The organism is Acinetobacter sp. HZNU-JH01 (assembly GCF_037996845.1).
In the GTDB taxonomy this organism is placed as follows: Bacteria; Pseudomonadota; Gammaproteobacteria; order Pseudomonadales; family Moraxellaceae; genus Acinetobacter; species Acinetobacter haemolyticus.
Genome location: NZ_JBBMZX010000001.1, coordinates 519,044 through 749,729 on the forward strand (window position 1 = coordinate 519,044; position 230,686 = coordinate 749,729).

A 230,686-nucleotide genomic window follows, 5' to 3' on the forward strand; every position below is an offset into this window, starting at 1 on the left:
AAAACCTTTAGTTTCGTTGAACCACTTCACTGTACCAGTAACAGTATTAGACATATCTTTAACCTATTTTTAAAAATGGAGGGTGCTTAGCAGCAAGCAACTTGGAATCATAAACCCTGAGAAGAAATCTGATAAAAACGAAAGGTTTGACTAAACTACGAAATGAAAAGATTTTTTGAATCAGCAGTCTTATTCTTCTAGTTAATATTTACTATACACGACTTTACTTTTTTTGCGCAATATCTATCTAGTCTAAGATGATGGTCTATTCTGAGGTTTATTATCGAAAAATCGTAAGAATGTCCCGTCCTGAAATAGATTGACAGTATTTCATTTCAAACCGAGTTAAGCAATTAGCTCGGTTTTCGCTTTCTCATACATCTGATTAGGAGTAATCATATTTAAACTTAAATGCGGTCTGTAGCAGTTATAAATCACTATAGATTCCGAAATTAAATGGTCTAACTCCTTCATCGTTTTACATCGTGTAGTTAAGAACTCCTGTTTGAGTATGCCATTGATTCGCTCTGCTAAAGCATTTTGGTAACAGTCTCCTCCATCTGTCATCGAGGGACTTATACCGTAATGCTGTAGTGCCGATTGATATAATTCAGAGCAATATTGAGAACCTCTATCTGAATGATGAATCAGGGTTGTTGCTCTATCTTTTATAGACTTCATTGCCATATGTAAGGCTTGTACAACATTCTCTGCCCGCATATCACTTGATAACTTATAACCTTTAATTTGTCGGGTATAGGCATCTGTCACAAGTGATAGATAATGCACACCCTCTGCACTTTCAACATAGGTAATATCACTAACAAAGACTTCATTTGCCCGTATTGGAGAATAATCCTTTAATAAATTAGGATGTTTCTTCATCCAGTGTTTGCTATCTGTAGTTTTGGTATAGCGACGTTTAGGGCGTATCAATAAATCATTCTCTTTTAATACTTTAAATAACTGATCTCGACCAAACTTCAGTCCTTGTTCTAGCAATTTTGGTTTGATCAGCCAATAGAGTTTACGCGTACCGATACTTGGCATCAAATAACGATACTCCATAACCAATTCAAGTACTTGCTGAGTTTCCCGAGCTTTGATTTGAGCACGTTTTTCTGATTGATAGTAAGCCTGTCGGGTGATTCCTATCCACTCACAATAACGTGAGACATTTAGTCTTCTTTGGGCTTGCCAATCTTTGAAACGTGCTCGGTATACTTTTTTCCAAGATCTCTCCCACATTCTTTGTCTATGTGATAAATCACATCTTGGATAAATTCAGTTTTTAGCTTTTCTGCGGCTAATTGTTTTTCCAACTGGCGAATGCGTTGTTGAGGGGTGAGTTGGCGTTTTGAAGTGGAAGGCATAGCTTTAGAAGTCCAATCTTGTTGTCCGTACTTACGTAACCATGTAAGCACAGTTGATCTTCCTTGAATACCATATTTTGCTTGAGCTTGTTTATAAGTGATTTGCCCTTTTTCTACCTCATGGACAATCAGCATTTTAAAGGCAAAACTGTAATCTCGTTGTGTTCGTTTAACTCGTTGTTCTTTTTCATATTCCATAAAATAAGCCTCTTAAGGGGTAAACTTATTTCAGGACGGGACAGAAAATAAAACAAAAAAGCCTACATCGAAATGCAGGCTTTTTTCGCTAAAAGTATTTTCTATTAGATAACAGAGATACTAGTCGCTTGTGGTCCTTTCTTACCTTGGCCAAGAACGAACGAAACACGTTGTCCTTCATGTAAAACTTTAAAACCATTGCTTTGGATTTCGCTGAAGTGAGCAAAAACGTCTTGCCCTGAATCAGCCTGAATAAAACCAAAACCTTTAGTTTCGTTGAACCACTTCACAGTGCCAGTAACTGTATCAGACATACTTTTTAAACCTTTTAAACTTTGTTCATTTATGAGTTAAATCTAGATTTGATATTTAGATTTAACTCAATCTATCTTTATTAAATAGATACTTCAAGTACAAAAACCATCTAAGTCAATCGATATAACTGATTAACCGAAGCATAAAAGCTTTTACCGTCCAAGTTAAAGTCAACTTCTTGACCAGACTCTAACAGTACTTTCTTACCTACTTCTACCCATTTTGAACCATTCAACGTATTTTGCTGACGCTTCAAAGGGATGATTTTCACACAAATTTCATTGCCATTACTGGCTTTGGCTATACGCCACTCATTAATAATTTTCAACACACTATACTCATTACTGAGCTCAGGTGATCGATTTAATTTACTACAATGCTAGACAGATGAGAGAGGAATACTACATTTCTAGAATCTAATAATTTTAGCTATATTTAGGTTTATTTAAGCTAAGGTAGCATGTGTTTGACTTATGGTTCAAACAACTACTTTCAATACATCACAGAGCAAAATTAATTTGGATGCGGGGGTTGGATTTGAACCAACGACCTTCGGGTTATGAGCCCGACGAGCTACCAGACTGCTCCACCCCGCATCAGCGAGTTAGCTTTATACGCCCATATCAAATTTAATGCAAACATTTTCTATAAAATTCGTAAAATATTAAAAATATTGTTTAAAAATAATACGAATATGGGATTTTTTTTACATTGTCTAGCATTTTTTGAAGAATATTTTTATTAGTGCTTTAATCGAGATATCAGCAAAAATAAAACTATTGCATTGAATCTTTGATCAATTATTCTCTTTTCGATTCTAAACTCTACAAAAAAAGAGTGCCGTCCTAGAATGGCTATGTAACAATAGCAACACACTTATACTTTAATAGCGCTTCATGTCACTGATTATTGGTATCGATCCTGGTTCCCGCTTAACAGGTTATGGCATTATCGAAAAAGACGGTAATAAACTCCGCTTTGTAGATGCAGGAACTATTCGAACAGAGACTCAAGAAATGCCTGAGCGTTTAAAACGTATTTTTGCAGGTGTGGAGCGAATTGTTAAATTTCATGGCCCTACAGAGGCTGCTGTAGAACAAGTCTTTATGGCGCAAAATCCAGATTCTGCGTTAAAGCTTGGTCAAGCACGTGGCGCAGCGATTGCAGCTTTAGTAAATTTAGATCTACAAGTGGCTGAGTATACTGCACGCCAGATTAAACAGTCTGTTGTAGGTTATGGGGCTGCTGATAAAGAACAAGTACAAATGATGGTGATGCGCTTATTGAACTTAACCATTAAGCCACAAGCCGATGCTGCGGATGCACTGGCTGCAGCCATTTGTCATGCTCACGCCTCAGGAAGTATGACTAAACTGGCCGTTTTAAATGCACTAGGTGGTATGGCACGTGGTCGGAGTCGCTCAAGTACTAGACGGCGTTAGGTTAATTTACAAGGCTTGATTCACCACATGATAAATCATTTTCCCCATTTCATGTGCTTGCAAACCTCTCATACCCTTTTCAGCGAGTAAATCCCCTGCCTGTGCATGTAAACTGACAATTTCATGTAATGCGACTTGCTCATGGAATTGTGCTTTTAAACTGGCAATCATGCCTGCCAATACATCCCCCATGCCTCCTGTACCCATACCTGCATTACCCTGCGTACAGATAAATAACTCATTCTCTAAAATTAGACTCCCTGCGCCCTTCAGCACCCATTGCCCTGAGTATTTTTGTCGTAACTGATAAATTGCAGCTATACGATCTTGCTCAATCTCTGTTGCAGTGCAACCCAATAAAGTTGCAGCCTCGCCTGAATGTGGAGTTGCATAAACATGAGCATTTAATTGTTGTGGATGTTTGGCCAAAAACCAGAGTCCATCGGCATCAAGTGCGACTTGTAAATGCGAATGCCGATTTAGGCATTCAAACCATTTTAAATATATTAATTCAGCCCATTCATCACGTCCTAAACCCATACCAAAACAGACTGCATCGATTTGCTTTAGTAATTGCTCAATCTCTTTTTGTTCTAAGGCATTTATATCTCGAACCATGATGTTTGGAGAGCGCGCCAAAATCGCTTGATGGTGTTTAGCATGACAAATAACGCTTACCTTTCCAGCCCCCGCATGAAAAGCAGCTTCAGCAGACATGATCACCGCTCCCCCCATATCAGCATGACCACCGATGACGAGAACATGTCCATAGCTGCCTTTGTGTCCAAAGGCTTGACGTTTCGGCAGCACGACTTTTTTAGGTGACAAATAGGCAATCGACTGTAATTCACTATCAACGGGAATCAAGCTGACTAAATGTAATTGCCCAACATACTCTTTGCCTTGCCCTGTAAACAAGCCAGCTTTGTTTCCCAATAGCGTAAAAGTCTGATCTGCTCGAATAGCACACGGCAAAGCTTGTCCTGTATTGGCATGTAATCCACTTGGGATATCAATCGATATTTTTAAGCCTATTTGCAGATTGTAGAGTTGAATGATGTTTTGCCATTTTTGATCAAGCATTCGGTTTAACCCGATCCCAAATAATGCATCTATATGACAGTCAAATATTGGCAATTCTTGCCCTATTTCATGTTCAGACAGCAAATAGTCAATCGTTTGAATATCAACTTGCTGGCTTTGTGCATAATTAAATGCCTGTTGTAAATCAATAGAATGTCCTAGCTCTGTTGCAAAGACAGTCACTTTAAAACCCTGCTGCTTTAAAAAAACAGCAATATAATAACCATCACCAGCGTTATTACCTTGTCCACACCAAATTGCGATATGTTTAATTTTTTGAGCTAGAAATTGTTTATTTAATTTTTGCGTTATTGACCAAGCCGCTTGTTGCATCAACCCCAGTGAAGCGTTCTGTTGAGCAAACCATCGTTGCTCCCATGCTTGTATACTTTGACTATCATAAACTGGGCTATGGTAAACTAAACGTTGCATGGTTTTCCTCTTATTATCGGTTTATGGCCTCTACTCACTCTTCCAAAAATGCTTCTCAAAAGATTGAGATTCAACAGCTTGATCCCCACGCGCTTAAAAGCTGGATAAAGGCACAAGCTTTGGACTTAGGCTTTTCTGATTGTGTCATTGCCAAACCAGATGCTCAAGATCAAATACCACGTTTTAAAGAATATTTGGAGCGTGGCTATCATGCAGATATGCACTATTTGGAAGAAAACTTAGAAAAGCGCGCAGATCCAACATTGCTTGTTCCAGGTACAAAAAGCATTATCTGTGTGCGAATGAACTATCTTGTAGCATCCCCTAAGCCCCGTTATGTACCATTAGAGCCCAATTCTGCGATTATCGCCCGTTATGCACGAGGTCGTGATTACCATAAAGTGATGCGTGGACGACTCAAAACCTTAGCCAATCGAATTAAAGAAAAAGTGGGCGATTTTGAGTCACGCCCCTTTGCAGATTCAGCTCCAATTTTCGAAAAATCACTGGCAGAAAGTGCAGGTATGGGGTGGACTGGAAAACATACGTTACTGATCCATAAAAAATCAGGCTCTTTCTTTGTATTAGGTGAGTTATTTACCTCTCTCGAACTTCCTTTTGATCAGCCTGCAACTGCACACTGCGGTTCATGCACTGCTTGTATTGATATATGTCCAACTCAAGCGATTGTTGAACCCTACATGTTAGATGCCAGAAAATGTATCGCATATTTAACCATTGAATATAAAGGTATTATTCCAGAAGAATATCGTGCTGGTATTGGAAACCGAATTTTCGGTTGCGATGATTGTCAGTTGATATGTCCATGGAATGGCTTTGCGAAGACGGCAACAATTCCAGATTTTGACCCTAGACACAGCTTAGATAATATCAGCTTACTCGATATTTGGCGGTGGGATGAGGCAACTTTCCTAGCAAATACAGAAGGTAGTCCAATCAGACGTACAGGCTATCAATCCTTTAAACGCAATATTGCAATCGGACTCGGAAATGCGCCATACTCAGATGAAATCATAGCCAAATTGCAAGAAGCAAAATCTTGGCACGATGAGATTGTAAATGTACATATTGATTGGGCAATTCAACAACAATTGCAGCAATCTACTGTTCATCAAATAGAAAAATGATGTTTTTTGCCCTATGGCTTTGGCACGATTTCTGTATGATTAATCTCAATCTTTGTAATCAATCATCATGGATATAACAATGACCCTACGTAATGACTGGACTCGTGATGAAATCCAAGCTTTATATGATCAACCTTTTTTAGACTTAGTTTTTGAAGCACAACGCGTTCATCGCCAACATTTTCAAGCAAACACGATTCAAGTCAGCACACTTCTTTCAATCAAAACGGGTAAATGTCCTGAAGACTGCAAGTATTGCTCCCAGTCAGCACGCTATGACTCAAAACTAGAAGCAGAAAAGCGTATTGCAGTTGACAAGGTAATTCGTGAAGCACAGGCAGCCAAAGACTCTGGGTCATCTCGTTTCTGTATGGGTGCAGCTTGGCGTAACCCTCACGAGCGTGATATGCCATACGTCCTAGAAATGGTACGTGAGGTAAAAGCCTTAGGTCTAGAAACCTGTATGACTCTCGGCATGTTAAATCAATCTCAAGCTGAACGTTTAAAAGATGCGGGCTTGGATTATTACAATCATAATCTTGATACATCACGTGAATACTACTCACATATTATCAGTACGCGCACTTTTGATGACCGTTTAAATACATTAGACCATGTCCGTCAAGCTGGCATGAAAGTGTGTAGTGGCGGTATTGTTGGCTTAGGTGAAAGTCGTAATGACCGTATCGGTTTATTGCATGAACTCGCTACCATGCCTGTGCATCCTGAGTCTGTACCGATTAATATGCTTGTGCCAATCGAAGGAACACCACTAGCTGATGTCGAAAAACTAGATGTAACGGAATGGATCCGTACTATCGCAGTTGCTCGTATCATTATGCCACACAGCTATATTCGCTTATCAGCAGGACGTGAATCACTTAGTGATTCGGATCAAGCATTGGCATTTATGGCTGGAGCTAACTCGTTGTTCTCTGGTGAGAAACTTCTTACAACGCCAAATGCTGGCGAAGGTAAAGATCAAGTGTTATTTGCCAAATTAGGTTTGACTGCTGAAAAGCCAAAACCAACTGTTGCAGAGCTCTCAATAGATGCGATGAGCGCATAAACGCAAAAGCCTTGTCAACTGACAAGGCTTTTTCTTTCTCGTTATGAAATTATACTGATGTCACTAAGATGCCATATTTCGCATTTAAGAACATTCCTTCTCGGATGATATCCACACCAGCAGCATGGGTAACGGATAACTCCTGTGAGTGCACATCAAAATGGAATGAATCAAATACCTCCTGATGATGCATTAGCCACATCAGAGTATCAGTCAAATTTTTATCTACAGTATAGGTTTCAGAGTCAAAATTCTTATCCATAGCGCTATTCTGATCACAAGATGAAATAACATCATAACCAATAGCCTAGATAAATTCAGCTCAAGCTAAAACAATTGACTAAACCTTATAAGTATTCAGCTTTAATTTAGACACCTAACATTAAGCTGCAAGTGGTCGTTCAATTTGAATACCTGTTATTAGACTTTGCATTGCTTTAGGGTTGAGTTGCAAAGTCAAAATATGGCTATCTAGATGAACATGATAAGCACTAATCAATGCCTGCTTCCCTTGATCGGTTTCAAGTACGTATTCATCCACAATGTTTAGAATACCTTCAAGATTAGTTGTGCTCGAAGCACGGTCATGTCCAAACAAATCATAGATCGTTTGTAAATTAAAACTGGTTTGGTGTTCTGTCGAATGAGACTTTAAATAATCTTGCAAAAACAGAACAAACTTGTGTGCGAAGAAATAATAGTCTGGTTTGTGGGTATAAAGCATGTTCATGGATATCTCCTTGCGATGTTTTTTTCATCAATTCATGCTTAAAAATTAGTCCCACAATCTTAAAAAATTCTTAAAAAAAGTTTGAGCTTTTTGTTAACCATTTTGATGACCCAAAATTTTAATTTTAAGAATACCTAATCATTTGTCATAAAAAATTCATATAAAATTCCGCCAATTTTGAATAAAAAATAAACAAACAATCAATTATTTCTAATAAATTTTTTGTAATTTTTACCAAATTTTATATTTCTCAACCCGTATATTGAAGATTTTTTTGACCAAAAAATAAAATTAAACAAACAGTTAAATTTGATCGCAGGAAAATTTAAACAAAAATTAAGCATTTTGTGACACAGTTTGCATTTTGTTTAATTAATGATATATTTCGCACATTACTTGTTCAGCGCAAAAATTTAACTGAAAAGGTAATATAATTCAAACTTTTAGCTGATGTATTTGAGAAATTATTATGAAAAAACTTGCTTTGATCGCTGCTCTTTCAGTTGTTGGTATTGCAAATGTACAAGCTGCTGACGGAACAATTACAATCAATGGTTTAGTAACTGACAAAACTTGTAACATCGTTACTCCAGCAGGTAAAGACTTCACAGTTACTCTCCCTACTGTTTCTAGACAAACTCTAGCAAATGCTGGTGATGTAGCAGGTCGTACTCCATTCCAAATCAACTTGGAAGACTGTTCAGCTGGTAAAGTTGCAACTTACTTCGAACCAGGTGCAACTGTTGACTTCAATACTGGTCGTTTAATCAACCAAGCTGCTGCTGGTGCTCAAAACGTTGACGTTCAATTACTTGGTGACAACAACCAAGTAATCCCTGTATTAGCTGCTGGCGCTACTGGTGCTCAAGCTAACTCTCAGTGGGTTGACGTTGTAGAAGGCGGTAGCGCTGATCTTAACTACTATGCTGAATACTATGCAACTGGCGCTTCAACTGCTGGTGAAGTAACAACTTCAGTTCAATACACAATTATTTATCAATAATCTATTGATAACTGAGTTTCTATGTTTTCGAACATAGAAACTCCTCTGTATTTCATCACTTTCGCCTTTTTCTGAGAATGTTTCACATGTCATTTAACGGTAGTAAATTCTTGTCTGGTTTTGCACTCTGTTCAATGTTAGCAACTGCTGCTACTCATGCAGAGATTGTCATTCACGGCACGCGCGTTATTTATCCTTCCGATGCACGTGAAGTCACTTTACAGCTCAGTAATAATGGCTCTAAACCAGCATTAGTCCAAGCATGGATTGATGAAGGAGATCCCAAAAGTACACCTGATCAATCAAAAGTTCCTTTTATGATCACGCCTCCGATTTCGCGTGTTGAAGCAACAAAAAGCCAAACTCTCCGGATTACAGCTTTACCAAATGCATCACAGCTAAATCAACAGCAAGAATCTGTACTTTGGTTAAACGTATTGGATATTCCACCTCGACCAACAGGTAAAGGTGCTGAATCAGTACCAGATAATTTTTTACAACTTGCAATTCGTTCAAGAATTAAATTCTTCTACCGCCCTGCGAGTATTAAAGAAGATGCTAATTTAGCAGCCGATAAGCTGCAATGGCAAAAAGCAGGTCAAAGTGTGGTCATCAAAAACCCAACACCTTTTCACATTACGATGACTTCAATCTATCAAGTCAATGGTGATAAAAAAGTTGATTTATTACCCAAAGGTTTAATGTTAAAGCCATTTTCTGAAGATCGTGTTCAATTAAAAATCTCCAATACTGAAAAAATGAGCTTTATCAATGTAAATGATTATGGCGGACGTGTCGAGAAACCAATTAAGTTTCAATAATCATTTTTCATCCAGATAACCAATAATTTTAAGTACCTATACAATATAGGCGATTCTTATTATGTCAAAAAAGCACGCACCATATAGATTATTAAAGCGTCATATTTGTTTTTACCTAACCTCTGGCATAATCAGCATGACTGTGCCAGTGATGGTGTATGCAGACGAACTCAAAAACAATAATGCGATGGAAGCAGAGTTCGACTCTTCGTTTTTGATTGGTGATGCGCAAAAGATCGATATTTCACGCTTTAAGTACGGTAACCCTGTATTACCAGGTGAATATAATGTAGACGTATATATTAATGGTAAATGGTTCGGCAAACGCCGTATGCAATTTAAAGCTGTCGATCCTAAACAAAATGCCGTTACCTGCTTCAACTCTAATACTTTACTCGAGTACGGTGTTAAGCAAGATGCTTTAGCGATCCATCAGTCTGCTATTTCACAAAATAGCTGCCTAAAAATAGATGAATGGATTGAAGATGCATACTATGATTTTGATACGTCTAAGTTGCGTGTAGATATTTCTATTCCTCAGGTTGCGATACAAAAAAATGCTCAAGGCTATGTCGATCCAAGTGTTTGGGATCGTGGTGTAAATGCTGGCTTTTTATCTTATAGCGGTAGTGCATATAAAACATTTAATAGAAGCAATGACAATAAAGAAACCACTAATGCATTTATGGCATTAACAGCTGGAGCGAATCTTGCTGGCTGGCAATTACGTCACAATGGTCAATGGCAGTGGAAAGATCAGCCTAACGAGAATGAAAGTAAATCAAACTATCAATCTACAAGTACCTATTTGCAACGTGCATTTCCTCAATATCGTGGTGTACTTACATTAGGTGATAGTTTTACCAATGGTGAAGTTTTCGATTCATTTGGATACCGTGGTATTGATTTTTCTAGTGATGACCGGATGTTGCCAAATAGTATGCTGGGTTATGCACCTCGTATTCGTGGCAATGCAAAAACAAATGCTAAAGTTGAAGTACGTCAACAAGGGCAATTGATTTACCAAACGACTGTGTCACCAGGTAGCTTTGAAATTAATGATCTCTACCCAACGGGTTTCGGTGGTGAACTTGAAGTTTCTGTGATTGAATCAAATGGTGATATTCAAACATTTTCAATCCCCTACGCTTCTGTCGTTCAAATGCTAAGACCTGGCATGAGCCGCTACTCGGTCACTGCTGGTGAGTTCCGAGATCGTGATATCGATTTAGACCCTTGGGTTGTACAAGGTAAATACCAACTCGGTATTAACAACTACCTGACTGGTTATACAGGTTTTCAAGCAACTGAACGATATGCATCTGCACTATTAGGTACAGCTTTTGCGACACCTCTAGGTGCTATTTCAGTTGACGTAACCCATTCTGAAGCTGACTTTGAGAAAAAAGCGTCTCAATCTGGTCAAAGTTATCGCTTGAGCTATAGTAAGCTGATCTCTCCGACAAGTACCAATTTAACCTTAGCCGCATATCGATACTCGACTGAAAATTATTACAAATTACGTGATGCACTTTTAATCCGTGATTTGGAAGATAAAGGTATCAACAGCTATGCTGTGGGTAAACAACGTAGTGAATTTCAAATTACCTTGAATCAGGGTCTTCCTGATGGTTGGGGTAACTTCTACATGGTCGGTTCATGGGTTGATTATTGGAATCGCAATGAAAGCGGTAAACAATACCAGTTTGGTTATAGTAATAACTACCATGGTTTAACTTATGGTTTATCTGCAACCAAACGACAAGTTGACTATAGCTCTAATAATCGTACACGTGACACTGAATACTTGATGACGCTCTCCTTCCCATTGAGCTTTAAGAAACATTCGATGAATGTGAATGCAAATGCATCACAAAACAACCGAACTGTTGGTGTTAGTGGTACTGTTGGCGATCGCTTTAGCTATGGTTCATCCATGTCACATCAAGACTATAACAATCCAACATTCAACGTAAATGGTCGCTATCGCACCAATTTCACGACCGTTGGTGGATCTTATAGTATTGCTGATACCTATCAACAAGCGATGGTAAGTTTAACAGGAAATATTGTTGCGCATCGCGATGGTATCTTATTCGGCCCTGAACAAGGTCAAACCATGGTATTGGTTTATGCTCCTGATGCAGCAGGTGCCAAAGTCAATAATACAACAGGTTTAAGTGTCAATAAGGATGGCTATGCTGTTATTCCTTATGTAACACCATATCGTTTAAACGACATCACACTAGATCCACAAGAAATGTCTACAAATGTCGAACTTGAAGAAACTAGCCAACGAATTGCCCCATTCGCAGGGTCTATTACGAAAGTAGACTTTTCTACGAAGAAAGGTTATGCAATTTACATTGCTGCTAAAACTTCGACTGGTGAAAATCTACCATTTGCAGCTCAAGTATTTGATCAAAATAATGAGTCTGTTGGTATTGTTGCTCAAGGCAGCATGGTGTATTTACGTACCCAAAAAGCACAAGATCAACTGTATGTAAAATGGGGTGATGATAGCGCTGAGCAATGTGAGATTACTTATGACGTAACGGCTCAGCTTGCACAAGATCAACAAAACTTAATAATGACTGAGGCGGTTTGTAAATGAAAAAATTACTCTTAAACAGTGTTTTGCTCACCGCTGGTCTTGGTTTGTATGGTGAGGCAAATGCAGCTTGCGCTCCAACATCAGGGTTCACAACTAAAGACATTAGTATGGCTGTAGGTCGAGTTGTTGTTCGGCCTAGTGATGCAGTTGGCACAATTCTCAGAAAAGCAACTTTTCCAATTAACCCTAATAATTCAACGATCAATTGTACTCGATATTCGACTGGAACAGTACGTGCTGACTTAACACAAAGCTATCCCATTAGTTCACTTGGAAATAATATCTATACAACAAACATTCCAGGAATTGGCATTCGTTTATATCGTGAAGCTCAGAATAGTACGAATTTTTCTGGTTATTATCCATATTCTAGAACCATTACAGGTGGTTCCGGTTGGAATGGTACAAACTATTCTTTAGATACGGGATATTTTGTAGTAGAAATCGTTAAAACCGCTGCTAATACTGGTTCTGGTACTTTAGTTCCAGGTCAATATAGTAGCTATTATTTAACATCACATCCAACACAACCTATTTTAACCAGTCATGTATATGGCAATGCTATCACAATTGCTTCTTCTTCGTGTGAACTACAAGGGAATATTAATAAAGTCGTCACTCTACCTACCGTTACAAAGTCAGGATTTACTGGTATTGGTTCAACTCAAGGTGCTCAATCATTTGATTTAAATATTCTCTGTAATGGTGGTGAAAACCCGACTGGCTATGAAGAAAAGAACTTGATTAGTTTAAGTTTTGATTACGTACAAGATGGAACTAATAATCAAGTACTATCAAATATATCTCCAGCTGCCACTAGAGCGAATGGTGTCGGGGTACAATTACTTTGGAATTACAACAGTAAAAATCAAGTGATAAAAAAAGGCGATAAATTAGAAATCGGTACAGTAAGGTCTAATGAGATTGTGCAATACAATGTTCCACTAACAGCACAATATTATCAGACAGCAAATAATGTAAGTGCTGGCACAGTTCGAGCAATGGCAACTGTAACTATCGAATATGATTGATTTTTAACGAGACCTCTTTTTTTAAAAGAGGTCTTTTGTTAAAAAAATTAAACTATAAATTCTGAAATTTTCACTTGATAAAAATTAAATCCATTCAAAAGTATGAACTTTTAGCTTTTTTAAAAAATTTTAAACCACTTAACTTATAGGAACTATCAATGAAAAAAATTGGTATATTGACGCTTAGCTTAGCCCTGCTTGGCTGTGGTGAAAATCAAAATAGCTCACAAAGTAGCAATACTACATCCCAATCTACAGCAACAACATCAACTAGCTTAAGTTTACGTAGTTTAAATCAGAGTCAAACATGTCAGTATAACTTTGATGCAACACAACAAGATTACGATAATTGGAACAATCAAAATTCTGGATATATGCCAATAACCATCTTTCCGATTATTGATGGTCAAAAATTCAGTTTTTCAGTATTACCATTTACAGAGGAAGAATTTTCGTACATCAGCTACATCTCAACCACTAAAGCACAATTAAGTGGTACGAATAATGATGGCGATTTTACTTTACCTAAATCAGGTATTATAGCACTAGAAATGCAGCTTAAAGTTCCTAAAAAACTTTCAGAAAATTCTTCCTACATCTCTGACATTTCTCTAAGAGCTATAACAGGAAATGGCTATACAGTAGATTCAAATTTTGGCTTTCAATCAGGAACTTATGATCCAGATTTTGGGGGAAAACCCTTCAAATTTAAATTATAGTTTGTCATCTCGACTTAGTGATGGAACTGGCCCTATCTCAACTTACTTCCAATACATCAACATGACTAATAATCCAATAAGCTATCAACGCTTAGGTATATATATTAACCAAGAAAGCAAGCAAGTCGGTTTTATTCTTAACGGAATAGATAAAGGATATCAATCTAACCTACCAGCGATATTGGAGAATATTAGCTTTAATGTTCGAAGCGGTGTGGCAATAGAATTTGACCCAGAAAACGAACAAAAATTCTCATCAGAGCTAATCACTGACCGCAATGCCCTACAGTTCACTTATCCACAAGGTACGACTGATATCTGTGGCAATATTATTTAGAGCGTAAATACGAAAGCCTAATCCTGAGATTAGTCTTTTTCTTTTTTAAGCACTGTTCAATGCTTAAATTCAAATGAAAGATTCATTCTCTTCTCAAAAAATAGATTCAAACCAAATTCACATTATAGAAGAAATAAGTGATTAAGATAACAAACCCAATTCAATATAACACTTATCAAAATTAAAATAAAATTATAACCAATTCACATTTTAAAAATTATTTTAATCAACACCTTATATTTAAGATTGCCTTTATAATAATTTATATGTTAATAAATAATTAATTCATTATAAAAGGATCATAAATATGAATAAAATAATATATAAATTCATATTGTCTGCGTCGTTAGCAATCATAGCCTCTACCAGCTATGCAGCCAATACGATAAAAATAACTGGACAAATTGTCGAAGACACTTGTTCTCAGCAACATCAGCATCAAGATTGTGAATTAATCAACAATTTAAATAAAAAAATAAATAAGGAATCAACAAATTTAAATGATTTGGTAATTAATTCACAAAAAAACAATATGATTGAAATTAATATTGAAAGGAGACCCGAAAACAATAATAGTGTAATTATTATTAGTTATTATTAATATAGCAAAATAAAACTTAATGCTACTGTGCTATTAAATGATTATTCAACACCCAAAAAATAATGTTTTATAGCACAGTTTTAAATAAAATGGGCACACATCACCAAAACACAATGTGATATAAATTACATATCAATAGATTTATGTTAAATAGCTATCATTCAAAGTCAAAACCTACAGTATCTGACTTATTCCAATGCTGATTCATTTGCTCTGAAACTTTCTCTCTCGAGAGTCCTTCTTCAACATAAAAAAACCGAGTTTCCTTATTCCTTTTAAGCATCATCAAATGATAATTCACTACACATTTTTTCAATGTAACAGCAAAATCTCGTTGTGAATGATCAGTTAAATCTTGCTCTGCTTTTTCAATATCTTCATGCTGAATAAGCCAATTTAATTGCAAAGGATCACCATGATCAATTGGCACTGTAAGAACCTCTCCATCCTTAAAGCCACCTAAATATGCTATTTTCATGTTTTTCTCTCTTTTTGTTTTGTTGTTCATGTATTTATTAAATCATAAAAAGTAGCCAAGAAGAATTGAGAAGCACAACAGTCTTACCAAACGACTACGTAACTATAAAAAATAAGTTATTAATAATTATAATAATTTTATACCAATATTGTGATAGCACAATTATTATCAAATCAAATTTGATAGATACCAAACTATATTGATTAAACAAATGGTGGCATTAAAAAACCACTTAGGATTAGTACACCTAAGTGGTTGTTTTATATGGTGGGCCCACCGTGACTTGAACACGGGACCAACGGATTATGAGTCCGCTGCTCTAACCAACTGAGCTATAGGCCCTATAACTTTAAATCATATTATTATGATTAAATTCTGCGGAATTTTAGTTAAATTTAACTTAAATTACAAGCAGATGATTTTATCAAACATACAGAATTGTAAGTAAAATCATTAACTGCGCTGATTCTATCTGATCTTTGCGTATTGAGTAAAGCATATATTACGTTTTTTGATCATTTATAAGACATCCAAATTTTCATTCAATCTGGAATTTGCGGATATGTATTTTCTACAAAACTCGTATTACACTGCTGTCATTCAGTTGTAATGGTTGTGACCATGAGAAAATTTTTAGGAAAAACTATATTTAAAGCAACAGGTTGGGAATATGAAGTAGATCCTAGCATTTTAGAAAAGAAACAAGTGATTATAGGTTTTGAGCATACATCTAACCTAGATACAATCTTATCACTTGCCCTATTTGAGATTTTGCAATTAAAAATCCATACTTTGATCAAAAAAGAGTTGTTTAAAGGGCCCTTAAAACCTGTCCTAGAACGTCTAGGGGGTATCCCTGTTGATCGTAAGGCAAGCAAAGATATCGTGACTCAAATGGTTGATCTATTTAATCAGAATGAGCAGTTTAATCTTGTCATCGCACCTGAGGCCACTCGAGCAAAAGATGGTGAAGAACGTAAGCCAATCCGTACAGGTTTTTGGCATATTGCCAAGGCAGCGAACGTCCCAATCATTTTAATGTATGCCAATGCACGGACCAAAAAAGGTGGAATTTTAGGGAAAATCTACCCTACTGATCTACAACAAGATCTAGAGAAAATTAAAGCGATGTATGCTGAATATGACATTGATGTCAAAATTAATTAGAAAAAGTTTAGCTGATCAAGTTTTGTGATTTCATCATAATTTTATATTTTGAATGTTAGCGGCGAGAGTTTTCAACAAAACCCTTGCTATGCTAATATTCACGCACTTTTTGAGTTTTATTTTTTGGAGTTACTTCCATGGCGGGTCATTCTAAATGGGCCAATATTAAGCATCGTAAAGCGAAACAAGATGCCAGTCGCGGTAAAGTCTTTACTAAATATATCCGCGAGATTGTTACCGCAGCAAGATTAGGCGGTCCTGATGCAGCGAGTAACCCTCGTTTACGTGCTGTTGTTGAAAAAGCACTTTCTGTCAATATGACACGTGATACCATCAATCGGGCAATCCAACGCGGCGCTGGTGGTGAAGAAAATGATGATTTAAAAGAAGTAACCTATGAAGGTTATGGTGTCGGTGGTGTTGCTGTTATCGTTGAAACGATGACTGATAATTTAAACCGTACTGTACCTGATGTTCGACACTGTTTTAGTAAAACCAATGGTAACTTAGGAACGAATGGTTCAGTTGCATATCTGTTTACTAAACGTGGTGAAATTTCTTTCGAAGATGTCTCATTAGAAGACAAAATCATGGAAGTCGCTTTAGAAGCGGGCGCTGATGATATCGAAGTTGATGAAGACAGCATTCTCGTCATTACCAGTCCAGAGAGCTTTGGTGAGGTTCAAGATGCGCTAGCTGCGGCAGGTTTAAAATCTGATAATGCCGAAGTTGTTATGAGCCCATCAACTAAGGCTGAAATCACGGATGTTGATCAAGCAAAACAAATCATGAAAATGATTGATATGTTAGAAGATCTTGATGATGTTCAAAACGTTTATACCAACGTTGAATTCTCTGAAGAAGTCTTAGAACAGCTTGATGCATAAGCAATCAAGATGAGTAAAAAATGCATCTTTTTAGATGCATTTTTTATAGCTTATTTAAAAGTTTATAACAGTTAAAGACGTTGTATTCTTTGATCACAAAACTGGAATGTAGCGCGACAACACTGTCGATTTTACCAATACGGCGTAATAATATTTCACTGTAATCATCCATATTACGCGCAACAAGTTCTAAAATAAAATCTGCACTCTGCCCTGTGACCAAAAAAGCATTGGTTACTTCTGGAATATCTTCTAGCTCTTCTAAAAACTTATCAAAAGTCTCACTATCATGCTTGCTCAAAGAAACTTGCAATAAGATATGTAAACTGAATCCAAGCTTATTAAAGTTAATTTCTCTTTTTAGCTGTCCCATCACCTGAGATTCAATCAAATTTTTGATCCGACGATGCACCGAACTCACAGACAGATTAATACGTTCTGATAGCTCATTCAGGTTCACATCTTCATGCGTTAAGATCTCAAGAATCTGCTTATCGAAACGATCTAACTCCATCTTATTATTCCTTTTTCAATGCAATGAAATTTAGTCACCTATTATTTCCCTGTTTGCATTTTTTTAAAAGTGTATTTGACAATAATTTCCAATTTTTAAAGATTTTATTCAATTATATTTGAATAAAAAGTCATAACTTCAGATTATTTCCCACATACTGACCTATTAAACTTATTTTTTTCAACTCTAAGCTATTCTTACTACATATGATAAAAAATGAGCCAAGTTTTAGCTTGGCTCGTTTTTAAATAGATTTCATTTTAAGTTATATTGCAATCAAAAATTGCTTAAGCTTCTACAACTTTCAAATCAAGACCTGCTGTGTTTGCAAGTTCCGTAAACGTCGGAAAACTTGTTGCAACCGTTTCAGTACCATGAATCGTAATCGCACCAGCAGTTCTCAGACCTGCAATACTAAAACTCATTGCAATACGATGATCATGGTGAGATTCAATTTCACCACCATTAAAGATTGCTGACCAATCGCCAGATTTGCCTTTACCTTCAATGATGATACCATCTTCAGTTGGCGTGCAATCGATACCCATGATTTTCAAACCATCTGCCATCACTTGGATACGATCAGATTCTTTTACACGCAACTCAGCAGCTCCAGTCAACACAGTTTGACCTTCAGCACATGCAGCCGCTATAAATAATGCTGGGAATTCATCAATTGCCAATGGCACTTGATCCTCTGGCATATGGATGCCTTTAAGTGTACGAGAACCTTTAATATGAATATCTGCAATCGGCTCACCGCCTGCAATACGTTCATTTTCAACGGTCAGATCAGCACCCATTTGTTTCAGAATTTCAATCACACCCGTACGTGTTGGGTTAATACCGACCGCTTCCAGTACAACATCTGCACCTTCTGTAATCGCAGCGCCAACCATAAAGAACGCAGCAGAAGAAATATCAGAAGGAACTTGAATATTCGTACCGACTAACTTACCACCGCCCACAAGAGAAATTTTATTGCCTTCAGTTTTCACATCATATCCAAAGGCACGTAACATACGTTCAGTATGATCCCGTGTTGGTTCAGGTTCAGTCACTGAAGTTACACCTTCAGCCCATAAACCTGCTAATAAAATTCCAGATTTCACTTGCGCAGAAGCCATTGGTAAATCGTATTGAATCCCTTTAAGCGCTTGGTTACCTGTAATACTTACTGGTGGTGTACCTTTTTCACCGGTGGTTTGAATCTGAGCACCCATTTCACGGAGTGGCTTGGCAATACGCTCCATTGGACGTTTAGACAATGATGCATCACCGGTCATCACAGAATCAAACTTTTGCACTGACAACATGCCAGACAACAAACGCATGCTTGTACCAGAGTTACCCATATATAAAGCGCTTGCAGGGGCTTTCAAGCCATGCATACCGACACCATGAATCGTGACTTCACCATTCTTCGGACCTTCGATGCTTACACCCATGTCACGGAAAGCTTGTAAAGTTGCCAATGCATCTTCACCCTCTAAGAAACCTGTCACATGCGTTGTGCCTTCAGCAATCGCTCCAAACATGATTGAGCGATGTGACACAGACTTGTCACCAGGTACGGTGAATTTACCTGTAAATGTTTTCTTTCCCGGTAAAATGCTAAATTGCTGTGTCACCTTGTTTTTCTCCATCAAAGGTTTTTTGGCTAACATATGGTTAAAGTGTTGACGAGCAGCTTGAGCATGCCCAAGCAATCCCATCAACGCTTGTGAATCTTCCTGTTCGATCAGTTTTTTCAACACTGAAAGTTGCTGTTCAAAACCTTCTACAGCATTCAAAATCGCAGTTTTGTTGGCGAAAAAAATATCATGCCACATTTGTGGATCACTGGCTGCGATTCGAGAAAAGTCTCGAAAACCACCCGCAGCATAACGGAAGATATCTAAATTATCTTCACGGTTCGCCAATTGCTCTACTAGATTGAAAGCCATCAAATGTGGTAAATGACTGGTGTGTGCCAATACTTCATCATGTTTGGTCACATCCATACAGATGACTTCAGCTTTCGCAGCAGACCAAAGCTGAATCAGCTTTTCGACCGCCCAATCCGCACTTGTAGCAACTGGTGTCAAAATCACTTTATGATTTGCAAATAAATCGACTTTGCCTGCATGCACACCTGTATGTTCAGCACCTGCGATCGGATGTCCAGGAACAAAACCAACCGGTAGACGCTCACCAAACACGGCTTTTGCAGCCTCAACAACATTGCCTTTGGTACTTCCCACATCGGTAATGATGGCATTTTGGTCCAGATAAGGCTTGATCTGTTCGAGTACCTTTTGAGTTGCACGCACAGGTAGTGCCAAAACAATTAAGTCAGCACCTACAACAGCTTCTTCAGGATTTGCATAACCTTCCTGAATAATACCCAATGCTTTTGCGTCATCTAATGTTTTCTTTGAGCGTGTTGAAGCGACAATTTCAGATGCAAGTTGTTCTGCCACAATCACACGAGCAAGACTAGACCCAATCAGTCCAAGTCCAATAAATGCAACTTTTTTAAATAATGGTTGAGACATAAAACATATTTGCCTAATAAGACGATTTTGATATGGATAGATGTATAAACCACCTACCCATACGGTCAAAAATTATAAAACAGCGATTGGATAAGAACCCAGTACTCGCAGCTCTTTAACCATCGGACGAATTTCGTCTAAAGCTGCAGCTACATTAGCTTGATCAATATGACCTTCTAAATCAATAAAGAACACATAGGCCCATTTTTCAGGTAAAGCTGGGCGCGTTTCAATACTGGTCAAGCTGATTTGATGCTTCGCAAATGGCGCAAGGATCTCTAATAAAGCACCTGCACGATCATGTGCTGAGATCAATAAAGAAGTTTTATCATTACCACTTTGAGGAATTTTTTCACGGCCAATCACAAGGAATCGCGTCGTATTTTCTGGATTATCCTCAATATTGCTATGTAAAATCTCAAGATTATACATATTCGCCGCAATGTCAGATGCAATCGCAGCAGAATGCCATTCATTACGAATACGACGTGCAGCCTCTGCATTAGAATTTAGGGCAACACGCTCTACACCGGGATAATGAGCATCCAACCACTTACGGCACTGTGCTAAAGTCTGCTGATGCGCATAAATCTGTTTAATACTATCTTTGCGGGTATTTTCTGATACAAGAAATTGATGATGAATCCGAAGTTCTACCTCACCAATGACATTTAAAGTCGATGCTTTAAAACAATCAAGGGTATGATTTACGATTCCTTCAGATGAGTTTTCAACTGGCACTACACCATAATGCGCACTGCCCGCCTCAACTTCACGGAACACTTCATCAATAGTTGGCAACGGACGCACAATTGCATCTTGCCCAAAATGCTTCAAAACAGCCGATTGCGTAAATGTTCCTTCAGGTCCTAAGAATGCAATGCTCTGTGGTGCTTCAAGCGCCAAACAGGCAGACATAATCTCACGGAATAATCGAGCCATCGTCGCATCAGATAAAGGTCCTTGATTACGTTCCATAACTTTACGTAATACCTGCGCTTCACGTTCTGGACGATAAAATAATGGATTCTCTTCTGCTGCAAATTTCGCCTTAGCTACTGCCTCAGCCAACGAAGCGCGGCGATTGAGTAATTCTTGGATTTGTTGATCGACACTATCAATATCGTTACGAATTTGTTCTAAATTAAGTGAAGTCGATGTGTTTTGTCCATCGTTTACCATTGAATGCAGCCTCAGCAAAATCATCTATAAGAATGGATTACAATTCATCTGTGAATTGGTTATCTGAGCTAGTATAACAAGACTTTAAGCTATTAAACACGCTGAGTTTTAACTCTTTTTACGATTCGGCTTTATTGATAATGATTTTCATTATATATTTTAAAATGAAATTTCAACACGTATGAATTACTTATGTTTAAACATCTTGGTATTTTAACTTTTTCTTTACTGATCGGTACACAAATAGCGTTTGCCCAATCCACATCAGCAAATACAAATAACCCCTCTTTAAAGACAAATACCCAGATACAATCAAGCTTTGTATTAAAATCAAAATATACACAACATGAGTATTTAATTCAGGTCTCAATACCCTCTGGTGAGATACCATCCCAAGGTTTTCCTGTACTTTATGTACTTGATGGTAATGCAGCTTTTGAGAGCGCAGCCAATATCGCCAAATCTGTAGGAGCTGGTGCCAATCGTCTTGGACTAAGCCCCGTTGCTATCGTTGCGATTGGCTATCCAAATCAAACGACTTTTGATGTAGAAAAACGTGCTTTAGATTACACGCCTAAAGCTTCTGCTGAGTTTCAGCAACAAGCCAAATACGAATATGGTGGTGCAGATCAATTTATCCAATTTATAGAAAAAGAACTCAAGCCAGAAATTAGCGCACGTATTCAAGTCAATCCACAACAACAAAGCCTATTCGGACATTCATTTGGCGGCTTATTTGTTTTACATACATTCTTGTCACAACCACAAAACTTTCAACGCTATATCGCTGCTAGCCCTTCTTTATGGTTTGATAATTATGCACTGTTAAATCGACAAAAAGATTGGTTAAGCAAGCCAGTAGATAAACAACCAAATTTGATGCTGATGACAACGGTTGGCACACATGAACAACGCAGAGACCTCACTCCTAGTGCTCAATCAATACAAAAACAAAATAATTTTTATCAAAATTTTAGTCAGCATCGTTCAAATCAATTCTTATTTTGGGATTATAAGCACCCAGCTGAGCAGCATCTCACCAATATGTATGCAAGCTTACCCAAAGCCATTATGTTAGCAGGCTGTCAAACTGAACGTTGTGCTACTTTATTTGATGAACAGAAACCTTAATCTTCCATACATATACATAAAACAAAACAGCCCGCTCTAAGGCAAGCTGTTTTTAGATAACGCATACAAATTAAGTTTTCCCAATCAAACCACGTGCTACGATTTCTTTCATAATCTCGTTGGTACCACCGTAAATACGTTGGATACGTGCATCTACAAAGAAACGAGAAATCGGATATTCAGTCATATAACCATAACCACCGAAGAGTTGAAGTAAGTTATCTGCAACTTTCATCTGCATATCAGTACTGAAGCTCTTCAATGCCGCAGCAGTTTCAACATCCAATTTACCTTGCATATACAATTCAACATTTTGGTTGTAAAACGCTGCCGTTGCCAATTCATCAATCTTCGCTTGAGCCAACACGAAACGTGTATTTTGGAACTGCGCAATTGCTTGGCCAAAAGCTTGACGCTCTTTTACATAGGTCGTTGCTAAATCAATTGCTCCGCGAATGGCACCCAAAGCAGTTGATGCAATTGCAGTACGTTCGCGTGGTAACTCTTGCATCAAATAAGCAAAACCTGAACCTGCGTTACCAAGCAATTGGTCTTTAGGTACTTTTACATTATCAAAGAACAATTCTGAAGTATCTTGCGAATGTAAACCGATCTTGTCTAAATTTGTTCCCTTCTTAAATCCATCCAGATGGGTATCTACCAACAATAAAGATACGCCTTTAGCACGTGCTTGTGGATCGGTTTTTACCGCAAGTACCACAACATCCGCATGTTGACCATTTGAAATAAAAGTTTTAGAGCCATTCAATAAATAATGATCATCTTGCAAAATGGCACTCGTACGCATTGCTTGTAAATCTGAACCAGCACCCGGTTCAGTCATCCCAATCGCGCCAACAGCTTCACCAGATACCATTTTAGGTAGCCAGTATTGCTTTTGCTCTTCTGTACCAATATGTTGAATATATGGTGCTGCAATTTCAGAGTGACATGAAATCGCGGTAGATAATGCGCAATAACCCGCACGTGCAGATTCTTCAACTAACATTAATGAGTAATGCGTTGGTACACCATAACCACCATATTCTTCTGGCACATCTACACACAAGAAACCATTTTCACCTAATAAGTTCCAAACAGAACGAGGCATAAGCCCTTCTCGTTCCCATTGTTCATAATGCGGTGCAATATGTTCGCTCATAAAACGTTTAAAGTTATCGCGGAAGAGTTCCAAATCTGCATCGTAAGCTAACATCATTATTTCCTTTCGATTTCATTTTTCTTAAAAAATCACTTCGCAGTCATGCTAATGATTTTTAGGCTAGATGTCATGTTCCGTTTGCATCAAATCACTAGACTCATTCGGTCAATTATTTTATTTGCAATCACGCAAATTGACGCACAATTGATTAATGATTAAACAGCACAACTGAATTTTTCCGCTAAACATGCTGCTTTTATGTCATATTAATTTCACTGCTAGCGACGTCTTAAATCCGATCATGAACACAAAACGAAATATCTATAAAACTGCTGAACATCCCTTTGCACAATATGTCCGTATTTTAGGGAAAGGCAAGACAGGTTCTCGCTCACTTAGCTATGAAGAAGCTTATCAAGCATTTAGCATGATTTTGAAAAATGAAGTACTTGATGTACAGCTTGGTGCTTTTTTAATGCTTTTACGTGTTAAAGAGGAATCTGTAGATGAACTTGCTGGTTTTGTTCAAGCGACCCGTGATCAATTGAACTTTGCCCCACTTGATGTCGATTTAGACTGGTCATCGTATGCCGGTAAACGTAAACACTATCCTTGGTTTTTATTAGCAGCACTAACTTTGGCACATCATGGTTACAAGATCGTTATGCATGGTGCATCAGGTCACACCATTAACCGTGTTTATACTGAGCAAGTTCTTCAATACTTAGGCTATTCTATTTGCCAAAATGAACAAGATGTCAGCACTCAACTTAATCAGCATAATTTTGCCTATCTGCCACTAGAAGTCATCTCACCAATTCTAAGTGAGCTTATTTCACTGAGAAACGTGATGGGCTTACGCTCTCCGATTCACACACTTGCGCGTTTAATTAATCCATTCAATGCTAAGGCAACTTTACAAGCTATTTTCCATCCTGCTTATCGTACTTCACACCAGCAAACCGCTTTTCGTTTAGGTTATCAAAATAGTGCAGTGATTAAGGGTGAAGGTGGTGAGTTTGAACGTAATCCTGATGCCAAGACACTTATTTGTGGAATAAAAAATGGGGAGTTATATGAGCATGAATTACCAAAACTGACGCCTGATCGTAGCCCAATCGAAGAGGAACTTGATCTTGCAGTATTTAAAGCTGTTTGGCTCGGTGAGCAAACACACGAATATGGTGAAATGGCAATCATAGAGACTATGGGAATCGCACTATATACAATGGGTGCTGTCAATAGCTACGATGAAGCCATGGTGAAAGCTAAAGTGCTTTGGGATAGTCGTTTAAATTAAGATAAGTGAAGCGATTTCTCAGTGAAATCGCTTCTTTGTTAATTAAATTTTATTCATGACAAAATGATTACTTTACATAAGGCCAAACATCTGGGTCTTTATAGCTTTTGTCTATTCTATAACCTTCTGTTTCCAACTTTTTCTCTTCATATAATCGCGCTTGTTTATTTCTTTCAAGCATTTCCTTAAATGCTTCCTCTAACTCACTTGCGTTCATTTTATATGATCCTGCTATACTGTTACGCTCATCATATCGAATTGTCTGAAAACTATATCTAAGCATATATTGTTCTTGAGCATGCTCATTTAAAGCTGTTTGCTTTAGACTTATATTTAAAATTATTCCATTTGAATACAAACGATAAGCTAAAGATTTAGTTGGAATGGTATTTATTACTTTTACCCATTCATCAAAAGTAAATATATAGCTTGGATCTATGACATCACGTCCTTTTAATAAATATTTGAGGTTATCTTCTTTAGCAACCCTTCCACTAAAACGGTAAAAATAATTTTTCCATCCCGCATTATTAATCTTTTGCATCAACTCGACATAAGCAGCATATGCTTGTTTTGGCTCTACAAATTCTTCTTGAGTTAGGCCAGCATTGACTACAATACTTTTAATTCCTTTTATATTCGGATCATTCGCCAATTGAGCACCCATAACCGAAAATACATGATCTAGTTCTAGGCTGTTGACACCATGCTCAATTCTAACTTTACCCAAATTTGGTGGATTCCAGTCCAACTCCATGAAATTCATACCTGCAGGTTGATGATCAACCTGTCCACCAGTATATTTCATAAAATCTTGTACACCTTGAGAACCCAAATGCAGGATATAAGTCTGTTGATGGTTCATATATTGACTCGCTTTTGGTTGGCATGCACTTATTAATAATCCGAACAGAAAGACGCAAATGAATTGTTTATATTTTGCCATCATTACTGTCTCTTCCTACATTAAACTCTGCTCTGCTTGTTCCCCACATTGCAATGACTGCTAGTTCTTTTTCTAAAAAAACTCGACCTAATTCACTTTGCATTAAATCATGATATTTCTCAGCAGCTTTTTGAATCCATTTCATTCGACTATCGTAGTTTTCCACTTTTGTTCCCTCTAATGGCTCACTATACACAGTATCGGGCAATTGGTTTAACTCCGCTGCATGTCGTCCTGTGTATTGTCCATGACGGTTTGGCTTTACGGCATCTACATCATAGTCGCTAGATAAAACTAACGTACTTTCTGGGGTGCCTGTAGTTCGTTGAATCATAGCTTGACCTTGAACTTTCCAATCTTTCCACACAATTTGCTGTAAAATATTATTCTGTTCTTGAACTGCAATAATTAGAAGGTGATCAAAAAGATCATTAGCTGCTTGTTTGAATTTATCCTGCCTTGTTCCACCTGTATTTTTAAATATATTTTCAATCATTGGTAAATATCTAAACCCCTGATTTATCTCAGGGGTACACTGTAAATTTTTAATAGTTGGTAAACAACTCGACCAAGGCAAATTCATAACTTGATTTTTAATATGTGTAAATTTAACAACATTTCGCTGAGTTTTACATTGATCAAATGAGGCCGATGAAGCACTCCAAGCATAATGCCAAGGTGCAATATCCATAAATAACCATAAGTTACCTTTTGCAAAAGAATGTACAGGGTCGCGTACGAAACCCAGAGGTACCCATTTGTACCCAAATCTTGTTAGACCATGCTTAAAAACAGCAGCGACTGTTTTTGAGGCAAAAGCGCCTAAGCCCATCCAGTAATAACGCCCTTTCAATAAACGATTGCCTGAAACTTCGGTCTCTAAATAAATCTTGGCATAAACAGAAGCGATTCGACGAGCCCGTGCTTCATAACCAGGTTCTAATTTATAAGTATTGGTATTTCGATCTTGGAGATTAGATAATCTGATAATCGCTTGCTGCTGATAAACCTCCCAAAATGTAATGCAATCACACTGCACTGAGGTACAGCTATTTTCACTTGTATTAGTATTACTCTGCCACTCTAAACTTCCAGTCACTTTTTACTCCTGATCTTCGCTAGAGTCGGGATCGACCTGTAAATTTATCCAGTTTAGATCTAACTTAAGCTCTTTTTCTTGCGGTGAATGAATGCGCTTGGTCCATCCTTTTTTATTCGTTTGAGCCATAAAAGTGTCATCACCTGAAATTAGTTTGTAATCAATTTCCTTGAAAGGTTCACCTGAAGGCAATTTCAGTGAAAATTGCTCATCAAATATCTCTAAAGCGGGTAAACCTTTAATATTTACACCTGCAGCTTGGCCTCCCATAAACAAATGCTGCCCCGCTTTGACCTCGAACTTTCCACCTGTTGTTGGAAAGATCCCTGAACCATTCAATTTGAGCTCAGAACTATCTGCCTTTAATACAATTTCCTTCGGGCTATTAAAATAAACCGTATCCTCTGTCGAGATAATTTGTATTCCAGCTTTCGCTAATATATCTAAACCATCCCCTTGCGCCTGTATCTCAACCTTGCCTTTGCCTGCAACTTGTTTGATTCCATTCTGCGCTGCAAATAAACTGATCTTTTGACTGGCTTGGGCAATCAAGTTCTTCTGGGTGGTCAGGTTAATACTGTCGCCTGCAAATTGGTTCAGTTGTCCATCTGCGGAAAGGTGGATGTCTTCTGAAGTACTAAGCCCAATTCCATTTGGTGAGCTGAGTAACAGCATCGCTTGTTCAAAGCGGGCTATTTTCTCTTGGATCTGTTCTGCAAAGCTCTTGAGTTGTTCTACCGACTCCAATTCATCCGTTTGTTGGTTCTTTGCCACTTCACTCAGGGCTTTGGCATTGTTTTGGTTGCCTTCCAGTTGTTGTTTGGCTGTTTGTGCTTCGAGATGATCACCTTGTGCCTGTTCTTGTGCATGGGTGGTGATCAGTAAGCCTTCACCTGCTCGAATCGCACCCCATTGGTCTGTGCGTAGTTCAAAGCCTTCGCCTCGGTCTTCACTTTCTGCTTGGGCTTTGGGATGGCTCAGCTTGCCCAGATTGAGTTGGCTGGCTGCATGGCTGCTTTGTAGTTGTGCACTGATCTGTCCAGTAGTGTCATCAAAGCGCAGTTGGTTGTAGCCTGAACCTTGGTATTCTTTGGACTTAATCCCTGCGAGTTTTTTGGTATCAGGTAATTGTCCTGCATTGTCGAATTTGCTTGGACTGCGTTGTGCTTCGTGCAGTCGTCCGGTGACAAAGGGACGGTCAATGTTGCCATCAAAGAAGTCGATGACGACGATCTCACCAATGCGGGGGAGGAAGCGTGCGCCATAACCTTCGCCTGCCCAAGGAGTGAGTACATCCACCCAAGCTGAATCGGTGTCATTGTTGTTGCTGCCTGCACCACCATCGTGGCTATGGTCGTCATTGCGGGTAAACAGGAAGCGAACTTTGATTCGTCCCCATTCATCCACATGGATTTCTTCGCCTTCGGGTCCCACCACTCTGGCACGTTGTGGGTGAGCAGTTGGACGGTGTTGCAGTGGGTGGTATTCGGGTACGGTTTTGATGTTACGGCGTTGTAGCGTCAGTTGGTTGGCTTGGCGTTCTTCTGGGTTTGTGTTTTGGTGATCTTGCCATTGGCTTTGGGTGATCAGCTGATGGACTTGTTGTTGTAAGTCTTTTGGGAGGTTGTTTTGGTTGTAGTAGCTTTTAGCGGTGATTAGAAATTCTTGGTCAGATCCGCTGTGTTGGTCGATCTCTGGGTGTTCGTTGAGTTTAAACCAGTAGCCCACTTGGGTGTCTCGTACGGTAGTACTGGCAATAAATTGTTTGGCTTGGGCATCGTGGTAGTGGCTGAGGTGTTGGTTCAGTTTTTCGATTTGGGTGTTGCCTGATGCCGTTGCGCCATCTTCACCATTCAGGTCTTGCATCCATGCGGGAGTGAAATGCCATGCGTCTTCGAGCCCTAAGCTGGCGTTGTCGTGTTGTTGGCTATGTTGGTGTTTGCTTTGGACGCTACCTGCCCCATCTTCTTGTTCTAAGGCATCAGCTTGCCAGCGTTGGATATGGACTGCAGTCGGTTGTAGCGAACGTTCTGCAATGAGGCTGGTCATGCTGTCGTATTGTTCGGTGGCACTGCTACGGTGGTAGCGTATTGTTCTTCGATTTAAGGCTTGGTATTGGCTGTTGTCATCGATCAAGCGGAGTTTTTGGGCTTGGATTGGACTGTTGCTGTTGGCAACGTTCAGTTGAGCCTCATCGATCAGCCAGTTAATGCCTTCACTTCTGAGTAAGCGGGTAATAAAGTCGTAGTCGCTTTCATTGGCTTGCATCACAAAGGGACGGATGTCGTAGTCTTGTTTGATCCCACCAAGGTCGAGTGTAAGACTCGATGCAAACAGCTGACTTTTGGCTTGCCATTCATTAAACAATATTTGCACAATATCCACGACAGTCTTATTCATAAACACACGGCTGTTTCGGCGTTTATGCCACAGTGCGGTTGCATCTTGGAGTTTGAGTTTATACAGCGTGAGGCTACCGTCAGATTGTCCTTGTACGGCTTCTGTGATAATCCCTGTGGTTCTGAAGAGTGTGCCCGTATCGGTGACTTGGTCTATCGCTGCCTGACAACCGATGAATTGTTTTAATGGGATGTGGGCGTTAGTGGATAGGCAGATCAGTTCTGTAGTCATGCCCTGATTAATGGCGTGCTGACCTTGAATTTTTTGGAGGAAGACTTGTTTATTTAAGCTCGGATTGGCAAATTGTATGTGTATCGCACGTTTTTGTGCGGTTAAGCCAAGTTGTTCTAATGCAGCATAAATAGTCTTGAACATCGCTTCTTATTGAGTTTTTTTAAACGTGAGGGCATTTTACAGGAAAATTCGATCAGATGTTCAGACCGTTTCGTCTATTTGTGACAATTTTTGTCTTATTTTATTGCAATTTATTTAAACAGTCTCATTTCTGATCTATTCGTCATGATTAAATCAAACGATAAAAAAATGTCCCGAGAAAATCGAGACATTTTATATTTCTTAAGCATCATTACACGAAACGAATCGGTTTGAACTCAGGCTCATTTTTATGATGATCATCATCACATTCCTCACCTTCTTCTTTGCTACCACGATCAATATAACCGCTACGCTGTTCTTCTGGAAGATTTTCTATTTCCCATGCATAAACAGCTTGCATGCAGATTTGACGTTGCTCTTTAGTCAAGGCAACACCATTTGGCCATTTACCGATTTCAACGGCTGTTTTTAATCGCTCTACAATCTCAGGATTTAAAATAGCGAGCATTTGTTCAATATTCATGATTCATCCTGTTGAAAAGATTCGAAATCTTGATTCCAGCCTAGTTTAGTACGACATGCCATATAAAAGTCATAACCAGGTGGATGTAATAAGCTTAGTTTAAATGGATGTTTTCGAATATGTACAGTATCACCAACATTTAATGCAACACTATGTTGTCCGTCAGCACTGACCATTGGTAAAACACGATTTTCTCGAATCGTGATTTTAACTTCGCTATGACCACCTACAACAATCGGACGAGATGATAATGTATGCGGGTGCATTGGAACTAAAGCAATCGCATCCATACTCGGATGCAAAATCGGGCCACCACCTGACAATGCATAAGCAGTTGAACCTGTTGGTGTCGAAACAATCAAACCATCACTGTGTTGCCGATATACATATTGTCCATCAATACTCAATTCAAAATCAATCATATGAACCGATCTTCCTGAATGCAAGACCACATCATTTAAGGCAATCGCATCATAGATCGTTTCATTATTGGTGCGAACTTCCATTTCCAACAAGAAACGGCGATCCAATTGAAATTGACCTTGTAACACTTGATCAAGTTTAAAAATAGCTTCCGCAGGTTTGATATCGGTTAAAAAGCCTAATCGACCACGGTTAATGCCAATTACAGGAGTATTATATCGAACTAAGGCACGAGCGGCATGCAATAGAGATCCATCACCGCCCACAACGACGACAAGATCAACCACCTCACCCAATAAGTTACGGCTTACGGTTTGTCCGTGGCTGTACGGAACCAATTGTGATGTTTCTTGATCAAAGACAGGATTTAGCCCTAAAGTAATTAAATGATCATGAATGAGACATAACGTTTCTACAACAGAATACTTATCTGGTCGCCCAATTAGACCAATATTTCGAAAGGATTTATGTGAAATTTGCACGAAAAATGTGGCTCCGTTGCGATTCTCGCATATCATATCATTATTCGTTGATGATTGATTAAAAACTATAAAAATGTAGATTCTGTGTTTTTAATGCAGTGATTCTCCACTTGTTTTGAAAGATTTTGTTGCATGTTGCTATTTATTCACAGTTTTGTGATTGCAAAATGCTCATAAGCTACGCATCATTAGCCACATTGTTTTTGTTTTAACGCAAATCTATGAAGTGTGAACGTGGTATCGGTTTTATAGGCCTAATCTTTTTAATTTTAGTGATCGGTATATTTGTTGCCTTTAGTATCTATCTGATCCGATTAGATAATATTATTCGCAATAAGTTTGAAGGTCAGCGCTGGGATATCCCTGCTAAAGTATTTGCTCGCCCGTTAGAGGTTTATGCGAATGCGCCAATTACCCAAGAAAATTTCATACAAGAACTAAAACTACTGGGTTATAAAAACACGAGCAATTATGAAAAGTCAGGCAGTTATGTCACACAAGGTAATAAACTTTATGTGCATACGCGTGGTTTTGACTATGGCGACAGTACTGAACCTGAGCAAGTATTAGAAGTTGGTTTTTCAGATGGTCGTGTTGGAGATATTCGATCAACTAAACCTTCAAGTACTGGTATTGCTCGTTTAGAGCCGATGCTGATCGGCGGGATTTACCCTCAACATAATGAAGATCGTGTGCTAATTAAACTTGATCGCGTGCCTAAAACGTTGATTGAAGCCTTAATTTCAACGGAAGATCGTAATTTTTACCAGCACCATGGTGTTTCACTACGTGGTACAGCTCGTGCTTTGGTGAGTAATGCTACAGGTGGTAAACGTCAAGGGGGATCTACCCTGACGCAACAACTCGTTAAGAATTTTTATTTATCTCCAGAAAAAACGCTTAAACGTAAAGCCAATGAAGCACTCATGGCATTGTTGATTGAATTTCATTACAGTAAAGATGAAATCCTAGAAACTTATTTAAACGAAGTAAATTTAGGTCAAAATGGTAACTATTCAATTAATGGTTACGGACTAGCATCACAATTCTACTTTGGCTTACCTCTGCGTGAGCTCAACATTTCTCAACAAGCATTTTTGGTCGGTTTAGTACAAGGCCCTTCTCTTTATAATCCTTGGCGGAATCCTGAAGCAGCTAAAAAGCGTCGTGATGTCGTTTTAAACAATATGATGGTCATGGGTTATTTAACAGAAGCAGAATATCAAGATGAGATTGCTCGTCCACTCAATGTTATTAGCAAACCAACCGTTGGACCTGCCAAATTCCCAGATTTCCTCGATATTGTTCGCCGTCAATTACGTACGGAATACCAAGAAAGTGACATAACGAATCAGGGTTTAAGGATTTTCACTACACTTGATCCAATTGCACAAACCAAAGTACAGACTGTATTTAAAAACTCAGTTGAACGCTTGGCTCAACGTAATCCTGCTCGTCTTAAAAACTTACAAGGGGCTATTTTAGTTGCTCACCCTGAAAATGGTGAGTTAATTGCAGCAGTTGGTTCAACTCAAGACTTTACTGGCTTTAACCGTACAATTGATGCAAAACGTCAAGTTGGTTCTCTATTAAAACCTGTCATTTTCTTAAATGCGATTGAATCTGGCCGCTATACATGGGCAAGCCCAGTTGAAGACACGGCTGTCAATATTCCAATTGATGGTGGTAAAAGCTGGTCACCCAAAAATTATAGTGGCAATGAAAATGGTATCGTGCCGATGCAACAAGCGCTGGCTAACTCCTATAACCTTTCAACTGTGCGTTTAGCAAATGAATTTGGTCTTTCTTCATTTAGTAATAAGCTAAAACAGTTTGGAGTAAACTCAGATATTCCGGCCTATCCTTCTATTTATCTTGGTGCAGTAAACATGTCACCGATGGAAGTGCTCAGTATCTATGGGAACTTCGCTACGGGTGGTTTTAAATATCCAACACGCTCAATTCGTTCAGTCGTAGATGCTCAGGGTCGCGTGCTCGATCGATTTGGTTTAAATGTTCAACAAACCATTGATCCAGCAGCAGCCTATATCTTGAATTACGGCTTACAGCAGGTCATGCGTACAGGTACTGGACGTTCTGCATATAACAGTCTACCTGAATCATTAAATCTTGCTGGTAAATCTGGTACAACAAACGATACACGCGACTCTTGGTTTGCAGGTTATTCAGGAAATCATGTTGCTGTGGTTTGGTTAGGTTTAGATGACAACAAGGTTACAGGACTTACAGGTTCGTCAGGTGCATTGCCTGTTTGGACCAATGTCATGAGACAACTTCGTCAAGAACCAGTAAATTTACGTCAAACGGATAATGTCCAATGGCAATGGATTGATCGCTCTACAGGTGATCTGTCAGCGCAAGGTTGTGAGGGTGCAATGTACATTCCTCTACTTCGTCAAACTGTACCACGTCGTGCAACCCTCTGCGGCCAATCACACTACGAAGTTGAGCCTACCTATATCCCTCAGAATGATTATGATGATGGTAATGACGACAGTATCGGAAATTATATCCGTGAAACCGAAAATCAAATGGATACTGATTTATCCAATCAAACTTCTACACGCATTATCTCTAGCGGTAGTTACAGTGGCAATAACTAAGTGATCGGATGATTGGAAATGATTAAAAAATCGCTATTCTTAACAGGTGTAATGATACTTGCTGGTTGTAGCACAACACCAGAACGCCCTACGCCTCAAACACTACCTCCGAAGGTAAATGATAGCCAGAAGAAAGTTACGCCACCCCCTTCTGGCGTCAAAATCACACCTTATGAGCAAAAAGAAATTAAGCGCCAAACTGTTCCAGTCGTAGTGCCTGAACAAAAGGTACAGCAAAGATTTAGCAATGACGGTACGCAATTACCCGCTTTCAAGACATTGATGCAAAAGACTCAAACTGCGTACAAACAAAAACAGTTTGGTGATGCCGAACGCTTTGCGCTTCAGGCACAACGTATTGCACCTCAAGCCGCTGAAACATACTTATATTTGGCATTGATTGCTGATCAACGTAAGCAATATGCAAATGCTGAAGCTCTTGCTCGACGTGGTTTGAGTTATGCGCAAAGTAATGTAATGAAAAAGCAACTTTGGACAATCGTACTTCGTGCTAGTGAAGCGCGAAATCACAACGTAAAAGCCGATGAAGCGAGAAGAATGATTCGTTCTCTGTAAACGAAGATCTGTGAAATACCAACAGAACCTATTCTATCGATTCAAACTCACGAATCCCAGCAAGCCCATAAGCATGATGTTTTTGGGCTTGTTCTATATCTTTAGGTGCAACACCACCCAAGGCAAACACTGGAATATCACTATTCTGAGCCAATTCAGAAAAACCATCCCAGCCTAACACTTTGGCTTCAAGATGAGTCTCTGTCTGATTCACAGGACTTAAAAACACAGCATCACAACCTATATCATGAGCATGTTTTAAAGACACTGCATCATGACATGCAGCGATAAAACGCTTACCAACAATCAATTCACCATTTTTAAAACGCATAAGCTGTGATTGTTTTAAATGAATCGTCTGAATTTTTGCTTGTAATTTAGAATCAAGTTGTTGCCAAAGACTAAAATTGATAATCAACTTATTGAGTTGGTCATCAGTCAATATCGATAATTGCTGTTGAACTTCCACGATGTTTAGCTTTTCATTACGCCAATAAAATTGCACATCACTATGTGGCAATGCAGGCAAAAGATCACTGATCTTAATTAGATGTGACCATACCAATCGTTCGATGATTGTCTTATTCGCCTTTGGAAAATTCAAATTCTGTAATTGATCTCGGCTGTACCACGTCCATGGCTGATGAATTAAATCCAAGAACTGATCTGGAACATGTGCATGAAATAAATGTAAGCGCACAATCAAATCATCATATTCATGCTGAATAACATCGAATTTGTGCCAATCTTTTAGACCAATCCCAACCTCTTCATAGATCTCACGCCGACAAGCCTGTTCAGGCGTTTCATGCTGTTCGACTTTACCGCCAGGAAATTCATGTTTATTGCCCTGATGTTGATTTGCTTGCCTCCATCCGACAAGCACTTTTGATTTATGCAATAAAATTGCAATCGCAACTTCAACTATCGATTTAGCCATAACAGTTTAATATCCCTGAGATTTCATCAAAAGTATAAGGAACCGAACACTTCAATTACATATCCCAAATAAAAAATAATTAATGATTTTGTAAATTAGCAAAAATTTCGTTGACAGGTGTATTCGATAATGATTATCATTTAAATCATTAAAAAACACACCACGGAGCATAACAAATGAACGCACCATTTAACTTATTTACTCGTAGCACAGACTCAGCTCAATCTTTGCCAATGCTACATTCAAACAACCTTTTTGCCTTAGGACGTGAAATTCGGATTATGCATGCTGGAGAAGAATACCGTTTGCGTTTGACTCGCAACAACCGCCTGATTTTAACAAAGTAATATAATAAAAATCGGATAATAATAAACGTGGGAATAGCAGTATGTCAGCGCGTACTGCTTTTTTTATCCTTTATGACGTTTAGGCGTTTGCTGTTCTATTTTTAATTGAATACTTACTTTGAGTCCTCCATAGGTCGATTGGGAGAATTTCATTCGCCCATAATGTAGTTCGATTATCTTCCTACAAATCGACAAACCTAATCCTGAGCCCTGTGTTTTCGTTCCTAAAGCCCGATAGAAACGTTCACCCAAGCGTGCCAGTACTTCCTCACTTATCATATCCCCTTCATTTTCAATAATCAGTTCAGATAAGTTCTGATATTGCTCAAGTCGAAGATAGACATTTCCATCTTTTGGCGTATATCGAATTGCATTATCCAATATATTTCGAATGCAACTAAACAATAACTGACGATTTCCAAACACATCATCTTCCTCTATCGTTTCAAGCTGAGAATGCAATCGTATTGATTTTTCATTTGCAAATAATGCTTGTGCTTGCATCACCTCAGTAATCAATTCATTTAGTGAAAAATGAGTTTTGGGAAGATTATCAGCATGTTCAGGATCTAAACGTGCCAGTAAAAGTAAGTTTTCTAGAGTCTGAATTCCTCGACTTACATCCTGCTGTATTTGAATAAAATCTGTAGCACGTTCAGGATATTTACGTTGCAATAATTGTAGACGCATTTGAATCGCTGAAAGTGGTGATCTCAGCTCATGTGATGCATCTGCCGTAAAACGTTGTTCAGCTTGTAATGATTGATTCAAACGTTGCAACAATTGATTCAATTGATTCAACATAGGTTGCAATTCTTTAAGTTCAATTTCACCAGAATGTATAGGACGAAGATCATCAGCATTTCTTGCAGAAATTTGTGCCGACAATTGGTGAATCATTTTAAACTGCCGTTTAATAAGCAAATATAGAATAAGCCATTGTACTAGCCATACCAAAATGAGAATTAAGCTGTACCCAACAATGCTATGCCATAATGCTTCAAAACGTTCAGCTAAAGGTTGTATCACCAAAACGTGCATATTTGACTGAGTATCTTTAGCTGTATAACTACGCCATAATTGTTGATCCTGCCAAATAAAACCATAATCATTGCGTGCTATCGCAAACTTATAATATTGTTGATCAAGTTGAAATTTCTCAGATTGAGTGAGCACATAATGCTGGTTGCTTAACCGATATTGAATGTCAAACTGATCACTAAGTTCATCTATTTGCTGTCCAGATGTTGCCGTCAAATCTGAAATTAATAACATATCTGAAATTTCATCCATGATTTCATCTTGTACTTGCATGGTCTGGTAAACAGATATAATGAGGAATAAAAGTAATGCCACGCAGCCAACAATGATTGAACTCATCATTGAAGTTTTTATTAGTTTCGTCTGCAAAGACACTACTTTCATTGTTTATTCCTGATGCATTCGATAGCCAAGTCCACGGACAGTCTTAATATACTGTCCGCCTATTTTTTTGCGAATTTGATAAATAAACACTTCGATTGCATTACTTTCAATTTCATCTCCCCATGCATACAGAGATTCTTCTAATTGTTCCCGCGTAAAAATATGATCTGGTTTTTGCATTAATTTATATAAAATTTGAAACTCCTTCGCAGTCAAATTTACTGTCTGCTCTGCCTGACTCAAGGTTTTCGCTTGTGGATCTAGTTTTAAATCAGCAAATTTAAGATATTGCCCTGCATCAACCTGATGCTGGCGTAGTTGTGATCGTACTCTTGCAGATAACTCTTCTAAGTTAAACGGTTTGACTAAATAGTCATTTGCGCCCAGATCTAAACCTTCAACCCGATCATGGATATGATCTTTTGCAGTTATGAAAATAACTGGTGTTTTTAGGTTACGTTGTCGAATTGATTTTAAAATCTGATCACCAGATGCTTTTGGCAAACCTCGATCAAGTAATACACAGTCATACTGATGTTGTTCAACTGCTAAGATTGCATGATCACCACGCTCAACCCAATCAACACTATAACCATCCATTTCCAACCAGTCTTTAATGCTTTCCGCCTGTGAAGCATCATCTTCTGCCAATAAAATCCGCATCAATAAACGCTCTCATTTTATTTTTAATATTCAATTAAAGCATAAACAAAAAACCACATGAATATCATGTGGTTTTGTATGAGCACCTGTCATCAAAATTGAACTTGATCTACATCAACTTCAACACGTTTCTTCGGTTTGTAGTCAATATCAATTTCACCAATGATAGTCACAGGCGTTTTGGCTGAGATTGGCTTACTTTGCCATAATTCATCATCAATATCGACGGTGATACTACCTGTTTGATCACTAAACTGGTACTTTTCATCACCAATTGCTTTAACAATATAACCTTTGAGCTTGATAGGTGTATCATCCTTTAAGGTCAATGCTTGCTGTACCGTACTAATCTGTGTTGGTGTCAAAGCTTGTTGATTTACCGCACCCGTATTCGCTGCAACCATGGTCGTTGCACCAACCAAACTCGCAATCACTGCTACTTTTGAAAATACGTTCATCTTGATTTCCTCATTCTAATTTCATCATTTCGATGAGATTATTTAAACAAACCAAGATGAGGTGAATCTGAAGATGGAAAAATCAACTAGCTAAGTGGAACAACTCGCAAAACCTCTTCCAGCGTTGTCACTCCTTCAATCACCTTACGAGCACCCGCTATTCGCAATGGTTCAATACCTTCTTTTTTTGCTTGAGTTCGAAGATCATTGAGTGTGCCATGTGCGCTGATTAGTGACTTTAACTCTAGACTCACAGGCATAAATTCATATATACCGACACGACCTTTATAACCTGTATGACGGCATACTTCACAACCTACTGCCTTGAACATTGTGGTTGGCATATCCATCATATAATCAAAGGTTAAATGCTCCCACTCTTGCTCATTTATTGCTGTTTCTTGCTTGCAATGTGGGCACAATCGACGTACTAAACGCTGTGCTAACACCCCTAAAATCGTAGCTGAAGTTAAGAAAGGCTGTACACCAAGATCATGTAGTCGTGTCAAACTCGACGGCGCATCATTGGTATGAAGAGTTGATAGCACCAGATGCCCTGTCAACGCTGCCTGAATCGCCATATTCGCAGTATCATGATCACGAATCTCACCCACCATGATAATGTCAGGATCTTGACGCATTAAAGCACGTACCCCATCAGCGAAACCCAGCTCAATGTTTGGATTGACCTGCATCTGGTTAAAACTTGGCTCAAGCATTTCAATCGGATCTTCAATGGTACAGACATTGACTTGTTCAGTCGCCAATTGTTTTAGCGATGAATAGAGTGTTGTGGTTTTCCCAGAACCTGTCGGTCCCGTGACTAAAATAATCCCATGGCTATGTTGGGTGAGTTGTTGCCAACTCTGTAATAAATGCCCTTCAAAACCAAGTTGTTGAAAGCTTCGTACTAACACTTCTGGATCAAAGATACGCATGACTAACTTTTCGCCAAAAGCAGTCGGCAAAGTAGAAAGACGCAATTCGGTCTCTTGTCCCTTTGGCGTTCTGGTTTTTAAACGGCCATCTTGAGGTTTACGCTTTTCAGCGACATTCATCCGGCCAAGAATTTTAATACGGGAAATAACAGCGGTCAGCGTATTTGCAGGCATATTATAAATCGTATGCAATACTCCATCGATACGGAAACGTACCTTCCCCTTATCCTTACGAGGTTCAAGATGAATATCACTCGCACCTTGCTCAAAAGCAAATTGCAGCACCCAGTCAACCAATTTAACAATGTGTTGATCATTTGCATCTGGATTTTGGGTGTCTCCTAGCTGTAAAAGTGCTTCTACACCTTTATTATCACGATCAAATGCGCTGGTATTTTGTGATGAGTTGACGGCTCGACTCACTTGATAATATTCGTGCAAATATCGTTGTAATTGCTCTGGATTTAGTAAAACTTTTTCTATTCTTTTCGGGGCTAAACTTCGCTCTAAGTTATTTTGCCACTCTGTAGAAAACGGTTGATCAGTTCCAATCAAAATCCGATCGGCATGTACTTCAACCGCAAGAATGTGATTTCTGACCGCAAACTCTTGTGACATAACGCTAGTTAGAGCTGTTACATCTGCTTTTAAAGGGTCAATCACGAACAATGGAACTGCCGCTTTTTCAGCTAGCCACTGACATAAACGATTCAACGTCAAAGTAGAGGTTGGATTTAACTGATCTTTGAGCTTGAAGTTCGCAATCCACTGCAACGGATGCCATTTCAATTGCTCTTTTTGCCGATGAGTGGTCTGAATAAGTAATTTATCTCGTTCAGTAATGAGTCCATCTTTTAGTAGTTGCTCTAAACACCACGTCACATCGACTGTAAAAGAAAAATTTACAAATTTTGCTTGTGCTTGCATTACCGTCTGTTCCCCAAATTTATAACTCATTTATATTTCTAAGTTTGTTTGCTCTATATTTACAATCGACACATTCCTTTCATCCACTGTAAATTGAATATTTAATTCTGCAAAACACATTCCATAGACCCGCTCCGCATCATCTTGATATGCAGGTCGTGGATCTAAAGATAACACTTGTTCGAGTTCGCCTAATACTCTTTTATTTAAAATACCTTGCTTTAGTAACACTAGCTGCTGTGATTGTGCAGATTCCATCCATTGTACCAACTTACGTACAGGCTGTTCTTGTGCATAGCCACTTACTGAATCAACTATTGCATCCGAATACTGTATATAGGGCTTTATGTCCAAAATCGGCGTACCATTCAGCAAATCTGCCCCCGAAACGTACAGACGAACGCTCTTGGCGTGTTTTTCAACACGCAGATAACGGACCACAGACAAACCAATCGGTGATGGGCGGTACATACTTCTTGTTGCGAAGACCCCTATTTTCTGATTCCCTCCTAGGCGCGGCGGGCGTACTTGTGCGCGAAATTTAGGCTGTTGATTCAAGCTGTTATCACTATTTTTATTGTCATGAAACTGCCACACTAGCCACAAATGACTGAAATTCTCCAAACCATCAAATGCCAACAAATCATTATAGGGTTCAGCCATTTCTATAAAGCATTCGACTTCTACTAGATTTGGCTGTCGAGGAATGCCAAATTTTTCACGATAAGGAGAATGCATATAGCCAATAATCGGCATCGTTACAGCGTCAATCATCACTTTTTCTTATAAACACAATTAAATATATTCAGTTTATCGAGAATGATTTTAGATTAGAATAGCAATCTGTTTCTTTTATCTGTGATCGAGACCTTTAATGGCTGCTTTTAACGTTGAACGCATTACTCATGTTCACCACTGGAATGACACACTTTTCAGCTTTAAAACCACACGCGATGCAAGCTTACGTTTTAAAAATGGTCAGTTTGTGATGATCGGACTTGAAGTGAATGGCAAGCCTTTAATGCGCGCTTATTCGATTGCAAGTGCGAACTATGAAGAAGAACTTGAATTCTTCTCGATTAAAGTACAGGACGGTCCACTAACTTCTATTTTACAAAAAGTACAAGTAGGCGACGAAATCCTGATTTCAAAAAAACCTACAGGTACTTTAGTACACGACGACTTATTACCGGGTAAAAACTTATATCTTTTATCTTCTGGTACAGGTCTTGCGCCATTTCTTTCTTTACTTCGTGATCCAGAAACTTACGAAAAATTTGAAAAAGTGATTATGGTTCACGGTACACGCTATGTATCTGAACTCGCTTATCAAGATCTCATCTTGAATGAACTTCCTAACCATGAATTCTTTGAAGAATTAGGAATCAAAGACAAGTTGATTTACTACCCAACTGTGACGCGTGAACCATTCCATACACAAGGTCGTGTAACAACAGCAATTGAAACTGGCGAATTATTTGAAAAAATTGGTTTGCCTCGTTTCAATCGTGAAACTGACCGTGCCATGCTTTGTGGTAGCCCAGCATTCCTAAAAGATGTTGCTGCACTACTCGATCAACACGGCTTGGTTGAATCACCACGTATGGGTGTGATGGGTGATTATGTTATTGAACGCGCATTTGTTGAAAAATAAGCTTTAATATTTAAACTAAAAAAACCGAGTGATAAATTCACTCGGTTTTTTTAAGATTAATCAGTAATTAAAATATGGCTTTAAGCCGCCTCTAAATTTATCAACCGTTCAATATAATACCAACACTCTTCTATTTCAGAATGATCCTTATTTACTTTGGCATAGGCCGTCATACCATCCAATATATTAATATACATAGCAGTCAAAACGTGGGGTTGAAATACTTTCGCTTTTTCAAACAAATCCTCAACCAGCCCCATTAACCATTCTCTATACTCCACAATCGGACGAATAATAGATGGATATTGTTGCAATATTTCCAAAGATGCTTTTTGAAACATACAACCATGGAAATCATCCGAATTAAACCATGATAGATGCCAAAAATAGACAGCTTTAATCTTACCTAAATAATCTTCTTCACTTAACTGATTCACCTCATGCTCAATAGCTTCTTGAATACTTTTATTTCTTCGTGATAAGCACTCTTCAATTAGATTCTCTTTCGATGGAAAATACTTGTAGAATGTCATCTTTGCAACGCCTGACTCACTAATAATTCGATCTACCCCAACAGAGCTATAATTATGACGATTGAAGAGGTACAGAGCCGTTGCAATAATATCTTCTTTTTTTGACATTTTATTATCCTTTTAGAATTATAATATAAACTTAATATATTATTTAGGCATAGTTTATAGGCTTGAAAAATCTGGCGACTATGCTGTTATCCATATTCTTTATGAACATAATAGGAAATATAACACTTCCAATCAAGTTCACTATTATACGTTAAGCAAAAATAAGATGACAAACAAGCTGATTTGTAAAAATTTCTTTCTATTTAAAAATAAATTCAATTATTAATGTGAAATAAATCACCTTTTATATATTTTTTGATTAATTAATAATCTGAATGGTTATTTTTTAGCTCGCTTAATAAATTGATTTCACCTCTAAATCACCTTATATTTATTTTATCCAATAAAAAGATCTTTGGTTGGACCAATAGTTATATTCATAAACAACCAAAAAAAATCGAACTATATCATTGGAAAAGCAATAATATTTATTAATTCATTGAGTAAAAAACTATGCCAAAAATATTTGAAAACTTTGACAACCCAAGGCAGAAAGCTATAGACGGTATGAAAAATAGCATTTCTACAGAAGCTTGGAACAAGAATTTGAACTTTCTGAACAGTTTAAGAGCGGAGATTTCAAAGCATCCTGTTTCAAAACATCCCGCCATCCAACTTATGAATGATGGTTTAATCGATAAAGAAACCTTAAAACACATCCACTTAGAATATCGACATGCAATCGTGCAAGTTTTTACTGATGCGCTACTGATGGCTCAATTCCAGACAAAGCAATTAGAGCCGAGACTCCTATCTGGTTCTAAAATGTATCCTCGCTTTTTATTAAATCTAAATATTCTGGATGAGTTCGGTTTTCGTCCTGCATTAGACAACAATCAGTATTATTCTGGTAATCCAGAATACGCACACTATCCTTTGTTTGAAGATGTACTTGATGATTTTGAGTTAACACAAACAGAGCGTAATAACTATCAACCGTCTATTATTGCGCAGAAAGTTCGCTCATTTTTAGAAAATACCTTTGATCATTATCAAGCTGTAACTGCTTTACTTGCGGTCGCTGAAGAAGAAGTAATTCTATTTAGCCCTGCATTACGCCAAGCAACCAAAGCGGTTGGTTTCAATGTAGATAGTGGTTATTACTATGTCCATGGCGTCTCACATGATGCATCCGCCGAAGCTGCAGATGATGACCACGAAGATGATCTATGGTTTGTCTTGGCTCAAGCTTGCATCGAATCAGATTATGATTTAATCCGTGATCTTTGCTTAGAATATTGTGACCTTTGGCAAATGTTTTGGGATGAACAAATCTCTAGTTACCAGTACGAAGCATATCGAAAACTTGCTTAGTGCGGATAAAAGGTCATTTCTACATGTTTAATGTGAATATGACCTTTAAACCCTATGTTAACTTAGAAAACCAATGATCGATGTGCAGCAACACCAGCCATCGTCCCATCGCCTACAGCCAATGAAACTGATCCACCTAATCGAGCTACATCTCCACACGCAAAAACACCAGATATTGATGTTTCTTTTAAGGCATTGGTTTTAATCATTTGCCCCATTGGGTTGTGCTCCAACTCACATGCGAGCTTATGTATCCAATCTTGAGAAATTACACATTGGGTTGTGACAAATATCCCTTCAAAAGTAATATGATTTTGATCAGACAGTACAACTGTGCTGTGTTCAATAATTTCTGCAATAGGCCTTTTTTCAATCACGACATTTCTTTCAATCAACTGTGCTTCTACTTCAGCGGCTAAAGGCTGGCCATTCAAAAAGTAGGTCACGCTCCCCCATTCGGGTAATAACATTGCCATATGGGCTGAATGCTCAGAACTTGCAATTAACCCAATTTTTCCTTGATTTAACTCATAACCATGGCAGTAAGGGCAATGAAAAATACTTTTGCCCCAACGTTCTTTAAGCCCTTTGATCTCAGGCAGTTGATCTTGTACGCCAGTAGCAATGATGATTCTTTTCGCATTTACCGCCTGTGTACCATCAATACAAATATGAAAAAGATCATCTTTTTTTTCTAACCGCTTTACCTGCCCATCAATCCAGTCCACTGTTGGGTATTGAAGTAATTGCTGCTTGGCGATCTGTGCGATTTCGCTCGCAAGCGTACCATCTTGTGTTAGAAAACCATGTGAGTGATCTGCAAAGCGATTTCTACGTTGCCCTGCATCTATTATTACGACTTTTCTTCTTGCACGACCCAGTGGCAAGCCTGCTGCCAAACCGGCATAACTACCACCAATGATTACCACGTCATAATTCATTTTCACACACCATTAAGTAACTTTTAAAGTTACAATAATGCCTTTTATTTATATTTGCAACTTTTAATGTTACATTAGTGTCTCAATTCTAAATTAGCCTTATATTCCTATGCGTACCGATAGCAAACTTTCTCGAATGCTCCATGTGCTACTCCATATGGCACGTCAAAACAAGATTTTCACTTCGGAAGAAATTGCACATATGCTTTCAACCAATGCTGTAGTCGTCAGACGTACAATGGCAGGATTAAAAAATGCAGGTTTTATACAATCGGTAAAGGGACCCAAAGGAGGTTGGCATCTTATAGCTGACTTAGAAAAAACAACATTATTAGATATTTATAATGCAGTAGGCGAACCAACCATTTTCGCAATCGGTAATGAACGAGAAAATCCAGAATGTGGTGTTGAACGTGTTGTAAATGCGGCCTTAGAAGATGCGATGCAACAAGCACAAGATATTCTTTTAGCAAAATTAAAAGCAACGACACTCGCTAACCTTGCATACGCGTTTGATCAACTTTATCAAGCCAAAATGCATAATTATCATGCATAAAATCTTAATGACAGCATAGACAAAGTAGATCAAAGAATCTGCTTGTTTTACCATCATGTAAATTATTGGTAGGTAGCTTCACAAATTACGATACAATTCAACTTTATTGCTTTTTCTTCTCAATATGTTTTCTCAGCTTGATGTTAATTTATTGGTACTCATCATCTTACTTGCTTGTGGCGTTTTTAGTCACAATACGGCGGTTACGATAGCTGCCGCTGTATTGATTGTGGTGAAACTCACACCTTTAGACCAATTTTTCCCTTATATCCAGCAACATGGCTTAAATATTGGAATTATTATTCTAACCATTGGTGTCCTCGCGCCGATTGCGAGTGGCAAGATCAGTGGCGATAATATTTTAAAGTCTTTCATCAGTGTGAAGTCTTTAATCGCCATTGCCATAGGATTATTGGTTGCATGGCTGGGCGGTCGTGGCATGAAACTTATGACCAGTCAACCCGATGTCATTGCAGGCCTATTGATTGGTACAGTTGCAGGGGTTGCATTACTCCGTGGTGTACCTGTAGGTCCTTTGATCGCAGCAGGTATCCTTTCACTTTTGATTGGAAAATCCTAGTCAACGATTCAACCATAAGTAAGGACACTGAGAAAAGTGAAAAATCACTTAGAAACAACCCTGCTCCTAAGTGATTTTCTGGGCACCACCATATATTAGCGTTCGTAATATACTGTACGTTTTTTTGAAAATTTTTCTAATTGCTTTAAAAAGCCCTCAAAATAATTTTTCTCTTTTTCTTCAGTTCGATAGCCCGCATACAGTGTACGTCTTAGACCCTGCGGTGCAACACAATCCAAGCGGCGACTAACAACCCAACCTTTTTGTTCATATTCATTGACGACCCAATCAGGCAAAGCCGCTACGCCCCGCCCACTAGCAACCAACTGAATAAGCATTTGGGTTAAATCTGTTGTCCGTATATGTTTAGGCTGAATATTCTCAGGAATAAACAAGTGCGCCATGATATCCAAACGATGTTTATCAACTGGATAAGTAATCAAGGTTTGCTCAGCTAAATCCTGCACTGTAACTTGTTCGGCTCGCACAAGTGGATGTGTATTGGATAACACTAAACGCGATTCATATTCAAAAATTGGGAAATATTCGATCCCTTTTAAAGCGATAGGATCAGCTGTAATCAATAAATCAAATTCAGCATTTTGCAACAATTCATGTGGATTGGATTCAAAACCTGCTGCAAAGTCCAAATCCACATCTGGGTATTGGTGACGGTATTGATTCAATAACGGCATCAACCAGTCAAAACAGCTATGGCATTCGGAAGAAAAAATAATACGTCCTGTCTGCCCATGCACAATCCGAGTAATGTCCGTTTGGGCTATCTGTACTTGCGGCAAGATATCATCTGCAAGCTTGAGCAGGCGTTGTCCGACATTGGAAAAAGTCACGGGACGACTGCGACGATTTACCACCTCTGCCCCATACCAATGATCCAATTCTTTAAGTTGATGAGAAATCGCGGATGGTGTTAAACATAAATCCGCTGCTGCAGCAACCAATGAACCATGCTCTCGTAAAGCAATCAATGTTTTTAAATGACGAAGCTCTAACACGACCAAAACCAAAATTGAATTTAATTCATCTTAACATAAAATTAATTAGCTTACCTCAATATGACTTTACTTTATCATTCACATATTAAACAGCGCATACACGAGAAAATATTTTGAACTGTTTGCAATTTTTGAAGTTAAATTAATTTCATTTTATGCTGAAAAACTTTCACTAAATTCAGCATTTTGTGTCACCTAAAACTTTTAAAATAATCAATATTTCACTTATTTCTCTTGTTAAACATGTCTCTTGAACGCCAAAAGCTTACACTGCCTGAAGGTCACGATAAATTATTATTACATTCATGCTGCGCACCTTGTTCAGGTGAAGTCATGGAAACCCTCATCGAATCTGGTATCGACTTTTCGATTTTTTTCTATAACCCAAACATCCATCCAGTCAAAGAATATTTGATTCGTAAAGAAGAAAACATTCGTTTTGCAGAAAAACATAATATTCCGTTTATCGACTGTGATTACGATACCGATAATTGGTTTGCTCGCGCGAAAGGCATGGAGAATGAGCCTGAAAAAGGCATTCGTTGCACGATGTGTTTTGACATGCGTTTTGAAAGAACCGCATTATATGCCCATGAACATGGCTTTAGCTTGATTAGCAGCTCATTGGGTATTTCTCGTTGGAAGAATATGCAGCAAATCAATGACTGTGGTCTTCGCGCCGCTGCACATTATCCTAATATCGAATACTGGGATTATAATTGGCGCAAGCATGGCGGTGCAGTACGTATGCTAGAAATCAGTAAAAGAGAAGAATTCTATCAACAAGAGTATTGTGGTTGTGTTTATTCGTTAAGAGACACCAATCGCTGGCGTATGAGTAATGGACGTGATCGCATTAAATTGGGTGTAAAATTTTACAGCAATGCGATGGATGATGAATAAAATGAATAAGCTGATCCATACATATATAGATCAGCTTATGATCAGGATTAATTTACAGATAAACTAATAATGCTATAAAACTGATTACTTGGTTTTTTCTTGCTATCAACCGACTCTGTAACTTCTACTAGATACTCACCTGCGCGTGGAAATGTTAAATCTACAGATCCATCAGCGCCTGCTTTTAGTGTTTGCGCTTGTTCATCCGTTGCACCCTTAGCACGGACTACAACTTCTGCATTGGCTAAAGGTTGATTTGCTTTCGCAACTTTTACTTTTGTAGGCTGATTAGCTTTTAATTCATTCGGATGTGTTGAAAACTCAACTTGAATCGGCGCTGCGATTGGCTGTACAGGTGAAGCTTTTTCCTTTGTCACGTAGGTCAATAAGGTCCATTCACGGGTGACTTCTACAGGATTAATTTTCTTAGTTTTAAGATCGGCAGGGATCAGATAATCTCGTTCAGATTTTGCAGGTGCTTTATCCGCTGCCATATCAAAGAACAATTTCCATTCTTTTTGATCTTGCACATATTTCAACGGATAGCTTGCTGTGGTTTGCACTTGATAAGTACCCGCTTCAGGTAATTTCAAATCAAATACCGTAGCTGTTCCCAGTTTTGAGTCTGGCTCTACCGTGCTTTTAACTTGTTTTGGATCGGTGATTTCAAACTTCGGACTTTTTAATGCATATTCACTATGCAAAGCTTCTTCAGCATAACCAGCCAAAATTGCAACCTGCGTGTTGGTAGTTTGATATGCGATTGGTGCAACATAAGGTTCGTGTGCTGTGCTGTAACCTGAGATCAGTGCCAATGATGCTATCAATAATTTATTCACAATTGTTTCCCATCCTTTCCCCCACATACTCATTGATTAAGCGTAGTGGTTTAGCCAATTATTTTATGCATTGCATTATACATAAATGAAAATAATTATCATAAAGATTTAGTATTATCATGCTAATTTACGATTGCAAATTTAGGTGACATCTATAAAATTTGTGCTCTTTTTCACATTTCTGTGATCTGCCCGATATAATATCTTCGCTTAATTTGCTTCGAGACCCTATGTCCTCCCCAAACGCTCCCTCGCTTAGCTCTCCATTAAAAAACTATTCTTTATTTCTCGTGATTTTTTCACTTGCGATTGGTAGTTTTTGTATCGGTACAACTGAATTTGTTGCAATGGGACTAATTCAAGAAATTGCGACTGATTTAAATGTCAGTGTCCCTCATGCTGGATATTTCATTAGTGCCTATGCACTTGGTGTGATGGTTGGTGCTCCCATTATTGCGATCTTGGGTGCCAAAGTTCCTCGTAAAACATTGCTACTTGCATTGATGTTATTTTATGGCCTAGCAAATGCTGCAACTGCCTTAGCAACAAGCTCAGAAGCCATGTTAGTCTCTCGTTTTATTGCAGGTTTTCCGCATGGTGCTTACTTTGGCGTAGCGGCTTTAGTTGCAGCAGAACTAGCGGGTAAACAACGCCGAGCGATTGCAATTGCTCAAGTGATGATGGGACTTACTATCGCGAATGTGATTGGTGTACCCATCGCCACATGGCTCGGTCAACAATTCGGCTGGAAAACTGGTTTTGAATTTTCTGCTGTCATTGCCTTTATTACTTTGGTCGGCATCGGACTTTTTGTTCCCAACATTCGCCCACAAAAAACTGCAAGTATTCGGGCTGAGTTGAAAGGCTTAAAAAATATTAATATGTGGCTCACCCTAGCAGTCGGTGCGATTGGTTTTGGCGGTATGTTTTCCGTTTATAGTTACGTCTCCCCGATCCTCACTGAATATACACATGCCGATATTTCTGTTGTTCCTATTGCGTTGGCAATCTGGGGCGTGGGTATGGTCATTGGTGGTTTAGTTGCGGGTTGGCTTGCAGATCGGCATTTGTTTAAAACCATGATTGGGATTTTAATCAGTTCCGCACTCACCTTTGTACTCGCCAGTTTTATGATGGCGAATCTATATACAGCGATTACTGCCTTATTTTTGATTGGCTTTACCGTGATCGGTTTAGGTAGTGCCTTACAAACCCATTTAATGGATATTGCTGGAGATGCTCAAACTTTAGCAGCATCGTTGAATCACTCAGCCTTCAACCTAGCCAATGCGCTAGGTGCTTTTTTAGGTGGATGGGTACTGAGCCATAATATGGGCTGGTTAGCCCCAATTTGGGTGGGTTTCGTTTTAAGCTTAGGTGGTTTAATTGTACTATTAATCGCTTTAGCTTACGCAAAATACTCAGCTAACAAAGAATCTGTCGTCGCTTAACGACAGATTCTGCTTCGTGCTCACACCTCGCTATCATGGCTGAAGCTATTTCACAGCATCAGCGACTTCTTTTACCATTGCCTGCATACCACCTAAACCGTTATTCATTAGATACCAATTGCTCGAATCCAAATAAACAATATTGCCATTTTTGGCAGCTTTAGATTGATTGACAATATTATTATTCAATACCCGTTTTGCACCCTCTTGATTACCCGTGATTGCAGCACCACGATCAATTACGAATAAATAATCTGGATCCTTTTGGGCAATGAACTCGTGTGAAATGGCCATCCCATGCAAGCCCACTTTAATCGAAGCATCTGCTGGGGTAAAACCGTATAAATCATGGATATTACCAAACCGTGAACCCGAACCATAAGCTGCAATCTTGCTGTTATTTACCAAGATCACCAATGCAGTTTTACCTTTGGTTTTTGCTTTTAATGCTGCAATGTCTTGTTCCAAGGTTTTTAATTGTTGTTCTGCCTCAGGTTTCTTGCCGACCATTTCTGCAATATTCAGGGTTTGTTGTTTAAACGAATTAAACTGATCGTTATAATCCACATCTACAAAATAAGTTGGTGCAATTTGTTTAATCTGATTCACCAGATTTTCCATACGCCCACTCATCAAGATCAACTCAGGCTGACTCCCTGCAATTTTCTCAAGATTTGGCTCTTTAACTGTGCCAACATCCAGATATTGACCATTATTGAAGTTCTTTAGCACGTCAGGCAATGGTGTTCCTTTGGGTAAAGCAACGACTTTATCATCTGCCCCAAGCGTATGAATAGTATTCAATGCATTGGTATCTAATACCGCAATACGAGACAAGTTCGATGGGATCGAAATCTGACCTGCTTTACTGTTAAAACTCATCATCTCATGACTGTTTGTAGTTCCTTCCTGTGCCACAGAAGGTTCATTTGAATTACTACATGCAGCCAATACTGCACTCAACATCATGATCGGCAACGTCTTTTTGAACAGCATAACGAACTCCTAACTAATAAAATACAAACCTAATTTGTGTTGCTGAATTTGTTGAATCGGAATATGAAAATCAAAAATCGTTTCTAAAGTGCTTTCATTCATAATCTGCTGCGGATGCCCTTGATAGACCAACTCACCATTTTTCATTGCAATAATGTGATCGGCATACACAGAGGCAAAGTTAATGTCATGAATCACGACAATGATGGATTTGCCATGATTTTCAGCAAGATCTTTCAGCACACGCATAATTTGAGCAGAATGCTTCATATCTAAATTGTTTAACGGCTCATCCAATAAGATATATTCAGTGTCCTGTGCCAAAATCATCGCAATGTAGGCACGCTGCCTTTGCCCACCAGACAGCTCACTTAGCTGGCGATGACGCATCGATTGCAGATCCATATAAGCAATTGAACGATCAATAATGTCTTGATCTTGTTTGGTCAAACGTCCCTGAGAATAAGGAAAACGACCAAATGCCACCAGATCCTCGATACTAAGCCGTAATTCGGTATGATTGGACTGCTTTAAAATCGCCATTTTTTTGGCAATATCCGCACTTTTCATGTCACGTAAATCTTGACCATCCAACAATACCTGTCCCTGATCTGCATCAATCAGACGACTCATAATCGAAAGTACCGTACTTTTACCTGCACCATTAGGTCCAATAAATGCGGTAAATTTTCCTTTGGCAATCGTAACTGAGACTTGATTGACGACGCACTGTTGATGATAGCTTTTTCGTAAATTCTTCAGCTCTATTGCCATTTTTTATTTTCCTTCAATAATATCCAGAAGAAATAAATTCCACCGACAAAGTTAATAATCACACTCAATGTGGTTTTGAAATTCAGTACATGTAATACGATAAATTGACCGAGCATGAGACATAGCACACTCACTAAAACAATACCGAGCAGTAAAATATGATGATGATGGGTTTTAAACAGTTCCAACGTAATATTGAGTACCAATAAGCCAAGAAACATCATAGGACCTGCGAGGGCTGTTGCAGATGCCAGTGCCAATACCACAAGGATCAGTAACAAGCGGCTGGTTTTGTCATAGTTCAATCCAAGATTTAAAGCGTGATCTCGTCCCAACGCCATCACATTCAATATGTGATAATGTCGAAAACTATAAAAAAGAATCGGGAGAATGGTCAGCAACGATAGAGCAACTGTTTCTAACTTCACTACATTAAAACTTGCAAAGCCTGCGTATGCAGCGACTTGAAACTCATCTGGATCGAGCAGGACCTGAAAAAAGGTGGTCATGTTGTCAAATAAAGTCGAACAAATCAGACCAACCAACAGTAAGAAATAAATATTTTGTTGCGCTACTTTTTGGAAAATGAAGCGATAAAGTAATAAAGCAAAAGTCACCATTAACAACAAACTGATCAAATAATCAGTCACAAAGTTAAGCGACAACAACGTACTCGCACCAAAGAAATAAATAATCGCAGTTTTAGACAGTTCGTATAATTTATCCAAACCTAAAGCTTGCGGCGTGACTACGCGATTATTCACAATCGTATGAAAAACCAAGGTTGAAACACCAACTGCAACACCTGCAACAACAATTGCAGCGACCGTTCTTAAACGCAGTCCCAGTGCATACTGCCACGCTACCCCGAGATTCCAACCGAGATATAATCCAATGCTGACCAATACAGCAACCGCAAGCACAACCAGCTTCGTGGTATTATGCATAACGATATCTCCTGAGTAATAACCACAGGAAAATCACACTACCAACCACCCCCATAATCAGGCTGACCGAAACCTCATACGGATAAATCACCACTCGACCAAAAACATCACACAGTAAGACCAGCAATGCACCAAGCAGTGCCGTATGTGAAAGCGTCTTGCGAATATGATCACCTAAATAAAGGCTGACTAGATTTGGCACAATTAAACCGAGAAAAGGAATTGCACCGACAGTCACAATCACCACACCAGTAATCACTGAGACCAGCAGCAGACCTAAGAAAAGTGTCTGTTTATAGTTCAAACCTAGATTTGTCGCAAAGTCTTCACCCAAGCCTGCCAAGACAAAACGATTGGCAAATATATAAATCAATGCAAGAACGGGAATACTTAAATAAATCAATTCATATTGACCATTCAAAATGGTTGAGAAATCCCCTTGCAACCACCCTGCTAAGTTCTGCAACAAATCAAGTTGCAAAGCAATAAAAGTCGTAAATGCAGAAATAATGCTGCCAAAAATCATCCCAACGAGTGGCACAAATACCGTATCTCGGTGCTTTAAAGTGGCAAGAATACTCATAAATGTCATCGCACCAATCAGCGTGACAATAATCGCAAATCCAGTTTTGGCAAAAATAGAAGCACTTGGAAGCAAAATAATCGAAATTAAAACGCCCAGCCGTGCACAGTCATATAAACCCGCTGTGGTTGGTGAAACAAAGCGATTTCGACTTAATGACTGCATAATTAAACCGCAGACACTTAACCCAGCACCTGCAACAACAATCGCCATCAGGCGTGGTAATCGACTCGTCCAAAAGAGTTGCCAATCTTGTGGATTTCCTGCAATCAAGCCAGCAAGACTCATATCCCCTACACCAACAAACAAGGAAATCAATGCCAAAGGTATGAGTAAAACCAGTAAATAGCGCCGTTTAATCATGGCGGGAGAATTTCATTTAATAAACAACCTTAAAAAATGCTTAAAAATTACAATAAACATCAAATAAGAAAGTATCATAAATGATAATTATTATTGTTATCTTTTTTTAATATTTGCTAAACCTGCTTATAACAACTTTAAGTTGTATTAAATATTATTTTCATTAATTGTGTAGCTGGAAAAATATTAGGCTGGGACAGAGTAAGCTTCCTTACTTTTTGATAAGTCCAGTCAAACGACTAAAACTTATCAACAAAGCAAGGTGTTTTTAGATTATACGCAAGAAAGTATGGATGATGCTATGACAACATTTAATATCTTTAAGGGATAAAAAATTTAACTGAATCTTTAATCGGAACGATAACGGATGCGACCAATAACAACGCCATCACTGTATTAAACAATTGAACTTTCCTCGGATGATTTACAATCATTTTCAACTTTTCACCCATATACGCCCACACCCCAACACTTGGAATACTCACCAATCCGAAGATCACACCGATAAAAACGAATTCTACCAATCGACTATTTGCTGAGCTATAAGTCGTAATTGCTCCCATTGCCATAATCCATGCTTTCGGATTGACCCATTGGAATAAAGCAGCGCCCATAAAACTTAATGGCTTATCAACTTTGGTATCGGTTTTAATACTACCCGCTCGATAGATTTTATAGGCTAAATACAATAAGTAGCTAATCCCTATGACTTTTAGAATTTCATAAAGCAAAGGCGAAGAACCTAGTGCCGCACCAATCCCGTAACCGACTAGAATTACCATGACACCAAAGCCAAAACCAATTCCTAAAATATGAGGAATACTTCGCTTTAAGCCAAAGTTCAAGCCAGAAGCAGCCAACATAATATTGTTTGGGCCAGGTGTAATTGAGGTTACGGTTGAATACACAATAAAAGAGAAAAAAGTAAGTAAACTCATATAGAAAATTAATTCATTTGTTCAAATTTTCACTTACTATAACAGTTAACTCTCTCAACTTTTTATTGATTATTACAATAAAATTGATATTTACTCAGATAATTTTTCACCACAATGTGGACAAAAACTTTTTGCTTTATGCTGAGTGGCCTGCTCCTGATCTTCTAAGATTTTTTCCTTCACCAATTGCATAATAATTTCATGAGTTTGCTCTTTAGGTAATCCTACTTTTAAACGAATATTTTCAATCTCACGTTGATCATGTAACAAATCAACTCCCCTTGCTTGTAAAGCTTCGCGAAATTCTTGTTCTAGCTTTTGATTGCGTAAGTTTAATTCATTAGCCAAGCCTGAAGCCAAAATACCTGCTGGAAGTGCTGCAATCCCGACCCCTAAAATAGTGATCATCGCCCCTAAAAACTTACCCATGTTAGTCACTGGTGTTACATCACCGTAGCCGACTGTGGTTAAAGTAACCACCGCCCACCACATGGCCTTTGGTATCGAACTAAACTCTTCTGGTTGAGCTTGATTCTCAACCACATAAATACCAGATGCCGTCATTACAATCATGATAATTAAGATAAAAATAACAGCCTGAAAAGAACCTTTTTCTCGATGGATCACGCGTAATAATATCTGCAACGATACGAAATAGCGCGTCAATTTGAGCAATCGCAATAAGCGTAAAATTCTGAGAACACGTAAGTCGATATTGACAAAGAAATTGAGATACGCAGGAAGAATTGCAAGCAAGTCGATAATTGCTCCACCACTTTTCATCCAAGCAAAGCGTTGCTGCCATGCTGGTGACTGTGGATCTTTTTCGGCAATACTCCATACCCTCAACAGATACTCAACCGAAAAAATAACGATCGAAATATTCTCAAATGTTTCAAATAACACCTGATTTGGATAAAAAATAGAGTCGATTGATTCCAGCATGACTGCCATAGCATTTGCCACAATCAAAAATATAAGAAAGTAGTTAACGCCTCGGCTAAACGTAGTTTGATAGTCATCATCATGCAGTGTGCAATACACAAAACGTCTTAGTTGTGTCATACCGTACTTATAGTTTTATCAAGCAAGTTCAAAATGTAGCATGTTAGATCAGAATTTAATAAAAATTTCTATCACTCTTGCTGTATTACCAGCGATCTAAAATAAATATGGTGATTGAATGAACGATCTCACAAGCAATCAACAAAATACTCTTTGAATTACCGATCTCTAGTCATCGATAATTATGACTTAACGGTTATTTCTTTAAAGATTCACTCATAAAGAACTATAAATTTGATTAAACCCATGACAACAAGGGGAAACAAAACATGGGATTCAAAACTCTCCCTACTTTTATCGCTATATCTATTGCTCTCATTATTTGGTTCATTATTCCTGTGCCGTCTGCTGTTGATCCAGAAGCATGGCATTTATTGGCTATGTTTGTCGGTGTTATTGCCGCCATCATTGGTAAAGCAATGCCAATTGGTGCGATTGCGATTATTGCCATCACCTTAGTCGCCGTGACAGGTGTCACCAATGATAGTCCAAGTGGTGCGATTCAAGATGCGCTTAGCAGCTTTGCTAATCCATTGATTTGGTTGATTGGTATTTCCATCATGATTTCTAAAGGGTTACAAAAAACAGGATTGGGCGCACGCTTAGGCTATTTATTTATCGCCGTTTGGGGCAAGAAAACCATTGGTATTGGTTATAGCATGGTGCTTTCCGAACTGATTCTTGCACCTGTGACCCCAAGTAATACCGCACGTGGTGGCGGGATTATTCACCCGATTGTACGTGCAATTTCTACCAGTTATGACTCTGATCCTGCCAAAGGCACTGAAGGTCGTATGGGTAAATTTCTATCTCTGGTCAATTACCAAGCGAACCCAATTACCTCCGCAATGTTTATTACCGCAACCGCACCGAACCCATTGGTCGTTGATCTCGTGGCAAAGGCAACCAACAGTGAAATTTCATTGAGTTGGAGTACATGGGCATTGGCGATGTTATTACCGGGTTTAATTGCCTTGATCATCATGCCATTGATCATGTATTGGATGTACCCACCTGAAGTTAAAGAAACACCGAATGCTGCTCAGTTTGCAAAAGATAAATTAACAGAAATGGGTAAAGTCAGTCGAAATGAAATCATTATGCTCGGTGTATTCGGTATCTTGCTACTGTTATGGGCTGGTATTCCAGCTATGCTCTTTGGTTCTGCTTGGGCAGTTGATCCAACCACAACAGCCTTTATTGGTTTAGGCCTGCTGCTGATCACTGGTGTACTGACTTGGGAAGATATTCTGACGCAAAAAAGTGCATGGGATACGATCACTTGGTTCGCCGCTTTGGTGATGATGGCGACTTATTTGAATAAACTTGGTTTGATCGCTTGGTTCTCAGGTGTACTCGAAAATAGTATTGGCTCTCTAGGTTTAAGCTGGATGCCTGCATGCTTGTTATTGATGCTTGCTTATCTATATGCTCATTATATGTTTGCTAGTACCACGGCACATATCACTGCCATGTTTGCAGCTTTTTATACGGCTGGACTCGCATTGGGTGCACCACCGATGTTGTTTGCCTTAATGATGGCAGCAGCTTCAAGCATTATGATGACCTTGACCCATTATGCGACTGGCACGTCCCCTGTTGTGTATGGCTCAGGTTACACAACGCTCGGTGAATGGTGGAAAGCTGGTTTTGTCATGAGCGTGGTTAATATTATGATCTTTGTGGTAATTGGTGGACTTTGGTGGAAAGTGTTGGGTTATTGGTAGGATTGGCGAATTGAAAAAAGCCCCTTATGATGGGGCTTTTTTCATATATATTTAAAAGAATACTAAAATTATATCAGTTTCATTAATCAGGCTTGATATCATAAACCCAATTTCGCGCTTGTTGGTCTGTTGTAGTTTCACAGACGTAGTAATCTTGATCCCACGAGTCTTGATGGAAAATTTCCATTTTTCGGTAAGTGACCTGTTTGCAATTTTCGACACATACAAAGCTGTCACCTTGGTCTTTAACAGCACAACCGTTAAGAAAGCCACCAATACATAAGAAATGTGATTGTTTAGCCATTGAATACTAAGATATATAACGAGTTGATTAAATTATAAATCTTATTTACCCTATTTTTAATCATACTAATATAAGTTAATAGTTATATATGCTGCACAATTCTCGATTATGTTGGATATGTAAAACCAATATCGCTGACACAGCAGAACATGCTCTTAAAAAAAGTGATATTGTTCGTGCGTATGGTAAGGGTTCTTACCATAAGTTAGGAGGAAAAAGGCCAATACATTTCAAGGATGGTAAGCAAACTAAACTGCAGGGTCCAAACTCTGATGTAATTAAAAACCCTAAAGACTTATGTAAACAATGTAATAATACATTAAGTCAACCATATGACCGTGCATATGACAAATTCATTCAATACATAATTAATAATAGTGAAATCGTTTTAGAAAAACGTTTTATTGATTTCGAGGATGTATATGGAGATGATTTTTCATCCCAACAAACTCATTTATTCAAATACTTTTTAAAATCTTTTGGTTGTCGAATATATGCTAATCCAAATTTTGAAGTTCCTTTTGATATAGTTGAGATAATTAGAAACGATTTAAAACACTTTAGAACTGGTCTAAAAATTACAATGAGTTTGAATAATAAAGTTATAAATACATTAGGCAGAGATTGCTTTTACTCATTAGTCGGGAAAACTGAAATGACGTATTACAATTTATCAGATAAGCCAAATCAATTTGGTTTTAGTTTTAGCGAACACATAGGTTGGTTTTTTATCAATTATTTTTATCTGATTGATATTAATGAACGTAGTGGAGCTGAGTGGATTGCTAACCGAAAGGTTATATTCATTGGAGAATTAGAAGAGTTTACTTTCTAATAAGTATTTTTAATTTCCTTAGCATTTGCTTCATTAAATATTTAAATGATTTAGTTAATAAAAATAAGGGCTGATTACTCAGCCCTTATTCTAGCTTTTTGCTCAAGCAAATCATAGATTTGCTCTTGCGCTAGGGGAAAAGCCTTTCGGCTTTTCTTGATCCTAGCTCATTAAGTCAATTGAGCAGCTTGGATTTTCTTAGTATCAACTTGATCAGCTTCTTTTGTATATTCACTCATCTTGTCGAAGTTTAAGTATTTGTAGATGTCAGCAGAAGCGCTGTCGATTTGCGACGCGTACTGTTGATATTCTTCTGGGCTTGGTAATTTACCAAGTACCGCAGCTACAGATGCAAGCTCAGCAGAAGCTAAGTAAACGTTTGCACCTTGACCTAAACGGTTCGGGAAGTTACGAGTAGAAGTTGATACACATGTTGTGTTCGGCGCTACACGTGCTTGGTTACCCATACACAATGAACAACCTGGCATCTCTGTACGCGCACCAGCACGACCATAGATGTTGTACATGCCTTCTTCCATCAATTGATGCTCGTCCATACGAGTTGGTGGAGCCAACCATAAACGAGTAGATAATGAACCACTTGGTACTTTATCTAACAATTGACCCGCTGCACGGAAGTGACCGATGTTGGTCATACAAGAACCGATGAATACTTCATCAATCTTGTCGCCTTGAACGTCAGAAAGAAGTTTCGCGTCATCTGGATCGTTCGGGCAGCAAAGAATAGGTTCTTTGATGTCAGCAAGATCGATTTCATATACTTTTGTATATTCAGCATCAGCATCAGCTTTTAACAAGCTTGGGTTATCTAACCACTTCTGCATGTTTTCAGCACGACGAGCAAGTGTACGAGCATCGCCATAACCTTCAGCGATCATCCACTTCAACATGGTGATGTTAGAACGTAAGTATTCAGCAACTTTCTCTTCAGAAAGCGTGATAGAACAACCAGCAGCAGAACGTTCAGCAGATGCATCAGAAAGTTCGAATGCTTGCTCAACAGTCAAGTCATTTTCCATTTCTGTTAAATCGATCTCAAGGATACGACCAGAGAAGATGTTTTTCTTACCTTTCTTCTCTACAGTTAAGTCACCAGCTTGAATCGCGTAGTAAGGAATCGCATGTACAAGGTCACGTAAAGTGATACCAGGCTGCATTTTACCTTTGAACTTAACAAGTACAGACTCAGGCATATCCAGTGGCATAACACCTGTTGCTGCTGCGAATGCTACAAGACCTGAACCCGCTGGGAATGAAATACCGATTGGGAAACGAGTATGTGAGTCACCACCAGTACCTACTGTATCTGGAAGTAACATACGGTTTAACCAAGAGTGGATAATACCGTCACCAGGACGTAAAGATACACCACCACGGTTCATGATGAAATCAGGTAATGTATGGTGAGTTGTTACGTCAACTGGTTTTGGATACGCAGCTGTGTGACAGAAAGACTGCATCACTAAATCAGATGAGAAGCCCAAGCACGCTAAGTCTTTTAACTCGTCACGAGTCATAGGACCAGTTGTATCTTGAGAACCAACAGTCGTCATCTTAGGTTCACAGTAAGTTCCTGGACGGATACCTTGACCTTCAGGAAGACCACAAGCGCGACCTACCATCTTCTGAGCTTGAGTGAAGCCTTTACCAGTGTCAGCAGGTTGTACTGGCGTACGGAATAAAGTAGAAGGCTCAAGACCTAATTCTTCACGCGCTTTCGCAGTCAAACCACGACCAATGATCAGGTTAATACGACCACCAGCACGTACTTCGTCTAAAAGTACTGGAGTTTTAAGTTCAGATTCAGCGATTTGAGCGCCGTCTTTGAACGCTGTAACTTTTGCTGCAGTGTGATCAATTTTCAATACAACTTCGTCGCCCATGTTCATGTTTGCAACGTCGATTTCTACAGGTAATGCACCTGCATCTTCCATTGTATTGAAGAAAATTGGAGCGATCTTAGAACCTAAGCACACACCACCATCTTTTTTGTTTGGAATGTGTGGAAGTTCGTCACCGAAGAACCAAAGTACAGAGTTAGTTGCAGATTTACGAGAAGAACCTGTACCAACAACGTCACCCACGTAAGCAACTTGGTTGCCTTTCGCGATCAATTCTTTGATTTGGCTTAATGGACCAACTTCACCTGGTTTTTCAGGATTGATACCATCACGTTCGTTTTTCAACATTGCGTTAGCGTGTAACGGAATATCTGGACGGCTCCAAGCATCCTGCGCTGGAGACAAGTCATCAGTATTCGTCTCACCTGTTACTTTGAACACAGTGATTTTGATTTCTTCTGGAACGTCTGGACGGCTTGTGAACCATTCAGCATCAGCCCATGATTGTAATACTGCTTTTGCATTTACATTGCCAGCTTTTGCTTTATCAGCAACATCATGGAAGGCATCAAATACAAGAAGTGTTTTCTTCAACGCTTCAGCAGCTAATTCTGCAAGTTCAGCATTGTCTAAAAGTTCAACTAGCGGTGCTACGTTATAACCACCAAGCATCGTACCAAGTAAGTATACGGCACGCTCTTTAGTTACAAGTGGAGAGGTCGCTTCGCCTTTTGCAATCGCAGCTAAGAAAGCAGCTTTTACATAAGCAGCTTGGTCAACACCAGCTGGAACACGGTTTTCAAGCAAGTCAACTAAATATGCTTCTTCACCTGCTGGTGGGTTTTTTAATAATGCGACTAGTTCAGCAGTTTGAGCATCATCAAGTGGCTTCGGTGGGACTCCGAGTGCGGCACGTTCTTCAACGTGTTGGCGGTAAGCTTCTAGCACAGTGTTATTCCTCTTCTTTAAAAAATTACTTGTAAGTTCCAGCTTTCTACAAGCTTTACAAGTAATGTGGACAGCAAAATTTTACTAGACTTCGCAATAAAAGTTAATGCAACTGCCGTATATCTACGTGATGACCATTATTTTATAGCGAAATGTTGCACCCTTTTAAATACCGCTTTGGTATTAGGTCAAAGTCCAGTAAAACAATAAATTAGACCCATAAAAAAAGACAACTGGTGTTGTCTTTTCGGTGAATACATTAAAATGATTTATAGTTTGGAAGCTCATCGTGTGGTGTCGCTAAACACTGCTCTGTGAACTTTTGCTTCATTTCATCACGAATTGCACTCGGATCAGACTTCAATTGATCGACTGGTATCTCATACACTTCATCTATGATCTGCAAGATGAATTTATGAATGGTTTTATCTTCAATTTTTCCCGCATGTTCTATTGCTTGCTGTTTCTCAATTGCATTTTGACGATCTAATGTAATTGAACGCGCTGCATTACCTACACTAACACAAAAACCATGCCATTTCTCTTCTGGCGTTAATGGCTTTTTGTCTGCACATCCAACCAAGACCAAACCTATTGCAATCAACAAAACTTTTTTCATCATCATACTGCGGTTAATTTGATGCACACATCATACTCAAAGCGAGTTATTTTGCAAAATGAACGATTTAAAATATCGCTCATGGTAATAAAAACATACAAATTACTAGGGCATATTTACGTTTCACAGATGCTTGTGAAAGTCTCTAATATAAAAAACCTGCTTTATTGACTAAAACAGGTTTTTATTAAAGTTAGAATCGCCAGTTGTAGAAAACGTCAATTGCCCGCTCTAATGATTGACTCGCTTCCAAATATAAACGGCGATTCATCTGGTAACGTAATGTCAATTTATTCACAGGTGTGAAGACACCAACACCATAACGAATAAACAGATCAGGTGTGATGTAGCCTGTTAAACTCACCTGTGTATCATCACCTGTTCCTTGAGCATCAAGTGCTAAACCACTTAATCCAAAAGTTCGCCCAATCTGATTGGTTAATGCACGTGTACCACCCAAGCCCATACTAATACCTGCCGCAGCAATCGTATTATTAACATCAGATTTAAATCCTTCGGTATTTCTTAAACCACTACCACCTTCATTGATGCGACCCGTTAATAAAGCATTGAGTGCTTCTTGTTCAGATAAACCTGCATCATTATAAATTTGCACGTTTGGTACAGTCGCTGTACCCGCGACACGCACCCCCACCATACTGCCTTGCACTGACTTATTGGCATCGATATCAAGTGTCGGGTTTGCAAGTGGTCCGTTAAAACGTGCAATCGCGCGATTCAGATCTAGGCTTTGACCATAGGCTTCAATTTTAACTTTCTGACTGACACCTATTGCACCATTGGCACGCATAGCCGTTTCTAAACCACGTTGTGACAAATGTAATCGGCCCACCAAAGGAATGTTACTTTCAAAACCTTGGAAAATAACTTGATTCCCCAACGTGACTGTCATGTCAGCTCGAATATCCCACGGTTTTGCTGCTCTTAAGGTCGCAAGTAAATCTTGGCCTTGACGCACCACACGCACATCTGGAGAGACATTGACCACAGTCGCCGAGCTTTCAGGCATTGATATACGTGCACGAGGTACATCAATCGTTCCTCTCAAACTCAAACGCTGATCAAATGGGTAAACATCTAAGCTCAAGTCAGGTTGCACAATCGCAGTGATCATTGGTGCTTGACGAACCAACAAATTATCGCCTTTTAAGGTTAAAGATAAATGAGGATTATCTTTCCAATCAAAGCGGCCTTTTATTCGCCCTACACCTTGACCACTATTAAATGCTCCATCAATACTTGCAGTATCTTGTCGGATGGATGAGTAAAGCTGCATATTGGTGAGATTGACAGGAAGCGAAATCATACTAATCGCCCCATTCTTCAAACGCATTTCACCTGTAAATTGAGGCTGTGTTAGTGTGCCGTTGATTTTTCCAGCCAATGCTAAAGTTCCAGCCATCGAACGTACATCTTTGATAAATGGTTTAAAGACTTTAAGCTGAACATCATCAAAAGCAATCTCCCCACGCATCGGCATACCCGTTTGGAATGGATCAATTACTACATTGGCATAGCCCGTACCAATATCAGGAGTTTTCATATCCACACGGAATAACAGACCGTCACTGATACTTTTAGCAATCAGGCTTAACTCATCATACGTTACTGTCGTTGCTGGATCTTGAGGGTCTTCAGCTGCTAACCCAATTTCACCTTTGCGCGTTACTAAACGTGAATCTAACTTAGGTCGAGTGCCTTTTGCCCATGATGCTTTTGCATAACCATTCAACTGACCTGTCACTGCAATACCTTCTGGCATAAATGCCGCAAAGTCTTTTAAATCAAGATCCTTGGTAACAAATGAAAAATTGCCTTTTTCTGGACTAATTCTGGCAGGTTGATCTAAACATAATTGACTCTCAGCACTTTGCCAACAATGTTGACCAACATATAATTCTGTTCGTGCGGTAGTGTATATCACAGGTGTATTTTGATTTTGTACCAAACTCACACGACGTGAACTAAATTTACCTTTTTGGATTTGTCCAAGCCAATCATTATTCTGATTAAAGCCACCCGCGAGCTGAACATAGAAATTAGTACGTGCATTTTTTGTTTCAAGTTTTAATAAATGCGCTCTGCGTGTGCCTGTTAAATTCAGGGTCGCATTTTCTAATTCTCGTTTACCGCTTCGCAACTGGTCTATAGTTGCGGTTAACTGTGTTGGTGTTGTTTCAGAAGTCGGCAACTGACCTTGAATACGCAAAGATTTAACGCTCGCCAAATCATTAAAAGCGAAACCATCGACTACAAGATTTGCAGTTGCGCTCAAACGTGGTTGGGACTGAACATTTAAGCTACCATAAGCACGCCCACGCAATCCTGGATACAATTCATATAAAGCAGGAGCATTCACTTTAAAGCGTAAGCTTTGCGCATTACCCGTCGCTTGCAACTGATTCTGACCATAAGCAAAAAATAAATCATTGGCTTCAAATTGTTGTGGTAAGAAACCTGTTTGATTCGAATCCAGTAATAAAGACAAGTTGCCACGACCACGTACTGGTCTATTGTTTAAAAAACCTGCCGCATTGAGCTGACGAATATCAATACGTTTAACTTTATCAGACCAAACACCTTGAGTTTTAACATGTCCCGAGACTTCACCTTTTAAACTTGAAACAAAGTACTGCGGTTTAAAACGGACGAGAGATGTCTCTATATTCCAGCCTATCTTATCTTGTAAATCAACCGTGCCTGTAGCAAACAGCTTTCCAGCTACACCATCATGCTTTAATTCATTGATCTTTATATTGGTTGGTGTACCTGCGATATTAATTTTTAGTAAACCATTCCCTTGATTTAAAGCATTTAAAGAACCATCGTAATCAACTGCGAAACTCTTAAAACCACCGCCAGCTTGAACATCATCAAACATCAATGCGGTAGTTGCCTTGCCTTGCAATACAACTGTTTCTTTTTGATTTGCTTGAGCCAACTGCCCTTGCAAATCAATCCGTTCAAATTGAATAATTTGCCGATTTGGTTTGGCAAAACCAGAAGCAAGTATTTCACCATTTAATAGATTGACAGGTGCAGCCAGAGCAACCGTTTGTGGATTAAAATCTTTGGCTTTAAGTTGAGCTTGCCAAGCCAACTGCTGTTTATCTGTTGGAAGCTTAACCTTTGCCTGACCATCTAGGCGACCTTTCTCAGCAACATAACTAAAGTTTTCAACATTGAGTAGGCTACCTTTTAAATCAATATGCGCATCGTATTTACCAGCGGGTAAAAGCCCTTGTTCATGTGGACGTACCGTAGTCGCTACATAGATATCTTGTTGATCATCTTTTAAAGTGATATTGGTATGCCCTTCAGCACTACTTAACCACCCGATATAAGGAACTGCACGATCTATACCTTGCCAAGCAACATCTAATAGCATCGGTTCGGGTTGATTATTCTTCTGCTCCGATTGATTCAATTTTACTTGCCATGTTTCGTATTTATCAAACGCAAGTTGCGCATTGACTGACATACCATTTTTCAACATACCCGTTGAACTAATGTTTGCATCCAAACTTGGCGGCAGAAAGTCTTGCGCAATCTGAGGCAAAATTTCATCTTTTGCATTTAAGCGATCTAAACGTCCTTTTAAATCCCATGAGACATGATCTTTCCAATTGACTAGACCCTTCAAACTGACAGAACCACCCATCAACTGACCATTGAAGTCCTGAATGTTGAGTTGATCCGTCAAATCCGTTTCCATCAGCGCATTATATTTACCCTCAGGAATCTGTTCGCCTTTCAAATCAGTATCTAAACTCAAAACGAGTTTTTCTATATTTCCTTTGAATCTTGCAATACCATCTTTCGCAAAAAGTTTCTGTTCTTTTAAAATTGGCAAATGATAATTTCTAAAAAACAATTCACCTTGCATCGGCACTTGATCCCGCACCAGATGAAGCACAGCCCACCCAGTGAGCAAATCTGGAGTCAGTGTCGCTACACCAGCTCTCAAAGTGTCTAGGCTACCTGTCGCTACCACTTTAATTGTTTCAATATCAATACTATTTAGTGCAGGAATTATCAGGTCCGCTTTAGCATTTAATGGATACTTGCCACTAAAATCAATTTGACCAGTTGCATCTTTAACTGCCAAATACCCCATATCCATACGGGAATCTTTAAATTTAAGTTTAGTCTCTGACCAAAGTGCATCTTTTAGATATATATCATCAAAATTGATTTTTGCAGTCGCAGTTTGAATTTCCAAATGATCTAAGGATGCCTCATCAATACGCAAAATAAATGGCAGCTTGATCGGGTCAAATCCAAAGGGTTCACCAGATGGTGGTTTCTTGTTAATAATTTTGAGATTGGCTACATCAGCATGACTTAAATGTATTTCTTTCTTTAAAATTGCTCTCCAACCTAAAGAAACATCGGCACGATCTAAGGAAACATCAACTGCCTCTAACTGCACTAAAACATTTTTGAGAATAATGCCTCTTAATAAATTACCGCTTTCATACTCATAATGAATGATTTTTTGGGTTTGCAAAACACGATCTAAGAGGAAACGACTTCCTTTATCGGTTGACATCATCACAAGTAAAGAGCTGACCAATAACAGAAGGATGATCAACACCATCAGCAAAATACTCCGAAGAATACGCCGTTCCCGTTTTGGACCTGTTGAAGGTGTCTGTTGCTGCTCTACTTCTTCCGTCATAATTAACCCGAAATCATTTCCCCAGTAAAAGGGCTATTAAAAAATTTTAAAGTTGCGGTCCGATAAAGAAATGCAATCGAATCGGACGATTATCATTTGAGATTCCAGATGCCACATCTAAACGAATAGGTCCAATTGGTGACCTCCAACGGATACCAACCCCCACACTATATTCAGTCGGGTTACTAAATTGTTTATCAAAAGCATTACCAAAATCAGAGAAAACTGCAGCGCGCCAACCATCTTTAAATTGATAGTTATACTCTAAAGAACCAACACCCAGTGCTTGCCCCCCGATCTTATAACCATCTTCTTCTGGTGATAAACTCTTATAATCGAATCCACGAAGTGATTGGTCACCACCTGTAAAGAAGCGCAAATTATATGGAACCTTATCAAAGTCATCAGTGAAGATATAACTTGCGTCCCCACGCCCTACAAATTGGTGATTGTCATTTTCGCCCAATGAATAAATAAATCGCCAGCCCGCAGTTAAAATCGCCATATTGGCATCTGAAAGAATCGATTCAGTTCCCAATTCCACCTTATAGGTCTGTTTAAAGCCTTTAGTTGGGTTTAAACGAGTATTAGAATTGGTTTTAGAAATCTCGTAACCGAGTAATAAAGACTCTTGTTCAGAGTTTGTACCCGCTGACCTAAAAGCATCAGGTAGTTCTGAAACATCAACATCACCTTTTCCGGTGAGGCGATCTAAACGATAACGTAGACCAAAAGTATGTTGCCAATCCCCTAGTGGATTTTTAATTACCCGCTCACCACCAACAACCGCAGACTCAACTAATAATTCAACATTTGGTCCAATATTGTCACGGGTTTCGCGCTCATAACCACCAACAAGGTTAAAATAATCGTTAAGCGGATGCTTATAAGGGATGCTATAGCGACCATCAATGGATTGACGGATTTCAGAAACTTCAATATTGGCATCAAAAGAATGCCCATGTTTGTTTACAAAAGCACGGCGATACTGACTACGGATACGTGCGCCTGTATCAGTACCATAACCGACCCCTGTCTCAATCGTATTGAGACGATCCGCATTAAGTGTTACAACTACGGGGATCTTCTTTTCAAGCCGAGCTTGTTCTTCTAACGCTTGACGCTCTGTCTCATCATTTTGAATATTTGGCATGGATCGCGCTAAGGAATAAGCAGGTGTTGGCTCACTGCCAGAGAATTGTGACTCATCGACTACATCTTGGGTTACTTCTTCAGCAGAAACAACTTGCTGCCGCGCGATATCTGCTTTTTGTTGAGCACTAAATAACTGAGACTGTTCAACCCGTTGTTGATCAACCAAAGCCTGTAAATCAGGTGGTAAATCTAAAGGCGGTTGAATTGCATCAGGCTTAATAGTATCAACAAGTGTGTAGTTAAAATAACGCGTATTGGTTAAGTTATTTGCCAATACATTGACACGCCAGAATGCGTAATCATCACCATCTTTCCATGGAGCAAGACTATCCAGCACTTTTTGAGTAAGCGGTAAAGGCTTGCTTGGATCACTCATTTTATACTCAACAGCTTTTAGCTTATAACGCTCACCTGTGTCGTATTTTAAGTTAATTTCTGCGGTCTTTTCAGGTTGACTGATTTTAACGTCATGTAATCGCCAATAAGCATCAAAATATCCATTGTCTGAAGCTGCATTGGTAATTTTGGTTTTAGTCGCCTCATATTTACCGTGATTAAAAATATCACCTTCATCTTGTTCTGGAATTAAACGAATAACTTGAAATTGAGGTGCGTTTTCACCCTCACCTGTAAATTCAATATTCTGTTTATCAATCTTGACTGGTTCATTTGGTTCAACCGTCACTTTCACCCGACTATCGCTCAGCTTTTCAAAACTAAAGCGTGCATCATAATAACCAACTGCTTGTGCAGCCTGATTTGTCAATGAACGAAGCTGTGGTAAAGCAATATTGAAATCTTCAAATGCTTCTTGGGTAAAGCTTGAAAGTTTTGCTTTGATATTGGTCGCTAACGCTGGTGGAGCGCCTGATACATCAGCACTGATACGAGGAACTCTTTCCGCGCCGAGTAAATTTTCAGGTCTAAAGCGATTGACTATACGTTTAAAAAAGCCAGCTTTTTCTTCTACTTGCTCTGTCTTTGGTTGTAGCTCAGCTAGAGTTCTTCCTGATTCATTTGCCTCAACAATAATCTGGCTATCCGCTTGGATCTCTTGCATTAATCGATCAATATTAACTGGTGGGTTACTGATCTCTGTTAATTCAGATTGTGATGCTTCATTTACAACAAGCTCAGGATTTTTAGCTACATTCTCTCGATAAGCCAATGCATCATTTTTGGCTTCTTCAGCAATTTGAAAAATCTCGTTCGCCATATTCTGATCTAAAGCGATCACAGGAAGATGCTCTAAATTTTCATCTAATTGAATTGGTTTCAGCGTATCAATTTGACTTGGAGCTTCTTCTTGTTGTTTAAGTGCAGCAACACTATCTTGCGCAGGATTGTAATATTCTGAAGATAAATTAAATGTTTCATAAGGAATTTCAGGTGAAGGAATCGACTTCACTTGATCTTTCATTCGTTCTATTGTTGAATTTTCAGCCACAACAATAGCTTCTTCGTCGGCATAAGCTACTGATATACAATAGCTAATCAAAAAACCACTACAAATAAGTTTAGGAAAGCTCTGCATTTTAAATATTAAATGCATAGAATGAACCAATGTTGACTGTTTAAACTTAGATTTAGATGGCATGTAGGTCTCTAAACATACTTTTTTGATTTATCGTTTCTGATCGATGAAAACAACCTCAAATTGTTGATTTTCATCCAATCAAACATTAAAAGTATCATACATGTATTTCTCAGTCTTTTTACAGATCGTCACATTTTTTTATAAATCATAATGAAGTGAACACATGATGAAACAAGATGAACAGTTAATGACATCACGTCGGTTTGCCCCAATGTTTTTCACTCAATTTTTTGGTGCGTTAAACGATAATGTTTATAAACAAGCGCTCCTTTTGGTGATTACATATGGCTGGATTCAACAACAAAGTGCAGCAGTCAGTACACTCAATAATTTAGCCGCGTTACTGTTCATTTTGCCCTATTTCTTTTTCTCCGCCACAGCAGGTCAAGTTGCTGATAAATATGAAAGATCCCAACTCGTCCGCTTTCTAAAGCTACTTGAAATCGTCATCATGATGATCGGTACAGCTGGCTTTCTATTGGGTAATTTATGGCTATTATTATTTGCTTTATTTTTAATGGGGACACACTCAACTTGTTTTGGTCCAATTAAATATGCAATTTTACCAGAAATTCTAAAACCTCAAGAACTCATGTCTGGAAATGCGCTTTTTCAGTCGGGTACATCGATTGCAATTTTGTTTGGTATGATCCTTGGTGGAGCTGTTATTGCTTCCTCCGCAGGTAACTTATTGTGGATTAGTATTACAGTTTTAATTATTGCTTGCTTAGGCTATTTAGCAAGTCGCTTTATTCTCCCGCAAAAAGTTGCTGCCCCTGATTTAAAGATAGACTGGAACTTTTTCCGTACCAGTTTTCAAACCATCAAATATGCCAAAAGTATCCCTATTGTTTTCACCGTTTTATTAGGAAATTCTTGGTATTGGTTCTATGGTGCAACTTATCTCACTCAAATCCCACAGCTTACGCAACAAAATCTACATGCCTCTGAAAATGTAGTGAGCTTATTACTCACCTTTTTCTCTGTTGGAATCGGGATTGGGTCTTTATTGTGCCGACGCATCGGTGGCTCTGAAATTAATATTAAAATGGTCCCTTATGGTGCTATCGGTTTAACCGTATTTGCTTTCTACTTAGCAGCAAGTTTAACTTTTGTACCAGAGCGCACTGGTGAGCTGCTCGGTTTAGGTGACGTATTTTCTGGAGGTGCTGTTTATTATCACGTTATGCTGGCTGTTACACTATTAGGTATTAGCGGTGGATTTTACATCGTGCCTTTATATGCCATGATGCAGGCTTATTCACCTCGCTCTCATCGCGCACGCGTTGTCGCCGCTAATAATATATTAAATGCTGTATTTATGGTCTCTTCAGCAATTTTCTCAATTTTAATCTTAAGCATTTTGAAAATTGATATTAAAATCTTATTTAGCATTACTGCTGTTCTCAGTGCCATTTTTTCATTTTGGTTATTAACACGCCTGAAGCCATTACTGAAAAATGCACCTACTACATTAGAGGATTAATCCATGCGTCACTACACAGGTCTGGATCAATTGATCAATTCATTTGACCAAGCATTACGCAGTTTAGTTCCAGGGGCAACAACTTCTCAGCGCAGCAATCCAGCAAACGATGAAGCCTCACAACTTTGTGTCAGTGATGCTCGCCATGTTGCAGGTTTAATGCGTGTCAATCATAGTGGTGAAGTATGCGCACAAGCGCTTTATCATGGTCAAGCACTCACCGCTAAATTGCCGCATGTCCGTGAAGAGATGCAACAAGCAGCCATTGAAGAACAAGACCATCTCGCTTGGTGTGAAGATCGTTTGAAAGAATTAGACAGCCACACCAGTGTATTAAATCCAATTTGGTATGGTTTATCTTATGGTATGGGCGCAATTGCAGGCATCGCAGGTGATAAATATAGTTTGGGCTTCGTAGCTGAAACTGAACGCCAAGTAAGTCAACACTTACAAGAGCATCTCCAACAATTACCTGAACAAGATCAACGCTCGCGTAAGATCCTTGAGCAAATGAATGAAGATGAACTACACCATCGAGATACTGCATTAAAAGCAGGTGGTGTGGATTTGCCTGTACCAGTGCGCATTACCATGACAGCTATTTCTAAACTAATGACTAAAACCAGTTATTACATCTAAAAAAACAATGGCGTTATATAAAGATATAACGCCAACTTATCAATCACGGCAAACCGTGTTCTGCTTTAAAACGCTCTAAATTTCGAACCGCATCCTGATAACGGAACTGTACACGATTACGATTTGATCGTAGATCAGATAAACGTTTCTTATATTCATCTCGATCTTTAGCTGATAGGTCTTTACGTTCCAACTCTCGCAAATAATGGCTCACATCACTCTGAGAACGATTAAACTCCGAATTTGCTTGATAATATTCGTGTGCGACTTGATAGTAAGGACGTAATGTCTCACGCTTTTCTATCGAACAAACTCGATAATCACCACGCCCTTCTAAGGCTTCATTGAAAATGGATTCAGGTCTACAGTAATATCACAATCCTTTTTGATAGCCTTTTTCGTATAAAGCTTGGTTCGGAACCACATTGGCTTTCTGACAAGAAGAATAATATTTATCTAAACGAGATTCATATCCAGCTGAGCCATCTTTTTCACCGACACTCAACCAGTTTGCTGTTTTGCATTGCTCAACACTCATTGCCGCACAGCCAGATAGCAAAACCGCCATAATAGAAATGGAAACAAGAGTTTTCATCACGTTATTCCTGTTGTTATCATGTTAATTTTAAATAAATTAAAGTGTTATAATCGGATATTTTCTGTTTTGATCATATTGTAATATCTGATTTGGCCACAACTCATACAAAGGAATCTTTACATCTAAAGCAAGCGGTAGTTTTTTAGGATTAAATTGCATCTGATCTAAACTTTCGCCCCATGCAATCACATCGATATCCAAACTAATATGATGCGATGGACGGACACGCCCAGATTGTTGTTCCAATTTTTTTAATATATCAACAATTTCATCAACACTTAAATGGCTTTTTAATAAACATGCCGAATTCCAATAATCAGCACCCACCCCATCACGACAAGGGATTTCATAAATTGAAGAAAACTCAACTGTTCCTAAACTCATAATTTGAGCGTAAGCAAAATTGAAATTTTCTAATTGTTGAACATTACTCGCCAGCGCGAGCGCAAAAATCGTTTCTGTTGCGATCAAGGCGAATTCCTACTGCATTTGCTTGTGCAATGATGGCTGGTTTACGGATTGTAATGCTAATAGAATCAATTGAAGGAAACGTATTAAACAAGACCTCTAGTACCAACTGAGCAGCATGCTCAATCAGTTTAGGTTTTGCATCTTGAATCACTTGCGCAGCAATCTCACAAATCTGAGCATAGTTAAGAGTATCTTCTAACTCATCTGATCGAGCTGCTTGTGACAGATCATTATGAATAGTGAGATCAAGCATTAACGGTTGAATAATTTGGCGTTCCCAGTTGAAACAACCAATCACGGTATCAACCTTTAAACCTTCAATAATAATGGCATCCATCACTTAACATCTCATCTATTTAAACCATTACTAATTTTGAGTAAATGAAATCCCCCTTATAAAAAAGGGGGATAAAACAACAATTATCACTTTACGTTGAAATTTTTAGTGCTTTAACAACGAAGCAGGTTCGATATTGTGAACCATTTTCAAACGCTGGTCAGCATAAATATCGGTATATGGTGCAAGAACACGCATGAAACGATCAAAATATAACATTTGCTTGAATAATAACGCGAAGTCACGAGGGAATTTGATGCCATGACGTTCACCAACAGCCACCATATCCATCATAATATCATTCAAGTCTGCTGGATTTGAGCTTAAAATTTCCTGTGGATCAGCCAATAATACGCCACTAAATAAACGCTCTAAATCTGCTGCAAGAACTTGGGTATCAATCTTCTGATTGGTCATTCCCATTTTGAGCATGTTTTCAGCCATGGCAATGTAATTGGTATGCTGTAAGGCATCCATAAACGCCATACAAGCAGTCCACACTTCTGGATTTAATTGACCGACAATACCGAAATCAATAAAACCAACACGACCATCTTCAAGCAACATCAGATTGCCTGCATGTAAGTCCGCATGGAAACTTTTACACAACATCAGACTACCAAACCATGTATTCATTGCTGTGATTAATACTTGTGTTGGGTCTTTTGCATATTGTTTTACCACGTCAAAATCTGTGAGTGGCACACCATATAACCGCTGCATGGTTAAAACACGGCGTGTAGAAAACTGGTGATACACTTTTGGAGCTGTCGCAGCTTGATTGCCCGAAATATTCAGATATTGCACAAAATCATCTAAATTTTGTGCTTCTTCAATAAAATCAACTTCACGCACCATACGTGTTTTGATCTCATCCACAATTTCAGATAAAGATGCAAATTTGATTTTTGGTACAGCTTTTTCTAGAAGTTTGGTTGCCCAGTGCACCACATTTAAATCAGTATATAAAATGGTTTCAACACCGGGTTTTTGTACTTTTAATACAACATCTTCGCCTGTAACCAATTTGGCAGCATGAACTTGGGCAATTGAAGCTGAAGCTAATGGATTCTCATCAATAAAACTAAAAATCGAGTTTAAATCTTTCCCCTCAAACTCCTCAGCCAATACCTGCTGAATATAGCTAAATGGTAAAGTTGGAGTTTGATCTAAACATCCCTGAAACTCTTGAACGTACTCACGTGGAAATAAGGACGGCGTACTCGCAATAAACTGCCCTAATTTAATATAGGTTGAACCTAATGATTCGAAAGTTTCTCGCATTAATTTTGCATTACTAGGCTTCTCAGTTGCATATTTGACACCTGCTTGTGCTGCAACAATCACTGTTTCACCTATACGTGCAACAGATCGTAATCCATCAACTAAAATATTTCTTTTCATAATCTTTCATTGCCTCGAAGATGGCATTAGTTTAGCAAAATTTATTCAATTTACCGACGCACTTGCCTGACAAACTGGACAATTTACATCTTTTTCAAATTGCAAAATACGTTGTGTTAGATTCAGACCATTCCAAAGCAACAATTTTTGCTTGAGCGGTGTTAAGCCTAAACCCAAAAACAACAATGTGTGATGTGCTTGTAATGACGCTATCATTACAGGTGTTGTTGCAAGCACCCCAGATTCAGCACAACGTAGACCTTCATTGGTCTGATTTTCTTTAGGAAACAAACATTCATAACATGCTGAATCAGATTCAACCATAAACATTTGCCCCTCGAAACCGATTGCTGAAGCACTAATCAAAGGCACTTGATGAGTTTTACACACAGCATTGACGAGATACCGCGTCGTAAAATTATCACAACCATCTAACACTACATCTTGATGCTGTACCAATTCATCAGCATTCGTTTCGTCGAATCGTGTATTTTGATAGCTGACTTGTATATGTGGGTTAATCTCTTGTAGGTGTTTCGCCAAAGTTTCTGCTTTGTATTGCCCAAGATCATTTGAGGTAAATGCGATTTGTCTTTGTAGATTACTCATCTCAATTGTATCTGCATCCACGATCGTTATTTTGCCTACACCTGCACGAGCAAGTAACTCTGCACTCGTACAGCCGATCCCTCCAGCACCAACAATCAGTACATTTGCCAATTTTAATTTTTCTTGTGCTTCAATATCCCAACCATCTAATAAAATCTGACGACTGTATAAATGCATTTCGTCATCAGTTAATTCAAAAGTATGTTCTAGATGATCAGACACGTTCCATGATCTCAAAATCGGCTTAATGAATGCTGATTTTAAGTGGCTAATCTCATTTAGCAAAGCATTTAATGCTTGCTGCATCATTTATTTTGACAAATCAACGGATTTACCCCAATATTTTTATTACTCTTTAACAGCTTAATAAAATCAATACCTTATGAATCAGCATAAAAACTTTGGGTATTGATGTATTTTTCACCACAAGTTAATGTTTTTTCTTAATTTATTTATGGTATTTTATAGTTCACTGCCGCATAGGCAGCTTAGAAATTTTAGACTTCGTAATTCTCAAGTTTGTATTAGTTCACTGCCGCATAGGCAGCTTAGAAATCGTGGACATGGAAAGTCCACCATTCTAGATAGTTCACTGCCGCATAGGCAGCTTAGAAATTGACCCGTAAGAATCCATCCATAGTCAAGCTGTTCACTGCCGCATAGGCAGCTTAGAAAGTGACAAGGAGCAAAGCCAATGAACGCGATCAGTTCACTGCCGCATAGGCAGCTTAGAAAATACAGGACTCGAACCCGTATCAATCACACTAGTTCACTGCCGCATAGGCAGCTTAGAAAACCAAACTTAAGGCGACCTCTGATGTAGTGAAGTTCACTGCCGCATAGGCAGCTTAGAAAAGCTATTAGAGCAAATGAGTTGTTAGGTAAGCGTTCACTGCCGCATAGGCAGCTTAGAAAATTAGCAAATTCCCATAGCTCTGAAATTATCGGTTCACTGCCGCATAGGCAGCTTAGAAAAATTGAAAGTTTCACAACCATTACCAATAGCCGTTCACTGCCGCATAGGCAGCTTAGAAAAGATACGACAGATATTATTGCTTACTTAGCAAGTTCACTGCCGCATAGGCAGCTTAGAAAATTTGAGTTTTTACATTCAGGTTCTTGAGGAGGTTCACTGCCGCATAGGCAGCTTAGAAACATAAGTTTATCAACAAGGCAATATGTTTGTTGTTCACTGCCGCATAGGCAGCTTAGAAATAATCTAAGCAATAGACAGACTCAAGTGTATCGTTCACTGCCGCATAGGCAGCTTAGAAAAGATGAATACATTAAAGACATGCGTACAGGTAGTTCACTGCCGCATAGGCAGCTTAGAAACACTCGAAGCGCCCGCCAAATGTTCCATCAACGTTCACTGCCGCATAGGCAGCTTAGAAATTCTACCAAAAAAGGCTTTCTTGTCATGAAACGTTCACTGCCGCATAGGCAGCTTAGAAATGTTACTTGAGAGGGGATTTTTGAGCGGAAAGGTTCACTGCCGCATAGGCAGCTTAGAAATGAAGTCTCTCAGCAAGACTGTAAACGTTATTGTTCACTGCCGCATAGGCAGCTTAGAAAAGCACGATACGCAAGTCCGAAAGTTCGCTCTAGTTCACTGCCGCATAGGCAGCTTTTCAATTACGATTTCTTCCGATCATGCATCATTTCATAAGTTTGTGCTCTTAATAACTCCTCTTTGGTTGCAAATGAGTTATTTCTAAGCTGGTTTAAAGCACGTTGCTTGCTCGCATCATCAACATCGCTCTTTAAAATCTGATCGCGTTGGGATAAATAATTATTTACCTGATTCTGCCAAACCACTTCTTCTTGATCGACTTTCTCCAAACGATCAGCAGCCTCAACACCCAACAAGCTTTCCCGCATATTCCGCAATTCTTGTGCAGAGCCACCTTTTTCCTTAATTTCTTGTGTCAGTTGCTGTAATTCAGCAAATTGCATCGACACTCGAACACCATCAGCCAAAGTAGGAGGCAATTGATCTATTAACTTTGCTAACTCTGTTGCTTTTTGCTGTACTGTTAAAGTCTTATTGGCATGTATACGCATTTGATCAATACTAAATTGATTAAAATTTCGTTCATTTCCAAAAAATGCTTGAATTTCTGCCGCATTGAAAAACTGCTGTTGCAACTTCGACATTTGATCAACAATATTTTGAAATTTATCAATTTCATCTTTTTTGAAATGCGTGCTGGTTTTCAAGTTTTTTAATGCATGCGTATAAGCAACATACTGATCAAGTAAGTAAATTCCATAATTTTCTGCTGTTTCTGGCAAGGTAGCACGTAGATACTGACGAATATCTCCAATTAATTCAGTTTCTGTTTTTTCTCCCAAACTCGAAAAGAAATAATCAAAACAGCTTCGAATACCTATCGTGAGAATCAATTTACCGTCTCCATCGACTTGGAGAGGACAATCAATTTCTGTGCCTTGTAAAGATGGGGCAAGAACAGGCAACTTTCCTGAGAGCTGTGCTTGAGAATTATTTTCAACACTTACGCTATTTATACCACTTTGCGAGTATGAATTATTCTCGTGACTTAGATGTTGAACTGGTGGCTTAAACAACCAATAAACAAAAGCAAGAAAAATAATTAAACATATCATCGCAATTAAAATGATTTTTTTATTATTAGAATTCTGAACACTCATAATCCATTACTCGACTAATTCTCAAATTTCTCGATAAAGCCGAGGGAGTAAATCAATTACTCCCCCTATCCTATTTTACTTATAGATTTAGATTCTTTAGACGATTGGCATGCAAACGATACGGTGTTACAGGATTTTGATAACTCCCCACAACACCTAAAACCTGATTGACCTCATCTAAATGATTAAACTCATAATTATCCCGAATTACTCGTCCTAAATGGCTTGAACAACGTGGGACTAAGCCATCGTTTTCATCTGGGATCAGTAGTGAAGTCGCAACTAATGCATAGTCAAATGGATCAAGCGCATTGGTAAACGGACTTGTTCCACTCCATGAATAATATCGAATACCGTTAGAGGCAAGCTCCTCACCCGATCCACATGCTGTCGCTGGAACACCTGCTGGGAAACGTTGGTTAAAATTGGCAGAACCATTTGTAGTTAGGGAATATAGTCCAGCAAGGGAGTCTTGACTATAAAAATTTCCAGAACCAATCCCAAGCAATGCGCCAAATGCATTCACAGCAGCTTCTATCACTGGTGTAAAAAATGATCCAGGAGGTGATTGTGTAAACTGATAGACCACATTGGCAACTTCAGTACCCTTCACAGGTCCCCCAACTGCTGTCACAGAAGCCACTTGGTTCGGCAGTAAACCAGCAACATAGCGAATAGAATGCGTGCCATGACTATGTCCAATCAAATTCACTTTCTCAGCGCCCGTAATTGCCAATACCTGTTTAGTTTGTAAGAGCAGTTGCTCCCCACGCACTTCAGAAGAATTGAAGGCGGCTTGTTGGGCAACAAACACATTAGCCCCATTTTGAACTAGATCTTCGGTAATCCCATACCAATATTGCATTGGGCCTACTGCCGAAAAGCCAGCCATACCATGTGCCAACATGATGGGGTACTTGGTTTTAGCATAATCTGATGTCACCTGCGTGCTTCCACCAACTGAGCATGAGTTGACATTACAATATTTCCAAGACGCAGTATGTGCAGCGATCGTGCCACCGCTGATTAACATTCCCGTCGTTAAAGCCATTACTTTTAAGTATTTTTTTCTCACGTTTTGCTCCAAGCATTTTTCATTTTTATTACAGTTATCGTGTCTTAAATTTTGTATAAAAGAATCATTCCAAATATACAAAAGACCTAAAAAGTATACGCGCTAGAAATATCGTGTGATTTATGCCATAAAACAAATGACGCCAAAATCACAACATCACACGCCAATTTTTTTATTAAATGTCAAAATCCCGATGACTAAACATTTAAAAAGAACATGTGCTACATTATTTTCAATAAGTATCGTTCATAAGCTCTTCTTCGTTACTCTTGTTTAAAGAAACATAATGAAGCGAGTCAATCTTAATCAGCTGTCAAAAGGAATTTGAGTAGCATTATGAGTATCCCTCGTCGTCTTCATCCACATTTTATTAGTAGTTCTTATGTCCACTTACTAAGCGAAGTCGTTGCTCGATGGAATATTTCAGCAGAAGAATTATTTTGGGGCACAGGAGTAGAAATAGAAAAATTGCATGATATTAATTATAAAATTAGTCTTTCTTCATTTAAAAAAGTAATTACACGTTCAATTAAACTCACTCAAGAACAAGGTGTTAGCTTCTTCATGGGTCGTCGTTTAAAAATTAGTTCACACGGTCTACTTGGTTTTACCGTTGCAATTTCTAAAAATACGCTAGATGCAATTGAAACCATTAACCAATTTATCAAGTTACAATGCTCTTTTGTCGAATTAAATTTTTCAATCGAACAAGAGCATGCGTACTATCATATTATTTATGACAGCACAGCAATTAATATGAAAGATCAAACTGATCTACAAGTTTATGAATTTAGTTGTGTTTGTTTTCTAATTGGCTTCGTTCGTTTAGTTCGATTCTTTATTCCTAATTTTAAGCCAAGTATAGATTTACAATGCAAATTTCCCAAATACTTCTCTCGTTTTGATGAAATATTAAGCACGACATTTAAAGAAATACGTTATGAACAACCCCGTACTGGTCTCATTACATCACCTCAGTTTTTAGGGCTACCTTTGTGTATGTCTGATCCACTAAACTATGAAAAGTTTAAGCTTCTCTGCCAAAAGGAACTGGATAAACTGAGTGTAACGCAAGATATTCTATATCATGTTAAACACCTGATTGATGATCCAAACGAAGGCTTGCTCAATATTGATCAAGTTGCTCAAAAACTCAATCTAACAAAACGTACTTTGCAACGGATGCTGCAAGAGCAAAATGTAAGTTTTCAGATTCTTTATGATCAAGTACGAAAAGCAAAAGCACAAAAATTATTACTAAATCCTTTTATAACAAAAGACGAGATTGCAAAAAATTTAGGCTATTCGTCACTCTCTAGTTTCAATCGTGCGTATAAACGTTGGGAAAATCAATAAACTTATCCAAATAAAAAGTGATGGCTTGACCATCACTTTTCATATAACTTAGACGTGTTTATCTAAAACTATTTACTTGCTTTCTGATAACGATCATTTACTTTATTCCAATTCACCACACTCCAAAATGCATTGGTGTAATCGGCTCGACGATTTTGATATTTCAAATAATATGCATGCTCCCAAACGTCCAAACCTAGCAAAGGCTGACCTTTCTTCTCTGCAATATCCATTAATGGATTATCTTGGTTCGGTGTTGAGGTGATTTCTAATTTACCTTGTGGGTTTACAATCAACCATGCCCATCCTGAACCGAAACGACTGGTTGCTGCTTGGTTAAATTGTTCTTGAAAAGCTTTAAATGAACCAAAATCTTGATTGATTTGCTTTAACAATTTAGGGTTAACCTTACCTGTTTTATCAGCTGGGGCTAGGCTTTCCCAGAAAAATGCATGGTTAAAATGTCCACCACCATTATTACGAACTGCAGCATTGTATTTAGAGATCTGTTGCTGAATCTGCTCAATATTCAATTTATCCAACTCGGGATAGGTCTTGATCTGAGCATTTAAGTTATCAACATAGGCCTTATGGTGTTTACCATAATGAATTTCCATCGTTTGCTGATCGATAGCAGGCTCTAAAGCATCACTTTTATATGGCAATGGTGCTTGAGTGAAGTTTGCAAAAGCTGAAATACTTACACTCGAACATACGAGTAATGTAAGTAAACCTTTGTTCAGATATCGCATGATTTCAATCCAATCTTGATAATAATTTTCATTATCAATATATAAGCAAATCTACGATGCGTCAAAATAGGCTACAAACTGATACATTAAAAATGAAAAGTACAGCATTAACTGCACTTTTCAAATAGATCCATTTATTTCGCTGCCATACGAATTGCGCCATCTAAACGGATAACCTCACCATTGAGATATGCGTTTTCAGCAATGTGCGCAACTAAACGAGCGAACTCCTCCGGACGCCCTAAACGTGAAGGATAAGGAACCATTTGCCCAAGTGCATCTTGAACATTTTGTGGTAGGCCTTTCAGCATCGGTGTTTCCATGATGCCTGGTGCAATTGTCATAATACGAATACTGTGACGCGCTAATTCACGCGCAATCGGCAAAGTCATCGCAACAACTGCACCTTTTGATGCTGAATAAGCTGCTTGACCAATTTGGCCATCAAAAGCAGCAACTGAAGCCGTATTGACAATCACACCACGATCTTCATCACCCTCTTCCACACTATTCTTACTCATCGCATCTGCTGCATAACGTAACATGTTAAATGTTCCAGTGACGTTGATATGCAAGACTTTAGAGAACATTGCCAAATCATGAACTCCATCTTTACCCACTACTTTTGCCGACGGTCCCACCCCAGCACAATTGATTAATCCGTGTAGACTTCCATGCTTTTCAACAACATCTTTAAAGAACTGCTCAGCTGCTTGTTCATTCGTTACATCTAATTTTACGAATTCTGCTTGGTCACCTATAGCTTTCGCTTGTTGCTCGCCAACTTCAGCATTCATATCCACCAAAGTCACAGAAGCGCCTTTTTCAACTAAATATTCAGCCGTTGCTGCACCTAGACCAGAGCCACCGCCTGTAATAACAAAATGTTTTCCTTGAATTTTCATTTACATTTCCTATCAAATTAAAGATATAAATTTTTATAACTGAGAGTAATCTCAACTTTTTTTCGATACAATTCCAAAAAGTAGCAAATTTAATGCAACTTTTGAGCATTCAACTATTTACTCTCCTGTATTACATGCGTGTATGAGCAAAAATCCTCCACCTGACCTTAACTCTGCCAAAGATACAATTTCAAATGCTTTGATACGCGAAGCATTGAGTGTTGCCGCAAGTCGTGGTTTAAATATTGTCAATATTGCGAATCGGGCCAGTATTTCAGCTGAACTATTAACTTCTGCCAAAGCACGTATTCCCGTTACCCAATGTGCTCAACTTTGGGTAGAGCTTGCTGAAAGTATGAATGATGAGTTTCTTGGCATGGACTCCCACCCGATGCGTCGTGGCAGTTACAAGCTATTGGCAAAACTTGCATTTGAAGCAGATACATTAGAACAAGCTATTCGAGAAATTTTAAAATTCCTAAGTTTAGTACTGGATGATATTCATGGGGAGTTAGTTCAAAATGGAAGCAAAGCCTATTTAATTCTGCATGATCGTGATCAGCCGAAACGTATGTTCACCTATTCAACTTTCTTAATGTTAGTACATAGCTTAATGTGTTGGTTAAGCGACCAACGAATTGCATTTCAAAAGATGTCTTTTAAATGCCATCAACCTGTTGAAATACAAGACTATCGAATTCGTTTTTGTGAGAATATTCAATTTCATGCAACGCAAAATTGTATTGAATTCGATGCCCATTATCTCAAGCATAAAATTAAAAAAGACAAACAAGCGTTAAATGATTTTCTAAGACATACACCCTATAACTTAATTGTACGTTTTAAAAATGAAAATTCGCTTAGTCTTCAAATTCGTCGTCAACTGCTGTTGCAACCACCATCAGAATGGGCCGAACTGAAAGACATTGCACAACAATTAAATATGTCTACAGCGACGATTCAAAGACGACTGAAACATGAAGGTGTAAGTTACCAACAACTTAAAAATGATATTCGTTGTGATATTGCGATTGAGAGACTAAGCAAGACCAACGACTCTATCCAAAGTATTAGTGATGATCTTAATTTCCATGATCCGAGTGCTTTCCATCGTGCTTTTAAAAAATGGAGTGGCGTGAGTCCAGGAAGTTATCGAAAATCTGCACCGAACAAACAGAATCGCCTACATCATTTAGGCTAGTGAATGGAGTTGACTCATGTACATCCCTCAAATATTTAAAGAAACGCGTCAAGATGTTTTACATGATTTAATTCGCCAATATCCTTTTGCGACTCTCATCACTCAGAATAATGCAGGGCTAGATGCTATGCATTTACCTATTGAGTTGCTAGTTAATGATGAACAAAATGCGACTTTAGTTGCTCATATCGCCAACAACAACCCACTCCATACACAAATAGACAATGGTGCTGAAGTTCTTGTGATCTTCCAAGGCCAACAAGGATATATCAGCCCCAATTGGTATCCATCCAAACAGCAACATCATCAGCATGTACCAACTTGGAATTATCAAGTCGTTCACGTCAAAGGAAAAATTTATTTCTCTCAGGATGAAAAAGTATTACGTGGAATCTTGGCACGCCTGACTCGAACACATGAAGCCAAACAGGACAAACCATGGAAAATATCAGATGCACCAAGCGAATATATCGCGGAAGAGTTACGACACATTGTGGCTGTTGAAATTCAAGTATCTGGGATGGTCGGCCAGTTTAAAATGAGCCAAAATCGTGATCCGATCGATGCGATCGGAATAGTAGAAGGCTTAGAACAACAAGGTAATACTGAATTGGCACAAGTTGTAAAGCATTCTACCCAAAGTAATTAGCCTGCTTTTTGTGCCAAACTCACACGATCATTGCCACCATAATCCTTGATGGTCTGGATTTGTTCAAAACCGTGCAGCTCAAAAATTTCACGTACGACTCGTCCTTGGTCATAACCATGTTCGAGTGCAATCCAGCCTTTTGCTTTCAACCAAGCTTTACCTTGTGCAATGATTATTTCAATATCCGCCAAACCATGATTGGCTGCAATCAAAGCTCGTTCAGGCTCAGATTTTAGCTTTTGCATATGTACATCATCAGGATCGATGTAAGGCGGATTAGATACAATCAGATCGAATTGCTGTTGTTCCAAAGCCTCAAACCAAGCGCCACAGGCAAACTTCACCTGAGATAAGCCATGCTTTAACGCATTTTCCTGAGCAACCTCCAAGGTCGGTTGGTAAATATCAGTTGCTGTCACAGACCATTGGGGACGCTCACTTGCCAATGCCAGAGCAATTGCACCCGTCCCTGTGCCTAAATCAACAATATTAGCCTGCGGATCTAGTGATAGCTTTAACACCGTTTCAACGAGGATCTCTGTATCTGGACGTGGCACTAAAGTATCGTGTGTAACTTTTAAATCGAGCGTCCAAAACGGCTGTGAACCCGTGACATAAGCCAGTGGTTCGCCTTGCTCAATGCGTGCAAGCCCATCTAGATAAGCTTGCTCTTGAATCTCAGTTAACTCTTGCTCAAGTCTTAGTTTTAACTCCAAAGAATTGACACCTAAAATGTGTTCAAGCAACCATGCAGCTTCTTGACGCTCATAGCTATCGATTTCACCTTTGATTTCTAATGCCTGAGCGATATTCATTAGCCGCCATTTTCCTGTGCAAGCATTGCTAACTGATCAGCTTGATATTCACGATGTAAGCTATCCAGCAATTCCGTTAAATCACCTTCCATAATTGCATCTAACTTATATAAAGTCAGATTGATACGATGATCAGTCATACGACCTTGCGGATAGTTATAAGTACGAATACGCTCAGAACGATCACCAGAACCAACCAAATCACGGCGCATTTCCGAAGTTGCAGCATCAGCAGCTGCGCGTTTGGCATTTTCTAATCTCGACACTAACAGAGCCATCGCTTTGGCTTTGTTTTTATGCTGCGAACGTTCTTCCTGACATTCCACCACGACCCCTGATGGAATATGAGTGATACGTACTGCCGAATCGGTTTTGTTAATGTGCTGACCACCTGCACCTGAAGCACGATAAGTATCGATACGTAAATCTGCTGGATTAATTTCAACTGTGGTGTCGACATCAACTTCCGGAAGAATGGCAACGGTACATGCTGAAGTATGTACACGACCTTGAGACTCTGTCGCAGGCACACGTTGTACACGATGTGCGCCACTTTCAAATTTCAAGCGACCATATACGCCTTCACCATCTATCCGGCAAATGACTTCTTTATAACCGCCATGTTCACCTTCATTTTCTGAAAGCACTTCAATACGCCAGCCTTGTGTCTCCGCATATTTACTATACATTCGGAATAAATCGCCAGAGAAAATTGCTGCTTCATCACCACCTGTTCCTGCACGAATCTCAAGATAAGCAGCATTTGCATCATTTGGATCTTTAGGAATCATCAACACATTCAATTGATCTTCAAGCTCAACTAATCGTGCTTTATTTTCTCTAATTTCTTCTTCAGCCATATCTTTGAAATCTGGATCTGATTTCATCATTTCAGCAGTTTCAATATCTTCTTCTGCTTGACGATATTTACCCCAAACTTCGGTGATTTCAGTTAAATCATTATGTTCACGGGACAGTTTACGAAATCGTTTATTGTCCGAAATTACCTCTACATCAGCGAGTAATGCAGTCAGCTCTTCGTGACGATCACACAGTTGATCTAGTCTTAAACGGAGTGATGCTTTCATGGGTGGAATATCTCAAATCTAAAGACTCTGTGCACATCAAAAATAGAGCACGAGTAAAATCAAAAAATTGCGCATAGTTTACAGATTCTACGAATCAAAAGACATAGAGAAACTGGCTAACTTACTATTACAGCACCATTTCATCACAAATTATGCTGCTTAGATAACGATAAATCATTCCGTCTACCGAAATACCAGATCAGCTTTATTGTTAAGTTATGAAGTAAGGCTTAATTTTGAGCTGAGCGTAACATAAGATTACAACCCATTCACCAAACCGTAATAATACGGTCGATAGTCTTCACAATTTATCACTCAAACCTTGTTACATTTGCAACCATTAGAAATGATGTCCAATTGATGATGGACATGGAGTCATGATGAAAGCAAATATTTTATTATTGGGTGCGATCTTAGCGAGCTCAACTGTAGCAACGACAACTTATGCTGATAATGCAACACGTGTTGCTGCTACATCTGCGCTGGGTAGTGTTGTGGGTACTGCAATTGGTAAAGAAATTGGCGGTCATAATGGCGCTTTGATCGGTTCTGCTGTAGGTGGTGCTGGTGGCGCTGCTGCGGCAAGTAGCAAACGTACTCGTACCGAAGCTGCAATTGGTGGCGGTTTAGGTGGTGTTGGTGGATATGCTGTAGGTAAAAATGTTGGTGGAACCACAGGTGGTTATATCGGTGCTGCTGCTGGCGCCGCTGGCGGTGCTGCCTTGGGCCGTCAAGTTGGACAAGATCGTTATTATGATAGCCGCCAAAACCAAAAGAAAAAGTGGAAAAAGAAAAAACATCGTCGCCATTGATTCAAATAAAGCACCTTCGGGTGCTTTTTTATCAACTCAGACTTTATTCAATAGAGTAAATTCCAAAAATATCGGTATTTGAAATACATATTTCCAATTAATTTAATTGGACAATAAAAAAGCGCCTTACGGCGCTTTTTTAAATATACAAATTAGTTTGCATATACAGGGAATTTTGCACAAACAGCTTCAACTTTAGCTTTTACTTCAGCGATAACTTTTTCATCGCCTTTGCTATCGATAATATCAGCGATCCAACCAGCCAACTCACGAACTTCAGCTTCACCAAAACCACGCGTTGTGACTGCTGGAGTACCAATACGGATACCAGAAGTAACGAATGGAGAACGTGGATCATTTGGAACTGCATTTTTGTTCACAGTGATATGCGCTGCACCTAACCATGCATCTGCATCTTTACCCGTTACATCTTGTTTGATCAAAGATAATAAGAATAAATGGTTTTCTGTACCACCAGAAACAACATCATAACCACGAGCCATTAATACTTCAGCCATTGCCTGAGCATTCTTAACAACTTGTTGTTGGTATGTTTTGAACTCTTCAGACATTGCTTCTTTGAAACAAATTGCTTTAGCAGCAATTGCATGCATCAAAGGACCACCTTGGTTGCCTGGGAATACTGCTGATTGAAGTTTTTTCTCGATTTCTTCATTTGCTTTTGCAAGGATTAAACCAGAACGTGGACCACGAAGTGTCTTATGCGTTGTAGTCGTTGTTACATCAGCAATTTGAACTGGGTTCGGGTAAACACCAGCAGCAACTAAACCTGCAACGTGAGCCATATCAACAAAAAGATAAGCACCAACTTTATCCGCGATATCACGGAAACGCTGCCAATCAACAACTTGGCTATAAGCAGAGAAACCAGCAACGATCATACGTGGCTTGTGTTCTAATGCTAAACGCTCTACTTCTTCATAATCGATTTCACCCGTTTCTGGGTTTAAGCCATACTGGATCGCATTATACGTTTTACCAGAGAAACTTACTTTCGCACCATGAGTTAAGTGACCACCATGCGCTAAGCTCATACCTAAAACAGTATCACCTGGGTTAAGTAATGCTAAGTAAACAGCAGAGTTTGCTTGTGAACCAGCGTGTGGCTGAACGTTTGCATAGTCTGCACCAAACAACTCTTTTGCACGGTCAATTGCAAGTTGCTCGATTACATCAACATATTCACAACCGCCATAATAGCGTTTGCCAGGATAGCCTTCTGCATATTTGTTAGTAAGTTTTGATCCTTGTGCTTCCATCACAGCAGGAGAGCAATAGTTTTCAGATGCAATTAACTCAATATGAGCTTCTTGGCGTTCGCCTTCAGAAGCAATCGCTTGAGCTAATTTTGGATCAAATTCAGCAATAGAAATATTGGCAAACATTAGCGGGGGTCCTATAAATTAGGGCTTTTAAGCCGTGCTAAAGATTGGTGCATATTGTAGCACGAACTTAAACGTTTCACAGATTGATATTTATTTAATTATTCGTGAATTTTCTTCATTTTTACACCAAACATTTCACAAGTGAGGGTTTATTAATAAAAAACTTCATTTATATGAGATTGAAGCATAGAAATAAAGGAAAATGATCCACTCTCATCTACACGTCAAAAACTCCAATTATTAAAATTACGAATGACTGGGTAAAGGTAATTAATGATTTACAGCATTGGAACTTAAAGAATTCATCCCTCTAACGCATATTCAAACTCATTTTCTTGTAAGATAAGTGCATCTATTCAACTTCAATTGAGTCAACTTTTATGCAAACCATCATTTTAGATACTGAAACACATACACTAAATGGTTTGCCGATTGAAATCGCCTATGCGCCTATCGAAATTGAAAGTGGCAAACTGAGTTTAGATAAGAAAAAAATTTTTGATCAGTTATACCAAGTCGGTCAACCGATATCCTTTGCAGCAATGGCTGTCCATCATATTTTAGAATCCGATCTAGTGGATCAACCTTTTTATAATGAATTCCAACTTCCAACAGAAACAACTTATATTATTGGTCACAATGTTGATTATGACATCGCAGCAATCGCACGTTGTGGTGTGGAGACATCTCACTTAAAACCTATCTGTACACTTGCCTTGGCACGTCATGTCTGGCCTGATGCTGAAGCACATAACATTTCAGCACTAATTTACTTAATTTCTAAAGGTAGCGATAAAGCAAGAGAAATGCTAAAAGGCGCACATCGTGCAGATGCAGATATCATTTTAACTGCTAATATTTTGATGCATATCATCCACCAACTTGATATTCAAAATATCGAACAACTTTATATTGCATCAGAAGAAGCTCGCATTCCGAAATCAATTACTTTTGGGAAACACAAAGGCACTGCGATTCAAGATTTGCCTACAGATTATGTGCAATGGTTGCTTCGTCAAGATGACCTTGACGTCTATTTGCGCAAAGCATTAGAAACTAAGTTAGTAAAATAGACCTAGAGATAAACAATTGCGTTTATTTAAAGCAAAATGATGATATTTAATAAATTGTTAATATAAATGTCACTTTTCAACTTTATCTTAGCCCCCTATCAAAGTCTTGATTGGGGAAAGACGAAAAGATGTCACACTATTTTAAAACTGAGCTGGGACAAACCGCTTTAAAACAACGTAATATCGCTTTAAACGCACGTCAACGTCGCTTATTACTTTTAATTGATCATGATGACTTTCATGAACTAAATCAAAGCCACAAAGATAAGCTCGCACCAACTGAGCTTATACAACAATTAATCGAAATGGGATTATTGGCTGAACAAGCCACATCTCCAAACCCAACCAATGAAATAAAAATAAATTTAAATGAGGAAGATGACAAATCGCCCGAATTAGATAATCCGACTCAGTTTGCAGAATTAGCGAATCCCACAAATGAAGAAATTGATCGCTTAGAAAAACTTGCATTTGTAGAAATTCAACAACTCATGATCCAAACATTGAGTAGTTATTGTGGCTTAATGGCACGTCCTTTGATTCAACAAATTCAGCAAGTCAAAACGATACCCGAACTGAAAGTTTGTCAAATGCAATGGATCACCTCATTACAAGAGTCGCGTATCCCTCCCATCCAGCTGAATCAAACACTTAAATTAATTAATTATTCTGTAGAGCACTTATAGTTAGTAGTGTTAGTACATAATCGGGCCATTGAAACTTAAAACTGCTGTTTTAATAGCCAAGAAACAGCTTTGTTCAGGTATACATATTTACCTGCTTGTTTTTTTTCCCTATGATGTGGCTCGCATGCGCTCATAGCTCAACTGGATAGAGTACAGGTCTCCGAAGCCTGTGGCGTGGGTTCGAGTCCCGCTGAGCGCACCACATTTTCTTCCCCCCCTATCAAAACATTGCAAAACAAAGATTCCTTGATCAAGTTTGTTATCATTTCTTCTCATGCATTCTCAATAATTACCGCATCAGTTGCGGTAAACGCTTAATCACTTAAAAAAGTCACCGTAAAAAACAAGTCGTTAGCCTTACTGATAGTCGCATTAAACCAAGGATTGGTTACCACAAAAAACGCTGCCAATTCAATTACTAAGTTGATAAGTGGTGGTAGATTATTTTTAATTATTGATAAAAATGAAGTCATTAAAAATTCGTGCGACTCTTTAATTTTTACACTCTAGAGTGTTCATATCCATTACTACCCTAAATTTTTCTTGTACAAAATAATAGGTTTGAGTAATGCCCATACCTCCTTTCTTTTTTATTGCTTTACTATTTGCAAATAAACCCTTGCATTGCTCTTCAACAAAAATCTTTTTTAATAATTGTCGATTGTTTATTTTTATTGGTCCTCTATATATTTTCGTATCAATCGAATGTCTAATAAAAAAATGATTACGACCAAAATCAACTGAATCTATGCTATGCCCAATACTTACTTCTCTGGGAAGATCTTTATAATAATTATTTATTGCTTTGAGAAAAACCGGATCCGTTTGATAATCTTTCAGGTTATAAAACTTATAGTTAGCATCGATAATTTTCTGATTATATAAAAGTTCATCTAATGGATCTGATATTACCTCTAAGGCATCATCCTTGCTTCCTTGAAGTGATGTACACCCAACTAAAGCAAATAAAGCCCCGTATAATAAAAACTTTTTCATAACCCCCCATGTTTTCTACGAGCATATTTTGTTTCAATAGGAAAAGCTAGTTAGATTTATGGATTAGCATTGAATAAGTAAAAATCAATCGCCAAACCAAATTTATTGCTCGCTATGCTTCGTACAATGCTAACTAGTTGCCATGCTCTTTGCTACTCTGTTCTATATATAGAACATGATAAACCACTTTTACACTTGGTTTCTTGTTCCATATCGCTCAGAATACCCGTTCTATTTAATAACGTGAGACGTTTTATGACTGATGCTTTGGTATTGAGCGATTTGTCCAAAACTTATCGTAATGGTTTTCAGGCGTTAAAAGGAATCAATTTAACTGTGCCTGAGGGTGAGTTTTATGCATTATTAGGACCTAATGGTGCAGGTAAATCAACCACGATCGGCATCATCAGCTCACTAACCAAAAAAACATCAGGTTCAGTTGAGATCTTTGGCCACAATTTAGATACTCACCCTTCACATGCAAAACAATGTTTAGGTGTCGTACCACAAGAATTCAACTTCGGTCAATTTGAAAAAACATTTGATATCTTGGTAACTCAGGCTGGTTATTATGGCATTCCTAAAAAGTTAGCTGAACAACGTGCAGAGTACTATTTAGAAAAGCTCGGATTGTGGGAAAAACGCAATATTCAATCACGTATGCTTTCAGGTGGTATGAAACGCCGCCTCATGATTGCTCGTGCCATGATGCATGAACCTAAACTATTGATTCTGGATGAACCAACAGCTGGTGTGGATATTGAATTACGTCGTTCAATGTGGGAATTTCTAACGGAAATGAATGAAAAAGGTACATCCATCATTCTCACCACACACTATCTTGAAGAAGCAGAAATGCTATGCCGCCGCATCGCAATTATTGATCGCGGTGTGATTAAAGAAGACACTTCGATGAAAGGCTTCCTCAATCAACTCAATGAAGAATCGTTCATTTGTGATTTGGCTGAACCTATAAATCACATGGATTTAAATATTATTGGTTTCAAATTTAATTTGATCGACTCAGTTACTTTAGAAGTCACCATGGATAAAGCACATAACATGAATGACTTATTTTTGTTATTGCAATCTCAAAATATTCAAGTCAGTAGTATGCGCAATAAATCAAATCGTCTGGAAGAATTATTCGTCAAAATGGTTGAAAAAAATCTTACAGGAGCGGATCAATGAACTTTAGTCAGTTACAAACCGCACTGTGGACTTTAGTTGTTAAAGAAATACGCCGCTTTATGCGAATCTGGCCACAGACCTTGCTTCCACCTGCGATCATGATGAGTTTATATTTTGTGATTTTCGGGAATCTGGTGGGATCACGTATCGGTGAAATGGGTGGCTTTAGCTATATGCAATTCATTGTACCAGGCTTAATCATGATGGCAGTCATTACCAACAGTTACGCCAACGTTTCTTCAAGTTTCTTTAGTGCAAAATTCCAAAAAAGCATTGAAGAACTGATTATGAGTCCCGTGCCATTGCATCTAATCCTTTGGGGCTATGTAATTGGTGGTGTCTGTCGCGGTGTTTTAGTTGGCTTGATTGTGACCTTGATGAGTCTGTTCTTTACGCATCTAGAAATTTATAATTTCTTCGTGACAATATATACCGTCATTATTACTTCATTATTGTTCTCTCTTGGCGGTTTTATTAACGCTGTCTACGCAAAGTCATTTGATGATATCTCGATCATCCCAACCTTTGTACTAACACCCCTCACCTATTTAGGTGGTGTTTTTTATGCGATTAGTGCACTAAGCCCATTTTGGCAAAACTTATCCTTAATTAATCCGATTGTATATATGGTCAATGCTTTCCGCTTTGGCATTTTGGGACACAGTGATGTCAATGTTTCCTTTTCTTTAGGCATTGTGACACTTTGCTGTGTCGTCTTATATGCAATCGCTTATCATTTATTGGCTCGTGGTTCAGGAATGCGTGAATGAGTGTTGAACATTCTCAATTGGGTAAAGAAACCCAATACCCAACTCAATATCAGCCGGAGGTTTTATTTCCAATCTCTCGTGCTGAATCTCGTCAACAATATGCAGATGTTGAAGGAATCACTCAAGGTAAAGACTGGTGGCATGTATTTGAAATTTCGTGGCTCAATCAGTTAGGTCTACCTCAGGTTGCCATTGGTCGCTTAACACTGCCTGCTAGCTCACCGAACTTAATCGAATCAAAGTCGCTTAAACTTTATTTCAATAGCTTGAATTTCACAAAGTTTGATTCAAAAGAAGCATTCATCGAAACTGTTGAGCGTGATTTATCCTCTGCTGCAGGTGCAAAAATTGAGCTGCAACTTTTTCAGGTTGATGAGCTAAAAATTTCGAAACCACAAGGAATCTGTATCGATGACTTGGTCCCAGAGCGCTTATCTGAACATCCTGACTCAACGTTATTGCAACTAGATACAACAGCTGAAGACGATGTCGAAATCACGTTGCACTCACATTTATTAAGAAGTAATTGTCCCGTTACTGGTCAGCCTGACTGGGGTACGATTTTTATTCGTTTTCAAGGCAAAAAACCTTGTTATCGCAGCCTATTAGCCTATATTATCTCCTACCGTCAGCATAATGGTTTTCATGAGCAATGTGTTGAGCAAATTTTCGCTGACATTTGGAAATTGCTAGGACCTCAAAAGCTGATGGTCTATGCGACTTATACTCGCCGTGGTGGATTGGATATTAATCCATGTCGAGTATCTGATTTGTCATGGATGCCTGAGCCAATTCGCTTGGCACGACAATAAAACGAATAAATTTGATATAGAGGACGTTCTTCAATGACCAGTTATTTCGGTATTCTTCCGTCAGCAAGTTTGAGTCAGGATATTCAACTTGCACATGCCAATCGTGATAGTAAAGAGCCACAATACCCTTTACGTGACAAAATTTCTCTTCAGCTTACTGATGAGTTAATTGACACCATGTTGGTTCATTTGGTTCAACAATTTCCACCAAGTGAAAAACGTGATACCACTGAAGGACTTGCGATTAAAATTCGTAGCATTGTCGAAACCTTGATGAAACAGCTTCTAGGAAAAACATCTAACGAACAAGTCTTAGAATCTTTAGCCTTTATGGAAAAGAGTTTGTTTACTGACAATGATGGTAAACAACGTATTGGTACAGTTTTACCAGATAGCTTAGTTGCAGAGATGAAGAAAAGCTTTGCTGAAGTTCAAGCGGGTAATGGTAAAGCTCAGCGTGACGCTTTAACCCAACAATTTAAATCTTTCGCTGATGCACTTATCCAACACTTTATGACTGAGTACAACAAAACACTTGGTCTAGGTATGGTTAAACGTGGTGTGGCAAGCGTAGCAACTAGTGGTGTTGAAACTGCTGTACATATCGTTATCAAAAAACTTATTCCAAGTTTAAGTCAAGCTGAGTTAGAAGTATTTACCAAACACTTTGACCAGCTGTTGATTCAAAAATAAGCTAGCATTCATATCAAAGCGATGATTGTAAAATCGTCGCTTTTTTTATGCCGATTTAAAACCAAGAAGTGTCACAATTTCTAAATTTTCATTGTCTAAATCAGCGTTTATGTTAGCATTCCCGAAGCCTTGATTTCCCTGATCTAGAATCGCATGTCTCCAAGCTCCCAATACAAATTTTTACGTCAAGCACCTCGTGATGGCTTAAGCACAGCGACACAGCCTTCCCGTTGGCAACAACTGCATATCGACCCATGGCTTTGTCTTTTTTTGATTCTAAATGCCATTCTTGGGCTAACCATCTTATATAGCGCGTCAGCACAAAACGTCGGCTTAGTCAGTCGACAAGCCATCAGTTTTTGTATTGGCTTTGTGGTCATGTTGAGTTTGGCGCAAATTCCACCCAAGGTTTATCAGGCATTTTCCCCTTATTTTTATGCTTTTGGGGTTCTATCTTTACTTGCGGTGATGATTTTTGGTGAAGTGCGTATGGGGGCACAACGTTGGATCGACATCCCCGGCTTTGGAAGTGTGCAACCCAGTGAATTTATGAAAATTGGCATGCCGATGATGATCGCATGGTTTTTGTCTCGTAAAGCGCTTCCACCTAGTTTCTCTCAGGTTTTTCTATCACTTATCCTGATTCTGATTCCTTTTGTACTCATTGCTGAACAGCCCGATCTCGGTACATCACTATTAGTAATTGCAAGTGGGATTTTTGTGCTTTTCTTGAGTGGTTTATCTTGGAAATTAATTGCCGCAGCTGCGGGTGCGGTTGCGATCGTGATCCCAATTGCATGGCACTTTTTACTACACAATTATCAACGGCAACGTGTACTAACTTTATTAAACCCTGAAGCGGATGCTTTAGGCACAGGTTGGAACATTATTCAGTCGAAAACAGCGATTGGCTCAGGTGGCTTTTCTGGTAAAGGTTTTCTAGAGGGTACTCAGTCGCATCTACATTTTTTACCAGAGGGTCACACCGACTTCATTATTGCCGCTTATTCAGAAGAGTTTGGTTTAATTGGTGTGACGCTGCTGATCCTTTTGTATTTCGCAATTATTTTTAGAACCTTTCAAATTGGTCTACAAAGTTTCCATAACTATGGCCGTTTAGTTGCTGGCGCATTTGGTTTGTCATTTTTTGTTTATGTATTTGTAAATGCAGGCATGGTCAGTGGTATTTTACCTGTAGTGGGCGTGCCGTTGCCTTTTATGAGTTATGGCGGGACTGCAATTATTACACTTATGGCGACTTTTGGACTGGTTATGTCTATTCATACGCATCGATAACGAGGAATTTTATAAACATATGTTGAATAACACTCTAAATAAAACAGTTCGATTTCTTAGCTTAAGTGCAGGTTTATTCTTAAGCTGTAATTGGGTTCATGCCAATGAATTTTACACCCACCCTAATTATTCAGCGTTTAAGCAAAAAACGATGTCTACTTATGGTTTAAATAGCGAGCAAGTTGATACCGCTATGAGTGGTGCGCGTAATCTGCCCAACATTTTAAATATCATGACACGTCCTGGTGAAAGTAAACCTTGGTACGAATATCGATCTATGTTTTTGGTTGAAGGTACCATTCAGCGTGGTATCCGCTTTAAAAACCAGTACGAAGATGCCCTAAATCGTGCAGAACAGCAATTTGGCGTACCTAAAGCAGTGATCCTTGGGGTTTTAGGTGTAGAAACAGGATACGGGGCAAATAAAGGTTCTTTCGTAACACGCGATGCTTTAGCAACGCTGGCTTTTGGCTACCCACGTCGGGCTGACTACTTCAGTGATGAACTATCAGCGCTCATCGCATGGACTTACAAAGAAGGTTATCCAACCAATAGTATTGTCGGTTCATATGCGGGTGCAATTGGATACCCTCAGTTTATGCCGAGCAATATTCAAAAACTGGGCGTCGATTACGATGGCAATGGTCATATTGACTTAAGAAACTCTGCTATCGATGCGATTGGATCAATTGCAAATTATTTAGCGAAGCATGGTTGGGAACGAGATCGCCCGATTGGCTTTCCAGCACGTTATCTTGGAAATGACCCAGAAAGTATCATTGCAAAAGATTTGACACTCCCTACACCGTATGGTGAGTTAAAACGACTTGGGATTACACCTGTTAATCCGCTGGTAAAAATCGACGATCTTGATCTAGTGAATGTCATCCAACTGCAAGATCGTTCTGGTCCAATTTATTACATTACTTATCCGAATTTCCAAGTCATTACAACCTATAACAGAAGCCGTATGTACGCGACTGCTGTATGGTTATTGGGCACTGAAGTAGCTAGTCGATAGACTAGCTTTTTAGGACTTTACAAAAAGTCAATAAAATAAATAGAGCAAAAGTATACTAAATCAGCAAAAAACATATCTTGTTACAATATTGATTATTTATTGATCAGTATTTGTGTGTTTTTGTACTTTTTGTTGCTATTTATCTCCAATGACTAGACACACTTCGCAAGCGATGAATATTATCCACACCAAGTGAACGGGCCGTTAAAACGCATAAAATGGTTAAAACTGCCCTCCAAATTGCAAATTGCAAAAGTGAATAATTAGACATGTGCACTATATTTCAGGTGTTTTTGTTGAAATAGAAAAGCATGTTCTCTAGGAGTTTATACAATGCAGTTTTCGCTAAAATATATTCTAGCGCTGACGGCAGGCTTAAGTTTAAGCCCGTTACATGCTGAAATGGTTCAGTCTTCATCGTTAAACAGCGATGTTGAAGGTTCTAATTTGGCAGCCCGCGTTCTTAGCAAAGATTCTCAAAATTTTAATTCGCGTCTTTCTAACGTAAATAGTCTTTCAATCACTGAGCGCTCAGGTGACCAAGTACGTCGTCAAACGATCGCTGCTAAAATCGACATCCCTGAAGAAGAGCCTTCAGTGATTGAAAAACTGAACACAGTTGCATCAAACACTGTACGTAAGTTTAGCCAAACAGGTGTAGCTTCTTGGTATGGTCGTCAATTTCACGGTCGTAAAACAGCAAGTGGTGAAACATTCGACATGAATGCCATGACTGCTGCTCACCGTAGCCTACCATTGAACTGCTATATCCGTGTGACCAACAAAGATAATGGTAAGAGTGTTGTGGTTAAAGTAAATGATCGTGGTCCTTTCCACGGTAACCGTGTACTTGATTTATCTTACGGCGCTGCGAAACAAATCGGCATTACCAATGCTGGACTTGCTAAAGTAAGCATCGAACGTGTTGATGGTCCAAACTCTTAAGTTTAGACACTGATTACATAATTAAAGCCACCTTGTGTGGCTTTTTTTATTTTGATTATCCTTCAACAATCACTTGAATCATTTTGACGCTACATCTGTTCTTCGGTATATTGAGAAAATTAAAAAAAAGATCATTGCAAGGAGTGCACAGTGAAATCAATTGATGAATGGTTTGAAGAGTATAGTGATAGTCATCAAAATCAAACCAATAAGAAAATCCATTGGGTGTGTGTTCCTGCCATTCTCTTTTCCATTATCGGCATCCTTGCCCACTTTAGTACGCTACTCACTGCCCTATTATTGGTCTTAACTTTAGTGTTTTATGCACGCCTAGATATCGTACTTGCCGTTGCCATGGCTGCATTATTAGCCGTAATGGCTTGGCTGATTGTAATCTTACCTGTCGGTGTAGGATTCTATATAGGAATTTTTGTGATCGCGTGGATTGGTCAATTCTATGGCCACAAAGTAGAAGGTAAAAAACCTTCATTCTTTAAAGACCTACAATTCCTTCTGATTGGCCCTGTATGGTGCATGGACGCTTATCTCGCTAAAGTCCTACCCAAATGGAAAAGTCGTCAAAAATTAGCGATTACAAGCTGATTTAGCGCATATCTTTCTAGACAAGGTCTGTTACATAGACAGACCTTGTTATTTTAGAAGAATTTATTGATATATTCGTCCATTATGCTTTAACCAACCATCGATATGTTTTCTTCTTGGATCATGATGCGTCCAGTGGATTACTCCACCCTTATCGTTATATTCATATACGCCATAAAACTCTACAACATCACCTTTTTTCAATTGCTCTACTCTAGGCGCCAAGTCAATATTATGTGCAATCAATAGCGTCAAACCATTCTCCAGTTGGAGGATCATTCGTTGGTGCCTAGAGCCATCGTTATCATCGGGAAGAACCGCCTTCACAGTTCCATGTGAACGTACCTGAAGTTTGCTTCGTTGCTGCTGAAAGGCTTGCATGATCTTGGCTTGATCATCAACACCATGCTGCTCAACTGATGAGGATGCTTCTCCACGTTGTGTACTATTTTGCTTAAGATCCAAGCCAATATAAGCAAATACCAGTAACGCAATGACAATCAATAAGATCCAATTATTTTTTTGAGTTTTCATTCTTACCTTTCTTTCGTTCACAATGTAAAAATGCCAATCAACTTGATTGGCATTTTTATAATATCAGACAATATCCTTCGCTTAGAATAAACGATTGATACCGTTTAAGGCGGCCACACGATAAGCTTCTGCCATCGTTGGATAGTTAAAAGTTGTTTCAACAAAATACTTCAAGGTATTGTTTGGACTATGCATCACCACCTGACCAATGTGAATAATCTCAGCAGCATTGTTCCCGAAACAGTGAATACCTAACACTTCTAAGGTATCACGATGGAATAGTATCTTTAATTCCCCCACCGTATCCCCTGTAATTTGTGCACGAGCTAAATGACGGAAAGACGCTTGTCCAACTTCGTATGGGATTCTTTCTTCAGTCAGTTCCTGTTCAGTTTTACCGATCGAGGAAATTTCTGGAATGGTGTAAATGCCTGTCGGTACATCTTTAATTGGTTTGACATTTTTCTCGCCAACCATATTTGCACCCGCACAACGCCCTTGGTCATATGCTGCCGATGCGAGTGACGGCCAACCGATTACATCACCTGCTGCAAAAATATTTTCCACTTCAGTTTGATATTGATCATTTACCATTAATTGACCACGGCTATTCGGTACTAAACCAACATTTTCTAGACCTAAACCATCCGTGTTGCCTGAACGCCCATTACACCACAAGATTGCATCTGCTTTGATTTTCTTACCACTGAGCAAGTGTAGAACCACATGATCATCAAAGGTTTCTAAACGATCAATTTGCTCATTGTGACGAATCAATACACCTTGTTCACGTAAGTGATATGACAATGCATCTGCGATCTCATCATCCAAGTAACTGAGTAACTTTTGTTGTGTGTTAATCAAATCAACCTTATGGTCTAGCCCAATAAAAATAGAGGCATACTCACAACCAATTACACCCGCACCATAAATGATAATTTTTTGGATCGTATAATCAAGATCTAAAATCTTATCTGAATCAAAGACACGTGGATGATTGAAGTCTAGACCTTGCGGTTGGTATGGACGACTACCAGTAGCAATCACGATCTGCTTACAAATGATGGTATCTTTAATACCATCCTGACCAAAAATTAAAACCGTATTTTTATCTTGGATATATGCACGGCCATGAAAAACTTCAATTTTATTACGATCGTAAAAACGGGTATGTGTATCTACTTGTTGTTGAATGACTTTGTGCGCATTTCGTAATACCTGTTTCATCGTGAACTGTTTCCACTCACCTACTTTTTGAAACATCGGATCACGCTGATAACGGATAATACTGGAAACAGTTTGTCGTAATGCTTTACTTGGAATCGTACCTACATGTGCACAGTTACCACCTAGTTGATCACGAACATCAACAATTGCTACACGTCTACCTGCTTTAGCTAGCTTCATTGCCGCGCCTTCACCAGCTGGGCCAGAACCGAGAATTACTGCATCATATTTGACAATATTCCCACCAACGACCTCTTTCTTACGTGGCATTAAAAGCTCCTTTGATTTCTCGCTGCGTATTTCTAAATATATGATAACTAATATGCGTTGAATTGATATATTTCTCAATCGTATATTTTATATATAGACATTTTTAAAATGAATACCTAATTCGTCCTATCCCGCAGCAAATTTGACTATAATAACAAGAGATTTGAAATCAAAGGTTGTAGAAAAGATATGTCTGAACACCGTAAACCTGAACAGGGTCAAAAACTTCGTGGCGCAGAAAAAGTCGCAAGAATTCCTGTAAAAGTTATCCCTACGGTTGAAGTGCCTCGCAAGCCAGACTGGATTCGCGTCAAAATGACAGCCCCAGACGAAGTTCAGCGCATCAAAACTACGCTACGTTCGCAAAAACTTCATACCGTCTGCGAAGAAGCAGCCTGCCCTAATCTACCAGAGTGTTTTGGTGGGGGTACTGCGACATTCATGATTATGGGTGATATTTGTACTCGCCGTTGTCCATTCTGTGACGTCGCACATGGTCGCCCAAATGCACTTGATCCTGATGAACCACGCCATATGGCAGAGACGATTTCCAATCTTGGTTTAAAATATGCCGTAATTACATCGGTGGATCGTGATGATCTGCTAGATGGTGGTGCTCAACACTTTGTTGATTGTATCAAAGAAGCCCGCGCTTTGAGTCCGAAAACTTTATTGGAAATTCTAGTTCCTGATTTCCGTGGTCGTATGGATATCGCCTTACGTATCATGACTGAATGTCCACCTGATGTTTTCAATCACAATATTGAAACTGTTCCGCGTTTATATAAAGCAATGCGTCCAGGTTCAGACTATCAACATTCTTTAAATCTTTTGAAAATGTTTAAAGAATACTGCCCTGATGTACCGACTAAATGTGGTTTGATGGTTGGTATTGGTGAGACAGAAGAAGAAGTGATTGCATTGCTTGATGATCTTCGTGCTCACGATGTTGATTACGTAACGATTGGTCAATATCTACAACCATCTAAGCAACATGCACCAATTGACCGCTTTGTCACACCAGAAGAATTCGAGCGTTATGCAGAACATGGTCGTAAACTCGGTTTCAGAAATATCTGGTCTGCACCAATGGTTCGTTCAAGCTACTTTGCTGATCGCCAATATCATGGTGAGCCCGTACCAGCAGTACGCCGCAAAGTAGATCCTGCTAAAAAGATTGCAGTACAAACTGTAGAAGCCTAGTCCTAGCTCAATAATTTAGTTAAAGAGAGAATATTATATTCTCTCTTTTTTTTTACAATATGCTTCAACCAAACCATGTCACAACTTAAGCCTTTCTGATCAACCGTGAATTCGGCGTGAAGAATTACAATTCAAAACTCTACTACAAAAAAATCACTTAAAAACATAAATTTACTTTGAATACTCACACTTATATCCTGATTAAGGTTGATAAAAACTATTTGAACTCACAATGAAAAAATAGAGGTTTCAATCTTTATTTATAACTCGTCACAAAATCATTAGAAGTTCTCGTTTTATACATGATACGGAATAAGACCAACAACTTCTTACCAAAAAAAGTATTAATCAGGATATGAAAAAATGAATAGAAAAACTTTATCACTAAGTACAGCAATCCTAGGTAGCGTATTTCTTTTAGGGTGCAACAGTGATTCTAATAATGATTCTAAGCCCTCAGCTACCAATACGGGCGATGTACTGATTTTAACGTCCAATGGAATGATCAGCTCAATTAACCGTGATCAACCTGAAAAACTAGTATCTAATCTTAAAATTACAGGCTTACAAGCAGATGAACAACTCATCGGTATTGATCATCGCCCCAAAGACGGCAAACTATATGCTGTTGGCACCATGGGCAATATTTACACACTAAATCCTCAAACGGGTCGAGTTACATGGGTAAGTAAATTAGTTGCAGACCCAAGTGATACAACAGATGGCAACGCACCTTACAGCAAAATAACGGGTAATCCTGATTTAATGACTGTGAATTTCAATCCAGCAGCAGACCGTCTAAGAGTAATTGGCAATGATGGGCAAAATTTACGAATCAATGTAGATACAGGCTCAACGATTACCGATGGCAATATCAGCTCAGGAACTGACTCAGTTTCGATTATCGCTGCCGCATATACCAACGCAATGGCTGGTACGGGTTCTACACGATTATTTAGTATTGATCAAAACACTGATCGTATCTATCTACAAAACGCCAATGCAGGTACTTTGGGTAGCTCAGCAATGCTCGCTTCTGGTGTTAATATTTCTGGTGGCGGTGGTTTTGATATTGATCCTATTAATAATGTTGGCTATGCAGCCCTCAAAGCTGCTGGAACCTATCAACTTCATCACTTAAATCTTGCAACTGTAGGTTCTGACAATGCCGCTGTTGTAGAAAGTAAAAACTTACCAAATCTGTTTCAAACTGCAGGAATCCGTGGTTTAGCACTTGAAAGTGCCAAAGATACTGGCGCTCATGCATTTGGCCTGAGTGCGAATAATCAACTACTGCACTTTATGGTAAATAGTCCAAATACAGTCAAACAAACTAATATCACAGGCTTGAAGGTCGGAGAAAAAATTGTCGGTATAGATTTCAGATTCAAAACAATGACCGATAAATCAGGCATGCTTTATGGATTAAGTGATCAATCAAATCTATACACTATCAATATGCAAACAGGTATGGCAACACTTCAAACTTCATTGAAAGCTGCAATGGGTGATGATAATCCATTCACTACACTGCTAGGTACCAATTTTGCCGTTGACTTTAACCCAGCAGCAGACCGATTACGTGTTATTAGCAATACTGGACAAAGCTTACGTATCAATGTTGACACTGGTGACACCATTACCGATGGTGCACTCAATGGAATCGAAGATGCTGTTGTAACCGCAGCCGCTTACACTAATAGCTTCCAAACGCCGATCGCTATGATTGGTACAGAATTATTTAACCTAGATCAAGGCAACCAACTGTTAGTTAAACAAAGTCCACCAAATGATGGCGTACTCAATTCAATTGGTGCTTTAGGCATTAACTTAGGGTTAGATAATGGCTTTGATATTGCGGGTGGTGATAACGGTTTTGCATTAGCAACTGTCTCAGGAATGACAGGACCATCTGTTTTATATCGGATTGATTTAAATAGTGATACAACGATTACGACACCAAGGGCTAGACTTGCTATTAATGTAGACGGCACACCAAATCTAGCTGCCTCAACGATTGGTAGCACCACGACCCCTCAACTGATAGATCTCGCGATTATGTTGAAGTAAATACCCATGCTTAAATAAAAAACACCGCATTTTCAAATGCGGTGTTTTTTTAACTTATAAAATTTATGCGATATGTTTTTGCACAATAATCGAACCGACAGAATAACCAGCGCCGAACGAAGAGATCACAGCATATTCACCATCATTCACTTGCTCGCCTGTACGATGCATGGCAATAATTACGCCAGCAGAAGAGGTATTGGCAAACTCGTCTAAAATAATTGGTGCACGCTCTAAATCCGCCTCTTTACCAACGACGAGTTTTAAGATCAACTCGTTCATATTGGCATTGGCTTGGTGTAACCAAAAACGCTTGACCTGCTCAGGTGTTAATTGAAGTTTTTCCAATTGCGCGGTAATGATTTTCGCAACAAGTGGGCACACTTCTTTAAATACTTTACGGCCATCTTGACGGAACAACTTATCATCAACAACCGCATCTTCACTACGGTTTAAGAAACCAAAATTATTGCGGATATTATTTGAGAATTGAGTAAACAAATGGATATCTAAGATTTCGTAACCTGATTTTGTTTCAGTTTCTTCAATAATTGAAGCTGTCGCAACATCACCAAAGATAAAGTGTGCGTCACGCGTACGATAATCTAAATGACCTGATGTAATCTCAACATTGAGTAGTAAAACACGACGAGCGCCACATTTCACTGCATCATAGGCCTGCTTTAAACCAAATGTCGCTGCTGAACAAGCCACATTCATGTCATACGCATAACCTTTAATACCTAATGCTGATTGGATTTCAATGGCAACGGCTGGATATGCGCGTTGCATATTTGAACAAGCCAAAATCACGACATCTATGTCTTCAGCTGTCACACCTGCATTTTCCATCGCTTGTTTTGCAGCTATTACACCCCACTCCGCTTGAAGTGAAAGCTCATCATTACTACGCTCTTGCAAACGAGGACGCAAACGTTTTGGATCAAGAATACCCGATTTTTCAACCACATAACGACGCTTAATCCCTGAAGCTTTTTCAATAAACTCAGGGCTAGAGCCGCGTAGCTCTTCTAACTCACCTGCTGCAATTTTATCAGCATTGTCTTGATTGTACTGTTCTACATAAGCATTTAAACTTTCAACCAACTCTTCATTGGAAATAGATTCGGTTGGGTGGAACAAACCTGTACCTGTTATACGGATGCCCATGTAAAACTCCTGTAAAGAATGGTTCTAACTTTCATTGTCGCTCAGTTTAACCGATTGCTAATCGATCCCATAGTTTTTGTAATCTAGTTGGTGAAATTGGCATCTTTGTTTTCATCGGTTGAGAAAACAAAGAAATTCTCAATTCCTCTAACATCAAATACATTTCTTTGATTTTAGGATCATTTTTGAATTTAAATACTTTGTCCATCCATGGATCGACATCATCAATTGCCGCAAGGTCACGTTGTAGATTATTTGGCAAACGGTCTAAACGCAATAGCAATGCTTTTAAATAACGCGGATATTCCTGCCAAAGATCAACAGGGCGAGTATAGACGAAGTCCACCAAAGACATTAAATCAAGTTGATCCTCTATATCATCTATACTTCGACCAAAGATACTTTGATCAAGTACTAACAACTCACGGCGAATCCTCTGCCATTGGGTAAAGATTTCAGTCATATCATTTAAAACTTTTTGACCATTCGCCAAAAAATGCTTTTTGGTTTCAATTAAAAGTTGCTGAAACTCATCCGCATGCTTAGGAAGCCCTTGAATCGAGACTTGCAGCGTGGCATAAACCAGCATCTGCTCTAGTTTTGCACGGTCACCTAAAGGTGAATAAGCCAAAGCCAAAGGTTTGGAAATCTGCTTTTTCAATTGACGAATTAAATCACCTAACTGCAAATGTACGAGGCGAATCACACCCTCTCGATGTTGTTTAATTGCTTCACTTTGATCATTAAAAGTTTGAACCACGACACCAGAATCATCTTTAGCATCAAGTTCAGCAAATACTTTGGTTGGAACCAAAGCTTGATACTGCTGTACCACGACACCTGTCACTTTTTGTGATGCTTCAAATACAAAACTCTCAGGAAAACTTTGGAATTCCCCCTGTTGTTGCTTCACTGGACGATGGGTTTCAATACGACAACGTGCTTTCAGCTCTTCTAAATCGCGACCTTGCGCGATTAATTTACCTTTTTCATCCAACACCTTGATAAAAGGCACTAGATATTGATCAATTTTTTCAAAAGAAAAGTCTTTTTCAGTGATTTGTTCACCACGTAAAGCAAATGCCAAATAACTAAATAAGTGCTCTCTTAAATGTACAGCGTCGATCCCCTGTAGCAGTTTTTTGGCAGTATCAGGTATAGGGACTAAATTACGGCGCTTATCTTTTGGCAATGCTTTTAACAAGGCTTCAATTAAACTTTGTCTCCATCCAGGAATCCCCCACGACCACTGCTTTTCATCCACTTGTGCTAAAGCCTGTACTGGGATTTTAATGGTTGCACCATCTTCATCATGACTAGGATCAAAACGATAGTTCGCAGCCAAACGCAATTGACCATTATGTAAATAATCTGGAAATTGCTGCGTGGTTGGACGATCATTCATCCACAATGCGTCATCATCAACAAATAAGAAACGCGGATGATCTGGCTCTACTGTTGCACGCCAGTCTTCAAAACTACGACGGCTCGCAATTTCCTTAGGAACTTTCTCGGCATAAAATTGATAAATGGTTTCTTCATCCACCACCAAATCACGACGACGTAATTTATCCTCAACACGCTCAACTTCTTCTAGCTTTAGCAAGTTATGTTTTAAAAACGGCGGTGTAATACCTAAATTGCCTGTGGTCAGCGCATCACGTAAAAAGATTTCATGTGCAGCAGGTTGATCCACTTTCTCAAAATTCACCATTCGTTTTGGTTCAATAATCAAACCAAATAATGAAATCTGTGCATAAGCATTTACTATGCCCGCCTTTTTCGACCAATGAGGCTCAAAATAGTGATATTTCAAGAGATCACGCGCCGCCAACAAAATCCATTCTGGATCAATCTTTGCCAATGTCCGCAAATAAACCTGAGAAGTCTCCACCATTTCAAAGGCCATGACCCAAGCGGTATTGGTTTTATGTAAGGTACTGGCTGGAAAAACTTTGGCTTTCTGCTGACGCACTGCCATAAAGGTATTACGCTCATCCGTTTTATTGGCAATAAAAGAAAGTAAACCCGTTAATAAAGCTCGATGTAAATTTTCATAATTCGCGCCTTTTTCATTAAAACTAAGTTTTAAGCCTTCAGCCAACTCGACCAATTGGTGATGGGTTTGTTTCCATTCTCGTAAACGTAACCAGCTCAAGAAATGCTGACGGGCAAATTGACGACGCTTGTTCTCTGATTGAGTATCAGGACTGGTTTGTAAGGTATTCCACAGTTTTAAATAAAATAAAAAGTCTGAATCCGCTTCTTTGAACAATGCATGTTTTTGATCAGCCTGCATTTGTTTGTCCGCAGGACGTTCACGCGGATCTTGAATCGCTAATGCACTGACGATAATCAAGGTTTCTTTGAGCACACCAAAGTGCGCGCCACCAATAATCATACGTGCTAAACGCGGATCAATCGGCATACGCGCCATCATTTGACCGACTTTAGTCAGTTCATTTTTACGTTCATTCAACGCACCCAGCTCAATAAGTAACTTACGACCATCATTCACCAAACGGAAATCTGGCGGTTCAATGAAGTCAAAATCCTCTAAGTTACCCAAGCCGAGGCTTTGCATCTGTAAAATAACAGAAGCTAAATTGGTCCGTTTAATTTCAGGTTCTGTAAATTCTGGACGGCTTAAAAAGTCTTCCTCGCTGTATAGGCGAATACATACACCTGCAGCAATACGACCGCAACGCCCTTTACGCTGATTGGCTGCCGCTTGTGAAATCGCTTCAATCGGTAAACGTTGTACCCGCGAACGATAGTTATAACGTGAAATACGGGCAAAACCACTATCAATCACATAGCGAATATTTGGAACAGTCAACGCTGTTTCTGCAACGTTGGTGGCAATAATAATACGTCGCCCTTTCCCGCTTGGACTGAAAATCTTTTGCTGCTCTGCCAGGGCTAAACGCGCATATAAAGGCAGAACTTCGGTATGACGGGGACCAAACTTCTGTAAGGTTTCCTGTAATTCACGAATTTCTTGCTCGGTACTGGCAAAGATCAGGATATCCGCATATTCTGGATGACCTTTTGCTTCGGCATCAGCAAAACATTCTTCGACTGCTTGAACGACGGCTCTAGGCAGATTCTCTTCAAAGTCATCAAACTCATCATCATCACTACCAATAATGCTGAGTTCCGAGATCGGACGATAACGGACTTCTACTGGAAAGCTACGTCCTTCAACCTCAAAAATCGGTGCATCATTAAAGTATTGACTAAAACGATTTACATCCAAGGTTGCGGAGGTAACGATTACTTTTAAATCTGGGCGCTTTGGTAAAAGCTGCTTGAGATAACCCATGATAAAGTCAATATTGAGTGAGCGTTCATGCGCTTCATCAATAATGATGGTATCGTATTTTGATAAAAATCGGTCATTGGTCAGTTCTGCTAATAGAATACCATCTGTCATCAAGCGAACAATTGAGTCTTGCGAACCTTGCTCATTAAAGCGAATCTTAAAACCAATCGACTCACCCAATTTTTCGCCCACTTCTTCAGCAATACGCTGAGAAACACTACGTGCAGCCAAACGACGCGGTTGGGTATGACCAATCATGCCCGTAAGCCCACGACCTGCTAGCATTGCAATTTGAGGAAGTTGCGTGGTTTTACCTGAACCCGTTTCACCCGCGACAATGATCACTTGATGCTTCTCAATTGCTTCAATTAAACGGTCTGCATACTGGGTAACAGGTAAATCTTGATTGAGCTTGATCTTCGGGAGTCGAGCTAAACGTTGTTTAACTTTATGATTAGACTGTTCAAAGAGCTTTTCTATTTCTGCTGTTTCTGTTTTCTTATCTTTGCGCAGTCGATTTAAACGGTGACGGTCACGTGCCATAACCAATTGATCTACATTTAAATGACTCTGCACTGAACAGCTTTCCTGAAAAACAAAATAGTCGGCTATTTTACGCTTTAAAGCCCTGCTATGCAAAGAAACCGCATCAATCAACGCAATCGATGCAGTTGTTATTATGGTTCAGATAAAAGATTAATTGTACCGAAGCCCGTATCAAGCCCTAAATGTTCATACTTTGCTATTACTCATTTGAGTATTAAATCGCTATATACACAGTAACTGGGCTCAAAGCCTAAATTTTAGGCTAGGAATTAAACAATTTTATATTTTTTTCAATTCTACCCTTGAATTTTGGTATCAGAAACTGCATGTTGTCTAACACATTAATTTTAACTGTCCTGTCATCTTGACGTCATGTTGTTGGAGTCAAATCAGGATAAATTTGGGGAAAAATATGGACTTAAATCGAATCATTCGTTTTTCCGATTTTAGTCATGTAAAAATACTATTTCCCCAATAATGAAAAATTATTTATTCTACATCTCGTAAACAAGTTCCTAGTTTAAAGATAAACCTCAATCATGGAGACAATGATGAGCTTAATTAATACTGAAGTTAAACCATTTAAAGCGACTGCATACCATCACGGTCAATTTGTTGAAGTTACAGAAGCAGATCTTAAAGGTAAATGGTCTGTAGTATTCTTCTATCCAGCTGACTTTACTTTTGTTTGCCCAACTGAATTAGAAGATTTAGCTGACAACTATGCAGAGTTCCAAAAACTAGGTGTTGAAATTTACGGTGTTTCTACTGACACTCACTTCACGCACAAAGCATGGCACGATACTTCTGAAGCAATCAAGAAAATCCAATACCCATTAATCGGCGATCCAACTTGGACTCTTTCTAAAAACTTTGACGTTTTAATCGAGTCAGCTGGTCTTGCTGATCGCGGTACATTCGTTATCGATCCAGAAGGTAAAATCCAAATCGTTGAAATCAACGCTGGTGGTATCGGCCGTGATGCAAACGAATTACTTCGTAAAGTAAAAGCTGCTCAATACGTTCACTCTCACCCAGGTGAAGTTTGCCCAGCTAAATGGAAAGAAGGTGAAGCGACTCTTGCTCCATCTATCGACTTAGTTGGTAAAATCTAATTCATTAGATTCATCTAATCGGTCTGGAACCACCCTTATGGGTGGTTTCTTTTTTTACTCGATGACATTATCAATTTATTAACAATTCTTATACTTATATCTTCATTGCAATCTTCATTTATCAATTGTCAGGTTGCGAGACTTAGAGTAGTGTCAAATTATGAAATAAAAGGTTTTTTATATATGTAACAAATGATCAAAATTGTATGGGGGCTAATAGATGGAAAGAACTGTTATTGTAACCTCTTGGAAATATGATGTTTCTACACGGTATTTGAAAATTTTTTATAACAATGGCTCTGGCGAGCTTTATCATCCTGTCCCTGAATTTATCTATAATAATTTACTCCGCTCTACAGACAAAACCGCATTTGTGCATAAATACCTCGAATTTGATCTTCACTTTAAACGACTATGTATTTCCGCTTCGTCATAGCAAATCAGCCCAATATGGGCTGACTCATAAATAAAGATATTTTATTTTTCTTCAAGCTACTCAGCGTATTTTGCGAACACTTTTTCTTTTGCTTCAGGATAGATATTGATCCGATTAAGATCACCTTTGTAATGTGCCACCACTCGATCATCCATGATTTTTGACCACCAAGCGGGGACAAAAGCAGGTAAAATCATCGCGCCATAACCTGCTGGTAGTTGTGGTGCATCTTCAAAATGTCGTAAGGTTTGAAAACTACGTGCAGGATTGGCATGGTGGTCAGAATGACGTTGCAACTGATACAAAAATAAATTCGTCACCACATTATTATTATTCCAACTATGCTCTGGCAAGGTACGTTCGTATTGACCATTGTCTTTCTTTTCACGTTTTAAACCATAGTGCTCAATGTAATTAACGGATTCAAATAGTGTGACCGCATATGTAGCTTGAGTAACTTGAAAAGCTATTGAACGCACACCAAACTTGCTCAACATTGCTGCATGATAAATTGCAGACATTGCCCAACCATGAATTAATTCATTTTCTTTGCTAAAGAATGGTAGTTTTTTTCGCTCTAAGCGATTCTTTTCTATTTCAATGGCAGATTTAAAACTCCCAATAACTGTCCTTGGCAAGAATTTCCAAAAGCTTTCACCGAACTGTGAAGAAGCAGGATCTTCAGGTGTCGCAACACGACGATGATGCCCATAAGGATGCTCAATACGGAAATGATTATATCCTGATGGTACCAACGCTAAATGAGACAAATAATGCTCTAATTTTCCGCTTTTATGACTAAGTTCATGTGCGGTATTGATCGCAACACCATTGACCATCCCCACCAAAGTACCCAATAGGATTTGATCAGCGATTGGCGTATTTTTTCGACTTGCGAGATAAGCACCATATATATTTGTTGCGTATTGCAAAGGAATATAAAGCTTCACAATACGTGCATAATATGGATCAGCTTCTAGATCTGCAATCGCATCCACTGGCGGATTTTCAGTATCTTCTCCGATCAATTTATCTAGACTAGGAATCACACCATGCAAAAACAGTGGTCCAAATGAAGCAAAAAAGCGTTTGGTTTTTTTGGGACCAAATTGATAGCCTGCCAGGCCACTCATTGCAATTGCTGGTACAGCCAACCCCAATAACCACCAATGCCGTTTTTTGTCTCTAAATTTAATAGTCGCTTGCTCTATATCTAGCTGTGTATGCATATTCATTAGAAACTCCTTCCATCAAATATTGGTTTTCTTGCTTGAATTGTGTTCTTTTAAAGTGATCCTTTATTATCATTTTAAGACTTGCTATTATCATTTTAAGACTCTAGTGCTCAATTAAAATGCAACAACAACAAATTCCAGTCATTCCATCTCGTTACTATTTACGGCTAATTGATATCTTAATTCAAACAAATCAATATAATAATCAATTACTAACCGTATTTAGAGATCAAATTTCTGCATCTGATCTTTTGTCTATCCAACAAATTGAACAGTTCATCGAGCTTGGTTTAAGCCTCCCAAATACGGAAGATTTAGCATTTCAATTAGGCAAAAATATTAAACTGAGCTCTCATAGCTTAGTAGGCTATGCATTGATGACCAGCCCTCATCTGGAACATGCCTTACGGCTGATTGCACAATATTTTAGGCTGATCATGCCAAGCTTTAAGTTATCTATTCAATATTTAACAGATCAGCAAAAAGTTGAATTATTGTTTGAACCGATCTTGCAAATGAATAAACAATGTCTTGCCTTCCATATCGAAGCAATTGCTGTTGCTTTTTACTACAGCTTATTAGAATTAGCAGGACAGCAATTGCAGCGCTATCAAGTTTATCTTAGCGTAGCCGAACCAAAATATAAAGAACAGTATGTACATTTAATAAAAGCGAACTTTCACTTTAACTATGCATGGGTTGCAGGTTTACGTGTGGTGATTGATCAACAACAACTTGCGCTACCATTACCTCTAGCAGATGCACACAGTTTGAAAGTGGTTGAACAACGTTGTCAGGAACAAATCCAAAAGATCTATCATCAAGGCGAAATTGTAGAATGGGTAAGCATGATGCTACGTCAAGCCAATCAGATTCCGACATTAAAAGAATGTGCGAAAGTATTAAACATCTCGACTAAAACATTACAGCGTTATTTACAGCAGCAAGGTGTTGAATTTCACCGTCTGAAACAAGAAATCAGTATTGAACGTGCAATAGATTTACTTGAGAACTCAAGCTTTACCATCACACACATTGCTTATGAATTAGGCTATTCCAATCCAGCCAATTTTACACGTGCGTTTAATAAGGTAATGGGTTGTAGTCCTCAGAGCTATCGCTTAAATCATCACAAATAAGAATTAACGCGCAACTACTAAGCATAGACCAGCACCAACAGGCAAGATGGTACTCATAAAGTTTTCGTCCTGTCGAATTAACTCCAACATTGGCTTTACTTCAGCAGTATGAGAAATGACGTTATCGATGATTAAACTACTACCACAAGACTGCATTAAACGTTTTAAATCTTCCCAATAACTGACATAACTGCCGCGCTCAGCATCCAATAAGATGAAATCAAATGGTTCATTCGCTTCCGCCAAATAAACAGATGCATCCCCTACCCAAAAATCAATAAAATGCTCTAGACCAAACTCCTCAGCATATCTTTTTGCTTGGGCACTGCGAAATGCATTAATTTCTAAGGTCTGAACTTTAGCGCCGACAGCCTTTGCTGCTTCAGCTAACCATAGTGTTGAGTATCCGGTCGATGTGCCAATTTCCAAAATTCTTTTTGATTGTTGTGAACGCACCAACATGGCCAGCAACTTTGCAGATTCTGCTTCAATATTGCGATAACGTTTTAAACGATCAGACTGTCGAGCATCATGCTGTTTAAATTCGTCATACAAATCAGCAATACGTTGTAAAAATACTGTGCTGGTCATATTTAGACTCTCCCATGATGCCCAAAACTTAATGCTTAATGCAATTAAGTACTTTGTATTAACTTAAATCGTGGTAGGACCTGACCATCTTCAAGCTGAACAGTCTCTATGAACATGCTCAATGGACGTACCCACATTGAATAATCGCCATATAAACATTGATAAACGACTAGCTCTTCTTCCGTTTCACTATGTCGTGCCACATGAAAGACCTGATAAAGCTGTCCCTTATAATGCTGATAGATACCACGTTGTAATGTCATATGACTTGCCTTCTAGTTATGCCATGAAATGATTGCAGTTATATAACAAGTTTAAGTGCAATTCATAATTGATCACTTGCTAAATGATTAAAAAACACCATATTTTAACTTAAAATTCAAAAAACCGATTGAACTCATAAAAACATACTGTTTCCTCTATGCTGAACTTTTGCGTACTATAGCCCCATGAAATTAATTTAGCCGACTTGAACTGCTTAGAATTTGGAGATTTGCATGTTAGATCAAAATATTAAAACTCAATTAAAAACTTACTTAGAACGTTTAGAAAGTCCAATCGAGTTGGTGGCTGCTTTAGATGATTCAGATAAAGCTGCGAAAGTAAAAGAACTCGTGACTGAAATTGCTGAACTGTCTGATCAAGTTACGGCGCGTTTTGACGGTTCAAACGCTCGCCGTCCGAGTTTTGGTGTTGCCAAAGCAGGTGAACAACCTCGTGTGTTCTTTGCGGGTTTACCAATGGGACATGAGTTTACTTCTTTGATCTTGGCATTGTTACAAGTTTCAGGCTATGCGCCTAAAGTGTCTGATGACGTTTTAAATCAGATCAAAGGCTTAAATCTTAAAGCAAACTTTGATGTGTTTATTTCATTGAGCTGCCATAACTGTCCAGATGTAGTTCAAGCCTTGAACTTGATTGCAATCTATAACCCAAATACCACGACCACCATGATTGATGGTGCGTTCTTCCAAGATGAAGTGGAACAACGCAAAATCCTGGCTGTGCCAATGGTGTTCCAAGATGAGCAACATATCGGTCAAGGTCGCATGACTTTGGAAGAAATCATTGCCAAGTTAGATACTAACTCTGCGGAAAAAGATGCTGCGATGATCAATGCCAAAGATGCATTTGATGTCTTGGTAATTGGTGGTGGTCCTGCGGGTGCAACTGCGGCAATCTATGCAGCACGTAAAGGAATTAAAACTGGTATCGTCGCTGAGCGCTTTGGTGGTCAGGTGATGGATACCATGGATATTGAAAACTTTACCTCAGTACAAAAAACCCAAGGTCCAAAGTTTGCGGCTGAAATGGAAGCACATGTCCGTGAGTATGATGTCGATATCATGAATCTTCAACGTGTGAGCAAAGTGACTGGTGCAGATCAAACAGCAACGGGCTTGGTTGAGGTTGAACTGGAGAATGGTGCCAAACTAGAATCCAAAACTATTATTCTTTCAACTGGTGCACGTTGGAGAGAGATGAATGTACCTGGTGAAGCTGAATATCGTACCCGTGGTGTCGCTTATTGCCCACACTGTGATGGTCCATTGTTCAAAGGTAAACGTGTTGCTGTGATTGGTGGCGGTAACTCTGGTGTGGAAGCTGCGATTGATCTTGCTGGAATTGTTGAACATGTAACCTTGGTTGAGTTCGACACCAAACTTCGAGCGGATCAAGTGTTACAAGATAAGTTAAACAGCTTATCTAATACAACAGTGATCATGAATGCATTGAGTACTGAAGTGCTTGGTGATGGTTCACAAGTCACAGGCTTGAAGTATAAAGATCGTGCTACAGATCAAGAACATGTGGTTGAGCTTGCAGGGATCTTTGTTCAAATTGGTTTATTACCGAATACAGATTTCTTGAAAGACAGCACTGTTGAATTAAGCAATCGTGGTGAGATCATGGTGAATGATCGCAACGAAACCAATGTGAAAGGTGTCTTTGCTGCGGGTGACTGTACTACGGTACCTTATAAGCAAATCATCATTGCCACAGGTGAAGGCGCGAAAGCTTCGCTCTCTGCTTTTGATTATATGATTCGTTCTGGTGTTTAAACTGCTTTAAAGAACATGTGCACGCATTTACATTTTCCAGTGTAAGTGCGTGTTTTTACAAGTTATCAACAAATTTTAAACTTTCTTATTCCTAAACTTTGTGTTTATATTTTTGTTATCCACTTTTTGGATGCCACAAAGAAAAGGAAATATGAAAATGAATAAATTACTTGTTGCTTTAGGTCTTGCTGCGACTGTTGCCCTTGTTGGATGTAGTAAAGAAAAAGCGCCTGAAACAGGTGCAACAACTGGTGAACACTTAGAGCATGCTGCTGAACAAGCAGGTCATGATGTTGCAACTGCTGTCGATTCTGCTGCTGATCAAATCGATGCTGCTGCTGATCACACTGCAACTGCAACGGCTGAAGCTGCTGCAGAAACTGAAGCTGCTGCACGTGATGCTGCTGCGAATGTTGCAGGTGCGGTTGAATCTACTGCTGCTGATGTAAAAGAAAAAGCTCAGCAATAATCTGTTGAGACTAAAAAGCCTCTGTCATTTACTGATCAGAGGCTTTTTTAATGCGAATTGGATAATTAACCCAATAAACCTTCATCTCGCATTGCAATCTGAACGGATTGTCGCTCTGCAACTTTGTTACGTAGCGCGATGATATTGATATAAGGTGTTAGATCATGCTCAATATGATTTGACCAATTTGTTAATACAAATAAATATGCATCTGCAGGGCCAAAGTTATCGTCAACTAAATAATCATACTCAGATTCAGCTAAATAATTATCAATATATTTGAGTAGACGATCGACCTCTGCATACGCTTTAGTTTTTTCATCATTGGTTAATTGACCGCCAAAGAAAACAGCATAAGCGTCATGCAATTCTGAATTTAAATATCCTAGCCACTCAAGGACTTTCGCACGTCCCATACCTGATGGAGGAATTAAATCTTGCTTAGGATCATGCTGAGCCAAAAAAGGTAAAATCGCCACATTTTCAGTTAACATTAAACCCGGATTAATTTCTAAAGCAGGTACATAACCTTTCGGGTTGATTTCATAATAATCCACACCTTTTTCGGTTTTATGTGTTTTTAAATCAACGCGTTCTAAATCAAAATCTACATTTATTTCATTTAAAATAATATGTGCTGCCAATGAGCAAGCACCAGGTGAATAATACAACTTCATGTTTGATCCTTGTTATCTAACTCTTATGTTCTAAAACGCTTGATCGAAATTTGCAAAGTATGTTTTCACAAATTTGTCAATAAACGTAAAATGCCTGTTCATCTGACTATTGGCGAATTTATGCGATTTTGCAAGTAGTCTTATGTCAACTTTTTATAGTGATCGTATACATCCTGTTCAAATAAACTTAATTGCTTAGAAGAGCAGATCATTTTCTACTCTTCTCAGTATTGAACCAATTAAACTTTCACTTTTCGAGAACGTAACGAATAACCCGTAAGCCCCAATAATCCTAATATCGACAACCATCCAAAACTTCCTGAAGAACTTTTTTGGGTAGATGGCTTATTCTCAGGATCTTGTAAATCAATATCCACAATCACAGGGTCATGATCGGAAGAGCGATAAGGGTCTTCTGCGAAGAATAAGGCCTTTTGCTCATCGGTTTTATATTCTTCGTTATAATCCAAAACTGTTGGCTCGTCCGCATTGATATGCCAAGCAAAAGCTTTTTTAACTTTACTGTAAAGATTAGAATCCGCAATAGCATGGTCTAAATTACCAGCACCACCATAACCTTCAGCATTACTGGATACACCAAACACATAGCTATAGGCCTGTTCACCTTGCCCAATCGTTTTGTCATTCAATAGCACTTTATAATTTGCTTTTTCTAGAGCCAAGATTGGGTCTTCTTTGGCATAACTATTCATATCACCTAATAACAAAATATTTGGCGTTTCAACTTGTGTTGGATTTTTTGCTGCCCATTGAATTAATTGCTCCACCGCCTTAACACGTGTTGGATTCCAACATCCCTGCCCATCTTTCTGATCTGCATCTAGTGATGCTGCATTTACTCCAGAACAGCTTTTAGATTTAAGATGATTCGGTATCACCGTCAACATTTGCTTTCCTGAAATAGGCTGGAAGGTTTGCGCAATTGTGGTTCTGTTTTTGTCTCCCAAATCCAAAACCACAGGTTTATTTACAGGTTTGACACGCTTACTGTTATAAATAATTGCGACCGCAATCGCATCGGTACCCAAACGATCCATATTTTCTGGTACCACATAACGCCAATCCGCACCTAAAGCACGCGTGAGATAAGCAATCGCACTGTCTTCGCCAAAACCATTGTTGGCAATCTCCATTAGACCATAAATATCAGCATCAATTGCTCGCATCGCACTGACAATCTTACGATGTTGTTTATCAAACTCAGCTTGTGAAGTTGCGCCACGCTCAGTTGGAAAACCATTTTTACCATTATCGTAATTCAGGACATTGAATGCTGCCGCACGAATTAATTTATCTTCTTTGGCAATTACAGTTGGCCGTTCTGGTGTAGGTTTAATAATCGTCGGAAGATTACCACCTTGAATTGGTTGAATCCGCCAACCATTGAATCGGTATTCTAAGATACCTTCAACGTTTTGTAGTTGATGCCCAACCCTCAATGTATTGGCTGCACTAAAATTCTGAGGTAACCACGGCGTTCTGTTTTGATTGTTGTAACCGTCATCTAAAATAATTTTTGATAATAAATTTTTCTGTGCTAACTCTTTTGCTTCGTTAGATAATGGTGCATGTAAGTTAGTTGGAATATACAAGCGTCCTAAGCTTAAAGATAATTCGCCAAAACGACCATAATTATAGTTTTCACTGATGGTTAAGCTTTGTGGAAGTTTAACCAACATGCCCTGATAACGTTGTGGAGAGTTTTCAGTTAATTCTGTCAGACTTCTAAAAGGTAAATTCAAACTGATTGGCTGAATCTGACCTAACATATTGGAGTTACAAGTTTGAATGTCTTGCTGAATTTGATCGATTTGCAATTGATTTTGATAAGCGGTTAGGCGTCCTCGTAAAACCACTTCATCACCGACTTTCCCACCTTTAATCGTACTACTTGTTGGTATATAGACGAAAATGGCGTTGCTTATATTCGCCTTCGCTTTGCTATCTGGTGTTTGTACATAAAAACCCGAGAAGCCATTGTTATAACGATAATCTGCGGTAATCACACCACGTACCGTATAATTCTGCCCCTGTGTTGCTTGCTGGTTTAAATCAGCGATTGCCGTATCAGAACTAGAACAACTAATCGTCTCATTGGAAGGCGGTGGTGTTGTAGATCCTGTGAGATTGGAAAAATCATTTCGATCTGTCCAAGCTTTCCATGCGCTGTCCAAATCAAAACTTGTTGTTGGATCAATCTCAGTCGCAGGATTTGTGTTTTGCAGGCGGGTAAAACTATTGCCTTTGCTAAACACGGTATTTCCCCAACCATTCACAGGCTGCTCTCCGACTCGCCCAAAACGATCAACAACTTTGCCCTTATGTACCAGTACAATTGCATCATCCCCATTGAATGATAATGCTGCAACCTGATTGACCTGAGAGCCTAGTACTGCTTGTAATTCAGTACGACCAACTAGAAATTTGGCTTGACTCGCCAACGTACCTTGTAGCTGGAAAGCCACAGTTTTCGTCAATGCACCATTATTAAACTGCTGAATTTCATATTCAGCCAAATTTGCAGCTGTCGCATCTGGATTGTAGATTTCCAAGCCTTTTTTATTACTACTACCATCCACATATTGGCTAAACATCAGTTGAGCATATGCTTGTGAAAAAGCTGAACAAGCGCCAAGAAGACCAAGGCAAACAGTGACTGTACGCAATTTAAATGTTTTCATCATATTTTACTTTATGTTCAAATCGCCATTAGCCTATTCAATCTTTGTGACATCTGGATGAAGAATTGCTTGCATGTCTTCAGTAATTTTAAAAAAGATTGAGCAAATAAAATCATTTAAAGATTTGACTTGACCCCGTGAACACTTAAAATACGCCTTTTCTATCTTTATATCTCCAGAATCATGTCAACCGATCAGTTAGAAACGCAAATTACCGAACTCGACAATTTGCCAGAGCACCGTGAAATTGTGACATTTATGCGTCGTTCAGCACCACTCAACACTTCACAACGCACTGCTTTAGAAAATTATCGTGATTTAATTTTGGAATATCCTGTTGGCGATCTACGTCAGCATTTTGAACATCCTGAACGTCCTCTAACCGTCGAAATTGGTTTTGGTATGGGACGTTCTTTGGTTTTGATGGCAAAAGCGAATCCTGAGCGTAACTTTGTCGGGATCGAAGTCCATGTCCCTGGTATCGCGCAGTGTGTCTATGAAGCGGGCATGGCTGAGCTAAAAAACTTACGTGTACTGGATGCTGATGCGATTCAAGTACTTCGTGAGATGCCTGATAATAGTATCGACTGTGTACAACTATATTTCCCTGATCCATGGCAAAAGAAGCGTCATTTTAAACGTCGTTTTGTGATCCATGAACGCATGCAATTGGTTGAACAGAAACTCGCGTTAGGTGGAACATTCCACGCTGCGACCGATTGGGAACCATATGCAGAGTGGATGCTTGATGTTTTAGACAATCGCCCAAATTTGGAGAACTTGGCAGGTAAAGGCAATAGCTACCCTCGCCCAGACTGGCGTCCTGTGACAAAATTCGAGCGTCGTGGTATCGAGTCTGGTCACAAGATTAATGATTTCATTTTCAAGAAAATAAACTAAAAATCTAAGCTATTTCTGCCCTATTACAAATTTATAGCATTAAATATCAAATATTTAATGCTATTTTTATGTCTAATTTGAAATATTTACTCTCAGTATAGTTTCTATACTTATTCTTTTTTACATTAGCCTCTCGATGGATAGATAAAGAGTGACCATTTTTGCTGATAAGAGACTCATTTAAATACAAGTGTTTACACGATCTATAAATATCTATGTCAATGTTCAGCTAAAATCAAAGTTGACAAGTTGTATGGCTCACGGATCAATTAGGCAAAAACATGGAATAGGATGTTTTACCTATCACCCTCGTAAATACGTACAACCACGTCAATTAATGATGAAAGATAGGATAACTTTTATGGAAAAAACACTGCAATGTCCAAAATGTGGCTCTACAGAAATTGAAACACGTGATCATGACAAATTACTGAAAACCACTGGCGGTGTTTTAATGACTGCTGCTGGCACAACAGCAGGTACTGTAGGCGGAGCAGCGACGGGAGCATCCGTAGGTGCAGCGATTGGTACCGTAGCGGGTCCATTAGGAATCATTGTCGGCGGTACAGTAGGAACATTTGTTGGTGCAATTAGTGTGGGAATTACTGGCGGTGTGGTGGGTAATATTTTTGGAAAAAAAGCAGGTGTCATAATCGACAAAAATATTTTTCAGGACTATCGCTGCTTAAAATGTAACCACCGCTTTAAATTAAAAAATTAATATGACAGGAAAAACAAAAAATCTGGCATCTAAGCCAGATTTTTTTATAACCTGTTTTGCTCAGCTAAGCAATTGCCTTAAAGTAGTTTTCTTTTGGCATATCAATCACTTCAATGCAAAGCTGTATCGAAAACTCAAACTCGGATTTCAAATATATTTTATGCTCAAGCGTCCTTAGCAAACTCTGTCCTAAAATTTGCTTTTGTGCTGCAGACCGTCCACTGAGCAGATAAAGTTTCAGATGAATATAAGCATCTTGTACATCACCCAGACCAATCAAAAACATTTCATCTTTGAAAATACGAGATTTAATATCATTTGCATCAAATAGCGCTGTTGCAATTAATGATGTGTTAATTTCTTGAAGCAACTTCTGTTGATCTAAATCAATCAGTTGTGCTGAGTAATTCACCGTGATATGTGGCAATGTATTCCCCTTACTCAACAAATAACAAAGCTAATCGAACTTGGTCATAAGACATTCTAGGACTCGTAGCCTCTACAATTGGGCGTAACTTGATCGCACCATCATCGGTAAAATGCTCAGGATTCTTACGTTTATGCAAACGTTTATAAATCTTGCGCACTTCTTCCACCACTTCATCGCCTGGATGTGCAACAGAAATATCCAAAGCTTGTTCTTTATGCAAACGTGCCAAATGATTAATAATCGTCGCAGGGGTTAATCCACGCTCATGTGCAATGTCTTCGATCTCATAGCCACCCTCAAACAAAGCTCTCGTTTCATCTAAAGTCGCGGTTGCATAATTTTGCTTCGTACCACTTTTGGATAATTTCTTTTCATTGCGTGCAATTTCGGTTGTATTTAAGGTACCGCCACAATGACGAATAAATGCATTATGCTGCGTGGTTAAATCGACATTTTCAAAATTTGCTTCTGCTTCCGTGGATAACTCCTGAAAACGGCGGTCTGCTTTTATCGCCAAACTATCCAGCTCTAACGCCTGCTGATTAAACCCAAGTAATCTAAGTCCACTTAGTGACTTTAATCGAGACAGTGCCACATAGCCCTGACCTTTCTCAAAAGTATGCGTTAAATTGATTTCAGCCGCTTCAAGTGTCATTCCCTGACTCTTATGAATGGTAATCGCCCAAGCCAAACGCAAAGGAATTTGTTGAAAGCTTGCGATCGCTTTACCTGCTTCGTTTTCTATAGACCACGTTTCAGGTTCCACTAACAACGTTGTGCCATCAGTTAACTTGACTTTAGGGAGTAATCCCTGTTGATCATCTTCCTCAAAACCAATGACTTCACCTAAACTGCCATTGATATATCCCATATCAAAATTGTTTTTAACAAACATAACTTTGGCGTTTTTTTTCAAGCTCAGCTCTTCAGGTGCACGCACAGAGGATTTTAAGGTTTCGATGAGCTTCTCATTGCCATCTAGCACAGCATTGAATTGATGGCTTTCAGTGTCGATTTCATTTAAATGTTGATAATTGATATTATCTACATCCATATTATGGGTATATAACCGAGTGAAGGTATCCCCGATATCTTGATCACGAGATTGTTGTAAAGCCTGAATATGATCCGCCTGAATATTTTGAGCGCGAATCGCATTTAAGATCTGATTCAGTATTTCATCGTCTTGACGATGCTGTTCAGTGAGATAACAAACTCTAAATTTCGCCTCAACCCAAGCATCAGACATAAAACAAAACTTATCGCGGTTGGCTTCACCATTACGCCCTACAGGCGGCAACTGAAAGAAATCGCCAGCCACAATAACCTGAATTCCACCAAAAGCCTCATCGCTTTCTTTGAAATATTTCAATACTTGATTGACCAGATTAAGCTGCTTGGCATGCAGCATGGAAATTTCATCAATAATCAGAACTTGGGCATTTTCTAAATGCTCTTTTAAATATTTACGTTCTTTCATTCGCTTGAGATCATCATCACTCAAACTATCTTTAATTCCAATCCCCGCCCATGTATGAATCGTCATTCCATTCATATGAGTTGCTGCAATCCCTGTAGATGCCGTAATTGCAACGGGAACTTTTCGTACTTTTAGATAATGAATATATTGATTAAGCGTATAGGTTTTTCCTGCACCTGCTGAACCTGTCAAAAAAACATTTTCCCCAGCTTTTAAAAGTTTCAGTGCAGTCTCTTGTTTCATAATTTCATCAGTCAAAAACAACAGCACATAGCTTAACGATTTTTTTCCAAAAATAAAAACTCAAACAAGAAAACTTGGTTTGGGTATTTTAAAATTTTTGATCGACTAACACTTTCAGTCATCTAAGTGTCAACTGATGGCTATGAACCCTTTGGATCTTATATTTTCATTGACATATTGGTCTTTTCATTTATGGTGGTTATAAATAAATTCGGGCTGAATATAAAAATGAATAGCTTAAATCTACATACTTATCAACCAGATATACTCGGTGATGATTACCAACAACTGACTTTAAATTTTGCTGATGATTATGATGGAAAAGTAGTTGCAACATTGGTACGCAAAAAAGCCAATCAAGCTACAAAAAAAGCAGTGTTATATATTCATGGTTTCGCCGATTATTTTTTTCAAACTGAAATGGCTGAACAGTTTAACCAACAAGGTTATGACTTCTATGCGCTTGATCTAAGAAAATACGGACGTTCAAAACTTCCGCATCAAAAACTGTATTACGTTTTAGATCTGCGTGAATATGATGCAGAAATCAGCAAAGCACTTGAAATCATTGGTCAAGAAAATCACAATCAGGTACTACTTGCAGGTCACTCGACAGGTGGACTAATTACAACGCTGTACGCAGCGCATTACCCTGATCATCGTCTGATCAAAGCAGTTTGGGCGAACAGTCCATTTTATGATTTTTATAAAAGTACTATTGAAAAAAAAGTTGGTATACCTTTACTCAGTAAAGTTGGAAAACGCTTACCCAATGCCAAGTTCCCTAGTGGTCTAAATCAGTGGTATACACCTAGCCTACACAAAGCATTTTATGGTGAATGGGACTTTAATTTAAACTGGAAACCAAAATCTGTTCCGTTTGTCCGATTATGCTTCGTTCATGCGATTCATGAAGCGCAAAAAGAAATTCACCATGGTATCCACCTCAACGTTCCAACCCTGATTATGCACTCGCACCAATCTAAACACCCAAAAAAATGGGGTGTAGATGCGCAACAAAGTGATGTCATTCTGGATATAAAAGATATGACACATAATGCAAAAAAAATGAAAGGCGACGTACAAACCTTATCCGTACACAATGGGATGCACGATTTAGTGCTTTCTACACCACCAGTACGTGAAAAAGTTTACAAAGATCTCTTTGCATGGCTTGAGAAAAAAATGCCTTAATTGATCTCCATTCATTTATGGGCCTAAATACTTCTCACATGAATAATATGATTGCAACTGCTCTGCCTAAAACAATTTATGCCATTCAACATCTCGCATTTGAAGATTTAGGCTCACTAGAAGATCTTTTCTACCAACTTGGTTTTCGTATACGTTATTTTGAAGCAGGTGTAGACGATCTTCGTCCTGCACTCAACTATGACGGCCTAACCATTGTTTTAGGTGGTCCTATTGGAGTGTACGAGACTAAGGACTACCCTTTTCTTATTGATGAAATTTCAGGGCTTAAACAACGTTTGCAAGCCAATAAACCAACAATTGGGATTTGCCTAGGCGCTCAACTGATTGCTCATGCACTTGGTGCTAAGGTATATGCTGGCCACCAAAAAGAAATCGGCTGGAGCAAACTTGAAATTACCCCGATTGATGAGAATATCTTAGCGCCACTGGAGCATATTAAAGTGCTACATTGGCATGGAGATACTTTCGATTTACCAACCAATGCGACACTGCTTGCCAGCTCCCAACTGTATCCTCATCAAGCATTTTCGGTAGGACGCAATATCTTGGCCTTACAGTTTCATATTGAGATAACTGAAGATAGTTTTGAGAAATGGCTAATTGGTCATACTTGTGAAATTCGTCAGGCTGACTTATCGATTGCTCAATTAAGAAAAGATAATTTGCTCTATGCTACAGCATTAGAACATCAATCCCATCTGGTTATTCAAAACTATCTAACAAATCTCGCATCTAAATAAATATATACTAAGGAAAATGATTGTTCTAGCATCAGCAGACCGATCATTTTTTCGGCAGATAAATCTACAAAATCAATCACAAAAATTAAAACTGTTGGAAAAAACCTTAAAATATTACATTTGTTAAGCTTAGATTACATAACATACACATGAAACACATCAAGCACCCACAAGATAATTTGAAAAAATTTTATAATAAACAATAGAATATAAACATTATATGTTTTTACATTTTGTTTATTTGCGTAGGTGGGTGAGAGTTATGTTGAAGTTTCTCAAGAGTTTTCATACGATTAATACGTATTTAATCGCATCAACAGTGCTACTTATTTTTCTTGTGATCTACTTTTATCTAAATCCCTAAAATGCAAAAAGCCCAATTACAAATTGGGCTTTTTATTAGATAACGAAGTCTCGCTCCAAAATAAATTTAAGCTTATTTTTTCTCAACTTTAAAACTATCTTTTAAATCAAGAATACGGTTAAAGACTGGCTTCTCAGCCTGATGATCATATTGATCTGCGACAAAGTAACCCTCACGTTCAAACTGGAAACGATCTTCAGGTTTTGCTTGTGCCAAAGCTGGTTCAATCACCGCTTGTACCACTTTCAATGATTCAGGATTTAGATTTACCAAGAAATCATCGTCTGCATCTGGCGCAGCTTCAGTAAATAAACGATCATAAATACGAACCTCAGCAGGAACGCCTTTTGTCGCAGATACCCAATGGATCACACCTTTTACTTTACGACCTTCAGGATTTTTACCCAATGTATCAGGATCAATTGAACATTTTAGCTCAATGACTTCACCATTTGCATCTTTGATGACTTCATCGCATTTGATCACATAAGCATGGCGTAACCGAACCTCACCCTCAGGAATCAAACGTTTAAATCCTTTTGGTGGAACTTCTTCAAAATCTTTACGATCAATATAAAGCTCACGAGTTAAAGGAATCACACGCTCACCCATATCGACATTCGGATGACGTTTATGTGTTAAATCTAATTCTTCAGGCAAATTGGTTAACGTCACTTTCAATGGATCAAGTACCGCCATACCACGCGCAGCAGTATTTTCTAGAGACTGACGTATGCAGAATTCAAGCATTGCCACATCGACAATCCCATCAGTTTTAGAAACACCAACACGCTTACAGAAATCACGTAAACCTTCTGCTGTAAAACCACGGCGACGCATACCCACAACAGTAGGCATACGTGGGTCATCCCAGCCATTTACATAACCGCCTTCGACCAATTTACGTAATTTACGTTTAGAGGTAATCGTATAATCAACATTTAAACGCGAAGATTCATACTGACGTGGAACAACTTTTGAGTGAACTTTCTCAACAATCCAGTCATAAAATGGGCGATGATCTTGGAACTCCAAAGTACAGAGTGAATGGGTAATTCCTTCAATTGCATCAGACAATGGATGAGCATAGTCATACATTGGGTATATTTTCCACTTATCACCTGTTTGGTGATGTTCGGAATGCAATACACGATACAAAATTGGATCACGCATATGGACATTTGGACTTGCCATATCGATTTTGGCACGTAATACAGCACCGCCCTCTTGGATTTCACCATTACGCATCTGTTCAAACCGCGCTAGGTTTTCTTCAACGGTCGCATCACGATACGGCGAGTTTTTTCCAGGCTCAACGAAATTACCACGATTCAGCTTAATTTCTTCAGGAGACTGCAAATCCACATAAGCATCACCTTGTTCAATCAACTGAACAGCCCATGTATAAAGTTGATCAAAATATCCTGAAGCATAGCGAGGTTCACCATTCCAGTTAAAACCTAACCATTTCACATCATTGGCAATACCATCAACGTATTCTTGTTCTTCGGCATCGGGATTTGTATCATCAAAACGTAGATTACATAAACCGTCAAATTCTTCAGCGACACCAAAGTTAAGACAAATTGCTTTCACATGACCAATATGCAAATAACCATTTGGCTCAGGGGGAAAACGCGTTACAACTTTTTGAATACGTCCTTCTTTTAGGTCATCGGTGATTACCTGACGTACAAAATCTAAGCCTGCCTGTTGTTCTTGCTGCGCGTTATCGACAGAGGCATGCGTATTCGGTGTCGGGTTCTTTGGCAGTTCTGAAACAACATCATTTGGCTTCATAGGGTGTAAATCACTTCTTACAGTTAAAAATAGGGAATAAAAACGCAATCTTTACTTTTTCTGAAAGATTTTAACGTTTTTTACTTGCCTTGTAGTTTACAGTTTGCTTATGCTTCTCTCAACCAAAAACCCATGGTCAATTTGCCCATGTTTAGGAGATTAATGTAATGAGTTTTCCTCAAGTCGAATTAAATACCAACAAAGGTCGTATTGTTCTTGAGCTTAACGCTGAAAAAGCACCAAAAACGGTTGCAAATTTCTTAGAATATGTACGTGACGGTTTCTATGACGGCGTAATTTTCCACCGTGTGATTGATGGTTTTATGATCCAAGGCGGTGGCATGGACGAAAACTTCAAAGAAAAAGCAACACGTGACTCGATCGAAAACGAAGCTGATAATGGCTTAAGCAACGATGAAGGCACAATTGCAATGGCGCGTACTCAAGCTCCGCACTCTGCATCTGCTCAATTCTTCATCAATGTTAAAAACAACTCTTTCTTAAACCACACAGGTAAAACAGCACAAGGTTGGGGTTATGCTGTATTTGGTAAAGTGGTTGAAGGTATGGACGTTGTAGCTGCGATTAAAGGTGTACGTACTGGTAACCGTGGTTATCATGCTGATGTTCCTTTAGAGAATGTAGTTATCGAATCTGCTAAAATTATCTCTGAATAATTTTATCCAACAGGATTCTTTGTGACTTATCTGTTTATTTCAGATTTACATTTGTCACCTGATCACCCTCGACTTGTTCGAGGGTTTTTAGCTTTACTCAAAGAATATCAAACTAAAAACACCCAGCTCTATATCCTCGGTGATTGGTTTAATGCTTGGATTGGTGATGATTACACCGCCCCATGGTTAGATGAAATTATCAATGCATTACAGAAATTTTCATCTGCTGGCAATCAAGTTTACTTCCAAGTGGGCAATCGTGATTTCGCTTTAGGTCAAAAATTCTTAGATCAATTCGACGGAATTTTGCTACCTGATGTTTATAACCTCGAAATCAACCACATGAAAATTCGTCTCGAACATGGCGATGCCCTGTGTACTGACGATATTGCATACCAACGTTTCCGCAAAGTGATTCGTAATCCTGTGCTATTGGGTTTAATAAAAAGAACGCCACTCAGTTTTAGACAAAAACTGGCCAATGGTTTCCGTAAAAAAAGTAGTGAAACCAAACAACTGAAAAGCTATGACATCATGGATGTGAATGCTCAAGCAGTACAATCTGCGATCGAACAAGTTGTTTATTTAATTCATGGTCATACCCATCGTCCTGAAATTCATCAAATACAAAATAAACAAAGAATTGTATTGGGCGATTGGCGCACGGATTCCGCTTGGATTCTTGAATTGAATGAACAAGAAAATTATAAAATTGATTTTAAGAAATGGTCATATTGACCCTATACAATGTGTGATATCAACCTTGCAGAATTAAAATGTGAGGGCATTTGATTTAAAAACTCTTATAAAAAGTTATAAGCTTGGCTATTTCAAATCACTGACATACGATTTTAATCTATATGAAAATTCACATTTAGCTACTTTCAGAAAAATAGATATCAAGTAGAATAAATTAAATTTTTAATTGAGTAGATACGGCGAATGGATACACTCGTTACAGCAAAAACACGATATGCAACAAAAGCTTATGATGCTGAAAAGAAAATACCAAAACAACAATTTGAAAAACTTTTAGAAGTATTACGCTTTAGTCCTTCTTCTGTAAATATCCAACCATGGCATTTTATTGTCGCTGAAACAGATGCTGCAAAACAAAGAATCGCAGCAGGTTTAACAGGTAACTATATCTATAACGCGGCAAAAGTATTGAACTCTTCTCACACCATCATCTTTTGCACTCGTACTGATATTTCAACTGAATATTTGGAACAACTCCTTCAACAAGATGAGTTAAGTGGTCGCTTTAAAGATGAAACAGCAAAACAAGGTCAGCGTGACACACGCCAAGGCTATGTTGAGTTTTATCGCAATGAATTGAAAAACCTTCCAGCTTGGATGGAAAATCAAACCTATCTCGCGTTAGGACAGCTACTTTTTGCAGCTGGGCTTGAGGGGATTGATGCGACCCCAATGGAAGGCTTTGACCGTAATACGATTAATCAAGAATTTGGGTTGGCCGAAAAAGGCCTCAAAGCATCAGTGATTGTATCGCTAGGTTATCGCAGTGAAACGGACTTTAATGCAAAACTTCCTAAATCACGCTTGGCAGATGAGGTTATCTTTACGCGTTTATAAATTTTAGACCAATGGCTGTGATCTAAGCAAAATATTAGAAGATCGCAGCCATTCCATCAACACGAACTGAGCTGTTTTATGGCTAAAACATCTTGATCTAATTGATTGAAAAAATCCTGCAAACCATCTGCTTGTATAAAATCAGCTCCATAAAGTACAGATGTTTGCACATCGTGAAGCCCGCAAAAACCAAATATACCTTCCACGATTTGTGTTTGTATCGCTTGAGTATAACCATGTTTATCGTAGCCAGCTTCATCCCCAGTTCCTGTTGCAATCAGCTTGACTGGGATATTTTTCAGCTCACCTGATAGGCACCCTTGATCATCTATTTTATATGCCCAACCATGTGTAAAAACACGTTCAAACCAACCTTTTAACATCGCAGGTACTGACCACCAATAAATCGGAAAAACAAAATAAACGATATCTGCCCGATCAAAGCGTGCCTGTTCAGACACGATATCAGGACCTACGACTTGCTGACCACGATAGGCCCCAAGATCAGCAATGGTAATCGCTGATTTAAAGTCTTCTTTATGTAAATCAGCAACTTCAACACTCATTCCTTGATGGGTTAAATGTTTGGCAATATGGTTCGCAATTTGATGTGATAAAGATGTAGAGGCAGGATGTGTGATGACAATCAAAGCATTTTTATATTGTTTAGAAATTGGCATGAGATTTTTCCAAGCGTTATTACAACCCACAAGTTACCATCAGTAACTTATGTAAGCAATACACTTGGTCATTTTTGTCTGGTATTTAAATAATCATTTAATATTAGTAAAGTTGATTTCCCCATAACACGCTGGGCTGTTTCTGCATCAATCACGCCATTACTCGCAGCCACACAAATTGTTTCCATCAATCCTGTTATCGCAATGATGATGGCTTCACCTTCTTGACCTTCAAGAAAAACAAAAGGAAGAATACCCTGCTTAAAAATTTCGATAAACTCCTGCTGACATTGCAGCAGATAGTTTTGCAATATATCCGTACCAGAGAGTGCAGCAACCACCAAACCAACTTCAGGACCTGTTGCAATATGAAATTTCAAACACGCGCTACAAAAAAAATGAATGGTCTGATCTAGGCTCTTTGCATGTTGCGCTAATGCATCAGATAAATCCTGTTTCTGCTTGTCACTAAACTCCTTATAAATCGCAATTAATAAACCTTCTTTATCAATAAAATGCCGATAAGCGATTGGTTTGGTTATCCCCGCTTGTTGCGCCAAATATCCGAGTGTAAGCGCTTCCACGCCTTCTGTACGGATAATTAAACGTGCGACTTGTAACAACTGCTGCCTACGCTGCTCTTTGGTCAGCCTTTTTTCAACCATATATCATCTCTCTAAAGAACAATTCATACTGAAGTTACATCATTGCTCTGGCTAAACAAAGAACCGCCACGATACCAGAGACCAATCCAAGCCATGTATATCCTTTTAAACGTTCTTTGAATAAAACCACGCCACTCAATACACCTAGAATAACCACTAGAATATTCATGCCAGCAAAGACAATCGCAGGTGTTTCTTTAAATACCATGTGCGCTTTCACATACAAAGCAATGTTGGCAAAGTTAAGCCCACCTAAAATCAGACCCATAAAGATATTTTTAGGCTGCCAATGTGGTTGGGTTACTGCAAGATAGATAATTGATAAAACAAAAGCAGCTATAAAGGTTAAATTGAGAGTAACTGCAAACTGTAGACCAAGGCTACTGCTGTATTTAAGTAATACATCAATAATCGCATAACCTGCCCAAACACTAAATAAGAACAAAGCAGATTTTAAGTTGATTGATTTATTAGAATGTTCAGTTGCTTGTCCAAAAATGATTGCTAAAATTGCAACAATACCTAGAACCACACCAATTAATTTCAAATGGCTAAATTGTTCGCCAAAAATAAAATAAGCTGCTAACAAAGATAGGATTACAGCTAACCGTTGTGCGATTTCTGTTTTTAGAATTCCCGCATATTGCAATGATTTAGCCAAACACAAAAAGATACTCGGCAATAGAACAGCTAAAATGAAAATTAACCACCAAGGTGTCTGGCTGAGTGATACATGGGTAATATCAGTTTTAAACCAATAGAAACATAAAATGCTTGCACTTAAATAGTTCCATGCAATCATTTGAAAAACATCAAATCCTTTAGTTTTGAAATATTTCAATAAAATCGAAACAATGACACTACAACAGGCTGCGGCAGCAATAAGTTCCATAATATCTATTCTAGCTTTTCAATAAACAAAAAAATGCCAGTCTACGTAGAGACTGGCATCTTAAAGATCATCAATCTATTAACGATTGTTTTCGTCGTCTTGACCATCTTCAAATTTAGTTTCGCTGTCAAAACCACCTTGACTGCCAAAACCGCCTTGACCACCAAAACCGCCTTGTTGACCACCAAAGCCACCTTGACCACCGAAGCCACCTTGACCACCGAAGCCACCTTGACCACCGAAGCCGCCGCCTTGACCACCGAAGCCACCTTGACCACCGAAGCCGCCGCCTTGACCACCGAAGCCACCAGCAGCACCTTGACCACCGAAGCCACCTGTAGCGCCTTGTGCTGGGAATCCACCAGCACCTTGAGCACCAGCTGGACGTGGATTACGTGCAGGAACAACTGTAGAAATAGCATGTTTGTAAACCATTTGGCTTACAGTGTTTTTAAGCAATACAACATATTGGTCAAAAGACTCAATATGACCTTGTAGCTTGATACCGTTCACAAGGAAAATAGAAACTGGAATACGTTCTTTACGGAGAGAATTTAAGAACGGATCTTGTAAAGTTTGACCTTTAGACATTTTTAACTCCAAAAATTTTTAAATCAGCGCAAAAAAACTATCTTTATTTTTCAACTAAAAATTATAAAAAGACAGCCTGCGAATTTTGCTTTATCCCAAGAAGTTTCGCAAGTCTTCTTTCGCCTGCTTTATCGTCACGTAAGTTTTAAAATCGTGTATTTCTTGCAAAGAACGTAACCAAGTGTATTGACGTTTGGCAAGTTGCCGTGTCGCAAATAACGCTTTGTTCTCCATTTCTACTTTATTTTTGAGACTTAAGTCACTTTTTAATAAAAAATCTAAAGCTTGGCGATAACCCACAGAACGCATGGAGGGTAAACTATCATTTAAATCGTATTTTTTTATCAATTCCTCAACTTCATTTAAAAAACCAATGCTCCACATTTTGCTCAATCTTTGCTCAATGCGTTGATGTAATTCTACCCGATCAGGCATCAGTGCGTAGTTATGAAATGTGTAACGATACGGTTGATTTTTAGGCTGTTCAGCTTGTAGTTTTGTTATTGGCTCACCTGTGATTCGATAAACCTCAAGCGCACGAATAATCCGCTGTTTATCTGAAACTTTAAATTTCTCACCAGCAACTGGATCCACTTCAACCAATTCGTCATAAACAGATTGCCAACCTTCTGTTTCTGCTTTTGCCACAATTGCATCACGCACCACTTGATCCGCATTCGGTAAATTATCAGCAAGTCCCTCAAGCAAAGCTTTAAAATACAGCATCGTTCCACCGACTAAAATCGGTGTTTTACCACGGGCATGCATATCGTCAATGAGGGGGCAAACATCTTCAACAAATTGAGCAGCTGAATACACCTCCAATGGTGTAATAATATCAATCAGATGATGAGGATATTGCGCTTGTTCTTCTTGAGTCGGCTTTGCAGTACCAATATCCATATCTTTATAAACTAAAGCTGAGTCAACAGAAATAAGTTCATAATGACCACGCTCATAGAGTTCACATGCCAATGCAGTTTTACCACTTGCGGTAGGCCCCATTAAATTGATGACGGGCAATTGATTTGACATGTAAAACTACTCTCCTCGAGCAAATAATTTATCTAATTGGTGAAGTGGAAATGCGCGCCAAGTCGGACGGCCATGATTACATTGACTTGCAAATTCAGTTTGCTCCATTTGACGTAATAGAGCATTCATTTCAGACAGACTTAATTGACGATGAGCACGTACCGCCCCATGACATGCCATACCTGCCAATAGCTCATCCCGTTTTTGTAATAAGCCACGCGCCTCATCATTTGGATCCAAATCATTAAGCAATTCTGGAATCAAATTTGAAAAATCAGCTTTGTGCAGAATCGCAGGAACACCTCGTACTATCACTTGCTCATCACCATATTGGTCTATTTCAAGCCCCAAACGTTGTAACTGTGGCTGTAACTCTTCTATGCGTGTTGCTTGCATACGAGTAATCGGCACCACTTTAGGAATCAGCAATTGCTGAGACACCCAAAATTCTGGCTTATCCCATGCGGCTTTCATTTGTTGCAATAAGATCCGTTCATGCGCGGCATGCATATCAACAATAATCAAACCTTCAGTGTTTTGCGCCAAGATATAAATGCCATGTAATTGTGCAATTGCAATACCAAGCGGAAACTCATCTACCCGTGACTGTGCTACATCACGATCAACTGTATCATTGCCACTATCAAAAGCTGTTGTCGGAACGTCCGACTCTCTTAAAGGCGCTAAATAAGTTTTAAGTGCGTTATTGAGTTGACCTGAACCATTATATCGAGGCTGCTGTGATTGACCTGAATTGTAATGAACCGCTTGAGGGCGACTTTGATTAAATTCAGTGAACAGCTCAGTTGATATATCTGTTTGTTGATCTGATAACGGCTCGGTTACAACAGCTTTGTGTAAATTAAATTGTTCTTGGTATTTCGGCTGCGGTTGGTATTGTGCCGCTTGATGATCAGTTTCATGAACTTTCATCGCTTGAGCTAAATCTGCACTAGCCGTTTGAAATTGTGATAACGTCGCTTTGGCGTAATGACGTACGAACTCATGTACTTCACGTTGATTCAAAAAGCGAATCTCGTGCTTCGTTGGATGTACATTCACATCAATATTTTCAGGATCAACTTCTAAAAACAACAAATAAGAAGAATGTTGATGTCCATGCAAGATACCCTCATAGGCCATACGCAATGCATGTGAAATGGTTTTATCTTTGACAATACGACCATTGACATAAACATATTGCAAATCTGCTTGAGCACGTGCATCAGATGGATGACCCAACCATCCAGACAAGCGCATATTGATACTTTCAGCATCAATCCAATAGGCATTTTGAATAAACTGTTGGCCTAATAACTGCTGAACACGTTGATAACGTAACTCTCCACTATCAGCAACTGGCAGATTTAACCGAATGTTATCGTTATGCTCAAGTACGAAACGAATCTCAAAATGAGTCAAAGCCAAACGGCGTACAATTTCTTCTATATGACCAAACTCAGTACTCGGCTTTTTTAAGAATTTACGTCGAGCAGGTACATTAAAAAATAAATCCTGTACACGGATGTGAGTGCCTTTTTGTGCGGCCACAGCTTGAATTTGTTGATGATCAAATGCTGTACCATTCACCTCGACTTGATAACCAACACCTTGCTCATCTTGGCTACTGGTTAAAGTCAGACGAGAAACGGCAGCAATAGAAGCGAGAGCTTCCCCACGGAATCCCAAACTGACGATCGCATGCAAATCATCTGCGGTTTGAATTTTACTCGTTGCATGACGCATTACCGCCAAAGGTAAATCTTCAGGATGAATACCATTCCCATTGTCGATAATCTCAATCAATGTGGCGCCACCTTGCGCAACACGAATAATCAGCTCTGTTGCACCGGCATCAATTGAGTTTTCTAATAATTCTTTTACTACAGATGAAGGACGTTCAATTACCTCACCCGCCGCAATTTGGTTCGCTAGTGCGGCATCAAGAGTATGAATACGACGAGTTGCATCATGCGCCATGCAATTGTTCCTGCAGCGTTTGGTATAAAGATTCAGAGTTCACAGTAATCGTCACAAATCGAGTCAGTTCATCATCTGATTTTTGGATATCAATCACAACATCCGGCTTAGGAATTTCATTGCCACCTTTTGATGGCCATTCAAATAAAAATAACGCATCTGGTGTTTCCAAATAGTCACGAATCCCCATTAACTCGAGTTCATAAGGATCATCTAAGCGATATAAATCAAAGTGAAAAACTTCTTTGCCTTGTATGGTATAAGGCTCTACCAAAGTATACGTTGGACTCTTTACCGAACCTTGGTGTCCAAGACTTTGTAAGAAATAACGGGTGAACGTGGTTTTACCTGCTCCCAAATCACCAATTAAATAAATAATGCCTGAATGCACCAACTGAGAAAGTATCTGTGCAAAACGCTGAGTGTCTTGTTCATGATTTAAAGTAAATTTCACTGAATACGACATGGCAATCAAAACAAAATTGGAATGACGGCTATGATAACATTGCCACGAATTAAAGCCTAATCAACTATATTGAAACTGGCTTATTTTACTCCGCTTAGATTAGGTTAATTTTGTTGTATGAAGTCCATGTTTGAATTTACTCCTCCTTTAATTGACGGCGTCAGTGCGAGTAAAGTCTTTTTACCGCACGGTATTACCATAAACACAATTTTCGAATATCTATGCCAACATTTTGAGCACATTAAAATCGAAGAATGGCAACAACGCTTTGATGATGGATTAATATATTCAGCCGATGGTGAAAAATTAAAATCAGATAGCCCCTATACTGCCAATACACATATTTTTTACTACCGCTTTCTTGCTCACGAAGTACATGTGCCATTTCAACATGAAATCTTATTTGAGAATGAAGATTTACTCGTTGTCGATAAACCACACTTTCTCACCATGAGTCCTACAGGACAATACGTACAAGAAACACTACTCGTGCGCTTAAAAAAACAGACAGGTTATAAAGAGCTGACCCCAATCCACCGACTTGATCGGGAAACAGCAGGTGTAGTTTTATTCTGTAAAAAAGCAAGTGCAAGAGGAATTTATCAGCAGCTTTTTGCTGAAAGAAAAGTGCAAAAAATCTACCATGCAATTGCAGCGTATTGCCCTGAATTACATTTCCCACAAACGGTAAAGCTACATTTAGAAAAAGGCTTGCCTTTTTACACCATGCAAGTCAATTTAGAAAAACCAAGTAACACTGAAACTTTTATTGAGCTGTTAGAGCACAATAAATCCCGCGCAAAATACTTACTTAAGCCCCAAACAGGTAAGCAACATCAATTACGAGTCCACCTGAACTATTTAGGTATTCCCATTCTAAATGATGAGTTTTATCCTGATATCGCGCACAAATCGAGTGATGATTTCTCTAGCCCTTTACAGCTACTTGCAAAGGAAATCTTTTTCAATGATCCAGTCTCAAAACAAGAAATGCACTTCAACTCCAAGCTTGAATTGACATTGTAGATACATCGTAATGACAAAAATTCTATATTTTCACTTCAAAAATATTGAAATTACATTGTGATCGTTTAAAATACATGACGATAACTAAAAATATTTGGTCTTATTCTTCATGCGAAAAACAGAAGTTTATCAGGTTCGACTTGATTCTCAGGAAAAGAAGCAAGCTTTTGCTGTCTTTAAACAACTTGGCATATCCCCTGCCCAAGCAGTGCGTCTTTTTTTCAAACAGGTTGTTCTTACAAAATCGATTCCCTTTGCAATCGAAAACCAAAATATAAACATGGAACAACTACTTAAATTGCGTAAATCGAAGGCTGCAGCCTCAAATGAGAATCAACCAAGCATAGATGTTGAAGATGATCATGAGGATTTATTTGAAGAGTTGAATGCGCTTTTAGGGGAAAGTGACAAAACTTAACAATGTTGCATTTATACACAAGTTTTTATTTTTTAAGCTGATTCTTTTTCGCTATTCTGTCATTCCGAATAAAACTATAAACTCAAGGATGGATAGGAATGATCGTAAAGAGAGCGGCGAAAGAAGATCTTCATCAACTTGCAGTTTTATTTGATGAATATCGCCAATTCTACGGTGCCTCATCAAATGTTGCGCAATCTTATCAATTTTTAAATCATCGCTTTGAAAACAAAGACAGCGTTATTTTCATTCATGTAAAAGATGAAATTTTTACAGGATTTGTTCTTCTTTACCAAGCTTTCTCATCAGTATCTTGCGAAACCTACTATATATTAGATGATGTTTATGTCACGCCAAGCTTTAGGAAACAAGGCTCTGCCAAGCAACTGATTGACACTGCAATTTTATTTGCACGGCATGAAAATGCCCAACGTATTAGTTTGGAAACCCAACGTAATAACTACCAGTCGCATCAGCTTTATGAAAAAATGGGTTTTATTCATGATGATGAGTTTAAGACTTTCCATTGTTTTCTGAAATAAAAATGCTCTAAACGTTACCGTTAATACGAAATTTATTCTGTCTCAAGGGGAATATTTTGACTTAGTTGCTTTTGTTCAAGCGTTAAATAATCCCAATGCCCTTCCTCTAAATTTGGTAACTCAAGCAAGCCAATCTGTTGCCGATGTAAACGTTCAACTTTATTTCCTACTGCTGCAATCATCCTCTTGACTTGATGATAAACACCTTGATGAATCGTCATTGCAAGTTGGCGCTCTGAAATCAGCTTAATATCTGTCGCTGCGTAAATACCCTTTTCATTGCGTAATTCTACCCCCAGCTCTAATTGTTGCTTTTGTTCAGTTGTCACTGGGTCAGCCGTGGAAACACAATAGACCTTCGGAACGTGTTTCTTTGGATGAGTCAATGCCTGTAAATATTGACCATCATCAGTCAAAAGTAGAAGTCCTGTCGTATCCTGATCTAATCGCCCTACACACTGCACACCACGATGAATGAAAATCTCAGGGAGTAAACTAAATACGCTTCTATGATGGGTTGCTTGATGCGAACATTCATAACCTTGGGGTTTATGAAGAACGATATAAATATGTTCTCGATATTGATATTGTTCACCAAAAACTTGGAAACTCAAATCCTCTGTACTAAAGTTCTGTTTAGGATGATCACAAGTCTGATTATCTATGCTAACAGCCCCATTTTTTATCAGCTGCTGACAATACTTACGCGAACCAAAGCCTTGTGATTGCAGAATTTTTTCCAGCAACATAATAGAATCCAAATCAAACTTGTAGTTATTGTACTTGATTCTTTTTCCTTCCGTTGCTTAGTTTCTGTTCATCAACATTTATTCATAATTGATCCATTTGTAAAACAACGCATACAAAACCCTCAACAAACGCCATCAATCTAATGAAACTGCTCCATACTTTCTGACAAGAGTCTTGTTAAATTTATCTCAAGTTAAAAGAATATTGTCCATGCCATGAGGACAAGGAGCTTCAGAATGAAATCAAATATTTGGTTATGTAGTATTTTTTTTGCAGCAACATCTATGGTGACTGTTGCGCATGCAGATAATACAACGCGTGTCGCGGCCACATCTGCTCTAGGAAGCGTTGTTGGTACAGCAGTCGGCAAAGAGCTCGGTGGTCATACAGGTGCAATGATTGGTTCAGCGATTGGTGGTGCTGGTGGCGCTGCGGCTTCTAGCAATAAACGTAATCGTACTGAAGCGGCTATTGGTGGTGGCCTAGGTGGTGTTGGTGGATATACTGTCGGGAATAATATGGGTGGCACCAACGGTGGATATATTGGTGCAGCGCTGGGCGCAGCAGGTGGTGCTGCGTTAGGTAATAAAGTTGCTCAAGATCGAGATGCCGATCGTCGCTATGACCGCCGCTACGATAATCGCCGTTCATATGATAATCGTCGCCATTATAAATCGAACAAAAAATATCGTCACGATAATGGACTACATCGTGGTTGGTATAAAAATCGATAAATCTATTTTTGATACCTCCTTAGCACCTTCGGGTGCTTTTTTTGATTTTAACAATAGATACAAATAAATCGATAAAATCCGATATACAAACCCCATCTATATATCGTATTATTTCGATATATAAGATTGAGTATCTAAAATGAAATCATTAAAAGAGATCAAATTCTCTATTTTAGAATTAGCCCCCGTACGAGATAATCAAAGTATTGAATTTTCCTTACGCCATGCATTGGAATTGGCACAGCATGCTGAAAAGCTGGGCTATGAACGCTTTTGGCTTGCTGAACACCACAATATGGATGGTATCGCCAGTTCAGCAACTGCTGTCTTATTAGGTTTTATTGCTGCGCACACTCAAAAAATTAGATTGGGATCCGGCGGTATCATGCTCCCAAACCATGCCCCATTGGTCGTCGCAGAGCAATTTGGTACTTTAGCCACCCTCTACCCGAATCGCTTTGAACTAGGATTAGGTCGTGCACCTGGTACCGACCCTGTTACGATGCGTGCATTGCGCCGCGGCCGTCAAGAAACTGAAGATCAGTTCCCCCAAGACGTCCTTGAAATTCTACAATATTTTAAAGAACCTGCACCCAATCAGAAAATTGTTGCGACCCCAGGACAAAATACACAAGTACCTGTGTGGTTATTGGGTTCAAGCTTATTTAGTGCACAACTTGCTGCAAAACTCGGTCTTCCCTATTCTTTTGCCTCACATTTCGCACCTAGAATGCTCGCTCAAGCAATCGACATCTATCGTGAGAATTTCCAAGCTTCAGAATATTTGGATCGACCTTATGTGTCTATGGGAATACCAACTGTTGTGGCGACAACAGATGATGAGGCAAAATTTTTAGCCACCAGCTCATATCAAAGAATATTAAATCTAATTCGAGGTCACAGCCTTAAACTTAAAGCTCCAGTTGAATCTACGGATGGCCTTGCGAGTAGTGCTGAGCAATTAGCAATTCAGAACTTTTATGCAATGGCCCAAATTGGTTCCCAAGAGACTGTCAAAGCTGGGCTAAATAAGATTGCCGAGCAATATGATGTAGATGAATTTATTTTTACTTGTGACATTTATGACACACAAAAACGCTTGGATAACTTTAGTTTATTGATGGATCTAAAAAATCAGTAATACTCAAGATAAAACCATTAAGGCTTATTTTATATAAGTCTTAATGGTCTATAAGTTCAAGAGCACCAAAGATCTATGAATATTTCAATCATGGCTTGCATATAGACAGAAATGGCTTAAGGAAATGTAGTTAATCGCAATCCTTAATAAAGACGCACCCCACGTTTCATCATGTGGGTTGCCTGTTGAGCATTCACAGCACGACTAAATAAATAACCTTGTCCTATTGAACATCCAAACTGCTTTAGTAGTTCTAATTGGTCTGAGTTCTCAATACCTTCTGCAACGATATCCAACGCTAACTTTGGTCCCAACGCAATAATGGCTTGAACAATAGCTAAAATCGCCTCATCCCCATTCATTTGACGAATAAATTCACAATCAATTTTTAAACAATCAACTGGATAGTCTCTCAATCGCGTTAGTGAAGAATGCCCTGTTCCAAAGTCATCCAGTGCAATCTTAACACCTTGTTGTTTGAGCAAGTTTAAAGCCCTGATTACATAGTCTGAACCACGGTCATCCAGAATATGTTCTGTGATTTCTATTTCAACCAAATGATGCGGGATCTTGTAGAGGTTCAAACGTTGCAATAGACGTTCAGCATAATTATCTTTGAGAAATTCAACAGGTGCGGCATTAATCGAAATTGGAACTACCGCCAATCCTTGCTCAAGCCACATAGCAATATTTTTAAAAACTTTATTTTGGATTGCATCGCTAATTCTTGTCGCTAATACATAATCTTGAAAAGCTTGTTCAATATGACAAGGCGAATGGATGTGCTTGTCATCTGTTTGCCAACGCAATAGGGCTTCAAATCCGACAACTTTTCCGTCTGATAAACGTACCTTAGGTTGATAGAATGGAACCATCAAATCATCACGAATGATATGACGCGCTTGATTGAGTTGTACTGCAATGTTTTGCGCCGCAATCTCCATTTGTTGATTAAACATACGGAAACCGCCTCTTCCTGTCGCTTTTAAATCATTCAAGGCAGTATCCGCACATTTCATTAAATTTGAGGAGTCTTTCGCGTCTCTTGGATATATCGCGCAACCAATGCTCATACTGCCATTAATTAAATTTCCAGCATAAGTGATCGGTGCATCGAGTTGCCGACTAACATCTATTGCTATTTTTTCAAGCTCTTGTTCATGCTCTATTCCATTCACTAGAATTGCAAACTCATCACCACCTAAACGCGCTACAAAGGTATTTTCTGGCAAAGTGTTTTCTATTCGCTTTGATAAAATACGCAGTAAATGATCTCCAGCCGCATGTCCAAGTGTATCGTTGACATGCTTAAAATAATCTAAGTCTAATAAGATCAAGCCAAGAAATTTTTCACTCTTTTTATGTCTTTGCAATGCGCGTTTAAGTTGTAGCTTAAAGAAACGACGATTATAAAGTCCTGTTAACTCATCAAGCTCACTGGAGATACGCAATTGAATTTCAGTTTGTCTTTGCGCTGTCACATCACGTGACATACACAAGATCTGCACGATTTGACCTTTATCATTTAATATCGGCGTAAGTAAATTATCCCAGTATTGCTTATTTTCCCCTTCACCACTCATGCCTCGAAAACGTGCTGTTTTACCTTTAAGTACCATTTTCAAAGCATAATTAGCTTTAGAGCGGATTTCGGGTGCTAATAGCTCAGTCCATTTCATACCAAAGCGATGATTGTTCTCAGGAATATTAAGCGCGATACATCCCGTTCTATTGACATGTAATAGATAACCATCTAAATCTAATAACTTGATACAGTCCACACTATTATCAAGCATATTGGTCTGTGCATTTATACACTGCACCAAATTATGTTGGTATTGTTTTGTTTCATGAATATCGACACTATTGATGAACCAATGCGCTTGCCCACCCTGATCAGCCTCTACAAATTTTGCTGATAATAAAAACCAGCGATAAGCACCAGACTGATGTCGCAAGCGACACTCAACCTGAAAAGGCGCTTTAGTAGCAAATGCCTGTCGCCATTCTTTTTGAAAGACAGCAATATCTTCAAGATGAAGCAAGTCCATCCAATTATTTTGGAATTTTTGGAATTCATTTATCCCGATATACTCTTGACTGACCTTATTAAAAAAATAAGCATCACCTTGGTCTGAGAGCAACCAAACTAGGCTCGGTATATGATTAAAAACGTTTTGCTGGACTTCGTTCATTTGATGGTTTGATTGAAAAGTTAAAGCCGAATTCACATGCTTCTTAAGTAACTTTACTGGTTTTGCATCTAAACAGGATTCTTTACTTAAAGATGCTCAGTTGCAACAAAAACCATATACCACCAATAGCAAAAGTGAGCTTTATATCACAATATTTTAACACAAATGTGCATAAACCTACATAGCAAAGCGTATTTTATGTTAACTGGGTTTTGTTATTCAACATCAATTATTTAATTTTAATTCGCTATCTATTTCAAATTTAACTGCATAAATCACAACAAAAAAAAATATAAAAGGCTACTTCCTTTAAATCAGTCAGTAGCCATAATCAACTAACCAATACGACGTTTCAAACCAGTCATCTGTAAAACTCGTGTAGAGATCTCTTCGATTGACATCTCAGTAACATTTAAGTATTTGATCCCTTCAGAAATATAAATCCCTTCTATCGCACGTAACTCCATTTGACACTGGCTAAAACTTGCATAGCGACTATTCGCTTTCCGTTCATTGCGGATGGCCACTAAACGCTCCGCATCAATCATCAGTCCAAACAACTTATTCTTGTGTTCTCTTAGAATTTTCGGCAAGCGGTTGTCATCCAAATCCTCTTCAGTGAGTGGATAGTTTGCTACTCGTATCCCAAATTGTAATGATAGATAAATTGAAGTTGGCGTTTTTCCTGAACGAGAAACACCAATTAAAATAATATCTGCTTTGTCATAATGGCGTGTACGCGCCCCATCATCATTGTCTAATGCGAAATGTACTGCATCAATGCGTGCTTTATAATACTCTGAATCTGTTACCGCATGCGTTTGTCCAACCAATGTTGTTGGTGGTGTACCTAACTCCTGTTCAAGCTTGCTAATTAGCCCTTCAAAAACATCCAAATTTACGGCTTTGGCAGTATTAATAATTTCACGAACATGAGGATCAACCAAAGTATCAAAAACCAGAGGTAATGAACCATCACGACTTTGACAAGCGTTGATCTCCACAGCAACATTCATTGCAGCTTCTTCAGTCGTGATATACGGCATAATATGAATATCAAAATCGACATTTGGAAATTGTGCAAGTAGTGAGTGTCCAAGGGTTTCTGCAGTAATCGCGGTACCATCTGAAATAAAAAATACGCTCCGTTTAATTTGTTTACTTTCGGGCATCAAAATTCTCCTTAAACATTTGTCTTAGTGCTCTATAATCTTTATAGTAAACTCATCTAACATGACTGTCGCTTAGTAAAACGCTAAATCTAAGCACATTCGTATAATTTCATACCAATGATGGTCATTCATACTGCAAAAAAAGTGGAGTAAATACTTTGGAAGCGCGCGTAATCGGTCTGGAAAAATTAGGAAAACACGATGTCGAACTCGTAGGTGGGAAAAACTCATCTTTGGGTGAAATGATCAGCCATTTATCCAATGCTGGTGTATCGGTACCTGGTGGTTTTGCTACAACTGCAGCTGCCTATCGTGAGTTCTTGGATCAAAGCGGCTTAAATGCTCGAATTCAGGCTGAACTTGCACAACTTAATGTTGATGATGTTATCGCGCTTGCTGAAACAGGTGCAAAAATCCGCAAATGGATTGTTGATACACCACTTACAGAAACATTAGAACAAGAAATTCGTGAAGCATTTACAGCACTTTCAAACGGTAATCCAGACATCGCTGTTGCTGTACGTTCTTCTGCAACCGCAGAAGATTTACCTGACGCGTCTTTTGCAGGACAACAAGAAACTTTCTTAAACATTCGCGGTATTGATAATATTCTGATCGCAATTAAAGAGGTTTTTGCTTCTTTATACAATGACCGTGCAATCGCTTATCGTGTACACCAAGGTTTTGAACATAGTGTTGTAGCCCTTTCTGCTGGCGTCCAACGTATGGTTCGTTCTGAAACTGGCGCTGCGGGTGTTATGTTCACACTTGATACAGAATCAGGTTTCCGTGATGTGGTATTCATTACCGCATCTTACGGTTTGGGTGAAATGGTTGTACAAGGTGCAGTAAACCCTGACGAATTCTATTTATCAAAACCGCTTTTAAATGCTGGTAAACACTCTGTTCTGCGCCGTAATCTTGGTTCAAAACACCAGAAAATGATTTACGGTGAAGAAGGTTCTGCTGGTAAATCAGTTGTTGTTGTCGATGTTGAAAAACCTGAGCGCCAACAATTTGCATTAAATGATCATGAATTACACGAGCTTGCAAAACAAGCCTTAATCATCGAACAACATTACGGTGCTCCAATGGACATCGAATGGGCAAAAGATGGTGATGATGGTCAAATCTATATCGTTCAAGCACGTCCTGAGACTGTAAAAAGCCGTCAGAATGTGGGCACAATGGAACGCTACCTATTAAAACAACGTGGTACAGTAGTTTGTGAAGGTCGTTCAATTGGACAACGTATTGGTTCGGGTAAAGTACGTGTTGTAACCTCAATCAAAGAAATGGATAAGGTACAAGACGGTGACGTACTTGTGTCGGACATGACTGACCCAGATTGGGAACCAGTAATGAAACGTGCAGCAGCAATTGTGACTAACCGTGGTGGTCGTACATGCCACGCAGCAATTATTGCACGTGAGCTTGGTGTGCCTGCGATTGTCGGTTGTGGCAACGCTACAGAAGTACTCACTGACGGACAAGAGGTGACTGTATCTTGTGCTGAAGGAGATACAGGTTTTATTTATGAAGGTTCGTTAGACTTTGAAGTGCAACGCAATTCAATTCACTCTATGCCATCATTACCGTTCAAAATTATGATGAACGTGGGTAACCCTGACCGTGCATTTGACTTTGCTCAAATTCCAAATGAAGGGATCGGACTTGCACGTCTTGAGTTCATTATTAACCGTATGATTGGTGTACACCCGAAAGCATTGTTAAACATCGAGAGCCTTCCTCGTGAAACACGTGCAGCGGTTATGACACGCACTGCTGGCTATTCATCTCCTATCGAGTTTTATGTAGAAAAGTTAGTTGAAGGTATTTCAACTCTCGCTGCGGCATTTGCAGAAAAGCCTGTGATTGTTCGTATGTCTGACTTCAAATCGAATGAATATGCCAATTTAATCGGTGGTAAATTATACGAACCAGAAGAAGAAAACCCAATGTTGGGTTTCCGTGGTGCAAGCCGTTACGTATCTGACAATTTCCGTGACTGTTTTGAACTTGAATGCCGTGCGTTGAAAAAAGTTCGTGATGAAATGGGCTTAACCAACGTTCAAATTATGATTCCTTTTGTTCGTACCGTTTCTGAAGCAAAACGTGTTATCGAACTCCTTGCTCAAAACGGTTTAAAACGTGGTGAGAACGGCTTAAAAGTGATCATGATGTGTGAGTTGCCAACCAATGCGTTATTGGCAGAACAATTCCTTGAACACTTCGATGGCTTCTCAATTGGTTCAAACGATTTAACACAGCTTACACTTGGTTTAGACCGCGATTCTGGTATCGTTTCTCACTTATTTGACGAACGTGATCCTGCTGTGAAAGCTTTGTTATCGATGGCAATTCATGCTTGTCGTAAAGCAGGAAAATATGTAGGTATCTGTGGTCAAGGCCCTTCTGATCACCCTGATCTTGCAAAATGGCTCATGGAACAAGGTATTGAGTCTGTGTCACTTAACCCTGACTCAGTTCTAGATACTTGGTTCTTCTTGGCTGAAGAAAAAATCAAGCAAGCTTAACTATTATTTTAAAAGACCCCCTAGGTGGGGTCTTTTTTCATCATTTGTGATAGAGATTTAGAACATATGCAAATTTACTTGGCACGTAATAATCAACAAGCTGGTCCATACACACTAGAACAAGTCAATCAAATGCTTGCAAGCCAACAAGTTCTACTTACTGATCTTGCTTGGCATGAAGGTATGAGTGAATGGAAAACGCTCGGTGAGTTAACCCAAGGAAAACTTGTGTATGAACCAATCGGTCATACATCAACTCCATTTCCATCACCACAGCCTACCGAGACTGTATCTGCTACACAACAATACCAAGCAAAAACCTCAGCAGAGGAAACAAAAACTGTCGAGCTTGCATCAATTGGCTCACGAGCTTTTGCTAAAGCAATCGACTTTATGTTGTGGCTTCCAATTGCAATGATTCCATCATTCTATTTTACTGAAGAGCAGCACGGACAGCTTGCTGATATTCAAAAACAAATGCAGGCGGCTGAATTTGCTTCTGCCAAAGCGGCTGAATTGCAACAACAAATCTTTCAGCTTATCCCTCCTGAAGCATGGCAAAGCATGATGATTTACATTGTCGTTATGCTCATGGTTCAAGCATATTTCATTGCTAAATCTGGTCAGAGTATCGGCAAAAAATTAACTCGTATCAAAATTGTGGATGTAGAAAATAATAATCAAGTTAGCCTCATTCGTGCTTTTTGGCTTCGTAGTGTTGTTTTTATTATCCTAAATTTGCTGCTAGTTCCAATCATTACCATCATTGATTATGCATTTGCAATCAGCTCAAACCGACAAACTTTGCACGATAAGTTCGCAAAAACCAAAGTGATTAAGCAATAATTACAAATCGATAAAGAAAAGAGGATTTATTCCTCTTTTCTTTATATTAAGCTGATATTTATAGAAAAAGCATATAGCCAAATAACAATCCTTACAAAATAAATCGGTTTTTAAAACAAGCATTTCAGACCACTTTATCAGTAGCTTAGTTTTTCAATATGAGGCATAATGCCCAACAACGTAGCGGTGTCGCATAATTGCTAAGCATTTCACAAAAAATTCTTATCATTCATGCGACACTTTAATCGCTATCCCATAATTTAATTAGGGAATGGGACTCTTCACCGAGGTTGTAAAATGAGACAAACGATTTTAGCTGTATTGTCTTTATCAACGCTTGCTGTGCTCTTAACTGGGTGCGGTGGTGATATGGTACTTCTAAACAATAAAGGTCCAGTTGGTCAAGGTCAAAGTAGCCTAATGATGACTGCGATCTATCTCATGCTATTGGTGGTTATTCCATCAATTGTTATGGCATTGTGGTTTGGTTGGAAATATCGCGCGTCGAATAAAGATGCAGACTATAAACCTACATGGGCACACTCTACAGCAATTGAAATTGTTGTTTGGGGTATTCCTGTCATTATTATTGGTATTTTAGCTTGGTTAACTTGGTGGGGTTCCCACAAGTACGACCCTTACCGTCCGTTAGAGTCTGATAAAGCTCCATTAACGATTCAAGTTATTGCTGAACAGTTTAAATGGATCTTTATCTATCCTGAGCAAAACATTGCAACGGTAAATGAAGTACGCTTCCCAGAACAAACGCCTGTAAGCTTTAAGATTACATCTAACTTCACAATGAATTCATTCTTCATTCCACAGTTAGGTGGTCAAATCTATGCCATGGCAGGTATGCAAACTCACCTCCATCTATTGGCAGATGAACCTGGTGTATTCCGTGGTATCTCAGCAAACTATTCAGGCTACGGTTTCTCTCAAATGCGCTTCAAGGCACATAGTGTAACTGAACCAGAGTTTGCACAGTGGGTAGAAGCTGTTAAAGCGGGTAATGGTACAAGTATCAATGCTGAAGCAATTCAAAAAGGTACACTTGACCAAGCTGAATTAGCGACTCTTAAAGATGGCAATCGTTCTAAATATCAGATCGAAGCACTTGTAGCAAAAGCAAAGACTCCAGAAGAAAAGCAAGAGGCTGAAGAAATGAAGCCTTACCCTACAGAGCCACATCCTGTGACTTATTATTCTTCAGTTGAGCCTAAATTATTCGAATCTGTTATCAATCATTATATGAGCAACTATCATGGTGCAGACCACTCAGCTCCTGCTGAGCATGCAACTGAAGCAACTCATACCAATGATGAACATGCCACAGCTTCTGCAGAGGAATAAGACATGTTTGGAAAGTTAGGACATGATGCAATTCCGCACGATCCGATCGTGTTGGTCACAGTTGCAATGATGGTTTTAGGTGGTATCGCGCTTGTTGCTGGTATTACTTATTTCAAAAAATGGGGCTATCTGTGGAACGAATGGTTCACATCAGTAGACCATAAAAAAATCGGTATTATGTATATCATTGTATCTGTAATCATGCTATTGCGTGGTTTCGCTGATGCAATCATGATGCGTTTACAACTTTTCCTCGCTAAAGGCGGTGGTGAAGGTTACCTACACCCAGAACACTACGATCAGATTTTTACCGCACACGGTGTAATCATGATCTTCTTCGTGGCAATGGGTCTAGTCGTAGGTATGATGAACATCTCGGTGCCATTGCAAATTGGTGCGCGTGACGTTGCATTCCCATTATTGAACTCACTTAGCTTCTGGTTATTTGCCGGTGCTGCGGGTCTTATGATGGTTTCTCTAGCACTAGGTGAGTTCGCTGCAACAGGTTGGATGGCATATCCTCCTCTGTCAGGAATCGAATATTCTCCTGGTGTTGGTGTAGATTACTATATTTGGGCACTACAGGTTTCTGGTCTAGGTACGCTTTTAACGGGTGTTAACTTCTTCGTTACCATCATCAAAATGCGTGCACCTGGCATGAAACTAATGGACATGCCGATCTTCACTTGGACTTCACTTTGTACGGCTGTCTTGATTATTGCATCGTTCCCTGTTTTAACAGGTACACTTGCAATGTTAACGTTAGACCGTTATTTCGGCTTCCATTTCTTCACAAATGAGCTTGGCGGTAGTCCAATGCTTTATGTGAACTTGATTTGGACATGGGGTCACCCTGAAGTATATATCTTGGTATTACCAGCATTTGGTTTATACTCAGAAATCGTTGCAACTTTCTCTCGCAAGACGTTGTTCGGTTACAAATCAATGGTGTATGCAACAATCGCAATTACTGTACTTGCATTCGTTGTATGGCTTCACCACTTCTTCACCATGGGTGCTGGTGCGAACGTAAATGCGTTCTTCGGTATCATGACCATGGTTATTGCGATTCCGACTGGTGTAAAAATCTTCTCTTGGTTATTCACCATGTATAAAGGTCGCATTACCTACACGACTCCAATGTTATGGACGCTTGGCTTCCTTGTAACATTCGGTATCGGTGGTTTGACTGGTGTACTTATGGCTGTTCCACCTGCGGACTTCCTAGTACATAACTCACTCTTCTTGATTGCTCACTTCCACAACGTAATTATCGGTGGTGTGGTGTTTGGTATGTTTGCCGGCATCATTTTCTACTGGCCGAAAATGTTTGGTTGGAAGCTCAATGAAGCATGGGGTAAAGCTGCGTTCTGGTTCTGGTTCATTGGTTTCTATTTTGCATTCATGCCGCTTTATATCCTTGGTTTCATGGGTATGACTCGTCGTTTGAATACATATGACAACCCTGAATGGGATCCGTACTTAGCGATCGCGTTATTTGGTGCTGTTCTTATTGCAATCGGTATTGCATGTTTCTTAATGCAAATCATCGTTGGCTTCTTACAACGTAAGGACAATATGGACTACACAGGTGACCCATGGGATGGCCGTACGCTTGAATGGGCAACTTCTTCTCCTGCTCCGTTCTATAACTTTGCGCATGTTCCTGCTGCTGATGGTATTGATCGCTTCTGGACTGACAAAGAAAATGGTGTTGCCTACGCTCGCAATACAAAGTATGAAGATATCCACATGCCGACAAATCGTGCTGCTGGTTTCGTCATTGCGATGTTCATTACCATTCTTGGTTTCGCGCTCATCTGGCATATTTGGTGGCTTGTAGTGGTTTCATTTGCTGCGTCTATCATCAGCTTCATCGTAAGCTCATTCACTAAGAATGTTGACTACTATGTTCCCGCTGCTGAAGTTGAACGTATTGAAAATGAACGCTATGCGTTACTTGAAAAACACTTGAAGAAGGACTAAGGATATGGCTGAAGTACTTCATCACGATAACCACGGACACGACGGTCATCACGAACATGATGATACAGACTTAACGGTCTTTGGTTTCTGGACATATTTGATGAGTGACTTGATCCTTTTCGGATCACTCTTCATCGCATTTGCTGTATTAAGCAGTCATATTCCACCGGGTACACCTAGTGCTTACGACTTATTCCATGATTCTTTGGGATTGGTTTTAGCTGAAACCTTTGCACTCCTAATTTCCTCTGTGACATTTGGTTTTGCAGTACTTGCATCATACAAAAAGAACGTTAACCAAGTTCTTTTATGGTTAATCGTTACTTTTATTTTTGGTGCAACGTTCATTGGGATGGAAATCTATGAGTTCCATCACCTTGTTCATGAAGGTTATGGACCAACAAAGAGTGCGTTCTTATCTGCGTTCTTTACTTTGGTTGGTACGCATGGTATCCACGTAACTTCTGGTCTAGTGTGGATGGCTGTTTTGATGTATCAAATCAAACAGAACGGTTTGACACTACCGAATACACGTCGTCTTGCTTGCTTAAGCTTGTTCTGGCACTTCCTTGACATCGTTTGGATCTGTGTATTCAGCGTCGTTTACTTACTGGGAGTTCTCTAATGAGTAGTCATGACCATAATGCTGCAGGTGCATCGCACGGTAATGTAAAACAATACACAGTAGGCTTTATTCTTTCTGTCATTCTTACCATCATCCCTTTCGGGATGGTGATGGCAGGTGGTTTTAGTCGTGGCATTTTAGTTACTGTCATTGCAATTACTGCAGTTGCTCAGGTACTTGTACAGCTTGTGTACTTCCTACACATGAATACATCATCTGATCAGCGTTGGAATCTTATTGCATTTATCTACACGATTTTATGTATTGCCGTACTTTTAGTTGGCTCTGTGTGGATTATGAATTACCTACACTACAACATGATGATCTAAACTGATTGTCATGTGGAAAAAGTACTTATTCCTGACTAAGCCAGGAATTCTCTTCGGTAATTTTATTACCACCTTGGGCGGCTTCTTTTTAGCCGCCCAAGGCTCCATAGACTACCTCTTATTATTACTTACACTTATCGGAACAACGCTCGTCGTTGCATCAGGATGTGTTGTAAATAATGTAATTGACCAAGACATCGATCAAAAAATGCAACGCACTATGAATCGTGCGCTTGTCAAGAAAACCATTTCCCCTACTGTCGCAATGTGTTATGCACTTGTGTTAGGTGTAATGGGGTTCAGCATCCTTTGGTTCTTTATCAACGCGTATGCTTTTTTATTTGCTGTAATTGGTTTTGTGGTTTATGTCGGTTTTTATAGTTTGTGGACAAAACGCACCACAATCCATCAAACCGTTATTGGTAGTATTTCTGGAGCGAGTCCACCTGTCATAGGTTATACGGCTGTGAGTCATCAATTTGATATGGCGGCTTTATTGCTCTTTGTTGCATACGCTTTATGGCAAATGCCACATTCATGGGCAATTGCCATCTATCGTTTTGATGATTACAAAAATGCAGGAGTTCCAATTTTACCAGTCGCTCGTTCAATCATACGAACCAAAATTGAATCACTGATCTATGTGGTTTTATTTACATTGGCGATGAACGCATTATTTATTTATGGATACACCGATATTTTGTTTTTGGTGATCTGTAATGTACTTTGTGTTTACTGGCTTTATATTGGTATCTTAGGATTTAAAGCAGAAAATGATCAGCTTTGGGCAAAGCGCTTTTTCTTATTCTCTGTGATTTTAATTACAGTAATTAGTTTAAGTTTTAGCTTCACCTTTAAAACCCCTGCACCACTCTTTCCAATTTTTTAAAAAAGATAGAGAACCTCTCTATCTTTTTCTCATCGCAAACATCTTGCATTTCTTAGAAGTTTTCCTTGTTATTTGATTGAAAACCACCTAAAATTCACGCTTCGCAATTTGCGACATAACTTTTTAGTTATGACTCCTTGCTTCTAATTTATACATTAGGGGCTGTTTAAACCGTAAGGAGCTGACAATGCGTCACTACGAAATCGTACTTTTGGTACATCCAGACCAAAGCGATCAAGTTGTAGGTATGGTTGAACGCTATATCTCTCAGATCAAAGAAGCTGAAGGTCAAATTCACCGTTTAGAAGATTGGGGCCGCCGCCAATTGGCTTACCCGATTAATAAGATTCACAAAGCACACTACATTCTTATGAATGTTGAATGTGGTCAAACGACTCTTGATGAATTAGAAGAATTGTTCCGTTATAACGACGCAATTATTCGTAACATCATCATCCGTCGTGAACACGCAATTACTGAAGAATCTTTACTTGCTAAGAGTGCTGAAGAAAAACGTGCGCGTAAAGCTCAACGTGAAGAAGCACAACAAGCAGTACAAGAAGCTGAATAAGGAGAACATCAATGGCACGTTTTTACCGTCGTCGCAAGTTCTGCCGCTTTACAGCTGAGAATGTTGCGTACATCGACTACAAAGATATCGACACTTTAAAACAGTACATCACTGAAAACGGCAAGATTGTTCCTAGCCGTATTACAGGTACTAAAGCTCGTTATCAACGTCAATTAGCGTTAGCTATTAAACAAGCTCGCTATTTGTCTTTGATTCCGTACACTGACAACCATAAGTAAGTGAGGTGAGCTGTGGACGTTATCTTATTACAACGCATTAAGAACCTTGGTAAATTAGGCGACAAAGTATCAGTTAAAGCTGGTTACGGTCGTAACTTCTTGATCCCTCAAGGTAAAGCTGTAGCTGCAACTGAAGCAAACACTGCTGCTTTTGAAGCTCGTCGTGCTGAACTTGAAAAACAAGAAGCTGATATTTTAGCTGCTGCAAATGCACGTGCTGAACAATTGAACGAAGTAAATATCGTAATCACAGCTAAAGCTGGTGATGAAGGTAAACTGTTCGGTTCTATCGGTACTCGTGATATTGCTGATGCTTTAACGAACGCTGGTCTTGTTGTTGACCGTGCAGAAGTTCGTTTACCAAATGGTGCGCTTCGTCACACTGGTGAATTCAACATCGCAATCCAATTGCATCATGATGTTGTTGCTGAAGTTCTCGTTACTATCGTATCTGAGTAATTTCTGCAAAGAAAAAGAGCATGTTTTACATGCTCTTTTTTTATGTCTGCTGATTTGTAAATTATTCTATTTATTGAACATACAGCTAACCTATCTGCAATAAATATTTCACATAATCCACCGCACTCTGATTGATTTCATTCCTCGTAGGTTGAGTCTCTCCTTCTTCAGGATTTGTATCCATTCCATAAAAAACATACATGGGTTGATAATCGGCTTTTACATATCGCGCAGTTAATTCAAAAGGTAAACACAACTCTTTTAGAGAAAATTGATAGCGACCATCTGCTGCATAATCTTTTTCTTTAATGCCAGCAGAAACTGCTAGCGTTATTTTCTTATCTTTTAACTGATTTCCTGCTGAACCATAGGCCCAACCATAAGTCAGTACATCATCAAGCCACTGTTTCAATAATGGCGGACAGTTAAACCAATAAATCGGAAACTGAAGAACCAAATTTTGATGTGATTCAACCAATGCTTGTTCTTTTGCCACATCAATATGCCCATCAGGATACTGTTGATAAAGGTGATGCACAGTAAATTCATCTGAATATTGGCTCAACTCCTCAATCCATCGTTTATTTATGACAGAGTTTTCAATATCTGGATGAGCAACAATCACGAGTGTTTTCTTCATTTCAAACCATCACAACAGACATTTAAGTCTTTCACTAACAAGTATGAAATTAATTATAAAAGCATGCTACAAATTATATAAGTACGGTCATTATGGTTATATACTAAACCAAAAGTTAGTGTCAGAAGATAACGATGGAAACCTGCGCACCACCACATATTGACTTAGGACAAACTGATTTTGGATATACGCTTTCCTTAATCAATGGTAAATACAAAATGATTATTATGTATTGGCTTTATCAACATAAATCTATTATGCGATTCAATGAGTTAAAACGCTCAATTGGTAATATTTCATTCAAAACCTTAAGTTTAACCTTGAAAGAAATGGAAAAAGATCAACTGATTATTCGTAAGGAATATCCACAAATTCCCCCTAAAGTTGAATATTGCTTATCAGAACGAGGACTATCCTTGATTCCTCTATTAGATATGATGTGCCAATGGGGGGCAGCCAATCGGCTCTGAACTCACCCACACTTTTTCACCACTTACACAATTTTCAATGAATTAAATTGTCGCGTTGACCTCCATTTGGATTAAGATAGTCACTCGGTTATGTTTCATCTTTTTTATTAGGTCTTGTTATGTCACAGGCGAATGCCAATTTTACAAAAAATTCTCCAAACACAGAGAGTAAAGTGAGTGACTCAGGTCAGCTAAAGGAGTTTCGTACCCCTCCCCACAATCTTGCGATTGAACAAGCAGTTCTTGCTGCGCTGATGACAGTTGCTGAGTCTTTTGAACAAGTAAGTGATCTACTCAAAGAAAATGATTTTTATGCGACACGTCATAAATATATTTATCGCGCCATCGAAAAACTGGCACAGGAAAACTCACCGTATGATGCCGTTTTGGTCAATGACTGGTTACTCAAACAAAACCTGTTAGATGCAATTGGTGGTGAAGAATACTTGATGCAATTGATGGCTGACTCACCTTCAAGCTTCTATAATCTTGAAACTTATGCCAATAAAATCAAAGAGTTCTCAACACTACGTACCATGATCAAAGTCAGCAGTGATATTTTACAAAATGCGTATGACACCAAAGGTCGACCTGTCAGTGAAATTCTAGATTTAGCAGAAACTCAAATTTTCTCTTTAGCAGAACAACACAATAATAATAAGAAAGATTCGGGCCCCAAATCGATTAGCTCAGTTACCGCGGATGTCATCACTAAATTAGATGAATTATCAAAACTTGATGGAAACATTACAGGTTTAACTACAGGGTTTGTGGAGCTTGATAATAAAACCTCAGGTATGCAAGCCGGTGACTTGATTATTGTTGCGGCTCGTCCATCTATGGGGAAAACCACTTTTGCCATGAATTTGGTTGAAAGTGTATTGCAATACAACAGATTACCAGCGTTAGTGTTTTCTATGGAAATGCCAGCAGACTCTATCGCCATGCGTTTGATTTCTGCGATGGGTAAAGTTCATCAGGGACATTTGCGCTCAGGTAATCTTGATGCCGATGAGTGGACCAAGGTTACAGGTACGATTTTGCAGCTTCAAGAGATGCACCTATATATTGATGATTCTTCTGCTCTACCTCCAACAGAACTTCGTGCCCGTGCACGACGAATTGCCAAAATGCATGATGGCAAAATCGGTTGTATTATGGTCGATTACTTACAATTGATGAAAGTCCCTGGTATGGGTGATAACCGTGTTGGCGAGATTTCAGAAATCTCTCGTAGCTTAAAAGCCTTAGCCAAAGAAATGAACTGTCCAGTGATTGCACTTTCACAGCTTAACCGTAGTTTGGAGAACCGACCAAACAAACGTCCTGTAATGTCTGACTTACGTGAATCCGGTGCAATCGAACAGGATGCTGACTTAATCATGTTCATTTATCGTGATGAAGTCTATAACAAAGAATCAAAAGAAGCAGGTACAGCTGAAATCATTATTGGTAAACAGCGTAATGGTCCGATCGGTAGTGTTCGCCTTGCCTTTGAAGGTCAATACACTCGTTTTAGTAATCTCTCACCTGAGTTCTACGCTCAATATGATGATGAAGAATAATTCCTATATTATTGATTAAAATTGCTTTTTATATTATCCGAGTCGTCCCAAAGGAGAAATCAGGGTGCGCCAAGCAACAGTTTATATTGACAGTAAAGCACTGCAATATAATTTAAACCGTGTTAAACAACTTGCACCAAATTCAAAAATTGTCAGTATGGTCAAAGCCAATGCCTACGGACATGGAATTAAAGACTGTTTAACAGCCTTAGCGGCCACGGATGCTTTTGGTGTCGCCTGTTTAGAAGAAGCCCTAGAAATCAGGCGGCTTGGATATTTACAGCCAATCACCCTAATTGAAGGTGTATTTTCAGCAGATGAGATGATTCATGTTATTGAACAGAAACTAGAATGCGTCGTTCATCATGCTCAACAAGTTGAATGGCTGCTTGCTCATAAAGATCAATATCAAGCTTTGGATTTAAAAGTTTGGGTAAAACTCAATAGTGGGATGAATCGTTTAGGTTTCAAAGTTTCTGAAATCATTACTGTGATCCAACGTTTAAAAGCAGAAGGTTTTAACTGCGTTTTAACAATGCATTTTGCCAATGCTGATACGGATCATCCACTAAATGAACAACAAAAAATGCAGTTTTTACAAGTGAAACAAGCATGTGAACCTATTCTTGCTTCATGTTGTAATTCTGCTGCCATTTATAGATATCCAGAATTGCATTTCGATTTTGTACGGCCAGGAATCATGCTCTACGGCGCATCACCATTTGCAGACAAGAATGTTGAAGCCCTTGATCTAAAGCCAGTTATGACCTTCAGCGCAGAAATCATTGCCTTAAATCAAATTCAGCAAGGTGAATATGTTGGTTATGGTTCAACCTATGTCGCTACACAAGATATGACGATCGCTATCGTTTCGATCGGCTATGGAGATGGCTATCCTCGTGCATATATAAAACCTAACTTTGTGGCAATTTACGATCAACTTATACCCGTCATAGGACGTGTAAGCATGGATATGATTGCGATTGATATCAGTAATTTAAATGCAGAAATCGGAACTAAAGTCGAGCTTTGGGGTAATACTCGACTGGTCGATGACGTTGCAGAGGCAAATGGAACCATTGGTTATGAACTACTCTGTAGGCTGAGCCAACGACCTCAACGCAGACTTAACTAAAAAGATAATGCTAAGTTCAAAACTGTTTTGAACTTAGTTAACTTACTTGATCCATTTCAATTTCAGCCAACAAGGGAATAAATGCACAAATTGAATCCTTATTTAAAAGATAAGGATTAAAACTTTCCTGTCCAAGTTGTTGAAAGAAAATCGAAATAGCGCTATTTTTCCGTACAAACTTCATAGACCAATCTTGGAATAGCCCCTGCTCCACATTTCGTGCAGGAAATGTATAAACTTGTTCATGCCGCCTATCTTTTTTAATTTTTTCAAATAATTGCATAATGGTGGTTTGATCCCCTTCCAAGCATTGGAAAAAATAACCATCCGCGAAATAAAGCACACCGTAAATATGATTTAAATAATTAAAATGATGTGCTTCATTTAAAATATCTCTCAAATCAGACAATAGGCTCTGTGGATCTGATAAAGCTTTACTGGCATAACAAAATTGAAAAAGCATTCTTATAACTCTTATAGGTTCAACTTGATTATGCCCAAGTTTTTGATTAAACCCAATAATCTTCAGTCGGTTTCGGTAATTCTTGTAACCCGCGCCTTAACGTTTCAGACCATTGTTTACTTATTTGGGTAAAATAAGGATCTTCTTCCCCGATTCTCTTTCCTTTAGGAATAATAAAACTATCTTTATAATAAACCAAAGCGTCTAAAGGTAAGCCAACAGAAACATTGGAACGTAAAGTTGAATCAAAAGAAATTAATGTACAACGTAAAGCATCATCCAAAGGCATATCATAATGTAAAGCGCGATCAAGAATGGGCTTACCGTACTTACTTTCACCAATTTGAAAATAAGGAGTATCAGTAGTGGCCGAAATAAAGTTTCCTTGAGGATAAACATTATATAATTGCATTTCCTCCCCTTTAATTTGACCAGCCACCAAAATACTTCCAGAATAATTCATCTGTTCTTGAGTATTCGAAGTAATATCTTCCAATACAGTTTTTAATGTTTTGCCAACCAGTTCCGCCACTTCAAACATATTATTTGCACTGTACAAGTTTGGCTCGTGATTAAAATTCAGCGCGTTTTGCAAATGACTAATCACAGCTTGCGTTGTTGCCAAATTCCCTGCTGTTTGAATTGCGATAAAGCGTTCACCAACCACACCAAAAGTATGCAATTTACGAAATACAGAAATATGATCGACCCCTGCATTGGTGCGCGTATCACTAATCAACACCAAACCCTGTTCTAATCTCAATGCACAACAATAGGTCATCTTTTTCTCTTTACACTCAACACGCCAAAACCTGAACACTAGACATCATGCTTTCAACTCCTCCTTGCTCGCGCACACCACGAACAGGTGCGACATCGAGATAATCACGTCCGATTGCAACATAAATATGATTTTGTGGAGCAAATATCTGATTACTAATATCGAAACAATACCACTGATTCTCTACAAATGCTTCCGCCCATGCGTGACTGGCAAGGTGCGGTTGGTTTTGATCATACAAATAACCAGAAACATATCGTGCAGGTATCTGCAAAGCACGGCACATAGCAACAAAGACATGTGCATGATCTTGACACACTCCTTGTCCCGCATAAAATGCATCTATGGCGGACGTTGTCACTGATGTACTTTGCGGTTGATAAGGCACACGTTCTAGGATTGCTTCTGACAAATCAATCAAATGCTGACGATTTAAACGCAGAACAATAGATTTCGCAAAGTCTAGCATCGTTGAATCATAACAAGACATCGTCGTGCGCTGTAAAAACAGCATCGGAGAAATATGACTTTCAAAATGGCCTAACTCAGTCGCATGTAAATCAATAACTCCCTGCGCCATAATCGTTAAATAGCGATAATCATGCCTTTGTGTTGCTGTCATCCAAAGATTATTAAATGCATCTCTTTTACAGTTTGACTCTCCTGGCACACTAATATGCCAAGTTTCAACGGTTTGATGTTGAGAACTTTGAGGCATCATTTTTATCGACTGCACGCTATTACGTGCAGTCTGTGTATAACGATAATGTGTTTGATGATTCACCATAAGTTTCATGCATACACCTCAAATTGATTCTCTAGCCGATATGTAAATGCATAAAACTGGTTAATATAAGGTTCAGATTTAAAAATCTCCCAACTAGGTTGTAATTCATCCCAGCCTAAATCAAACAACTGATGAATCGTTAATTCTGTTACACCCATAACCTTATGAATATTTTGATAAAACCTAAAATAAGTATCTATCTGCTCAATACATTGCCCTATTCTAAAAAATAAAGAAATATCCTCTTGCTCTGCTGTTAAAAGCTCACAACATCTATTCACTATACGTTGAATATCTAAAGCATTTGCTTCCACATTTTTGATCAAGAAATTCAGCTCAGCGTAAGCCTGTGCGCTCAATAATCCTCTTAGTTCATGAATATTGTCACGAGCAATCTCTAATTGATTTAACAGCGAAAATGGCTGTTGTTTGTCTAACATAAATTGATTTAAGTTATCGGCACTATCTATCTGCAAACAAAGAGCGTATGCAAAATCCGCAGCCTGCCGGTCATCCGTAAAGGGCAACTGATTAGTAACATATTGTATTCTATATAAATAACGACCTAACCAATATACATGTTGTGCACTTGAGCGAAGTAAAATCATCCAATTTCTCCTTAAATTCATTTCTAAAATCACAATAGTTTTATAAAAATCCCTCACGATTTAAGAATGATTTTAAGAACGCAATGTTTCTACAACCCAAGTATCTTTGATCCCTCCGCCTTGTGATGAATTGACAACTAAAGATCCAGCTTGCATCGCAACACGAGTCAAACCACCAGGAACAATCTCTGTACGATATGGTGAACTTAATATAAATGGACGCAAATCGATATGTCTTTCAGCCACACCTTGATCTGTAAGTGTTGGTGCAACTGATAATGCCAAAGTAGGTTGTGCTATATACAAATGTGGGTTTGCCATGAGCTTTTGTCTAAAGCATTCAATTTGATGTTGATCTGATTGCGGGCCTATTAACATCCCATAGCCACCAGAGCCTTGAGCCTCTTTAACAACTAACTTTTCTAAATTACTTAATACATAATCTAATTGATCAACATCTCTACATTGATAGGTTGGCACATTATTTAAAATCGGTGCTTCACCCAAATAGAATTGAATCATCTGATCCACATAAGGATAAATTGACTTGTCATCAGCCACACCAGTTCCTGGCGCATTTGCAATTACAACATTGTTTTGAAGATAAGCAGACATTAGTCCTGCAACACCCAATGTACTATCAGGTCTAAAGATTAAAGGATCTAAGAAATCATCATCTAAACGACGGTAAATCACATCCACTTGCTGACGACCACGAATCGTTTTGACAAAAACTTTATCATCATCTACAAAAAGATCACGACTCGTAACAAGGGGAACATCCATTTCTCTAGCTAAAAATGCATGCTCATAATAAGCACTATTAAATCGACCTGGTGTCAGCACTACGATCAATGGATTATCGACATACGCATTCTCCTCAAGAATCGCTCGAAGTAAAGTCGGATACTGTTCAATGCTTTTTAAATTATTACTCGTACATAAATCAGGCATTAACTTTTGACTAATCTTTCGACTCTCAAGCATATAAGAAACACCAGAAGGTGTTCTTAAATTATCCTCCAGTACATAAAATTCACCATTGCCATCTCGAATAATATCAATACCACTAATCTGCGAATAAATTTTCCCTTTTAAATGATGCTTTAACATATGAGGCTGAAATGCTTCATGTGTCATGACTTGATGCTCTGGAATTAAGCCCTCTTTGAGAATGTGTTGCCCATGATAAATATCATCTAAAAAATAATTGAGTGCTTTTACTCGTTGTGTACAACCTGCAGCTATTTTTTCCCATTGCTTTTTTTCTATCACTCGAGGGATCAAATCAAAAGGGATCGTTCGCTCTAATCCCTCTTCTTCGCCATACACATTAAATGTAATGCCCTGATATAAGAAATGCTGTTTTGCTTGTGACTCTAAATGATTCAATTCATCCAAACTACGCAGACTCAACCATTGTTCAATCTTCTTAGATGCCTCACCATTAAAGCTATGATCATCTAACATTTCATTAAAGAATTGGGATTTTAGTTGTTCAAATAGATTTACCTTTGCTTGAAGCTGCTTGATAAATGTAGACGACTGCAATGAAACCGCCGCTGTTTGATCTGCGGTGTAATATTCTGAAGTGATATTTAGGTTGTGTTCTTGTTCTGACATAGAAACCTCGTCTCATCATTTATACATAAATCAAATAAGCAATTTCAGTGCCACTAATAACTCGTTTATTTTTTAATCAGACTTAAGATATTCGAGCAAATCCCAATGCTTTTCAGTCGTAAAAGCGTAATCTAAATGTGATGGACTTGATAAATAGAGATAGATTTTTTATTGTGTCTGCTTTAGACCACTTAAATACGTATTACGCTTATGTCTTCCACACAAGAAAAAGAAACATCGAACAGTTTATATCGCCAATGGCAAATCCTATCCCGCTTATCAACTGGAAAATGGATGGGTACACGAGAATTACAAGAAATATTAGAACGTGAAGGTATTGAGATCAGTCTACGTACCATTCAACGTGATTTAAATCAAATCGCGCAACGCTTTCCGATTGAAAGTAATAAAACCGTACCCCAAGGCTGGCGTTGGCGCTCAGATGCACCGATTCAAAGTTTGCCTCATATGACTAGCTCCCAAGCAGTCACTTTTATGATGGTTGAAGAACACCTAAGACATTTACTTCCACCAAGCTTGCTAGAAGAAATGACACCTTGGTTTGACCTCGCTAAACGAAGTCTTTCAACTCAGAATAATGTAAGACAGTGGATTAACCGTGTTCGGATTGTACCTGCTAACCAACCTCTCATCCCTCCTGTTGTCGATAAACAAGCTCAACAAGCCATTTATGAAGGCTTATTACAAGACAAACAAATTGAATGTGTTTATCGTGCTAGAACCAATCAAGGTGAAGATAAAACCTATATCCTCAATCCGCTTGCTTTGGTTCAAAAAGGTGCTGTAATTTATTTAATTTGTACTCGAAATGACAAAACTGAAGTACAAACCTTTGCCTTGCACCGTTTTAAAGCAGCCACGGTACTTGATAATCGTGCTTTACACCCCGTTAATTTCGATATCGATGGTTATATTGACTCTGGTGCACTTGGTTTTAGAGTTGATTATAGTAAGCCAACAGAACAAATTTTGTTGAAGCTTACCATGACTGAAAATACGGCCCAAAGCTTCTATGAAAGTCAATTAAGTAAAGACCAGACGATTATCTCTATCGAAGAGAATATTGTTGAGGTATCTGCGACAGTTCCCTTCACCTCACAATTGGTATGGTGGCTCAGAAGTTTTGGCAAGAAACTGCTCAATATCGAACCTGTTGCTGTATATAATGCGGTGAAGGAAGTTGAAGAAAATTAAATAAAAAAGAGAACCATTTGGTTCTCTTAGACTTATTAGAATTTTTTATTTAAAGATAAGGTTTTTATTTTTATACATACTGTATAGGACTTATTTTTATGCCCGCCAGATCAAAATAAGTCCCACCAACGATGAAAAGCTGATAATGAATTAACATCGGCATGCTAGCTCATATCCATTGTAGCGAATCGTTTTTTTCGTCATGATTAAACCCTCTTTGTTTGAACGTAAAACAAATATAACGAGAATTTTTCAGTCTGTGAAATAACAAAGATCGCAATAAAAATCTAATTATCAGCTAGAGATTTTAAATATATAAATCTATAAAAATAAAAAGCCCCCATATGGGAGCTTTTCAATCATCACATCAGCTTATGCTGAAAATGGATGACGTAATACAATTGTTTCCGCACGATCAGGACCAGTTGAAATAATATCAATTGGACATTCAATCAACTGCTCAAGACGTTTAACATATGCTAAAGCATTCGCAGGAAGTTGATCAACTTGAGTTAAGCCAACTGTCGATTCGCTCCAACCAGGCATAGTTTCATAAATTGGCTTCAAGCTTTCAAATGAAATCGCGTCAGAAGAACCTGCACAGCCTGAATCTACATCTTCATAACCTACACAGATTTTGATTTCTTCTAAACCATCTAATACATCGAGCTTAGTTAAGCAAATACCAGATAAAGAGTTCACTTCAACTGAACGACGTAAGATTTCAGCATCAAACCAACCACAACGACGTTGACGACCAGTAGAAGCACCAAATTCATGACCTACTGTGCCTAAATGACGACCAATCGCATCACCTGTATCCGTCGAAGCATCATAATGCAATTCTGTTGGGAATGGGCCTGCGCCTACGCGTGTCGTATATGCTTTGGTAATACCGAGTACATAGTCTAAATGTAATGGTCCCATACCAGAACCAGAGCTTACGCCACCAGCAGTTGTATTTGAACTTGTTACGTAAGGATAAGTACCGTGATCGATGTCAAGTAATGAACCTTGTGCACCTTCGAACATGATTGCCTTACCTTCTTTACGGTAATCATGTAACACTTTAGTTACATCAATCACGAGTGGTGCAAGCACTTCACGCCATTCATTACAAAGCGCAAGAACGTCTTCAAACTTCACTTCTTCAACGCCATAGAATTGAGAAAGTTGGAAGTTATGAAGCTCAAGCATTTCCTGAAGTTTTTCTTCAAGCAATGCACCACCACGAATCAAATCAGCTACGCGGACCGCACGACGGGCAACTTTATCCTCATAAGCTGGACCAATACCACGACCTGTTGTACCAATTTTGGCATTACCACGTTTTTTCTCACGTGCTTGGTCAAGCGCAATATGATTTGGCAAAATCAATGGGCAGTTTGGAGAAATACGCAAACGTTCTTTAACAGGTACGCCTTCCTCTTCCAAAATCGCCATTTCTTTGATTAATGCTTCAGGAGAAAGCACTACACCATTGCCAATTAAGCACAATACGTTTTCACGTAAAATACCTGATGGAATGAGGTGTAAGACAGTCTTCTTACCACCGACCACAAGAGTATGACCTGCGTTGTGTCCACCTTGATAGCGAACTACCGCAGCCGCTTGATCTGTGAGCAGGTCGACGATTTTACCTTTTCCTTCGTCGCCCCATTGGGTACCAAGTACCACAACATTTTTGCCCATAATAGCCTCATTACATCATGCTGTTAAAATTGGAAACTAAGTTTTCAAACAACTTAGCGATTAAATTTTTTCAATAACCCACTGTCCATTTTGAGACACCATTTGATGGGTCGCATATGGTACAGAGCTTAAATCATCATTACCTAACAATTGCACCACACGTAAACCTTGACTACGTGCATCTATAATTGCATTCAATAAATCTTGATCATTACCTTTTGGGGCAACGACAGTCTCAATTTCTACAAACTGTGTTGCACCTAAAGCATATAAATCACAACTAAATCCTGTCGCTGGACGCGCGCGTCCAAAATGTTCACCGATACCATCATATCGACCACCTTGAGCAAGTGGTGCCGCACGATTTGGTGCATAAATGGCATACATCAGACCAGTATGATAGTGGTAGCTACGTAATTCGATGACATCAATGCCAATGTTTAAATTCGGCCAGCGTGATTGAATTTGTGCGAATGTTGATTTCAGTGCATCAAAAGCATTTTTAAAATCTTCATCCTTTAGAATATCTTGGCTTAAGTGACTTTCTAACGCATCTAGATCACTTGCATAACGACCTAATGCATAAAAATCAGCACCCATAGCTAAATCTTTAGTAAATTCTTCAAGCTCAGGCAATGCTTTACGCTGATATAAATCAGAGAGTTCACTTTCAGTATTTTTATTTAATCCAGCACGTTTTACTAAACTACGGAATAAACCAACGTGTCCCAAATCTAGATGAACACCCTCTAAACGACGCGTATGTTTAAGTAGGGCCAACATCACATCAATCATTTCCACATCGGCTTCAATGCTGTCATGACCATATAACTCAGCACCCAACTGCAAAGGTGCACGAGTTGAATTAAAGTTCTGAGGTTTAGTATGTAATACTGTGCCCGCATAACAATAACGAGCTACACCTTCAATTGGTCGAACATGAGCATCAATACGTGCAACTTGTGGTGTCATATCCGCACGAACACCAAGCAAACGACCAGATAGTTGATCAATCACTTTGAAAGTAACTAAATCTAAATCTTGATTGGATTCTGAAAGTGAAGACAACGATTCGATGTATTCAATAAATGGCGTATACACCAACTGATAACCTCGAACGGCGAGGAAATCTAAAGCTTCTCGGCGCAATGTTTCAACGACTTGCGCTTGTTCGGGCAATACATCTGCTACCCCGTCAGGGAGCAACCATGTCTGTGAAATGGTCATGTTCCAAACCTAAAATCTGTTCAACGTGGAGGCATCCACATAAAAAGCAACCACATAAAAAAATCGGGTGAATGCCCGATTCAGCGTAGTGTAGCATGAAGATTTACATGATGCACCTGAGAATTTGCATAAAAACTGCTTACTCCACCCTATAAAAAATAAACAGTTTTTATTTAATTAATCATTAATTTCAATAAACTACCATTACTGATTAGGTTCAAAAACCCAAGTTCGCTGTCCAAAGAACTGCCCAATAGCTGAACTATCCCCTTGTTTCCAATTGATCAATTTCAGTTTTTGGATTGCTGTAATGGCTTGTTCATTATATGCAAAGCACCCTTTTTCTAATCGAGCAACGCGAAGTTTCTGACTTAATAGAAGTTCTTCTTTAATTCTACTATCGAAATCAAAATTAGTGTTGTTAAGTTCTTCCAACCGTTTGCTCTCATAATTCAAACTCAGCGCAGCGTCCCATACTAATGGTGAAGTTAAGACTGCACGGAATGTTTGATCATCGGTATTTCCAACAACTCCGAAAGTGCCCCAACTATCGTATTTATTGACTAAAAAAATCCAATCCAAATTATGCCAATTCCCCAAAACAAGTCATAATCTGCTTTATTCGTATGAGAGTTTAAATTCTCGTATGTATTTAGAGTATTTTCTCTCTCCTGCTTGAATGATTGATTATCAACAACAAAATTTAAAGTAATATAGGGTTGATTCCATTGTGTTTCTTTTAAGCGATAACAAGAACTACCTTTAGGGAAAATGGCATCTTTATAATTTTGATAAAATTTAACCAACTCTTGATCCAAGCGGTCATTTAGCTCATTACTCAAATCATGCGTTTCACGATACCCAGGTAACACGCGATCAAATATATTTTCGCCATCCAAATTCAAAATTTCAAATGTTAAATTTTGCTTTAGTTCTGGTAAAAGCTCATAAGTCCACAGTGTTGGTGAAACTCTCTTGATCAGATTACTTTTTGGCGTATTAATTTCAAAAATTTTATTTTCAGTGAGAATCTTCAAATCTAAGGGTTCATTATGTGACTTTGAAAAATTAATTTCATTATTTCTTATTGAGTACTTTGTGATTTCAAAAGAGTCAAAAATATAACCTTCAGAGAAAAGCGGTTTTTGATAATAAACTTGATATAAGGCCTCCTCATTCTTAACATTTGTTTCGGCTTTGCTTTTCTCGCTAGAGCCTCCTCCACATGCTGTCAAGATACCCCCTGAACTAAGTATAAAAAATACACCTATTCTTGAATAAAACTTCATATATTTCCTTTTAATTTTAGTCTTATTAAATCGACAAAAGAATAAAAGTATTAATTATAGCAAGCAACTTTAATATATTAAAAATCATTTTTTAAGCAGTCTAAATATTTTTATGAATAATCAAACACATTAATCCCTATATTATTTAGCTCAACTTAATATTAAGAATAAACTTTAATAAAAGAATTTCCTTTATAGCCATTTAGTTATATTATGCATATGCCTAAATTTCAGGCGATTCATTATAAAAATGATATTTAATCAATGAGGGTTTTATGAAAATAAAAATCATAATAGGCCTGTTATGTATGGGGATACTAACAGGCTGTGGTAATGATGAGGATTCTAAATCAAACACACCACTTACACCTGCCGAAAAAATTGCAAAAATGGAAAATAGCGGTGAGCTACCAAAACTTGATCGTACTGATACTGTTGCTGGTATTGATGCTGATCAGAATGGTATTCGTGATGACATTGATGCATATATCCAAAAAACCTATCCAACAGAGGAACAACGCAAAGCCGTTAGTCAGTATGCAAAACAGTTACAGAAAAAATTACTGGCAGATACACAAAATAAAATTCTAGTAAAACAAATCACAAATGAAGGGTCGAGAGCCATTGGTTGTATTTATGAACGTTTTAGCAATGGTGATTCCAAAAATGGAAGTGTGGTACAAGAAATACTCGGTGTAACAACCAATACCAAGCCACGACTATCAGCTTATATGCAGTTTGATAAGGCTTTAGATGGTACGGTCATTTCTTTACCAAGTGAGGATGTATGCGATGAATAAAAAAATTATTCCACTTATCCTCTCTTTTACATTAATTTTTCCTAGCTACCTTCATGCAAATGAAATTTCAGAAGAAAATAATATTTGCAAAGTCGATGGAGAAACTATTTTTGCCTTTTTCAATGGTGTCATGACACCTCATGATCTTGCCGAAGACAATTTAAGAAAATTGAAAATCATCCATGGCGCAACCACTCCAGATGGTGGAACCATTGACTATGACGTGATGTATAACCACTCCAATGGTTATGAAGATTTTGTCGAAACTTTTGAACAGCGTTTTGAAGAACAGCATCTATTAAGAGAGCGCTGGGAACTCTTCTTTCAAGTGTTAAAAGATCAAGGCACTTGGTGGGATCGAATTAACCTTAGTATTCCTGAGTTAATTGTTAATGCTGGGCAATGGCGACAAGTATTACAAGCAAACTTTATTAAAAACTTATCTGCCTTATTGGCAAATCCACCTGCAACGATTGCTAACTATGAAGAGCATCAAACAAAAATCGACAGTTGGATACTAGAAGGGAAAAAACTGCTTTTTGTTGCTCATTCACAAGGCAACCTATTTGTAAATAACGCATACAACTACACGACAAGTAAAGTATCCAGTGAATCAGTTCAAGTGATACACATTGCCCCTGCCTCACCAATCACCAATGGCTCACATGTTCTTGCGGATCAAGATTTAGTCATTAATGGACTGCGAGCATTTGGTAGTGTGCCACCTGTTACCCATTACATTCCGATATTCAAACCATTGATGAATAATCATGGGCGTGACTTTTTGGGGCATGGTCTCATAGAAACGTATATGAACCCAGCCTTTGGTATGTATGAAAGTATCAAAGGGTATGTCGATATTGCATTAGCAACATTAAAAGCACCTCCAACCCAAGCTAGTCAAGGATTCTTCACTGCAACCTTATCATGGGATGGAAGTGGGGATGTAGATTTGCATACATTTGAACCATCAGGTAGTCATGTATTTTATAGCAACAAGCAAGGTACATCAGGCTATCTGGATGTAGATAATACACATAGCTTTGGTCCAGAGCATTATTTCGCAAGTTGTGATAAGACCAAGCTCTCAACAGGTGTTTATAACATTTCTTTAGCAAACTATGCTCGTGCAGAAGGTAGAAAAGCAACTGTACAAATTTCATCAGATGCTGCTGGCGTACTTGGTACAAAATCTGTCGTAATGGGTGCTGAAACAAGGAATACACCCACATTCGACATGTTTAATGTTCGAGTTAATCTAGATCCTGAAACTCAAAAGTATTCTGTTTCTTTGGAATAGTCTGATCAGACTTGCATATTGTTTTTATGAGGAATACTCCCCTAATGTCTTAGGGGATATTTCTTAAGTGATATCATAACCAACGTCAAATATTAAGTTCATATAATAAAAATTATTTTCAATCAATGAGGGTTTCATGAAAATAAAAATCATAATAGGTCTGTTATGTATGGGGATACTAACAGGCTGTGGTAATAATGAGGATTCTAAATCAAACACGCCACTTACACCTGCCCAAAAAATTGCAAAAATGGAAAGTAGCGGTGAGCTGCCAAAACTCGATCGTACCGATACTGTTGCTGGTATTGATGCTGATCAGAATGGTATCCGTGATGATATTGATGCATATATCCAAAAAACATACACAACAGAGGAACAACGCAAAGCCGTAAGTCAGTATGCAAGAAGCTTACAATCCTCAATTTTAGTTAATATAGAGGATAAAATTGCTGTCAAAGCGATTACCGATGAAAAGGCTAGAGCAATTAGTTGTATTTCACTAAAAATACCAGATAGTAAGTCTCCAAATGGTGGACGTGTCGTACCAGAAATCCTGAGTATAACCACCAATACCAAGCAACGTCTTTCAGAATATTTTCTCTTAGATAAAGCTTTAGATGGCACAGTCATTTCTTTACCAAATGGAGATGTTTGTCATGAATAATTACTTTTTATAGCTTATTAAACTCTCAAGCACTTTCACCAACTCAGCATTCTGTTTTTCCAAAGCAGCAACATTCGCAATGGTTTTATCTAACACTTCTTGTTGCACATGCATTTTTTTGGCCATATCTTGCATAATTTCTAAGCCTTTTTTTAAATGTAATTCCAAATGCAAAACTTTTTCTTCAACTTGTAACACCTGAGCATCATACGTTGCTTCTGACTTCGTTTTAAATTGAAACCAAAATAAAAATACAACCGCCAGTAATAAAATAGCAATAAATCCCCACATCAACATAAATGTCATTTAAATCTCCAAATTATTTTTTAGTTATAAAATTTATGAGTCAAACGACTCACACAAATCGAGTAAACGATTTGCGTATCCCCATTCATTATCATACCACGCAAAAACTTTTGCTTGATGACCAACCACCATCGTCTGAGTCAAATCAACTATTAAAGAATATGGCGAATGATTAAAATCGCTAGAAACCAGATCTTCATCTGTCACTTGCATAATCTGTGCATAATCAGACTGTGCAGCCTTGACTAATATTTCATTTACTTTATGCACCGTAATTGGTGAATGCGATACAAAGGTTAAATCAATTGCTGCAACATTAATCGTTGGCACTCGGATAGAGTAACCATCTATTCGATTTTCCATTTTCGGCATAACGCGTTTCAATGCGCCTAAAGCACTTGACGTCGTTGGAATAATATTCTGACCTGAAGCCCGTGCTCGGCGTAAATCACGATGCGCATGATCCAAAACAGATTGATCAGCAGTCACTGCGTGAATTTCAGTCATTAATGCTGTATCAATACCAAAAGCATCATCAATAATCTTCACTAAAGGGACTAAAGCTTGCGTGGTACATGAAACGCCAGAGATGATTTGATCAGTTGCTTTTACATCGGCATGGTTTACACCATAAACAATTGCAGCATCCACACTATCAAATGGCGCCGCACCGATAATGACGCGTTTCGCCCCTGCCTCAATATGACGAGTTGCATCCGCTCGCGAACGAAATAACCCCGTACACTCCAGTACTACATCGATCTCTAAATCTTTCCAAGGAAGCAACTCAGGCTGCTCTTGTTTAAATACCTGCAGTTTAAGCTGACGCTGATGGGACTGAATATTTAAAAAAATATGTTGGTTTTCAATCTGAATTTCAACTTGTCCAGCAAAGCGCCCATGTGTTGTGTCGTATTTAAATAGATGTACCAATGTTTGTACGTCAGCGACGTCATTAATTGCAACAATCTCAAATTGGAACTGTTTAGGATTTTCAAACCATGCACGTAATACATTCCGGCCAATTCGACCAAATCCATTGATAGCGATACGTTGCATGCAGAGCCCTTGTTCATCAAAACATCATCATTTATGTGCTATATGGTAAAACATGAAGCGCGCTGTTGAATATAGATTTTTAGCTTAAACACAGTTTTATATGATATTGCTTGTAAAATCGTTGGTCGGATAGGTATTTTCCGTTATAATTTAGCACTTTTAAAATCCATGCCATGCGATAGGCTCGATTGTAGAACCTTTAACAATCACCTTAATTGCATATAGCCAAATTCAAAATTATGGAGTGTCTTGGTTGTGAGTACTCGTTTTATGACATCAGCTGAAATTCGTGAAGCATTTTTGCGTTACTTTGAATCGCAAGGGCATACACGTGTCGCTTCGAGCTCACTCGTTCCCGCCAACGACCCAACTTTGCTGTTTACCAATGCTGGTATGAACCAGTTTAAAGATTGTTTCTTAGGTTTAGAAAAGCGCGACTATGTCCGTGCTGTTTCATCACAAAAATGTGTCCGTGCTGGCGGTAAGCACAACGACCTCGACAACGTAGGTTATACAGCACGCCATCACACTTTCTTTGAAATGTTGGGCAACTTCTCTTTTGGTGATTATTTCAAACAAAATGCCTTGAAATTTGCTTGGGAATTTTTAACTAGCGAACAGTGGTTAGGCTTACCGAAAGATCGTTTATATGTCACGGTTTATCATACTGATGACGAAGCATTTGACATCTGGAATAAAGAAATCGGTGTAGATGCTGAACGTATCATCCGTATTGGCGACAATAAAGGTGGTCAATACGCTTCGGATAACTTCTGGGCGATGGGTGATACAGGACCTTGTGGTCCTTGTTCAGAAATTTTCTACGATCATGGCGACCACATTTGGGGTGGTTTACCAGGTACGCCAGAAGAAGATGGCGATCGTTTCATTGAAATCTGGAATAACGTTTTCATGCAGTTCAACCGTACTGCGGATGGCGTGATGCACCCTCTTCCAGCACCTTCTGTTGATACAGGGATGGGCTTAGAACGTATTTCTGCTGTACTTCAACATGTCAACTCAAACTATGAAATTGACCTATTCCAACACTTATTAAAAGCGGCAGCCAACATCATTGGTATAGAAAATGAAGGTCAACCATCACTCCGTGTAGTTGCTGATCACGCACGTTCTTGCTGTTTCTTGATTGCGGATGGCGTAAACCCTTCAAATGAAGGTCGTGGTTATGTATTACGTCGTATTATTCGTCGTGCAGTACGCCATGGTAACAAGCTTGGTGCAACTGGTACATTCTTCTACAAAATGTTGCAACCTTTAATTGATGTTATGGGCGAAGCATATCCTGAACTTGCTGCTCGCAAAGATGTCATCGAAGCAACGTTAATCCGTGAAGAAGAACAGTTTGCTAAAACACTTGAACAAGGTTTGAAATTACTTGAGGGTGAACTCGCACAACTCAAAGGTAATGTGATTGCAGGTGAAACGGTATTTAAACTTTATGATACTTATGGTTTCCCAACAGATTTAACCGCAGATATTGCACGTGAACGTGATCTAACAATCGATGAAGCTGGTTTTGAGGTCGAAATGGCGGCACAGCGTCAACGTGCACGTGATGCAGGAAAATTCGCAGTAGACTACAACAGCATTGTTAAAGTTGAAGGTGAAACCCAATTTGATGGTTATGACGCAACTCACGGTCAAGGACAAATTGTTGCGATCTATAAAGATGGTATTCAGGTTGACGAGATCAATGAAGGTGATGAAGCCCTAATTGTGTTGAATCAAACACCTTTCTACGCAGAAAGCGGTGGTCAAATCGGTGACACAGGTATCTTCAAAAACGATACAGGTATCTTCGAAGTACAAGATACCAAGAAATCTGGTGGCGCTTTTGTTCACCAAGGTATCGTAACCGTGGGTAGCCTAAAAGCGACTCAAAGTGTTGAAGCAACCGTCAAAGCAGACATTCGCGCAGCAACTGCACGTAATCACTCTGCAACACACCTATTACATGCAGCTTTACGTCAAATTTTAGGTGATCATGTTCAGCAAAAAGGTTCTCTCGTTGCTAGCGACATTTTACGTTTTGACTTTGCAAACGACCAACCGGTGACATTTGAACAGCTTCAACTAATCGAACGTTTGGTTAATGAAGAAATTATAGCAAACACCCCAGTGACAACCGAATTACTTGATATCGAAACAGCCAAAGCCAAAGGAGCAATGATGTTGTTCGGTGAAAAGTACGGTGACGAAGTTCGTGTGTTATCTATGGGTTCCGTGATTGAAGAGAAGAACTTCTCTATCGAACTCTGTGGTGGTATTCACGTTAAGCGTACTGGTGATATTGGTCTGTTCAAAATCACATCTGAGGGCGGTGTCGCTGCTGGCGTTCGTCGTATCGAAGCCGTTACTGGTACTCAAGCACTTGAAGTCGTGCAAAAAGTAGATCATGACATTCAAACCATTAACAGCTTATTGAAAGCTCAGAAAGACCAAACTGTAGAAAAAGTTGAAGCAGTTGTTGAAACAGCTTCAAGCTTACAAAAGCAAATCGAACAATTGAATCAAAAATTAGCAAGCTTCCAAGCAGCTGAATTATTGGATCAGGTGAAAGACATTGCTGGACGTCAAACACTCATTACAACAGTGAAAGGTTTAGATGCCAAATCATTACGCAATTTACATGACAGCGTAAAATCAAAATTGGAAGATGCAGTCATTATTTTAGCTGGCATTGAAGGCGATAAAGTGAGTTTAATCGCATCTGTCGCTAAACAATATACTGCAAATCTAAAGGCAGGTGACATCATCAAACACTTAGCTCAAGAACTTGGTGGTAAAGGTGGTGGTAAACCTGACTTAGCACAAGGTGGCGCGCCACTAAACGAGAAGTTCGACCAAGTCATTGCGGCATTGCCTGCTTGGCTTGAGCAATAAGAACTTCACTTTTGTGTAACTGACCCTGATGCCTCTCAGGGTCATGGCTTATATGGAACAACTATGGCATTAATCGTTCAAAAATATGGCGGTACCTCTATGGGTACTCCTGAGCGCATTTTAAATGTTGCTCGTCGTGTCAAGCGTTGGCATGATCATGGTCACAAGGTGGTCGTGGTCGTGTCTGCTATGAGTGGTGAAACCAACCGCTTACTTGCGCTTGCTAAAGCCATTACCAGCACCCCTGACCCACGTGAACTTGATCAAATGGTGTCAACGGGTGAACAAGTAACGATTTCCATGTTAGCTATGGCACTTAATTCTATTGGTGTAGAAGCTAAATCATATACTGGTCGTCAAGTTGGTATCAAAACTGACAGTGCTTTTACCAAAGCACGTATAGAGTCTATTGATACCGATGTGATGACCAAAGATTTAGATGCAGGTCGTGTTCTCGTGGTTGCTGGTTTCCAAGGCTTTGATGCTGATGGCAATACAACAACTTTAGGTCGTGGTGGTTCTGATACATCTGGTGTAGCAATCGCAGCTGCATTGAAAGCAGATGAATGTCAGATTTACACTGATGTTGATGGCGTTTACACCACTGACCCTCGTGTTGCTCCCAAAGCAAAGAAAGTTGATCGTATTTCTTTCGAAGAGATGCTAGAAATGGCATCTTTGGGTTCAAAAGTTTTACAAATTCGCTCTGTTGAGTTCGCTGGTAAATACCAAGTCCCATTACGCGTATTATCTAGTTTCGATAATGACAATGACGGCGCATTTGACGAAGAATTTAAACAAAATGTAGGCACACTAATTACCACTGAGGCGGAAGACGATATGGAACAACCAATCATCGCAGGTATTGCATTTAACCGTGACGAAGCAAAATTAACGATTCTAGGCGTGCCTGATGAGCCTGGTATTGCATCAAAAATCTTGTCGCCGATTAGTAATGCCAACATCGAAGTGGATATGATTATCCAAAATGTAGAAGAAGATGGTACAACTGATTTCACTTTTACAGTAAATCGTACTGATCTTGCTAAAGCAAAAGCAATTTTAGAGCAAACAGCGAGTAGCATTGAAGGATGTGAAGTTGTTACGCGTGATGATATTGTAAAAGTCTCTATCGTTGGTGTAGGCATGCGCTCACACGCTGGCGTTGCTAGTAAAATGTTCACTGCTTTAGCTGAAGAAAGCATTAATATTCTCATGATTTCTACATCAGAAATTAAAATTTCTGTGTTAATCGAAGAAAACTATTTAGAATTAGCAGTTCGTTGTTTACACACAGCTTTTGGTCTAGACCGCGAGCATGGTGAAAGCAGCGCACGTGCTTAATTTGTAGCTAGTTAAATATTTACTTTCAAGTAAATAATAAAAAAAACAGAGCCACTATAGTTTTTTTAATAGTGGCTCTGTTATATTAGCGCAGAGGTTTTAAGAAAGTTCTCACAAAATTTACGAAAAAAAATTTTTTACATAATTTTGTTAGAATTTTCTGTATATTAGGCTGTGCTTTCGAACAATGAATTCCCTGTCGCAAGTTTAAGCGTTTAGCAAGGAGATAAACATGCTGATTCTGACCCGTCGTGTCGGAGAAACATTAATGATTGGGGATCAAGTCAGTGTTACTGTGCTTGGCGTAAAAGGCAATCAGGTGCGTATTGGTGTAAATGCTCCAAAAGAAGTTTCTGTGCATCGTGAGGAAATTTACCAACGTATCCAACATGAACGTGCCATGCATGAGCATTTACAACATCTTGATCAAGATTATCAACATACGTATGAAGAAGAGAGTAATGATTTCTCTCAACATAATAACTTTAATCGTTAATATACCGAATTCTTCAATAATTAAAGCGACTACAATAGTCGCTTTAATTGCTTATAAACCTAGTGCTTTCTTGACTGGTCCATAACTACGTCGATGCTCATCAATTACCCCATGTATTGCTATCGCCTCAAAATGAGCCTTAGTAGGATAACCTTTGTGCTTAGCAAAACCATAATTCGGATATTCCAAATCTAAAGCTTTCATTTGGCGATCTCGCGTAACTTTAGCCAGAATGCTGGCAGCACTGATCTCAGCATGCGTTGCATCACCACCAACAATTGCTTCACAAGGAATATTGATTCCTTTAGGGATTTGGTTACCATCCACAATCACTTTTGCTGGTTGAGTTGCTAATGCTTCAACTGCTCGACGCATCGCAAGGAAAGTAGCTTGTAATATATTAAATTCATCGATTTCCACGTGGCTTGCTTCAGCAATAGACCAAGCGAGTGCTTTTTCTTGAATCTCTGCAAATAATTTTTCACGTTTCTTTTCGGTCAACTTTTTTGAGTCATTTAGACCTTCAATTGGATTATTTGGGTCCAAAATTACTGCCGCAGCAACCACAGAACCTACTAAAGGCCCTCTCCCTGCCTCATCGACACCAGCAATCGTCATATTACATCTCCCAACAAGAGGCTGATACAGCCTCATTTACTACTTCGCTTTGTTTAACGCTTCATTCACACAGGTATTTACAGTTTCCGTAACTACCTTATTTACAATCATAGCGCGTGCAGCAGGATCAACTGCTGCCGTTGCAAGATCAAAGGCAGTCACACTTTCAGGTGCTTTATCACTGACACAACCACACACATTGGTTTGAATCTCGTTTCTTTGCTCTGTGCTCATAAGACGTGTAGCAGTTTTCCATGCTGGAATATTGTTGATTTCATTTAAGCACTTTGCATTTACGGCAACTTTTAAAGCAGCCATACCCAATTGCTGTGAGGTTGCTGTAGGGTTATTTGTATCTGTCGCAGCACATCCTGCAACCGCTAAAACCAATGGAGCAACAATCAATACTAATTTTTTCATATTTTTTTACCTACCTAAATTTTGGCAGGCGTATTGTGCCTAAACGCGAGCATTTATGATATGACCTAAATTCAATTTTACAGAATATAACAATTTGGATTATTACATTCTAATTAAACGTCCTACGGATAAAACGCTCTGTTACATATACATAGTATGAGACGTTTATTTCCATATTTAGAATCAAATGACTCATATCACAGCTAGGATGTTGCGATGTCAACCTCAGTACAATACTACACCCGTACAGCACAAGTATTGCATTGGCTCATGGCAGCGATTTTTATTGTTGCATGGCTTATTGGTTTTTATAGTGGAAATTTTCTAAGCTACGAAGTTGATGGTAGCTTCAAAGGCAGTGTCATTACCTTACATAAGAATATTGCAACGACGATTATTTTCTTGGTCCTTATTCGAATATTTTGGCGTTATACCCATCCCGCTCCAAAGCTTCCCGACACAATGTCACCCATAATGAAAACCTTGGCGCATGTTGGACATTTCCTACTTTATTTAATGCTCTTAGCATTACCAATCACTGGTTGTTTATTTAGTTGGAGTGCTGGTCATCCTGCACCTGTGTTATATCTTTTCGAAATTCCAAGATTAGTTCAAGATAATCCAGAGCTTTTAGCAATTGTAAAACCACTTCATATTTATTTGTCATGGTTTGCAGGGTTACTGATCGTTGGACATGCTTTAGCGGCAGTTAAACATCATTTTATCGATAAAGATAATGTCTTACGAAGCATGTTAAAACAACCTAAATAAACCTTTGAATATAAAAAAACCGCATCATGCGGTTTTTTTTCGTTTAAATTTTCTTTACTTCATCAATCCACTTTTGTTTTTCTTCATCTGATATAAATGACGCTTCAAATGAATTAATCGCAAGTTGTTTTAGCTCATCATTGGATAAATCTAAGGCCTGCTGAATCGCAACAAAGTTATCATTCATATAACCACCGAAATATGAAGGATCATCAGAGTTTACTGTGACATGTACGCCTTTTTGCAGTAAGCGGCGGATATTGTGTTCTTTCATATCATTGACCACACACAACTTTAAATTGCTGAGTGGGCAAACCGTTAAAGGCATCTTTTCAGCAATTAAGCGTGCCATGAGTTGCTCATCTTCTTCAGAACGCACACCATGATCAATACGATTGACTTTGAGCAAGTCCAAAGCTTCCCAGATATATTCTGGTGGTCCTTCTTCACCCGCATGAGCAACGATTAAGAAACCTGCTTCACGCGCTTTGGCAAAAACACGTTCAAATTTCGATGGTGGATGCCCCACCTCACTTGAATCTAAACCAACAGCAATAATATCATCTTTAAATGGTAAAGCTTGCTCAAGTGTTTCAAATGCTTTCTCTTCACTCAAATGACGTAAGAAACACATAATCAGCTGAGAACTGATGCCCAACTTTTCTTTTGCATCTGTACACGCACGTTTTAAACCTTTTAAGACCGTAACAAATTCAACCCCACGCTCAGTATGCGTTTGCGGGTCAAAAAACATTTCAGTATGCACGACGCGATCTTCTGCACATTTTTCAAAATATGCCCAAGCAAGATCATAAAAATCTTGTTCATGCACCAGCACATTTGCGCCTGCATAGTAAATATCTAAAAAAGATTGAAGATTATGGAAGTTATACGCTTGCTTCACTTCTTCGACAGATTGGTAAGGAATCTGAATCTGATTACGCTGTGCAATTGCAAACATCAGTTCTGGTTCAAAAGTACCCTCAATATGCACATGCAACTCGGCTTTGGGTAAAGCACGAATCAGCTCGACTTGATTCATATTAACTCCGCGTCTAAATAAAAAAGGGTGTTGCCTAATCAGGTACACCCTTTAAAAGGTTTCTAATTTTTAAGCGACTTAACCGCCAAATGCAACAAACTTAAATACCCACAATGCTGCAATGATCCAGACCATATAAGGTACAGTCTTTGCTTTGCCCGTAAGTAGTTTAACCAATGCATAGCTAATAAAGCCCATTGCGATACCATCCGCAATCGAATAGGTAAATGGCATGAATACAATCGTTAAAAAGGCAGGTACTGCTTCAGTGATATCATCCCAATCAATATGGGTGATTCCTTGAATCATCAATACTCCAATAAACAACAATGCAGGTGCTGTAGCAAAACCTGGTACAGATTGAGCAAGTGGTGCTAAAAATAAACAGCCCACAAATAACACAGCAACGACTACCGCCGTTAAACCTGTACGTCCACCTGCCGCAACCCCAGAAGCAGATTCAATATACGGAGTTGTTGATGATGTACCTAATGCAGCACCTGCAACGATTGCTGATGAATCAGCAAACAATGCCTTTTTCAGGCGCGGTAATTTACCATCTTTCAACAAACCCGCACGGTGTGAAACGCCAACCAAGGTTCCTGTACTGTCAAATAAATCAACAATGAAGAATACGAAGATAACGCCGATCATGCTGGCAGTGAATAGACCCTCAAAGTCCATTTTCATAAATGTTGGAGCAATTGATGGAATATGACCAACTACACCCTTAAACTCATTTAAACCTAAAGCTGTTGCAATTGCGGTAATCACTAAAATACTAATAATGATTGCACCACGTATTTTGAACTGATGCAAAACCACGATCATTAAAAAGCCAAATAAAGCGAGTAACACTGTTGGTTGTTTGATATCCCCTAAACCGACTAAAGTTGCAGGATTATCAACAATAATCCCAGCATTTTTTAATGCAATCAAAGCAAGAAATAATCCAATACCACCACCAATCGCCAGTTTCAACGACATCGGAATAGCATTGACAATCGCTTCACGAATCTTCATAAAGCTAATCGCGAGGAAAACCAAACCAGAAATAAATACTGCTGCTAAAGCGGTTTCCCAAGGCACTCCCATACCCAAACATACTGAGTATGTAAAGTAAGCATTCAAGCCCATACCTGGGGCTAAAGCAATTGGATAATTCGCAATTAACCCCATCACCAAACAGCCGATCGCCGCAGCTAAGCAGGTTGCTACAAATACAGCACCATGATCCATTCCTGTTTCAGAAAGAATCAATGGATTTACAATAATGATGTAACACATGGTCAAAAATGTAGTTACACCTGCAAGAACTTCTGTTCTAAAACTCGTTTTGTTATCGCTTAATTTAAATAAGCGTTCTAACAAACCTGCCGAAGCATTAGGCGTTGCCATAATAGCACCTGTCAAAATCTAAGATCGTAGGAGATAAAATCTATACCTTTGTGTTTCAAACTTTTTTGAATTTTTCACCAAAAGGTATACAAAGCTGAAAGCAATCTATATGCCAGCTCGATACGCGTCACATCAAAACATGTATAAATCTAATTCCGCTATCAAAATATAAAAAGCCGCATAACGATATGCAGCTTTTTATTTAATGGTAAATATTTTAGCAGATTCTAATAGGAACTTGCGTACCTTCAATCAAAAAAAAGATGACTTGCTGATCGCGACAAATGCATCAAATTAGCTCAAAATCTTATAGCAGATCTTGTTACCTATTTAGTTTGTTTTAGACTGCTCAAATGTGTATGTGGGTTATGTTGAATTTCATTCAAACTATGCTCAGCTTCATGAACAACTTTCATAAGTTCTTGACGTTTTTTCGTCTGTGCATCTTCATAACTGGTATAACCCAAAACTAGAATAGAAAATAAGAATAGGAGTACAAGTGCGATCTTCATTATTATTATCTCTTTGTTAGTGTTTTCTCTGATTCTAACAAATTTTGTGACTTTGTAGTTGTTTTTCTAAATTAATTCCTTTCTGACAGCATTTTATAGTTTGCGTATGTTCTCCTGCATTTATAAGAAAGAAAAAAAGCACTTTTGTTGATCAAAAGTGCTTTTTTATATATGAGTTATTTCAAATCATTAGAATTGATAGTTTAAACGCACCAAGAAATTACGTGGTGTACCTGGCATCGTATTGGATCTCCAATAAACTTTATCTGTAAGATTATTGACTGCAAATGTCGCTCCCCAATGCTCTCCTTTATAACCGACAGCAGCATCTAAACGCGTCCAACCATCAAGCTTAGTATCGGGATTATTGGAAATATTAGTGTAAAGAGAACCATTATAAGTTGCGCCAACTTCCGTATAAATATTTTCAACGGGTAGATAACGAACAAATAAATTACCTGTATTTTTCGCCACATTGGCTAAATAGTGACCCGCATTTGCAGATTTTGGATCTTTATCATCTTTTACTTTTGCATCTGTATATCCATAGCCACCGCGAATAAACACATTATCAAGTACGCGACCAATAAAGCTAAATTCGGCTCCTTTTGACTGATGTTCACCGCCGACTACATAATCAAAAGGGCGATTATCTGGATCGGGTTTATAACGAATATTCTTCTTACGGATATCAAATAAAGAAAACTGAGTATTCAAGCGATCATTCAACCAATCACTTTTTACACCAATTTCGTATTGCTCATTATATTGCGGTTCAGCATTCACCGTTCTTAAATCAACTGTACCATTAGTAAATGGTGAAACGCCTGCACTGCCACCAAATGGAGCAAAACTTTTACTATAAGAGGTATAAAAACTTTGATTATCTACTGGTTGCCAAACAAAACCTACATTCGGGCTAAAGGTTTCAGCATCCATTGTAACTGACTGCCCATATGTTTTTGAACCAATTAAAGTATCACGAGTCTTTACTTCATATTGATCATAACGGGCGCCCAGCATCATTTTTAACGTTGGCGTTAATGAAATAAGGTCTTGTACAAAAAAAGCCAAACTATCATTGTTTTGATGAGTATAAGATGTTGCATTTGGTCGACCGTTATTACGATTAAAAGAAGTTTGATAATCCTTAACGTTATAAGGATTAATTAATTGATAATATAATCCTGCCTTATCCCCGCTTGAATAATTACCTAACTTCGGCTCACGATCTTCATGTGACCAATCAGCACCAACCATTAGCTGATGTTCTAATCTACCAGTCTTAAATTTGCCCGTAATATCAAATGTATTTGTCGTGGTCTTATTCATGGTTTCTTGCCATGCATAAGACTGCTTAATGTAACCAGTTTTACATCCATCTTTATCGTCTGTACAATACTTTCCGCTAAAAAAATTATCAAAATCTTGATTAGCTTGTCGATAACTTAATGCCCAATGAACCTTCCAATCTGGCGCAAACTCATATCTTAGATCGGTACGTACCGTTTGTAGTTCATCCACGATAAAATCTGATGCTGTTGCAAAACCTGTTTCTCTTAGAATATTTTCAGGGAAACGACTTAATACCGAAAATGATGGACCACGATCAGGAATACGATCTAATTTGTCATAGGTATACTCTGTAGTCCATAACAACTTCTCATCATCGCTGCGATAAGTCACACTAGGTGAAAACATAGATTGTTTTGTGCCAATACCTGAACGGAAACTATTGGTATCAGATTTTTCACCAACTAAACGTACCGCCCAATTATCATTCACAACTTGATTGATATCTAAAGTACCTCCGATATTGTCATAAGAACCTCCAAAGATCCCCACAGAACTTTTAGAGTCAAAATTGGCGAACTTAGTCACCATATTTACTACACCGCCGCCTGCTCCACGCCCATACAACACAGAAGCTGGACCTTTTAGAATTTCAATACGTTCTACATTGGCAGTACTACGACGAACTTGCCCTCCTTCACGTACTCCATTCCGATAAATATCGCTCGTATCGGCGCTAAACCCACGAATCATGATGCCATCCCCACGAGTATCATAGCTCGTGGTAACCCCTGGTGTACCTTGCAACATCACACTTAAATCATTGGCACCATAAATTTTATATTTCTGCACATCAATCGTATCAATGGTTTGCGGAATATCTTTTTTCTTTAATCCATTACGCGTCACACTCGCTTGATCATAATCAATATAACTCTTGATCGGATCAAGCTCACTCATCGCCTCAATTTTAATTGTAGGCATGACGGCGGTTTGTTCATTTGCGATTGCATGCTGAGCTTGCAACAACATCAAGCTCAATACACTAAATTTAAAAATAGGCTGTTCAAACAACCCCAATACAGCAGACTTCATAAAAATTCCAAAAAACTCAGACTAAATTTCAAAAAATAAAATAATAAAATGCGTTACAATTTTAATAAAAATAATTCTCATTTTCATCATATTTATATTTTTTCTTCATGCTTTCGATTATTTCTTATGCATACTATCCAAGCAAACCTCAACGAATATACTAAATGCTATTTTTTATAAAAATTCCCGCGATTTTGCTGATCAAATTCCACTTTTCTACACAATTTTACATTAGGCTACACACAAAATAATTTGATATTTTTTGGGGTAACTATAATGAAACCATCGCTCTACCATGGGAAGTTGAGTCTGCTTAGCTCTGCCCTATTCACAATGAGTAGCTTTGTTTTTGCTGAAGATTATAGTTCTTATTCCCCACAAGTAGACACTGCCACTCAAGTGCTTCCTACATTGACATTTAATGCATCCGCTGAACCCCAAAAGCAACAAGATGATGATATCAGCGCGGTACCCAAAACGATTATTAGCCGTGAAGAAATGCTTGAATATGGCGATCAATCTGTAATGGATGCTTTACGCCGCGCAGCAGGTTTTCAATTACCTAGCTTTGGTCAAGGACCACGCGGAGGCGGAGGTGCTTCAGGTATGCGTTTTCGCGGTGGTGGTGCGCCGACTTTTTTGATTAATGGTGAACTAATACAAGGTGGTCCGCGTGGTGGTATGTCAATTATTGACACCATCACTCCAGAAATGATTGAACGTATAGAAGTCATTAAACAACCGAGTGTGGCACAATCTTCAGTTGCTTCATCAGCGGTCATTAATATTATTTTAAAAGAACCAATCAACACCCGTATAAATGGCACAGTTAAGTTAGGTTATGGCTTACGTGAAAGCGGGCAACAAGAAATGGAAAGAAAGCAGATCAATGTCCAAGCAGATGGTCGTGAAAATCAATGGTCTTATAGTCTATCCGCCAATCAAATGTGGATCGATAATACCTCTATTTCAAAAACCGAATCTAAAACAGGTACACGTGAAAATGTTCGTACTGTAAATCGAAACATGCAAATGTTTTCTCCACGTCTACAATACGATCTGGATGATCAGCAAAAACTCATCGCAGAGTTGTTTTACCGCAACATAAAAATGGAGGGTCACTCAGCTAATAAAATACAAGATGATAAAAATGACAGTATCCGATTAAACACACGTTATGAACGAAAAGACAAAAATCTCAGTGATAAAATTCGTTTTTTAATTGAACGACAGACTGAAAGCCAACTAACTCGCTCACCAGAGCAACGGATCTACACAGATGAAACCATCAATGAATATGGTTTGGCTTATGATGGAACGAGAAAGTTGGATTCAAATCGTCAACTTAAATTTGGTCTAGACAGTCGTTTTAATGAGCTCGATAGTAATGTTAGCAAAAGCCTAAATGAACAACGCTATGCAGTGTACGGAGAAGGAAGTTGGCGTTTTACCGATCGCCAAACGATGACCTTAGGTGCACGTCAAGAGTGGATCGATCGTTCTGGCTTGGTTGACTACCAAGATCAACATCTCAGTCCAGTACTTGCTTACCGTTTTAACCTCACCGATCAATGGTCATTGCAAACTAATTTAAGCCAAGCCTTTCGTAGCCCTAAATCAGATCGTTTAATTCCTACCGTCACCGTTTCAACAGATAATGATGCTGGCTCATTAAACAATCCAGATCGTGGTGGCAATCCAAATCTGAAAGCTGAAAAAATTCATGCAATTGAGTCAACGCTTGCTTATGACTCAGCGAGTGGAGGTATCAGCTTGACTGTCTATCATCGAGAAATTAAAGATTACATCGAAAAAGTCGTCAGTTTGGAAGGAAGTCGTTATGTTGAACGTCCACAAAACCAAGATGAGGCAACCACTTATGGAGTCGAAATTTCTGGTCGTTATGCTTTAAAACAAACTGAAGCAGGCCATGCCTTTATGCTCAATGGGCAAGTGTCTACTGTGCGTGCAACCATTAAAAATCAACAACAACATGAACGTCTCGTAAGCGATGTTGCACCTTACAATATCAGTACAGGTCTATCTTATAGTTATAAACCGTGGCAGCTTTCCAACAGCATAAACATGAGCTATACCCCAGAATTTAAACGTGCCTTGGATGGACAACCTTATGACCGTACAACCAATGAACGGTTTAGTTTAAATTTAAGTACAACCAAACGTTTTGCAGATGGTTGGGCTGCAAACTTGAACTTAAACAATATCCTCAGCACTGATTATAAAGAGCGCCTGACTTATCAATCTGATGGTCGTTTGTATCAAGCACGAAGCAATGAAAGTATTCCTAACTTTCAATTTACACTCGAAAAGAAGTTTTAATCTTCAAAAAAGCAAGTTATGACAACTGGCTTTTTTATTCCTGTTGATGGCTATTTCTTTGATTGTATGACAGAGAAATTTTCTAAATGAGGTATAAATATTATTTAATGAAGTCTGTAAGAAGCTTCTAACAAACATTTCATTTCTATGATAAAAAAACATAGTATATTGTTTCAAAAGTTTATTTAACCTTCAAACATGGTCACAAATAAAGCAAGCGATGCTGGCATTTTTTTATGGATGGTTTATCAAACCATGCACAAGATGAACCTTGATGCGGCCGCTATCTTTGCAAGTGTTCATTTACCGGATCAACCTCCTGACAAGTCTGTGCGAAGAGATAATTCTACACAAAGACGTTTCTGGGATGCGGCTGAGAAAATTAGTGTAGATTCAGATATCGGCCTTCATGTTGGAGGAAATGTACCTCCATTTCGTGGACAAGTGATTGAATATCTTTTTCTCAGTAGTCCAACCTTTGGTGAAGGATTACAACGCACTATTCGTTATCAAGCATTACTCACAGATGCGATGTCTTTTAAACTCGAACATCATGATAATAAGGTTGCGATCATTTCTGGTCTCAATCATCCCTTAAGACATTACTTAGAATGTGCGATAGGAATTTTGCTTAATTTCTTCAAATATATAAGTGAAGATGCTTTTACACCCTCTGAAATTTGGCTTCCTTACGATGATGGCGCCAAGCAGGATGAATATAAAAAGATATGGGGGTGTAATGTCAGACTTGGACAAACTGAAGGTCGTCTTTTCTTTGATGCGAAATTATTAGACCATCCTTCGCCTGCTTATGAACCTGAGTTATTAAAAGTCCATGAACACCATGCCGCCTCACAACTTGAGCTTTTACATAAACATCAACTTATTCATGAGATAGAAAAGATCTTGGCGAGCGGATTATTGGAATCGAGTGAGTTTGATCAGAATATTGTTGCTAGTCGATTAGATCGTAGTGCCCGCAGTTTAAGAGCGGATTTGCAATTTCTGAATACCAGCTATGAAAAAGTAATTGCACAATATCGTGAACGGCTTGCTCAGCGCTTACTCTCTCAAACCCAAGAATCAATTGATCAAATCGTCTATCTTACTGGTTTCTCTGAACCATCTGCATTCTCAAGGGCTTTTAAACGTTGGACAGGTGAAACACCAACAGCCTATCGACAACGAAAACAACAATAATTTGATTTGATCGGCAAATCAAACCTGCCAGTTCAGTCAAAAACTTTCACCATTAAGTTTCTACAATCTGATCATATTTTATGAGGTTAACGAATATGATCGGTTTTCCAGTCGGTATCTTTGTCGCAAATGGGATGGAATGGTATTTTCATAAGATATGGTTACATGAATTTCCAAGTAAAAATAGAAATAGCCCCTTCTTTACTCATATCGCCCATCATAAACGTGCTCGTTTAAATGATTTTCATGATGAAGGTTATGCAGAGTCAATGTTTAAAAACTCTGAAATGTACAATGAAAAAACAGCATTAATTGGTTTAGCCGCTGTCTCTACAGTTTTTCTACCCGTTGCACCATTTTTTACAGCAGGCTTATATTATGGGATTTGGAACTACTGGAAAGTTCATGCCAAATCTCATCTAGATCCCGAATATGCAAAAAAACGTATTCCTTGGCACTATGATCACCACATGACCAGTAATCAAAATGCCAACTGGTGTGTCACGCGACCTTGGTTTGATTACATCATGGGAACTCGCGTGATGACCGATGCTTCGACCACTGAAACCAACCCTCTCGCCATGAAAATGCCTATTTGGTTAGAGAAGAGGGTGAATAAAGCAGCTCGTCGTTTACTGCCTAAAGCTTTTGAAAAAATTGATGAAAATTCTAAACTTGACCAATTAAATTTACGTCAGGGAATTGAGGTGGCTTTGTAAAACTTGTTTTACACAAGTGTTAAGCCTAATTTTGATTAGGCTTTTTATTAAATTAATTCTACTTAAGCACTTTAAAACATTATTGTTAATAGCTATTATTCAGTTCTAAAAATAATGCTATGTAGAATATTAAAATGTTAAATACAAAATCCTTTTTCGCCCTTTTTACTACCTCATTACTAATTTCAGCTTGTGGAGGAAACAATAGTGAATCTAAAGGAAGCGATAAAAATCGTACCGCACCCTTTACTACCGAATTTGAAAGTAATTTAACCTTACAAAAAGATGCTGACCCAATGATTCAACTTTTGGGCAGAAGCAGTAACCAAGATGCAAGTTTTAATGCCTATTCGGTTACTCACCACTTCGACAAAGGTTCTACCTCAATTATATTGAGTTTTAATTTCGATAAAGATGATGCAACTAACACCCTATATGTTAATTATGATCCTATTTTAAAGAAAGTCTTAGACATCTCGATGGGTGAAAACTATTTAAGTGAAAAAATTCACAACCTATCCAAGCCTGATCTCTTTGCTTGTGCTGAATCCTTTGTTTTTGATTCTTGTAAGAATATAAGTGTTAAATATGACGAAACAACAGGTTATAGTGAAGTCACTTTTACCAATACAAAGCTTTCAACGCCAAAGATCACTCGATTGTCTCCTATAGATGAGAATAATCCTCCACTAATTGAAAAAAGTGATATTTACTTAAATGGAAAGCTTTCTGGAACCTTATCTGTTCCTCCGCAGAACTTTAATAATATTAGAAAAACCAGTCAATTTACTATATCAGCCAATCAGCAACCGATTGCTCTCATGGGGGCAACTTATGATCCAGAAACCCATGCAATCTTTTTCAGTTCACATATAAACAATGGGATTGATGCAGATTTAAAATTAGGTAAATTTTCTACCTTTATTAAAGATAAAGCAACTTTAGACTCTTTACTTCAAACCACAACCTTATATGGCCTTTCAGGCGCATGTATGTCTGCGGTTCTCACCCTTCCTGTTAACCAGACATCCACGATTCAACCTGTTGAAAATACTGATTATATGACATTGGATTTTAATCAGGCGATCTATAGTTCCAAAGAAGAACTCCCTTTATTTCCAAACTTCCCTATCCAGCAAGATTGTGCCAAAACGATTCTTCAACTTGATGGTTCGGTAAGAGTAAACAAACCATTCACTCAACTTCAAATCACGCCAATTCTAAAAAATGAGGATACCCTACACTCAGTTCAGCCGGCTTTGTATTTTGATGTTACCAATCATAATATACAAAAATTTGGTAATGATACGATCGATGTAAGTATTTTAGATAATAAAATTAAGAAGATTAATTTCAAAGCAACTAGAACCATTCCAAATCCTAGTACAGGACTATTATTAGTGGATGTTGAATACCATTATGGATGTGATGTAGCTCAACCATGTCAAGGCGTTAGCTATAACCCAGAAAATAATCAGGTGAATTTTAAAAATACAATTCTCACCCTTAAAGATACTTCTACTGCTGAAGTAAATGAAAACATTATTTTAAATGGTGTATTTGATTTCGCTGGTCGTTAATTTATTTTAGGTAATATCATATTCTAAAACCGAGCTATAACATTAGCTCGGTTGTTTATTTCATCAATGCCCACTCGTTTTGGACAATAAGTTTAAAATCAATACACCACTCATAATCAGTGCAATTCCCACAATTCCCCACAGATCTAGTTTTTGACCAAACATGAACCAAGCAACAGTGGTAATTAAAACAATACCAACGCCAGACCATATCGCATAAGCAACCCCAACAGGAATAGCTTTTAAGGTTAAAGACAAAAAATAGAATGCAATGACATAACCCACAACCACCACAAATGAAGCGATTGGCCTAGTAAAACCCTCACTACTTTTTAAGGCAGAGGTAGCAATCACCTCTGCAACTATAGCTATGAATAAAAACATCCAATTTTTCATTAATTTTTATACCTTATCGAATGCATTCAAAAGTACATACAAAACAAACAGAAAAAAACACCCTTTTAAAGAGTGTTTTTATCATTTTCTCTTAATCAGACTTATGCTGATTTTTTTGCCATATGACTTTTACGAATCGTAATCATAAGCAATTGTACTGCCGCTGGAGTTACTCCCGGAATACGACTAGCTTGAGCCAATGTTTCTGGTCGAACTGTTTTCAACTTCAATGTAATTTCACGAGATAAACCAGAAATACCATCAAACTCAAAATCGGCAGGAATTTTAGTTTCTTCAAGGCGCTTTAACTGAGCAACGTCTTCATGCTGACGGTTAATATAACCTTCGTATTTCACTGCAATTTCGATTTGCTCACCGACTTGTTGCGAAACTTCTGAACCTGTTAATTCAGCAATTTGAGCAAAATTAATATTTGGACGTTTCAACAAATCAATTGCACTACATTCTTTACTAAGATCTGCACCCGTCATCTCAACGAACTTTTTACCCATTGGATTATTCGGTGCAGCCCATAAGTGTTGTAGGCGAGAAGTTTCACGCTCAACAGCTTCCATTTTCTCACTGTAAGCTGCCCAACGCTCATCATCAACCAAGCCAAGTTCACGACCAATTGGCGTTAAACGTTGATCGGCATTGTCTTCACGTAACATCAAACGATATTCTGCACGTGAAGTAAACATACGGTATGGTTCTTTGGTACCTAAAGTGATGAGATCATCCACCAACACGCCCATGTAAGCCTGATCACGTTTTGGTGTCCACTCTTCTTGTTCCCAAGCACGGCGTGCAGCGTTCAATCCCGCCAATAAACCTTGTGCACCTGCTTCTTCATAGCCTGTCGTACCGTTAATTTGGCCAGCAAAATACAGGTTTTGAATCGCTTTGGTTTCAAGGGTGAACTTCAAAGCCTGTGGATTGAAATAATCATATTCAATCGCATAACCCGGACGAAGGATATGCGCATTTTCCATACCACGGATCGAACGAACTAAATTGAATTGCACATCAAATGGCAATGAAGTCGAAATACCATTTGGATAAAGCTCATGAGTATCTAAGCCTTCTGGCTCAAGGAATACCTGATGTGAATCTTTATCAGCAAAACGATGAATTTTATCTTCAATCGATGGGCAATAACGTGGGCCAACCCCTTCAATCACTCCCGTATACATTGGTGAACGGTCTAAACCGCCACGAATAATTTCGTGGGTTTTTTCACTGGTATGAGTAATGTAGCAATTCACCTGTTCAGGGTGCATCGATGCATCGCCCATAAATGACATCACTGGAGATGGGAAATCACCCGGCTGAGGTGTCATCACAGAGAAATCAACAGTACGCGCATCAATACGTGGCGGCGTACCCGTTTTCAAACGACCGACTGGTAATTTAAGTTCACGTAAACGATGTGCCAATGCAATAGATGGAGGGTCACCTGCTCGACCACCACTTGAGTTTTGTAAACCAACGTGGATCACACCACCCAAAAATGTTCCTGTGGTGAGTACTACAGTTTTGGTGTCAAAACGGATCCCCATTTGGGTGACAACACCTTTAACAGTATCGCCTTCAACAATCAGGTCATCGGCGGCTTGTTGAAAAATATCCAAATTCGCTTGATTTTCTAGGGTATGGCGAATTGCAGCTTTATAACGTACTCGATCTGCCTGCGCACGTGTTGCACGTACAGCAGCACCTTTACGGGAATTGAGGATACGGAATTGAATACCGCCTTTATCCGCAGCAAGTGCCATTGCGCCACCTAGTGCGTCGATTTCACGAACTAAATGTGATTTACCAATACCACCAATCGCTGGGTTACAGCTCATCTGCCCCAAAGTCTCAATATTATGCGTCAACAATAATGTTTGTCTTCCCATACGTGCAGCTGCAAGCGCCGCTTCCGTACCAGCGTGACCGCCACCAATTACGATAACGTCGTAAACTTTAGGATAGTGCATAGTGGTAAATGTGTATTCAAAAAATGACAGAGCATTATACAGGAATTTTGCCATAGTATGAAAAAAACCAATCAAAATCTCACACTGAGCAAAAGACTGATTCAATTAGAAATGACACAAAAAGAAACTTTATGTTGCACTTTTCATGTATTTTTAACAAAGTGCCCTAGAATCGTTAACTTGAACAACACTGTTTTTCTGAAAAAATTTCCTATCCTAATACATGCATAACAAATACTTAGGAAAATGATATGAACTCGAAGCTTTTATTATCATCACTGATCTGTGGATTATGTTTTACTGTGACAGCTCAAGCAAATGCAAAAACTGCCGCAGATCAACTCACTCAGAAATATCAACAGGTCTGTAAAGGTAAAAAACAAGGCGATGCAGTTTCATTTGCCTATAAAGGTGTTGTTTATAATGGTGCTTGTCAAAATGATGAAAATGATAAACTCATTTTCCAACCGCCAATGCCTACATCTGACACACCGCCAGAGACTCAAAGCAGAATTTCTGAAACTCAATCAGAACCTCGTCCAGTTAGTGGCGCTCCAGTTGAATCTGCACCAACCCAAATTCAATCACCTAATGAATTAGCGGCGCCAATTGAAAATACTGAACAACCAATGATGCAAAATGAACAAGCTGCACCTTAAGTTGTCCAAGTATTTTTAAGTCCCTATGAGTAACCTATAAAGGATATAGTTATGAACTATATCCTTTATTTATTTCAGCATATTGAAAGTAAACCGCGAAATAATTCATCTTAAAATTGTAAACTACTCATTATAAACTCCCTTTATACAACACGAATCCTTTACAATAAGCACAAATTTATTTACTTAGGTTGTCCTGTGAACTGGCTACAAATTCATATTACTGTTGATCAAAATCAAGTTGAACTGTGTGAAACCCTACTTTTATCTCTGGGTGCAGTCAGCGTAACTTTAGATGATGCTGAAGATCAGGCCTTACTCGAACCACTTCCTGGTGAAACACCACTTTGGAATAAAGTTATCGTTACAGGTATTTACCAACAAGAAGAAGATGATCCAATTGATGTTGATCGCTTAGAAGCTTTTTTAAAGGTTCAACTCCCTGATGTACCTATGCGCCATGAAACTTTAGAAAACCAAGTTTGGGAACGTGCATGGATGGATTATTATGAACCCATTCAAATTGGTGAAAAATATTGGATCGTTCCAGAATGGTTGGAACCGCCTGAAGCAGATGCAACCAATATTAAACTAGATCCTGGTCTTGCTTTTGGCACAGGTAATCATGCTAGTACCTTTTTGTGCTTACAATGGTTAGGTAAAACCGACGTAAAAGATAAAATTGTGATTGATTATGGTTGTGGTTCAGGCATTTTAGGTGTTGCTGCATTGCTATTGGGTGCAAAAAAAGTCTATGCCACTGATATTGACCCACAAGCTGTATTAGCAACCAAGCAAAACGCTGAATTAAATGGCGTACTTGATCGTCTGTTTGTTGGCTTACCTGAAGAGTTCGATCAAGAATTCAATTCACAACAAGCTGACGTATTGGTTGCAAATATTTTAGCTGGCCCGTTAATGGCACTCGCGCCCGAATTCTCAACTTTAATCAAAAATGAGGGAGAGTTCGCACTTGCAGGTGTAATTGAAGAGCAAGTTGCTGATGTTTCTAGTGTTTACGCTGAGTTTTTTGATATATTAGAGATCGAAAAGCGTGAAGAAAACTGGTGCCGCATTTCAGGAAAACGAAAAACAATTTGAGATCGCTATAACTTATGAGTGAAAAACAAACCCGCTGCCCCAAATGCTCAACCGTGTATAAAGTGACCCTTTCACAACTCAGTGTTGCACAGGGCATGGTTTGTTGTCCAAAATGTGTCATTAACTTTAATGCATTGACCAATTTATTGGAGTCTCAGACAAGCGAAACCATTCCGACGCCCACAAATCGCTCTTTATTTTCTTCAATCCAACCCGATAGCACGTTTGCTGAAAAGCAAATGCAAATATTAAGCATTTTTGATCAAAAAATTGAAAATTCAAATATTGATCTACTCACCTATCTCAATAACTTAAATTATTTTAATACTGAACCTGTTACGGCATTACCCAATCTAAATCTTTCAGAAGATACACTCTTAATAGATGAAGAGACTGCAGATAAACAGCATGGTTGGCTCTATTACACCCTTTGGGGTATCGGCAATATCACCTTAATTTTGGTATTTGCCTTCCAAATTTTGTGGTTCAATCCCAAGCTGATGCATGACAGCCCAGCATTAAACAGAATTTTTAATACAGCCTGTTCCGTGATTACTTGTAAAGCAAGAGATGGTCAGTATAAATATTTAAACTTTGAAAAAGTCAATCTGAAACGTGCCGAACAGGATAGTACGCGCTTTTCAGGTATTATTACTAATCATAATAAGCATAGTATTTTACTCCCCTCTATACAGGTTGTGCTAAAGGATAATGATGTTGTGATTTCAAGCACCACACTAAAACCAGAAGACTACCTCGTGGATAGCTTAAAAACCATTCAACGCATTCCCTCAAATAGCCCATTTAAATTCGATTTTACGGTCCCAAAAAGCAGAAATAGTTTTACAAATTATAGTTTAGAAATTGTACAACCCTAAAAATTAGAAAAAATGACAAAAAAATATAAAAAAAGTGCAGTTAATTTGCTCACTTTTTCGCAGACAGTGGTATGATACGCGCCACGAAAGCTTTAACCCACTTACTCCTCGTATTTCACAGACAAAAAATCGTTAAACGAACTGTGCTTCTACCTTATAAGCGCATAGTTGGTTTTTTTGTTTTTGAAAGTAGGTCGTAACAAATATTTAACTATTGTTACGCTTATTTTTTACACAATTCGAGGATTTGTGGCAAGCTAATAGTTCCTTTGTTTTAGAGTCACTGTTTTAGGATCTAAAACAGGGCTCAATAATTTTAGACCACATTTATATATCACTTTACCCAAGTGATATTTGATTTTTCGGATTAACACGCATGAATAGCAAATCTCCTATTTTTACGGCTCAATCTGATGTCGCTCTTCGCATCCACGTTGATCGCGCAGTTCGTCATTATTTTGCACAATTGCAAGGTGAGCAACCATCTCAAGTGTATGACATGGTTCTAGCAGAAATGGAGAAACCTCTTTTGTCTGTGGTCTTAGAATATACTCGTGGCAACCAAACGCGTGCTGCTGAGATTCTAGGTCTTAACCGTGGAACTTTACGTAAAAAGTTAAAAGCTCACGGTTTAATGAGTGAATAATTGATAAAATGCTCACGTTCTCGTGGGCATTTTTTATGCCTATTTGTTTTAATCTGTAGACTTCAAACTGTTGACTTAAATCATGACTATCAAACGTGCGTTAATCTCTGTTTCAGACAAAACTGGAATCGTTGAATTTGCTCAAAATCTTGCAGCTCTCGGGGTAGAAATTTTATCTACAGGCGGTACTTATAAGTTGCTTAAAGACAACAATATCGCTGTCGTAGAAGTTTCTGAACATACAGGTTTTCCTGAAATGATGGATGGTCGTGTAAAAACACTTCATCCAAAAATTCATGGTGGCATCTTAGCTCGTCGTGGTCTGGACGAAGCTGTTATGCAAGAACACAATATTGATCCAATTGATCTGGTGATTGTGAACCTTTATCCATTTGCTGAAACTGTAGCGAAGCCAAATTGCTCTCTTGCTGATGCGATTGAAAATATCGATATCGGTGGCCCAACCATGGTTCGTGCAGCAGCAAAAAACCATGCTTCTGTGGGTATTATTGTCAATGCATCTGACTATGACACTGTTGTTGCTGAATTAAAGCAAAATGGTTCACTCTCTTACGAGACTCGTTTCGATTTAGCAGTAAAAGCATTTGAACACACTGCTCAGTATGATGGCATGATCGCTTCTTATTTAGGTGCACGTGTAGGTAAAACTGAGGGCGAAGCAGATTTATTCCCTCGTACCTTCAATACGCAGTTAAATAAAGCACAAGATTTACGTTACGGTGAAAACCCACACCAAAATGCTGCATTTTATGTAGAAGCAAATGCTAAAGAAGCGTCAGTTTCTACTGCGAAACAATTACAAGGTAAAGAGCTTTCTTATAACAACATCGCCGATACTGATGCCGCACTTGAGTGTGTTAAATCATTTGCAAAACCTGCATGCGTTATCGTTAAACATGCGAACCCTTGTGGTGTTGCCGTTTCTTTAGATGGTATCAAAGCGGCTTATGATCTTGCTTATGCAACTGATCCAGAGTCTGCATTTGGTGGCATCATTGCATTTAACCGTGAGTTAGATGTAGAAACTGCTCAAGCAATTGTCGATCGTCAATTCGTTGAAGTAATCATTGCACCAAGCATTGCTGATGGTGTACTTGAAGTTACAGGTGCAAAGAAAAATGTACGCGTCATGGTGTGCGGTGAATTACCTGCAATTGATGCACGTGCGCCTCAACTTGACTATAAACGCGTTAACGGCGGCCTACTTGTTCAAGATCAAGATTTGGGCATGATCACTAAAGATGACCTAAAGGTTGTGACCAAGCGTGCACCAACTGAACAAGAAATTGATGACATGATCTTTGCTTGGAAAGTTGCAAAATACGTAAAATCAAATGCGATTGTGTATGCAAAAAACCGTCAAACCATTGGTGTAGGCGCAGGTCAGATGAGTCGTGTGAACTCTGCTCGTATTGCGGCGATCAAAGCTGAACATGCTGGTTTAGTTGTTGAAGGTGCAGTGATGGCATCTGATGCGTTCTTCCCATTCCGTGATGGTATTGATAACGCTGCTAAAGCTGGTATCAAATGTATCATTCAACCGGGTGGTTCTATGCGCGACGAAGAAACAATTGCAGCAGCGGATGAAGCTGGTATTGCAATGGTCTTCACGGGTATGCGTCATTTCCGTCACTAATAGATTTTAAAAATCCCTCTTGCGATGTTTTAGTTGCATCTCAAGGGGGAATTTTCTATTTTTAGTGGATGTACTAGAGATACTTAAAAAGGAAATAACTTAATAATGAATATTTTAGTATTAGGTAGCGGTGGCCGTGAACATGCACTTGCATGGAAAATCGCACAAGATGAAAAAGTTGCTAAAGTCTTTGTCGCACCTGGCAATGCGGGTACAGCAACTGAAGACAAATGTGAAAATATTGACCTCGATATTTTAGACAACCCTGCAATTATTGCATTTGCAAAAGCAAATGATGTTGCGCTTGTTATCGTTGGGCCAGAAGCACCATTGGTCAATGGTGTCGTTGATGCTGCACGTGAAGCAGGTCTAAAAATCTGGGGACCAACTCAATATGCGGCTCAACTTGAAGGCTCAAAAGCATTCGCTAAGCATTTCTTAAAACGCCATAACATTCCTACAGCTTTCTATGACGTATTTACTGAAGTTGATGCTGCAAAAGCTTATGTTGAGAAAAATGGCGCTCCGATTGTAATTAAAGCTGACGGCTTAGCAGCGGGTAAAGGCGTTATCGTTGCGATGACCAACCAAGAAGCTTTTGATGCGATTGATGACATGTTGGCGGGCAACAAGTTCGGTGATGCTGGGTCACGTGTTGTGATTGAGCAATTCTTAGCTGGCGAAGAAGCAAGCTTTATTTGCATGATTGATGGTAAAAATATTTTACCAATGGCAACTTCTCAAGACCACAAACGCATCTTTGAGGGCGACCAAGGTCCAAATACTGGTGGTATGGGTGCTTACTCTCCTGCTCCCGTCGTTACAGCAGAAGTTTTTGAACGTGTCATGAATGAAGTGATGCGCCCGACAGTTGATGGTATGGCAGCAGATGGTCATGTCTACACGGGCTTCTTATATGCTGGTTTGATGATTGATGATCAAGGTCAACCACGTGTGATCGAATTCAACTGTCGTTTTGGTGATCCAGAAACACAGCCTATTATGATGCGTTTGAAATCATCTCTAGTTGATCTGGTTGAGGCTGGTATTGAAGGTAACTTACCAAGCGAAGCTGAATGGGATGACCGCAAATCTATTGGTATCGTTCTTGCTGCCGAAGGCTATCCTGAAACTGTTCGTAAAGGTGATGTCATTTCGGGTATCGGTCAATCGCCTGAAGACACCAAAATCTTTCATGCTGGCACAGCTATGACTGATGATGGTCATATTGTTACTGCTGGTGGTCGCGTCCTTTGCGTAACAGCCTTAGGTGACACTGTACTGGAAGCTCAGATCAATGCATTAGAAGTATGTGGCCAAGTGACATTCACAGGTATGCAATATCGTAGTGATATTGGTTATCGTGCAATTGCTCGCGAAAAAGCTGAATAATTTTATTGTGAATAAGGCCTTCTTCGGAAGGCTTTTTTATTCCTGAAACGCTATCAATTTACATTCTTTATTCAATTTGCATATATAGAGTTCAGAAAAATATATATTATTTATTTCACCAAAATCACCAATCAAACATTTGCAAAAATCTATAAAACTATCATTAATTTACATTTACTATGCACATAATTCCTTTAGATAATCAGATGCTTATACTCTTGAGTATCATGCAGACCACTATAACCCTTACCAAAATATTGCTATGATTGGCACAATTTTAGATGTTGTTTTTATGTTAAAGGAATATGCTTTTTCATGATTATCAAATGATTAAGCTATTTTATCCAATCAACAGAAAACCAACAGCTAGACCAATATTTGGTTTGAAAAGATGTGAATGGATGTCTGCATTATTTATTGGTTCCAAATAAGCACATGAATGTTCACTTATTTTTCTTAAAATCATGGAATCATAATGGCAAATACCCAAGAAATAATTCATGTGATTATTTTTTGTATAAAGCCAATTTGCATCCTCAAAGCGATTACATCAATGCGAGAATAACATTACTTTCTCAGCATTATTTTGGTTAGGATTTCCACATGAAAAAGCTGATTAGCCTTTTTTTAAGTGTATCAGTGTTGTTGCTTGCGGCATGCAGCAAACAGCCAGATAACACTGCTGAACAGAACAAAGATGCAGGTGCATTACAAACTGTCGTTATTGCTTCTACAGGTTCTGATGCTGATATTTGGCGTCACATTGCAAGCTTGCCTGAAACCCAAGCTGCTGGACTAAAACTTCAAATTAAAAATTTTACTGACTATGTTGCAATGAATACTGCTGTTGCAAATAAAGAAGTCGATTTGAATGCATTTCAATCCTATGCATATCTCGTTGCATTCAATGCAGCAAATAAAGACAAAATTGCGCCAGTCTCTACAACTTATTTAGAACCAATGGGAATCTACTCAAGCAAGGTAAAAAAAGTTGAAGAGTTTGCCAATGGTGCAACGATTGCAATCCCTAACGATGGGGCAAATGAATCTCGTGCTTTATTACTTTTACAAAGCGCGGGTTTAATTAAATTAAAAGCTGACTTTGATCCTGTAAAAGGAACACCAGCTGATGTGATTGAAAATCCGAAGAACATTGTGATCAAACCAATTCAAATGGCAACAGCTGTACGTGTTAAAGATGAGGTTGATGCGATTTTATTGGGTAATACCCTTGCAATGGAAGGTGGTCTAAACGTTCTTAAAGATGCAATCTTCTACGAACCAATTGATCAAAGCACCAAGTTAAACGTCAATGTTCTAGCAACGGCTGAATCTCGCAAAGATGATCCTGTTTTACAAAAAGTCGGTGCGCTTTATCACACTGATGCAGTAAAACAATATGTACAAGATCATTTTGCTGGTACAAAAGTTGATGTAAATAAGCCAATCAGCTATCTCACTGAAGAGAATCCGTAATATACTTTTCTCAACAAAACAGGCAAAGTGATTTTGCCTGTTTTTCTTTTCTGCTTAGTATTGACGATATGATCCAATTTAAAAATATTTCCAAACACTATCAGCTCAAAGGTCAAACGATCACTGCGCTGGATCAAATCAACTTAGAGATCCCTGATGGCAGCATTTTTGGCATTATCGGTTATAGTGGTGCAGGTAAAAGTACCTTAATCCGTTTGATTAATTTACTGGAGCGTCCGACCCACGGACAAGTGATGATTAATCAAAAAGACTTTACTGCAATGGATGCGCGTACACTTCGTCGAGAACGTGCAAATATTGGCATGATTTTTCAGCACTTTAACTTATTGCAAACCAAAACAGTAGCTGAAAATATTGAAATGCCACTTAAACTGTTAGGCCATAGCAAAGTCGAACGTGAAAAACGTCTTGCAGAGTTGCTAGATTTTATTGACCTTAAACATAAAAAAGATGCTTATCCAGATGAGCTTTCAGGCGGTCAAAAGCAACGTGTAGGTATTGCGCGTGCGCTTGCGAATCATCCTAAGATTTTGCTATGTGATGAGGCAACGTCTGCACTGGACCCTCAAACCACACAATCCGTTTTAGCATTATTAAAGAAAATTAATCAAGAACAGAACATCACCATTGTGATGGTTACACATGAAATGGATGTGATTGAGTCTATCTGTGACTATGTCGCAGTCATGGAAGCAGGCAAAGTCATTGAGACAGGTCGCACCTTAGATATATTCAGTCAACCACAACACCCAACAACCAAGACATTTATCCAAACAGTATTGCAGCAACAATTGCCGATCAATATCTTGAATAATCTTGAACACAAACATCATAACAGTATCTATAACCTGCAATTCTTAGGAACATCAGCCCAAGAAACCGTTATTCAATCCGTAATTAAGCAATTTGATATTAGTTTAAATATTTTATTTGCCAATATGACTGAGATTAATGGCACTGTGATCGGTCAAATGTTTATCCAACTTTTAGGTGACCCAACGATTATTCAGGAAGCGCTTCAATTCTTAGAAAGTCAGGGTGTCAAAGTTGAACAGTCAGGAGTAAGCCAATGAGAGATTTAATTGTGCAATGGCTGACTGAAATCACAGCTCCATTTTGGCAAAGTTCTTTATCCATTGATCAATTTGTAACGGCACTGGAAGAAACCTTACAGATGGTATTCTTTGCATTGCTATTTGGATGCATTTGGGGATTTATTCAAAGTATTACTTTGGTAGTCACACGTAACGGTGGGATTTTACAAAACCGTGCGATTTACTATGCACTCAATCCAATCGTGAATGCCCTACGTTCAATCCCATTTATCATTTTATTAATCGCGGTCATTCCATTTACAAAGTTTTTGGTTGGTACATCAATCGGAACATGGGCTGCTATCGTACCATTAACCATTTATGTCGGTCCTTATCTTGGTCGACTCATCGAAACTTCTTTACTTGAAGTAAATGAAGGTATTATTGAGTCTGCACAAGCAATGGGTGCTAGTCCTTGGCAAATTGTATTCAAATTTATCGTGCCTGAAGCACGTAGCTCTCTTATTCTCAATCTCACTACAGGTACCATTTCATTGATTGGTGCAACAGCGATGGCAGGTGCTGTAGGTGCAGGTGGAATCGGTGATCTTGCTATTTCCTATGGCTATCAGCGTTTCGATAGTAGTGTGGTCATCCTGACTGTCATCGTACTTTTATTGTTGGTTCAGTTTGTACAGTCATTTGGAGAATGGTTAGCAAAATTACGCTAAACGCCCAATTCAATGCTCTCCTCGCGAGAGCATTTTTTCTATAGCTAGGCTAAACCTCAGCAAAATAAATTTGATGCGCTGCTTTGAATGTATTGACATGCAAAGGAACCAAATCCTCCAAAGGTTGATAGCCACCAGCCAGAACGAAAAGCAAAGGAATTTTCATTTTCTTCGCCATCTCAAACACAATCCGATCACGCTCAAACAAGAGTGCTGTAGTAAACCATTTTGATCCATATTTATCATGTTGATGACAATCCATGCCCGCTTGATAAACGATAAGATCAGCGTCCCAACGTGATGCATATTGAAAAGCTTCTAAAATCGCTTCTCGATACAAATCAAAATTACCTTGCTTTGGATGAATATAGCGAGTCAAACTACGCTCCCCCGCCTTGCAACCAAAGCGGATACCAAAAATGCCGAAATTTATCAAATTCGGCATACGATTGGTGAAAATCGCAGTACCATCCCCACCATGCTGATCACAATCTAAAATAAAAATTCGTTTGTCCGGAAATTGTTTTGCAATTAATGCCAAACCATTAAAGGTACAGTAAGCGGCCCCAGAATCATAACTCGCATGATGAAAACCTTGTGCAATATTGGCAGCAATTCCTTCTTTCAATGCGATCTCAGCACCGACCAATTGCCCAGCCTGTACCGACAAAATGGCATCACGTAGTTGTGGATTCCAAGGTTTAAATCCTTGCACAGTCGCAAAGCTTGAATCACCTGCAAAAAAGGCATCTACATATTGTGGATTATGTAGTTTTTTCAAGATCTCAATGTCTATAAGTCCAGGATCTATCAATTCAACCAACTGCTGCTGTTGTAGCACATCAGCAACTGCGGTCAATTTCTCCATACTATTGGTATGCGTTTGCGCATAATAGCGTGGCGAGTAACAAGCTTTTAGCATGGATTTCCTACATAGATTTGATCTTGAGCAATTTCGATCAATTGACTCAATTCAGTCGTATCGGGTCGAAATAATCCATTATCAACTTGTTGTTTAAAATGATATCCGAACGCACGTGCTCGATTCTCAGGAGAAACCGCCAGTGTCGTCAGTCGTAGAAACCAAAAACCTTTCATTGAAGAAATGGGGATCACATAACCTTTATATTGTTTGTTTTTATTCTTTTCTAGCGGCTCAATCTCATAGTTTGTGGAGAAAAGGCTCCCCGCGGGTAAGCGCACGCCATTCATGAGTAAAGGAACTAGACTAATACAAGAGTGATTATCCCCCATATTCATCTTTTCCATCATGACTGGCTGATCATGCTCATCGACGAAAATATTAATTTCACCTTGTCTCAATAGACGATGATGTGCAATTCTCAAGAAGAATTTTTCTGCCATCGGACACGAGCCAACCTTAGGTTTTTCCTCTAAAGCTTGGCATTCAATTATTTCAATATGTTGAACATCTTGAGGAAGGATAATATCTGCAAGTAACTGACAAATGAGTCTACTTTCTTCTCGCTCAGCATATTGATAAAGTGTTCTAAGTTTGGCTTGAAAATCAACTTCCTGCTGTAAGTTCTGCGTATAGCCATCATCTGGATTTAAACGTTTTAGGCTTTGCTGAACATCAACATGAATATCAAGATTCCGCCATGTTGTTAACTCAAGCCCGTATGAGGCTGCTTGATTTAAAATATTTCTTAATCCTTTCGTATCGTAATCATCAAAAATACGTAAATCCTGAAACCCCAACGCATCACGCGGCTGTGATACAAACTCAGCGATTACCCGTGTTGCCTGCGTATATCCACAACCTCGACGTTCAGTTTGATGGCTAAAATGTTCATTCAACATTTCGGTGAGTTTGGCAGATAGCGGATATAAATATTGCTTAAAAATACTGACCACTTCATGGTCTTTTAAATCCGACATAGCACCCCCTCGCTTGTTCTTTATGATTTATAAAATCATCGTCCTTTAATCAATCCTATGTATTTATATTGTTAAATCTAATCACGAAAATCATTTAGCATTTTTAAATAAAATATAAATCTAAAGATGAATATAAATCATTAACTTACAAAACTTTTATTTCATATTTATCGAAAACCGCCCCCTTGTCAATCATAAAGATTTTCACTTATTCATGTCGTCACTATGTGTCCAAAACAGTCATCATCCATACGCTTTTCGATGCTCACTTTGCATGATAAGAAATTTACACTTACACTAGCAAAAGTTGATGACGCTCTATCATCCGACTGGCAATAACCACATGAAACAATGATTTAGGAATTGGCTATGCATTATAAAATCCATGCGATTGACGTACAAAATGCCTTAAAAAACTATATATGGTTATTGGAAGATACAACGACAAAACAAGTTGTGGCGATTGATCCAACAGAAGCAAGTTTAGTCAAAGATTTTTGTGAACAACATCATTTGCAGCTACAACAAATTTGGCTCACGCATTGGCACCCCGATCATACGGGTGGTGTAGAGGATTTATCCGCTAATGAAAATATTGCAGTATATGGCCCTAGAGATGAGTTGAGCAAAATTTCTTTTATCTCCAACCCACTGCAACAAGATGATCATTTTCACTTTAATGACTTAAAAGTTGAAATCATTGCGACCCCTGGCCATACATTGGGGCATATCGTTTACTTCATTGAAGCCATTGATGCACTTTTTTGTGGTGATACATTGTTCGCTATGGGATGCGGACGTCTGTTTGAAGGTACGGCTGAACAAATGTACCATTCATTAAATAGGTTAGCAGCCCTACCTATCCAAACCAAAGTATACTGTACACATGAATACACGCTTGCCAATGCTGAATTTGCGATCACTATAGAACCGCATAACGTCGCATTACAAGAAAGGATGAAACAAGTTAGGGCATTACGAAAAACCAATCAAATTACGCTCCCAAGCACCATAGAATTAGAACTCGCAACGAACCCCTTCTTGAGGACAGAAAGCGCTGAAGAGTTTGCACGAATCCGTCTTCTAAAAGACCAGTTCTAAAGATCTCACCAAATCACAGAGATTTCACTTTTTACGATATAACCAAAGTGGAAAGTGAAATCTTTTTTTACATTTAAAGATAAAATTTTTATTAATTTAATATTCAAAAGATCCAAAAATAATATTTATTTTTCTCCAACTTTACAGTAACTTATAAAAAAATTATAGATAAATTTCCGCAGGTGAAAATTACTCTATTTTTACATTACTTACACGCGGAAAAATAAATCTATCTAATGCCCCTTTAAAAATTTTTAACCTACCCTTATTAATAATTACAGGTTCACAAGGAGTTCTCGTATGAAAAACAGAGTTGTTAAAGCAAAAAATTTATTGGCGTTTCGTATTTGGTTAGAAAAATTAGGATATTCAGTTAAAAATCTGACAGATAATCGTGGTTTTACCTTTAGCTTTAAAAAAGAATATGGCTTAGTCACTGGCGATCTATCTGGCAATGCTTTAGCAATGCAACTCGGTGAAGAATTTGAAGACCACCTAAAAGCATAATGACTTATTTACAGCTTTATAACGATCTTAGGATTTCAAAGGGATTTGGAATCCTTGATTGATGTATATAAAAATAATTTACAACTTCAATAACACCCAAGATCAAAGCTTCATTTTCTAGCCATCTTCTAAAAAATATCATTGGAACAAAACTATTTTCCAAGTATTATAATGTCCTAGTCGAGGGATGCTGCGACATTTGATTTGTATTATAAATCAACTTGCCAGGCTCGACGATCGGTTAAACATTCGTTTTAACCAACAACGGCATCCGCGAACAGAACGATCCATACTATTTTTTTCTAGGAGATCCTGATGAACGCGGTGAATGCTTCATTTACAGATTATAAAGTTGCTGATATTTCCCTTGCTGACTACGGTCGTAAAGAAATCAAACTCGCTGAAGCAGAAATGCCAGCTTTGATGGGTTTACGTAAGCGTTATGCAGCAGCTAAACCTCTTGCTGGCGCAAAAATTTTGGGTTGTATTCACATGACAATCCAAACAGCTGTTCTTATTGAGACGTTGATTGAACTCGGTGCTGAAGTTCGTTGGACTTCATGCAATATTTTCTCTACACAAGATCATGCTGCAGCGGCAATTGCTGCTCGTGGTATTCCAGTATTCGCTTGGAAAGGCGAAACTGAAGAAGAATACGTATGGTGCTTAGAACAACAAATCAATGTAAATGGCAAGCCTTGGGATGCCAACATGATTTTGGACGATGGTGGTGACTTAACAGCACTTGTTCATGACAAATACCCTGCTCTTTTAGAACGTATTCACGGCATTACTGAAGAGACCACAACAGGCGTACAACGCCTATTAGAAATGTGGAAAGACGGTTCACTTAAAGTTCCTGCAATTAACGTGAACGATTCAATTACCAAATCGAAGAATGATAACAAATACGGCTGCCGTCACTCATTAAATGATGCAATCAAACGTGCAACTGACATGCTACTTTCTGGTCGTCGTGCACTTGTGATTGGTTACGGTGATGTCGGTAAAGGTTCTGCACAATCTTTACGTCAAGAAGGCATGATCGTTCGTGTAACTGAAGTTGATCCAATTTGTGCAATGCAAGCTTGTATGGATGGTTACGAAGTTGTTTCTCCATACAAAAATGGCGTACAAACTGGTAAGAAAGAAGACATCAACCATGATCTACTAGGTAATACTGATCTTGTTGTGACAACGACTGGTAACTACCATGTATGTGATGCTGCAATGTTAGATAGCTTAAAAGCTGGTGCAGTAGTTTGTAACATCGGTCACTTTGATACTGAAATCGACACAGCTTACTTGCGTGGTTATAAATGGGTTGAAGTGAAGCCACAAGTACACCAAGTTTATCGTTCAGAAGATGAAAGCAATTACTTAATTCTTCTTTCAGAAGGTCGTTTAGTCAATCTTGGTAATGCAACTGGTCACCCTTCACGTGTGATGGATGGTTCTTTCGCTAACCAAGTATTGGGTCAAATGCATTTATTTGCTGAAAAATTTGCTGATCTTCCTGCTGATCAAAAGCAAGCTGCAATCCGTGTAGAAGTACTTCCTAAGAAACTAGACGAAGAAGTTGCTGCGGCAATGGTTGTTGGCTTTGGTGGTGTTTTGACACAATTAACTCAAGTACAAGCTGATTACCTCGGTGTGCCTGTTGAAGGTCCATTCAAATCTGACGCTTACAAATACTAAGAATCTTAGGGCAGACGTTATACGGACTGCCCTTTTTTCTAAAAATTTCCAAGCGATTTTAAAAAGGATTTGAAATGACGAAACGTGTTCCTATTTCTTTTGAGTTTTTCCCACCAAAAACTGATGCTGGTGCAGAAAAATTAAAAGTTGTTCATCAAGAACTTCAACTGCTAAATCCAGAGTTCTTTTCCATTACTTATGGTGCTGGTGGTTCTACCCGTGAACGTACTTTAGCTGCGATTGATGATTTTAATGGCAAAGGTACGCCTGTTGCACCTCACCTTTCATGTATTGGTGATGACAAAGTGCGTATTGCTGAACTATTAGATTTATACAAATCTCAAGGTATTGATCGCATCGTAGCACTACGTGGTGACTTACCTTCAGGTCAGGTGGGTTTAGGCGAGTTGCCTTATGCACAGGACTTGGTTCGCTTTATTCGTGAACATTCAGGTGATCACTTCCATATTGAAGTTGCAGCTTATCCCGAAATGCATCCACAAGCGGACAGCTTTGATGCTGATATCAAGCGTTTTATAGAGAAAGTTCAAGCTGGAGCAAATGCAGGAATCACTCAATTCTTCTTCAATCCAGATGCTTATTTCTATTTCATTGAACGTCTTGAGAAAGCTGGGGTAAGCATCCCAATTGCACCAGGAATCATGCCAATTACCAATGCAAGTAACTTAATTCGTTTTGCTGATGGTACAGGCGCTGAAATCCCGCGCTGGATTCGTAAACAGCTTTCTGCTTACGGCGATGACAGTGCAAGCATTAAAGCTTTTGGTCATGAAGTGATTTTAAAACTCTGTGAGCGTTTAATTGCTGGCGGCGCACCAACTCTTCACTTCTATTCAATGAACCAAACCGAACCAACCCGACAACTCGTTGTCGATCTTGGTCTCAATTAATTTGTAAGAGCTCTACCCAAGCATGAATCGTTTTTATATCGAAACTGAATTAAATACTGGCAACACCATCGAACTAACAGAATCAGTGTTTCATCATTGGGTACGTGTGCTTCGCGCAAAAGAACAAGAACAAGCCATCTTCTTCAATGGGAAAGGTGGCGAGTATCTTGTCACTCTCACAGAAATCAACAAAAAAAATGCTTTGGTGTCGATTGATCAATTTAATAAATTAGATCGTACTGCGCCTTTTAATGTTGTTTTGGGTCAAGTGATGAGTAAAGGTGATCGTATGGATTATGCGATTCAAAAAGCCACCGAACTGGGCGTGACCACAATTCAATTATTAACCAGCGATCGCTGTGAAATGCGATTAAAGTACGATCGTGACCAAAAAAAACTGGATCATTGGCAATCTGTTGCAATCGCTGCCTGTGAACAATGCGGAATGAACCGTGTGCCTGAAATTCTAGCGCCTATTTCTCTTAATGACTGGGTTAAATCTGAATTACCGACATCTCGTTTTGTACTTGCCCCTAATAAAGATCAAACAAATATACTACTGAATAGTACGCCTGATATTGCATTATTAATTGGTCCAGAAGGTGGACTTAGTGAAACAGAAATCGAAACAGCAAACCAATACCAATTTAAAAACTGGTGTATCGGTGATCGCGTTTTGAGAACGGAAACAGCCCCCGTTGTTGCTCTATCTATTTTAAACTATCACTTTTCAAGCAAATGATGCATTTACATTGCTTTTCAATGGGTTTAACGTTAATTTAAATAAACTCAACGCTATAGTTTACAAAGAATAAAGACTGTAGGTACTGATAAAAGAAAAGGATTATTCTTGTATGTCTGGGGTTCAGAAACAAGGTTTAGCGCCATTTATTTATACGGATCAAATTAATTACTCTAGTCATATCAGATCCTTTGTTCTTAGCGTATTGGGTATATGTGTTTTAGACTATGCATTATTTGGTCTTTTCTATTCTTTTACTCCAAATATCTTTACCGCTTGGATCAGCATCACTGCCGTTTTTCTTCTAATTTTCTTTTTTTTGTGCCGTTTTTCCTTGAAGTGTTATTCATCTCCAGCCTTTATTAAAAGAAGTCATGTTTTATTCCAAATTGTTTGTTTTAGCACTGGTTTGTTGCTCGGTATCAACTCCATCATTATTACGTATTACCTGATACATGATGTACCCAACCTAACTGGCTCACATATTCTTACCTTAACCGCTTTATTGCTGACCACCTCACATATTATTGCGCTTACATTTTTAACCCAACATATTCGCTATTTTTTTCTATTTTTTATCCCAAGCATTCTTCCACTGATTATTTCGCATCTCTTATATCGAAATCATGAGCATACTCTGTTCTACCTTGCTTATTACTCCACATTTTTTGCCACATTATTGTGTGCACAGGCAACATTCAAAATTCACAAACACCTTTCACAAGTACTTGAAAAAAACAAACAATTGATTGATGTAGCTGAACAACATAATCAATGGACTGAAGAGCTATGTCAACAATTACAGCACGAGGTCAATAAGTCCAAAGATATTGAAGCTCAACTACAATTTAATAACCATTTATTAGAGCAAAAAGTTCGTGATCGTACTTTTGATCTCACTCAAATGAATGAAAGTCTGGAAGAACATCGTCAAAATCTCGCATTTGCACATGAAACAGCGGGTATTCGTCCTTGGGAATGGAATCTTGAAAATCGAACTGTTGGCGTTACCAACACTCACAGTCAAGCTGTAAAGCGAGACTCAGAAAATCACTACACTCTGCTGCACAAAATTGTTCATCCTGATGATATTGAGCGTGTGAAAAACAGCCTGTACAACCATTTGTGTGGTCTAACCTTACGTTACGAAGAAACATTTCGAATTAAGCGCCCCAATGGTGAATGGTCATGGATACATGATGTCGGACAGGTCATTCAGCGAAACACTAAGGATAACACACCACTAAGAATGGTCGGTATTCATCGAGATATTAATCAAGAGCGCAAAGATCAAGAACGATTAAAATTATCAGCCAGTGTTTTTGAGCAAGCATCTGAAGGAATTTTTATTTTAGATGAGCACTTTAACTATATTGAGGTGAACCCTAAATATGAACAAATTACCGAACTTGATAAACAAGTCATTTTAGGCAAGCAACTTTTTGAAATTACAAAGCAAAATAAGCTGCACCACCAAAACTTCCAACTTTCGATTTTAGACACTTTAGCTCATGAACACGAATATGAGGGAGAGTTCCAAGAAACCTATCATTCAGAAAAATCATGTTTCTTGTGGATGCATATTAATGCAGTTAAAGATGAACAAGATCGAGTAATCAATTATATCGGTATCGTTTCTGATCAAACTGAACGAAAGCATCAGGAACAAAGATTATCTTATCTTACCAACTACGACACACTAACGGACTTGCCAAATCGGTTCTATTATCAGCAGCAACTGCATCAATATCTAGTGAATGAAGCAGCCATACAACATCTCGCTGTCATTCGTTTGAACATAGATCGCTTTCGGACACTCAATGAACTGGTCAGTAATCAAGCTGGCAATGAATTGCTTAAACAAGTCGCGCAGCGATTACGTATTAGCAATATCGATGCATTATTGGTTGCGCATTTAAGTGCTGATGATTTTGCGATTATTTATGAAATGTCCCCTTTACACCCACCTATTCATCAATTGTGTAACAATATTGTCGAGAACTTCAGCCAACCATTTTATATTGCTGACCAAGAGTACTTTGTGAGTGTTTCCATCGGTGTAGCGATGTTTCCTGAGCATGGTCGTCAAGTCGATAATTTAAATACTCATGCAGAACAGGCATTGAATGAGGCTAAGCGTTTAGGCGGCAACACTATTCGTTACTATTCAAATGAAAGAGCTAACTTAGCGGCACAGTATTCTGATTTAGAACTTGATCTAAGAAAAGCAATCCAAAACAATGAGCTTGTCGTTTACTATCAACCCAAAATGACTACACACGATAATCTGGTGAATGGTTTCGAAGCACTTATACGCTGGGAGCACCCAAGTAAAGGGCTGATCATGCCTGATATCTTTATTCCATTGGCAGAAAGCACCAGCTTAATTTCTGATATCGGACAATTTGTATTACATCAGGCAGCAAAACAATTACAGAGATGGATTGAGCTGGGTTATCCCCAAGTCCATATTGCAGTCAACATCGTTGTACAACAAGTTCTCCGTGGGCAATTATTACATGATGTGGATACGATTTTATCGCAATATAAAATCTCTGGTCATAATCTAGAATTAGAAATCACAGAGTCTGCATTCTTAGAGAATACTGAAACGGTGAAAACGGTATTAGAAGCATTAAAAGATCGCCATATCTCAATCGCATTAGATGATTTTGGAACTGGATATTCATCCCTCGCCTATTTAACTGAATATCCTATTGATACATTAAAAATTGACCGAGCTTTTATTTCTAAGATTGGTAACTCTAAACAAGATGCGATCGTAAATGCCATGATCGCCATGGGCAAAACCATTGGCTTAAAAGTTGTAGCGGAAGGTGTGGAAACTGAAGCGCAAAGAGACTACTTGCAAAAACAAAATTGTGACATCTTGCAGGGTTATCTATTTGCCAAGCCATTGACCGCTTTAGACGCAACCAAATTTCTACAGCAGCATAGCTAACTGTCAACCGCAAGATCTTACATTTACAGCGATAATTTACGACTTTAACCCTTCATTTTAGTTGAAAATAATTTGTCAATAAGTCGTATCATTCAGTGAAAATAAGCTATTTTGACTGGGCGAAAGCATGAACTAGTGCTATATTCTTGTGCACTTATCTTAATATAATAATCAGTCATATATATGCATGATTATTATCGGAACAATCGAGACTCAGATGGACGATCAATCTTTAAAACAAGCCGCTTTGTATTACCATGAATTTCCTACTCCTGGAAAAATCAGTGTGACACCTAGCAAGCAGCTCGTTAACCAACGAGATTTAGCGCTTGCATATTCCCCTGGTGTTGCAGCTCCATGTTTAGAAATCGAACGTGACCCTTCTGCCGCTGCGAAATATACAGCGCGTGGTAACTTGGTTGCCGTCGTGAGTAATGGTACAGCAGTTCTTGGTTTAGGGAACATTGGTCCTTTAGCATCCAAGCCTGTTATGGAAGGTAAAGGCGTACTTTTCAAAAAATTTGCAGGCGTTGATGTCTTTGATATTGAAATCGCGGAAAATGATCCAGATAAAATCGTTGATATCGTTGCTGCATTAGAACCAACTTTTGGTGGTATTAACCTTGAAGATATTAAGGCACCAGAATGTTTCTATATCGAGAAAAAACTACGCGAACGCATGAAAATTCCTGTGTTCCATGATGATCAACATGGCACAAGTATTATCGTAGGTTCAGCATTACTCAACGCGCTCCAAATCGTAAATAAGAAAATCGATGAAATCAAAATCGTCGCTTCAGGTGCAGGTGCTGCTGCACTGTCATGCCTAGATTTGTTGTGTGCTCTAGGTGTAAACAAAGAAAATATCATTGTTGCTGACTCTCGCGGCCTCCTTACCACTTCACGTGATGGATTGGATGATTCGAAAAAGCGCTATGTTCAAGACATTAAAGCAACGCAATTAAATGAAGTGATTGCTGGCGCAGACATGTTCTTGGGTCTTTCTGCGGCAGGCATTTTAACTAAAGAAATGGTTAAAGAAATGGCTGAGAATCCGATCATTTTTGCGCTTGCGAACCCTGATCCTGAGATTCTACCTGAACATGCACATGAAGTACGTCCAGATGTCATTATGGCAACAGGTCGTTCAGATTATCCAAACCAAGTAAATAATGCACTTTGCTTCCCATATATTTTCCGTGGCGCGTTAGATGTAGGTGCAACCACCATTAACGAAGAAATGAAAATTGCCTGTGTACATGCTATTGCGCGTATGGCACATGTAGAAGCAGATGCGGCTACCTACGGTGAAAAGTCAGCCTCATTTGGTCGTGATTACTTAATCCCACGCCCGCTTGATCAACGTTTAATTTTAGAAATTGCACCAGCAGTTGCAAAAGCGGCAATGGATTCTGGTGTTGCTACTCGCCCGATCGAAGATTTCTCAGCATACCGTCAACGACTTTCTGAGTTTGTTTATAACTCAGCATTCTTGATGAAACCAATCTTTGCACAAGCAAAAACCGACCCTAAACGTATTGCTTATGCTGAAGGCGAAGATGAGCGTGTATTACGCGCCGTTCAAATCGCAGTAGATGAAGGCTTGGCAAAACCAATCTTGGTAGGTCGTACGACGGTAATCGAAGCAAATATCAAGAAGTTAGGCTTACGTTTACAGCATGGCGTAAATATTGAAATCGTTGATCAAGAGCAAAATCCGTTGTACGAAGAGTTTTGGAAAGATTACTACCAAACGATGCAACGTAAAGGTGTAACGGTTGAATATGCGCAACGTGAAACTCGTCGTCGCTCAACATTGATCGCAGCTTTACTTGTGAAGTTTGGTAAAGCAGACGGTATGCTTTGCGGTACTTACAGCAGCTATGATATTCATTTAGATTTTGTGCGTAATGTGATTGGTCTAAAAGAAGGTCGCAGCACATTCTTTACCCTGAATGCATTGATGCTTGAAGATCGCAATTTGTTTATTGCTGATACATATGTCAATACCAATCCAACAGCGGCACAGTTAGCTGAAATGACAATTTTGGCTGCAGAAGAAGTACGCCGCTTTGGTATTACACCACGTGTAGCCCTGCTCTCTCACTCAAGTTTTGGCAGTGATCAACAAGACGCAAGCGCCCAGAAAATGCGTGAAGTCTATCGTTTACTTACAGAACAAGCGCCTGATTTAGAGGTTGAAGGTGAGATGCACGGTGATGCAGCACTTGACGAAAATATCCGTCATTTTGCATTCCCAAATTCGCGCTACAAAGGCTCAGCAAATTTGTTAATTATGCCGAATCTAGATGCAGCAAACATTTCATTTAATCTGTTAAAAGCAACTTCTGGCAATAATGTAACTATTGGGCCAATTTTGTTAGGTGCTGCTAAACCAGTTCATATTTTGACACCAACGGCAACAACACGTCGTTTGATCAATATGACAGCGTTAACTGTTGCAGAGATCCAACAAAGTCAAAACTAAAGTTTAGCAAGAGCTTGCCTATAAAAGCTCCTCATGAGACTTGAGAAAACCTCTGTTCTGTAGCATGATTGTGTGACATAGGGCTTATTAACAGTTCATTTATGATTGCGACAGAGAATGTTTTTTAGATGATACAAGGAATGAATTGTGAAGTTTAGTTACTCTAAATAAACAATGAATGACGATGTAGCAGCAAAAAACATTCCTGTCCCAAAGGGTTATAGCTAAAATTGCTCCATACTGCGTTGAAAAACTTGACAAGGGTGTCGCCATTGCCTGCGTTTTTCGCCTTGTCTGAATCAATTTTAGCAAATAACGCAATTCATCAATGAATTGCTAATAAGCCCTCAAAGAGGTTTTTTCATGCAAGTTTATTTAGTAGGCGGTGCTGTTCGAGATCAGTTACTCGGGCATCCCTATCACGAAAAAGATTATGTTGTGGTCGGTGCAACACCCGATCAATTGCTCGCTGAGGGTTATCAGCCCGTTGGCAAAGACTTCCCTGTATTTCTACATCCTAAAACAAAAGAAGAATATGCGCTTGCCCGTACAGAAAGAAAATCAGGCGTTGGTTATCATGGCTTTCAATTTTTCACAGATGCAGATGTGAGCTTAGAAGAGGATCTCATCCGAAGAGATCTAACCATTAATGCCATGGCAATGGATGCCAACGGTCAAGTCTATGACCCATATGGTGGTCAAAAAGACTTAGAGCAAAAAATCCTTCGCCATGTCTCTCATGCATTTACCGAAGATCCATTGCGTGTACTACGTGTTGCCCGATTTGCTGCACGGTATGAATCTTACGGATTCAAAATTGCAGATGAAACATTACACTTGATGCGGGAAATTGCTGAGTCTGGTGAGTTAAATGAATTAACACCTGAGCGTGTGTGGAAAGAAACAGCACGAGCATTGATGGAAGATCATGCTGATGTATATTTCAAAATTCTTAGAGAATGTCATGCTCTAAAAATTTTATTTCCAGAAGTTGATGCACTTTTTGGCGTTCCGCAACGACCTGAATACCACCCAGAAATCGATTGTGGTATCCATACATTAATGGCGCTTCAGCAAGCCTGTAAAGCAGACTATGCCTTAGATGTAAGATTTGCGGTCTTAGTACATGACTTAGGTAAAGCACTCACACCTATCGAGGAACTCCCAAGACATGTGATGCATGAAGAACGCGGTATACAACCTGTCACAGTATTATGCGATCGCTTAAAAGTTCCCACACACCTCAAAAATCTAGCTTTGACAGTATGTAAAGAACATTTAAAGTGCCATCAAGTACAAATCTTAAAGCCAGGCACGCTTTGGCGTTTTCTACAACGTTTAGATGTATTACGTCGCCCTGAAAAAGTTAGAGCATTTGTGCAAGCGTGTGAATGTGATGCCAGAGGGCGTTTAGGTATGGAAGACCGACCATATCCTCAAGCACAATTTATACTCAATGCCATGGATATAGTGAGAAATATCCGTGCTCAAGACCTACCAGAACACGTTAAAGGTCCTGAAATCGGTGAAATGTTAATTCAATATAGAATTGAAGCTTTAGCAGATTTCAAAGCACAACTTGAGAAACAATAAACTTAAGCTATAAAAAAACCCAGTCATAATGACTGGGTTTTTTAGAAGATACGAATTACTTCGCAGCAGCTTGTGCAGCAGCAACTTCTTCAGCAAAGCTCATTTCAGCTTTCTTCTCAATACCTTCACCTACTTCAAAGCGAGTGAATTGAGCAACAACTGTACCAGTCGCTTTTAATACATCAGCAACTTTCTTATCGTTGTCGATAACATACATTTGACGATCAAGCGCAACTTCGTTCAAGTATTTCTCAACTGAACCAGTAACCATTTTCTCAACGATGTTTGCAGGCTTACCAGATTCTAAAGCTTTTGCTTCAGCAATTTCTTTCTCTTTAGCGATCAAGTCAGCTGGAACAGCTTCAGCATTTACTGCAACTGGGTTGAACGCAGCAACGTGCATTGCAATACCTTTACCAGTATCAGCATCACCAGTGTAAGAAACAACAACACCGATTTTTAAACCGTGCTTGTAAATAGCCAAGTTTTCGCCTTCAACGATTTGAGCACGACGTACTTGGATGTTTTCACCGATTTTTTGAACAAGTGCAACACGCGCTTCTTCAACAGTAGAACCATCTTCAAGTTTAAGTTCAGCAATTTTCGCAGCATCAGTTTCATTTGCAGCAAGTGCAGCTGTCGCTACTTTATCAGAGAAGTTTTTGAAGTTTTCGTCTTTAGCAACGAAGTCAGTTTGACAGTTAACTTCAACAAGAATCGCTTTATTACCGTTTTGAACGATCGTGATCGCACCATCAGCAGCAATGTTGCCTGCTTTTTTAGCAGCTTTTGCTTGACCTGATTTACGAAGGTTATCAATCGCAAGTTCGATGTCACCGCCTGCTTCTGTTAATGCTTTTTTGCATTCCATCATTGCAAGACCAGTACGGTCACGTAATTCTTTTACCATGCTTGCAGTAATTGCAGTCATGTTGATCTCCTAAAATCGGTAGAATATAAATCTGTTCAACAAAAACGGCCCAAAGGTTTCTCTGGGCCGTTTTGCTTTCTCGACGCTCAATTTGTCATCATTTTAAATCACAAAAATGACAAGCTTGCGTCAAAACGCATTAAGCCTCAGGAGCTTCTTTAGCAGCTTCTTCGCCTTTCGCTTGTGCATTCGCTTGTGATTGAGCGTATTCTTTACCAGCAAGAATCGCATCAGCCATAGCTGAAGCATACAAAGTAACTGCACGGATCGCATCGTCGTTACCAGGAATAACGTAATCTACGTTATCTGGGTTAGAGTTTGTATCAACGATACCGATTACAGGAATACCTAAGTTTTTAGCTTCTTTAATTGCAATCGCTTCGTGATCAACGTCGATTACAAATAATGCGTCAGGTAAACCACCCATGTTTTTAACGCCGCCTAAAGCACGTTCAAGTTTTTCCATCTCACGAGTACGCTCTAAAGCTTCACGTTTAGTAAGCTTAGCAAAAGTACCGTCTTGAGATTGAGTTTGAAGATCTTTTAAACGGTTGATAGATTGGCGAAGTGTTTTCCAGTTCGTCAACATACCACCTAACCAACGGTGATCTACATATGGTTGACCAGCACGTTGAGCTTGTTCACGGATGATGTTAGAAGCAGCTCGTTTTGTACCAACGAATAATACTTTGTTCTTTTTGCTCGCCAAGTTGTTAACAAAGTTCAAAGCATCATTTAACGCAGGAACAGTGTGCTCAAGGTTGATGATGTGAATTTTGTTACGCGCGCCAAAAATGTATTGACGCATTTTTGGGTTCCAGAAACGAGTTTGGTGACCAAAGTGTGCGCCTGCTTGAAGAAGGTCGCGCATGCTTACGTTGTAATCTGCCATTTTCTTTACCTTAAAGTTTGGGTTAGGCCTCCATATATCCGCATTCTCCACCCAAGGGATTGCTGTTACTTTATCAGTGGTTGCGACAGAGGACGCTTTTTAGACAATACAAGGCATGAATAGTGAAATTTAGCACTCTAAATGAACTATTCATAACGCCGTAGTGTCAAAAAACGACCCTGTCCCATAGGGTTGTGGCTAAAATCCCCTCATACTTCGTTATGAAACTTGATAAGGGAATACCATTACCAGCGTTTCATGCCTCGCATGCAGAAATTTTAGCCTACAACGCAACTCACATATAAAGTGACAACAATCCCTAGAAGCACCCAGAGTAATGTGTCGATATATGTGCGGATTTTTTTACGACTATAATTATCAGATAATTTCGTAAAATATATTCACGAAAAGCATTTGATAAAATAGGCGGCTATTTATACCATAGACACTTGCAAATTACCAAAAGTTTTTAGAGATCATGAATACAACTTATACAGCTCCTCGTCGATTAATTAAAACACCTGAAGAAATTGAAAAGATGCGTGTTGCAGGGAAATTGGCTGCTGAAGTTTTAGACATGATTAAACCGCATATTAAAGCGGGTGTGAGTACACTAGAACTCGATACAATCTGTCGCAATCATATTGAAAATGTACAAGATGCTATTCCCGCTTGTGTTGGGTACGGTGCAGCACCAGGTCGTCCTGCTTTCCAACACTCGATTTGTACTTCTGTTAACCATGTTGTTTGTCATGGTATTCCATCTGAGAATAAAATTTTAAAAAACGGCGACATTCTAAATATTGATGTCACTGTTATTAAAGATGGTTATCATGGCGATACCAATATGATGTACATCGTTGGTGGCGAGACTTCTATTTTAGCAAATCGCCTGTGCTCAGTCGCACAAGAAGCCATGTATCGTGGAATGGCTACAGTTAAAGATGGTTCATATCTTGGCGATATTGGGTATGCTATCCAGCAATATGTAGAGTCTGAGCGCTTTAGTGTTGTCCGTGAATATTGTGGTCATGGTATTGGTAATGTATTCCATGACGAACCTCAAGTGTTACATTATGGACAAAAAGGTACAGGAATGCGTTTAGAGGCAGGAATGACCTTCACTATTGAACCAATGGTCAATGCAGGTGTCTGGCAAACTAAACTTTTGGGTGACAAATGGACAGTTGTCACCAAAGACCATAAGTTGTCAGCTCAATATGAACACACGATCTTAGTGACTGAGACTGGAATTGAAGTATTGACAGCTCGCCCTGAAGAAGATCTTTCACGTTTTCAATAATTCATTTTTAAGGGTGGGTACTTAAGTACCCACCCTTTTTAGCGTAAAAATCACTCAATTTTAATCTAATTACTACAATTTTTTTCATAGTTATAACAATTATAAATTCTATCTAAACAAATTCTGCATAAAAAAACGTTATGGTGAGCGCAAGAAAAATCCTTACAAACTTTAGGACATGGAGTCCCAAGATGATGAAGAAGTCATTTGCATGCCTGATTACAACAGGTTTATGTGCCCTTCCTACACTTACTTTTGCAGATTCACCATATTTTAGCCTCAAAGATGGAGATGGGTTTAAGCGCTTCTCTGTTTCTGCAGGGTGGTTACATGCTATGCCGCAAGGTTCAGCAAACCCAATTAATATCAACACTAGTGTTGCAGAAGGCACTAAAACCCAAGTTGGTGACGTATCTACCAAGGCGGTTTTAGATGCAATTGATCAAAGTAAACCCTCAGGAAAATTTTGGCATGGCACTATCAGCCTTCTTGATAAGTTTACTGACACTCTACCCTCATCACTTGCTGGTACAGCTGAAATTAATGGTCTTTCTCAGTGGCAACAACAAGGCACTGGATTAGAAGCTGACGATGTTGATACTGTTGGTATAATGATGAATTATCATTTTACAGATAATCTTTCTTTGGAAATTAAAGGGGGCATACCTCCTAAAGTAAATATCCAAGGAAAAGGTGATATTTACGCTCCACTTTCGGGAAAAGCTACTCCGTTAAAAGATGGGTCAACTATTGGTGGAATAATAGGTGATGGTATTGCCCAAGCTGGTGGAGATATTCCATTAAAACAAGATATTCATATTACTGACCTCTCACAAGGTGGCAAAGCTGCAACAGCTCGCGCGTGGTTACCCGCAGTTGAGCTTCATTACCAATTTGGTAAAACAGGTGTCAATAAATTCCGTCCTTATGTTGGGGCTGGTGTGATGTATGCATACTTTAATGAATTAAAGATGAATCCTGGAATTGAAGCTGATTTGATTGCCGCTGGTCACATGATCCAAAATATTCATGATAATAAAGCAGGTGCAGCATTAGATCGTAAAACCTCTTCTGCTGATCCTGTTGTTAAGCTTAAAGCAACAGATACTTTTGCTCCTATCGTGACTTTAGGTGCAACATATGATTTTAAACCGAATTGGTTTGCTGTTGGCTCAGTCTCATACTCTAAAATGAATAATGAAGCAAAGATTTATGTTACTGACCGCAACACTGGTAAAGAGTTGATTCGTGCAAATACTAAAATCGACATTGATCCACTCATTACTTATGTTGGTGTCGGCTACCGCTTCTAATCTTTTCCTTCTAAAAGCAGCTTCGGCTGCTTTTTTTATGATCGCTATATTTTAAGCCACACTGTATAAAAAAGATGCACCATTTAAAAACAACTCACACAATATTGTCTTACAGTTTTTAGAATATCTACTCCTTTAAAATTTAATAAGCGCCTATCGCTGAATCCAAAACAATGAAAACCAAAATATTAGCCATTTAAATTAATACCTTAAATTATTCTTTTGGTTAAATATTTTTATTGGCACATCCCTTGCTTATTTCATAGCATATAGAATCAATGTCGATTCAAAAAATTGTTGGCGGCCAAAGACGTCCGTTCTGTTCTGTTTGTAAGCATAACTTTGTTTAGCTTACGAAATGGTAATTCGTTCAGTTCAGGGGGAAGGCAATGTCTTCAAATATGAATCTAGATGCAAAGAAAGCAACTAAAATAAAACTATTTAGCTTCTCCACTCCAGCAATGCGTGCATTCCATATGACATGGCTGGCTTTTTTTGTGTGCTTCTTTGCATGGTTTGCATGCGCACCACTGATGCCTGTAATTGCAGGTGAATTTAATTTAACCAAAGCCCAAATTGCAAACATCAATATTGCAGCTGTTGCAATCACCATTGTTATCCGTCTTATTGTCGGTCCGCTATGTGACAAATATGGACCACGCAAGACCTATACCGCCCTATTGATTCTTGGCAGTATTCCTGTGTTTGGTGTTGCTGCAGCCAATACCTATGAATCCTTTCTATTTTTCCGTCTTTTAATTGGGGCGATTGGGGCAAGTTTCGTAATTACCCAATACCATACCAGCGTCATGTTCGCACCAAATGTTGTTGGTACTGCTAATGCCGCTGCGGCAGGTTGGGGAAATGCTGGTGGTGGTGCAACGCAAGCGATCATGCCACTCATTCTAGGTGCCATCATCATGTTTGGTGTTGAACAAGCAATGGGCTGGCGTATCGCACTACTTGTTCCAGGAATCATGATGGTAATCGTGGGTATACTTTACTGGAAACTGACACAAGATAGTCCTCAAGGCAACTTCAAAGAATTAAGAGAACAAGGTATAGAAGCTGGCAATATTAAAAAAGGTGGTACAGCTATTTTAATGCAGGCCGCTCGTAATTACCGTGTTTGGGTTTTATTTACCGCTTATGCAGCATGTTTTGGCATCGAGATCTTCATTCATAATATTGCCGCAATGTACTATGTTGACCATTTTAATATGGGCTTGAAAGAAGCTGGACTTACTGCTGGAATTTTCGGCCTACTCGCACTATTTGCTCGCGCATTGGGTGGTATCGTTTCTGATAAAGTAGCTGCCAATAAAGGGTTGGATGGACGTACGCGGATATTATTCTTACTGATCTTGGGTGAAGGATTATTCCTCATCATTTTCTCCCAAATGAATACTGTCATGCTCGCCGTACTTGCAATGACAATTTTTGCTCTGTTTACCCATATGGCCTGCGGTGCGACTTATGCACTCGTACCATTTATTGATCGTGACGCGCTTGGAGGTGTGGCTGGCATTATTGGTGCAGGCGGTAATGTTGGTGCTGTCGCCGCAGGATTCCTTCTCAAAGGTTTACTTGACATCCAAACTTGTCTCATGATCTTAGGCTGTCTCGTCACTGTTGCCGCATTCAGTGTCATTCTGATTCGCTTCTCAGTCGAACATAAAGAAAAAGAACAACAACTGTTTGAGCAAGCTTTGCTTGAACGTAACTCAACTGCTTAATTCAACGCTGCTCTAAGGGATGTGCTTATTCACACATCCCTCCTAACCACTTATATCTAATTTTAACTCTAGGGGAAATATGATGAAAATCATTTCAATTTCTTTGATCGCACTCGGCTGTTTTTCTACAACACATCTACTTGCTAATAGCGATTTTTTGACAAACACCAAGCTTTCACTCGATAGCCGCTTACGTTTTGAAATGGTTGATCAAGACAACCCGTTAAAGAAAGCTGAAGCTGCTACTTTACGGATACGCCCTGCACTGCAAACGGGTACATGGCAAGGCTTGAGTATATATGCACAGGGCGAGGCAAACATCGAACTCAATGATCGCTTTAATAGCACTCGAAACAATGAAACCACCTATAGCACCGTTCCTGATCCCAAAAACTTAGATCTTAATCAGTTATATTTAAATTATAACAGTTCCAAGTTTGATGCTCGATTAGGTCGGCAAGTTATCAATCTAGATAATCAACGCTTTATTGGTTCCGTTGGTTGGCGTCAAAATGAACAAAGTTACGATTCAATTAGCTTCAATTTTAAAGCAGATCCAAAACTCCAGTTCTACTATGCTTATATTGAACAGGTAAACACAATCTTTGGTAGTGAAACAGCTAAACCCGTTGCATTAAAAGCCCAAGACGGCAAACAAGATAGTCAAATCCATTTAGCACAAATTAAATACAGCTATAGCCCTCAGTTCAATGCCGTACTCTATGGCTACTTTCTTGACTTTGAAGACCTCAATGCTTGGTCGAATCAAAACTATGGTCTTCGTTTAACAGGGAAGCACAAAAACTTTCGTTATAGTGCTGAATATGCAAAACAACAGGACTATGCAGATCAGCCATTAACTTACGATACGGATTATTATGCATTAGAACTTGGCTACCAAGTTTCTGGACAAGCACCTCTTGGTGAAGTTGCAATTGGTTACGAAGTTCTAGGTAGTGATAACGGTAAAATTGCTTTTCAAACTCCACTTGCAACTAAACATCGCTTCAATGGTTGGAGTGATCTGTTTTTAAATACACCAGCCAATGGTCTACGTGATCTTTATATAAGCTCAAGTTTTAATATATTCAGTAAAGGTAAATTAACAACCGAGCTACATCATTACCGAAGTGATATAAAAGGATTAAACTATGGCCAAGAATTTTCTCTTTCCTATGGTCAAGCATTACCAATCAAGGGCTTGTCTGGATTAGCAAAATTTTCAAGTTATCAGGCTGAAGATTTTGGTGTCGATACCGAAAAGCTTTGGTTACAGTTAGATTATAAATTTTAAAAAATTTTTTTATTGTTGATTCAATGGATTGAATTGGATTACATCAAAACTTTGACAGTTGTCATCAAATTATCAAATTTGGATGATTTAATAAAAAATAAAAAGCCTATAAAAGCGGAAAAAGCCTGTTGATCGATAAGATTAACAGGCTTTTTTCTTAAGGATGAATTAATCAACCAGTCCTAATTTAAAGCGCTACTGCCCTTTCGGTAGCGGAATATATTGAGATTGAGTATTTTGTTGAACTTTTCGTTCCCCAACCTTCACTTCTAACTTCTGTTGCTTGCCGTCGCGTTCAACAACAACATCAATCATGCTCTCAGGTGCTTGCAATGCAACATAATTAATTAAATGAGAAGCTGACGAAATCTGCTCATCATTGACTTGAACAATGGTATCACCACGTTTGACGCCAGCTTGATCAGCTGGACCACCACGTAAGACATCTGCAACTAGAACACCAACCGGTTTTGCAGTCAGTACGTTTTCATCTAAATTGTTTGGAATAAGACTAATTCCCAACCAACCACGGACAACACGCCCATCTTTTAGGATAGAGTTTAAAACTTGCTGACAAACCTTCGCAGGGATAGCAAAACCAATTCCAAGTGAACCGCCAGACTGTGAGAAAATCGCAGTATTTACGCCAATTAAATTACCTGCAACATCAATCAACGCCCCACCCGAATTACCTGGATTTATGGCAGCATCCGTTTGAATAAAATCTTCATAGGTGTTGATACCTAAGTCTGAACGTCCTGTTGCAGAAATAATCCCTTGCGTAACAGTTTGCCCTACACCAAATGGATTACCAATCGCTAATACAACATCACCAACCTCATTACCACTAAGTTTAAACGGTAATACAGGAAGTTTATCCAACTCAATTTTGATCACAGCTAAATCTGTATCTGGATCTGTACCAATGACTTTCGCTTCTGCGCGACGGCCATCATATAACGCGACAACAATTTGCTCTGCTTGTGCAATCACATGGTTATTTGTCAAGATATAACCGTCTGCACGCACGATTACGCCTGAACCTAAACTGTTTTCATTTTTTGGTTGCTGCGGAATCTGATTACCAAAAAATTCACGGAATACGGGATCATTTAAAAGCGGATGATTTGGTTGTTTGATTTTTTGAGTGGTAAAAATATTGACCACGGCAGGTGCTGCCACTTTAACCGCGGCATTGTAAGAAACTACCCCACCCATGCGATTTGTATCGACTAAGGGCTCGACCTTTTCTGCTGGCATTTTCACACCATCAGACGCTATTGTTGGTTTCGGCTGATGTGATTTTTGCCAAGCGAGAAAGCTGAATATAACGACAATGAGTAATACCCAAGGTAACCATGTAAATGCACGGCGCACGTTTATTATCCTCTAGGCGAAATTATGTTATGAACAAATTATTAAATCTGTTTTAAGAACAGTAAATTTCCATCATTGTAATGTAAATTACTTAAAAACAATGCAAAAGTTAAAAAAGTTTTGTCTAGCTTTAGTTACATTAAAAAGTATGTTTTTATTGACAGCTATAAAATGTAAATCATTTGAGGAATTCTATGGCAAATTTGCATGACATAGTGCAATGGTGTAATCAAACTTTAAAATCAAATGAGTTTAAAGACTACGCGCCAAATGGCTTACAAATCGAAGGCAAGCCCGAAGTCAATAAAATTGTATGTGCTGTGACTGCATCTGAAGATGCTATTGATGCTGCAATTGCACTACAAGCCGATGCTTTATTGGTTCATCATGGCTATTTTTGGAAAGGCGAGCCCTATCCAATCACAGGAATGCGTGGCAATCGTATCAAAAAACTCATTCAAAACAACATTTCACTCATTGCCTATCACCTACCTTTAGACGCCCACCCGACCTTAGGTAACAATGCAGCAATAGCCGAATTAATCGGTCTACAAAACATAGAAGCCTTAGATCCAACAGAAAGACATCCTATCGGCAATATTGGTTATTTAGAAAGTACATTAAGTCCTGAACAGTTCAAAGAAAAGTTACAAACAATTTTTGACTTTTCTATTCTTCATCTGCCTTGTAGTAAATCTGCTATCCAAAAAGTAGGTTTCTGTACAGGCGGGGCTCAAGACTTTATCGAAAAAGCTGCGTTGGAAGATTGTGATGCTTATATCTCTGGTGAAGTGAGCGAGCGCACTTTTTATCAAGCTAAAGAACTGGATGTCCATTATTTTGCATGTGGACACCATGCCACAGAACGTTACGGTGTACAGCGTTTAGCTCAAGCGATTGCAAATCAATTTGCAATTGAGGCAAATTATTTTGAATTAAACAACCCTATTTAACCCAATCGCACTCTCCGATTTTGTTAAATATTTTTCCATAATGCTGTCTTGCGCTTCAAATCAAACTTTGCTTCATTTCAAGCGCAGGTTATACATTTAAATTAAGTCGTTATTGTGTATAGTTCTTTAAAAGACTGTCATATTGTCTTTAGAATCATTTACAATAGAGCCACTTAATGTAAAACCCAGCAAATGCAAGGATTGAAACATGACAACCATTACTTTACCTGCACTTCCATATGGCTATGATGACTTAGCACCACATATCACACGTGAAACTTTAGAATATCACCATGATAAACATCATAATACTTATGTTGTTAACTTAAATAACCTAATCAAAGGTACTGACCTTGAAGGTAAATCTTTAGAAGAAATCATCAAAGCATCTGCTGGTGATGCATCTAAAGCAGGTATCTTCAACAATGCTGCACAAGTATGGAACCATACATTCTACTGGAACAGCATGAAGCCAAATGGTGGTGGTAAACCAACTGGCGCGATTGCAGCTAAAATCGATGAGGCTTTTGGTAGCTACGAAAAATTTGCAGAAGAATTTACTGCTGCTGCAACAACTCAATTTGGTTCAGGTTGGGCTTGGTTAGTAGCTGATGAAGTAAATGGTAAATTATCAATTACTAAAACTGCCAATGCCGACACACCACTTGCTCATGGTCAAATTGCAGTATTGACGATTGATGTTTGGGAACATGCTTACTACATCGATTTCCGTAACTTACGTCCTAAATACATCGCAACTTTCTTAGAAAGCTTAGTGAACTGGGACTATGCAAATGCAAAACTTGCAGGTCAACCAGCAGGCGTTGAGAAATAATCTTTTATTTCTTGCATAAAAACTGCCCACCTCGGGCAGTTTTTTTATAAATAGAATCCGAAAAGAATATTTATCAAGCAAACGATTCATTTTATTTACTATTCTTGTTGACGCATGAATATTTCATGCCTAAAATGCGCATCAGATTCTCCAATAGCTCAGTCGGTAGAGCGACGGACTGTTAATCCGCAGGTCCCTGGTTCGAGCCCAGGTTGGAGAGCCAAGCTAATCTCCCATAGCTCAGTCGGTAGAGCGACGGACTGTTAATCCGCAGGTCCCTGGTTCGAGCCCAGGTGGGAGAGCCAAATTCTTAAGTGAATAGCTTGACCGTTAAAAGTAACATGCATAAAATGCATATCCAGATTCTCCCATAGCTCAGTCGGTAGAGCGACGGACTGTTAATCCGCAGGTCCCTGGTTCGAGCCCAGGTGGGAGAGCCAAGATTCTAAAAACCCACTCCTTTCGAGTGGGTTTTTTATTGACACCTGATCTAAAATGTTTGAATCCAGTCAGCTCATATTTTTAATTATTGGCAGTATTAGTGCCCTAATATTATTAGTCAGTTGCTTACGCCCATACTTTTTTAAACAACAGTTTTTTGCTCGCCCTGTCATCACCAACTTTGAATCACAAATGTTTTTAAGGTTGCAGCAGGCTTTTCCACAACATCATATTTTGGCGCAGGTTGCTTTTAGTGCATTAATTACCAGTGATCATTATAAGATTCGAAGCCGCTTTAATCGTAAAGTCACAGACTTTGTAATTTTAGACAAAGATATGCAAGTGATTGCAATTATAGAACTAGATGATCCTAGCCATATAGGTAAAGAATTAGAAGATAAAAAGCGTGATCACATGTTGCAACAAGCAGGTTATTTAGTACAACGTTATACGCAAATTCCATCTATAAAGCAGTTACAGATGGATATTCGCTAAACCAAACCGATTTTGGGAATTACTGTTCCAAAGTTGCAGCTTGCTCTGCATTTTTTTGTTGCTCAAATCTTTTTGCTATTTCAGCACGTTGCTGCTCATATTCTCTTTTAGTTTTAGCATCACTTTTCGCCGCTAGAAAGGCCATGCCAACGATAAAAATTGGAATCAACAACCCCAACCCCATCAAAACCCATGGTACAGATCTTTTTTCAACAGCATTTTGACTCATAGCCGATTCCAAAAAGTAATATTTCAAACGAGGCGACACTATAACAAAAAAAGAGCCTCATAAAGAGGCCCTTTTACTAATCAATGAGCTATTGGGCTGGCATATTTTGCTTAATAAACTGTACTAGCTCCCCACTCTCGTTTGCTGCAAGAATTGCTCCAGTATGTGATCCATTCACAACAGGATTAGCAGGACTTGGTACAATATCAACAGCCTTTAAAGCCACATCTGTTCCAGAATTATACATTGCTTTGTATAGTGCTTCTGTAATTACATATGGAACGTTGGTATCGTATACACCTTGGATAATATAAATAGGCTTATCCAATTTCTTGGTTGTTGGCTGACTATAGTCAGTTAAAAATTTTTGAATCGTAGCATCTTTCTGAAATGCTTCAGCATTTATACCCGGATACTCCGTTACCTTAGCTGTTGGATTTTCTTCAATATAAGCTTGAATATCTTCTTTATAAACCCCCACCAGTTCAGATAAACATTCTTGCTTTGCTAAACCAGCGATTTCTTTAGCCTTATCACTACCAAACATTGTTTGATAATTGAATGAAGGCTCGTAAGCCGTAATCCCCACGCCAGCCAAAGCAGCATAAGACAACAAAGTTGCATACGTCTCAATCGCAGCAGACTGCGGCAATAAGTTAATTGCTGTTGGAGCCACTTCCAAAATTATTTTACCCAAACTTGATGCTGGTGCTCCTGCAATTGCCCCTTTATAAGTCGCATCATTATTTGCATATTCAGCTATTCCCAAGGATGCTTGACCACCTTGTGATTGCCCTACAGACATCCATGAACCTTGCAATTGATTACCATAGTGCTCTTTAGCTGCTTTAACCGCATATAATGCCGAACGAGCTTGGCTTGGAATATTTAGATAAGGATGCTCACCCTCACCTCCTAGCCCTTCATAATCAGGTGCAACAATTACATACCCCTGCTCTAACAGATTCTTTGCGGTATAGTTTTTAAAATTAGCATTTAATGGAGTATTGGTTGGTGCACATTTATTCGCAACGCCTAAAGTACCATGAGCCCAAACTACAACTCGATAACCATCCTTAGGTTTTGCAATTTTTGGAAAAAATACCAAAGCAGAAGTTTCAACTGTCTTCCCCAGTACATTTGGCATTTTATAATTCATTACTTTGATAGAGCTGGCCGCACTTAAGTCAACTAGACCTTCTGATTCAAAAGTATAAGATGTTTCAGAAACAAATGATTTACTGTTCTGATCAACTTTTGAGTTTGAATCATTATCATCATTACATGCTGATAAAAATAATGCTGAAATAGAGAGGGTTACCGCCAAAGCAATATTTGACCGTTTCATAAAATATCCTTTTTAGTCCTTGTCTTATTTTTGTGCATGAAACTACATGCGTTTCTATTAAGGCATAAAAAAAGTGCCCTGCATAGGACACTTTTCAACTAATAAGTCATTTTAAAACATGAATTCTAAAAAGATTCCAACAAAAATTATCATTCCAACCCAGCGATTGTGACGAAATGCCCAAAAACAAATTTGAGGATTTCGGTCTTTGGTTTTGAATGCCTGATATACAAAATCCAATGCAACAACAAGTAATGCAAGTAAACCAAATGGTAATAAAAGATTTTCTAAATAGAGTGCACTACCAATTAGCACTAAACTGATAACCTGCAATAGCCCGATAATCTGTATATCATAACGACCGAATAAAATTGCGGTAGATTTCACACCAATTTTCAAATCATATTCACGGTCAGTGATTGCATACTGCGTATCATAGGCAACTGTCCAAGCCAAATTTCCAAAATACAATAACCAACAAATCAAATCAGGTGTTTGTCCCACAGCTGTATATGCCATTGGAATAGACCAAGAGAATGCCGCACCCAAAAACACTTGTGGCAAATGGGTATAGCGCTTCATAAAAGGGTAAATAAACGCTAAAAACAATGCACCAAATGACCAATAAAAGGTTTCAATCGGCAAAAAAAACAAAAGACAAGCACTCGCTGCAACCAAACCTAAAAACACGAATACCGCTTCTCGTGCTCGAATAATACCAGTGGCTAAAGGGCGAGTTTTGGTACGCTCGACATGTGCATCAACTTTACGATCGGCAAAGTCATTAATGGCACAACCTGCAGCCCGCATAAACAAAACCCCTAGCGACATCACGAGCAGTATTTTTAAATCAGGAATTCCTTTAGACGCAACCCACAAAGCCCACATCGTTGGCCAAAACACTAATTCTGTACCAATGGGTTTATCAAAACGACATAAATAATAATAGGCTTCTAAACGCTGTCGCCATGTAGTTTGTTGCACCATATCCATGCGAATCCTTAGAGTCAATGCTGTTCAATAAACTGTTCAAATCTAGGCAGGAAAGTTTCCTGTACGATAAATTTACACCCATGCCAAGTATAACAACTTTGCCGCGCCCAACCCTCTTCGGTATAAATAATTCGTCTTTCACAGACAGGATTCGTACGTTGAAATAGAAACCAACCAATTGGCTTATTTCGGATGTATTTAAATATTCTGGCTTTTTTTTGTAGGCTGAGAATCGGAAAAATACTCTTTGCTTTCACCCAAGCTTGTGACTCAGAGCCATAAAGATATGTTTCTCTCACCCATGCAATATGATGTGCAGGCATATTCATCCATTTGCTATCATCAAATGCTAAACGCTGATAATGCTCTCTAATACGCTCAACATGAAACTCACCACCACCGAGATCTGTAAGTTGCTGAGTAAGGGAGCCTGATGCGTACAACCATTTTTTTAATGCAGTAGGAATATCTTTTCCTTTTATTCTATTTGGTTGTAAATTTCGCATGCTTAACTCACTAAAAACATCGCGACTAGTTTACATGAATTTTTAAAAAAATATTTCAAATCCAATCAACTTACTCAGCACGAACCTACATACCTATATAAAACCTTTCAATCAACTGTCGTGTTTTCACCAACAAATTGGTTAATACACTGTCCCGATCAAATAGCTTTACTTTATAGTTGGGCAAGTCTTTCATTTCTTCTTTTCTTGGTAAGCGTTTATTGAATTCATAATTATCTAAAACATGTTTCATTACTTCGGGTTTTAGATTTTCTTGTTCACAAAAGTGCTGATAAGCTTGCTCTTTTTCCGCCTCCCAAAACTGAGCAAAAGCTACTTGTACACTTTGCCCAGTAATCATTTTTGGCATGTTTTCTTCAATAAATTTTTGTATCAAGTCTTGCTTATCATGCAAGCTAATATCACTACCGATCAGATCTTGTACTTGAGCTTCGTATTTCTTACGCTGCTCATCTGTTTCAGCATTCACTGCCATCTGTAAAAGCGTAAGGATATACCCCACATTGATACGGTCACTGTGCAATAAATCTAATTGGAAGTCGACATCATCCAACACCGAGACTTTTTCTTTCTTGGTCGTTTTTCGAATCGCACGACAGAGATCAGCATATTTAGATGCAAAATTTGCAAAGTGCTGTTTATCAAGCTTAGTGTCGTCTTGATCATACTCAATGAAGGTTTGTAGCTGGGCGTTGTAACGCATCACTTCACGGAATGCCTTGATGAACTCTAGTTGCTCATCCTCAGTCAGCAAGTCATCCACGGCTTGACAATCAGCAGTAATGGCAAACAGCTTTTCTACCGCTTGTTCATAATCTTGTTTGATTTCATCAAAACTTGGGACAAGAACCGTTTTTCTGGCTTCTTTATTTGAGAATAATGCCAATGCTTCATCTGTTGCACGTTTAAGGTTACGGAAGCTAATGATGTTCCCAAATGGTTTTTTATCATTGTAGACACGGTTTGTACGTGAAAAAGCCTGAATCAAACCATGATATTTAAGATTTTTATCGACATACAAGGTATTCAAAGGCTTTGAGTCAAAGCCTGTGAGGAACATATTCACAACCAGTAAGATATCAATCTGCTTTTTCTTTACCCGATCTGCAATATCACGGTAATAAGCATAGAATCCATCACCTGAATTATAATTCGTACCAAATTGAGCATTATAATTGGCAATGTAGCGATCCAATTTATCACGACTAGACTGATTTATTTGGTTCGGAGTATCCGTTGATTCTTCTTGAATCAATCCATTTTGGTCGTTGTTCTCAACAGCTTCATTCGCACCGTAGGAGAAAATAGTTGCAATGCTGAGAGGTTTAAATAATCGACCTTGCGCCTCATCTTGTTGTTGCTTTTCAGCTTGGACTTTTTCAAATAACTCATAATACTGCGTTAAGGTATCCACTGAACTGACACAAAACATCGCCGTAAATTCACGGTTTTTGGTTTTGGTATCGTGCGTATCAACGATATAACGGGCAATCATTTCTAATCGCTGTGGATTATCATAAAGCTCTTTGGTATCTATCCCTTCAACATCTTCGTCACTCTCAACAACATCACCGAGGTTATTCTGCATACCTTTAGCAGTATACTTGCCACGATAATCTATTTGGAACTGCAATACATTGCGGTCTCGAATTGCATCTACAATGACATATTGAT

209 protein-coding genes, 6 tRNA genes, 2 pseudogenes and 1 CRISPR repeat array (2 of these 218 cut by a window edge) are annotated in these 230,686 nt (G+C 38.8%); of the genes and pseudogenes, 112 read left to right on the plus strand and 105 right to left on the minus strand.

All coding sequences use genetic code 11. The features are described from left to right. The 5 genes from AAC851_RS02555 to AAC851_RS02575 form a co-directional block, all read right to left on the minus strand. A protein-coding gene (locus tag AAC851_RS02555; protein ID WP_004638805.1) for a cold-shock protein crosses the window boundary here: on the minus strand, nt 1-54 show its 5' portion. Its footprint begins 159 nt before the window's first position; 54 of the gene's 213 nt are visible here — the first part of the coding sequence; its start codon is at nt 52-54; its stop codon lies off the left edge, out of view. Between the two features lie 291 nt (nt 55-345). Then, nucleotides 346-1,571 (minus strand): IS3 family transposase gene (locus tag AAC851_RS02560; RefSeq protein WP_340600449.1). Its coding sequence is split into 2 segments (ribosomal slippage): nt 346-1,232 and nt 1,232-1,571, totalling 1,227 coding nucleotides; the frame shifts between segments, so codons are not numbered across the junction. A gap of 104 nt (nt 1,572-1,675) precedes the next feature. Next, complete coding sequence (locus AAC851_RS02565; protein ID WP_004638802.1) at nt 1,676-1,885, minus strand: cold-shock protein; 210 nt, start codon at nt 1,883-1,885, stop codon at nt 1,676-1,678. A gap of 110 nt (nt 1,886-1,995) precedes the next feature. Next, the gene (locus tag AAC851_RS02570) at nt 1,996-2,214 is read right to left on the minus strand and encodes a transposase (RefSeq protein ID WP_325772662.1); all 219 of its coding nucleotides are present in this window, start codon (nt 2,212-2,214) and stop codon (nt 1,996-1,998) included. Between the two features lie 191 nt (nt 2,215-2,405). Beyond that, nucleotides 2,406-2,482, minus strand: a tRNA-Met gene (locus tag AAC851_RS02575). 300 nt (nt 2,483-2,782) lie between these two features. Here AAC851_RS02575 and ruvC point away from each other — a divergent pair. Then, on the plus strand, nt 2,783-3,328 hold the full coding sequence (gene ruvC, locus AAC851_RS02580; protein ID WP_004638800.1) for a crossover junction endodeoxyribonuclease RuvC: 546 nt from the start codon (nt 2,783-2,785) through the stop codon (nt 3,326-3,328). 6 nt (nt 3,329-3,334) lie between these two features. Here ruvC and AAC851_RS02585 read toward each other — a convergent pair whose 3' ends face one another. Then, nucleotides 3,335-4,843 carry an NAD(P)H-hydrate dehydratase gene (locus AAC851_RS02585; RefSeq protein WP_340600450.1) on the minus strand — a complete coding sequence of 503 codons (1,509 nt, stop codon included), beginning with the start codon at nt 4,841-4,843 and terminating at the stop codon, nt 3,335-3,337. Nucleotides 4,844-4,866: 23 nt separating this feature from the next. Here AAC851_RS02585 and queG point away from each other — a divergent pair, with 23 nt between their 5' ends. Beyond that, nucleotides 4,867-5,991, plus strand: a complete 1,125-nt coding sequence (gene queG / locus AAC851_RS02590; protein WP_340600451.1) for a tRNA epoxyqueuosine(34) reductase QueG — start codon at nt 4,867-4,869, stop codon at nt 5,989-5,991. 79 nt (nt 5,992-6,070) lie between these two features. Beyond that, entirely contained in the window at nt 6,071-7,060 is a 990-nt protein-coding gene (bioB, locus tag AAC851_RS02595) for a biotin synthase BioB (protein ID WP_005081024.1), read from the plus strand. A 49-nt stretch (nt 7,061-7,109) separates the two neighbouring features. On the opposite strand, the gene AAC851_RS02600 is transcribed toward bioB, so the two are convergent. Both AAC851_RS02600 and AAC851_RS02605 read right to left on the minus strand, forming a co-directional pair. Further along, complete coding sequence (locus tag AAC851_RS02600) at nt 7,110-7,322, minus strand: hypothetical protein (RefSeq protein WP_004638793.1); 213 nt, start codon at nt 7,320-7,322, stop codon at nt 7,110-7,112. 120 nt (nt 7,323-7,442) lie between these two features. Further along, a complete protein-coding gene (locus AAC851_RS02605; protein ID WP_125503206.1) occupies nt 7,443-7,790 on the minus strand; it encodes a hypothetical protein in 348 nt (115 codons plus the stop codon). A gap of 469 nt (nt 7,791-8,259) precedes the next feature. Here AAC851_RS02605 and AAC851_RS02610 point away from each other — a divergent pair, with 469 nt between their 5' ends. The 6 genes and pseudogenes from AAC851_RS02610 to AAC851_RS02635 all read left to right on the plus strand — a co-directional run bounded on the left by AAC851_RS02610 (nt 8,260) and on the right by AAC851_RS02635 (nt 14,916). Further along, on the plus strand, nt 8,260-8,793 hold the full coding sequence (locus AAC851_RS02610; RefSeq protein WP_005081028.1) for a fimbrial protein: 534 nt from the start codon (nt 8,260-8,262) through the stop codon (nt 8,791-8,793). Nucleotides 8,794-8,879: 86 nt separating this feature from the next. Beyond that, nucleotides 8,880-9,614: a fimbrial biogenesis chaperone gene (locus AAC851_RS02615; RefSeq protein WP_340600452.1), complete on the plus strand. Its 735-nt coding sequence runs from the start codon at nt 8,880-8,882 to the stop codon at nt 9,612-9,614. 61 nt (nt 9,615-9,675) lie between these two features. Then, nucleotides 9,676-12,228: a fimbria/pilus outer membrane usher protein gene (locus tag AAC851_RS02620; protein ID WP_125316768.1), complete on the plus strand. Its 2,553-nt coding sequence runs from the start codon at nt 9,676-9,678 to the stop codon at nt 12,226-12,228. Next, nucleotides 12,225-13,259 carry a fimbrial protein gene (locus AAC851_RS02625; RefSeq protein WP_151212088.1) on the plus strand — a complete coding sequence of 345 codons (1,035 nt, stop codon included), beginning with the start codon at nt 12,225-12,227 and terminating at the stop codon, nt 13,257-13,259. The genes AAC851_RS02620 and AAC851_RS02625 overlap by 4 nt, the downstream gene beginning before the upstream one ends. Nucleotides 13,260-13,417: 158 nt before the next feature. Then, nucleotides 13,418-14,315 (plus strand): annotated as a pseudogene (locus AAC851_RS02630) (DUF4882 domain-containing protein). Nucleotides 14,316-14,622: 307 nt separating this feature from the next. After that, nucleotides 14,623-14,916 (plus strand): type 1 fimbrial protein, encoded by a 294-nt coding sequence (locus AAC851_RS02635; RefSeq protein WP_125503214.1) that lies wholly within the window; start codon nt 14,623-14,625, stop codon nt 14,914-14,916. Nucleotides 14,917-15,073: 157 nt separating this feature from the next. Here AAC851_RS02635 and AAC851_RS02640 read toward each other — a convergent pair whose 3' ends face one another. Together AAC851_RS02640 and AAC851_RS02645 are read right to left on the minus strand one after the other, a co-directional pair. Then, nucleotides 15,074-15,424, minus strand: coding sequence for a hypothetical protein (locus tag AAC851_RS02640; RefSeq protein ID WP_228153402.1), 351 nt, complete (start codon nt 15,422-15,424; stop codon nt 15,074-15,076). Nucleotides 15,425-15,659: 235 nt separating this feature from the next. Next, nucleotides 15,660-15,736: transfer RNA gene (locus AAC851_RS02645), tRNA-Ile, on the minus strand. 267 nt (nt 15,737-16,003) lie between these two features. Here AAC851_RS02645 and AAC851_RS02650 point away from each other — a divergent pair. Continuing rightward, on the plus strand, nt 16,004-16,561 hold the full coding sequence (locus tag AAC851_RS02650; protein WP_008941531.1) for a 1-acyl-sn-glycerol-3-phosphate acyltransferase: 558 nt from the start codon (nt 16,004-16,006) through the stop codon (nt 16,559-16,561). Nucleotides 16,562-16,698: 137 nt separating this feature from the next. After that, nucleotides 16,699-17,448 (plus strand): YebC/PmpR family DNA-binding transcriptional regulator, encoded by a 750-nt coding sequence (locus AAC851_RS02655; protein ID WP_004638700.1) that lies wholly within the window; start codon nt 16,699-16,701, stop codon nt 17,446-17,448. 43 nt (nt 17,449-17,491) lie between these two features. Here the strand turns inward: AAC851_RS02655 and AAC851_RS02660 are convergent, their stop codons facing one another. From AAC851_RS02660 to pheA, 3 genes are all read right to left on the minus strand, one after another. Then, a complete protein-coding gene (locus AAC851_RS02660; protein ID WP_004638699.1) occupies nt 17,492-17,962 on the minus strand; it encodes an Lrp/AsnC family transcriptional regulator in 471 nt (156 codons plus the stop codon). A gap of 287 nt (nt 17,963-18,249) precedes the next feature. Beyond that, a complete protein-coding gene (locus AAC851_RS02665) occupies nt 18,250-20,499 on the minus strand; it encodes a bifunctional prephenate dehydrogenase/3-phosphoshikimate 1-carboxyvinyltransferase (RefSeq protein WP_005090905.1) in 2,250 nt (749 codons plus the stop codon). A 72-nt stretch (nt 20,500-20,571) separates the two neighbouring features. Continuing rightward, nucleotides 20,572-21,681: a prephenate dehydratase gene (gene pheA, locus AAC851_RS02670; protein WP_005081048.1), complete on the minus strand. Its 1,110-nt coding sequence runs from the start codon at nt 21,679-21,681 to the stop codon at nt 20,572-20,574. A gap of 192 nt (nt 21,682-21,873) precedes the next feature. Here pheA and AAC851_RS02675 point away from each other — a divergent pair, with 192 nt between their 5' ends. Next, nucleotides 21,874-22,812, plus strand: a complete 939-nt coding sequence (locus AAC851_RS02675; RefSeq protein ID WP_340600453.1) for an alpha/beta hydrolase — start codon at nt 21,874-21,876, stop codon at nt 22,810-22,812. A gap of 70 nt (nt 22,813-22,882) precedes the next feature. Here the strand turns inward: AAC851_RS02675 and AAC851_RS02680 are convergent, their stop codons facing one another. Further along, entirely contained in the window at nt 22,883-24,028 is a 1,146-nt protein-coding gene (locus AAC851_RS02680; protein ID WP_325772659.1) for an acyl-CoA dehydrogenase family protein, read from the minus strand. A 247-nt stretch (nt 24,029-24,275) separates the two neighbouring features. Here AAC851_RS02680 and AAC851_RS02685 point away from each other — a divergent pair, with 247 nt between their 5' ends. Beyond that, nucleotides 24,276-25,274, plus strand: coding sequence for a glycosyl transferase family protein (locus AAC851_RS02685; protein WP_020846396.1), 999 nt, complete (start codon nt 24,276-24,278; stop codon nt 25,272-25,274). A 67-nt stretch (nt 25,275-25,341) separates the two neighbouring features. Here AAC851_RS02685 and AAC851_RS02690 read toward each other — a convergent pair whose 3' ends face one another. The 5 genes from AAC851_RS02690 to AAC851_RS02710 form a co-directional block, all read right to left on the minus strand. Continuing rightward, complete coding sequence (locus AAC851_RS02690; protein ID WP_125503220.1) at nt 25,342-26,223, minus strand: hypothetical protein; 882 nt, start codon at nt 26,221-26,223, stop codon at nt 25,342-25,344. Then, a complete protein-coding gene (locus AAC851_RS02695) occupies nt 26,207-27,319 on the minus strand; it encodes a DUF2515 family protein (RefSeq protein ID WP_171456356.1) in 1,113 nt (370 codons plus the stop codon). The genes AAC851_RS02690 and AAC851_RS02695 overlap by 17 nt, the downstream gene beginning before the upstream one ends. 3 nt (nt 27,320-27,322) lie before the next feature. Continuing rightward, complete coding sequence (locus tag AAC851_RS02700) at nt 27,323-30,094, minus strand: type VI secretion system Vgr family protein (protein WP_340600454.1); 2,772 nt, start codon at nt 30,092-30,094, stop codon at nt 27,323-27,325. A gap of 211 nt (nt 30,095-30,305) precedes the next feature. Then, on the minus strand, nt 30,306-30,578 hold the full coding sequence (locus AAC851_RS02705; protein ID WP_125503238.1) for a YeaC family protein: 273 nt from the start codon (nt 30,576-30,578) through the stop codon (nt 30,306-30,308). Continuing rightward, complete coding sequence (locus AAC851_RS02710) at nt 30,575-31,483, minus strand: NAD(+) kinase (protein ID WP_005081066.1); 909 nt, start codon at nt 31,481-31,483, stop codon at nt 30,575-30,577. The genes AAC851_RS02705 and AAC851_RS02710 overlap by 4 nt, the downstream gene beginning before the upstream one ends. A 221-nt stretch (nt 31,484-31,704) precedes the next feature. Here AAC851_RS02710 and mrcB point away from each other — a divergent pair, with 221 nt between their 5' ends. Together mrcB and AAC851_RS02720 are read left to right on the plus strand one after the other, a co-directional pair. Beyond that, a complete protein-coding gene (gene mrcB, locus AAC851_RS02715) occupies nt 31,705-34,107 on the plus strand; it encodes a penicillin-binding protein 1B (RefSeq protein WP_125503241.1) in 2,403 nt (800 codons plus the stop codon). Between the two features lie 18 nt (nt 34,108-34,125). Beyond that, nucleotides 34,126-34,683: a tetratricopeptide repeat protein gene (locus AAC851_RS02720; protein ID WP_075315717.1), complete on the plus strand. Its 558-nt coding sequence runs from the start codon at nt 34,126-34,128 to the stop codon at nt 34,681-34,683. 28 nt (nt 34,684-34,711) lie between these two features. On the opposite strand, the gene AAC851_RS02725 is transcribed toward AAC851_RS02720, so the two are convergent. Next, nucleotides 34,712-35,623: a thiamine phosphate synthase gene (locus AAC851_RS02725; RefSeq protein WP_125503243.1), complete on the minus strand. Its 912-nt coding sequence runs from the start codon at nt 35,621-35,623 to the stop codon at nt 34,712-34,714. Between the two features lie 176 nt (nt 35,624-35,799). On the opposite strand from AAC851_RS02725, the gene hemP reads away from it, so the two are divergent. Next, the gene (hemP, locus tag AAC851_RS02730) at nt 35,800-35,970 is read left to right on the plus strand and encodes a hemin uptake protein HemP (protein WP_004638676.1); all 171 of its coding nucleotides are present in this window, start codon (nt 35,800-35,802) and stop codon (nt 35,968-35,970) included. Between the two features lie 63 nt (nt 35,971-36,033). Here the strand turns inward: hemP and AAC851_RS02735 are convergent, their stop codons facing one another. The 5 genes from AAC851_RS02735 to tsaA all read right to left on the minus strand — a co-directional run bounded on the left by AAC851_RS02735 (nt 36,034) and on the right by tsaA (nt 41,155). Further along, on the minus strand, nt 36,034-37,395 hold the full coding sequence (locus AAC851_RS02735) for a sensor histidine kinase (RefSeq protein WP_161404986.1): 1,362 nt from the start codon (nt 37,393-37,395) through the stop codon (nt 36,034-36,036). A gap of 3 nt (nt 37,396-37,398) precedes the next feature. Beyond that, nucleotides 37,399-38,058, minus strand: a complete 660-nt coding sequence (locus tag AAC851_RS02740) for a response regulator transcription factor (RefSeq protein WP_004638671.1) — start codon at nt 38,056-38,058, stop codon at nt 37,399-37,401. 92 nt (nt 38,059-38,150) lie between these two features. Further along, entirely contained in the window at nt 38,151-38,516 is a 366-nt protein-coding gene (locus AAC851_RS02745; protein WP_160127138.1) for a NirD/YgiW/YdeI family stress tolerance protein, read from the minus strand. Between the two features lie 86 nt (nt 38,517-38,602). Beyond that, nucleotides 38,603-40,381 carry a GspE/PulE family protein gene (locus AAC851_RS02750; protein ID WP_100834260.1) on the minus strand — a complete coding sequence of 593 codons (1,779 nt, stop codon included), beginning with the start codon at nt 40,379-40,381 and terminating at the stop codon, nt 38,603-38,605. A gap of 30 nt (nt 40,382-40,411) precedes the next feature. Next, entirely contained in the window at nt 40,412-41,155 is a 744-nt protein-coding gene (gene tsaA, locus AAC851_RS02755) for a tRNA (N6-threonylcarbamoyladenosine(37)-N6)-methyltransferase TrmO (RefSeq protein ID WP_100833578.1), read from the minus strand. Between the two features lie 100 nt (nt 41,156-41,255). On the opposite strand from tsaA, the gene AAC851_RS02760 reads away from it, so the two are divergent. Beyond that, nucleotides 41,256-42,035 (plus strand): ferredoxin--NADP reductase, encoded by a 780-nt coding sequence (locus AAC851_RS02760; RefSeq protein WP_004638665.1) that lies wholly within the window; start codon nt 41,256-41,258, stop codon nt 42,033-42,035. 80 nt (nt 42,036-42,115) lie between these two features. Here the strand turns inward: AAC851_RS02760 and AAC851_RS02765 are convergent, their stop codons facing one another. Beyond that, nucleotides 42,116-42,676, minus strand: a complete 561-nt coding sequence (locus AAC851_RS02765) for a TetR/AcrR family transcriptional regulator (protein WP_004638664.1) — start codon at nt 42,674-42,676, stop codon at nt 42,116-42,118. 453 nt (nt 42,677-43,129) lie between these two features. Here AAC851_RS02765 and AAC851_RS02770 point away from each other — a divergent pair, with 453 nt between their 5' ends. Next, on the plus strand, nt 43,130-43,990 hold the full coding sequence (locus AAC851_RS02770; RefSeq protein WP_340600455.1) for a hypothetical protein: 861 nt from the start codon (nt 43,130-43,132) through the stop codon (nt 43,988-43,990). A gap of 62 nt (nt 43,991-44,052) precedes the next feature. Here AAC851_RS02770 and AAC851_RS02775 read toward each other — a convergent pair whose 3' ends face one another. Continuing rightward, a complete protein-coding gene (locus AAC851_RS02775) occupies nt 44,053-44,931 on the minus strand; it encodes an NAD(P)/FAD-dependent oxidoreductase (protein WP_340600456.1) in 879 nt (292 codons plus the stop codon). Between the two features lie 109 nt (nt 44,932-45,040). Between AAC851_RS02775 and AAC851_RS02780 the strand changes: the two genes are divergently transcribed. Together AAC851_RS02780 and AAC851_RS02785 are read left to right on the plus strand one after the other, a co-directional pair. Next, complete coding sequence (locus tag AAC851_RS02780) at nt 45,041-45,487, plus strand: Rrf2 family transcriptional regulator (RefSeq protein WP_320532341.1); 447 nt, start codon at nt 45,041-45,043, stop codon at nt 45,485-45,487. A 124-nt stretch (nt 45,488-45,611) separates the two neighbouring features. Beyond that, nucleotides 45,612-46,067 carry a DUF441 domain-containing protein gene (locus AAC851_RS02785; protein WP_004638660.1) on the plus strand — a complete coding sequence of 152 codons (456 nt, stop codon included), beginning with the start codon at nt 45,612-45,614 and terminating at the stop codon, nt 46,065-46,067. A 95-nt stretch (nt 46,068-46,162) separates the two neighbouring features. Here AAC851_RS02785 and AAC851_RS02790 read toward each other — a convergent pair whose 3' ends face one another. Next, on the minus strand, nt 46,163-47,083 hold the full coding sequence (locus tag AAC851_RS02790; RefSeq protein ID WP_340600457.1) for a LysR family transcriptional regulator: 921 nt from the start codon (nt 47,081-47,083) through the stop codon (nt 46,163-46,165). 243 nt (nt 47,084-47,326) lie between these two features. Between AAC851_RS02790 and AAC851_RS02795 the strand changes: the two genes are divergently transcribed. Beyond that, the gene (locus tag AAC851_RS02795; protein ID WP_004638658.1) at nt 47,327-47,986 is read left to right on the plus strand and encodes an epoxyqueuosine reductase QueH; all 660 of its coding nucleotides are present in this window, start codon (nt 47,327-47,329) and stop codon (nt 47,984-47,986) included. Between the two features lie 47 nt (nt 47,987-48,033). Here the strand turns inward: AAC851_RS02795 and AAC851_RS02800 are convergent, their stop codons facing one another. Next, nucleotides 48,034-48,825, minus strand: coding sequence for a DUF4198 domain-containing protein (locus AAC851_RS02800; RefSeq protein WP_340600458.1), 792 nt, complete (start codon nt 48,823-48,825; stop codon nt 48,034-48,036). A 230-nt stretch (nt 48,826-49,055) separates the two neighbouring features. On the opposite strand from AAC851_RS02800, the gene AAC851_RS02805 reads away from it, so the two are divergent. Further along, complete coding sequence (locus AAC851_RS02805) at nt 49,056-50,276, plus strand: MFS transporter (RefSeq protein ID WP_340600459.1); 1,221 nt, start codon at nt 49,056-49,058, stop codon at nt 50,274-50,276. Between the two features lie 45 nt (nt 50,277-50,321). Here AAC851_RS02805 and AAC851_RS02810 read toward each other — a convergent pair whose 3' ends face one another. The 6 genes from AAC851_RS02810 to AAC851_RS02835 form a co-directional block, all read right to left on the minus strand. After that, nucleotides 50,322-51,272 carry a siderophore ABC transporter substrate-binding protein gene (locus AAC851_RS02810; RefSeq protein ID WP_075315728.1) on the minus strand — a complete coding sequence of 317 codons (951 nt, stop codon included), beginning with the start codon at nt 51,270-51,272 and terminating at the stop codon, nt 50,322-50,324. A gap of 9 nt (nt 51,273-51,281) precedes the next feature. After that, nucleotides 51,282-52,046: an iron ABC transporter ATP-binding protein gene (locus tag AAC851_RS02815; RefSeq protein ID WP_004638654.1), complete on the minus strand. Its 765-nt coding sequence runs from the start codon at nt 52,044-52,046 to the stop codon at nt 51,282-51,284. After that, entirely contained in the window at nt 52,037-52,993 is a 957-nt protein-coding gene (locus tag AAC851_RS02820) for an iron chelate uptake ABC transporter family permease subunit (protein WP_005081105.1), read from the minus strand. The genes AAC851_RS02815 and AAC851_RS02820 overlap by 10 nt, the downstream gene beginning before the upstream one ends. Further along, nucleotides 52,986-53,939, minus strand: a complete 954-nt coding sequence (locus AAC851_RS02825; RefSeq protein WP_008941048.1) for an ABC transporter permease — start codon at nt 53,937-53,939, stop codon at nt 52,986-52,988. Before AAC851_RS02825 ends, AAC851_RS02820 begins: the two co-directional genes overlap by 8 nt. Before the next feature lie 320 nt (nt 53,940-54,259). Next, nucleotides 54,260-54,877 (minus strand): LysE family translocator, encoded by a 618-nt coding sequence (locus tag AAC851_RS02830; protein WP_075315731.1) that lies wholly within the window; start codon nt 54,875-54,877, stop codon nt 54,260-54,262. A gap of 90 nt (nt 54,878-54,967) precedes the next feature. Then, nucleotides 54,968-55,942: an ion transporter gene (locus AAC851_RS02835; protein WP_008941046.1), complete on the minus strand. Its 975-nt coding sequence runs from the start codon at nt 55,940-55,942 to the stop codon at nt 54,968-54,970. A 269-nt stretch (nt 55,943-56,211) separates the two neighbouring features. Between AAC851_RS02835 and AAC851_RS02840 the strand changes: the two genes are divergently transcribed. Next, complete coding sequence (locus AAC851_RS02840; protein ID WP_008941045.1) at nt 56,212-57,669, plus strand: DASS family sodium-coupled anion symporter; 1,458 nt, start codon at nt 56,212-56,214, stop codon at nt 57,667-57,669. Nucleotides 57,670-57,751: 82 nt separating this feature from the next. Here the strand turns inward: AAC851_RS02840 and AAC851_RS02845 are convergent, their stop codons facing one another. Beyond that, nucleotides 57,752-57,973 (minus strand): hypothetical protein, encoded by a 222-nt coding sequence (locus AAC851_RS02845; RefSeq protein WP_340600460.1) that lies wholly within the window; start codon nt 57,971-57,973, stop codon nt 57,752-57,754. An 88-nt stretch (nt 57,974-58,061) separates the two neighbouring features. On the opposite strand from AAC851_RS02845, the gene AAC851_RS02850 reads away from it, so the two are divergent. After that, nucleotides 58,062-58,808, plus strand: a complete 747-nt coding sequence (locus tag AAC851_RS02850; protein WP_340600461.1) for a hypothetical protein — start codon at nt 58,062-58,064, stop codon at nt 58,806-58,808. 170 nt (nt 58,809-58,978) lie between these two features. On the opposite strand, the gene AAC851_RS02855 is transcribed toward AAC851_RS02850, so the two are convergent. From AAC851_RS02855 to AAC851_RS02870, 4 genes are all read right to left on the minus strand, one after another. Then, entirely contained in the window at nt 58,979-61,618 is a 2,640-nt protein-coding gene (locus AAC851_RS02855; RefSeq protein ID WP_004638647.1) for a bifunctional aconitate hydratase 2/2-methylisocitrate dehydratase, read from the minus strand. A 259-nt stretch (nt 61,619-61,877) separates the two neighbouring features. Then, nucleotides 61,878-62,264: a hypothetical protein gene (locus tag AAC851_RS02860; protein ID WP_004638645.1), complete on the minus strand. Its 387-nt coding sequence runs from the start codon at nt 62,262-62,264 to the stop codon at nt 61,878-61,880. Between the two features lie 166 nt (nt 62,265-62,430). Continuing rightward, nucleotides 62,431-66,939, minus strand: coding sequence for a translocation/assembly module TamB domain-containing protein (locus AAC851_RS02865; protein WP_340600462.1), 4,509 nt, complete (start codon nt 66,937-66,939; stop codon nt 62,431-62,433). 46 nt (nt 66,940-66,985) lie between these two features. Then, nucleotides 66,986-69,691, minus strand: coding sequence for an autotransporter assembly complex protein TamA (locus AAC851_RS02870; protein ID WP_340600463.1), 2,706 nt, complete (start codon nt 69,689-69,691; stop codon nt 66,986-66,988). Between the two features lie 163 nt (nt 69,692-69,854). On the opposite strand from AAC851_RS02870, the gene AAC851_RS02875 reads away from it, so the two are divergent. Together AAC851_RS02875 and coq7 are read left to right on the plus strand one after the other, a co-directional pair. Beyond that, a complete protein-coding gene (locus AAC851_RS02875) occupies nt 69,855-71,177 on the plus strand; it encodes an MFS transporter (protein ID WP_340600464.1) in 1,323 nt (440 codons plus the stop codon). Nucleotides 71,178-71,180: 3 nt separating this feature from the next. After that, nucleotides 71,181-71,816: a 2-polyprenyl-3-methyl-6-methoxy-1,4-benzoquinone monooxygenase gene (gene coq7, locus AAC851_RS02880; RefSeq protein WP_075315736.1), complete on the plus strand. Its 636-nt coding sequence runs from the start codon at nt 71,181-71,183 to the stop codon at nt 71,814-71,816. 43 nt (nt 71,817-71,859) lie between these two features. On the opposite strand, the pseudogene AAC851_RS02885 reads toward coq7, so the two are convergent. The 7 genes and pseudogenes from AAC851_RS02885 to AAC851_RS02915 form a co-directional block, all read right to left on the minus strand. Next, nucleotides 71,860-72,411: pseudogene (locus tag AAC851_RS02885) on the minus strand (DUF2799 domain-containing protein). A 39-nt stretch (nt 72,412-72,450) separates the two neighbouring features. After that, nucleotides 72,451-72,885, minus strand: a complete 435-nt coding sequence (locus tag AAC851_RS02890) for a 2-amino-4-hydroxy-6-hydroxymethyldihydropteridine diphosphokinase (RefSeq protein WP_004638639.1) — start codon at nt 72,883-72,885, stop codon at nt 72,451-72,453. Continuing rightward, nucleotides 72,842-73,222, minus strand: coding sequence for a dihydroneopterin aldolase (folB, locus tag AAC851_RS02895; RefSeq protein ID WP_004638638.1), 381 nt, complete (start codon nt 73,220-73,222; stop codon nt 72,842-72,844). The genes AAC851_RS02890 and folB overlap by 44 nt, the downstream gene beginning before the upstream one ends. A 105-nt stretch (nt 73,223-73,327) precedes the next feature. Continuing rightward, a complete protein-coding gene (locus AAC851_RS02900) occupies nt 73,328-74,626 on the minus strand; it encodes an ABC1 kinase family protein (RefSeq protein WP_005081125.1) in 1,299 nt (432 codons plus the stop codon). 45 nt (nt 74,627-74,671) lie between these two features. Continuing rightward, the gene (locus AAC851_RS02905; protein WP_167737235.1) at nt 74,672-75,412 is read right to left on the minus strand and encodes a HesA/MoeB/ThiF family protein; all 741 of its coding nucleotides are present in this window, start codon (nt 75,410-75,412) and stop codon (nt 74,672-74,674) included. A gap of 290 nt (nt 75,413-75,702) precedes the next feature. Next, nucleotides 75,703-76,870: a CRISPR direct-repeat array (repeat unit 28 nt; unit sequence GTTCACTGCCGCATAGGCAGCTTAGAAA). Next, nucleotides 76,871-77,908, minus strand: coding sequence for a lipase secretion chaperone (locus AAC851_RS02910; protein WP_340600466.1), 1,038 nt, complete (start codon nt 77,906-77,908; stop codon nt 76,871-76,873). 79 nt (nt 77,909-77,987) lie between these two features. After that, complete coding sequence (locus AAC851_RS02915) at nt 77,988-78,983, minus strand: lipase family alpha/beta hydrolase (protein ID WP_340600467.1); 996 nt, start codon at nt 78,981-78,983, stop codon at nt 77,988-77,990. A 336-nt stretch (nt 78,984-79,319) separates the two neighbouring features. Here AAC851_RS02915 and AAC851_RS02920 point away from each other — a divergent pair, with 336 nt between their 5' ends. Further along, complete coding sequence (locus AAC851_RS02920) at nt 79,320-80,339, plus strand: AraC family transcriptional regulator (protein ID WP_340600468.1); 1,020 nt, start codon at nt 79,320-79,322, stop codon at nt 80,337-80,339. A gap of 68 nt (nt 80,340-80,407) precedes the next feature. Here the strand turns inward: AAC851_RS02920 and AAC851_RS02925 are convergent, their stop codons facing one another. Together AAC851_RS02925 and AAC851_RS02930 are read right to left on the minus strand one after the other, a co-directional pair. Next, a complete protein-coding gene (locus AAC851_RS02925; protein WP_005090915.1) occupies nt 80,408-81,091 on the minus strand; it encodes a superoxide dismutase in 684 nt (227 codons plus the stop codon). 134 nt (nt 81,092-81,225) lie between these two features. Beyond that, complete coding sequence (locus AAC851_RS02930) at nt 81,226-81,996, minus strand: 3-hydroxyacyl-CoA dehydrogenase (protein ID WP_340600469.1); 771 nt, start codon at nt 81,994-81,996, stop codon at nt 81,226-81,228. A gap of 142 nt (nt 81,997-82,138) precedes the next feature. Here AAC851_RS02930 and AAC851_RS02935 point away from each other — a divergent pair, with 142 nt between their 5' ends. Both AAC851_RS02935 and AAC851_RS02940 read left to right on the plus strand, forming a co-directional pair. Then, on the plus strand, nt 82,139-83,197 hold the full coding sequence (locus tag AAC851_RS02935) for an AraC family transcriptional regulator (protein WP_340600470.1): 1,059 nt from the start codon (nt 82,139-82,141) through the stop codon (nt 83,195-83,197). A gap of 16 nt (nt 83,198-83,213) precedes the next feature. Next, nucleotides 83,214-83,846 (plus strand): FMN-binding negative transcriptional regulator, encoded by a 633-nt coding sequence (locus AAC851_RS02940; protein ID WP_125502388.1) that lies wholly within the window; start codon nt 83,214-83,216, stop codon nt 83,844-83,846. On the opposite strand, the gene prmC is transcribed toward AAC851_RS02940, so the two are convergent. Together prmC and prfA are read right to left on the minus strand one after the other, a co-directional pair. Further along, nucleotides 83,843-84,661, minus strand: a complete 819-nt coding sequence (gene prmC / locus AAC851_RS02945) for a peptide chain release factor N(5)-glutamine methyltransferase (RefSeq protein ID WP_125502390.1) — start codon at nt 84,659-84,661, stop codon at nt 83,843-83,845. The two genes, AAC851_RS02940 and prmC, sit on opposite strands and share 4 nt — an antisense overlap. Then, on the minus strand, nt 84,661-85,749 hold the full coding sequence (gene prfA / locus AAC851_RS02950; RefSeq protein WP_075315748.1) for a peptide chain release factor 1: 1,089 nt from the start codon (nt 85,747-85,749) through the stop codon (nt 84,661-84,663). Before prfA ends, prmC begins: the two co-directional genes overlap by 1 nt. Before the next feature lie 380 nt (nt 85,750-86,129). Between prfA and AAC851_RS02955 the strand changes: the two genes are divergently transcribed. After that, a complete protein-coding gene (locus tag AAC851_RS02955) occupies nt 86,130-86,561 on the plus strand; it encodes a hypothetical protein (protein WP_042874246.1) in 432 nt (143 codons plus the stop codon). A gap of 152 nt (nt 86,562-86,713) precedes the next feature. On the opposite strand, the gene glyA is transcribed toward AAC851_RS02955, so the two are convergent. Further along, nucleotides 86,714-87,967 (minus strand): serine hydroxymethyltransferase, encoded by a 1,254-nt coding sequence (gene glyA, locus AAC851_RS02960; RefSeq protein ID WP_004638623.1) that lies wholly within the window; start codon nt 87,965-87,967, stop codon nt 86,714-86,716. A 380-nt stretch (nt 87,968-88,347) separates the two neighbouring features. Between glyA and AAC851_RS02965 the strand changes: the two genes are divergently transcribed. The 3 genes from AAC851_RS02965 to AAC851_RS02975 all read left to right on the plus strand — a co-directional run bounded on the left by AAC851_RS02965 (nt 88,348) and on the right by AAC851_RS02975 (nt 89,928). Next, nucleotides 88,348-89,040 carry a 3'-5' exonuclease gene (locus AAC851_RS02965; RefSeq protein WP_100833559.1) on the plus strand — a complete coding sequence of 231 codons (693 nt, stop codon included), beginning with the start codon at nt 88,348-88,350 and terminating at the stop codon, nt 89,038-89,040. A gap of 128 nt (nt 89,041-89,168) precedes the next feature. Next, nucleotides 89,169-89,726, plus strand: coding sequence for a hypothetical protein (locus AAC851_RS02970; RefSeq protein ID WP_340600472.1), 558 nt, complete (start codon nt 89,169-89,171; stop codon nt 89,724-89,726). 126 nt (nt 89,727-89,852) lie between these two features. Next, nucleotides 89,853-89,928: transfer RNA gene (locus AAC851_RS02975), tRNA-Arg, on the plus strand. 290 nt (nt 89,929-90,218) lie between these two features. Here the strand turns inward: AAC851_RS02975 and AAC851_RS02980 are convergent. Continuing rightward, nucleotides 90,219-90,722 (minus strand): hypothetical protein, encoded by a 504-nt coding sequence (locus AAC851_RS02980; protein ID WP_118902495.1) that lies wholly within the window; start codon nt 90,720-90,722, stop codon nt 90,219-90,221. A gap of 255 nt (nt 90,723-90,977) precedes the next feature. On the opposite strand from AAC851_RS02980, the gene AAC851_RS02985 reads away from it, so the two are divergent. The 8 genes from AAC851_RS02985 (at nt 90,978) to AAC851_RS03020 (ending at nt 98,053) form a co-directional block, all read left to right on the plus strand. Beyond that, on the plus strand, nt 90,978-91,913 hold the full coding sequence (locus tag AAC851_RS02985; RefSeq protein WP_005081178.1) for an ABC transporter ATP-binding protein: 936 nt from the start codon (nt 90,978-90,980) through the stop codon (nt 91,911-91,913). Then, nucleotides 91,910-92,683, plus strand: a complete 774-nt coding sequence (locus AAC851_RS02990) for an ABC transporter permease (RefSeq protein ID WP_125502395.1) — start codon at nt 91,910-91,912, stop codon at nt 92,681-92,683. The genes AAC851_RS02985 and AAC851_RS02990 overlap by 4 nt, the downstream gene beginning before the upstream one ends. Next, nucleotides 92,680-93,495: an NADPH-dependent 7-cyano-7-deazaguanine reductase QueF gene (gene queF, locus AAC851_RS02995; RefSeq protein ID WP_340600474.1), complete on the plus strand. Its 816-nt coding sequence runs from the start codon at nt 92,680-92,682 to the stop codon at nt 93,493-93,495. The genes AAC851_RS02990 and queF overlap by 4 nt, the downstream gene beginning before the upstream one ends. A gap of 33 nt (nt 93,496-93,528) precedes the next feature. Next, a complete protein-coding gene (locus tag AAC851_RS03000; protein WP_340600476.1) occupies nt 93,529-94,188 on the plus strand; it encodes a hypothetical protein in 660 nt (219 codons plus the stop codon). A 153-nt stretch (nt 94,189-94,341) separates the two neighbouring features. Further along, nucleotides 94,342-95,484, plus strand: a complete 1,143-nt coding sequence (rodA, locus tag AAC851_RS03005; RefSeq protein ID WP_004638603.1) for a rod shape-determining protein RodA — start codon at nt 94,342-94,344, stop codon at nt 95,482-95,484. Between the two features lie 19 nt (nt 95,485-95,503). Next, complete coding sequence (mltB, locus tag AAC851_RS03010) at nt 95,504-96,505, plus strand: lytic murein transglycosylase B (protein WP_161984542.1); 1,002 nt, start codon at nt 95,504-95,506, stop codon at nt 96,503-96,505. Between the two features lie 333 nt (nt 96,506-96,838). Then, entirely contained in the window at nt 96,839-97,450 is a 612-nt protein-coding gene (locus AAC851_RS03015) for a septal ring lytic transglycosylase RlpA family protein (RefSeq protein WP_100833556.1), read from the plus strand. 150 nt (nt 97,451-97,600) lie between these two features. After that, the gene (locus AAC851_RS03020) at nt 97,601-98,053 is read left to right on the plus strand and encodes an Mpo1 family 2-hydroxy fatty acid dioxygenase (protein ID WP_100833555.1); all 453 of its coding nucleotides are present in this window, start codon (nt 97,601-97,603) and stop codon (nt 98,051-98,053) included. 63 nt (nt 98,054-98,116) lie between these two features. Here the strand turns inward: AAC851_RS03020 and AAC851_RS03025 are convergent, their stop codons facing one another. Together AAC851_RS03025 and sthA are read right to left on the minus strand one after the other, a co-directional pair. Then, nucleotides 98,117-98,587 carry a DUF3465 domain-containing protein gene (locus AAC851_RS03025; protein WP_005081184.1) on the minus strand — a complete coding sequence of 157 codons (471 nt, stop codon included), beginning with the start codon at nt 98,585-98,587 and terminating at the stop codon, nt 98,117-98,119. Nucleotides 98,588-98,668: 81 nt separating this feature from the next. Then, the gene (gene sthA / locus AAC851_RS03030) at nt 98,669-100,084 is read right to left on the minus strand and encodes a Si-specific NAD(P)(+) transhydrogenase (protein ID WP_004638598.1); all 1,416 of its coding nucleotides are present in this window, start codon (nt 100,082-100,084) and stop codon (nt 98,669-98,671) included. A 189-nt stretch (nt 100,085-100,273) separates the two neighbouring features. Here sthA and lipA point away from each other — a divergent pair, with 189 nt between their 5' ends. Together lipA and AAC851_RS03040 are read left to right on the plus strand one after the other, a co-directional pair. Then, nucleotides 100,274-101,287 carry a lipoyl synthase gene (gene lipA, locus AAC851_RS03035; protein WP_004638597.1) on the plus strand — a complete coding sequence of 338 codons (1,014 nt, stop codon included), beginning with the start codon at nt 100,274-100,276 and terminating at the stop codon, nt 101,285-101,287. A 363-nt stretch (nt 101,288-101,650) separates the two neighbouring features. Next, nucleotides 101,651-103,357, plus strand: coding sequence for a DUF4394 domain-containing protein (locus AAC851_RS03040; RefSeq protein WP_340600479.1), 1,707 nt, complete (start codon nt 101,651-101,653; stop codon nt 103,355-103,357). A gap of 63 nt (nt 103,358-103,420) precedes the next feature. Here AAC851_RS03040 and AAC851_RS03045 read toward each other — a convergent pair whose 3' ends face one another. Next, complete coding sequence (locus tag AAC851_RS03045) at nt 103,421-104,527, minus strand: beta-ketoacyl-ACP synthase III (RefSeq protein WP_004638594.1); 1,107 nt, start codon at nt 104,525-104,527, stop codon at nt 103,421-103,423. A 46-nt stretch (nt 104,528-104,573) separates the two neighbouring features. Then, on the minus strand, nt 104,574-108,428 hold the full coding sequence (gene hrpA, locus AAC851_RS03050; RefSeq protein WP_340600480.1) for an ATP-dependent RNA helicase HrpA: 3,855 nt from the start codon (nt 108,426-108,428) through the stop codon (nt 104,574-104,576). Between the two features lie 521 nt (nt 108,429-108,949). Here hrpA and ahpC point away from each other — a divergent pair. After that, nucleotides 108,950-109,513, plus strand: a complete 564-nt coding sequence (ahpC, locus tag AAC851_RS03055) for an alkyl hydroperoxide reductase subunit C (protein WP_005090931.1) — start codon at nt 108,950-108,952, stop codon at nt 109,511-109,513. Nucleotides 109,514-109,733: 220 nt separating this feature from the next. Then, the gene (locus AAC851_RS03060) at nt 109,734-109,949 is read left to right on the plus strand and encodes a KTSC domain-containing protein (protein WP_005090936.1); all 216 of its coding nucleotides are present in this window, start codon (nt 109,734-109,736) and stop codon (nt 109,947-109,949) included. A 56-nt stretch (nt 109,950-110,005) separates the two neighbouring features. Here AAC851_RS03060 and AAC851_RS03065 read toward each other — a convergent pair whose 3' ends face one another. Beyond that, entirely contained in the window at nt 110,006-111,184 is a 1,179-nt protein-coding gene (locus AAC851_RS03065; RefSeq protein ID WP_004638589.1) for an alkane 1-monooxygenase, read from the minus strand. Nucleotides 111,185-111,303: 119 nt separating this feature from the next. Between AAC851_RS03065 and AAC851_RS03070 the strand changes: the two genes are divergently transcribed. After that, on the plus strand, nt 111,304-112,323 hold the full coding sequence (locus tag AAC851_RS03070; protein WP_004638588.1) for an AraC family transcriptional regulator: 1,020 nt from the start codon (nt 111,304-111,306) through the stop codon (nt 112,321-112,323). Between the two features lie 3 nt (nt 112,324-112,326). Here the strand turns inward: AAC851_RS03070 and AAC851_RS03075 are convergent, their stop codons facing one another. Together AAC851_RS03075 and AAC851_RS03080 are read right to left on the minus strand one after the other, a co-directional pair. Further along, complete coding sequence (locus AAC851_RS03075; RefSeq protein WP_004638587.1) at nt 112,327-112,914, minus strand: O-methyltransferase; 588 nt, start codon at nt 112,912-112,914, stop codon at nt 112,327-112,329. Between the two features lie 44 nt (nt 112,915-112,958). Next, complete coding sequence (locus AAC851_RS03080; protein WP_005090946.1) at nt 112,959-113,177, minus strand: DUF1653 domain-containing protein; 219 nt, start codon at nt 113,175-113,177, stop codon at nt 112,959-112,961. Nucleotides 113,178-113,411: 234 nt separating this feature from the next. Here AAC851_RS03080 and ahpF point away from each other — a divergent pair, with 234 nt between their 5' ends. After that, nucleotides 113,412-114,977 (plus strand): alkyl hydroperoxide reductase subunit F, encoded by a 1,566-nt coding sequence (gene ahpF / locus AAC851_RS03085; protein WP_340600483.1) that lies wholly within the window; start codon nt 113,412-113,414, stop codon nt 114,975-114,977. A 157-nt stretch (nt 114,978-115,134) separates the two neighbouring features. Then, a complete protein-coding gene (locus AAC851_RS03090; RefSeq protein WP_005082153.1) occupies nt 115,135-115,446 on the plus strand; it encodes a hypothetical protein in 312 nt (103 codons plus the stop codon). Between the two features lie 65 nt (nt 115,447-115,511). On the opposite strand, the gene AAC851_RS03095 is transcribed toward AAC851_RS03090, so the two are convergent. Then, nucleotides 115,512-116,123 (minus strand): glutathione binding-like protein, encoded by a 612-nt coding sequence (locus tag AAC851_RS03095; protein WP_005082151.1) that lies wholly within the window; start codon nt 116,121-116,123, stop codon nt 115,512-115,514. A gap of 239 nt (nt 116,124-116,362) precedes the next feature. Continuing rightward, nucleotides 116,363-118,825 (minus strand): ExeM/NucH family extracellular endonuclease, encoded by a 2,463-nt coding sequence (locus AAC851_RS03100; protein ID WP_340600486.1) that lies wholly within the window; start codon nt 118,823-118,825, stop codon nt 116,363-116,365. A 183-nt stretch (nt 118,826-119,008) separates the two neighbouring features. Here AAC851_RS03100 and trmB point away from each other — a divergent pair, with 183 nt between their 5' ends. Next, nucleotides 119,009-119,725 carry a tRNA (guanosine(46)-N7)-methyltransferase TrmB gene (trmB, locus tag AAC851_RS03105; protein ID WP_005082143.1) on the plus strand — a complete coding sequence of 239 codons (717 nt, stop codon included), beginning with the start codon at nt 119,009-119,011 and terminating at the stop codon, nt 119,723-119,725. Nucleotides 119,726-120,086: 361 nt separating this feature from the next. Further along, complete coding sequence (locus tag AAC851_RS03110) at nt 120,087-120,446, plus strand: hypothetical protein (RefSeq protein ID WP_134252580.1); 360 nt, start codon at nt 120,087-120,089, stop codon at nt 120,444-120,446. A 64-nt stretch (nt 120,447-120,510) separates the two neighbouring features. Here the strand turns inward: AAC851_RS03110 and AAC851_RS03115 are convergent, their stop codons facing one another. Continuing rightward, nucleotides 120,511-120,873: a 5-carboxymethyl-2-hydroxymuconate Delta-isomerase gene (locus AAC851_RS03115; RefSeq protein ID WP_134252582.1), complete on the minus strand. Its 363-nt coding sequence runs from the start codon at nt 120,871-120,873 to the stop codon at nt 120,511-120,513. A 10-nt stretch (nt 120,874-120,883) separates the two neighbouring features. Beyond that, complete coding sequence (locus AAC851_RS03120; RefSeq protein ID WP_005082137.1) at nt 120,884-122,599, minus strand: AAA family ATPase; 1,716 nt, start codon at nt 122,597-122,599, stop codon at nt 120,884-120,886. 228 nt (nt 122,600-122,827) lie between these two features. Here AAC851_RS03120 and AAC851_RS03125 point away from each other — a divergent pair, with 228 nt between their 5' ends. Continuing rightward, a complete protein-coding gene (locus AAC851_RS03125) occupies nt 122,828-123,793 on the plus strand; it encodes an alpha/beta hydrolase (RefSeq protein WP_134252584.1) in 966 nt (321 codons plus the stop codon). A gap of 38 nt (nt 123,794-123,831) precedes the next feature. Beyond that, nucleotides 123,832-124,554: a glutamine amidotransferase gene (locus AAC851_RS03130; protein ID WP_171265827.1), complete on the plus strand. Its 723-nt coding sequence runs from the start codon at nt 123,832-123,834 to the stop codon at nt 124,552-124,554. Nucleotides 124,555-124,990: 436 nt separating this feature from the next. On the opposite strand, the gene AAC851_RS03135 is transcribed toward AAC851_RS03130, so the two are convergent. Further along, nucleotides 124,991-126,718, minus strand: a complete 1,728-nt coding sequence (locus AAC851_RS03135) for a glutamine--tRNA ligase/YqeY domain fusion protein (RefSeq protein WP_340600489.1) — start codon at nt 126,716-126,718, stop codon at nt 124,991-124,993. 167 nt (nt 126,719-126,885) lie between these two features. Here AAC851_RS03135 and AAC851_RS03140 point away from each other — a divergent pair, with 167 nt between their 5' ends. The 3 genes from AAC851_RS03140 to nfsB all read left to right on the plus strand — a co-directional run bounded on the left by AAC851_RS03140 (nt 126,886) and on the right by nfsB (nt 128,991). Then, nucleotides 126,886-127,395 carry a peptidylprolyl isomerase gene (locus AAC851_RS03140; RefSeq protein ID WP_004638567.1) on the plus strand — a complete coding sequence of 170 codons (510 nt, stop codon included), beginning with the start codon at nt 126,886-126,888 and terminating at the stop codon, nt 127,393-127,395. 21 nt (nt 127,396-127,416) lie between these two features. After that, nucleotides 127,417-128,133: a UDP-2,3-diacylglucosamine diphosphatase gene (locus AAC851_RS03145; RefSeq protein WP_340600491.1), complete on the plus strand. Its 717-nt coding sequence runs from the start codon at nt 127,417-127,419 to the stop codon at nt 128,131-128,133. A gap of 204 nt (nt 128,134-128,337) precedes the next feature. Further along, nucleotides 128,338-128,991, plus strand: a complete 654-nt coding sequence (gene nfsB / locus AAC851_RS03150) for an oxygen-insensitive NAD(P)H nitroreductase (protein WP_150026191.1) — start codon at nt 128,338-128,340, stop codon at nt 128,989-128,991. A gap of 56 nt (nt 128,992-129,047) precedes the next feature. Here the strand turns inward: nfsB and AAC851_RS03155 are convergent, their stop codons facing one another. From AAC851_RS03155 to tsaE, 7 genes are all read right to left on the minus strand, one after another. Then, nucleotides 129,048-129,671 (minus strand): NAD(P)H-dependent oxidoreductase, encoded by a 624-nt coding sequence (locus AAC851_RS03155; RefSeq protein ID WP_340600493.1) that lies wholly within the window; start codon nt 129,669-129,671, stop codon nt 129,048-129,050. A gap of 68 nt (nt 129,672-129,739) precedes the next feature. Beyond that, the gene (locus AAC851_RS03160; RefSeq protein WP_161984548.1) at nt 129,740-130,336 is read right to left on the minus strand and encodes a TetR/AcrR family transcriptional regulator; all 597 of its coding nucleotides are present in this window, start codon (nt 130,334-130,336) and stop codon (nt 129,740-129,742) included. A 34-nt stretch (nt 130,337-130,370) separates the two neighbouring features. Further along, nucleotides 130,371-131,228 (minus strand): DMT family transporter, encoded by an 858-nt coding sequence (locus AAC851_RS03165; protein WP_005082115.1) that lies wholly within the window; start codon nt 131,226-131,228, stop codon nt 130,371-130,373. A 78-nt stretch (nt 131,229-131,306) separates the two neighbouring features. After that, nucleotides 131,307-131,819, minus strand: coding sequence for an RNA chaperone Hfq (gene hfq, locus AAC851_RS03170; RefSeq protein ID WP_005090961.1), 513 nt, complete (start codon nt 131,817-131,819; stop codon nt 131,307-131,309). A 90-nt stretch (nt 131,820-131,909) separates the two neighbouring features. Beyond that, nucleotides 131,910-132,854: a tRNA (adenosine(37)-N6)-dimethylallyltransferase MiaA gene (miaA, locus tag AAC851_RS03175; RefSeq protein ID WP_004638560.1), complete on the minus strand. Its 945-nt coding sequence runs from the start codon at nt 132,852-132,854 to the stop codon at nt 131,910-131,912. Between the two features lie 6 nt (nt 132,855-132,860). Next, on the minus strand, nt 132,861-134,834 hold the full coding sequence (gene mutL, locus AAC851_RS03180; protein WP_340600494.1) for a DNA mismatch repair endonuclease MutL: 1,974 nt from the start codon (nt 134,832-134,834) through the stop codon (nt 132,861-132,863). Next, nucleotides 134,824-135,300 carry a tRNA (adenosine(37)-N6)-threonylcarbamoyltransferase complex ATPase subunit type 1 TsaE gene (gene tsaE, locus AAC851_RS03185; RefSeq protein WP_075315771.1) on the minus strand — a complete coding sequence of 159 codons (477 nt, stop codon included), beginning with the start codon at nt 135,298-135,300 and terminating at the stop codon, nt 134,824-134,826. The genes mutL and tsaE overlap by 11 nt, the downstream gene beginning before the upstream one ends. Before the next feature lie 126 nt (nt 135,301-135,426). Between tsaE and AAC851_RS03190 the strand changes: the two genes are divergently transcribed. The 3 genes from AAC851_RS03190 (at nt 135,427) to AAC851_RS03200 (ending at nt 137,286) form a co-directional block, all read left to right on the plus strand. Then, a complete protein-coding gene (locus AAC851_RS03190; RefSeq protein ID WP_134253100.1) occupies nt 135,427-136,326 on the plus strand; it encodes a pseudouridine synthase in 900 nt (299 codons plus the stop codon). Nucleotides 136,327-136,435: 109 nt separating this feature from the next. Next, on the plus strand, nt 136,436-136,744 hold the full coding sequence (locus AAC851_RS03195; RefSeq protein WP_004638556.1) for a type II toxin-antitoxin system RelB/DinJ family antitoxin: 309 nt from the start codon (nt 136,436-136,438) through the stop codon (nt 136,742-136,744). Between the two features lie 98 nt (nt 136,745-136,842). Continuing rightward, nucleotides 136,843-137,286 (plus strand): GNAT family N-acetyltransferase, encoded by a 444-nt coding sequence (locus AAC851_RS03200; RefSeq protein ID WP_005082104.1) that lies wholly within the window; start codon nt 136,843-136,845, stop codon nt 137,284-137,286. A 32-nt stretch (nt 137,287-137,318) separates the two neighbouring features. Here the strand turns inward: AAC851_RS03200 and AAC851_RS03205 are convergent, their stop codons facing one another. Beyond that, entirely contained in the window at nt 137,319-138,035 is a 717-nt protein-coding gene (locus AAC851_RS03205; protein WP_340600495.1) for a pseudouridine synthase, read from the minus strand. Nucleotides 138,036-138,272: 237 nt separating this feature from the next. Here AAC851_RS03205 and AAC851_RS03210 point away from each other — a divergent pair, with 237 nt between their 5' ends. Together AAC851_RS03210 and AAC851_RS03215 are read left to right on the plus strand one after the other, a co-directional pair. After that, entirely contained in the window at nt 138,273-138,770 is a 498-nt protein-coding gene (locus AAC851_RS03210; RefSeq protein WP_004638553.1) for a glycine zipper 2TM domain-containing protein, read from the plus strand. A 139-nt stretch (nt 138,771-138,909) separates the two neighbouring features. Beyond that, nucleotides 138,910-139,911, plus strand: a complete 1,002-nt coding sequence (locus tag AAC851_RS03215) for an LLM class flavin-dependent oxidoreductase (protein ID WP_075315775.1) — start codon at nt 138,910-138,912, stop codon at nt 139,909-139,911. A 143-nt stretch (nt 139,912-140,054) separates the two neighbouring features. Here AAC851_RS03215 and AAC851_RS03220 read toward each other — a convergent pair whose 3' ends face one another. Next, the gene (locus AAC851_RS03220) at nt 140,055-142,142 is read right to left on the minus strand and encodes a sensor domain-containing protein (protein WP_423250486.1); all 2,088 of its coding nucleotides are present in this window, start codon (nt 142,140-142,142) and stop codon (nt 140,055-140,057) included. A 299-nt stretch (nt 142,143-142,441) separates the two neighbouring features. Next, nucleotides 142,442-143,278, minus strand: a complete 837-nt coding sequence (ppsR, locus tag AAC851_RS03225) for a posphoenolpyruvate synthetase regulatory kinase/phosphorylase PpsR (protein ID WP_004638549.1) — start codon at nt 143,276-143,278, stop codon at nt 142,442-142,444. Nucleotides 143,279-143,436: 158 nt separating this feature from the next. Between ppsR and ppsA the strand changes: the two genes are divergently transcribed. The 10 genes from ppsA (at nt 143,437) to rplI (ending at nt 153,112) form a co-directional block, all read left to right on the plus strand. Then, nucleotides 143,437-145,815 carry a phosphoenolpyruvate synthase gene (gene ppsA, locus AAC851_RS03230; RefSeq protein WP_004638548.1) on the plus strand — a complete coding sequence of 793 codons (2,379 nt, stop codon included), beginning with the start codon at nt 143,437-143,439 and terminating at the stop codon, nt 145,813-145,815. A 66-nt stretch (nt 145,816-145,881) separates the two neighbouring features. Continuing rightward, entirely contained in the window at nt 145,882-146,661 is a 780-nt protein-coding gene (locus AAC851_RS03235) for an RDD family protein (protein ID WP_005090970.1), read from the plus strand. A gap of 297 nt (nt 146,662-146,958) precedes the next feature. Next, complete coding sequence (gene cyoA / locus AAC851_RS03240; RefSeq protein ID WP_340600496.1) at nt 146,959-148,014, plus strand: ubiquinol oxidase subunit II; 1,056 nt, start codon at nt 146,959-146,961, stop codon at nt 148,012-148,014. Between the two features lie 3 nt (nt 148,015-148,017). Next, complete coding sequence (gene cyoB / locus AAC851_RS03245; protein WP_340600497.1) at nt 148,018-150,000, plus strand: cytochrome o ubiquinol oxidase subunit I; 1,983 nt, start codon at nt 148,018-148,020, stop codon at nt 149,998-150,000. A 4-nt stretch (nt 150,001-150,004) separates the two neighbouring features. Then, nucleotides 150,005-150,625, plus strand: a complete 621-nt coding sequence (cyoC, locus tag AAC851_RS03250; RefSeq protein WP_340600498.1) for a cytochrome o ubiquinol oxidase subunit III — start codon at nt 150,005-150,007, stop codon at nt 150,623-150,625. Beyond that, on the plus strand, nt 150,625-150,954 hold the full coding sequence (locus AAC851_RS03255) for a cytochrome o ubiquinol oxidase subunit IV (protein ID WP_004638542.1): 330 nt from the start codon (nt 150,625-150,627) through the stop codon (nt 150,952-150,954). Before cyoC ends, AAC851_RS03255 begins: the two co-directional genes overlap by 1 nt. Before the next feature lie 10 nt (nt 150,955-150,964). Next, nucleotides 150,965-151,843, plus strand: a complete 879-nt coding sequence (cyoE, locus tag AAC851_RS03260) for a heme o synthase (protein ID WP_075315778.1) — start codon at nt 150,965-150,967, stop codon at nt 151,841-151,843. Nucleotides 151,844-152,030: 187 nt separating this feature from the next. After that, nucleotides 152,031-152,414, plus strand: coding sequence for a 30S ribosomal protein S6 (gene rpsF / locus AAC851_RS03265; RefSeq protein WP_004638540.1), 384 nt, complete (start codon nt 152,031-152,033; stop codon nt 152,412-152,414). A gap of 11 nt (nt 152,415-152,425) precedes the next feature. Next, nucleotides 152,426-152,653, plus strand: coding sequence for a 30S ribosomal protein S18 (gene rpsR / locus AAC851_RS03270; protein ID WP_000090661.1), 228 nt, complete (start codon nt 152,426-152,428; stop codon nt 152,651-152,653). 12 nt (nt 152,654-152,665) lie between these two features. Next, a complete protein-coding gene (gene rplI, locus AAC851_RS03275) occupies nt 152,666-153,112 on the plus strand; it encodes a 50S ribosomal protein L9 (RefSeq protein WP_004638539.1) in 447 nt (148 codons plus the stop codon). An 85-nt stretch (nt 153,113-153,197) separates the two neighbouring features. Here rplI and AAC851_RS03280 read toward each other — a convergent pair whose 3' ends face one another. Then, entirely contained in the window at nt 153,198-153,752 is a 555-nt protein-coding gene (locus AAC851_RS03280) for an NAD(P)H-dependent oxidoreductase (protein ID WP_160124000.1), read from the minus strand. A gap of 134 nt (nt 153,753-153,886) precedes the next feature. Here AAC851_RS03280 and AAC851_RS03285 point away from each other — a divergent pair, with 134 nt between their 5' ends. The 3 genes from AAC851_RS03285 to alr all read left to right on the plus strand — a co-directional run bounded on the left by AAC851_RS03285 (nt 153,887) and on the right by alr (nt 156,922). Continuing rightward, nucleotides 153,887-154,222, plus strand: coding sequence for a winged helix-turn-helix transcriptional regulator (locus tag AAC851_RS03285; protein WP_100833537.1), 336 nt, complete (start codon nt 153,887-153,889; stop codon nt 154,220-154,222). A 119-nt stretch (nt 154,223-154,341) separates the two neighbouring features. Continuing rightward, nucleotides 154,342-155,787, plus strand: a complete 1,446-nt coding sequence (gene dnaB, locus AAC851_RS03290; protein ID WP_004638536.1) for a replicative DNA helicase — start codon at nt 154,342-154,344, stop codon at nt 155,785-155,787. A 64-nt stretch (nt 155,788-155,851) separates the two neighbouring features. Then, a complete protein-coding gene (gene alr, locus AAC851_RS03295; RefSeq protein WP_340600499.1) occupies nt 155,852-156,922 on the plus strand; it encodes an alanine racemase in 1,071 nt (356 codons plus the stop codon). Nucleotides 156,923-156,959: 37 nt separating this feature from the next. On the opposite strand, the gene AAC851_RS03300 is transcribed toward alr, so the two are convergent. From AAC851_RS03300 to AAC851_RS03320, 5 genes are all read right to left on the minus strand, one after another. Next, nucleotides 156,960-157,385, minus strand: a complete 426-nt coding sequence (locus AAC851_RS03300) for a BLUF domain-containing protein (protein ID WP_340600500.1) — start codon at nt 157,383-157,385, stop codon at nt 156,960-156,962. Nucleotides 157,386-157,431: 46 nt separating this feature from the next. Beyond that, nucleotides 157,432-158,166 carry a proteasome-type protease gene (locus AAC851_RS03305; RefSeq protein WP_004638533.1) on the minus strand — a complete coding sequence of 245 codons (735 nt, stop codon included), beginning with the start codon at nt 158,164-158,166 and terminating at the stop codon, nt 157,432-157,434. A 16-nt stretch (nt 158,167-158,182) separates the two neighbouring features. After that, nucleotides 158,183-158,962 (minus strand): transglutaminase family protein, encoded by a 780-nt coding sequence (locus tag AAC851_RS03310; RefSeq protein WP_005090986.1) that lies wholly within the window; start codon nt 158,960-158,962, stop codon nt 158,183-158,185. Beyond that, nucleotides 158,959-159,561, minus strand: a complete 603-nt coding sequence (locus AAC851_RS03315) for an alpha-E domain-containing protein (RefSeq protein ID WP_017396193.1) — start codon at nt 159,559-159,561, stop codon at nt 158,959-158,961. Before AAC851_RS03315 ends, AAC851_RS03310 begins: the two co-directional genes overlap by 4 nt. A 72-nt stretch (nt 159,562-159,633) precedes the next feature. Further along, complete coding sequence (locus AAC851_RS03320; protein WP_340600501.1) at nt 159,634-161,184, minus strand: circularly permuted type 2 ATP-grasp protein; 1,551 nt, start codon at nt 161,182-161,184, stop codon at nt 159,634-159,636. Nucleotides 161,185-161,394: 210 nt separating this feature from the next. On the opposite strand from AAC851_RS03320, the gene AAC851_RS03325 reads away from it, so the two are divergent. Beyond that, a complete protein-coding gene (locus tag AAC851_RS03325) occupies nt 161,395-162,399 on the plus strand; it encodes a helix-turn-helix transcriptional regulator (protein ID WP_075315782.1) in 1,005 nt (334 codons plus the stop codon). A gap of 372 nt (nt 162,400-162,771) precedes the next feature. On the opposite strand, the gene AAC851_RS03330 is transcribed toward AAC851_RS03325, so the two are convergent. From AAC851_RS03330 to AAC851_RS03345, 4 genes are all read right to left on the minus strand, one after another. Beyond that, nucleotides 162,772-164,091, minus strand: a complete 1,320-nt coding sequence (locus AAC851_RS03330) for an adenylosuccinate synthase (protein ID WP_005082071.1) — start codon at nt 164,089-164,091, stop codon at nt 162,772-162,774. Between the two features lie 60 nt (nt 164,092-164,151). Continuing rightward, entirely contained in the window at nt 164,152-165,318 is a 1,167-nt protein-coding gene (locus tag AAC851_RS03335; protein WP_134252598.1) for an ATP phosphoribosyltransferase regulatory subunit, read from the minus strand. Nucleotides 165,319-165,522: 204 nt separating this feature from the next. Further along, nucleotides 165,523-165,900: a hypothetical protein gene (locus AAC851_RS03340; RefSeq protein WP_320076769.1), complete on the minus strand. Its 378-nt coding sequence runs from the start codon at nt 165,898-165,900 to the stop codon at nt 165,523-165,525. Then, entirely contained in the window at nt 165,882-166,607 is a 726-nt protein-coding gene (locus AAC851_RS03345) for a hypothetical protein (protein ID WP_320076770.1), read from the minus strand. The genes AAC851_RS03340 and AAC851_RS03345 overlap by 19 nt, the downstream gene beginning before the upstream one ends. Nucleotides 166,608-166,882: 275 nt before the next feature. On the opposite strand from AAC851_RS03345, the gene AAC851_RS03350 reads away from it, so the two are divergent. The 3 genes from AAC851_RS03350 (at nt 166,883) to AAC851_RS03360 (ending at nt 169,371) form a co-directional block, all read left to right on the plus strand. Continuing rightward, nucleotides 166,883-167,407: a hypothetical protein gene (locus AAC851_RS03350; RefSeq protein ID WP_134252600.1), complete on the plus strand. Its 525-nt coding sequence runs from the start codon at nt 166,883-166,885 to the stop codon at nt 167,405-167,407. Further along, the gene (locus tag AAC851_RS03355; protein ID WP_340600502.1) at nt 167,400-168,707 is read left to right on the plus strand and encodes a hypothetical protein; all 1,308 of its coding nucleotides are present in this window, start codon (nt 167,400-167,402) and stop codon (nt 168,705-168,707) included. Before AAC851_RS03350 ends, AAC851_RS03355 begins: the two co-directional genes overlap by 8 nt. 169 nt (nt 168,708-168,876) lie before the next feature. Beyond that, on the plus strand, nt 168,877-169,371 hold the full coding sequence (locus AAC851_RS03360) for a hypothetical protein (protein ID WP_340600503.1): 495 nt from the start codon (nt 168,877-168,879) through the stop codon (nt 169,369-169,371). Here AAC851_RS03360 and AAC851_RS03365 read toward each other — a convergent pair whose 3' ends face one another. Next, nucleotides 169,372-169,677, minus strand: a complete 306-nt coding sequence (locus AAC851_RS03365) for a hypothetical protein (RefSeq protein WP_125501952.1) — start codon at nt 169,675-169,677, stop codon at nt 169,372-169,374. It abuts the gene before it with no gap. Between the two features lie 33 nt (nt 169,678-169,710). Then, nucleotides 169,711-170,736 carry a type I glyceraldehyde-3-phosphate dehydrogenase gene (locus tag AAC851_RS03370; RefSeq protein WP_005082062.1) on the minus strand — a complete coding sequence of 342 codons (1,026 nt, stop codon included), beginning with the start codon at nt 170,734-170,736 and terminating at the stop codon, nt 169,711-169,713. A 255-nt stretch (nt 170,737-170,991) separates the two neighbouring features. Here AAC851_RS03370 and alaS point away from each other — a divergent pair, with 255 nt between their 5' ends. The 3 genes from alaS to csrA all read left to right on the plus strand — a co-directional run bounded on the left by alaS (nt 170,992) and on the right by csrA (nt 175,480). Then, nucleotides 170,992-173,640 (plus strand): alanine--tRNA ligase, encoded by a 2,649-nt coding sequence (alaS, locus tag AAC851_RS03375; protein WP_171456320.1) that lies wholly within the window; start codon nt 170,992-170,994, stop codon nt 173,638-173,640. 63 nt (nt 173,641-173,703) lie between these two features. Beyond that, entirely contained in the window at nt 173,704-174,984 is a 1,281-nt protein-coding gene (locus AAC851_RS03380; protein WP_004638520.1) for an aspartate kinase, read from the plus strand. Between the two features lie 232 nt (nt 174,985-175,216). Next, nucleotides 175,217-175,480, plus strand: coding sequence for a carbon storage regulator CsrA (gene csrA, locus AAC851_RS03385; protein WP_005082058.1), 264 nt, complete (start codon nt 175,217-175,219; stop codon nt 175,478-175,480). Nucleotides 175,481-175,531: 51 nt separating this feature from the next. On the opposite strand, the gene rnhB is transcribed toward csrA, so the two are convergent. Both rnhB and AAC851_RS03395 read right to left on the minus strand, forming a co-directional pair. After that, nucleotides 175,532-176,098 carry a ribonuclease HII gene (gene rnhB, locus AAC851_RS03390; protein ID WP_017396200.1) on the minus strand — a complete coding sequence of 189 codons (567 nt, stop codon included), beginning with the start codon at nt 176,096-176,098 and terminating at the stop codon, nt 175,532-175,534. A gap of 39 nt (nt 176,099-176,137) precedes the next feature. Beyond that, the gene (locus AAC851_RS03395; protein ID WP_075315785.1) at nt 176,138-176,518 is read right to left on the minus strand and encodes a hypothetical protein; all 381 of its coding nucleotides are present in this window, start codon (nt 176,516-176,518) and stop codon (nt 176,138-176,140) included. A gap of 216 nt (nt 176,519-176,734) precedes the next feature. Here AAC851_RS03395 and AAC851_RS03400 point away from each other — a divergent pair, with 216 nt between their 5' ends. Continuing rightward, nucleotides 176,735-177,289: a cytochrome b gene (locus AAC851_RS03400; RefSeq protein ID WP_134252606.1), complete on the plus strand. Its 555-nt coding sequence runs from the start codon at nt 176,735-176,737 to the stop codon at nt 177,287-177,289. Between the two features lie 43 nt (nt 177,290-177,332). On the opposite strand, the gene AAC851_RS03405 is transcribed toward AAC851_RS03400, so the two are convergent. The 4 genes from AAC851_RS03405 to AAC851_RS03420 form a co-directional block, all read right to left on the minus strand. Further along, nucleotides 177,333-178,331 (minus strand): adenosine deaminase, encoded by a 999-nt coding sequence (locus AAC851_RS03405; protein WP_075315786.1) that lies wholly within the window; start codon nt 178,329-178,331, stop codon nt 177,333-177,335. A 78-nt stretch (nt 178,332-178,409) separates the two neighbouring features. After that, nucleotides 178,410-179,729: an NCS2 family permease gene (locus AAC851_RS03410; RefSeq protein WP_004638516.1), complete on the minus strand. Its 1,320-nt coding sequence runs from the start codon at nt 179,727-179,729 to the stop codon at nt 178,410-178,412. 326 nt (nt 179,730-180,055) lie between these two features. Further along, the gene (locus AAC851_RS03415) at nt 180,056-180,241 is read right to left on the minus strand and encodes a hypothetical protein (RefSeq protein ID WP_004638515.1); all 186 of its coding nucleotides are present in this window, start codon (nt 180,239-180,241) and stop codon (nt 180,056-180,058) included. 189 nt (nt 180,242-180,430) lie between these two features. Beyond that, entirely contained in the window at nt 180,431-182,629 is a 2,199-nt protein-coding gene (locus AAC851_RS03420) for a TonB-dependent receptor (protein ID WP_125501958.1), read from the minus strand. A 276-nt stretch (nt 182,630-182,905) separates the two neighbouring features. Here AAC851_RS03420 and AAC851_RS03425 point away from each other — a divergent pair, with 276 nt between their 5' ends. From AAC851_RS03425 to AAC851_RS03440, 4 genes are all read left to right on the plus strand, one after another. After that, the gene (locus AAC851_RS03425; RefSeq protein ID WP_340600504.1) at nt 182,906-184,969 is read left to right on the plus strand and encodes a TonB-dependent receptor plug domain-containing protein; all 2,064 of its coding nucleotides are present in this window, start codon (nt 182,906-182,908) and stop codon (nt 184,967-184,969) included. 198 nt (nt 184,970-185,167) lie between these two features. Continuing rightward, entirely contained in the window at nt 185,168-186,169 is a 1,002-nt protein-coding gene (locus AAC851_RS03430; protein WP_075315789.1) for an AraC family transcriptional regulator, read from the plus strand. A gap of 95 nt (nt 186,170-186,264) precedes the next feature. Continuing rightward, nucleotides 186,265-186,888, plus strand: a complete 624-nt coding sequence (locus tag AAC851_RS03435) for a sterol desaturase family protein (protein ID WP_340600505.1) — start codon at nt 186,265-186,267, stop codon at nt 186,886-186,888. A 134-nt stretch (nt 186,889-187,022) separates the two neighbouring features. Then, the gene (locus tag AAC851_RS03440; protein WP_340600506.1) at nt 187,023-188,468 is read left to right on the plus strand and encodes a hypothetical protein; all 1,446 of its coding nucleotides are present in this window, start codon (nt 187,023-187,025) and stop codon (nt 188,466-188,468) included. Between the two features lie 63 nt (nt 188,469-188,531). Here the strand turns inward: AAC851_RS03440 and AAC851_RS03445 are convergent, their stop codons facing one another. Both AAC851_RS03445 and mnmG read right to left on the minus strand, forming a co-directional pair. Further along, a complete protein-coding gene (locus tag AAC851_RS03445; RefSeq protein ID WP_113997451.1) occupies nt 188,532-188,864 on the minus strand; it encodes a DMT family transporter in 333 nt (110 codons plus the stop codon). A gap of 101 nt (nt 188,865-188,965) precedes the next feature. Beyond that, entirely contained in the window at nt 188,966-190,846 is a 1,881-nt protein-coding gene (gene mnmG, locus AAC851_RS03450) for a tRNA uridine-5-carboxymethylaminomethyl(34) synthesis enzyme MnmG (protein WP_125502040.1), read from the minus strand. Nucleotides 190,847-191,097: 251 nt separating this feature from the next. On the opposite strand from mnmG, the gene AAC851_RS03455 reads away from it, so the two are divergent. The 9 genes from AAC851_RS03455 to AAC851_RS03495 all read left to right on the plus strand — a co-directional run bounded on the left by AAC851_RS03455 (nt 191,098) and on the right by AAC851_RS03495 (nt 200,441). After that, the gene (locus AAC851_RS03455; RefSeq protein ID WP_075315794.1) at nt 191,098-191,505 is read left to right on the plus strand and encodes a hypothetical protein; all 408 of its coding nucleotides are present in this window, start codon (nt 191,098-191,100) and stop codon (nt 191,503-191,505) included. Nucleotides 191,506-191,703: 198 nt separating this feature from the next. Continuing rightward, the gene (prmA, locus tag AAC851_RS03460) at nt 191,704-192,606 is read left to right on the plus strand and encodes a 50S ribosomal protein L11 methyltransferase (RefSeq protein WP_125501964.1); all 903 of its coding nucleotides are present in this window, start codon (nt 191,704-191,706) and stop codon (nt 192,604-192,606) included. A gap of 14 nt (nt 192,607-192,620) precedes the next feature. Further along, nucleotides 192,621-193,484 carry a DUF3426 domain-containing protein gene (locus AAC851_RS03465; protein WP_160127175.1) on the plus strand — a complete coding sequence of 288 codons (864 nt, stop codon included), beginning with the start codon at nt 192,621-192,623 and terminating at the stop codon, nt 193,482-193,484. 376 nt (nt 193,485-193,860) lie between these two features. Further along, nucleotides 193,861-194,130 (plus strand): DNA-binding transcriptional regulator Fis, encoded by a 270-nt coding sequence (gene fis, locus AAC851_RS03470; RefSeq protein ID WP_001086304.1) that lies wholly within the window; start codon nt 193,861-193,863, stop codon nt 194,128-194,130. Between the two features lie 82 nt (nt 194,131-194,212). After that, nucleotides 194,213-195,787: a bifunctional phosphoribosylaminoimidazolecarboxamide formyltransferase/IMP cyclohydrolase gene (gene purH, locus AAC851_RS03475; protein ID WP_100833526.1), complete on the plus strand. Its 1,575-nt coding sequence runs from the start codon at nt 194,213-194,215 to the stop codon at nt 195,785-195,787. A gap of 105 nt (nt 195,788-195,892) precedes the next feature. Further along, the gene (gene purD, locus AAC851_RS03480) at nt 195,893-197,179 is read left to right on the plus strand and encodes a phosphoribosylamine--glycine ligase (RefSeq protein WP_004638502.1); all 1,287 of its coding nucleotides are present in this window, start codon (nt 195,893-195,895) and stop codon (nt 197,177-197,179) included. Between the two features lie 603 nt (nt 197,180-197,782). Then, entirely contained in the window at nt 197,783-198,655 is an 873-nt protein-coding gene (locus AAC851_RS03485; RefSeq protein ID WP_005082033.1) for a MetQ/NlpA family ABC transporter substrate-binding protein, read from the plus strand. Between the two features lie 68 nt (nt 198,656-198,723). Further along, a complete protein-coding gene (locus AAC851_RS03490; protein ID WP_075315797.1) occupies nt 198,724-199,749 on the plus strand; it encodes a methionine ABC transporter ATP-binding protein in 1,026 nt (341 codons plus the stop codon). Then, entirely contained in the window at nt 199,746-200,441 is a 696-nt protein-coding gene (locus AAC851_RS03495) for a methionine ABC transporter permease (RefSeq protein WP_075315798.1), read from the plus strand. The genes AAC851_RS03490 and AAC851_RS03495 overlap by 4 nt, the downstream gene beginning before the upstream one ends. Nucleotides 200,442-200,490: 49 nt before the next feature. Here AAC851_RS03495 and AAC851_RS03500 read toward each other — a convergent pair whose 3' ends face one another. Together AAC851_RS03500 and AAC851_RS03505 are read right to left on the minus strand one after the other, a co-directional pair. Further along, entirely contained in the window at nt 200,491-201,363 is an 873-nt protein-coding gene (locus AAC851_RS03500) for a histone deacetylase (protein ID WP_325772526.1), read from the minus strand. Beyond that, the gene (locus AAC851_RS03505) at nt 201,357-202,343 is read right to left on the minus strand and encodes a hypothetical protein (RefSeq protein ID WP_340600507.1); all 987 of its coding nucleotides are present in this window, start codon (nt 202,341-202,343) and stop codon (nt 201,357-201,359) included. Before AAC851_RS03505 ends, AAC851_RS03500 begins: the two co-directional genes overlap by 7 nt. A 369-nt stretch (nt 202,344-202,712) precedes the next feature. Between AAC851_RS03505 and gloB the strand changes: the two genes are divergently transcribed. The 8 genes from gloB (at nt 202,713) to AAC851_RS03545 (ending at nt 214,345) form a co-directional block, all read left to right on the plus strand. After that, nucleotides 202,713-203,444 carry a hydroxyacylglutathione hydrolase gene (gene gloB, locus AAC851_RS03510; RefSeq protein ID WP_340600508.1) on the plus strand — a complete coding sequence of 244 codons (732 nt, stop codon included), beginning with the start codon at nt 202,713-202,715 and terminating at the stop codon, nt 203,442-203,444. 300 nt (nt 203,445-203,744) lie between these two features. Then, entirely contained in the window at nt 203,745-203,951 is a 207-nt protein-coding gene (locus tag AAC851_RS03515; RefSeq protein WP_004638493.1) for a hypothetical protein, read from the plus strand. Nucleotides 203,952-204,266: 315 nt separating this feature from the next. Then, nucleotides 204,267-205,649, plus strand: a complete 1,383-nt coding sequence (gene ahcY / locus AAC851_RS03520; protein WP_004638491.1) for an adenosylhomocysteinase — start codon at nt 204,267-204,269, stop codon at nt 205,647-205,649. Between the two features lie 74 nt (nt 205,650-205,723). Further along, on the plus strand, nt 205,724-206,560 hold the full coding sequence (gene metF, locus AAC851_RS03525) for a methylenetetrahydrofolate reductase [NAD(P)H] (RefSeq protein ID WP_017396051.1): 837 nt from the start codon (nt 205,724-205,726) through the stop codon (nt 206,558-206,560). Nucleotides 206,561-206,582: 22 nt separating this feature from the next. Further along, the gene (locus AAC851_RS03530; protein WP_017396052.1) at nt 206,583-207,302 is read left to right on the plus strand and encodes a 16S rRNA (uracil(1498)-N(3))-methyltransferase; all 720 of its coding nucleotides are present in this window, start codon (nt 206,583-206,585) and stop codon (nt 207,300-207,302) included. A gap of 112 nt (nt 207,303-207,414) precedes the next feature. Further along, nucleotides 207,415-210,264, plus strand: coding sequence for a bifunctional diguanylate cyclase/phosphodiesterase (locus AAC851_RS03535; RefSeq protein WP_340600509.1), 2,850 nt, complete (start codon nt 207,415-207,417; stop codon nt 210,262-210,264). A 217-nt stretch (nt 210,265-210,481) separates the two neighbouring features. Next, nucleotides 210,482-212,752 (plus strand): NADP-dependent malic enzyme, encoded by a 2,271-nt coding sequence (locus tag AAC851_RS03540; RefSeq protein ID WP_118903134.1) that lies wholly within the window; start codon nt 210,482-210,484, stop codon nt 212,750-212,752. 363 nt (nt 212,753-213,115) lie between these two features. Then, nucleotides 213,116-214,345: a multifunctional CCA addition/repair protein gene (locus AAC851_RS03545; protein WP_005082023.1), complete on the plus strand. Its 1,230-nt coding sequence runs from the start codon at nt 213,116-213,118 to the stop codon at nt 214,343-214,345. A gap of 55 nt (nt 214,346-214,400) precedes the next feature. On the opposite strand, the gene tsf is transcribed toward AAC851_RS03545, so the two are convergent. Together tsf and rpsB are read right to left on the minus strand one after the other, a co-directional pair. Beyond that, nucleotides 214,401-215,276, minus strand: a complete 876-nt coding sequence (tsf, locus tag AAC851_RS03550) for a translation elongation factor Ts (protein ID WP_005082022.1) — start codon at nt 215,274-215,276, stop codon at nt 214,401-214,403. 139 nt (nt 215,277-215,415) lie between these two features. After that, a complete protein-coding gene (rpsB, locus tag AAC851_RS03555) occupies nt 215,416-216,168 on the minus strand; it encodes a 30S ribosomal protein S2 (RefSeq protein ID WP_005082020.1) in 753 nt (250 codons plus the stop codon). Nucleotides 216,169-216,646: 478 nt separating this feature from the next. Here rpsB and map point away from each other — a divergent pair, with 478 nt between their 5' ends. The 4 genes from map (at nt 216,647) to AAC851_RS03575 (ending at nt 221,814) form a co-directional block, all read left to right on the plus strand. After that, nucleotides 216,647-217,471 carry a type I methionyl aminopeptidase gene (map, locus tag AAC851_RS03560; protein ID WP_340600510.1) on the plus strand — a complete coding sequence of 275 codons (825 nt, stop codon included), beginning with the start codon at nt 216,647-216,649 and terminating at the stop codon, nt 217,469-217,471. Nucleotides 217,472-217,662: 191 nt separating this feature from the next. Next, the gene (locus AAC851_RS03565) at nt 217,663-218,784 is read left to right on the plus strand and encodes an OmpW/AlkL family protein (RefSeq protein ID WP_445290549.1); all 1,122 of its coding nucleotides are present in this window, start codon (nt 217,663-217,665) and stop codon (nt 218,782-218,784) included. A 389-nt stretch (nt 218,785-219,173) separates the two neighbouring features. Next, entirely contained in the window at nt 219,174-220,520 is a 1,347-nt protein-coding gene (locus AAC851_RS03570; protein ID WP_340600511.1) for an MFS transporter, read from the plus strand. Nucleotides 220,521-220,602: 82 nt separating this feature from the next. Then, complete coding sequence (locus tag AAC851_RS03575; protein ID WP_340600512.1) at nt 220,603-221,814, plus strand: alginate export family protein; 1,212 nt, start codon at nt 220,603-220,605, stop codon at nt 221,812-221,814. A gap of 195 nt (nt 221,815-222,009) precedes the next feature. Here the strand turns inward: AAC851_RS03575 and AAC851_RS03580 are convergent, their stop codons facing one another. Beyond that, on the minus strand, nt 222,010-223,191 hold the full coding sequence (locus tag AAC851_RS03580; RefSeq protein WP_004638477.1) for a trypsin-like peptidase domain-containing protein: 1,182 nt from the start codon (nt 223,189-223,191) through the stop codon (nt 222,010-222,012). A gap of 194 nt (nt 223,192-223,385) precedes the next feature. Between AAC851_RS03580 and AAC851_RS03585 the strand changes: the two genes are divergently transcribed. The 6 genes from AAC851_RS03585 (at nt 223,386) to AAC851_RS03610 (ending at nt 225,915) form a co-directional block, all read left to right on the plus strand. Continuing rightward, on the plus strand, nt 223,386-224,144 hold the full coding sequence (locus AAC851_RS03585; RefSeq protein WP_340600513.1) for a Nif3-like dinuclear metal center hexameric protein: 759 nt from the start codon (nt 223,386-223,388) through the stop codon (nt 224,142-224,144). A gap of 208 nt (nt 224,145-224,352) precedes the next feature. Further along, a complete protein-coding gene (locus tag AAC851_RS03590; protein WP_075315805.1) occupies nt 224,353-224,979 on the plus strand; it encodes a superoxide dismutase in 627 nt (208 codons plus the stop codon). Nucleotides 224,980-225,126: 147 nt separating this feature from the next. Beyond that, nucleotides 225,127-225,202 (plus strand) — tRNA-Asn (locus AAC851_RS03595). 6 nt (nt 225,203-225,208) lie between these two features. Continuing rightward, nucleotides 225,209-225,284 (plus strand) — tRNA-Asn (locus AAC851_RS03600). 59 nt (nt 225,285-225,343) lie between these two features. Continuing rightward, nucleotides 225,344-225,419, plus strand: a tRNA-Asn gene (locus AAC851_RS03605). A gap of 55 nt (nt 225,420-225,474) precedes the next feature. After that, nucleotides 225,475-225,915, plus strand: a complete 441-nt coding sequence (locus AAC851_RS03610) for a DUF2726 domain-containing protein (RefSeq protein WP_161413903.1) — start codon at nt 225,475-225,477, stop codon at nt 225,913-225,915. A gap of 19 nt (nt 225,916-225,934) precedes the next feature. Here the strand turns inward: AAC851_RS03610 and AAC851_RS03615 are convergent, their stop codons facing one another. The 5 genes from AAC851_RS03615 to AAC851_RS03635 all read right to left on the minus strand — a co-directional run. Beyond that, nucleotides 225,935-226,144 carry a hypothetical protein gene (locus AAC851_RS03615; RefSeq protein ID WP_125501989.1) on the minus strand — a complete coding sequence of 70 codons (210 nt, stop codon included), beginning with the start codon at nt 226,142-226,144 and terminating at the stop codon, nt 225,935-225,937. A gap of 88 nt (nt 226,145-226,232) precedes the next feature. Next, nucleotides 226,233-227,492, minus strand: a complete 1,260-nt coding sequence (locus AAC851_RS03620; RefSeq protein ID WP_125501991.1) for an alpha/beta hydrolase family protein — start codon at nt 227,490-227,492, stop codon at nt 226,233-226,235. A gap of 111 nt (nt 227,493-227,603) precedes the next feature. Beyond that, complete coding sequence (ubiA, locus tag AAC851_RS03625; protein WP_340600514.1) at nt 227,604-228,485, minus strand: 4-hydroxybenzoate octaprenyltransferase; 882 nt, start codon at nt 228,483-228,485, stop codon at nt 227,604-227,606. Between the two features lie 14 nt (nt 228,486-228,499). Continuing rightward, entirely contained in the window at nt 228,500-228,991 is a 492-nt protein-coding gene (locus tag AAC851_RS03630; protein WP_340600515.1) for a chorismate--pyruvate lyase family protein, read from the minus strand. Nucleotides 228,992-229,076: 85 nt separating this feature from the next. After that, nucleotides 229,077-230,686 carry the 3' portion of a type I restriction endonuclease subunit R gene (locus AAC851_RS03635; protein ID WP_100833512.1) on the minus strand. 1,279 nt of this gene lie beyond the right edge of the window, so 1,610 of the gene's 2,889 nt are visible here — the last part of the coding sequence; its start codon lies off the right edge, out of view — the gene reads right to left on this strand; its stop codon occupies nt 229,077-229,079.

What these genes read in the sequence shown, in the direction of transcription:
- AAC851_RS02565 (WP_004638802.1), bottom strand. Translation starts at nt 1,885, where the DNA reads ATGTCTGATACAGTTACTGGCACTGTGAAGTGGTTCAACGAAACTAAA.
- ruvC (WP_004638800.1), top strand. Translation starts at nt 2,783, where the DNA reads ATGTCACTGATTATTGGTATCGATCCTGGTTCCCGCTTAACAGGTTAT.
- AAC851_RS02585 (WP_340600450.1), bottom strand. Translation starts at nt 4,843, where the DNA reads ATGCAACGTTTAGTTTACCATAGCCCAGTTTATGATAGTCAAAGTATA.
- queG (WP_340600451.1), top strand. Translation starts at nt 4,867, where the DNA reads ATGGCCTCTACTCACTCTTCCAAAAATGCTTCTCAAAAGATTGAGATT.
- bioB (WP_005081024.1), top strand. Translation starts at nt 6,071, where the DNA reads ATGACCCTACGTAATGACTGGACTCGTGATGAAATCCAAGCTTTATAT.
- AAC851_RS02600 (WP_004638793.1), bottom strand. Translation starts at nt 7,322, where the DNA reads ATGGATAAGAATTTTGACTCTGAAACCTATACTGTAGATAAAAATTTG.
- AAC851_RS02605 (WP_125503206.1), bottom strand. Translation starts at nt 7,790, where the DNA reads ATGAACATGCTTTATACCCACAAACCAGACTATTATTTCTTCGCACAC.
- AAC851_RS02610 (WP_005081028.1), top strand. Translation starts at nt 8,260, where the DNA reads ATGAAAAAACTTGCTTTGATCGCTGCTCTTTCAGTTGTTGGTATTGCA.
- AAC851_RS02615 (WP_340600452.1), top strand. Translation starts at nt 8,880, where the DNA reads ATGTCATTTAACGGTAGTAAATTCTTGTCTGGTTTTGCACTCTGTTCA.
- AAC851_RS02620 (WP_125316768.1), top strand. Translation starts at nt 9,676, where the DNA reads ATGTCAAAAAAGCACGCACCATATAGATTATTAAAGCGTCATATTTGT.
- AAC851_RS02625 (WP_151212088.1), top strand. Translation starts at nt 12,225, where the DNA reads ATGAAAAAATTACTCTTAAACAGTGTTTTGCTCACCGCTGGTCTTGGT.
- AAC851_RS02635 (WP_125503214.1), top strand. Translation starts at nt 14,623, where the DNA reads ATGAATAAAATAATATATAAATTCATATTGTCTGCGTCGTTAGCAATC.
- AAC851_RS02640 (WP_228153402.1), bottom strand. Translation starts at nt 15,424, where the DNA reads ATGAACAACAAAACAAAAAGAGAGAAAAACATGAAAATAGCATATTTA.
- AAC851_RS02650 (WP_008941531.1), top strand. Translation starts at nt 16,004, where the DNA reads ATGGTTGTGACCATGAGAAAATTTTTAGGAAAAACTATATTTAAAGCA.
- AAC851_RS02655 (WP_004638700.1), top strand. Translation starts at nt 16,699, where the DNA reads ATGGCGGGTCATTCTAAATGGGCCAATATTAAGCATCGTAAAGCGAAA.
- AAC851_RS02660 (WP_004638699.1), bottom strand. Translation starts at nt 17,962, where the DNA reads ATGGAGTTAGATCGTTTCGATAAGCAGATTCTTGAGATCTTAACGCAT.
- AAC851_RS02665 (WP_005090905.1), bottom strand. Translation starts at nt 20,499, where the DNA reads ATGTCTCAACCATTATTTAAAAAAGTTGCATTTATTGGACTTGGACTG.
- pheA (WP_005081048.1), bottom strand. Translation starts at nt 21,681, where the DNA reads ATGGTAAACGATGGACAAAACACATCGACTTCACTTAATTTAGAACAA.
- AAC851_RS02675 (WP_340600453.1), top strand. Translation starts at nt 21,874, where the DNA reads ATGTTTAAACATCTTGGTATTTTAACTTTTTCTTTACTGATCGGTACA.
- AAC851_RS02680 (WP_325772659.1), bottom strand. Translation starts at nt 24,028, where the DNA reads ATGTTAGCTTACGATGCAGATTTGGAACTCTTCCGCGATAACTTTAAA.
- AAC851_RS02685 (WP_020846396.1), top strand. Translation starts at nt 24,276, where the DNA reads ATGAACACAAAACGAAATATCTATAAAACTGCTGAACATCCCTTTGCA.
- AAC851_RS02690 (WP_125503220.1), bottom strand. Translation starts at nt 26,223, where the DNA reads ATGATGGCAAAATATAAACAATTCATTTGCGTCTTTCTGTTCGGATTA.
- AAC851_RS02700 (WP_340600454.1), bottom strand. Translation starts at nt 30,094, where the DNA reads ATGTTCAAGACTATTTATGCTGCATTAGAACAACTTGGCTTAACCGCA.
- AAC851_RS02705 (WP_125503238.1), bottom strand. Translation starts at nt 30,578, where the DNA reads ATGAATATTGAACAAATGCTCGCTATTTTAAATCCTGAGATTGTAGAG.
- mrcB (WP_125503241.1), top strand. Translation starts at nt 31,705, where the DNA reads ATGAAGTGTGAACGTGGTATCGGTTTTATAGGCCTAATCTTTTTAATT.
- AAC851_RS02720 (WP_075315717.1), top strand. Translation starts at nt 34,126, where the DNA reads ATGATTAAAAAATCGCTATTCTTAACAGGTGTAATGATACTTGCTGGT.
- AAC851_RS02725 (WP_125503243.1), bottom strand. Translation starts at nt 35,623, where the DNA reads ATGGCTAAATCGATAGTTGAAGTTGCGATTGCAATTTTATTGCATAAA.
- hemP (WP_004638676.1), top strand. Translation starts at nt 35,800, where the DNA reads ATGAACGCACCATTTAACTTATTTACTCGTAGCACAGACTCAGCTCAA.
- AAC851_RS02735 (WP_161404986.1), bottom strand. Translation starts at nt 37,395, where the DNA reads ATGAAAGTAGTGTCTTTGCAGACGAAACTAATAAAAACTTCAATGATG.
- AAC851_RS02740 (WP_004638671.1), bottom strand. Translation starts at nt 38,058, where the DNA reads ATGCGGATTTTATTGGCAGAAGATGATGCTTCACAGGCGGAAAGCATT.
- AAC851_RS02745 (WP_160127138.1), bottom strand. Translation starts at nt 38,516, where the DNA reads ATGAACGTATTTTCAAAAGTAGCAGTGATTGCGAGTTTGGTTGGTGCA.
- AAC851_RS02750 (WP_100834260.1), bottom strand. Translation starts at nt 40,381, where the DNA reads ATGCAAGCACAAGCAAAATTTGTAAATTTTTCTTTTACAGTCGATGTG.
- tsaA (WP_100833578.1), bottom strand. Translation starts at nt 41,155, where the DNA reads ATGATTGACGCTGTAACGATGCCGATTATTGGCTATATGCATTCTCCT.
- AAC851_RS02760 (WP_004638665.1), top strand. Translation starts at nt 41,256, where the DNA reads ATGGCTGCTTTTAACGTTGAACGCATTACTCATGTTCACCACTGGAAT.
- AAC851_RS02765 (WP_004638664.1), bottom strand. Translation starts at nt 42,676, where the DNA reads ATGTCAAAAAAAGAAGATATTATTGCAACGGCTCTGTACCTCTTCAAT.
- AAC851_RS02770 (WP_340600455.1), top strand. Translation starts at nt 43,130, where the DNA reads ATGCCAAAAATATTTGAAAACTTTGACAACCCAAGGCAGAAAGCTATA.
- AAC851_RS02775 (WP_340600456.1), bottom strand. Translation starts at nt 44,931, where the DNA reads ATGAATTATGACGTGGTAATCATTGGTGGTAGTTATGCCGGTTTGGCA.
- AAC851_RS02780 (WP_320532341.1), top strand. Translation starts at nt 45,041, where the DNA reads ATGCGTACCGATAGCAAACTTTCTCGAATGCTCCATGTGCTACTCCAT.
- AAC851_RS02785 (WP_004638660.1), top strand. Translation starts at nt 45,612, where the DNA reads ATGTTTTCTCAGCTTGATGTTAATTTATTGGTACTCATCATCTTACTT.
- AAC851_RS02795 (WP_004638658.1), top strand. Translation starts at nt 47,327, where the DNA reads ATGTCTCTTGAACGCCAAAAGCTTACACTGCCTGAAGGTCACGATAAA.
- AAC851_RS02805 (WP_340600459.1), top strand. Translation starts at nt 49,056, where the DNA reads ATGTCCTCCCCAAACGCTCCCTCGCTTAGCTCTCCATTAAAAAACTAT.
- AAC851_RS02810 (WP_075315728.1), bottom strand. Translation starts at nt 51,272, where the DNA reads ATGCTGTTCAAAAAGACGTTGCCGATCATGATGTTGAGTGCAGTATTG.
- AAC851_RS02815 (WP_004638654.1), bottom strand. Translation starts at nt 52,046, where the DNA reads ATGGCAATAGAGCTGAAGAATTTACGAAAAAGCTATCATCAACAGTGC.
- AAC851_RS02820 (WP_005081105.1), bottom strand. Translation starts at nt 52,993, where the DNA reads ATGCATAATACCACGAAGCTGGTTGTGCTTGCGGTTGCTGTATTGGTC.
- AAC851_RS02825 (WP_008941048.1), bottom strand. Translation starts at nt 53,939, where the DNA reads ATGATTAAACGGCGCTATTTACTGGTTTTACTCATACCTTTGGCATTG.
- AAC851_RS02830 (WP_075315731.1), bottom strand. Translation starts at nt 54,877, where the DNA reads ATGAGTTTACTTACTTTTTTCTCTTTTATTGTGTATTCAACCGTAACC.
- AAC851_RS02835 (WP_008941046.1), bottom strand. Translation starts at nt 55,942, where the DNA reads ATGACACAACTAAGACGTTTTGTGTATTGCACACTGCATGATGATGAC.
- AAC851_RS02840 (WP_008941045.1), top strand. Translation starts at nt 56,212, where the DNA reads ATGGGATTCAAAACTCTCCCTACTTTTATCGCTATATCTATTGCTCTC.
- AAC851_RS02845 (WP_340600460.1), bottom strand. Translation starts at nt 57,973, where the DNA reads ATGGCTAAACAATCACATTTCTTATGTATTGGTGGCTTTCTTAACGGT.
- AAC851_RS02850 (WP_340600461.1), top strand. Translation starts at nt 58,062, where the DNA reads ATGCTGCACAATTCTCGATTATGTTGGATATGTAAAACCAATATCGCT.
- AAC851_RS02865 (WP_340600462.1), bottom strand. Translation starts at nt 66,939, where the DNA reads ATGACGGAAGAAGTAGAGCAGCAACAGACACCTTCAACAGGTCCAAAA.
- AAC851_RS02870 (WP_340600463.1), bottom strand. Translation starts at nt 69,691, where the DNA reads ATGCCATCTAAATCTAAGTTTAAACAGTCAACATTGGTTCATTCTATG.
- AAC851_RS02875 (WP_340600464.1), top strand. Translation starts at nt 69,855, where the DNA reads ATGATGAAACAAGATGAACAGTTAATGACATCACGTCGGTTTGCCCCA.
- coq7 (WP_075315736.1), top strand. Translation starts at nt 71,181, where the DNA reads ATGCGTCACTACACAGGTCTGGATCAATTGATCAATTCATTTGACCAA.
- folB (WP_004638638.1), bottom strand. Translation starts at nt 73,222, where the DNA reads ATGGATGCCATTATTATTGAAGGTTTAAAGGTTGATACCGTGATTGGT.
- AAC851_RS02900 (WP_005081125.1), bottom strand. Translation starts at nt 74,626, where the DNA reads ATGAAAAGAAATATTTTAGTTGATGGATTACGATCTGTTGCACGTATA.
- AAC851_RS02905 (WP_167737235.1), bottom strand. Translation starts at nt 75,412, where the DNA reads ATGCATTTATACAGTCGTCAGATTTTATTAGATGGTTGGGATATTGAA.
- AAC851_RS02910 (WP_340600466.1), bottom strand. Translation starts at nt 77,908, where the DNA reads ATGAGTGTTCAGAATTCTAATAATAAAAAAATCATTTTAATTGCGATG.
- AAC851_RS02920 (WP_340600468.1), top strand. Translation starts at nt 79,320, where the DNA reads ATGAGTATCCCTCGTCGTCTTCATCCACATTTTATTAGTAGTTCTTAT.
- AAC851_RS02925 (WP_005090915.1), bottom strand. Translation starts at nt 81,091, where the DNA reads ATGCGATATCTGAACAAAGGTTTACTTACATTACTCGTATGTTCGAGT.
- AAC851_RS02930 (WP_340600469.1), bottom strand. Translation starts at nt 81,996, where the DNA reads ATGAAAATTCAAGGAAAACATTTTGTTATTACAGGCGGTGGCTCTGGT.
- AAC851_RS02935 (WP_340600470.1), top strand. Translation starts at nt 82,139, where the DNA reads ATGAGCAAAAATCCTCCACCTGACCTTAACTCTGCCAAAGATACAATT.
- AAC851_RS02940 (WP_125502388.1), top strand. Translation starts at nt 83,214, where the DNA reads ATGTACATCCCTCAAATATTTAAAGAAACGCGTCAAGATGTTTTACAT.
- prmC (WP_125502390.1), bottom strand. Translation starts at nt 84,661, where the DNA reads ATGAATATCGCTCAGGCATTAGAAATCAAAGGTGAAATCGATAGCTAT.
- prfA (WP_075315748.1), bottom strand. Translation starts at nt 85,749, where the DNA reads ATGAAAGCATCACTCCGTTTAAGACTAGATCAACTGTGTGATCGTCAC.
- AAC851_RS02955 (WP_042874246.1), top strand. Translation starts at nt 86,130, where the DNA reads ATGAAAGCAAATATTTTATTATTGGGTGCGATCTTAGCGAGCTCAACT.
- glyA (WP_004638623.1), bottom strand. Translation starts at nt 87,967, where the DNA reads ATGTTTGCCAATATTTCTATTGCTGAATTTGATCCAAAATTAGCTCAA.
- AAC851_RS02965 (WP_100833559.1), top strand. Translation starts at nt 88,348, where the DNA reads ATGCAAACCATCATTTTAGATACTGAAACACATACACTAAATGGTTTG.
- AAC851_RS02970 (WP_340600472.1), top strand. Translation starts at nt 89,169, where the DNA reads ATGTCACACTATTTTAAAACTGAGCTGGGACAAACCGCTTTAAAACAA.
- AAC851_RS02980 (WP_118902495.1), bottom strand. Translation starts at nt 90,722, where the DNA reads ATGAAAAAGTTTTTATTATACGGGGCTTTATTTGCTTTAGTTGGGTGT.
- AAC851_RS02985 (WP_005081178.1), top strand. Translation starts at nt 90,978, where the DNA reads ATGACTGATGCTTTGGTATTGAGCGATTTGTCCAAAACTTATCGTAAT.
- AAC851_RS02990 (WP_125502395.1), top strand. Translation starts at nt 91,910, where the DNA reads ATGAACTTTAGTCAGTTACAAACCGCACTGTGGACTTTAGTTGTTAAA.
- queF (WP_340600474.1), top strand. Translation starts at nt 92,680, where the DNA reads ATGAGTGTTGAACATTCTCAATTGGGTAAAGAAACCCAATACCCAACT.
- AAC851_RS03000 (WP_340600476.1), top strand. Translation starts at nt 93,529, where the DNA reads ATGACCAGTTATTTCGGTATTCTTCCGTCAGCAAGTTTGAGTCAGGAT.
- rodA (WP_004638603.1), top strand. Translation starts at nt 94,342, where the DNA reads ATGTCTCCAAGCTCCCAATACAAATTTTTACGTCAAGCACCTCGTGAT.
- mltB (WP_161984542.1), top strand. Translation starts at nt 95,504, where the DNA reads ATGTTGAATAACACTCTAAATAAAACAGTTCGATTTCTTAGCTTAAGT.
- AAC851_RS03015 (WP_100833556.1), top strand. Translation starts at nt 96,839, where the DNA reads ATGCAGTTTTCGCTAAAATATATTCTAGCGCTGACGGCAGGCTTAAGT.
- AAC851_RS03025 (WP_005081184.1), bottom strand. Translation starts at nt 98,587, where the DNA reads ATGAAAACTCAAAAAAATAATTGGATCTTATTGATTGTCATTGCGTTA.
- sthA (WP_004638598.1), bottom strand. Translation starts at nt 100,084, where the DNA reads ATGCCACGTAAGAAAGAGGTCGTTGGTGGGAATATTGTCAAATATGAT.
- lipA (WP_004638597.1), top strand. Translation starts at nt 100,274, where the DNA reads ATGTCTGAACACCGTAAACCTGAACAGGGTCAAAAACTTCGTGGCGCA.
- AAC851_RS03040 (WP_340600479.1), top strand. Translation starts at nt 101,651, where the DNA reads ATGAATAGAAAAACTTTATCACTAAGTACAGCAATCCTAGGTAGCGTA.
- AAC851_RS03045 (WP_004638594.1), bottom strand. Translation starts at nt 104,527, where the DNA reads ATGGGCATCCGTATAACAGGTACAGGTTTGTTCCACCCAACCGAATCT.
- ahpC (WP_005090931.1), top strand. Translation starts at nt 108,950, where the DNA reads ATGAGCTTAATTAATACTGAAGTTAAACCATTTAAAGCGACTGCATAC.
- AAC851_RS03060 (WP_005090936.1), top strand. Translation starts at nt 109,734, where the DNA reads ATGGAAAGAACTGTTATTGTAACCTCTTGGAAATATGATGTTTCTACA.
- AAC851_RS03065 (WP_004638589.1), bottom strand. Translation starts at nt 111,184, where the DNA reads ATGAATATGCATACACAGCTAGATATAGAGCAAGCGACTATTAAATTT.
- AAC851_RS03070 (WP_004638588.1), top strand. Translation starts at nt 111,304, where the DNA reads ATGCAACAACAACAAATTCCAGTCATTCCATCTCGTTACTATTTACGG.
- AAC851_RS03075 (WP_004638587.1), bottom strand. Translation starts at nt 112,914, where the DNA reads ATGACCAGCACAGTATTTTTACAACGTATTGCTGATTTGTATGACGAA.
- AAC851_RS03080 (WP_005090946.1), bottom strand. Translation starts at nt 113,177, where the DNA reads ATGACATTACAACGTGGTATCTATCAGCATTATAAGGGACAGCTTTAT.
- ahpF (WP_340600483.1), top strand. Translation starts at nt 113,412, where the DNA reads ATGTTAGATCAAAATATTAAAACTCAATTAAAAACTTACTTAGAACGT.
- AAC851_RS03090 (WP_005082153.1), top strand. Translation starts at nt 115,135, where the DNA reads ATGAATAAATTACTTGTTGCTTTAGGTCTTGCTGCGACTGTTGCCCTT.
- AAC851_RS03095 (WP_005082151.1), bottom strand. Translation starts at nt 116,123, where the DNA reads ATGAAGTTGTATTATTCACCTGGTGCTTGCTCATTGGCAGCACATATT.
- AAC851_RS03100 (WP_340600486.1), bottom strand. Translation starts at nt 118,825, where the DNA reads ATGAAAACATTTAAATTGCGTACAGTCACTGTTTGCCTTGGTCTTCTT.
- trmB (WP_005082143.1), top strand. Translation starts at nt 119,009, where the DNA reads ATGTCAACCGATCAGTTAGAAACGCAAATTACCGAACTCGACAATTTG.
- AAC851_RS03110 (WP_134252580.1), top strand. Translation starts at nt 120,087, where the DNA reads ATGGAAAAAACACTGCAATGTCCAAAATGTGGCTCTACAGAAATTGAA.
- AAC851_RS03120 (WP_005082137.1), bottom strand. Translation starts at nt 122,599, where the DNA reads ATGAAACAAGAGACTGCACTGAAACTTTTAAAAGCTGGGGAAAATGTT.
- AAC851_RS03125 (WP_134252584.1), top strand. Translation starts at nt 122,828, where the DNA reads ATGAATAGCTTAAATCTACATACTTATCAACCAGATATACTCGGTGAT.
- AAC851_RS03130 (WP_171265827.1), top strand. Translation starts at nt 123,832, where the DNA reads ATGAATAATATGATTGCAACTGCTCTGCCTAAAACAATTTATGCCATT.
- AAC851_RS03135 (WP_340600489.1), bottom strand. Translation starts at nt 126,718, where the DNA reads ATGAAGCCAAATGATGTTGTTTCAGAACTGCCAAAGAACCCGACACCG.
- AAC851_RS03140 (WP_004638567.1), top strand. Translation starts at nt 126,886, where the DNA reads ATGAGTTTTCCTCAAGTCGAATTAAATACCAACAAAGGTCGTATTGTT.
- nfsB (WP_150026191.1), top strand. Translation starts at nt 128,338, where the DNA reads ATGGATACACTCGTTACAGCAAAAACACGATATGCAACAAAAGCTTAT.
- AAC851_RS03155 (WP_340600493.1), bottom strand. Translation starts at nt 129,671, where the DNA reads ATGCCAATTTCTAAACAATATAAAAATGCTTTGATTGTCATCACACAT.
- AAC851_RS03160 (WP_161984548.1), bottom strand. Translation starts at nt 130,336, where the DNA reads ATGGTTGAAAAAAGGCTGACCAAAGAGCAGCGTAGGCAGCAGTTGTTA.
- AAC851_RS03165 (WP_005082115.1), bottom strand. Translation starts at nt 131,228, where the DNA reads ATGGAACTTATTGCTGCCGCAGCCTGTTGTAGTGTCATTGTTTCGATT.
- hfq (WP_005090961.1), bottom strand. Translation starts at nt 131,819, where the DNA reads ATGTCTAAAGGTCAAACTTTACAAGATCCGTTCTTAAATTCTCTCCGT.
- miaA (WP_004638560.1), bottom strand. Translation starts at nt 132,854, where the DNA reads ATGTCAAATCAATTGCCCGTCATCAATTTAATGGGGCCTACCGCAAGT.
- mutL (WP_340600494.1), bottom strand. Translation starts at nt 134,834, where the DNA reads ATGGCGCATGATGCAACTCGTCGTATTCATACTCTTGATGCCGCACTA.
- tsaE (WP_075315771.1), bottom strand. Translation starts at nt 135,300, where the DNA reads ATGTCGTATTCAGTGAAATTTACTTTAAATCATGAACAAGACACTCAG.
- AAC851_RS03190 (WP_134253100.1), top strand. Translation starts at nt 135,427, where the DNA reads ATGTTTGAATTTACTCCTCCTTTAATTGACGGCGTCAGTGCGAGTAAA.
- AAC851_RS03195 (WP_004638556.1), top strand. Translation starts at nt 136,436, where the DNA reads ATGCGAAAAACAGAAGTTTATCAGGTTCGACTTGATTCTCAGGAAAAG.
- AAC851_RS03200 (WP_005082104.1), top strand. Translation starts at nt 136,843, where the DNA reads ATGATCGTAAAGAGAGCGGCGAAAGAAGATCTTCATCAACTTGCAGTT.
- AAC851_RS03205 (WP_340600495.1), bottom strand. Translation starts at nt 138,035, where the DNA reads ATGTTGCTGGAAAAAATTCTGCAATCACAAGGCTTTGGTTCGCGTAAG.
- AAC851_RS03210 (WP_004638553.1), top strand. Translation starts at nt 138,273, where the DNA reads ATGAAATCAAATATTTGGTTATGTAGTATTTTTTTTGCAGCAACATCT.
- AAC851_RS03215 (WP_075315775.1), top strand. Translation starts at nt 138,910, where the DNA reads ATGAAATCATTAAAAGAGATCAAATTCTCTATTTTAGAATTAGCCCCC.
- ppsR (WP_004638549.1), bottom strand. Translation starts at nt 143,278, where the DNA reads ATGCCCGAAAGTAAACAAATTAAACGGAGCGTATTTTTTATTTCAGAT.
- AAC851_RS03235 (WP_005090970.1), top strand. Translation starts at nt 145,882, where the DNA reads ATGCAAATTTACTTGGCACGTAATAATCAACAAGCTGGTCCATACACA.
- cyoA (WP_340600496.1), top strand. Translation starts at nt 146,959, where the DNA reads ATGAGACAAACGATTTTAGCTGTATTGTCTTTATCAACGCTTGCTGTG.
- cyoB (WP_340600497.1), top strand. Translation starts at nt 148,018, where the DNA reads ATGTTTGGAAAGTTAGGACATGATGCAATTCCGCACGATCCGATCGTG.
- cyoC (WP_340600498.1), top strand. Translation starts at nt 150,005, where the DNA reads ATGGCTGAAGTACTTCATCACGATAACCACGGACACGACGGTCATCAC.
- AAC851_RS03255 (WP_004638542.1), top strand. Translation starts at nt 150,625, where the DNA reads ATGAGTAGTCATGACCATAATGCTGCAGGTGCATCGCACGGTAATGTA.
- cyoE (WP_075315778.1), top strand. Translation starts at nt 150,965, where the DNA reads ATGTGGAAAAAGTACTTATTCCTGACTAAGCCAGGAATTCTCTTCGGT.
- rpsF (WP_004638540.1), top strand. Translation starts at nt 152,031, where the DNA reads ATGCGTCACTACGAAATCGTACTTTTGGTACATCCAGACCAAAGCGAT.
- rpsR (WP_000090661.1), top strand. Translation starts at nt 152,426, where the DNA reads ATGGCACGTTTTTACCGTCGTCGCAAGTTCTGCCGCTTTACAGCTGAG.
- AAC851_RS03280 (WP_160124000.1), bottom strand. Translation starts at nt 153,752, where the DNA reads ATGAAGAAAACACTCGTGATTGTTGCTCATCCAGATATTGAAAACTCT.
- AAC851_RS03285 (WP_100833537.1), top strand. Translation starts at nt 153,887, where the DNA reads ATGGAAACCTGCGCACCACCACATATTGACTTAGGACAAACTGATTTT.
- dnaB (WP_004638536.1), top strand. Translation starts at nt 154,342, where the DNA reads ATGTCACAGGCGAATGCCAATTTTACAAAAAATTCTCCAAACACAGAG.
- AAC851_RS03300 (WP_340600500.1), bottom strand. Translation starts at nt 157,385, where the DNA reads ATGCTTTTTCAATTTTGTTATGCCAGTAAAGCTTTATCAGATCCACAG.
- AAC851_RS03305 (WP_004638533.1), bottom strand. Translation starts at nt 158,166, where the DNA reads ATGACCTATTGTTGTGCATTGAGATTAGAACAGGGTTTGGTGTTGATT.
- AAC851_RS03310 (WP_005090986.1), bottom strand. Translation starts at nt 158,962, where the DNA reads ATGAAACTTATGGTGAATCATCAAACACATTATCGTTATACACAGACT.
- AAC851_RS03315 (WP_017396193.1), bottom strand. Translation starts at nt 159,561, where the DNA reads ATGATTTTACTTCGCTCAAGTGCACAACATGTATATTGGTTAGGTCGT.
- AAC851_RS03320 (WP_340600501.1), bottom strand. Translation starts at nt 161,184, where the DNA reads ATGTCAGAACAAGAACACAACCTAAATATCACTTCAGAATATTACACC.
- AAC851_RS03325 (WP_075315782.1), top strand. Translation starts at nt 161,395, where the DNA reads ATGTCTTCCACACAAGAAAAAGAAACATCGAACAGTTTATATCGCCAA.
- AAC851_RS03330 (WP_005082071.1), bottom strand. Translation starts at nt 164,091, where the DNA reads ATGGGCAAAAATGTTGTGGTACTTGGTACCCAATGGGGCGACGAAGGA.
- AAC851_RS03335 (WP_134252598.1), bottom strand. Translation starts at nt 165,318, where the DNA reads ATGACCATTTCACAGACATGGTTGCTCCCTGACGGGGTAGCAGATGTA.
- AAC851_RS03345 (WP_320076770.1), bottom strand. Translation starts at nt 166,607, where the DNA reads ATGAAGTTTTATTCAAGAATAGGTGTATTTTTTATACTTAGTTCAGGG.
- AAC851_RS03350 (WP_134252600.1), top strand. Translation starts at nt 166,883, where the DNA reads ATGAAAATAAAAATCATAATAGGCCTGTTATGTATGGGGATACTAACA.
- AAC851_RS03355 (WP_340600502.1), top strand. Translation starts at nt 167,400, where the DNA reads ATGAATAAAAAAATTATTCCACTTATCCTCTCTTTTACATTAATTTTT.
- AAC851_RS03360 (WP_340600503.1), top strand. Translation starts at nt 168,877, where the DNA reads ATGGGGATACTAACAGGCTGTGGTAATAATGAGGATTCTAAATCAAAC.
- AAC851_RS03365 (WP_125501952.1), bottom strand. Translation starts at nt 169,677, where the DNA reads ATGACATTTATGTTGATGTGGGGATTTATTGCTATTTTATTACTGGCG.
- AAC851_RS03370 (WP_005082062.1), bottom strand. Translation starts at nt 170,736, where the DNA reads ATGCAACGTATCGCTATCAATGGATTTGGTCGAATTGGCCGGAATGTA.
- AAC851_RS03380 (WP_004638520.1), top strand. Translation starts at nt 173,704, where the DNA reads ATGGCATTAATCGTTCAAAAATATGGCGGTACCTCTATGGGTACTCCT.
- csrA (WP_005082058.1), top strand. Translation starts at nt 175,217, where the DNA reads ATGCTGATTCTGACCCGTCGTGTCGGAGAAACATTAATGATTGGGGAT.
- rnhB (WP_017396200.1), bottom strand. Translation starts at nt 176,098, where the DNA reads ATGACGATTGCTGGTGTCGATGAGGCAGGGAGAGGGCCTTTAGTAGGT.
- AAC851_RS03395 (WP_075315785.1), bottom strand. Translation starts at nt 176,518, where the DNA reads ATGAAAAAATTAGTATTGATTGTTGCTCCATTGGTTTTAGCGGTTGCA.
- AAC851_RS03400 (WP_134252606.1), top strand. Translation starts at nt 176,735, where the DNA reads ATGTCAACCTCAGTACAATACTACACCCGTACAGCACAAGTATTGCAT.
- AAC851_RS03405 (WP_075315786.1), bottom strand. Translation starts at nt 178,331, where the DNA reads ATGAATCAAGTCGAGCTGATTCGTGCTTTACCCAAAGCCGAGTTGCAT.
- AAC851_RS03410 (WP_004638516.1), bottom strand. Translation starts at nt 179,729, where the DNA reads ATGGCAACGCCTAATGCTTCGGCAGGTTTGTTAGAACGCTTATTTAAA.
- AAC851_RS03415 (WP_004638515.1), bottom strand. Translation starts at nt 180,241, where the DNA reads ATGAAGATCGCACTTGTACTCCTATTCTTATTTTCTATTCTAGTTTTG.
- AAC851_RS03420 (WP_125501958.1), bottom strand. Translation starts at nt 182,629, where the DNA reads ATGAAGTCTGCTGTATTGGGGTTGTTTGAACAGCCTATTTTTAAATTT.
- AAC851_RS03425 (WP_340600504.1), top strand. Translation starts at nt 182,906, where the DNA reads ATGAAACCATCGCTCTACCATGGGAAGTTGAGTCTGCTTAGCTCTGCC.
- AAC851_RS03430 (WP_075315789.1), top strand. Translation starts at nt 185,168, where the DNA reads ATGGTCACAAATAAAGCAAGCGATGCTGGCATTTTTTTATGGATGGTT.
- AAC851_RS03435 (WP_340600505.1), top strand. Translation starts at nt 186,265, where the DNA reads ATGATCGGTTTTCCAGTCGGTATCTTTGTCGCAAATGGGATGGAATGG.
- AAC851_RS03440 (WP_340600506.1), top strand. Translation starts at nt 187,023, where the DNA reads ATGTTAAATACAAAATCCTTTTTCGCCCTTTTTACTACCTCATTACTA.
- AAC851_RS03445 (WP_113997451.1), bottom strand. Translation starts at nt 188,864, where the DNA reads ATGAAAAATTGGATGTTTTTATTCATAGCTATAGTTGCAGAGGTGATT.
- mnmG (WP_125502040.1), bottom strand. Translation starts at nt 190,846, where the DNA reads ATGCACTATCCTAAAGTTTACGACGTTATCGTAATTGGTGGCGGTCAC.
- AAC851_RS03455 (WP_075315794.1), top strand. Translation starts at nt 191,098, where the DNA reads ATGAACTCGAAGCTTTTATTATCATCACTGATCTGTGGATTATGTTTT.
- AAC851_RS03465 (WP_160127175.1), top strand. Translation starts at nt 192,621, where the DNA reads ATGAGTGAAAAACAAACCCGCTGCCCCAAATGCTCAACCGTGTATAAA.
- fis (WP_001086304.1), top strand. Translation starts at nt 193,861, where the DNA reads ATGAATAGCAAATCTCCTATTTTTACGGCTCAATCTGATGTCGCTCTT.
- purH (WP_100833526.1), top strand. Translation starts at nt 194,213, where the DNA reads ATGACTATCAAACGTGCGTTAATCTCTGTTTCAGACAAAACTGGAATC.
- purD (WP_004638502.1), top strand. Translation starts at nt 195,893, where the DNA reads ATGAATATTTTAGTATTAGGTAGCGGTGGCCGTGAACATGCACTTGCA.
- AAC851_RS03485 (WP_005082033.1), top strand. Translation starts at nt 197,783, where the DNA reads ATGAAAAAGCTGATTAGCCTTTTTTTAAGTGTATCAGTGTTGTTGCTT.
- AAC851_RS03490 (WP_075315797.1), top strand. Translation starts at nt 198,724, where the DNA reads ATGATCCAATTTAAAAATATTTCCAAACACTATCAGCTCAAAGGTCAA.
- AAC851_RS03495 (WP_075315798.1), top strand. Translation starts at nt 199,746, where the DNA reads ATGAGAGATTTAATTGTGCAATGGCTGACTGAAATCACAGCTCCATTT.
- AAC851_RS03500 (WP_325772526.1), bottom strand. Translation starts at nt 201,363, where the DNA reads ATGCTAAAAGCTTGTTACTCGCCACGCTATTATGCGCAAACGCATACC.
- AAC851_RS03505 (WP_340600507.1), bottom strand. Translation starts at nt 202,343, where the DNA reads ATGTCGGATTTAAAAGACCATGAAGTGGTCAGTATTTTTAAGCAATAT.
- gloB (WP_340600508.1), top strand. Translation starts at nt 202,713, where the DNA reads ATGCATTATAAAATCCATGCGATTGACGTACAAAATGCCTTAAAAAAC.
- AAC851_RS03515 (WP_004638493.1), top strand. Translation starts at nt 203,745, where the DNA reads ATGAAAAACAGAGTTGTTAAAGCAAAAAATTTATTGGCGTTTCGTATT.
- ahcY (WP_004638491.1), top strand. Translation starts at nt 204,267, where the DNA reads ATGAACGCGGTGAATGCTTCATTTACAGATTATAAAGTTGCTGATATT.
- metF (WP_017396051.1), top strand. Translation starts at nt 205,724, where the DNA reads ATGACGAAACGTGTTCCTATTTCTTTTGAGTTTTTCCCACCAAAAACT.
- AAC851_RS03530 (WP_017396052.1), top strand. Translation starts at nt 206,583, where the DNA reads ATGAATCGTTTTTATATCGAAACTGAATTAAATACTGGCAACACCATC.
- AAC851_RS03535 (WP_340600509.1), top strand. Translation starts at nt 207,415, where the DNA reads ATGTCTGGGGTTCAGAAACAAGGTTTAGCGCCATTTATTTATACGGAT.
- AAC851_RS03540 (WP_118903134.1), top strand. Translation starts at nt 210,482, where the DNA reads ATGGACGATCAATCTTTAAAACAAGCCGCTTTGTATTACCATGAATTT.
- AAC851_RS03545 (WP_005082023.1), top strand. Translation starts at nt 213,116, where the DNA reads ATGCAAGTTTATTTAGTAGGCGGTGCTGTTCGAGATCAGTTACTCGGG.
- tsf (WP_005082022.1), bottom strand. Translation starts at nt 215,276, where the DNA reads ATGACTGCAATTACTGCAAGCATGGTAAAAGAATTACGTGACCGTACT.
- rpsB (WP_005082020.1), bottom strand. Translation starts at nt 216,168, where the DNA reads ATGGCAGATTACAACGTAAGCATGCGCGACCTTCTTCAAGCAGGCGCA.
- map (WP_340600510.1), top strand. Translation starts at nt 216,647, where the DNA reads ATGAATACAACTTATACAGCTCCTCGTCGATTAATTAAAACACCTGAA.
- AAC851_RS03565 (WP_445290549.1), top strand. Translation starts at nt 217,663, where the DNA reads ATGATGAAGAAGTCATTTGCATGCCTGATTACAACAGGTTTATGTGCC.
- AAC851_RS03570 (WP_340600511.1), top strand. Translation starts at nt 219,174, where the DNA reads ATGTCTTCAAATATGAATCTAGATGCAAAGAAAGCAACTAAAATAAAA.
- AAC851_RS03575 (WP_340600512.1), top strand. Translation starts at nt 220,603, where the DNA reads ATGAAAATCATTTCAATTTCTTTGATCGCACTCGGCTGTTTTTCTACA.
- AAC851_RS03585 (WP_340600513.1), top strand. Translation starts at nt 223,386, where the DNA reads ATGGCAAATTTGCATGACATAGTGCAATGGTGTAATCAAACTTTAAAA.
- AAC851_RS03590 (WP_075315805.1), top strand. Translation starts at nt 224,353, where the DNA reads ATGACAACCATTACTTTACCTGCACTTCCATATGGCTATGATGACTTA.
- AAC851_RS03610 (WP_161413903.1), top strand. Translation starts at nt 225,475, where the DNA reads ATGTTTGAATCCAGTCAGCTCATATTTTTAATTATTGGCAGTATTAGT.
- AAC851_RS03615 (WP_125501989.1), bottom strand. Translation starts at nt 226,144, where the DNA reads ATGAGTCAAAATGCTGTTGAAAAAAGATCTGTACCATGGGTTTTGATG.
- AAC851_RS03620 (WP_125501991.1), bottom strand. Translation starts at nt 227,492, where the DNA reads ATGAAACGGTCAAATATTGCTTTGGCGGTAACCCTCTCTATTTCAGCA.
- ubiA (WP_340600514.1), bottom strand. Translation starts at nt 228,485, where the DNA reads ATGGATATGGTGCAACAAACTACATGGCGACAGCGTTTAGAAGCCTAT.
- AAC851_RS03630 (WP_340600515.1), bottom strand. Translation starts at nt 228,991, where the DNA reads ATGCGAAATTTACAACCAAATAGAATAAAAGGAAAAGATATTCCTACT.